Annotated in this window: 211 protein-coding genes and 2 tRNA genes (2 of these 213 only partly in view); 124 read left to right on the top strand and 89 right to left on the bottom strand. The window is 71.9% G+C overall.

Annotation, left to right across the window (positions count from 1 at the left end; translation table 11 throughout):
• Positions 1 to 124, bottom strand: the 5' portion of a protein-coding gene (locus tag LN652_RS10665) for a hypothetical protein (RefSeq protein ID WP_230444639.1). Its footprint begins 923 nt before the window's first position; only the first 124 of its 1,047 coding nucleotides appear in the window; the start codon lies at positions 122 to 124; its stop codon lies beyond the left edge, outside the window.
• 44 nt (positions 125 to 168) lie between these two features.
• Here LN652_RS10665 and LN652_RS10660 point away from each other — a divergent pair, with 44 nt between their 5' ends.
• The 6 genes from LN652_RS10660 to LN652_RS10635 all read left to right on the top strand — a co-directional run bounded on the left by LN652_RS10660 (position 169) and on the right by LN652_RS10635 (position 6,852).
• Entirely contained in the window at positions 169 to 1,026 is an 858-nt protein-coding gene (locus LN652_RS10660) for an NUDIX hydrolase (protein ID WP_230444638.1), read from the top strand.
• Positions 1,027 to 1,228: 202 nt separating this feature from the next.
• Entirely contained in the window at positions 1,229 to 2,353 is a 1,125-nt protein-coding gene (gene pstS, locus LN652_RS10655) for a phosphate ABC transporter substrate-binding protein PstS (protein WP_230444637.1), read from the top strand.
• Positions 2,354 to 2,458: 105 nt separating this feature from the next.
• On the top strand, positions 2,459 to 3,397 hold the full coding sequence (gene pstC / locus LN652_RS10650; RefSeq protein ID WP_230444636.1) for a phosphate ABC transporter permease subunit PstC: 939 nt from the start codon (positions 2,459 to 2,461) through the stop codon (positions 3,395 to 3,397).
• Positions 3,394 to 4,482, top strand: a complete 1,089-nt coding sequence (gene pstA / locus LN652_RS10645; protein WP_230444635.1) for a phosphate ABC transporter permease PstA — start codon at positions 3,394 to 3,396, stop codon at positions 4,480 to 4,482. The genes pstC and pstA overlap by 4 nt, the downstream gene beginning before the upstream one ends.
• A gap of 32 nt (positions 4,483 to 4,514) precedes the next feature.
• A complete protein-coding gene (gene pstB, locus LN652_RS10640; RefSeq protein ID WP_230444634.1) occupies positions 4,515 to 5,294 on the top strand; it encodes a phosphate ABC transporter ATP-binding protein PstB in 780 nt (259 codons plus the stop codon).
• Positions 5,295 to 5,763: 469 nt separating this feature from the next.
• Entirely contained in the window at positions 5,764 to 6,852 is a 1,089-nt protein-coding gene (locus LN652_RS10635; protein ID WP_230444633.1) for a hypothetical protein, read from the top strand.
• Positions 6,853 to 7,009: 157 nt separating this feature from the next.
• Here LN652_RS10635 and LN652_RS10630 read toward each other — a convergent pair whose 3' ends face one another.
• From LN652_RS10630 to LN652_RS10615, 4 genes are all read right to left on the bottom strand, one after another.
• Positions 7,010 to 8,005, bottom strand: a complete 996-nt coding sequence (locus tag LN652_RS10630) for an inorganic phosphate transporter (RefSeq protein ID WP_230444632.1) — start codon at positions 8,003 to 8,005, stop codon at positions 7,010 to 7,012.
• 49 nt (positions 8,006 to 8,054) lie between these two features.
• On the bottom strand, positions 8,055 to 8,672 hold the full coding sequence (locus LN652_RS10625; RefSeq protein WP_230444631.1) for a DUF47 domain-containing protein: 618 nt from the start codon (positions 8,670 to 8,672) through the stop codon (positions 8,055 to 8,057).
• 110 nt (positions 8,673 to 8,782) lie between these two features.
• The gene (locus LN652_RS10620; protein WP_230444630.1) at positions 8,783 to 10,960 is read right to left on the bottom strand and encodes an RNA degradosome polyphosphate kinase; all 2,178 of its coding nucleotides are present in this window, start codon (positions 10,958 to 10,960) and stop codon (positions 8,783 to 8,785) included.
• 57 nt (positions 10,961 to 11,017) lie between these two features.
• The gene (locus LN652_RS10615; RefSeq protein WP_230444629.1) at positions 11,018 to 11,380 is read right to left on the bottom strand and encodes a DsrE family protein; all 363 of its coding nucleotides are present in this window, start codon (positions 11,378 to 11,380) and stop codon (positions 11,018 to 11,020) included.
• 23 nt (positions 11,381 to 11,403) lie between these two features.
• On the opposite strand from LN652_RS10615, the gene LN652_RS10610 reads away from it, so the two are divergent.
• From LN652_RS10610 to ygfZ, 3 genes are read left to right on the top strand one after another with little or no spacing between them, the layout of a single operon-like run.
• Positions 11,404 to 11,898 (top strand): FABP family protein, encoded by a 495-nt coding sequence (locus LN652_RS10610; protein ID WP_230444628.1) that lies wholly within the window; start codon positions 11,404 to 11,406, stop codon positions 11,896 to 11,898.
• A complete protein-coding gene (locus tag LN652_RS10605; protein WP_230444627.1) occupies positions 11,895 to 12,329 on the top strand; it encodes a Fur family transcriptional regulator in 435 nt (144 codons plus the stop codon). The genes LN652_RS10610 and LN652_RS10605 overlap by 4 nt, the downstream gene beginning before the upstream one ends.
• 10 nt (positions 12,330 to 12,339) lie before the next feature.
• Entirely contained in the window at positions 12,340 to 13,278 is a 939-nt protein-coding gene (gene ygfZ / locus LN652_RS10600; RefSeq protein WP_230444626.1) for a CAF17-like 4Fe-4S cluster assembly/insertion protein YgfZ, read from the top strand.
• A 236-nt stretch (positions 13,279 to 13,514) separates the two neighbouring features.
• On the opposite strand, the gene mshD is transcribed toward ygfZ, so the two are convergent.
• The 3 genes from mshD to LN652_RS10585 all read right to left on the bottom strand — a co-directional run bounded on the left by mshD (position 13,515) and on the right by LN652_RS10585 (position 16,209).
• On the bottom strand, positions 13,515 to 14,324 hold the full coding sequence (gene mshD, locus LN652_RS10595) for a mycothiol synthase (protein WP_230444625.1): 810 nt from the start codon (positions 14,322 to 14,324) through the stop codon (positions 13,515 to 13,517).
• Between the two features lie 73 nt (positions 14,325 to 14,397).
• Positions 14,398 to 15,360: a hypothetical protein gene (locus LN652_RS10590; protein WP_230444624.1), complete on the bottom strand. Its 963-nt coding sequence runs from the start codon at positions 15,358 to 15,360 to the stop codon at positions 14,398 to 14,400.
• Positions 15,361 to 15,486: 126 nt separating this feature from the next.
• A complete protein-coding gene (locus tag LN652_RS10585) occupies positions 15,487 to 16,209 on the bottom strand; it encodes a winged helix-turn-helix transcriptional regulator (protein ID WP_230444623.1) in 723 nt (240 codons plus the stop codon).
• Positions 16,210 to 16,254: 45 nt separating this feature from the next.
• On the opposite strand from LN652_RS10585, the gene LN652_RS10580 reads away from it, so the two are divergent.
• Positions 16,255 to 16,551: a MoaD/ThiS family protein gene (locus LN652_RS10580; RefSeq protein WP_230444622.1), complete on the top strand. Its 297-nt coding sequence runs from the start codon at positions 16,255 to 16,257 to the stop codon at positions 16,549 to 16,551.
• A 315-nt stretch (positions 16,552 to 16,866) separates the two neighbouring features.
• Positions 16,867 to 18,957, top strand: coding sequence for a carboxypeptidase-like regulatory domain-containing protein (locus tag LN652_RS10575; protein ID WP_230444621.1), 2,091 nt, complete (start codon positions 16,867 to 16,869; stop codon positions 18,955 to 18,957).
• Between the two features lie 83 nt (positions 18,958 to 19,040).
• On the opposite strand, the gene LN652_RS10570 is transcribed toward LN652_RS10575, so the two are convergent.
• A complete protein-coding gene (locus tag LN652_RS10570; RefSeq protein ID WP_230444620.1) occupies positions 19,041 to 19,466 on the bottom strand; it encodes an Hsp20/alpha crystallin family protein in 426 nt (141 codons plus the stop codon).
• 126 nt (positions 19,467 to 19,592) lie between these two features.
• Between LN652_RS10570 and LN652_RS10565 the strand changes: the two genes are divergently transcribed.
• From LN652_RS10565 to LN652_RS10530, 8 genes are all read left to right on the top strand, one after another.
• A complete protein-coding gene (locus LN652_RS10565) occupies positions 19,593 to 19,871 on the top strand; it encodes a MerR family transcriptional regulator (RefSeq protein ID WP_230444619.1) in 279 nt (92 codons plus the stop codon).
• Between the two features lie 42 nt (positions 19,872 to 19,913).
• Positions 19,914 to 20,417, top strand: a complete 504-nt coding sequence (locus tag LN652_RS10560) for a TlpA family protein disulfide reductase (protein ID WP_230444618.1) — start codon at positions 19,914 to 19,916, stop codon at positions 20,415 to 20,417.
• Between the two features lie 256 nt (positions 20,418 to 20,673).
• Positions 20,674 to 21,147 (top strand): DUF4395 domain-containing protein, encoded by a 474-nt coding sequence (locus tag LN652_RS10555; RefSeq protein ID WP_230444617.1) that lies wholly within the window; start codon positions 20,674 to 20,676, stop codon positions 21,145 to 21,147.
• Between the two features lie 52 nt (positions 21,148 to 21,199).
• A complete protein-coding gene (locus LN652_RS10550) occupies positions 21,200 to 22,048 on the top strand; it encodes a sulfurtransferase (protein ID WP_230444616.1) in 849 nt (282 codons plus the stop codon).
• Complete coding sequence (locus LN652_RS10545) at positions 22,048 to 22,353, top strand: DUF1416 domain-containing protein (RefSeq protein ID WP_230444615.1); 306 nt, start codon at positions 22,048 to 22,050, stop codon at positions 22,351 to 22,353. Before LN652_RS10550 ends, LN652_RS10545 begins: the two co-directional genes overlap by 1 nt.
• Before the next feature lie 149 nt (positions 22,354 to 22,502).
• Positions 22,503 to 23,972: a sensor histidine kinase gene (locus LN652_RS10540; RefSeq protein WP_230444614.1), complete on the top strand. Its 1,470-nt coding sequence runs from the start codon at positions 22,503 to 22,505 to the stop codon at positions 23,970 to 23,972.
• A 176-nt stretch (positions 23,973 to 24,148) separates the two neighbouring features.
• The gene (locus LN652_RS10535; RefSeq protein ID WP_230444613.1) at positions 24,149 to 25,612 is read left to right on the top strand and encodes a sensor histidine kinase; all 1,464 of its coding nucleotides are present in this window, start codon (positions 24,149 to 24,151) and stop codon (positions 25,610 to 25,612) included.
• A 147-nt stretch (positions 25,613 to 25,759) separates the two neighbouring features.
• Complete coding sequence (locus LN652_RS10530) at positions 25,760 to 26,380, top strand: hypothetical protein (RefSeq protein WP_230444612.1); 621 nt, start codon at positions 25,760 to 25,762, stop codon at positions 26,378 to 26,380.
• Between the two features lie 74 nt (positions 26,381 to 26,454).
• Here LN652_RS10530 and LN652_RS10525 read toward each other — a convergent pair whose 3' ends face one another.
• Together LN652_RS10525 and cysD are read right to left on the bottom strand one after the other, a co-directional pair.
• Entirely contained in the window at positions 26,455 to 27,726 is a 1,272-nt protein-coding gene (locus LN652_RS10525) for a sulfate adenylyltransferase subunit 1 (RefSeq protein WP_230444611.1), read from the bottom strand.
• On the bottom strand, positions 27,726 to 28,640 hold the full coding sequence (gene cysD, locus LN652_RS10520) for a sulfate adenylyltransferase subunit CysD (protein WP_230444610.1): 915 nt from the start codon (positions 28,638 to 28,640) through the stop codon (positions 27,726 to 27,728). Before cysD ends, LN652_RS10525 begins: the two co-directional genes overlap by 1 nt.
• 177 nt (positions 28,641 to 28,817) lie before the next feature.
• On the opposite strand from cysD, the gene LN652_RS21905 reads away from it, so the two are divergent.
• Positions 28,818 to 29,957, top strand: a complete 1,140-nt coding sequence (locus LN652_RS21905; RefSeq protein ID WP_268932250.1) for a glycoside hydrolase family 16 protein — start codon at positions 28,818 to 28,820, stop codon at positions 29,955 to 29,957.
• Here the strand turns inward: LN652_RS21905 and dtd are convergent.
• Positions 29,954 to 30,382, bottom strand: coding sequence for a D-aminoacyl-tRNA deacylase (gene dtd, locus LN652_RS10510; protein ID WP_230444609.1), 429 nt, complete (start codon positions 30,380 to 30,382; stop codon positions 29,954 to 29,956). The genes LN652_RS21905 and dtd overlap by 4 nt on opposite strands.
• A 17-nt stretch (positions 30,383 to 30,399) precedes the next feature.
• Here dtd and LN652_RS10505 point away from each other — a divergent pair, with 17 nt between their 5' ends.
• Positions 30,400 to 31,239, top strand: coding sequence for a BKACE family enzyme (locus LN652_RS10505; protein ID WP_230444608.1), 840 nt, complete (start codon positions 30,400 to 30,402; stop codon positions 31,237 to 31,239).
• A 75-nt stretch (positions 31,240 to 31,314) separates the two neighbouring features.
• A complete protein-coding gene (locus tag LN652_RS10500) occupies positions 31,315 to 31,869 on the top strand; it encodes a LacI family DNA-binding transcriptional regulator (protein ID WP_230444607.1) in 555 nt (184 codons plus the stop codon).
• 45 nt (positions 31,870 to 31,914) lie between these two features.
• On the opposite strand, the gene LN652_RS10495 is transcribed toward LN652_RS10500, so the two are convergent.
• From LN652_RS10495 to cysC, 3 genes are read right to left on the bottom strand one after another with little or no spacing between them, the layout of a single operon-like run.
• Positions 31,915 to 32,922: a sulfite exporter TauE/SafE family protein gene (locus tag LN652_RS10495; protein WP_230444606.1), complete on the bottom strand. Its 1,008-nt coding sequence runs from the start codon at positions 32,920 to 32,922 to the stop codon at positions 31,915 to 31,917.
• Positions 32,922 to 33,458, bottom strand: a complete 537-nt coding sequence (locus LN652_RS10490) for an arsenate reductase/protein-tyrosine-phosphatase family protein (RefSeq protein ID WP_329958482.1) — start codon at positions 33,456 to 33,458, stop codon at positions 32,922 to 32,924. Before LN652_RS10490 ends, LN652_RS10495 begins: the two co-directional genes overlap by 1 nt.
• Positions 33,455 to 34,648 (bottom strand): adenylyl-sulfate kinase, encoded by a 1,194-nt coding sequence (gene cysC / locus LN652_RS10485; RefSeq protein WP_230444605.1) that lies wholly within the window; start codon positions 34,646 to 34,648, stop codon positions 33,455 to 33,457. The genes LN652_RS10490 and cysC overlap by 4 nt, the downstream gene beginning before the upstream one ends.
• Before the next feature lie 40 nt (positions 34,649 to 34,688).
• On the opposite strand from cysC, the gene LN652_RS10480 reads away from it, so the two are divergent.
• The 4 genes from LN652_RS10480 to LN652_RS10465 all read left to right on the top strand — a co-directional run bounded on the left by LN652_RS10480 (position 34,689) and on the right by LN652_RS10465 (position 37,418).
• Complete coding sequence (locus LN652_RS10480; protein ID WP_230444604.1) at positions 34,689 to 35,669, top strand: asparaginase; 981 nt, start codon at positions 34,689 to 34,691, stop codon at positions 35,667 to 35,669.
• A gap of 115 nt (positions 35,670 to 35,784) precedes the next feature.
• Positions 35,785 to 36,174, top strand: a complete 390-nt coding sequence (locus LN652_RS10475; RefSeq protein ID WP_230444603.1) for a helix-turn-helix domain-containing protein — start codon at positions 35,785 to 35,787, stop codon at positions 36,172 to 36,174.
• A gap of 41 nt (positions 36,175 to 36,215) precedes the next feature.
• On the top strand, positions 36,216 to 37,001 hold the full coding sequence (locus LN652_RS10470; RefSeq protein WP_230444602.1) for a hypothetical protein: 786 nt from the start codon (positions 36,216 to 36,218) through the stop codon (positions 36,999 to 37,001).
• A gap of 123 nt (positions 37,002 to 37,124) precedes the next feature.
• Positions 37,125 to 37,418, top strand: coding sequence for a DUF2516 family protein (locus LN652_RS10465; protein WP_230444601.1), 294 nt, complete (start codon positions 37,125 to 37,127; stop codon positions 37,416 to 37,418).
• Positions 37,419 to 37,607: 189 nt separating this feature from the next.
• On the opposite strand, the gene LN652_RS10460 is transcribed toward LN652_RS10465, so the two are convergent.
• Genes LN652_RS10460 through LN652_RS10450 form a run of 3 tightly spaced genes read right to left on the bottom strand, consistent with a single transcriptional unit; the run spans position 37,608 to position 41,989 of the window.
• A complete protein-coding gene (locus LN652_RS10460) occupies positions 37,608 to 39,023 on the bottom strand; it encodes a sugar nucleotide-binding protein (RefSeq protein WP_230444600.1) in 1,416 nt (471 codons plus the stop codon).
• A 55-nt stretch (positions 39,024 to 39,078) separates the two neighbouring features.
• On the bottom strand, positions 39,079 to 40,077 hold the full coding sequence (rfbB, locus tag LN652_RS10455) for a dTDP-glucose 4,6-dehydratase (protein ID WP_230444599.1): 999 nt from the start codon (positions 40,075 to 40,077) through the stop codon (positions 39,079 to 39,081).
• 10 nt (positions 40,078 to 40,087) lie between these two features.
• Entirely contained in the window at positions 40,088 to 41,989 is a 1,902-nt protein-coding gene (locus LN652_RS10450; RefSeq protein ID WP_230444598.1) for a DUF4012 domain-containing protein, read from the bottom strand.
• 62 nt (positions 41,990 to 42,051) lie between these two features.
• Here LN652_RS10450 and rfbA point away from each other — a divergent pair, with 62 nt between their 5' ends.
• Complete coding sequence (gene rfbA / locus LN652_RS10445) at positions 42,052 to 42,918, top strand: glucose-1-phosphate thymidylyltransferase RfbA (RefSeq protein ID WP_230444597.1); 867 nt, start codon at positions 42,052 to 42,054, stop codon at positions 42,916 to 42,918.
• A 34-nt stretch (positions 42,919 to 42,952) separates the two neighbouring features.
• Here rfbA and LN652_RS10440 read toward each other — a convergent pair whose 3' ends face one another.
• The gene (locus tag LN652_RS10440; protein ID WP_230444596.1) at positions 42,953 to 43,885 is read right to left on the bottom strand and encodes a GDP-mannose 4,6-dehydratase; all 933 of its coding nucleotides are present in this window, start codon (positions 43,883 to 43,885) and stop codon (positions 42,953 to 42,955) included.
• Complete coding sequence (gmd, locus tag LN652_RS10435; RefSeq protein WP_230444595.1) at positions 43,882 to 44,862, bottom strand: GDP-mannose 4,6-dehydratase; 981 nt, start codon at positions 44,860 to 44,862, stop codon at positions 43,882 to 43,884. The genes LN652_RS10440 and gmd overlap by 4 nt, the downstream gene beginning before the upstream one ends.
• Before the next feature lie 42 nt (positions 44,863 to 44,904).
• On the opposite strand from gmd, the gene galE reads away from it, so the two are divergent.
• From galE to LN652_RS10420, 3 genes are all read left to right on the top strand, one after another.
• On the top strand, positions 44,905 to 45,918 hold the full coding sequence (gene galE, locus LN652_RS10430) for a UDP-glucose 4-epimerase GalE (RefSeq protein ID WP_230444594.1): 1,014 nt from the start codon (positions 44,905 to 44,907) through the stop codon (positions 45,916 to 45,918).
• 92 nt (positions 45,919 to 46,010) lie between these two features.
• Positions 46,011 to 46,730, top strand: a complete 720-nt coding sequence (locus LN652_RS10425) for an N-acetylmuramoyl-L-alanine amidase (RefSeq protein ID WP_230444593.1) — start codon at positions 46,011 to 46,013, stop codon at positions 46,728 to 46,730.
• Positions 46,731 to 46,877: 147 nt separating this feature from the next.
• Positions 46,878 to 47,753 carry an endonuclease domain-containing protein gene (locus tag LN652_RS10420; protein WP_230444592.1) on the top strand — a complete coding sequence of 292 codons (876 nt, stop codon included), beginning with the start codon at positions 46,878 to 46,880 and terminating at the stop codon, positions 47,751 to 47,753.
• 46 nt (positions 47,754 to 47,799) lie between these two features.
• Here the strand turns inward: LN652_RS10420 and LN652_RS10415 are convergent, their stop codons facing one another.
• A complete protein-coding gene (locus LN652_RS10415; protein ID WP_230444591.1) occupies positions 47,800 to 48,702 on the bottom strand; it encodes a dihydropteroate synthase in 903 nt (300 codons plus the stop codon).
• 30 nt (positions 48,703 to 48,732) lie between these two features.
• On the opposite strand from LN652_RS10415, the gene LN652_RS10410 reads away from it, so the two are divergent.
• Complete coding sequence (locus tag LN652_RS10410) at positions 48,733 to 49,407, top strand: dihydrofolate reductase family protein (protein WP_230444590.1); 675 nt, start codon at positions 48,733 to 48,735, stop codon at positions 49,405 to 49,407.
• 6 nt (positions 49,408 to 49,413) lie between these two features.
• Here the strand turns inward: LN652_RS10410 and LN652_RS10405 are convergent, their stop codons facing one another.
• The 4 genes from LN652_RS10405 to LN652_RS10390 form a co-directional block, all read right to left on the bottom strand.
• Positions 49,414 to 51,312 carry a hypothetical protein gene (locus LN652_RS10405; RefSeq protein ID WP_230444589.1) on the bottom strand — a complete coding sequence of 633 codons (1,899 nt, stop codon included), beginning with the start codon at positions 51,310 to 51,312 and terminating at the stop codon, positions 49,414 to 49,416.
• An 88-nt stretch (positions 51,313 to 51,400) separates the two neighbouring features.
• Entirely contained in the window at positions 51,401 to 51,934 is a 534-nt protein-coding gene (locus LN652_RS10400) for a type 1 glutamine amidotransferase domain-containing protein (RefSeq protein WP_230444588.1), read from the bottom strand.
• Between the two features lie 64 nt (positions 51,935 to 51,998).
• Positions 51,999 to 53,159 carry an acyl-CoA dehydrogenase family protein gene (locus tag LN652_RS10395; RefSeq protein ID WP_230444587.1) on the bottom strand — a complete coding sequence of 387 codons (1,161 nt, stop codon included), beginning with the start codon at positions 53,157 to 53,159 and terminating at the stop codon, positions 51,999 to 52,001.
• Between the two features lie 96 nt (positions 53,160 to 53,255).
• Entirely contained in the window at positions 53,256 to 54,317 is a 1,062-nt protein-coding gene (locus tag LN652_RS10390) for an ATP-binding protein (protein ID WP_230444586.1), read from the bottom strand.
• 23 nt (positions 54,318 to 54,340) lie between these two features.
• On the opposite strand from LN652_RS10390, the gene LN652_RS10385 reads away from it, so the two are divergent.
• The gene (locus LN652_RS10385) at positions 54,341 to 54,787 is read left to right on the top strand and encodes a VanZ family protein (RefSeq protein ID WP_230444585.1); all 447 of its coding nucleotides are present in this window, start codon (positions 54,341 to 54,343) and stop codon (positions 54,785 to 54,787) included.
• Here LN652_RS10385 and LN652_RS10380 read toward each other — a convergent pair.
• Together LN652_RS10380 and LN652_RS10375 are read right to left on the bottom strand one after the other, a co-directional pair.
• On the bottom strand, positions 54,723 to 55,010 hold the full coding sequence (locus tag LN652_RS10380; RefSeq protein ID WP_230444584.1) for a PqqD family peptide modification chaperone: 288 nt from the start codon (positions 55,008 to 55,010) through the stop codon (positions 54,723 to 54,725). The two genes, LN652_RS10385 and LN652_RS10380, sit on opposite strands and share 65 nt — an antisense overlap.
• On the bottom strand, positions 55,007 to 55,867 hold the full coding sequence (locus LN652_RS10375) for a nucleotidyltransferase family protein (RefSeq protein WP_230444583.1): 861 nt from the start codon (positions 55,865 to 55,867) through the stop codon (positions 55,007 to 55,009). The genes LN652_RS10380 and LN652_RS10375 overlap by 4 nt, the downstream gene beginning before the upstream one ends.
• Before the next feature lie 80 nt (positions 55,868 to 55,947).
• Between LN652_RS10375 and LN652_RS10370 the strand changes: the two genes are divergently transcribed.
• On the top strand, positions 55,948 to 57,396 hold the full coding sequence (locus tag LN652_RS10370) for a polysaccharide biosynthesis tyrosine autokinase (protein WP_230444582.1): 1,449 nt from the start codon (positions 55,948 to 55,950) through the stop codon (positions 57,394 to 57,396).
• 365 nt (positions 57,397 to 57,761) lie between these two features.
• Here the strand turns inward: LN652_RS10370 and LN652_RS10365 are convergent, their stop codons facing one another.
• From LN652_RS10365 to LN652_RS10305, 12 genes are all read right to left on the bottom strand, one after another.
• Positions 57,762 to 59,174: a sugar transferase gene (locus LN652_RS10365; protein ID WP_230444581.1), complete on the bottom strand. Its 1,413-nt coding sequence runs from the start codon at positions 59,172 to 59,174 to the stop codon at positions 57,762 to 57,764.
• A gap of 2 nt (positions 59,175 to 59,176) precedes the next feature.
• Entirely contained in the window at positions 59,177 to 60,292 is a 1,116-nt protein-coding gene (locus LN652_RS10360) for a glycosyltransferase (RefSeq protein WP_230444580.1), read from the bottom strand.
• Positions 60,289 to 61,299 carry a glycosyltransferase family 4 protein gene (locus tag LN652_RS10355; protein ID WP_230444579.1) on the bottom strand — a complete coding sequence of 337 codons (1,011 nt, stop codon included), beginning with the start codon at positions 61,297 to 61,299 and terminating at the stop codon, positions 60,289 to 60,291. The genes LN652_RS10360 and LN652_RS10355 overlap by 4 nt, the downstream gene beginning before the upstream one ends.
• Positions 61,292 to 62,437, bottom strand: a complete 1,146-nt coding sequence (locus tag LN652_RS10350; RefSeq protein ID WP_230444578.1) for an O-antigen ligase family protein — start codon at positions 62,435 to 62,437, stop codon at positions 61,292 to 61,294. Before LN652_RS10350 ends, LN652_RS10355 begins: the two co-directional genes overlap by 8 nt.
• Positions 62,434 to 63,492, bottom strand: a complete 1,059-nt coding sequence (locus LN652_RS10345) for a glycosyltransferase family 4 protein (RefSeq protein WP_230444577.1) — start codon at positions 63,490 to 63,492, stop codon at positions 62,434 to 62,436. The genes LN652_RS10350 and LN652_RS10345 overlap by 4 nt, the downstream gene beginning before the upstream one ends.
• Positions 63,483 to 65,756: an N-acetylneuraminate synthase family protein gene (locus LN652_RS10340; RefSeq protein ID WP_230444576.1), complete on the bottom strand. Its 2,274-nt coding sequence runs from the start codon at positions 65,754 to 65,756 to the stop codon at positions 63,483 to 63,485. The genes LN652_RS10345 and LN652_RS10340 overlap by 10 nt, the downstream gene beginning before the upstream one ends.
• 73 nt (positions 65,757 to 65,829) lie before the next feature.
• Complete coding sequence (locus LN652_RS10335; protein ID WP_230444575.1) at positions 65,830 to 66,501, bottom strand: acylneuraminate cytidylyltransferase family protein; 672 nt, start codon at positions 66,499 to 66,501, stop codon at positions 65,830 to 65,832.
• A complete protein-coding gene (locus LN652_RS10330) occupies positions 66,498 to 67,550 on the bottom strand; it encodes a prephenate dehydrogenase (RefSeq protein WP_230444574.1) in 1,053 nt (350 codons plus the stop codon). Before LN652_RS10330 ends, LN652_RS10335 begins: the two co-directional genes overlap by 4 nt.
• On the bottom strand, positions 67,535 to 68,539 hold the full coding sequence (locus tag LN652_RS10325; protein ID WP_230444573.1) for a glycosyltransferase family protein: 1,005 nt from the start codon (positions 68,537 to 68,539) through the stop codon (positions 67,535 to 67,537). Before LN652_RS10325 ends, LN652_RS10330 begins: the two co-directional genes overlap by 16 nt.
• Before the next feature lie 3 nt (positions 68,540 to 68,542).
• Positions 68,543 to 69,085, bottom strand: coding sequence for an acyltransferase (locus tag LN652_RS22035; RefSeq protein WP_329958481.1), 543 nt, complete (start codon positions 69,083 to 69,085; stop codon positions 68,543 to 68,545).
• Positions 69,086 to 69,113: 28 nt separating this feature from the next.
• Positions 69,114 to 69,980: a glycosyltransferase family 2 protein gene (locus LN652_RS10310; protein ID WP_230444572.1), complete on the bottom strand. Its 867-nt coding sequence runs from the start codon at positions 69,978 to 69,980 to the stop codon at positions 69,114 to 69,116.
• On the bottom strand, positions 69,977 to 71,833 hold the full coding sequence (locus tag LN652_RS10305; protein WP_230444571.1) for an ABC transporter ATP-binding protein: 1,857 nt from the start codon (positions 71,831 to 71,833) through the stop codon (positions 69,977 to 69,979). Before LN652_RS10305 ends, LN652_RS10310 begins: the two co-directional genes overlap by 4 nt.
• 82 nt (positions 71,834 to 71,915) lie before the next feature.
• Between LN652_RS10305 and LN652_RS10300 the strand changes: the two genes are divergently transcribed.
• Positions 71,916 to 72,998 carry a glycosyltransferase gene (locus tag LN652_RS10300; protein ID WP_230444570.1) on the top strand — a complete coding sequence of 361 codons (1,083 nt, stop codon included), beginning with the start codon at positions 71,916 to 71,918 and terminating at the stop codon, positions 72,996 to 72,998.
• Here LN652_RS10300 and LN652_RS10295 read toward each other — a convergent pair.
• On the bottom strand, positions 72,982 to 74,334 hold the full coding sequence (locus LN652_RS10295) for a glycosyltransferase 87 family protein (protein WP_230444569.1): 1,353 nt from the start codon (positions 74,332 to 74,334) through the stop codon (positions 72,982 to 72,984). The two genes, LN652_RS10300 and LN652_RS10295, sit on opposite strands and share 17 nt — an antisense overlap.
• A 219-nt stretch (positions 74,335 to 74,553) precedes the next feature.
• Here LN652_RS10295 and LN652_RS10290 point away from each other — a divergent pair, with 219 nt between their 5' ends.
• Entirely contained in the window at positions 74,554 to 75,777 is a 1,224-nt protein-coding gene (locus tag LN652_RS10290; protein ID WP_230444568.1) for a glycosyltransferase 87 family protein, read from the top strand.
• Here LN652_RS10290 and LN652_RS10285 read toward each other — a convergent pair.
• Both LN652_RS10285 and LN652_RS10280 read right to left on the bottom strand, forming a co-directional pair.
• Complete coding sequence (locus LN652_RS10285) at positions 75,726 to 76,376, bottom strand: WbqC family protein (RefSeq protein WP_230444567.1); 651 nt, start codon at positions 76,374 to 76,376, stop codon at positions 75,726 to 75,728. The two genes, LN652_RS10290 and LN652_RS10285, sit on opposite strands and share 52 nt — an antisense overlap.
• Positions 76,373 to 76,996 carry a PIG-L deacetylase family protein gene (locus LN652_RS10280; protein ID WP_230444566.1) on the bottom strand — a complete coding sequence of 208 codons (624 nt, stop codon included), beginning with the start codon at positions 76,994 to 76,996 and terminating at the stop codon, positions 76,373 to 76,375. The genes LN652_RS10285 and LN652_RS10280 overlap by 4 nt, the downstream gene beginning before the upstream one ends.
• A gap of 90 nt (positions 76,997 to 77,086) precedes the next feature.
• Here LN652_RS10280 and LN652_RS10275 point away from each other — a divergent pair, with 90 nt between their 5' ends.
• Together LN652_RS10275 and LN652_RS10270 are read left to right on the top strand one after the other, a co-directional pair.
• Positions 77,087 to 78,295, top strand: a complete 1,209-nt coding sequence (locus LN652_RS10275) for a glycosyltransferase family 4 protein (RefSeq protein ID WP_230444565.1) — start codon at positions 77,087 to 77,089, stop codon at positions 78,293 to 78,295.
• Between the two features lie 64 nt (positions 78,296 to 78,359).
• A complete protein-coding gene (locus tag LN652_RS10270) occupies positions 78,360 to 80,279 on the top strand; it encodes a DUF6541 family protein (RefSeq protein ID WP_230444564.1) in 1,920 nt (639 codons plus the stop codon).
• Between the two features lie 10 nt (positions 80,280 to 80,289).
• On the opposite strand, the gene LN652_RS10265 is transcribed toward LN652_RS10270, so the two are convergent.
• The 4 genes from LN652_RS10265 to LN652_RS10250 are packed head-to-tail and all read right to left on the bottom strand — an operon-like array spanning position 80,290 to position 84,172.
• On the bottom strand, positions 80,290 to 81,354 hold the full coding sequence (locus LN652_RS10265; protein ID WP_230444563.1) for a glycosyltransferase family 4 protein: 1,065 nt from the start codon (positions 81,352 to 81,354) through the stop codon (positions 80,290 to 80,292).
• The gene (locus LN652_RS10260; protein ID WP_230444562.1) at positions 81,351 to 82,235 is read right to left on the bottom strand and encodes a glycosyltransferase family 2 protein; all 885 of its coding nucleotides are present in this window, start codon (positions 82,233 to 82,235) and stop codon (positions 81,351 to 81,353) included. The genes LN652_RS10265 and LN652_RS10260 overlap by 4 nt, the downstream gene beginning before the upstream one ends.
• A complete protein-coding gene (locus tag LN652_RS10255) occupies positions 82,235 to 83,164 on the bottom strand; it encodes a glycosyltransferase family 2 protein (protein WP_230444561.1) in 930 nt (309 codons plus the stop codon). The genes LN652_RS10260 and LN652_RS10255 overlap by 1 nt, the downstream gene beginning before the upstream one ends.
• Before the next feature lie 9 nt (positions 83,165 to 83,173).
• On the bottom strand, positions 83,174 to 84,172 hold the full coding sequence (locus LN652_RS10250; protein WP_230444560.1) for a MauE/DoxX family redox-associated membrane protein: 999 nt from the start codon (positions 84,170 to 84,172) through the stop codon (positions 83,174 to 83,176).
• Positions 84,173 to 84,348: 176 nt separating this feature from the next.
• Between LN652_RS10250 and LN652_RS10245 the strand changes: the two genes are divergently transcribed.
• From LN652_RS10245 to LN652_RS10205, 9 genes are all read left to right on the top strand, one after another.
• Positions 84,349 to 84,963, top strand: coding sequence for a hypothetical protein (locus LN652_RS10245; protein ID WP_230444559.1), 615 nt, complete (start codon positions 84,349 to 84,351; stop codon positions 84,961 to 84,963).
• Positions 84,964 to 85,088: 125 nt separating this feature from the next.
• Positions 85,089 to 85,883 (top strand): hypothetical protein, encoded by a 795-nt coding sequence (locus LN652_RS10240; RefSeq protein WP_230444558.1) that lies wholly within the window; start codon positions 85,089 to 85,091, stop codon positions 85,881 to 85,883.
• 105 nt (positions 85,884 to 85,988) lie between these two features.
• On the top strand, positions 85,989 to 86,666 hold the full coding sequence (locus LN652_RS10235; protein WP_230444557.1) for a hypothetical protein: 678 nt from the start codon (positions 85,989 to 85,991) through the stop codon (positions 86,664 to 86,666).
• A gap of 41 nt (positions 86,667 to 86,707) precedes the next feature.
• Positions 86,708 to 88,051 carry an MFS transporter gene (locus LN652_RS10230; protein WP_230444556.1) on the top strand — a complete coding sequence of 448 codons (1,344 nt, stop codon included), beginning with the start codon at positions 86,708 to 86,710 and terminating at the stop codon, positions 88,049 to 88,051.
• Between the two features lie 96 nt (positions 88,052 to 88,147).
• The gene (locus tag LN652_RS10225; RefSeq protein WP_230444555.1) at positions 88,148 to 88,906 is read left to right on the top strand and encodes a hypothetical protein; all 759 of its coding nucleotides are present in this window, start codon (positions 88,148 to 88,150) and stop codon (positions 88,904 to 88,906) included.
• A gap of 56 nt (positions 88,907 to 88,962) precedes the next feature.
• A complete protein-coding gene (locus LN652_RS10220; protein ID WP_230444554.1) occupies positions 88,963 to 90,534 on the top strand; it encodes a hypothetical protein in 1,572 nt (523 codons plus the stop codon).
• Positions 90,535 to 90,633: 99 nt separating this feature from the next.
• Positions 90,634 to 91,434 carry an ABC transporter ATP-binding protein gene (locus LN652_RS10215; RefSeq protein ID WP_230444553.1) on the top strand — a complete coding sequence of 267 codons (801 nt, stop codon included), beginning with the start codon at positions 90,634 to 90,636 and terminating at the stop codon, positions 91,432 to 91,434.
• Positions 91,431 to 92,243, top strand: a complete 813-nt coding sequence (locus LN652_RS10210; protein WP_268932249.1) for an ABC transporter permease — start codon at positions 91,431 to 91,433, stop codon at positions 92,241 to 92,243. Before LN652_RS10215 ends, LN652_RS10210 begins: the two co-directional genes overlap by 4 nt.
• A 34-nt stretch (positions 92,244 to 92,277) precedes the next feature.
• Positions 92,278 to 93,042 (top strand): MerR family transcriptional regulator, encoded by a 765-nt coding sequence (locus LN652_RS10205; RefSeq protein ID WP_230444552.1) that lies wholly within the window; start codon positions 92,278 to 92,280, stop codon positions 93,040 to 93,042.
• A gap of 4 nt (positions 93,043 to 93,046) precedes the next feature.
• Here LN652_RS10205 and LN652_RS10200 read toward each other — a convergent pair whose 3' ends face one another.
• From LN652_RS10200 to typA, 3 genes are read right to left on the bottom strand one after another with little or no spacing between them, the layout of a single operon-like run.
• Positions 93,047 to 93,727 carry a hypothetical protein gene (locus LN652_RS10200; RefSeq protein ID WP_230444551.1) on the bottom strand — a complete coding sequence of 227 codons (681 nt, stop codon included), beginning with the start codon at positions 93,725 to 93,727 and terminating at the stop codon, positions 93,047 to 93,049.
• 33 nt (positions 93,728 to 93,760) lie between these two features.
• Complete coding sequence (locus LN652_RS10195; protein ID WP_230444550.1) at positions 93,761 to 94,234, bottom strand: YdeI/OmpD-associated family protein; 474 nt, start codon at positions 94,232 to 94,234, stop codon at positions 93,761 to 93,763.
• 29 nt (positions 94,235 to 94,263) lie between these two features.
• Positions 94,264 to 96,156, bottom strand: a complete 1,893-nt coding sequence (gene typA, locus LN652_RS10190; RefSeq protein ID WP_230444549.1) for a translational GTPase TypA — start codon at positions 96,154 to 96,156, stop codon at positions 94,264 to 94,266.
• Positions 96,157 to 96,421: 265 nt separating this feature from the next.
• On the opposite strand from typA, the gene LN652_RS10185 reads away from it, so the two are divergent.
• From LN652_RS10185 to LN652_RS10165, 5 genes are all read left to right on the top strand, one after another.
• Positions 96,422 to 97,204 (top strand): hypothetical protein, encoded by a 783-nt coding sequence (locus tag LN652_RS10185; protein WP_230444548.1) that lies wholly within the window; start codon positions 96,422 to 96,424, stop codon positions 97,202 to 97,204.
• Between the two features lie 77 nt (positions 97,205 to 97,281).
• Positions 97,282 to 98,112 carry a hypothetical protein gene (locus LN652_RS10180; RefSeq protein ID WP_230444547.1) on the top strand — a complete coding sequence of 277 codons (831 nt, stop codon included), beginning with the start codon at positions 97,282 to 97,284 and terminating at the stop codon, positions 98,110 to 98,112.
• A gap of 44 nt (positions 98,113 to 98,156) precedes the next feature.
• Complete coding sequence (locus tag LN652_RS10175) at positions 98,157 to 99,479, top strand: M4 family metallopeptidase (RefSeq protein ID WP_230444546.1); 1,323 nt, start codon at positions 98,157 to 98,159, stop codon at positions 99,477 to 99,479.
• Positions 99,476 to 99,979 (top strand): macro domain-containing protein, encoded by a 504-nt coding sequence (locus LN652_RS10170; protein WP_230444545.1) that lies wholly within the window; start codon positions 99,476 to 99,478, stop codon positions 99,977 to 99,979. The genes LN652_RS10175 and LN652_RS10170 overlap by 4 nt, the downstream gene beginning before the upstream one ends.
• A 53-nt stretch (positions 99,980 to 100,032) precedes the next feature.
• Positions 100,033 to 101,028 (top strand): DNA topoisomerase IB, encoded by a 996-nt coding sequence (locus LN652_RS10165; protein WP_230444544.1) that lies wholly within the window; start codon positions 100,033 to 100,035, stop codon positions 101,026 to 101,028.
• Between the two features lie 196 nt (positions 101,029 to 101,224).
• Here the strand turns inward: LN652_RS10165 and serC are convergent, their stop codons facing one another.
• Entirely contained in the window at positions 101,225 to 102,346 is a 1,122-nt protein-coding gene (gene serC, locus LN652_RS10160; protein WP_230444543.1) for a phosphoserine transaminase, read from the bottom strand.
• A gap of 110 nt (positions 102,347 to 102,456) precedes the next feature.
• Here serC and LN652_RS10155 point away from each other — a divergent pair, with 110 nt between their 5' ends.
• The 4 genes from LN652_RS10155 to LN652_RS10140 all read left to right on the top strand — a co-directional run bounded on the left by LN652_RS10155 (position 102,457) and on the right by LN652_RS10140 (position 104,249).
• Positions 102,457 to 102,624, top strand: a complete 168-nt coding sequence (locus LN652_RS10155) for a hypothetical protein (protein ID WP_230444542.1) — start codon at positions 102,457 to 102,459, stop codon at positions 102,622 to 102,624.
• Entirely contained in the window at positions 102,617 to 103,102 is a 486-nt protein-coding gene (locus LN652_RS10150; RefSeq protein WP_230444541.1) for a GNAT family N-acetyltransferase, read from the top strand. Before LN652_RS10155 ends, LN652_RS10150 begins: the two co-directional genes overlap by 8 nt.
• 126 nt (positions 103,103 to 103,228) lie before the next feature.
• On the top strand, positions 103,229 to 103,843 hold the full coding sequence (locus LN652_RS10145; protein ID WP_230444540.1) for a hypothetical protein: 615 nt from the start codon (positions 103,229 to 103,231) through the stop codon (positions 103,841 to 103,843).
• A gap of 37 nt (positions 103,844 to 103,880) precedes the next feature.
• Positions 103,881 to 104,249 carry a thiol-disulfide oxidoreductase DCC family protein gene (locus LN652_RS10140; protein ID WP_230444539.1) on the top strand — a complete coding sequence of 123 codons (369 nt, stop codon included), beginning with the start codon at positions 103,881 to 103,883 and terminating at the stop codon, positions 104,247 to 104,249.
• Positions 104,250 to 104,384: 135 nt separating this feature from the next.
• On the opposite strand, the gene LN652_RS10135 is transcribed toward LN652_RS10140, so the two are convergent.
• Positions 104,385 to 105,488: a citrate synthase 2 gene (locus LN652_RS10135; RefSeq protein ID WP_230444538.1), complete on the bottom strand. Its 1,104-nt coding sequence runs from the start codon at positions 105,486 to 105,488 to the stop codon at positions 104,385 to 104,387.
• Between the two features lie 87 nt (positions 105,489 to 105,575).
• Between LN652_RS10135 and pdxH the strand changes: the two genes are divergently transcribed.
• From pdxH to LN652_RS10105, 6 genes are all read left to right on the top strand, one after another.
• Positions 105,576 to 106,223, top strand: coding sequence for a pyridoxamine 5'-phosphate oxidase (gene pdxH / locus LN652_RS10130; protein ID WP_230444537.1), 648 nt, complete (start codon positions 105,576 to 105,578; stop codon positions 106,221 to 106,223).
• Between the two features lie 214 nt (positions 106,224 to 106,437).
• Entirely contained in the window at positions 106,438 to 107,016 is a 579-nt protein-coding gene (locus LN652_RS10125; protein WP_230444536.1) for a TetR/AcrR family transcriptional regulator, read from the top strand.
• Complete coding sequence (locus LN652_RS10120; protein ID WP_230444535.1) at positions 107,017 to 108,750, top strand: ABC transporter ATP-binding protein; 1,734 nt, start codon at positions 107,017 to 107,019, stop codon at positions 108,748 to 108,750.
• Entirely contained in the window at positions 108,751 to 110,721 is a 1,971-nt protein-coding gene (locus LN652_RS10115) for an ABC transporter ATP-binding protein (protein WP_329958480.1), read from the top strand.
• Positions 110,722 to 111,481: 760 nt separating this feature from the next.
• Entirely contained in the window at positions 111,482 to 113,080 is a 1,599-nt protein-coding gene (locus LN652_RS10110) for an MDR family MFS transporter (protein ID WP_329958479.1), read from the top strand.
• An 11-nt stretch (positions 113,081 to 113,091) separates the two neighbouring features.
• Positions 113,092 to 113,553, top strand: a complete 462-nt coding sequence (locus LN652_RS10105; protein WP_230444534.1) for a MarR family winged helix-turn-helix transcriptional regulator — start codon at positions 113,092 to 113,094, stop codon at positions 113,551 to 113,553.
• Positions 113,554 to 113,691: 138 nt separating this feature from the next.
• Here LN652_RS10105 and LN652_RS10100 read toward each other — a convergent pair whose 3' ends face one another.
• Positions 113,692 to 115,287: a glycoside hydrolase family 13 protein gene (locus LN652_RS10100; RefSeq protein WP_230444533.1), complete on the bottom strand. Its 1,596-nt coding sequence runs from the start codon at positions 115,285 to 115,287 to the stop codon at positions 113,692 to 113,694.
• Between the two features lie 33 nt (positions 115,288 to 115,320).
• Positions 115,321 to 116,133, bottom strand: a complete 813-nt coding sequence (locus LN652_RS10095) for a hotdog family protein (RefSeq protein ID WP_230444532.1) — start codon at positions 116,131 to 116,133, stop codon at positions 115,321 to 115,323.
• 64 nt (positions 116,134 to 116,197) lie between these two features.
• Here LN652_RS10095 and LN652_RS10090 point away from each other — a divergent pair, with 64 nt between their 5' ends.
• Positions 116,198 to 116,878 carry a metal-dependent transcriptional regulator gene (locus LN652_RS10090; protein WP_230444531.1) on the top strand — a complete coding sequence of 227 codons (681 nt, stop codon included), beginning with the start codon at positions 116,198 to 116,200 and terminating at the stop codon, positions 116,876 to 116,878.
• Between the two features lie 9 nt (positions 116,879 to 116,887).
• Here the strand turns inward: LN652_RS10090 and LN652_RS10085 are convergent, their stop codons facing one another.
• The 3 genes from LN652_RS10085 to LN652_RS10075 form a co-directional block, all read right to left on the bottom strand.
• Complete coding sequence (locus LN652_RS10085; protein WP_230444530.1) at positions 116,888 to 117,823, bottom strand: Sir2 family NAD-dependent protein deacetylase; 936 nt, start codon at positions 117,821 to 117,823, stop codon at positions 116,888 to 116,890.
• Positions 117,820 to 118,089, bottom strand: coding sequence for a DUF2277 domain-containing protein (locus tag LN652_RS10080; RefSeq protein ID WP_230444529.1), 270 nt, complete (start codon positions 118,087 to 118,089; stop codon positions 117,820 to 117,822). The genes LN652_RS10085 and LN652_RS10080 overlap by 4 nt, the downstream gene beginning before the upstream one ends.
• Before the next feature lie 154 nt (positions 118,090 to 118,243).
• Positions 118,244 to 120,106, bottom strand: a complete 1,863-nt coding sequence (locus LN652_RS10075; protein ID WP_230444528.1) for a beta-propeller domain-containing protein — start codon at positions 120,104 to 120,106, stop codon at positions 118,244 to 118,246.
• A 98-nt stretch (positions 120,107 to 120,204) separates the two neighbouring features.
• Here LN652_RS10075 and LN652_RS10070 point away from each other — a divergent pair, with 98 nt between their 5' ends.
• Positions 120,205 to 121,374 carry a saccharopine dehydrogenase family protein gene (locus LN652_RS10070; RefSeq protein ID WP_230444527.1) on the top strand — a complete coding sequence of 390 codons (1,170 nt, stop codon included), beginning with the start codon at positions 120,205 to 120,207 and terminating at the stop codon, positions 121,372 to 121,374.
• Between the two features lie 7 nt (positions 121,375 to 121,381).
• On the opposite strand, the gene LN652_RS10065 is transcribed toward LN652_RS10070, so the two are convergent.
• The 3 genes from LN652_RS10065 to LN652_RS10055 form a co-directional block, all read right to left on the bottom strand.
• Complete coding sequence (locus LN652_RS10065) at positions 121,382 to 122,989, bottom strand: sensor histidine kinase (protein WP_230444526.1); 1,608 nt, start codon at positions 122,987 to 122,989, stop codon at positions 121,382 to 121,384.
• Between the two features lie 142 nt (positions 122,990 to 123,131).
• Positions 123,132 to 123,207: transfer RNA gene (locus LN652_RS10060), tRNA-Arg, on the bottom strand.
• A gap of 58 nt (positions 123,208 to 123,265) precedes the next feature.
• Positions 123,266 to 124,783, bottom strand: coding sequence for a SulP family inorganic anion transporter (locus LN652_RS10055; RefSeq protein WP_230444525.1), 1,518 nt, complete (start codon positions 124,781 to 124,783; stop codon positions 123,266 to 123,268).
• A gap of 53 nt (positions 124,784 to 124,836) precedes the next feature.
• On the opposite strand from LN652_RS10055, the gene LN652_RS10050 reads away from it, so the two are divergent.
• The 3 genes from LN652_RS10050 (at position 124,837) to LN652_RS10040 (ending at position 126,817) form a co-directional block, all read left to right on the top strand.
• Positions 124,837 to 125,226: a MerR family transcriptional regulator gene (locus LN652_RS10050; RefSeq protein WP_230444524.1), complete on the top strand. Its 390-nt coding sequence runs from the start codon at positions 124,837 to 124,839 to the stop codon at positions 125,224 to 125,226.
• A 101-nt stretch (positions 125,227 to 125,327) separates the two neighbouring features.
• Positions 125,328 to 126,608: an LCP family protein gene (locus LN652_RS10045; protein ID WP_230444523.1), complete on the top strand. Its 1,281-nt coding sequence runs from the start codon at positions 125,328 to 125,330 to the stop codon at positions 126,606 to 126,608.
• Entirely contained in the window at positions 126,605 to 126,817 is a 213-nt protein-coding gene (locus tag LN652_RS10040; protein WP_230444522.1) for a hypothetical protein, read from the top strand. The genes LN652_RS10045 and LN652_RS10040 overlap by 4 nt, the downstream gene beginning before the upstream one ends.
• A gap of 140 nt (positions 126,818 to 126,957) precedes the next feature.
• On the opposite strand, the gene LN652_RS10035 is transcribed toward LN652_RS10040, so the two are convergent.
• The 3 genes from LN652_RS10035 to LN652_RS10025 form a co-directional block, all read right to left on the bottom strand.
• Complete coding sequence (locus LN652_RS10035) at positions 126,958 to 127,338, bottom strand: MscL family protein (RefSeq protein ID WP_230444521.1); 381 nt, start codon at positions 127,336 to 127,338, stop codon at positions 126,958 to 126,960.
• A 60-nt stretch (positions 127,339 to 127,398) separates the two neighbouring features.
• Positions 127,399 to 127,926 carry a CpaB family protein gene (locus LN652_RS10030; RefSeq protein ID WP_230444520.1) on the bottom strand — a complete coding sequence of 176 codons (528 nt, stop codon included), beginning with the start codon at positions 127,924 to 127,926 and terminating at the stop codon, positions 127,399 to 127,401.
• A gap of 155 nt (positions 127,927 to 128,081) precedes the next feature.
• Positions 128,082 to 128,408 (bottom strand): FmdB family zinc ribbon protein, encoded by a 327-nt coding sequence (locus LN652_RS10025; protein ID WP_230444519.1) that lies wholly within the window; start codon positions 128,406 to 128,408, stop codon positions 128,082 to 128,084.
• A 125-nt stretch (positions 128,409 to 128,533) separates the two neighbouring features.
• Here LN652_RS10025 and LN652_RS10020 point away from each other — a divergent pair, with 125 nt between their 5' ends.
• Entirely contained in the window at positions 128,534 to 131,173 is a 2,640-nt protein-coding gene (locus LN652_RS10020) for a penicillin acylase family protein (RefSeq protein ID WP_230444518.1), read from the top strand.
• A gap of 115 nt (positions 131,174 to 131,288) precedes the next feature.
• Here the strand turns inward: LN652_RS10020 and LN652_RS10015 are convergent, their stop codons facing one another.
• Positions 131,289 to 131,888, bottom strand: coding sequence for a 5-formyltetrahydrofolate cyclo-ligase (locus LN652_RS10015; protein WP_230444517.1), 600 nt, complete (start codon positions 131,886 to 131,888; stop codon positions 131,289 to 131,291).
• Positions 131,889 to 131,910: 22 nt separating this feature from the next.
• Between LN652_RS10015 and LN652_RS10010 the strand changes: the two genes are divergently transcribed.
• From LN652_RS10010 to LN652_RS09970, 9 genes are all read left to right on the top strand, one after another.
• Positions 131,911 to 133,314, top strand: a complete 1,404-nt coding sequence (locus LN652_RS10010) for a UTP--glucose-1-phosphate uridylyltransferase (protein WP_230444516.1) — start codon at positions 131,911 to 131,913, stop codon at positions 133,312 to 133,314.
• The gene (gene glp, locus LN652_RS10005; protein ID WP_230444515.1) at positions 133,307 to 134,536 is read left to right on the top strand and encodes a molybdotransferase-like divisome protein Glp; all 1,230 of its coding nucleotides are present in this window, start codon (positions 133,307 to 133,309) and stop codon (positions 134,534 to 134,536) included. The genes LN652_RS10010 and glp overlap by 8 nt, the downstream gene beginning before the upstream one ends.
• Positions 134,536 to 135,027 carry a cyclic pyranopterin monophosphate synthase MoaC gene (moaC, locus tag LN652_RS10000; protein WP_230444514.1) on the top strand — a complete coding sequence of 164 codons (492 nt, stop codon included), beginning with the start codon at positions 134,536 to 134,538 and terminating at the stop codon, positions 135,025 to 135,027. Before glp ends, moaC begins: the two co-directional genes overlap by 1 nt.
• Positions 135,015 to 135,500, top strand: coding sequence for a MogA/MoaB family molybdenum cofactor biosynthesis protein (locus tag LN652_RS09995; RefSeq protein WP_230444513.1), 486 nt, complete (start codon positions 135,015 to 135,017; stop codon positions 135,498 to 135,500). Before moaC ends, LN652_RS09995 begins: the two co-directional genes overlap by 13 nt.
• A gap of 41 nt (positions 135,501 to 135,541) precedes the next feature.
• Positions 135,542 to 136,147, top strand: coding sequence for a GNAT family N-acetyltransferase (locus LN652_RS09990; RefSeq protein WP_230444512.1), 606 nt, complete (start codon positions 135,542 to 135,544; stop codon positions 136,145 to 136,147).
• A gap of 60 nt (positions 136,148 to 136,207) precedes the next feature.
• A complete protein-coding gene (gene sepX, locus LN652_RS09985) occupies positions 136,208 to 137,122 on the top strand; it encodes a divisome protein SepX/GlpR (RefSeq protein ID WP_230444511.1) in 915 nt (304 codons plus the stop codon).
• Between the two features lie 70 nt (positions 137,123 to 137,192).
• Positions 137,193 to 137,268, top strand: a tRNA-Ala gene (locus LN652_RS09980).
• Between the two features lie 147 nt (positions 137,269 to 137,415).
• Positions 137,416 to 137,673, top strand: a complete 258-nt coding sequence (locus LN652_RS09975) for a helix-turn-helix transcriptional regulator (protein WP_230444510.1) — start codon at positions 137,416 to 137,418, stop codon at positions 137,671 to 137,673.
• Positions 137,674 to 137,738: 65 nt separating this feature from the next.
• Positions 137,739 to 138,056: a tyrosine-type recombinase/integrase gene (locus LN652_RS09970; protein ID WP_230444509.1), complete on the top strand. Its 318-nt coding sequence runs from the start codon at positions 137,739 to 137,741 to the stop codon at positions 138,054 to 138,056.
• A gap of 667 nt (positions 138,057 to 138,723) precedes the next feature.
• On the opposite strand, the gene LN652_RS09965 is transcribed toward LN652_RS09970, so the two are convergent.
• Positions 138,724 to 139,926, bottom strand: coding sequence for a LacI family DNA-binding transcriptional regulator (locus LN652_RS09965; RefSeq protein WP_230444508.1), 1,203 nt, complete (start codon positions 139,924 to 139,926; stop codon positions 138,724 to 138,726).
• Between the two features lie 128 nt (positions 139,927 to 140,054).
• Here LN652_RS09965 and LN652_RS09960 point away from each other — a divergent pair, with 128 nt between their 5' ends.
• The 4 genes from LN652_RS09960 (at position 140,055) to LN652_RS09945 (ending at position 144,904) form a co-directional block, all read left to right on the top strand.
• A complete protein-coding gene (locus tag LN652_RS09960; RefSeq protein ID WP_230444507.1) occupies positions 140,055 to 141,407 on the top strand; it encodes an ABC transporter substrate-binding protein in 1,353 nt (450 codons plus the stop codon).
• Positions 141,404 to 142,345, top strand: a complete 942-nt coding sequence (locus LN652_RS09955) for a carbohydrate ABC transporter permease (protein WP_230444506.1) — start codon at positions 141,404 to 141,406, stop codon at positions 142,343 to 142,345. Before LN652_RS09960 ends, LN652_RS09955 begins: the two co-directional genes overlap by 4 nt.
• Positions 142,346 to 142,348: 3 nt before the next feature.
• Entirely contained in the window at positions 142,349 to 143,170 is an 822-nt protein-coding gene (locus LN652_RS09950; protein ID WP_230444505.1) for a carbohydrate ABC transporter permease, read from the top strand.
• Between the two features lie 84 nt (positions 143,171 to 143,254).
• Positions 143,255 to 144,904, top strand: coding sequence for a glycoside hydrolase family 13 protein (locus LN652_RS09945; protein WP_230444504.1), 1,650 nt, complete (start codon positions 143,255 to 143,257; stop codon positions 144,902 to 144,904).
• 595 nt (positions 144,905 to 145,499) lie between these two features.
• Here the strand turns inward: LN652_RS09945 and LN652_RS09940 are convergent.
• Complete coding sequence (locus LN652_RS09940; protein WP_230444503.1) at positions 145,500 to 146,666, bottom strand: MFS transporter; 1,167 nt, start codon at positions 146,664 to 146,666, stop codon at positions 145,500 to 145,502.
• 44 nt (positions 146,667 to 146,710) lie between these two features.
• Positions 146,711 to 147,109: a universal stress protein gene (locus LN652_RS09935; protein WP_230444502.1), complete on the bottom strand. Its 399-nt coding sequence runs from the start codon at positions 147,107 to 147,109 to the stop codon at positions 146,711 to 146,713.
• Between the two features lie 698 nt (positions 147,110 to 147,807).
• Between LN652_RS09935 and LN652_RS09930 the strand changes: the two genes are divergently transcribed.
• From LN652_RS09930 to LN652_RS09915, 4 genes are all read left to right on the top strand, one after another.
• Positions 147,808 to 153,177 carry an Ig-like domain-containing protein gene (locus LN652_RS09930; protein ID WP_230444501.1) on the top strand — a complete coding sequence of 1,790 codons (5,370 nt, stop codon included), beginning with the start codon at positions 147,808 to 147,810 and terminating at the stop codon, positions 153,175 to 153,177.
• 68 nt (positions 153,178 to 153,245) lie between these two features.
• Positions 153,246 to 153,719 (top strand): FxLYD domain-containing protein, encoded by a 474-nt coding sequence (locus tag LN652_RS09925; RefSeq protein WP_230444500.1) that lies wholly within the window; start codon positions 153,246 to 153,248, stop codon positions 153,717 to 153,719.
• A gap of 90 nt (positions 153,720 to 153,809) precedes the next feature.
• Complete coding sequence (locus LN652_RS09920; RefSeq protein WP_230444499.1) at positions 153,810 to 154,481, top strand: vitamin K epoxide reductase family protein; 672 nt, start codon at positions 153,810 to 153,812, stop codon at positions 154,479 to 154,481.
• Between the two features lie 179 nt (positions 154,482 to 154,660).
• The gene (locus LN652_RS09915; RefSeq protein WP_230444498.1) at positions 154,661 to 155,077 is read left to right on the top strand and encodes a response regulator; all 417 of its coding nucleotides are present in this window, start codon (positions 154,661 to 154,663) and stop codon (positions 155,075 to 155,077) included.
• 25 nt (positions 155,078 to 155,102) lie between these two features.
• On the opposite strand, the gene LN652_RS09910 is transcribed toward LN652_RS09915, so the two are convergent.
• The gene (locus LN652_RS09910) at positions 155,103 to 155,804 is read right to left on the bottom strand and encodes a Type 1 glutamine amidotransferase-like domain-containing protein (RefSeq protein ID WP_230444497.1); all 702 of its coding nucleotides are present in this window, start codon (positions 155,802 to 155,804) and stop codon (positions 155,103 to 155,105) included.
• A 171-nt stretch (positions 155,805 to 155,975) separates the two neighbouring features.
• On the opposite strand from LN652_RS09910, the gene LN652_RS21900 reads away from it, so the two are divergent.
• Together LN652_RS21900 and LN652_RS09895 are read left to right on the top strand one after the other, a co-directional pair.
• Positions 155,976 to 158,447 carry a malectin domain-containing carbohydrate-binding protein gene (locus LN652_RS21900; RefSeq protein WP_268932248.1) on the top strand — a complete coding sequence of 824 codons (2,472 nt, stop codon included), beginning with the start codon at positions 155,976 to 155,978 and terminating at the stop codon, positions 158,445 to 158,447.
• A gap of 50 nt (positions 158,448 to 158,497) precedes the next feature.
• Complete coding sequence (locus LN652_RS09895) at positions 158,498 to 159,124, top strand: hypothetical protein (protein WP_230444496.1); 627 nt, start codon at positions 158,498 to 158,500, stop codon at positions 159,122 to 159,124.
• A gap of 84 nt (positions 159,125 to 159,208) precedes the next feature.
• Here LN652_RS09895 and LN652_RS09890 read toward each other — a convergent pair whose 3' ends face one another.
• Together LN652_RS09890 and LN652_RS09885 are read right to left on the bottom strand one after the other, a co-directional pair.
• On the bottom strand, positions 159,209 to 159,436 hold the full coding sequence (locus tag LN652_RS09890; RefSeq protein ID WP_230444495.1) for a hypothetical protein: 228 nt from the start codon (positions 159,434 to 159,436) through the stop codon (positions 159,209 to 159,211).
• Positions 159,437 to 159,605: 169 nt separating this feature from the next.
• Positions 159,606 to 161,189 (bottom strand): dolichyl-phosphate-mannose--protein mannosyltransferase, encoded by a 1,584-nt coding sequence (locus LN652_RS09885; protein WP_230444494.1) that lies wholly within the window; start codon positions 161,187 to 161,189, stop codon positions 159,606 to 159,608.
• 152 nt (positions 161,190 to 161,341) lie between these two features.
• Here LN652_RS09885 and rsmI point away from each other — a divergent pair, with 152 nt between their 5' ends.
• From rsmI to LN652_RS09840, 8 genes are all read left to right on the top strand, one after another.
• Positions 161,342 to 162,175: a 16S rRNA (cytidine(1402)-2'-O)-methyltransferase gene (rsmI, locus tag LN652_RS09880; protein ID WP_230444493.1), complete on the top strand. Its 834-nt coding sequence runs from the start codon at positions 161,342 to 161,344 to the stop codon at positions 162,173 to 162,175.
• Positions 162,162 to 163,055: a TatD family hydrolase gene (locus LN652_RS09875; RefSeq protein WP_230444492.1), complete on the top strand. Its 894-nt coding sequence runs from the start codon at positions 162,162 to 162,164 to the stop codon at positions 163,053 to 163,055. Before rsmI ends, LN652_RS09875 begins: the two co-directional genes overlap by 14 nt.
• 277 nt (positions 163,056 to 163,332) lie before the next feature.
• Complete coding sequence (locus LN652_RS22030) at positions 163,333 to 164,463, top strand: transglycosylase family protein (protein ID WP_329958478.1); 1,131 nt, start codon at positions 163,333 to 163,335, stop codon at positions 164,461 to 164,463.
• An 80-nt stretch (positions 164,464 to 164,543) separates the two neighbouring features.
• Positions 164,544 to 165,452, top strand: coding sequence for a 16S rRNA (adenine(1518)-N(6)/adenine(1519)-N(6))-dimethyltransferase RsmA (gene rsmA / locus LN652_RS09860; RefSeq protein ID WP_230444491.1), 909 nt, complete (start codon positions 164,544 to 164,546; stop codon positions 165,450 to 165,452).
• Positions 165,449 to 166,354 (top strand): 4-(cytidine 5'-diphospho)-2-C-methyl-D-erythritol kinase, encoded by a 906-nt coding sequence (locus LN652_RS09855; protein WP_230444490.1) that lies wholly within the window; start codon positions 165,449 to 165,451, stop codon positions 166,352 to 166,354. The genes rsmA and LN652_RS09855 overlap by 4 nt, the downstream gene beginning before the upstream one ends.
• A 177-nt stretch (positions 166,355 to 166,531) precedes the next feature.
• Positions 166,532 to 167,029 (top strand): hypothetical protein, encoded by a 498-nt coding sequence (locus tag LN652_RS09850; protein ID WP_230444489.1) that lies wholly within the window; start codon positions 166,532 to 166,534, stop codon positions 167,027 to 167,029.
• A 45-nt stretch (positions 167,030 to 167,074) separates the two neighbouring features.
• On the top strand, positions 167,075 to 168,619 hold the full coding sequence (locus LN652_RS09845; protein WP_230444488.1) for a flotillin family protein: 1,545 nt from the start codon (positions 167,075 to 167,077) through the stop codon (positions 168,617 to 168,619).
• A 233-nt stretch (positions 168,620 to 168,852) separates the two neighbouring features.
• The gene (locus tag LN652_RS09840; protein WP_230444487.1) at positions 168,853 to 170,676 is read left to right on the top strand and encodes an ABC-F family ATP-binding cassette domain-containing protein; all 1,824 of its coding nucleotides are present in this window, start codon (positions 168,853 to 168,855) and stop codon (positions 170,674 to 170,676) included.
• 89 nt (positions 170,677 to 170,765) lie between these two features.
• Here LN652_RS09840 and LN652_RS09835 read toward each other — a convergent pair whose 3' ends face one another.
• A complete protein-coding gene (locus tag LN652_RS09835; RefSeq protein ID WP_230444486.1) occupies positions 170,766 to 171,251 on the bottom strand; it encodes a MarR family winged helix-turn-helix transcriptional regulator in 486 nt (161 codons plus the stop codon).
• A 180-nt stretch (positions 171,252 to 171,431) separates the two neighbouring features.
• On the opposite strand from LN652_RS09835, the gene LN652_RS09830 reads away from it, so the two are divergent.
• The 4 genes from LN652_RS09830 to LN652_RS09815 all read left to right on the top strand — a co-directional run bounded on the left by LN652_RS09830 (position 171,432) and on the right by LN652_RS09815 (position 173,777).
• The gene (locus LN652_RS09830; protein WP_230444485.1) at positions 171,432 to 172,238 is read left to right on the top strand and encodes a trans-aconitate 2-methyltransferase; all 807 of its coding nucleotides are present in this window, start codon (positions 171,432 to 171,434) and stop codon (positions 172,236 to 172,238) included.
• Entirely contained in the window at positions 172,238 to 172,627 is a 390-nt protein-coding gene (locus tag LN652_RS09825; RefSeq protein WP_230444718.1) for a VOC family protein, read from the top strand. Before LN652_RS09830 ends, LN652_RS09825 begins: the two co-directional genes overlap by 1 nt.
• Before the next feature lie 93 nt (positions 172,628 to 172,720).
• Entirely contained in the window at positions 172,721 to 173,293 is a 573-nt protein-coding gene (locus LN652_RS09820; RefSeq protein WP_230444484.1) for a DEAD/DEAH box helicase family protein, read from the top strand.
• Between the two features lie 10 nt (positions 173,294 to 173,303).
• The gene (locus LN652_RS09815) at positions 173,304 to 173,777 is read left to right on the top strand and encodes a hotdog fold domain-containing protein (protein ID WP_230444483.1); all 474 of its coding nucleotides are present in this window, start codon (positions 173,304 to 173,306) and stop codon (positions 173,775 to 173,777) included.
• Here the strand turns inward: LN652_RS09815 and LN652_RS09810 are convergent.
• The 6 genes from LN652_RS09810 to LN652_RS21895 all read right to left on the bottom strand — a co-directional run bounded on the left by LN652_RS09810 (position 173,774) and on the right by LN652_RS21895 (position 179,147).
• A complete protein-coding gene (locus LN652_RS09810; protein WP_230444482.1) occupies positions 173,774 to 174,670 on the bottom strand; it encodes an amino acid ABC transporter permease in 897 nt (298 codons plus the stop codon). The genes LN652_RS09815 and LN652_RS09810 overlap by 4 nt on opposite strands.
• Positions 174,670 to 175,350 carry an amino acid ABC transporter permease gene (locus LN652_RS09805; RefSeq protein WP_230444717.1) on the bottom strand — a complete coding sequence of 227 codons (681 nt, stop codon included), beginning with the start codon at positions 175,348 to 175,350 and terminating at the stop codon, positions 174,670 to 174,672. The genes LN652_RS09810 and LN652_RS09805 overlap by 1 nt, the downstream gene beginning before the upstream one ends.
• A gap of 102 nt (positions 175,351 to 175,452) precedes the next feature.
• On the bottom strand, positions 175,453 to 176,334 hold the full coding sequence (locus LN652_RS09800; RefSeq protein WP_230444481.1) for a glutamate ABC transporter substrate-binding protein: 882 nt from the start codon (positions 176,332 to 176,334) through the stop codon (positions 175,453 to 175,455).
• 93 nt (positions 176,335 to 176,427) lie between these two features.
• Positions 176,428 to 177,204, bottom strand: coding sequence for an amino acid ABC transporter ATP-binding protein (locus LN652_RS09795; RefSeq protein WP_230444480.1), 777 nt, complete (start codon positions 177,202 to 177,204; stop codon positions 176,428 to 176,430).
• Between the two features lie 94 nt (positions 177,205 to 177,298).
• Positions 177,299 to 177,796 carry a 2'-5' RNA ligase family protein gene (locus tag LN652_RS09790; protein WP_230444479.1) on the bottom strand — a complete coding sequence of 166 codons (498 nt, stop codon included), beginning with the start codon at positions 177,794 to 177,796 and terminating at the stop codon, positions 177,299 to 177,301.
• Between the two features lie 40 nt (positions 177,797 to 177,836).
• Positions 177,837 to 179,147: a glycoside hydrolase family 16 protein gene (locus LN652_RS21895; protein ID WP_268932247.1), complete on the bottom strand. Its 1,311-nt coding sequence runs from the start codon at positions 179,145 to 179,147 to the stop codon at positions 177,837 to 177,839.
• A 257-nt stretch (positions 179,148 to 179,404) separates the two neighbouring features.
• On the opposite strand from LN652_RS21895, the gene miaB reads away from it, so the two are divergent.
• Together miaB and LN652_RS09775 are read left to right on the top strand one after the other, a co-directional pair.
• The gene (gene miaB, locus LN652_RS09780; RefSeq protein ID WP_230444478.1) at positions 179,405 to 180,919 is read left to right on the top strand and encodes a tRNA (N6-isopentenyl adenosine(37)-C2)-methylthiotransferase MiaB; all 1,515 of its coding nucleotides are present in this window, start codon (positions 179,405 to 179,407) and stop codon (positions 180,917 to 180,919) included.
• Between the two features lie 156 nt (positions 180,920 to 181,075).
• Entirely contained in the window at positions 181,076 to 182,047 is a 972-nt protein-coding gene (locus LN652_RS09775) for a type IV toxin-antitoxin system AbiEi family antitoxin domain-containing protein (RefSeq protein WP_230444477.1), read from the top strand.
• A gap of 49 nt (positions 182,048 to 182,096) precedes the next feature.
• On the opposite strand, the gene LN652_RS09770 is transcribed toward LN652_RS09775, so the two are convergent.
• The 3 genes from LN652_RS09770 to LN652_RS09760 form a co-directional block, all read right to left on the bottom strand.
• Positions 182,097 to 182,393, bottom strand: a complete 297-nt coding sequence (locus LN652_RS09770) for a hypothetical protein (RefSeq protein ID WP_230444476.1) — start codon at positions 182,391 to 182,393, stop codon at positions 182,097 to 182,099.
• Positions 182,394 to 182,455: 62 nt separating this feature from the next.
• Positions 182,456 to 182,920: an NUDIX hydrolase gene (locus LN652_RS09765; protein WP_230444475.1), complete on the bottom strand. Its 465-nt coding sequence runs from the start codon at positions 182,918 to 182,920 to the stop codon at positions 182,456 to 182,458.
• Positions 182,921 to 182,939: 19 nt separating this feature from the next.
• Positions 182,940 to 183,173, bottom strand: a complete 234-nt coding sequence (locus LN652_RS09760; protein ID WP_230444474.1) for an antitoxin — start codon at positions 183,171 to 183,173, stop codon at positions 182,940 to 182,942.
• Between the two features lie 86 nt (positions 183,174 to 183,259).
• Here LN652_RS09760 and miaA point away from each other — a divergent pair, with 86 nt between their 5' ends.
• Complete coding sequence (miaA, locus tag LN652_RS09755) at positions 183,260 to 184,183, top strand: tRNA (adenosine(37)-N6)-dimethylallyltransferase MiaA (protein WP_230444473.1); 924 nt, start codon at positions 183,260 to 183,262, stop codon at positions 184,181 to 184,183.
• On the opposite strand, the gene LN652_RS09750 is transcribed toward miaA, so the two are convergent.
• Entirely contained in the window at positions 184,173 to 184,778 is a 606-nt protein-coding gene (locus LN652_RS09750; protein WP_230444472.1) for an NAD(P)H-dependent oxidoreductase, read from the bottom strand. The two genes, miaA and LN652_RS09750, sit on opposite strands and share 11 nt — an antisense overlap.
• 71 nt (positions 184,779 to 184,849) lie before the next feature.
• Between LN652_RS09750 and LN652_RS09745 the strand changes: the two genes are divergently transcribed.
• The 7 genes from LN652_RS09745 (at position 184,850) to hflX (ending at position 192,152) form a co-directional block, all read left to right on the top strand.
• Entirely contained in the window at positions 184,850 to 185,425 is a 576-nt protein-coding gene (locus LN652_RS09745) for a TetR/AcrR family transcriptional regulator (RefSeq protein WP_230444471.1), read from the top strand.
• 69 nt (positions 185,426 to 185,494) lie between these two features.
• Entirely contained in the window at positions 185,495 to 186,010 is a 516-nt protein-coding gene (locus LN652_RS09740; RefSeq protein WP_230444470.1) for a dihydrofolate reductase family protein, read from the top strand.
• A 75-nt stretch (positions 186,011 to 186,085) separates the two neighbouring features.
• Positions 186,086 to 187,936, top strand: coding sequence for a gamma-glutamyltransferase (gene ggt / locus LN652_RS09735; protein ID WP_230444469.1), 1,851 nt, complete (start codon positions 186,086 to 186,088; stop codon positions 187,934 to 187,936).
• Positions 187,937 to 187,964: 28 nt separating this feature from the next.
• Entirely contained in the window at positions 187,965 to 188,756 is a 792-nt protein-coding gene (dapF, locus tag LN652_RS09730) for a diaminopimelate epimerase (protein ID WP_230444468.1), read from the top strand.
• Positions 188,757 to 188,787: 31 nt separating this feature from the next.
• Complete coding sequence (locus LN652_RS09725; RefSeq protein WP_230444467.1) at positions 188,788 to 189,564, top strand: SDR family oxidoreductase; 777 nt, start codon at positions 188,788 to 188,790, stop codon at positions 189,562 to 189,564.
• Positions 189,565 to 189,709: 145 nt separating this feature from the next.
• A complete protein-coding gene (locus LN652_RS09720; protein WP_230444466.1) occupies positions 189,710 to 190,561 on the top strand; it encodes an NYN domain-containing protein in 852 nt (283 codons plus the stop codon).
• Positions 190,562 to 190,622: 61 nt separating this feature from the next.
• Positions 190,623 to 192,152: a GTPase HflX gene (hflX, locus tag LN652_RS09715; RefSeq protein ID WP_230444465.1), complete on the top strand. Its 1,530-nt coding sequence runs from the start codon at positions 190,623 to 190,625 to the stop codon at positions 192,150 to 192,152.
• 144 nt (positions 192,153 to 192,296) lie between these two features.
• Here the strand turns inward: hflX and LN652_RS09710 are convergent, their stop codons facing one another.
• Entirely contained in the window at positions 192,297 to 194,459 is a 2,163-nt protein-coding gene (locus tag LN652_RS09710) for a M14 family zinc carboxypeptidase (protein WP_230444464.1), read from the bottom strand.
• A gap of 164 nt (positions 194,460 to 194,623) precedes the next feature.
• Between LN652_RS09710 and secD the strand changes: the two genes are divergently transcribed.
• The 3 genes from secD (at position 194,624) to LN652_RS09700 (ending at position 199,189) form a co-directional block, all read left to right on the top strand.
• A complete protein-coding gene (gene secD / locus LN652_RS09705) occupies positions 194,624 to 196,906 on the top strand; it encodes a protein translocase subunit SecD (RefSeq protein WP_230444463.1) in 2,283 nt (760 codons plus the stop codon).
• 88 nt (positions 196,907 to 196,994) lie between these two features.
• Entirely contained in the window at positions 196,995 to 197,126 is a 132-nt protein-coding gene (locus tag LN652_RS21890) for a hypothetical protein (protein WP_268932246.1), read from the top strand.
• Between the two features lie 56 nt (positions 197,127 to 197,182).
• Positions 197,183 to 199,189, top strand: a complete 2,007-nt coding sequence (locus LN652_RS09700) for an ATP-dependent DNA helicase (RefSeq protein ID WP_407941548.1) — start codon at positions 197,183 to 197,185, stop codon at positions 199,187 to 199,189.
• A gap of 33 nt (positions 199,190 to 199,222) precedes the next feature.
• On the opposite strand, the gene LN652_RS09695 is transcribed toward LN652_RS09700, so the two are convergent.
• From LN652_RS09695 to lexA, 3 genes are all read right to left on the bottom strand, one after another.
• On the bottom strand, positions 199,223 to 199,954 hold the full coding sequence (locus tag LN652_RS09695; protein ID WP_230444461.1) for a sulfotransferase family 2 domain-containing protein: 732 nt from the start codon (positions 199,952 to 199,954) through the stop codon (positions 199,223 to 199,225).
• A 632-nt stretch (positions 199,955 to 200,586) separates the two neighbouring features.
• Complete coding sequence (locus LN652_RS09690) at positions 200,587 to 201,804, bottom strand: NAD(P)/FAD-dependent oxidoreductase (RefSeq protein ID WP_230444460.1); 1,218 nt, start codon at positions 201,802 to 201,804, stop codon at positions 200,587 to 200,589.
• A 113-nt stretch (positions 201,805 to 201,917) separates the two neighbouring features.
• The gene (lexA, locus tag LN652_RS09685) at positions 201,918 to 202,640 is read right to left on the bottom strand and encodes a transcriptional repressor LexA (protein WP_230444459.1); all 723 of its coding nucleotides are present in this window, start codon (positions 202,638 to 202,640) and stop codon (positions 201,918 to 201,920) included.
• A gap of 155 nt (positions 202,641 to 202,795) precedes the next feature.
• Between lexA and LN652_RS09680 the strand changes: the two genes are divergently transcribed.
• A complete protein-coding gene (locus LN652_RS09680) occupies positions 202,796 to 203,560 on the top strand; it encodes an SDR family NAD(P)-dependent oxidoreductase (RefSeq protein ID WP_230444458.1) in 765 nt (254 codons plus the stop codon).
• A gap of 100 nt (positions 203,561 to 203,660) precedes the next feature.
• Here LN652_RS09680 and LN652_RS09675 read toward each other — a convergent pair whose 3' ends face one another.
• Positions 203,661 to 204,869 carry an NAD(P)/FAD-dependent oxidoreductase gene (locus LN652_RS09675; protein ID WP_230444457.1) on the bottom strand — a complete coding sequence of 403 codons (1,209 nt, stop codon included), beginning with the start codon at positions 204,867 to 204,869 and terminating at the stop codon, positions 203,661 to 203,663.
• Positions 204,870 to 205,129: 260 nt separating this feature from the next.
• Between LN652_RS09675 and LN652_RS09670 the strand changes: the two genes are divergently transcribed.
• The 4 genes from LN652_RS09670 (at position 205,130) to LN652_RS09655 (ending at position 208,348) form a co-directional block, all read left to right on the top strand.
• Positions 205,130 to 205,483 (top strand): LysM peptidoglycan-binding domain-containing protein, encoded by a 354-nt coding sequence (locus LN652_RS09670; protein WP_230444456.1) that lies wholly within the window; start codon positions 205,130 to 205,132, stop codon positions 205,481 to 205,483.
• Between the two features lie 420 nt (positions 205,484 to 205,903).
• The gene (locus LN652_RS09665) at positions 205,904 to 206,419 is read left to right on the top strand and encodes a hypothetical protein (protein WP_230444455.1); all 516 of its coding nucleotides are present in this window, start codon (positions 205,904 to 205,906) and stop codon (positions 206,417 to 206,419) included.
• Positions 206,420 to 206,500: 81 nt separating this feature from the next.
• Positions 206,501 to 207,217 carry a hypothetical protein gene (locus LN652_RS09660; protein WP_230444454.1) on the top strand — a complete coding sequence of 239 codons (717 nt, stop codon included), beginning with the start codon at positions 206,501 to 206,503 and terminating at the stop codon, positions 207,215 to 207,217.
• Between the two features lie 585 nt (positions 207,218 to 207,802).
• The gene (locus LN652_RS09655; protein WP_230444453.1) at positions 207,803 to 208,348 is read left to right on the top strand and encodes a hypothetical protein; all 546 of its coding nucleotides are present in this window, start codon (positions 207,803 to 207,805) and stop codon (positions 208,346 to 208,348) included.
• Between the two features lie 220 nt (positions 208,349 to 208,568).
• Here LN652_RS09655 and LN652_RS09650 read toward each other — a convergent pair whose 3' ends face one another.
• Positions 208,569 to 208,901: a hypothetical protein gene (locus LN652_RS09650; RefSeq protein WP_230444452.1), complete on the bottom strand. Its 333-nt coding sequence runs from the start codon at positions 208,899 to 208,901 to the stop codon at positions 208,569 to 208,571.
• 368 nt (positions 208,902 to 209,269) lie between these two features.
• On the opposite strand from LN652_RS09650, the gene nrdR reads away from it, so the two are divergent.
• From nrdR to LN652_RS09620, 6 genes are all read left to right on the top strand, one after another.
• Positions 209,270 to 209,755 carry a transcriptional regulator NrdR gene (gene nrdR / locus LN652_RS09645; protein WP_230444451.1) on the top strand — a complete coding sequence of 162 codons (486 nt, stop codon included), beginning with the start codon at positions 209,270 to 209,272 and terminating at the stop codon, positions 209,753 to 209,755.
• Positions 209,756 to 209,856: 101 nt separating this feature from the next.
• Positions 209,857 to 212,724: a vitamin B12-dependent ribonucleotide reductase gene (locus tag LN652_RS09640; protein WP_230444450.1), complete on the top strand. Its 2,868-nt coding sequence runs from the start codon at positions 209,857 to 209,859 to the stop codon at positions 212,722 to 212,724.
• A gap of 121 nt (positions 212,725 to 212,845) precedes the next feature.
• On the top strand, positions 212,846 to 213,985 hold the full coding sequence (locus tag LN652_RS09635) for a cysteine desulfurase family protein (protein WP_230444449.1): 1,140 nt from the start codon (positions 212,846 to 212,848) through the stop codon (positions 213,983 to 213,985).
• A gap of 12 nt (positions 213,986 to 213,997) precedes the next feature.
• The gene (locus LN652_RS09630) at positions 213,998 to 214,960 is read left to right on the top strand and encodes a DUF4007 family protein (protein WP_230444448.1); all 963 of its coding nucleotides are present in this window, start codon (positions 213,998 to 214,000) and stop codon (positions 214,958 to 214,960) included.
• Positions 214,957 to 218,445 carry a hypothetical protein gene (locus tag LN652_RS09625; RefSeq protein WP_230444447.1) on the top strand — a complete coding sequence of 1,163 codons (3,489 nt, stop codon included), beginning with the start codon at positions 214,957 to 214,959 and terminating at the stop codon, positions 218,443 to 218,445. The genes LN652_RS09630 and LN652_RS09625 overlap by 4 nt, the downstream gene beginning before the upstream one ends.
• Positions 218,442 to 219,293: a phosphoadenosine phosphosulfate reductase family protein gene (locus tag LN652_RS09620; protein ID WP_230444446.1), complete on the top strand. Its 852-nt coding sequence runs from the start codon at positions 218,442 to 218,444 to the stop codon at positions 219,291 to 219,293. The genes LN652_RS09625 and LN652_RS09620 overlap by 4 nt, the downstream gene beginning before the upstream one ends.
• A 123-nt stretch (positions 219,294 to 219,416) precedes the next feature.
• On the opposite strand, the gene LN652_RS09615 is transcribed toward LN652_RS09620, so the two are convergent.
• Together LN652_RS09615 and LN652_RS09610 are read right to left on the bottom strand one after the other, a co-directional pair.
• Complete coding sequence (locus tag LN652_RS09615) at positions 219,417 to 221,747, bottom strand: DUF262 domain-containing protein (protein ID WP_230444445.1); 2,331 nt, start codon at positions 221,745 to 221,747, stop codon at positions 219,417 to 219,419.
• Between the two features lie 691 nt (positions 221,748 to 222,438).
• Positions 222,439 to 222,774, bottom strand: coding sequence for a hypothetical protein (locus LN652_RS09610; protein WP_230444444.1), 336 nt, complete (start codon positions 222,772 to 222,774; stop codon positions 222,439 to 222,441).
• 135 nt (positions 222,775 to 222,909) lie between these two features.
• Between LN652_RS09610 and LN652_RS09605 the strand changes: the two genes are divergently transcribed.
• Together LN652_RS09605 and LN652_RS09600 are read left to right on the top strand one after the other, a co-directional pair.
• Complete coding sequence (locus tag LN652_RS09605; protein ID WP_230444443.1) at positions 222,910 to 224,184, top strand: YbjN domain-containing protein; 1,275 nt, start codon at positions 222,910 to 222,912, stop codon at positions 224,182 to 224,184.
• A gap of 46 nt (positions 224,185 to 224,230) precedes the next feature.
• Positions 224,231 to 225,886: a nuclease-related domain-containing DEAD/DEAH box helicase gene (locus tag LN652_RS09600; protein WP_230444442.1), complete on the top strand. Its 1,656-nt coding sequence runs from the start codon at positions 224,231 to 224,233 to the stop codon at positions 225,884 to 225,886.
• Positions 225,887 to 225,978: 92 nt separating this feature from the next.
• Here LN652_RS09600 and LN652_RS09595 read toward each other — a convergent pair whose 3' ends face one another.
• Positions 225,979 to 226,009 carry the 3' portion of a DUF3427 domain-containing protein gene (locus LN652_RS09595; RefSeq protein WP_230444441.1) on the bottom strand. The gene runs 3,059 nt beyond the window's last position, so only the last 31 of its 3,090 coding nucleotides appear in the window; the start codon falls outside the window, past its right edge; it ends in the stop codon at positions 225,979 to 225,981.

Genomic DNA, 226,009 nt, shown 5'->3' with positions numbered 1-226,009 from the left:
CGTCCGGGGCCAGCTCGAGGGCCTGCTGGAGCGCCGTCCGGCGCTCGACCAGCCGCCACGCGGTGAGGCCCGCGACGACCACGACGAGGACACCCGCCACGGCCAGCACTGCGCGACGCGACACGGACGGGCTCCTCGGGGATCGACGACGGGTGTGAGACTACGTCCATGGAGCACCGCGACGTGCGCGCCGCAGGCGCCGTGGTCACGCGCAAGGGTGGCGAGGTCCTGCTCGTCCACCGCCCGAAGTACGACGACTGGTCGTTCCCCAAGGGCAAGCTCGACCCCGGGGAGCACGTCGTCAGCGCCGCGGTCCGCGAGGTCGCGGAGGAGACCGGGCTCGACGTGCGGCTCGGCCCGGCGCTGACCTCGCAGCGCTACCGGATCGCCGGCGGGCGGTGGAAGCGGGTCGACTACTGGACCGCCCGGGTCATCGGCAGCGACGACGTCGGCCGCTACCGGCCCAACGACGAGATCGACGCGGTCGAGTGGGTGCCGTGGGAGGCCGCCGCCGTCCGGCTGAGCTATCCGCACGACCGGGTCACGCTCGCCGAGGCGCGGCCGCTGCGGCGGCGTACGCGCGCGCTCGTGGTGCTGCGCCACGGCAAGGCCCGCGCCCGCAAGGGTTGGGGCAAGGACGACCGGCTGCGACCGCTGGTGCGGCTCGGCGAGGAGCAGGCGCAACGGCTCGTGCCGCTGCTCGCCGCCTTCGACGCGACCTCCGCGCACACCTCGTCCAGCACCCGCTGCGTCCAGACCGTCGCCCCCTGGGCCGACGTGACCGGCTGGCCGGTCAAGCACCACGACGAGCTCAGCGAGGAGGACGCCACCGTCGACGGCGTGGTCGACCTCGTCGAGGCGCTCCTCGCCGCCAAGGAGGGCACCGTGCTGTGCACCCACCGGCCGGTCCTGCCCACCGTCCTCGACGCGCTCGACGTGGAGGACGTCTCCCTCGACCCGGGCTCGATGCTCGTCGTCCACCACCGCAAGGGCCGGGTCGTGTCGGCCGAGCTGCACCACCCCTGAGACACCCGGGACGGCCGCGCGTCAAGAGCCCCGGGCCGAGTTCATGTGACCGCCGTCTCACGCTCGGGCGGCCGACGCCATCCGGCCCGGTCGAGTTCACCGGCCGTTCACCGACGGCGCCGCGGTCGTTCTCCTGCGCTCCCTACCTTCTGGACCGTCAGCACTCATCAGGCTTCACATCAGACTTCCAGGAGCACCCGAAGTGAACCGCACTTCCTTCCGCACCATCGTGGCCCCGAGCGTGGCCGTGCTCGCCCTGTCGATCTCCCTCTCCGCCTGCGGCGCCGGCAACGAGACCGACACCGCGTCGGGCTCCGACACCGGCTCCAGCGAGACCACGGGCCTCTCCGGTGACCTGAACGGCGCCGGCGCGTCGTCGCAGGAGAAGGCGCAGGGCGCCTGGGCCACCGGCTTCCAGGGCATGAACGACGGCAACGTGACCGTCAACTACGACCCGGTCGGCTCGGGTGACGGCCGGACCAACTTCATCAGCGGCGGCGTCAGCTTCGCCGGCTCCGACTCCTACCTCAACGACGACGAGGGCGAGCTCAGCGCCGCCAAGGAGCGCTGCAACGGCGAGGACCCGATCGAGGTCCCGGCCTACGTCTCCCCGATCGCGGTGGCGTTCAACCTCGAGGGCGTCGACGCGCTCAACCTCGACGCCGACACGATCGCCCAGATCTTCGACGGCAAGATCACGAAGTGGAACGACCCGGCGATCGCCGACCAGAACCCCGACGCCGACCTGCCCGACGAGGACATCACCCCCGTCCACCGCTCCGACGACTCGGGCACCACGAAGAACTTCACCGACTACCTCGGCAAGGCCAGCGACTCCTGGCCCTACGAGGCCGAGGACGCCTTCCCGGTCAAGGGCGGCGAGGCCGCCGAGGGCACCTCGGGCGTCATCTCCGCGATCTCCGGCGGCACCGGCACCATCGGCTACGCCGACGAGTCGCAGGTCGGCGACCTGTCGGTCGTCTCGGTCAAGGTCGGCGAGGAGTACGTCGCCCCGTCCGCCGAGGGCGCCGCGCTGGTCGTCGAGTCCTCCCCGGCCGCCGAGGGCCGCGCCGACGTCGACATGGCCGTCGACATCGACCGCGAGACCACCGAGGCGGGCGCGTACCCGGTCGTCCTGCTCAGCTACCTCATCGCCTGCCAGACCTACGAGGACCAGGCCGAGGCCGACCTGGTGAAGGGCTACCTGTCCTACATCGTCTCGGACGAGGGCCAGCAGGCCGCCGCCGAGGAGGCCGGCTCGGCGCCGCTCTCCAGCTCGGTGGCCGAGCGCGCCCAGGGCATCGTCGAGGGCATCTCGGCGGGCTGATCCATCCCCGGTCGGGGCCTCGCCCCGACCACGTGAGCCGCGTGCGGCGGGCCGGGAGACCGGCCCGCCGCACAGGCGCATGAACCGACTGAATGAGGTACCCCCGTGGCAACGATCGTTGCTGAGAGCACGGGCCGGGCCAAGCCCCGGCTCGGCGACAGGATCTTCTCCCGACTCGCCCTGGCCGCCGGCGTCGCCATCCTGGTGGCGCTCGCCGCCGTCTTCGTCTTCCTGTCGATCGAGGGCCTGCCCGGCGTCGCCAAGCCGGCCGAGTTCTACGGCAGCGCGACGAACTTCGCCGGCTACGTCGCGCCGTTGCTGTTCGGCACGGTGCTGGCCGCCGTGATCGCGCTCATCGTGGCCGTCCCGCTGGCGTGGGGCATCGCCCTCGTGATCAGCCACTACGCGCCGCGTGCGATCGCGACACCGATCGCGTACGTCATCGACCTGCTGGCCGCCGTGCCCTCGGTCGTCTTCGGACTGTGGGGCATCACGGTCCTCGCGCGCCAGCTGCAGCCGGGCTACGCCTGGCTCGACGACAACATGGGCTGGCTGCCGTTCTTCGCCGGCCCGGCGTCCGGGACCGGCCGCACCATCCTCACCGCGGGCCTGGTGCTGGCCATCATGATCCTGCCGATCATCACCGCGATCTCGCGCGAGGTGTTCTCCCAGACCCCGCGGCTGCACGAGGAGGCCGCGCTCGCGCTCGGCGCCACCCGCTGGGAGATGATCCGGATGGCCGTCTTCCCCTACGCCCGCTCCGGCATGATCTCCGCGGTCATGCTCGGCCTGGGTCGCGCGCTCGGTGAGACGATGGCCGTCGCGATGGTCCTGTCGGCCGGCGGCGGCATCTCGTTCAACCTGATCTCGAGCTCCAACCCGGCCTCGATCGCGTCCAACATCGCCTCCAACTACAAGGAGGGCACCCCCGGCAAGATCCAGGTGCTGATCGCGACCGGCCTGGTGCTGTTCCTGGTCACCTTCCTGGTGAACTTCGCGGCCCGCTGGGTCGTGACCCGCTCGGAGAGGAAGCTCAACGCATGAGTGTCACCACTCCCGTACGTCCCGCGCCCGCGTCGGTGTCCTTCACCGCCGCCCGGCTGCCGCGCATCGCGCCGCTGCTGAGCGTGGTCGTCGCGGCCGCGGCCGCCGGCCTCGTCGCGCTCCTCCTCGGCTGGGGCCTGGTCGCCTGGGTCGTGCTGTCCGGTGCGCTCCACGTCGTGCTGCTGCCGCTGTGGGCGCGGCTGGTCGAGGGCCGCCGCGGCGCCACGGACCGGCTGGTCAGCGGGCTGGTCTGGTCGGCCTGCGCCATCGCGATCGTCCCGCTGGTCTCGCTGCTGTGGACCGTCGTCGACCGCGGCCTGCCGCGGATCTCCTCGACCTTCCTGACCTTCTCGATGTACCGCACCGACCTCGACCAGGAGGTCGGGATCTACCACGCGCTGATGGGCACCCTGCTCATCACGCTGGGTGCGGCGATCATCTCGGTGCCGGTGGGCATCATGGCCGCGATCTACCTCATCGAGTACGGCAAGGGCACCCGGCTGGCCAGCTGGATCACCTTCCTCGTCGACGTGATGACCGGCATCCCCTCGATCGTGGCGGGCCTGTTCGCGTTCGCGCTGTTCATCCTGCTCTTCGGTCCGAGCTACCGGTCCGGCATCGGCGGCTCGGTGGCGCTGTCGCTGCTGATGATCCCGGTCGTGGTCCGCGCGACCGAGGAGATGCTGCGGCTCGTGCCGGCCGACCTGCGCGAGGCGTCGTACGCCCTCGGCGTGCCGAAGTGGCGCACGATCGTCAAGGTCGTGCTCCCCACCGCGCTCGGCGGCATCGTCACCGGCGTCACGCTCGCGATCGCCCGCGTCGTCGGCGAGACCGCGCCGCTGCTGCTGATCGCGGGCCTCACCACCCGCACCAACCTCAACCTGTTCGACGGTCGTATGACCACCCTCCCGGTGCTGATCTACACCCAGAACGCCAACCCCGGCATCGCCGAGACCCCGGGCGGCACCCCGCCGGGCGTCGAGGTCGCCTGGGGTGCTGCGCTGGTGCTGATCCTGATCGTGATGCTGCTCAACCTCGTGGCGCGCGTCATCGGCAGGATCTTCGCCCCCAAGACCGGCCACTGAGCCCGAACGACAGAACGAGAGAGACTCACCCCATGGCCAAGAGCATCACCGTCGACGACCTGGACATCTACTACGGCGACTTCCTCGCCGTCCAGGGCGTCTCCATGACCATCAAGGCGCGCTCGGTCACCGCCTTCATCGGTCCGTCCGGCTGCGGCAAGTCGACCTTCCTGCGCTCCCTCAACCGCATGCACGAGGTCATCCCCGGTGCGCGGGTCGAGGGCAAGGTGATGGTCGACGGCCAGTCGCTCTACGACGCCGCCGTCGACCCGGTCGCCGTACGCCGCCAGGTCGGCATGGTCTTCCAGCGCCCGAACCCGTTCCCGACGATGTCGATCTACGAGAACGTGCTCGCCGGCAACCGGCTCAACGCCAAGAAGATGAAGAAGGCGGAGGCCGACGACATCGTCGAGCGCTCGCTCAAGGGCGCCAACCTCTGGAACGAGGTCAAGGACCGGCTCTCCAAGCCCGGCATGGGCCTCTCCGGCGGCCAGCAGCAGCGCCTCTGCATCGCCCGCGCGATCGCCGTCGAGCCGCAGGTGCTGCTGATGGACGAGCCGTGCTCCGCGCTCGACCCGATCTCGACCTCCGCGATCGAGGACCTCATCCACGAGCTGAAGTCCGACTACACGATCGTCATCGTCACCCACAACATGCAGCAGGCGGCCCGCGTCTCCGACGAGACCGGCTTCTTCAACCTCAAGGCCGCCGGCCAGCCCGGCCACCTGGTCGAGTTCAACTCGACCCAGAAGATGTTCGCCAACCCCGACAACGAGGCCACCGAGGCCTACATCTCCGGCCGCTTCGGCTGACCCCCCCGCCCCCGCTTCGGCCTTGCCGGTTATCTGAGGACGTCCTGCAGCTGGAACGGGCACCTGGGGCTGCACCACGTCCTCAGATGACGCGGTGGCGGGGCCGGGTGCGAGGTTTCGTGGTGGGCTGGCGGGGGACCATCAGGTCGGTGGCCGGTGATGGGCGGCTCCGGGATCGGGGGTTCCTGGGGTCTCCCTTCTCCGGCCGCCGCCCATCTTGCCCCGCCCCGTCTTGCCCCGCCCGGTCTTGCCCCGCCCGCCCCGCCCGGCCCCCGCCCCCGCCCCCGCGCTTGGGGTATCTGAGGACGTCCTGCAGCTGGAACGGGCTCCGCGGACTGCACCACGTCCTCAGATGACTGGCCCGGGCGCAGGCTGCCCGCGACACGATCGGGGGCCGCGGCGGAAGGACGGGACGGGGGCCTGTGGAGGACGCCAGCGCGGACCGCCCGATGTCGGTGACGATGGCGGGATGGACCTGCGGGAGTGGACGGCCGGCGCCTGGCCCGCGCAGGGGATCGGCCCGCGCGAGGGCGTACGTCCGGGGGTGCGGTGGCCGTCGCACCGCGACGACAGCGGCCGGGACGGTCCCACCCGCTCGGCCGCCCAGTCCCCGGACTGGCGCCGCGCGGGCCACAACCTCTGGGTGCCGGCGGACGTCGACCCCACCGACCCGGATCAACGTGTCGTCGAGGCAGCCGCCCTGCTGCCCGGCCGAGGCGGCGTCACGGGGTGGGCGGGCCTGCGGTGGCTCGGCGGCTCGTGGTTCGAAGGTGTCGACGGACGCGGCAACCCGCTTCCGGTGCCGGTCGCGGTCGGCAGTGGCCATCGCCGCCGTCCGCACCCGTCGCTCGTCGTCTCGCAGGAGGTCCTCACCCCGGACACCGTCGTGCGCCACGAGGGCCTGCGGGTCACGGAGCCGCTGTGGAGCGTCGGCTACGAGATGCGCACGGCGCGGACCGACGAGGCAGCGGTCGTCGCCTTCGAGATGGCGGCCTACGACGACCTCGTGTCCGTCGACGAGCTCGCTGACTTCGTCGATTCGTCGCTCTGGCAGCGGTGGGGGGTCGAGCGGGTACGGCGAGTCCTGCCGCTGCTCGAGGAGAACTCCTGGTCCCCGATGGAGCCGGTCATGCGATTGGCGTGGACGCTCGAGGCCGGCTTTCCGCGCCCACTGGCCAACTGCCCGGTCTTCGACCTCGGCGGGCGGTTCATCGGGACGCCGGACCTGCTCGATCCGGCGGCCGGCGTGTTCGGTCTCTACGACGGTGGCCTGCACCTGCACGGGAAGGCTCGGCACGCCGACGTCGTCAAGGACGCGGCGTACCGGGCGCTGGGGCTCGAGGGCGTCGTCATGATGGCCGGCGACCTCGCGGACCGCGACCCGTTCGCGCTGCGGCTCCGGGACGCCTACGCGCGGGCCGGCCGCCGGCCGTCGGAGCACCGCCGGTGGTTGGGCGAGCCGCCACCGTGGTGGCTGTCGACGGCGACCGTGGCCGAGCGCCGCGCGCTCACGGTCTCCCAGCGCTCGCGCTACCTCACCTACCGGCCCGCGGCCTGACGTCGCGGCGCTGGCGTCGGCGTACGCGACCGGCGGCGTGCCGCGCGTGCTCCGGCCGGCGTCATCTGAGGACGTCCTGCAGCCGAAACAGGCCCCGAGGGCTGCAGGACGTCCTCAGATGACCTGCGTGGGGGGAGGGAGGGGGCGGGGCTTGGCCTCAGGGGAGGAAGAGGTGGGCGACCCAGTAGCAGATGGCGGCGGCGAGGCCGGCGGCCGGGAAGGTGAGCACCCAGGCGGTGAGGATCGACTTGGCCACGCCCCAGCGGACGGCGGAGAGCCGCTTGGTGGCGCCGACGCCCATGACCGCGGACGTGATGGTGTGGGTGGTCGAGATCGGCGCCTCGAAGACGTAGGCCGTCGAGTAGAGCACCGACGCCGCGACCGACTCGGCCGCGAAGCCGCGGGCCGGGTCGAGGTGGATGATGCGGCGCCCGAGGGTGCGCATGATGCGCCAGCCGCCGGACCAGGTGCCGAGCGAGATCGCCGTCGCCGCGGCGATGATGACCCACAGCGGCAGGCCGTCCGACTCGGCGACGTAGCCACCGGTGAGCAGCGCCAGGAAGATCACGCCCATCGTCTTCTGGGCGTCCTGCAGGCCGTGGCCGAGCGCCATCGCCGCGGCCGAGATCGTCTGCGCGACCTTGAAGCCGCGGTGCGCCTTGCTCGGGTTGGCGCGGCGGAAGATCCACATGATCGCGATCATCAGCGCGAAGCCGAGCGTGAAGGCGACGACGGGGGAGAGGAACATCGGGATGACGACCTTCTCCAGCACGACGGCCCAGTTCGCGCTCGCGCCGGCCGCGACGGCCGCGCCGACGAGACCGCCGATGAGCGCGTGCGAGGACGACGACGGGAGGCCGTAGTACCAGGTGATCATGTTCCAGGTGATGGCGCCGAGCAGGCCGCACATCACGATCACCAACCCGTGGCTGCCCGGCCCCGGGTCGATGGTGTCGGAGACCGTCTGCGCGACCTTCTGGCCGAGGAAGGCTCCGACGAAGTTCATGACCGCCGCCATGGCGAGGGCCACGCGCGGCTTGAGGGCGCCCGTCGAGACGGACGTCGCGATCGCGTTGGCGGCGTCGTGGAAGCCGTTGGTGTAGTCGAACACCAGGGCGACGACGACCACCGCGACGATGATGCCGATCTCCATCAGGCGTCCCTCCGGGCGCGCGCGTACGAGGTGGTGGCACTCATCGCGGTCAGGACTCCTTGACCGCGATCTGCTCCACGATGTTGGCGACCTTCTCGAACGCGTCGATCGCCCCCTCGAGGGACTCCACGATGTCCTTGAGCTTGAGGACCTCGAGCGCCTCGTACTCGCCGCCGAACAGGTTCGCCAGGATGCGCCGGTACGACTTGTCGCCGGTGTTCTCGAGGCGGTTGATCTCGATCCAGTACTCGTCGAGCGAGCCCATCGACTCCAGCGACGGCATCGCCGCGGAGGTGAGCTCGGCGCAGCGCTGCAGCACCTCGACCTGCTGGGTGGACTCGCTGGGCAGCGACGTGACCTCGTAGAGCAGGATCAGGTCCACCGCCTCGTCCATCATGTCCATGACGTCGTCGAGCGCCGAGGCGAGGGAGTAGATGTCCTCGCGGTCGAAGGGCGTGACGAACGTGCTGTTGACGCGGCGCACGATCGAGTGGGTCGTCTCGTCAGCGGCGTGCTCGGCCTCGCGCATGCGCTGGGCGATCTCGGCCCGCGGGGCACCCTCGGCGAGCATCTCGCTGAGCAGCTGGGCGCCGACGACGAGGTGACCGGCCGCCTCGCTGAAGAGGTCGTAGAACGAGCTGTCGACAGGGCGGAACTTCAAACGCACGGTGAACTCCGAACGGGGGGCGGATGAACCGGCATCATGCTAGGGGGTGATCCGCCGAGAGGCGCAACCGCGAGGCCCCGGACCGGACCGGGTGTGACCGTCGCCGCAGGTCAGCGGCGTCGGTGACGCTGCTGGGCGATGAGCTCGTCGTGCAGGTGGCGTACGCCGTGGTGCTGGTGCCACTCGCCGTCGGGGCCGAGCTCCCAGGCGGTGGTCTCCTCGTCGAGCGCGAGGTCGAGCAGGCTCGCGACGGACTCCACGACGTGGGTGTCGCGCAGCCGCACCAGCACCTCGACGCGCCGGTCGAGGTTGCGGTGCATCAGGTCGGCCGAGCCGATCCACACCGCCGGGTCGCCGTCGTTCTCGAACCAGAACACGCGGCTGTGCTCGAGGAACCGGCCGAGCACCGACCGCACCCGGATCGTCTCCGACAGCCCCGGGACCCCGGGGCGCAGCGCGCAGATGCCGCGGACGACCAGCTCGACCGGCACCCCGGCCTGCGAGGCCAGGTAGAGCGCGTCGATGACGGCCTCGTCGACCACCGAGTTGGCCTTCAGCCGGATCCGGGCGAGCCGGCCGGCCTGGTGGTGGGCGATCTCCTGGTGGATCTGCGCGATCAACCCGTCGCGCACGCTGTCGGGCGCGACGAGCAGGTGGTCGTAGGTGGTGTTGCGGCTGATGCCCGAGAGGTTGTTGAACAGCAGCGCCACGTCCTCGCCGATCTCCGGGTCGGAGGTCAGCAGGCCGAGGTCCTCGTAGAGCCGGGCCGTCTTGGGGTTGTAGTTGCCGGTGCCGAGGTGGACGTAGCGCTTGATGCCGTCGGGCTCGTCGCGCACCACCATCGAGAGCTTGCAGTGGGTCTTGAGGCCGACCAGGCCGTAGACGACGTGGCAGCCCGCGTGCTCGAGCTTGCGCGCCCAGCGGATGTTGGCCTGCTCGTCGAAGCGGGCCTTGATCTCGACGATCACCAGCACCTGCTTGCCGGCCTCCGCGGCGTCGATGAGCGCCTCGATGATCGGGCTGTCGCCGGAGGTGCGGTAGAGCGTCTGCTTGATCGCCAGCACGTGCGGGTCGGCGGCCGCCTGCTCGAGGAAGCGCTGCACGGAGGTGGCGAACGAGTCGTAGGGGTGGTGCAGCAGCACGTCGTGGCGCGCGACCGAGTCGAACACGTCGACCGGCGACGCCGACTCGACCTCGGCCAGGCTGCTGTGGGTGGTGGGGAGGAACGCGGCGTACTTGAGGTCGTCGCGCGGGAGGTCGGCGATCGAGTGCAGGCCGGTCAGGTCGAGCGGACCGGGCAGGGACACCACCTCGTCGCGGCCCACCCCGAGCTCGGAGACCAGCAGGTCGAGGACCTTCGGGTCGATCGACTCCTCGACCTCGAGTCGCACGGGCGGACCGAACCGGCGGCGCAGCAGCTCCTTCTCGAGCGCCTTGAGGAGGTTCTCGGCGTCGTCCTCCTCGACCTCGAGGTCCTCGTTGCGGGTGACGCGGAACGTGTGCGCGCCGAGCACCTCCATGCCGGGGAACAGCTTCTTGAGGTGCTCGCCGATGACGTCCTCGATCGGGACGAAGCGCTGGTTGCCCAGGCCCACGAAGCGGCCGAAGGTCGGCGGCACCTTGACCCGCGCGAAGTGCTCCGTGCCGGTCTTGGGGTGGCGCACGACGACGGCGAGGTTGAGCGAGAGGCCGGAGATGTAGGGGAAGGGGTGGGCCGGGTCGACGGCCAGCGGCGTGAGGACGGGGAAGATCCGGTCCTTGAACAGCTTCTTGCAGACCTTCTGCTCCTCGCGGTCGAGGTCGACCCAGCGGACGATCTCGATGCCCTGGGCGCCGAGCTCGGGCAGCAGGCCGGCGAGCGCGCGGGCGTGGCGCTCCATCAGCTCGCGGCAGGCGGTCCACAGCACCTCGAGCTGCTCGCGCGGCATCATCCCGCTCGCGGCGCGCTGGGCGACGCCGGCGGCGATGCGGCGCTTGAGGCCGGCCACGCGGACCATGAAGAACTCGTCGAGGTTGCTGGCGAAGATCGCCAGGAAGCGGGCCCGCTCGAGCAGCGGCAGCCCCTCGTCCTCGGCGAGCTCGAGTACCCGCTGGTTGAACCGCACCCACGAGATCTCGCGGTCGATGAACCGGTCCTCGAACTTCTCGACCGCGGCGATCTCCGCGGCGTCCGGCGCGTAGGGCGGCTCGACGTCGAAGGTGTCGGTCGGGTGGCCGAAGGGCTCCGTGACCGGGCCCTCGTCCACCGACGGTGAGACGGCGCTGGTCAGGGTGGCCGGGTCGTTCATGGACGAAGTCTGTCACCGCCCGGTGAACGGGAGGTGTCCTTCGTCTCGAAGGACGGGTCAGTAGACGAGCGCCTGCACGCCGTCGCCGAGGACCTGCTCGGCGAAGACCGCGGCCCCCGCGATGCGTACGCCCGCGCGCAGGTCGTCCTCGCCGACGTCGCGGCGCGCGGCGCACTGCGAGCAGACGGTGACCGAGCCGGAGTCGAGGACCACGGCCAGCAGCTGGTCGAGCGGGGTGGCGAGGCGCAGGTCGAACGCCTCCGCGCGCCCCGGGACGCCGAACCACGCGGCCTCGCCGGTCAGCCACAGCGACACCTCAGCGCCCGACGCGGCGGCGGCTGCCGCGACCGTGAACGCCTGGTTGCAGCGCTCGGCGTCCTCGACGCCGCAGGTGACCTTGACGACGAGTGAGCGAGCCATGCGGCCAACACTAGAGTGACCCCATGCCCTTCGAGCTGCCCGACAACCTGCACCCCAACTGCGGCCCCGTCGCGTGGCTGCTCGGCACCTGGCGCGGCAACGGCCACGGCGACTACCCGACCATCGAGAAGTTCCAGTTCGGCCAGGAGCTGATCTTCACCCACGACGGCCGCCCGTTCTTCCACTACATGTCGCGCTCCTGGATCGTCGACGAGGACGGCCAGCACGTCCGCGACGCCGCGATGGAGACCGGCTTCCTGCGCTGCCCCGAGCCCGGCAAGGTCGAGTTCCTGCTGTCGCACAACATCGGCTTCTCCGAGGTCTGGTACGGCGCGGCCGAGGGCGGCAAGCTCGAGATGCACACCGCCGGCGTCTCCTTCACCGAGACCGCCAAGGAGGTCACGGCCGGCTCGCGGATGTACGGCAACGTCGAGGGCGACCTGCTCTACGCCTACGACATGGCGGCCGTCGGCCAGGAGCTCCAGCCGCACACCTGGGCCCGGCTCCAGCGGGCATGACCGACGACCTCGCCGCGCGGCTGCGGGAGCAGGGACTGCGGCTCACCCCGCAGCGCCAGCTGATCCTGCGGGCGGTCGAGGAGCTCGCGCACGCGACGCCCGACGAGGTGCTCGCCCACGTCCGCAGCCAGGTCAGCTCGGTCAACGCCTCCACGGTCTACCGCACGCTCGAGGTCCTCGAGGAGCTCGGGCTGGTGCGCCACACCCACCTCAGCGACCGCGCCCCGACCTACCACTCCACGCGCGAGCACGAGCACGTCCACGCGGTCTGCCGCCGCTGCCGCGCGGTGACGTCGTACGACCCCGAGGTCGTGGCGCCGGTCGTCGAGCGGCTCGCGGGCGACGGGTTCACCGTCGACGTCGGCCACCTCGCGATCTTCGGCGTGTGCGGCGACTGCGCCCGCGCGGAGGAGTCGCGGGCCGCGACCTAGACTCGGAGGCATGGCCAGCCCCCTGATGTCCCTGCCCGGAGCGGTCGCCGGCGACGGCATCGACGCCCCCGTGGCCGCGCACTACGGCTCGTTCAACACCGAGCAGCGCACCCTGGCGCAGGGCGACGGCTTCGTCGACCTCTCGCACCGCGACGTCCTCCGGGTCGCCGGTCCCGAGCGGCTGTCGTGGCTGCACAACCTGACCACGCAGTACTTCGACGGCCTCGCTCCCGGCACCTGGGTGCAGGCGCTGGTGCTGAGCCCGCAGGGCCACGTCGAGCACGCCTTCGCCGGCGTCGACGACGGTGAGTCGTTCACCGCCCACACCGAGCCCGGCGCGGGCGCCGCGCTGGTCGAGTGGCTGGAGCGGATGAAGTTCATGACGCGGGTCGAGGTGTCGCTGGTCGACGACCTCGCCGTGATGTGGCGCCCGGGCGAGGGCGCGGGGCGGTACGACCTCGTGCCACGCGAGCGGCTCGAGGCGTACGCCGAGGCGGCCGGGCCCGCGTGCGGGCTCTGGGCCTTCGAGGCGCTGCGGATCGAGCGGGGCGAGCCCCGGTTCGGGATCGACACCGACCACCGCACGATCCCCAACGAGGTCGGCTGGATCGGCTCGGCCGTCCACCTCGACAAGGGCTGCTACCGCGGTCAGGAGACCGTCGCGCGCGTCCACACCCTCGGCCGGCCCCCGCGCCGGCTGGTGCTGCTCCACCTCGACGGCTCGGAGAACCGGCTCCCCGCCGCGGGGGCGGCGTTGACCCACGAGGGCCGCGAGGTCGGCTTCGTCGGCTCCAGCGCCCGCCACCACGAGCTCGGCCCGATCGCCCTCGGGCTCGTCAAGCGCAAGGTCCCCGTCGACGCCCCGCTCGCCGTCGACGCGATGCCCGCCGCCCAGGAGGTCGTCGTCGACCCGGAGGTCGGGCTGCACGTACGCCCCAGGCTCCGCTGACGACCGGCCCCGCCCGCCCCTCCCGCCGGCCCCTCCCGCCGGCTGACGCCCGGCTGAGCTCGCCGACGTGGGGTATCTATGGACGTTCTGGTGGGCCGGAGGCCGAGATCTCCCACCAGAACGTCCATAGATACCGAGAGGTGGCGGGAGGTCGGCCGGGGTGGCGGGAGGCCGGCCGGGGTGGCGGGAGGTCGGCCGGAGTGGCGGGAGGTCGGCCGGGTGGCGGGAGGAGCAGGTCAGGCGCGGCGGCGGTACTGCACGTGGGTGTCGGCGGCGGCGTGGGTGAAGCCGAGCCTTGAGTAGACCGCGACCGCGGGCGCGTTGTCGGCCTCGACGTAGAGCAGCACCTCGCCGACGCCGAGGCCGTGGAGGTGTTGCAGGCCGGCGAGGGTGAGCACCTTGCCCAGCCCGCGGCCCTGGGCCGCGGGGGAGACGCCGACGACGTAGACCTCCCCGAGCGACGCGTCGTGCTGCTTGGTCCAGTGGAAGCCGAGCACCCCGGACGCGTCCTCGGCGACGAGCAGCCCGGCCGGGTCGAACCACGGCTCGGCCATCCGGCGCGCGAGGTTGGCGAGGTCCATCGACCCCTGCTCGGGGTGGTGCGCGAACGCGGCCGCGTTGACCGCCACGACCGCCTCGGCGTCGGAGTCGTCGTACGCGCGCACGCGCACGCCATCGGGCACGACCAGCGGCGGCAGCTCGGCCGCCGCGTCGCGCCGCATCACCCACAGGTCGCGGACACGGTCCCACCCGTGGCGCTCGGCGAGCCGGGCCGCGGCGGGATGGTCCCCGTGCGACCACGCCGCCAGGTCGCCGTCGCGGGCCACCCGGGCGAGCAGGTCGGCGCCGACGCCGCGCCCGCGGTGGTCGGGGTGGACGGCGAGGCTCAGGTCACCGTCGTGGAGCAGCGCGAAGCCGTGGTCGCCGGCGACGAGGGTCGCGGTGCCGTCGGCCAGCGCCATGTGGGCCGCCTCGTCCAGCGGGTCGGTCCCGTCTGCCGCCGCGCAGGCCCGCGCGACCTCCTCCACCTGCTCGCGCTCTGCCATGGGGGCGAGACTAGCGAGACGGGCGCGTGAGCCCGCCGTGGACGGATGAGTGGGGAGGATCGCTCGCGGTATGTCACGACGGTCCTCCCCGCAGGTCGCAGGCGGGCGAGTCGCACGGGTGTGGCGTGCCGGCCCAGCCGCGCGCGTGGAAGATCTCGGCGAGCCGGGCCGCGGTCCGGCACGGGGTCGCGAAGACCTGCCGGTAGCGCAGCCGCGGCGTGGCGCTGCCCCGCGCGAGGTCGTCGAGGTCCCGGTCCGCGTCGTCGTCGCGGGCCTCGCTCCCGTCGTGGAGGCTCCCGTCGAGCTCGACCACGGTCCCGGCGAGGTCGACGTGGCCGGCGTCGCGGTACTCCCGGCCTCGCGGGCCGCCCACCGGCACCTGCTGCGAGGTTGGCTCGGGCATGCCGTGCGGACGCAGCACACGGGCGAGGTAGCCGTGCTCCAGCACGCTGTGCGTGCCGCGGTCGAGGTCGGCGAGCAGGTCGGTCAGCAGGTCCCGACGCCGCAGCCGCCCGCGCCGCTCGATCTCCACCCCGAGCCGGGTCGCGACCGTACGCCTGGCACCCACCACCGTGGCGAGCGCGGAGATCGCCGCCAGGTCGTCGGGCGCCCGGTGCGCGACCTCCACCGCCGCGACCTCGAGCCGGACGCGCGGCGGGGACACGTGCCACTGCACGAGGCCGTCGAGCCCGCGCACCCGGTGCACCTGGACGCCGTTCACCGGAGCGACGCGGCGCGACCAGTCGATCGCGACGTGGATCGGCCCCGGGGGCGGGGGATCCTTGCCGGGCCGGTGCAGCGCGGAGCCGAGGTGGAGCGCCGAGCGACCGGAGTGGAGCACCGCCGCCCAGGACCGCTCCTCCCACGTGGGCCGGCCGGTGTGGGTGAGGTAGGTGCCGGGGTGGAGCAGGACGAGGTCGCGGCGCCGCAGCAGCGTGTCGATGCCGGTCTGGGTGACCCCCGCGGTGAGCAGCTGGCGGCGGCTGACGACGCCTCGCTGGGTGGCGAGCAGGTCGGAGACGGCATCGAGGCGCACGGCACGGCATACGTCTGCCCGCCGGGGTGGGTGCCGAAGCGGGGCTCACCCCGCCTGTGGACGGATCAGTGGGGACGATCGCTCGCGGTATGTCACGGGGATCCTCCCCGCTGAGCGCCCGACGGCTCAGCCGGCGCTGGTGCGCGCGCCGGACTCCTCGGAGTCCTTCTCGCGGGTGGGGACGACGAACCGGTAGCCGACGTTGCGGACCGTGCCGATGTGGTGCTCGTGCTCCGGGCCGAGCTTGGCGCGCAGCCGCCGGACGTGGACGTCGACGGTGCGGGTGCCGCCGAAGTAGTCGTAGCCCCAGACCTCCTGCAGCAGCTGCTCGCGGCTGAAGACCCGCCCCGGGTGCTGGGCGAGGTACTTCAGGAGCTCGAACTCCTTGTAGGTCAGGTCGAGCGGACGCCCGCTGATCCGGGCGGTGTAGGTGGCGTCGTCGACGACGACCTCGCCGCGGTGGATGACGTGGGCCGCGGGGTCGTCGGGCGCGGCGGCGGTCGTACGCCCGATGGCGAGGCGGATGCGCGCGTCGAGCTCGGCGGGGCCGCAGGTGTGGAGCACCACGTCGTCCATGCCCCAGTCGTGGGCGACGACGGCGAGACCGCCCTCGGTGACGACGAGCAGGACCGGGGCGTCGGCGCCCGTCGTGCGGATCAGTCGGCACAGGTCGCGCGCGGCGGCGAGGTCCTGGCGTCCGTCGACCAGCACCAGGTCGGCGTCGGGTGCGTCGAGCAGGGCGCTGCCCTGCGCGGGGAGGATCTTGACGCTGTGCGCGAGCAGCGCCAGGCCCGGCAGCACCTCGGCGGACGGCTGCAGGGCACCCGTGAGGAGCAGCAGTGTGCTCATGGCGGTGGCCTCCTCGTCTCCCGGGGACAAGGCAGGATATCCCGCATGGGCACCGACATCGGGCGTGAACAGGGACGTGAGACGGTCACGGTGCGCTACTGGGCGGGCGCCCGCGCAGCCGCCGGGACCGCCGAGGACACCTTCGACGTGCCGCCCGGGACGACCCTCGCCGGGCTCGTCGCGCTGGTCCTCGAGCGTCACCCCGACGACCGGATGGCCCGCACCGTGGGGGTCTGCTCGGTGCTGCTGGGCGAGCAGCCGGTGGGGTCGAGGGACCCCGCGACCGTCGTCGTCCCGGGCGGCTCGGTGGTCGAGCTGCTGCCGCCGTTCGCCGGCGGCTGACCGGCGCCGCCTGCAGAGGCGGAAGGAAATTCTCACCCCCCGGGTGTTTGCGGATCGGGCCCGATGGGCCATGATGCACCCGTTCGGAGTCCCATGGCTCCGCACGGGGGACGAGCTTCGCTGACGACGCGCACGGGCACGTGCGCGCTCTCAGGCTCGCGCGGCCTCATGGAAGACATTCGAATACAGGGGGAACCAAGCATGCTTGCTGGGTCTGGTGGGGCGCGCACGCGCCTCCTTTCCACCGTGGCGGCGGGTGCGCTCGCCACGGCAGCACTGACGGCGGGGACGGCACTGCCGGCCCACGCCGCTCCGGTGGGGGTCACCACGACCGTCACCGACTCGGCCGGCAACCCGGTCGAGGGCTACGTCACGGCCTACCTCGGCCAGAGCGACGGCAGCTACTTCGCGATCGACGGCCAGTACCTCGCCGACGGCCGGATGAACCTCCCGCTCGAGCCCGGCACCTACAAGTTCGAGTTCGAGAGCGCCGACGGCACCCTGGCCACGGAGTTCTACACCGACAAGGCCGACCTCGCGTCCGCCGACCCGGTCGCCGTGACCGGCCCGACCGCCCTCGCGCCCGTCGCCCTCGCCGCCGCCCCGAGCGCCACCGGTCGCGTCGTCAACGCGTCCGGTCGCCCCGTGCGCGGCGGCTCGGTGAGCCTGCACGCCGGCGGCAGCTTCGTCTCGTCGGCGCGCATCGAGCGCGACGGCACCTTCAAGATCGGCGCCCCGATCGCCGGCTCCTACAAGCTGCAGGTCCGCCCCGCCGGCTACGCCGACGAGTGGTACACCGACAAGACCACCGAGGAGACCGCCGACGCGATCACCCTCGGCGCGGCCCCGCTCGCCCTCGGCGACATCGGCGTCGTGCGCGGCGGCGTGCTGACCGGCCGCCTCACCAACACCGACGGCACCCCGCTCGAGCGGGTCGAGGTCACCGCGTACTCCGACGACTTCGGCGCCTACACCGACTACACCGACGCCAGCGGCGTGTTCCGCATCGACGGCGCCGCGGAGGGCATCTACAAGGTCCAGTTCGACGACCCGATCGGCCAGTTCCTGGGCGAGTGGTTCGCCGACAAGCCCGACCGTGCCACCGCCACCGAGCTGGTCCTCAACGGCGGCGCGACCGTCGCCGGGATCGACGCGGCCCTCGCCAACGACCCGTCGTTCGCCATCGACCCGGCGACGATCGACCTCAGCGGCACCATCACCGACTCGTCCGGTGCGCCGGCCATCGGCGTGAGCGTGTCCGCCTGGAACACCCCGCTGAAGGCCGGCGAGGAGCAGCGCTACGACACCGTGCTCACCAACCGCGCCGGCCAGTACGCCTTCACCGACCTCGACCCGGCCAGCACCGGCTCCTCGGAGAACGAGTTCAAGATCGGCGTCTCCGACGAGCTCCCGCGCGAGGAGGGCCAGTACGACCGCCTCACCCGCTGGTACGGCGGTGCGCAGTCCTACGACGCCGCCGCGAAGGCGCCGGTCCCGGCCGCGGGCGTCAACGTGGTCCTGCCGCTCGCCGGCGGCATCTCCGGCACCGTCTCCACGAAGTCGACGGTCTCGACCGACGGCGTCGCGGTGCAGGTCGTCGACGCCAAGGACGGCCTCGTCTCCGCCGGCAGCTTCGCCTACGCCGAGGTCGACGACGACGGCACCTACGCCCTCACTTCGCTGAAGCCGGGCACCTACAAGGTGCTCTTCGTCGACGGCGGCGGCTCGTCGGGCCCGTTCTTCGGCCCGGAGTGGTACGACAACACGAACTACGCCACCGCGAAGACCATCACGGTGACCAGCGGCAAGTCCGCGACCGGCATCGACGCCGACCTCGAGGAGGGCATGCGTGCCCTGCGCTCGCCCGAGATCAAGGGCAACCCCTTCCTCGGCGGCAAGATCCGCGCGGTCCCGGGCGTCTGGACGCTCGACAGCGACACGACCTACGACTACGCGTGGCTCGTCGACGGCGAGGTCGTCGGCCAGAACCGCACGCTGAAGGTCTCCAAGAAGTACAAGGGTGACCGGATCACCCTCCAGGTGACCGCGAGCAACGGCGGCGTCACGGGCATCGCGACGACCACCACCCAGAAGATCGCCAAGAAGCCGAAGGTCAAGATCTCGGTCAACGGCTCGACCGCGACCGTCAAGGTCTCGGACAAGAAGGTGAAGGCCAAGAAGTTCAAGGGCACGGTCGTCGTGCAGAAGATCGTGCGCACCGACGAGTTCGGCGCGCCGGTCTACAAGAAGGTCGGCAAGGCCAAGATCGTCAACGGCCAGGCCCGCCTCACGGTGAAGAAGCTCGTCAAGGGCAAGAACAAGCTGGTCTTCTCCATCGACCTCAAGGGCAAGAAGTACGGCGACGCGGAGATCGCGAAGACCGTCAAGGTGAAGAAGAAGGGCTGACGCCCTCCAGCAGCACGGCACCACACGACAGCGGGGCCCCGGGATCACTCCCGGGGCCCCGCTCCGCGTCTGCGGCCGGGTGCTCAGGCCCCGATCGCGGTCGGCGCCTCCGCGTCGGTGCGGACCTCGATCCGGCGCGGCTTGGCCTTCTCCGCGACCGGGACGACCAGGCGCAGGACGCCGTCGCGGTAGGACGCGTCGATGTGCTCGAGGTCGAGGTTGTCGCCCAGCACGAGCTGGCGGCTGAAGGCTCCGCGCGGGCGCTCGCTGGCGAGCATCTGCCAGTCGCCGTTGCCGGCGACGCGCTCGGCCCGGATGGTCAGGACGTTGCGCTCGACGTCGAGGTCGACCGACTCGGGGCTCACGCCCGGGAGGTCGAACTCGAGGACGAACCGGTCACCCTCGCGCCAGGCGTCCATCGGCATCGCGACGGGCCGGTTGGTGGTGCCCATGAGCTGCTGGGTGAGGCGGTCGAGCTCGCGGAACGGGTCGGCGTTGCGGATCAACATGGTGGCTTCCTCCTCTGCGGTCGTCGGGAGTGTCCCGATATCTGTAACAACGGATACAGGTTTCTTATAGTCCACGGATCAGGCAGGATCAAGCCCCAGCAGGCAGGTGACGAGGGGAGGGTGGCGATGGCGCGCGACGTCGGGGTGTTCGCGATCTCGGTGGCGGCCGAGATGACGTCCCTGCAGGTGCAGAACCTGCGCGTCTACGAGCGTCGTGGCCTGCTCGACCCGGCCCGCACCCCGGGCGGCTCGCGGCTCTACAGCCCCGACGACATCGACCGGCTGCACCGGATCCGCGACCTGCTGGCGGCCGGGCTCAACCTGGCCGGCATCGCCGCGGTCCTCGCGCTCGAGGAGGAGAACGCGCTGCTGCGCGCCCGGCTCGAGCGGCACGAGCGGCGCTAGGGGACCGGGAACACCCCGCGCGCACGCGGCGTTGAGGCCCGCATGAGCACCGGAGCCTGGATCGCCGTCGCGGCCGTCGCGCTCGCCCTCGGGTTCGGACTGTGGCGGGCGGCGACCGACGGACGCTTCACCGGCACCCGGGCGGTGCGTACGCCGTCCGCGACCGGAGCGGCCCCCGCGGAGGTCGCCGGGGTCGAGGTGTCCGCCGAGGTGTCCGCCGAGGTGTCCGCCGAGGTGCCCGCCGGCGCCGAGCTGGTCGCGACCGTCGGTGCGGCGCTGGGCGAGCGGGCCACCCTGCTCCAGTTCTCCAGCGCGTTCTGCGCGCCGTGCCGCGCGACGCGTCGCGTCCTCGACGAGGTCACCGGTCTGGTCGACGGCGTGGCCCACGTCGAGGTCGACGCCGAGCATCACCTCGACGCGACCCGTGCCTTCGGCATCCTCCGCACGCCCACCACGGTGGTCCTCGACGCCGACGGCCGCGAGGTCACCCGCGCGTCCGGCGCGCCCACCCGCGACCAGGTGCTGACCGCCCTCGCGCAGGTCTGATCTCAGGATCTGGATGCATGGACCACATCGTGAGATACGCCGAGGGCGACACCGCCGCGCGGCCTAGAGTCGTCGGCATGTCCTCGACCATGCTCACCCGTCGCCGCGCAGTGGACCACTGCCGCGTGCGCTCGGCGCTGTGTCGAATGTCCTGACGGGCCGCCCCCACAGGTGCTTCAAGTCTACTGACTTTGTGGACTAACCTGCCGGGTGAGCCCGTGCCGTCATGGCCCGACCACCCGTCCGCAGGAGAGACATGTCCAGCACCACTGCCCCGAGCGCCGGCGTCACCACGCCGCCGCGCGACGCGATCGACCCGCGCGGCCCGCAGCTGGCGGCCGCGCTGACCGCGGTCGTCCTGGCCGCCGTCCTGCTGCTCCCGGCCCCGTGGTCGACCGCGCTCCTGGCCGTGCAGGCCGGGCTCTTCGCCCTCGGCGCCGCCCGCGGCGTGCAGCACACCCCGCACGCCTGGCTGTTCCGCACGGTCGTCCGCCCGCGCCTGGGGCCGCCGACGGAGTGGGAGGCGCCCGAGCCGCCCCGCTTCGCGCAGGGCGTCGGGCTGGCCTTCTCGCTGGTCGGGCTGGTCGCCCTGCTCGCCGGCGCGACGGTCGTCGGCCAGGTCGCGGTCGGGTTCGCCCTGGCCGCAGCCCTGCTCAACGCGGTCTTCGCCTTCTGCCTCGGCTGCGAGATGTACCTGCTGATCCGCCGCTTCACCCACCGGGTCTCGTGACAGGCGCAGAGCGCCTTCCTCGACCAACCAATCCACAAGGAGCACACCACCCATGAGCCGCGAGAACTCGCTCGTCACCGCCCAGTGGGTCGAGGACAACCTCGACACCGACGGCATCGTCCTCGTCGAGGTCGACGAGGACACCACCGCCTACGACAAGGGCCACATCCGGGGAGCGATCAAGCTCGACTGGACCACCGACCTCCAGGACCAGGTCCGCCGCGACTTCGTCAACAAGGAGCAGTTCGAGGCGCTGCTGTCCGAGCGGGGCGTGTCCAACGACGACACGGTCGTGCTCTACGGCGGCAACAACAACTGGTTCGCCGCCTACGCGTACTGGTACTTCAAGCTCTACGGCCACCAGGACGTGAAGCTCCTCGACGGAGGCCGCAAGAAGTGGGAGCTCGACTCCCGCGAGCTCACCGACGAGAAGACCGAGCGCGCCACGACGTCGTACACCGCGACCGAGCAGGACTCCTCGATCCGCGCCTTCCGCGACGAGGTCGTCGCCGCGATCGGCACCCAGAACCTCGTCGACGTGCGCAGCCCCGACGAGTACGCCGGTCGCCTCCTCGCCCCGGCCCACCTCCCGCAGGAGCAGGCCCAGCGCGCCGGCCACATCCCGACCGCCGCGAGCGTGCCGTGGAGCAAGGCGGCCAACGACGACGGCACCTTCAAGTCCGACGACGAGCTCAAGGCGATCTACACCGAGGCCGGCGTCGACTGGGACAAGGACACCATCGCCTACTGCCGCATCGGCGAGCGCTCCTCGCACACCTGGTTCGTGCTCAAGGAGCTCCTCGGCCAGGACAACGTGAAGAACTACGACGGCTCGTGGACCGAGTACGGCTCCCTCGTGGGCGTCCCGGTCGCGCTCGGCGACGAGAAGGGCGAGGCCTGATGTGCGGCGCGACTGAGGGCGGTCTCTCGCTCGACGGGGTCAACGTGGCCAAGGAGGCCGTGATCCAGGGCCAGGTGCTGCGCGGCGGCGCCGAGCCGGTGGCCAACGCCTACGTCCGCCTGCTCGACCGTAGCGGCGAGTTCACCGCCGAGGTCCCGACCTCGGCGACCGGGCACTTCCGCTTCTTCGCCGGCGACGGCGAGTGGACCCTGCGCACGCTCGCCCCCAAGTCCGAGCCGGTCGACACCCGCGTCGTCGCGGCCGTGGGCTCGGTGGCCGAGGTGCAGGTGCTCGTCGGCGCCTGACCCGTCACAGCCGCTGCAGGTGGCCGGTCCCGGCTCGGGGCCGGCCACCTGTGCCGTGGAGGCAGTTCGCCCGGAGCGCCACCACGCCGCGCCGTCGCGGGCTACGGTGTCGCAGCACGCCCGACCGGGCGCGGATCGGGGGGACACAGGTGGCGGAGCTGACGCCGGAGGACCGCGAGCTCTGGCGCCTGACGATGCAGCACTCGCCGGTGGGCATGGCGCTGCTGTCGCCCGAGGGTCGCTACCTGCGGGTCAACCCGTCGCTGTGCGCGATGCTGGGCTACACCGAGGAGGAGCTGACCCGGCTCAGCTTCCACCACATCACGCACCCCGACGACCTGCTCGACGGCGTGCAGCTGCACCAGGAGCTGCTCGGCGACGACGGCGCCCAGCGCACCCGCAAGCGCTACCTGCGCCCGGACGGCAGCGAGCTGCTGGTCGACCTGTCGATCGTGCTCCAGCGCGACGCGTGCGGCGCCCCGCAGCACTTCATCACCCAGGTCGTGGACCTCACCGAGAAGCACGACGTCGAGGTGCGGCTCGGGCAGGCCGAGCGGCAGGTCATCGACGAGCAGCTGCGCACCCGCGCGATCCTCGACACCGACGTCGTGGGGCTCGCGCTGATCGACCTCGAGGGTCGGTTCCAGGCGGTCAACGCCACCCAGCGGGGGTTCTTCGACCTCGCCTTCCCCGACGGGCACACCGGCCGGGTGGGCAGCCCCGGTCACATCTACGACGCCGACCAGGCCGCCCTGATCCCGGTGGACGACATCCCCTCCACCCGCGCCGCCCGCGGCGAGGAGCTCGACAACGTGCTGTGCTGGGCCGGCCCCGACCCCGAGACCCGCCGTGCGCTGGTGATCTCGGCGCGCAACGTGCCCGACAGCGAGGGCAACCGGGCGGGGTCGGCGATGGTGTTCCACGACGTCACCCCGATGATGCGGGCGATCCGTGCCAAGGACGAGTTCGTCCAGTCGGTCTCCCACGAGCTGCGCACCCCGCTGACCTCCGCGCTCGGGCACCTCGAGCTGCTCGAGCAGTCGGGCGACCTGCCCCCGGAGTGCCGCCACCACGTCGACGCGGCCTTCCGCAACGTGCTGCGCCTGTCGCACCTCGTCGCCGACGTGCTCTACGCGAGCCGGGCGATGTCCGGGTCGCCGCTGGTCGACCCCCACCCGGTCGACCTCGCGCACCTGGTCGGTGACGCGGTCGCCGGGATCGCCCCGGAAGCGGCGGCCACGGAGGTCGAGGTGCTCACCGACCTGCCCGGCCACCTCGACGTCGTCGCCGACGGGCTGACCGTCCGCCAGGCCCTCGACAACGTGCTGTCCAACGCGGTCACCTACAGCCCCGGCGGCCGGGTCGAGGTGCGCCTGGAGGAGACCGACGCCGAGGTCGTGGTCACCGTCGCGGACACGGGCGAGGGCATCGACGCCGCCGACCTGCCGCACGTCTTCGACCGCTTCCACCGCGGCGCCAACGCCCGTCGCCGCCACCTGCCGGGCGCCGGTCTCGGGCTCAGCATCGCCCGCACGGTCCTCGAGGCGCACGGCGGGACGGCGAGCGCGACCAGCGCCCCCGGCTGCGGGACGACCGTGCGGCTGACCCTCCCGCGCTGACTCCGGCGGCCGCGCGCGCCCGGCAGCTGGTTCGTACATTTTCCCCGTACTTTTGCTCAGCCCTCGCCAGAAGTCGGTCCCGTTCCCTACGGTGACAACCGGGGCCGGGTCGTCGGAGGGACGGCCGCAGCCCTGCAGAGGCACGGGGAGGCGGCGTGGCGAGGAGGCGTACGCCCGTGCCCGACACCGACGGCTTGTGGCGCCTCACGATGGAGCACTCGCCGGTCGGGATGGCGCTGGTGTCGCCGGAGGGGGAGTTCCTCACGGCCAACATCGCGCTCTGCGACATGCTGGGCTACACGAGCGAGGAGCTCCTCGCGCTCACCTTCCAGGCGATCACCCACGCCGACGACAGGGCGTCCGACGCCCGGCTGCTCGCCCGGGCGATGTCGGGCGAGGTCAGCTCCTTCCGGGTGACCAAGCGCTACCTCCGCGCCGACGGGTCGGTCCTCGTCGGCGACCTCTCCGCCACCCTCGTCCGCGACGACCACGGCAACCCGCTCCACCTCATCGCCCAGATCGTCGACCTCACCGAGCGACAGGCGTTCGTCGAGCGTCTCGACGCAGCCGAGGCCGAGGTCGAGTCGGAGCAGGCATGGACCGGCGCGATCCTCGACAGCGTGTCGATCGGGCTGGTGCTGCTCGGCGCCGACGGCGTCTACCAGGCGCACAACGGGTTCCACGACCGCTTCCTCGCCCTCGCCTACCCCGAGGGGCATGGCGGCGTCGCCGGCCAGAGCGGGTTCCTCTTCGACGCCGAGCAGGGCCGGCGGCTGACCCGCGAGGAGCTGCCGTCGGTGCGCGCACTGGCGGGGGAGGAGTTCGACGGCCTGCTGGTGTGGGTCGGCGAGGACCCGCTCTCGCGCCGCGCCGTGTCGATCAGCGCCCGGCCGGTCCGCGACCGCGCCGGCGACTTCGCCGGCGCGGTGCTGGCCTACCACGACATCACCGACCTGCAGCGGGCCACGCGCGTCAAGGACGACTTCGTCGCGTCCGTGTCCCACGAGCTGCGTACGCCCCTCACCGCGGCGCTGGCCTACCTCGAGCTGCTCGACTACACCTCGGGCCTGCCCGTCGACGTCCACGAGCACATCGGCGCCGCCCGCCGCAACATGATGCGCCTCTCGCACCTCGTGGCAGACCTGCTGTTCGCCGTGCGCGCGACGTCCGGGTCGCCGCTCGTCGACCCCTACCGGGTCGACCTGGCGTCCGTCGTCTCGGAGGCGGTCGACGCGGCGGGCGTCGCCGCCGACGCGCGCGGGGTGAGGATCGAGGCCGACCTGACCGAGCCGCTGGTCGCGGTGGTCGACGGGCTGCGCCTGCGTCAGGCGCTCGACAACCTGCTCGCCAACGCCGTGACGTACGCCCAGCGCGACGGGCTCGTGCGGGTCGCGCTCGTGGTCGGCGAGCACGGCGTCGAGCTCACGGTCTCCGACGACGGCGACGGCCTCGAGGAGGCGGAGCTGCGGCAGATGTTCGCCCGGTTCTTCCGCGGCTCCAACGCCCGTGCGCGCCAGGTGCCGGGCGCCGGGCTGGGGCTCAGCATCGTCCGCACCATCGTCGAGGCCCACGGCGGCGAGGTCACCGCGACCAGCGCGCCCGGGCAGGGCACGACGGTGCGGGTGGTCCTGCCGCGCTGAGCCGGGCCAGGACCGCCGGTCAGGAGTCGGTGGCGAGGGCGTAGCCGCAGCCGAACCCGGCAACAGTAGCGCCTCTGCCGAGCGCCAGATACTGGCCCCAAACCAGGATCGTCCGCGCAGTCGAGCAGATACATCTAATCTCACCGCGTGAGCTTCTTGCTGGACCAGTACAACCAGGCGTGGTCGCACTACCGGCACACCGAGTCGATGAGAACGCAGTACCTCGGGTTCTACTTCACGGTACTGATCGGGTCGTCGGCGTTCGCCCTGCCCATTCTGCGCAGCAGCGAGGACTCACCGGAGGTAGCAGCCGTCGGTACCTCCCTGTTCCTGGTGGCTGTGCAGTCGATGAGCTACTTCGCCTGTGTGAGCGTCGTCCGAATGGGCTCGGTCCTGCGCCACTATCACCGTGCGATTGACAGCCTTACGGATGCCCTTGAAGAAGCAGGGGCGATCGAACCAGCCATGCGCGGCGTGATGCGCACGGAAGGGCGGCTGACTGTTGCCCGGGGGCACAGCGTGTCCGGGCTTGCGGAGCGGCTCATGCGCGGGGCCATGGTGATCGTTGCACTTGTGGCGTGGACGTCAGGATCTGTGTGGGCATGCGGCGCGAGTTTCCGCGCGACGTCGGAACTGGTCCTGTCGTCGTCCGTCGCCGTCGTGTGTCTGGTCGGTGCGTGCGTCATCACCATCATGACGGTGAGAGCGTTCGGCTTCCGGCCTTCGCCTGCCGGGATGCTGCTGGCCGGCCGGCTCCCGCGTTCATGACAAACGTTGAGCGCAGGAAGCAGCAGGGGCCCCGACCGCGGACGGTCGGGGCCCCTGCGCGAAGCGGGCTGGTGTCAGCTGCCGCTGTTGATCATGCCGGCGCCGACGGTGACGCCGGTGGCCTCGTCGATCAGGATGAACGAGCCCGTGGTGCGGTTCTTCGAGTACGGGTCGCACAGCAGCGGCACGGTGGTGCGCAGCTGGACGCGGCCGATCTCGTTGAGCCCGAGCTCGCCGGCCTCCTGGTCGCGGTGCAGCGAGTTCACGTCGAGGCGGTACTGGATGTCCTTGACCATCGCGCGACCCGTGCGGGTGGTGTGCTTGATGGCGAGCTTCTGGCGCGGGCGCAGCGGCTCGTTGGTCATCCAGCAGACCATCGCGTCGATGTCCTGGCTGGGCTTCGGCGCGTTCTTCACGCGGGCGATCATGTCGCCGCGCGAGACGTCGACGTCGTCCTCGAGCCGGACGGTCACCGACATCGGCGGGAACGCCTCGTCGACCTGCTGGTCGAACAGGTCGATGCCCTCGATCTTCGACGTCATGCCGGAGGGGAGGACGATGACCTCGTCGCCCTTCTTCAGCACGCCGCCGGCGACCTGGCCGGCGTAGCCGCGGTAGTCGTGGTGCTCGTCCGACTTCGGCCGCACGACGTACTGCACGGGGAAGCGGGTGTCGACGAGGTCGCGGTCGGAGGCCACGTGCACGTGCTCGAGGTGGTGCATGAGCGTCGGCCCGTGGTACCACGGCGTGTTCTCCGAGCGGTCGACGACGTTGTCGCCGTTGAGCGCGGAGATCGGGATGACCTCGAGGTCGGGGATGTTGAGCTTCGTCGCGAACTGGGTGAACTCCGCGTGGATCCGCTCGTAGGTCTCCTCCGACCAGTCGACCAGGTCCATCTTGTTGATGCAGAGCACCAGGTGCGGCACGCGCAGCAGCGACAGCAGCACCGCGTGGCGGCGCGACTGCTCGGTCAGCCCGTGGCGGGCGTCGACCAGCACCAGGCCGAGGTCGGCGGTCGAGGCGCCGGTGACCATGTTGCGGGTGTACTGCACGTGGCCCGGGGTGTCCGCGATGATGAACTTGCGGGTGGGCGTGGCGAAGTAGCGGTAGGCGACGTCGATCGTGATGCCCTGCTCGCGCTCGGAGCGCAGGCCGTCGGTCAGCAGCGAGAGGTCGACGTAGCCGTGGCCCTTGTCGGTGGAGGTCTTCTCCACGGCCTCGAGCTGGTCGGCGAAGATCGACTTGGAGTCGAAGAGCAGGCGACCGATCAGGGTCGACTTGCCGTCGTCGACGGAGCCTGCGGTCGCGAAGCGGAGCAGGTCCATCTGGCCATCGGTGGCGCCCATCAGAAGTAGCCTTCCTTCTTGCGGTCTTCCATGGCCGCCTCGGAGAATCGGTCGTCACCGCGGGTCGCGCCGCGCTCGGTGACCCGGGCGGCCGCGACCTCGGCGATGATCTCGTCGATGGTGCTGGCGGTGGACTCCACGCAGCCCGTCAGGGTGATGTCGCCGCAGGTGCGGAAGCGCACCGTGCGCTCCTCGGCGCTCTCGCCGTCGCGCATCGGGTTGAGCGGCGTCTCGGTCATCAGCATGCCGTCGCGCTCGAAGACGCGGCGCTGGTGGCTGAAGTAGATCGAGGGGATCTCGATGCCCTCGCGGCCGATGTAGTCCCAGATGTCCAGCTCGGTCCAGTTGGAGATCGGGAAGATGCGCATGTGCTCGCCGGCGTGCAGGCGGCCGTTGTAGAGGCTCCAGAGCTCGGGGCGCTGCATCTTCGGGTCCCACTGGCCGAACTCGTCGCGGTGGGAGTAGACCCGCTCCTTGGCGCGCGCTTTCTCCTCGTCGCGGCGCCCGCCACCGAAGGCGGCGGTGAAGCCGTTCTCCTCGATCGCGTTGAGCAGGGTCGCGGTCTGCATGCGGTTGCGGCTGGTCTTGCCGTCGTCGACGAGGACGCCGTTGGCGATCGCGTCGTCGATCGAGGCGACCACGAGCCGCACGCCCAGGCGGTTGACCCAGTTGTCGCGGGTCTCCATGACCTCGGGGAAGTCCAGGCCCGTGTCGACCTGCATGATCGGGAACGGGATCTTCGCGGGGTAGAAGGCCTTCTCCGCGAGGCGGAGCATGACGATGGAGTCCTTGCCACCGGAGAACATCAGGACCGGCTTCTCGAACTCGGCGGCGACCTCACGGAAGATGTGGATCGACTCCGCCTCGAGCTGGTCGAGCTGACTCAGCTGGTAGTCGGCGTGGGTGTTGGTCATGTCGCAGCAGGGACCTCTCTTGGGACAGCAGCCCACATCGTAGCGACGCGGGGAGTCACGGTGAACTTCGCACACCCGCGCTGGTCACCGCGCGCGTGGTCCCCCGCACCGTACGTGGCGCACGTCGCGTCGCGGACGATTTGGCCCGGGCTCCCCGAAGTTGGTCACACTGGGCGGATGCGACCCCATCCCCCCATGCTGATCGCCGGCCTCGCCTGCCTGCTCACCCTGGCCGGGTGCAGCGGGTCCGACGAGACCGCCAGCCTGCCCGCGTACGACACCAGCGACGCCGTCACGGTGACCGTGCACCCGCAGCTCGCCGCCAACGGCGAGGACACCGCGTCCGCCGACGACGCCGACTGGGTCGTCGACGCGCAGGTCGACGGCGTCGACGCCGGCACCGAGGTCGCGCTGTGGTCCGAGGGCGAGGACGGCTGGGAGGACGTCTCCGACGCCGAGACCGACGACGACGGCCGGGTCTCGCTCACCACCCCGGTCGCGGGCACCCTCCACGTCGTGGTCGGCGACGGCGACGACGCGATCGGCGCGAAGGCGTCGACGAAGGACGCGCCCGAGGTCACCTTCACCGACGACTTCGAGACCGACACCGTCGACGAGCCCGGCGGCTTCTGGGACACCCGCGACCAGGGCTTCATCGGCGTCCGCACCTGCTCGCGCGCCGACGAGTCGGCCGCGGAGGTCGACGACGGCGTGCTGCGGCTCAGCGTGCTCGACGACCCCGACCGCGGCCTGTGCCAGCCGTCGGGCAAGCGCAAGAAGTTTGACATCCGGCTCAACGGCCACGTCGGCACCGAGGCGACCTACGCCTTCACCTACGGCTACGCCGCCGCCCGGATCAAGACCCAGGCCGCCCGCGGCCAGCACTCCGCCTTCTGGCTGCAGGCCGCCGGCGGCCAGCTGCCCGGTGGGCCGAAGAAGGGCGGCGCCGAGATCGACGTCATGGAGTACTTCGGCGACGACCACCCCGAGGGCGGTCTCACCAGCTTCACCTACTTCCTCGACAAGGCCGGCCGCAAGCAGACCGTCGGCGGCTGGCTCCCCGACGTCGAGGACCTCGGCGACGACTGGGCCGAGCAGTACCACGTGTTCTCGGTCGAGTGGACGCCGAAGGAGTACGTCTTCCGCATCGACGGGAAGGTCACCCAGCGGCTGAAGGGCGAGACGTCCGGCAGGCCGGAGTTCCTCATCCTGAGCCTGCTCTCGTCCGACTACGAGCTGCCGCGCTTCAACGGCGAGCTGCCCGAGCACATGGACGTCGACTGGGCGCGGGTGTGGGAGACGGGGCCGAAGGGCTAGGGACTGTCGAGGACGAGGGTGATCGGGCCGTCGTTGACGCTCTCCACCCGCATGTCCGCGCCGAACCGCCCGCGTGCGACCCGGGCGCCGAGGCGTTCGAGCTCGGCGCACACCGCGTCGTACACCGGCTCGCTCACCGGGCCGGGCGCCGCCGCCTGCCAGGTCGGGCGGCGGCCCTTGCGGGCGTCGCCGTAGAGCGTGAACTGGCTGACCACCAGCACCGGCGCGCCGACGTCGCTCGCGCTGCGCTCCTCGCGCAGCAGCCGCAGGTCCCAGACCTTGCGCGCCGTCCACGCCACCTGCTCGGGGCCGTCGTCGTGGGTGACGCCGAGGTAGACCAGCAGGCCCGGCTCGTCGATCGCGCCGACCACCTCCCCGTCGACCCGGACGCTGGCGGAGAGGACCCTCTGGATGACCGCACGCATGGTGCAAGGATGCCGCCATGGCCTCCCAGATCCCGGCAGACGCCCTGCTGATCACGGTCGCCCCCACCGGGGCCGAGACCGCGAAGTCCGACTGCCCACAGCTCCCCACCACCCCCGAGGAGATCGCCCGCACCGCCGCCGAGTGCGAGGCCGCCGGGGCGGCGATGATCCACCTCCACGTCCGTGACGGCGAGCACGCACCGACGCTCGACCAGGCGCTGTTGCGCGAGTGGGTCGCCGCGGTGCGGGAGAGCTCGTCGCTCGTCGTCCAGCTCTCCACGGGCGGCTCGGTCCACGACCCGCTCGACGAGCGGCTCAAGGTCCTCGACGCCGAGCCCGACTCGTGCTCGCTCACCATGGGCACCACCAACTTCGGCGACGACGTCTTCCTCAACCCGTGGCCGTTCGTGAAGGACCTCTACCAGCTCGCGCTCTCGCGCGGCGTCGCCCCCGAGTTCGAGCTCTTCGACCTCGGCCAGGTCCACGCCCTCGGCCGGCTGATCAAGGAGTACGGCACCCCCGCCGGCGGCAAGGTGCACGTCGACTTCGTGATGGGCGTCCCCGGCGGCATGCCCGGCACCGCCCCGGCGCTGGTCGCGGGCGTCAACGCCCTCCCGCCCGCGGTCACCTCCTGGTCCGCCACCGGCATCGGCCGCTCCACCCTCGCCGTCGCGATGGCCTCGCTGTCCATGGGCGGTCACCTGCGCGTCGGCATGGAGGACGTGCTGACGATCAGCCGCGGCGTACCGGTCGAGTCGAACGCCCAGCTCGTCTCCCGTGCCGTCGACCTCGGCCGGATCGCGCAGCGCACGCCGATGACCCCCGCGCAGTGCCGGGAGCTGCTCGGGCTGTCCTGAGGGCCCTCTCCTGGCCTGCTCGGGCCTGTGGAGGAGCGCTGCCGGCAGCGCCTGCCAGGTGGTGGAGTTGCCCGCATGCACGACGACGAAACCCGCCCGCGGATACCGCTGCACCTCCACTCGCAGTTCTCGCCGATCGCGGACCTGGCGGCAGCGCTGTTCTGGGCGATCGACCGCTCAGGCCCCCGTCTGCCGTCGCGCCGTGACATCGCGCGAGCGGCAGGAGTGTCCGAGGCGACGGTGTCGCGGCGCTTCCGTGACCGTCGGAGCACCCAGGACGCCCTGGTCTCCCGAGTGGTCCGCGCCCGGGGAGCGACCTGTCCGCCCGGATGGGCGGAGGACGGCTGGGGGCGCTGGATCCCGCGAACCGACGCCGAGATGACGGACGCGCGAGTGTGGCTCACGTGCCTTGCCCTCGCGGCCTACTCGCCAGCCGCTGCCGAGGCGGTGCACGCGACATGGGCGAGCGAGCGGCCGCGGCTCCCCCGGGGAGACGGAGGGGAGGAGGAGGTCCTGCGCGCGCTGGTCCTGGGACTGGTGGTGGTGCGCGCCGTGGAGCCGGCGGTCACCCACGAACACGCGGTCGCCCTGCTGCGCCGCGCCCTCGACGCTCTGGTCCCTCCCGCGTGATCGAAAACTTTCGAACACACGGGAAGGCACCGTCCCGGGCGGCGGTCAGGCCCCGTCGACCTTCTTCATCCCGACCACGCCGGGTCGGTAGGCCGGGTCCTCGAGCTGGGCGATCGTCGGGGAGCCGAACATCGGCAGTCCCTGCTGCTTGCGCAGGAAGCCCCAGACGATCGGCAGCACCACGAGCACGGCGAGACCGATGCCGGCGATGAGCATCGGGTGCGTCTCGTCGACGCCGAGCGGCGCCCAGCCGGACTTGTCGAGCAGCGCGACGCCGCTCATGGTGAGCACGACGACGATGCCGCGGCGGATGAACGACTGCGGCACCCGGGGCGCGAGCAGCGAGCCGAGGATGGTGCCGGGGACGGAGCCGATGACGAGCGGGGTGAGGATGCCCCAGTCGATGCCGTGGAGCGCGATGTTGGAGATGGCCGCGGCGAGCACCAGCGGCACGGCCTGGACGAGGTCGGTGCCGACGAGCTTCACCGCGGACAGGCCGGGGTAGAGCATGAGCAGCGCGATCATGATGACCGAGCCGGAGCCGACGCTGGTGACGCCGACGAGCAGGCCGCCGAGCATGCCCACGAGCAGCGTCGGGACCACGCGGACGGCGGGGTTGTCGTCGGTGGCGTGGCGGCCGGACCGGACGCGGAGCAGGTTGACGTAGAGCCGCAGGGCGTAGGTCGCTGCGGCGAGCAGCAGCGCGAAGCCGATGCAGATGATCAGCACGTGGTTGAGCTCGTCGATGTCGTCGGTGAACCACGACACCAGGTGGGGCCCGAGCAGCGCCATCGGGATCGACCCGATCATCAGCCACTTGGCGAGCTGCATGTTGGGCGAGCCCTCGCGCTTGTGCACGATCGCGCCGCCGGTCTTGTAGATCGCAGCGGCCGTGAGGTCGGCGGTGACGACCACCGCGGGCGACCCGACGCCCAGGAAGAGCAGGGCGGGCGTCATCAGGGCGCCGCCGCCCATGCCGGTGAGCCCGACCACGATGCCGACGAGGAAGCCGGCGGCGAGGATCGAGAAGAAGGTGGCGGTGATCCAGTCCATCAGCCCTCCTGCGGCTGTGACGCGGTCAGGCGGGGGACGATCGCGTGGAGCATGTCGGTGATTGTGCCGGTCGCCGCCTCGGCGGCCGCCGAGCCTCGCCGGTAGGGGTCGGCGACGTCGTGCTCGGGGACCGGGGCGGCGCGGCGCCGGCCGGCGGCCTCGACGAGCTCGCGGCCTTCGAGCCCGGGCAGCTCGGCGATGGTCGCGGCGAACTGCCCCAGCGTGAAGACCTTGCGGTGCAGCTGGGGGTGGTCGTCGAGGAGGTGGCGGCGGTGCACGTCCTCGGCGGTGAGGACGAGGTCGGCGTCGGCCAGCACGGCGCGGGTGGCGCGGCGGCTGCGGAAGGCGTCGCCGATCCCGGGGCGCAGGGTGGCGGCCATGTCGGGGTTGAACGGGTCGCCGTCGCGGGCGTGGGTGCCGGCGCTGCTGAACGCGACGTCGGCGTCGCCGGCGAGCTCGCGCGCGAGCAGCTCCATCGTGGGGGAGCGGCAGATGTTCGCGGTGCAGACGAACAGGACCCGCAGGGGCTCGCTCATGCGGTCGGCGCCTCGGGCAGGAGGTGGAGGTGGCCGGACTCGTCGAGGGCGACCAGCACGTCGTGCAGGGCGTCGTCGATGGTGCGGCCGGTCGTGTCGACGCGGACAGCCGGGTCGTCGGGCTCCTCGTAGGGCGAGGAGATGCCGGTGAACTCCGGGATCTCGCCGGCGCGGGCCTTGGCGTAGAGGCCCTTGCGGTCGCGGCGCTCACACTCCTCGAGCGGGGTCGCGACGTGGACGAGGAAGAAGGCGCCGCCGGCGTCCTCGACCATCTGCCGCACCTGCTCACGGGTCTCGGCGAAGGGCGCGATCGGGGAGCAGACCGCGACGCCGCCGTGGCGGGCGATCTCGGCGGCCACCCAGCCGATCCGGCGGATGTTGGTCTCGCGGTCGGCCTTGGAGAAGGTCAGGCCCGCGGAGAGGTGACGGCGCACGACGTCGCCGTCGAGGCTGGTGACGCTCCGGCCGCCCTGCTCGAGCAGCAGGTCCATCAGCGCCCGGGCCAGCGTCGACTTGCCGCTGCCGGACAGGCCGGTGAAGAACAGCACCAGGCCCTGGTCCTCGGGCTCGGGGCGGTCCTCGGCGACGATCGCGGCGATGGGCTCGGGGTACGCGTCCTGCTCGGCAGGCGGGGCGGCGAGCGCGTGCACCGGGTCGTCCCCGGCGTAGGTCGCGACGACCTGCGCGCCGAGTGCGTGGTCGGCGTCGGCGTCGCCGTGCGACGGCAGTGGGACGGCCACCACGCTGGCGTCGTCGAGCAGGTCGGCGGCGGCGAGGGTGGCGCGCACCAGCGCGACGGGGGAGAGCGAGGAGGTGCCGGTGCCCATCAGCGCGACCAGCACGACGCGGCCCAGGCCGCGCAGCGCGTCGAGGTCGGCGTCGGTCAGCGCGTCCGCGACCGGGACGAACGTGGCCCCGGCGTGCTGCTCGCGGGCCTGCGCGGGCGTGAGGTGCAGCCGGCGGAAGGGGCCGTACTGCGCGTGCGTCAGCGGCTCCAGCGACCCGTCGGCGGCGACGCGCGCCAGCGGCAGCCCCTCGGGGTCGACCAGCTCGGCCTCGTCGACGCCCTCGGGGAGGGCCAGGGTCACCGGGCTGCCGGGCTCGTTGAAGCGGGTCAGCGGGGCGTAGGCCCCGGAGACGAGGAGCTCCAGGTCGTCGAGCTCGGTCGGCGTGGGGCAGTGCTGGATCACCGGGGCATCCTCTCAGACCGGTGATCGATAGCCTGCCCGCATGTATGCCGCTGGTCAGCCCGTCGCCGCCCGCCCCGTCGTCGCGGAGATCGTCCGCTCCGGATTCGTCGAGGGGCACCACTACGGCTCGCTGGTCGCCCTGGCCGCCGACGGGTCCGTCGACTGGTCGGTCGGGGCCGTCGACGTGCCGGTCCTGCCGCGCTCGAGCAACAAGCCGGTCCAGGCGCTCGCGATGGTGGAGCTCGGCCTCGACCTCCCCGACGACCTGCTGGCGCTGGCCTGCGCCTCCCACTCGGGCGAGGCCTTCCACGTCGAGGGCGTACGCCGGATCCTCGCGGGCGCCGGCCTCGACGAGTCCGCCCTGCAGACCCCGGCCGACTACCCGCTCGACGACGACGCGCGCGAGGCGGTCGTCCGCGCCGGCGGCACGCGCGCACCGGTCCTGATGAACTGCTCGGGCAAGCACGCCGCGATGCTCGCCACCTGCGTCCTGCAGGGCTGGGACACCGGGACCTACCTCGACCCGCAGCACCCGCTCCAGCAGGCGATCACCGCGACCTTCGCGCGGCTGACCGGCGAGCCGGTGACCACCACCGCGATCGACGGCTGCGGCGCGCCGCTGCTGTCGACCTCGCTCGTCGGCCTCGCTCGCGCGTTCGCGACGCTCGCGACCGCGACGTCCGGCCCGGAGCAGCGCATCGCCGAGGCGATCCGCCGGCACCCGGAGTTCGTCAGCGGCACGACCCGCGACGAGCTGGCGCTGCACCGAGCCGTGCCCGGCCTGATCGGCAAGGCGGGTGCTGAGTCGGTCTACGCCGTCGCCGTGCCCGACGGTCGCGCGTGGGCGCTCAAGACCGACGACGGGGCCGCGCGGGTGCGCCCGGTGCTGATGGCCGAGGCGCTGCGCCGCTCCGGCCTCCTCGACGAGGTCGGCGTCGACGCCGAGGCGGTCCGGTCGACCGGGCGGCTGGACCTGCTCGGTGGCGGCGTGCCGGTCGGGGAGATCCGCGCGACCTTCTGATTCTCACCCCTGCGGATCCGTCTGCTAGCACGAGAACCCGCACAGGATCCGGATAGTGAGCCGTCTCACGCTCCAGATGTTTGCGATTCGCTAACTGTGTTAGCACACTGGAGGCATGGCGAAGAACAAGGACGACAAGAGCGGCAAGTCCGTCGTCGACTCCTTGGGTGACTACCTCAAGGAGCAGCGGCTCGCCTCCCGCCTCTCGCTGCGACAGCTCGCCGACCAGGTCGGCGTGAGCAACCCCTACCTCAGCCAGATCGAGCGCGGGCTGCGCAGGCCGTCGGCCGAGGTGCTCCAGCAGCTCGCGAAGGCGCTGCGCGTCTCCGCCGAGCAGCTCTACGTCCGCGCCGGCATCGTCCATCCCGACCCGGAGCCCGGCCTCGCCGGCTCCGTCGAGCTCGCCGTCCTGGCCGACGCCGGTCTCACCGAGCGGCAGAAGCAGTCGCTGCTCGACGTCTACTCGTCGTTCCTCGCGCTCAACGAGCGCGACGCCCAGTCGTGAACCACCCGCACCCGACCCGCCCCACCCAAGGAGACACACAGATGGCCACCACCGCCACCACCAAGAAGTCCGACACCCCGAAGCCCGTCCTCGCCGCGGTCGGCGTCACCGACCTCGCCGTCGGCGCCGTCCGCGAGGCCGTCGCCGACGTGCAGAAGCGCGTCGCGGCCGTGCAGTCCCGCGCCGCCGACGTGCAGAAGACCGTCACCGACCCGAAGGCGCTGCGCGAGCAGGCCGTCTCGGTCGTGAGCGCCCGCGTCGACGCCCTGGCCAAGGAGGCCCAGGCCCGCCGCGCCGCCGTCGAGGCCCGCGTCGCCGAGCTCCAGGCGTACCCCGGCAAGGTCTCCTCGCAGGTCTCCTCGCGCGTCGACGAGAACGTCGCCGCCGCCAACGCCGCCTACGCCGACCTCGTCAAGCGCGGCGAGACCCTCGTCGAGCGCGTGCGTCGCCAGGACTCGACCAAGGCCACGGTGAAGTCCGCCAAGACCACCGTCGCCAAGGCGAAGACCACCGCGACCCAGGCCGAGAAGGCCGCCGAGGCCGAGAAGACCGCCACCAAGAAGGTCGCGACCGCCCGCAAGACCGCGGCCAAGAAGTCGACCGCGACCAAGTCGACCGCCACGAAGTCGACCGCCAAGAAGTCCGCTGCGAAGAAGTCGACGGCGAAGAAGACCGCTCCCGCGAAGAAGGCGCCCGCCCGCAAGGCTCCCGCCCGCGAGACCGAGGTCGCGACGGCCAGCGCCAAGGCCACCGTCACCGCCGCGCAGAACACCGCCGCGAACGCCGTCCAGGCCGTCGCCGACGCCGCCCAGAAGGTCGGCGACTGAAGAGACGTGGAGCAGCTGACGCTGTTCTGACGTCGTCACGACGCTGATCGAGGGCCCCGTCCGTCACGGACGGGGCCCTCGTGCGTCCGGGTGTGGTGTGCGCGCAGCGTCTACGCTGGGGTCGTGGACTTCTACGCCGTGCAGAGCACGACCATGCTGGTCGTCCTCGTCGTGCTGCTCGCGATCAAGGGCTTCGCGTTCGTCAACGCCCTGACCTACCGCGCCGAGGCCTACGAGGCCGCCGGCAAGCTGACCAAGCAGGCCTGGTGCCTGATCACGGGCCTCGGCTTCGCCGCGCAGCTGATCCTGATCGGCAGCTCGCCGCTCGGCATCATCCACCTGGTCTTCACGATCGCCTCGCTCGTCTACCTCGCCGACGTCCGTCCCGCGCTGCGCGAGGTCACCTCCCCCCGCTGACCCCCTCGACAGGACTTCGTCCTTCCTCGGCCGGCGGTTCGCTGGTCGAGGAGGTCGCGCAGCGACCGTCTCGAGACCCGGTCGCGAGGTGCGTCGGCTGAGGGGTCTCGTGACAGGACTTCGTCCTTCCTCGACCGGCGGGGTCGCGGGTCTCGTGACAGGACTTCGTCCTTCCTCGACCAGCGACCCTCAGGAGAGGTAGCGGTCCAGCGCGGTCATGGCGTCCTCCGGCTCGAAGCCGGTGGCGCGGATCTTGTCCAGCGACATCGCCGAGCCGAGCGGGCGCGGCGCGAACGGCTTGCCCTGGTCGAGCACCCCCGCCGCGTAGGCGTCAGTCGTCGTGCCGGTGACGTCGTCGCGGCTGCGGCCGGAGCGCTCGAAGACGGCCTGGGCCACCTCGCGCCACGACATCGCCGGACCGCCGTTGGAGAGGTGGTACGTCCCGTACGACGCGCCCGAGTCGAGCAGGTGGCGGGTGGCGCGGACCAGCTCGTCGGTGAAGGTGAGCCGCCCGACCTGGTCGTCGACCACGCTGGGGGAGACGCCCTTGCCGGCGAGGTCCTGCATCGTGCGGACGAAGTTCTTCCCGTCACCGATCACCCACGAGGTGCGCAGGACGTAGTGGCGCGGCGCGAGGCCGACCGCGACGTCGCCCGCCGCCTTGGTCTGGGCGTAGACGCCCAGCGGCGACAGCGGCTCGTCCTCGACGTGGCCGGGGTCGACCGCGGCGGTGCCGTCGAAGACGTACTCCGAGGAGTAGTGGACCAGCGTGAAGCCGTGCTCGCTCGCGAGGCGGGCGAGCGTCGCGGGGGCGCTCGCGTTGGCGGCCCACGCGGCGACCCGGCCCTCGGGCGTCTCGGCGGCGTCGACCGCGGTGTAGGCCGCGGCGTTGAGCACGGTGCCGTAGTCGTGCCACGGCCAGGCCGCGACCGCGTCGGCGTCGGTGACGTCGAGCTCCGCGCGGGTCACGCCGTGGGCGTCGGGCAGCGCGGCGCACAGCGCGCGGCCGAGCTGGCCGCCCGCCCCGAGCACGAGGGTCCGCTTGGGCTGCATCGGGACCACGTCGCCCAGGCGCGGGTTGTGGTGGTCCTTCTCCGAGATCTCCGCCTCGTCGAGCGGGATCGGCCACGGGATCGCCGCGGTCTCGTCACCGAGGTGGAGGGCGGGGTAGGCGACGCCCGGACGCCAGTGGTCGTTGACGAGGTAGGTGTAGGCCGTGCCGTCCTCGAGCGCCTGGTAGGAGTTGCCGACGCCGCGCGGCACGAAGACCGCGACCGACGGGTCGACCTCGAGGTGGAAGGTCGTGCCGAAGCTCTCGCCGGCGCGCATGTCGACCCACGCGCCGAAGATCCGGCCGGTCGCCAGCGAGACGAACTTGTCCCACGGCTCGGTGTGGATGCCGCGCGTGGCGCCCCGCGAGCCGTTGAAGGAGATGTTGTTCTGCACCGGGCCGAAGTCGGGGAGGCCCAGCGCGACCATCTTCTCGCGCTGCCAGTTCTCCTTGAACCAGCCGCGGGAGTCGCCGTGCACGGGCAGGCGCACGACGAGCAGGCCGGGGATCGGCGTGGTCTCGACGCTGAGCTCGTTCGTGCGGGGGTCGGTCATCGGGGTCCTCGGTCTCGTGGCGGGACGTCGTCCCTCCTCGACCAGCGGCCGGAGCTCACTGGCCCTGCTGGGCGTACTTCGCCTCGGTGGCGTCCTTGTGGGGGCGCCACCAGTCCTCGTGCTCCTGGTACCAGGCGATGGTGCTGGCCAGGCCCGACTCGAAGTCCTGGAACTGCGGCTGCCAGCCGAGCTCCTGGCGCAGCTTGCCCGACTCGATGGCGTAGCGCAGGTCGTGGCCGGCGCGGTCGTTGACGTGGTCGAAGTCGTCGGCGTCCTTGCCCATCAGCGTGAGGATCAGCCGCACGACCTCGAGGTTGTTCTTCTCGCCGTCGGCACCGATCAGGTACGTCTCGCCGATCCGGCCCTTCTCGAGGATCGCCAGCACCGCGGAGGAGTGGTCCTCGGCGTGGATCCAGTCGCGGACGTTCTCGCCGGAGCCGTAGAGCTTGGGGCGGATGCCGTCGATGACGTTGGTGATCTGGCGCGGGATGAACTTCTCGATGTGCTGCCAGGGGCCGTAGTTGTTCGAGCAGTTCGACACCGTCGCCCGCACGCCGAAGCTGCGGACCCAGGCGCGCACGAGGTGGTCGGAGCCGGCCTTCGACGCGGAGTAGGGGGAGGACGGGTTGTAGGGGGTGTCCTCGGTGAAGCGCTTCGGGTCGTCGAGCTCGAGGTCGCCGTAGACCTCGTCGGTAGAGACGTGGTGGAGGCGCTTGTCGTGCTTGCGGACGGCCTCGAGGATCGTGTAGGTCCCGAGGATGTTGGTCTTGATGAACGGGCTCGGGTCGTGGAGCGAGTTGTCGTTGTGCGACTCGGCGGCGTAGTGGACGACCGCGTCGTGGGCCGCGACCAGGGGGTCGACGACGTCCTCGTCGGCGATGTCACCGACGACGAGCTGGACCCGGTCCTCGGGCAGACCCGCCAGCGACTCCTTCGAGGCGGCGTAGGTCAGCTTGTCGAGCACCGTGACCCGCAGGTCGGTGTGGGCAACGATGTGGTGCACGAAGTTCGACCCGATGAACCCCGCGCCCCCGGTCACGAGAAGGCGTTCCATGCGCGGGAGTCTAGGGCGCGGCCGCGCCGGGAGCCGAGCCGGTGACGGTGAAGCTCGGCTGCGTCACCAGGCCGGGGTCCTGCCAGGACGCGACTCCGGGGCCGGTGCGGGTCCAGCCGTCGGGCAGGTCCGTGACGTCGTAGCCCTCGGGCCAGCGGACGGTGACCGACACCTGCTCGGGCACGACCATGCCCTGCGGGGTGGCGTCGAGCCGGTAGTCGATGGTGCCGTCGCCGGGCGCGGACGCGGCCTCCGGGACGACGTACTCGAGCACGGCGGTGCGCGACTCGTTGGGCGGGAGCGTCATCCGCAGCAGCTTGTAGGGGCGGCCGTAGTAGTCGAAGGTGTCGGTGCCCTGCTCCTTGTCGGCGACGGTGGCGCTGGTGATCTCGACGCCGGTGGGCAGGAAGACGCCCAGCGTCATGCCGTTCCACCGGGTCACGTTGGTGCCGCCGCGCGGGTCGGCGAACGACTGCGTGTAGGGCGGGGAGTCGTTGGCGACGGTGATCGTCATCCGCACCTTCGCGGAGCCGTCCTCGCGCAGCCGGACGTCGGTCTCGACGGAGCGGCGCTGCCAGTAGTCGGCCTTGCTGGCGTTGGTGTTCTGGTTGAGGACCGCGAGGTAGTCGTGGTCGGTGTCGGACAGCTCGCCGGCGAGGCCGACGTCGGTGACCGCGGCCTGCACGTCGGGGTCGCGCATCCACAGCGCGAAGTGGCGTCCGCGGGCCGAGTCGCGCAGGGACTCGATCTTCTCCCGGCCCTGCCCCGGGGACAGCAGCCGGTCGGAGAAGACCGGCACCAGCGCGAGGTTGAGGTCGTGGCGCGCCTCGTTGGAGGGGAACGAGTCGTAGTCGCCGACGAGCTTCTGGGTGAAGTTGGCGGCGTCGATGCGTCCGTAGACCGGCACGTCGACCGGGCCGGTGATCCGCAGCAGGTCGGCGAGCGCGACCACGTCGACGGCGATCAGCCCGTCCTGCGGGGCGCCACCGCGCCGCTCCCACCCGCGCAGCAGCTCCTCGCCGGAGACCGACCAGTCGGGCGCGAAGGTGGCGGTGGAGATCCGCAGCTTGCCGGTGTGGAACGGGTTGCCCTCGACGCGCTCCCAGCGGCCCACCTTGTAGAGGTCGCGGTCGGTGGTGTCGCGGGCCTCGCCGACGCTGAGCCGCCCGTCCTGGACGGTCAGCGGCGCGAGGGTCAGCGGTGCGCCGCCGGAGAAGCGCTGCTCGGCCGGGTTGAGCAGCGCGAGGAGGTACGACTTGCGGCCGGTCGCGCCGAACAGGTCGGGGAGCGCGTCGGTGAGCGGCTTGGTGCTGCGGGCGGCCGAGGCGAGCGGCGTCACGACCTGCTCCGCCTCGTCGCGCGCGTCGGCGAGCCGGGTGCCGAGGCCGAGCGCCGAGTCGTCGACCTGCCCGAGCTCGAGCTGGGCCGCGTCGAGGTTCTCGCTGGCCGTGGCGACCGCGCCGACGAGCGTGCGCAGCGACTCGACGTCGACCTCGTCGCCCTTCAGGAGGGTCGCGTCCTTGCCGACCACCGTCGGCCAGGCCTCGACCGCGACCTCTGCCGTCGAGGTGAGCCGGTCGAGCGCGTTGCCGAGGTGGCGCACGTCGGAGACCGGGCCGCCGACGACCGGGACCAGGCTCCACACGTCGCCGCCGATGCCCTGCATCGCGCCCTGCACCTCGTCGGCGTGCCGCCGCGCGCTCGCCACGCTCGCCGCCGCGGCGTCGAGGTCGCCCGCCTGCAGGGACGTGCGCGCCGCCTCGAGGTCGGCCTTCGCGTTCTCCGCGCTGGCGGGCGCCTTGCGGAACGGCAATGCCAGCAGGACCAGCACGACGAGCAGCAGGAACAGGCCGCCGACGACGGTGGCCGGCCGGACCAGCCGTCGCGAGGACGAGCGACGGGAGGACGGCATGCGCCCATCGTGCCAAACGGTGCGGAGCCGCGTGACCGGATCCCAGGCCCTAGGGTGGCGCCATGCGTGGAATCATCCTGGCCGGCGGGACCGGCTCGCGGCTGCACCCGATCACCCAGGGAATCAGCAAGCAGCTGGTCCCGGTCTACGACAAGCCGATGATCTACTACCCGCTGTCGACGCTGATGCTCGCCGGCATCCGCGACGTCCTCATCATCACCACGCCCCACGAGGCCGAGGGCTTCCACCGGCTGCTCGGCGACGGCTCGCAGCTCGGGATCAACCTGACCTTCGCGGTGCAGCCCTCGCCCGACGGCCTCGCGCAGGCGTTCATCATCGGTGCCGACCACATCGGCGACCAGCGCTCCGCGCTGGTGCTCGGCGACAACATCTTCTACGGCTCCGGCCTCGGCAACCAGCTGCTGCGGTTCAAGGACCTCGACGGTGCGGCGGTCTTCGGCTACCACGTCGCCGACCCGCGGGCGTACGGCGTGGTCGAGTTCGACGACCAGGGCCGCGCGCTGTCGCTGGAGGAGAAGCCGGAGCACCCGAAGAGCGACTTCGCGGTGCCGGGGCTCTACTTCTACGACAACGACGTGGTGCAGTACGCCGCCGAGCTCGAGCCGTCCGCGCGCGGCGAGCTCGAGATCACCGACCTCAACCGGCGCTACCTCGAGGAGGGCCGGCTGCACGTCGAGGTCCTGCCCCGCGGCACCGCCTGGCTCGACACCGGCACGTTCGACTCGCTCAACGACGCCTCCAACTTCGTGCGCACCATCGAGGGCCGGCAGGGCTTCAAGGTCGGCGCCCCCGAGGAGGTCGCCTGGCGGATGGGCTGGCTCACTGACGACGAGCTCGTCGCGCGCGCCGAGCCGCTGCGCAAGTCCGGCTACGGCGAGTACCTGCTGGGGCTGCTCCAGCACGGCTGACCGCTCGGCCTCCTCGACCAGCGACGGAGCGCGGTCAGCCGAGGTCGGCCGCCACCATGCGGCGCACGACCTCCTCGAAGGCGACCGTCGGCGCCCAGCCGAGCACCTCGCGCGCCCGCGACGCGTCGCCGACCAGCTCGGTCGGGTCGGCCGGGCGGAAGAACGCGGGATCGACCCGGACCAGCGGCTCCCAGTCGGCGATACCGGCCGCGGCGAACGCGGCGGCGACGAGCTCGCGCACCGAGTGGGCCGTCCCGGTCGCAACGACGTAGTCGCCCGGCTCGTCGGCACGGGCGGCCCGCACCATCGCGTCGACGTAGTCCGGGGCCCAGCCCCAGTCACGGCGGGCGTCGAGGTTGCCGAGCGCGAGCCCGTCGGCCTCGCCGCGCGCGATCGCCGCGACCGTCGAGGTGATCTTGCGGGTGACGAACCGCTGCGGGCGCCGCGGCGACTCGTGGTTGTAGAGCACGACGCTCGAGACGTGCTGGTCGCGCTGGCGGCAGACGCGGGCGGCGAGGTGCGCGTACGCCTTCGCCGCGCCGTACGGGTTCACCGGCCGCACGGCGGTGTCCTCGGTCTGCGGCGACTCGGCCGGCTCGCCGAAGATCTCCGCGCTGGAGGCCTGCACGAAGCGGACGTCGCCCGCCAGCCGCGCCGACTCCATCAGCGCGACCGCGGCCTGCCCGTTGACGTGGGCGGTGCGGTCGGGCTGCTCCCACGACTGCGCGACCGAGCTGATCGCGGCGAGGTTGTAGACCTCGCTCGGCGCGACGTCGCGCACCAGCCGGCGGGTCGCCTCGACGTCGCCGAGGTCGCCCTCGTGGAGCACCACCTCGGCCGGGCAGTGCGCGGGGTGGCCGTCGGCGGCCAGCACCAGCGCGTGCACCTCGAGGCCGTCGGCGACCAGCCGCTCGGCGAGGTAGCTGCCGTCCTGTCCGCCGATGCCGGTGATGAGGGCCCGGGTCACCAGCCGGCCTTGGCGGCGGCGATGTCGGCGTCGACCATCATCGCGACCAGGTCGGCGAACGACACCGTCGGCGTCCAGCCCAGCTTGTCCTTCGCCTTCGACGCGTCGCCGATCAGCAGCTCGACCTCGGCGGGCCGCATGAACCGCGGGTCCTGCTTGACGTAGGGCGCCCAGTCGTCGATGCCGATGTGGCGGAAGGCGATCTCGAGGAAGTCGCGGATCGACCAGGTCTCGCCGGTGGCGATGACGTAGTCGTCACCCTCGTCCTGCTGGAGCATCCGCCACATCGCCTCGACGTAGTCGCCGGCGTAGCCCCAGTCGCGGCGCGAGTCGAGGTTGCCGAGGGTGACGTCCTCCTGCTGCCCGAGGTGGATCCGGGCGACGGCCTGGCTGATCTTGCGGGTCACGAACTCCGGACCGCGGCGCGGCGACTCGTGGTTGAAGAGGATCCCCGACGAGGCGTGCATGCCGTAGGACTCGCGGTAGTTGATGGTCATGTAGTGGCCGTAGACCTTGCTGACGCCGTAGGGCGAGCGCGGCCACAGCAGGGTGCTCTCCGACTGCGGGACCTCCTGCACCTTGCCGAACATCTCCGAGCTCGACGCCTGGTAGAACCGGATGCTGGCGGGGTCGTCGCCCGCGTGCAGGCGCACGGCCTCGAGCACGTTGAGCACGCCCATGCCGGTGACGTCGCTGGTGACGAAGGCGTTCTCCCAGGAGTAGGCGACGAACGAGATCGCGCCGAGGTTGTAGACCTCGTCGGGCTGGGAGTCGCGCATCGCGCGCATCAGGCTGGAGAGGTCGGTCAGGTCGCCGTTGTGCAGCGTCACGTCGGGGACCACCTTGGAGACCAGCTCGCGCCGCGGGTTGTTCTGGCCGCGGATCAGGCCGTGGACGTCGTAGCCCTTCTCCAGCAGGAGCTCGGCGAGGTAGAGGCCGTCCTGACCCGTGATTCCCGTGATGAGTGCGCTCGGCATGCGGCCAGTCTGTCAGGCACTCCGCTGGTTAGGGTGTGGCTCATGAAGATCCTCGTCAGCGGCGGTGCCGGCTACATCGGCTCCCACACCGTCATCCAGCTCGTCGCCGCCGGCCACGACGTCGTGATCGTCGACAACTTCAGCAACTCCCACCCCGTCGTGAAGGGCCGGATGGAGTCGCTGACCGGGACCAGCCTGCCGCTGCACTCCTTCGACCTGTGCGACTACGACAAGACCGAGCACCTCTTCGCCGCCGAGGACTTCGACGCGGTCATCCACTTCGCGGGCTACAAGGCCGTCGGCGAGAGCGTCGAGAAGCCGCTGGAGTACTACGAGAACAACCTCGGCTCCACCTTCTCCCTGGTCCGCGCGATGCAGAAGCACGACGTCGACAAGCTGGTCTTCTCCTCCAGCGCGACGGTCTACGGCACCGACCAGGCCGGCGCGACCGAGGACCAGCCGACCTTCGCCACCAACCCGTACGGCTGGACCAAGGTGATGCAGGAGCAGATCCTGCGCGACGTCGCCGCCGCGTCCCCGCGGATGCGGGTCGCGCTGCTGCGCTACTTCAACCCGGTCGGCGCGCACCCGTCCGGCACCATCGGCGAGGACCCGTCCGGGATCCCCAACAACCTCACGCCGTTCATCGCGCAGGTCGCGGTCGGCAAGCGCGACAAGCTCGCCGTCTTCGGTGACGACTACGACACCGTCGACGGCACCGGCGTGCGCGACTACATCCACGTCGAGGACCTCGCGGCCGGCCACGTCGCGGCGCTCGAGGAGCTCACCCGCACCGACAAGTCGGTCAACACCTGGAACCTCGGCTCCGGCCACGGCACCAGCGTGCTCGAGATGCTCCACGCCTTCGAGCGCGCGGTGGGTCGCGAGCTGCCCTACGAGGTCGTCCCGCGCCGCCCCGGCGACGTGGCCAGCTCGTACGCCGACGCCTCGCGCGCCAACGCCGAGCTCGGCTGGCGCACCGAGAAGTCGATCGACGACATGGCGGTCGACGCCTGGCGCTGGCAGTCGCAGAACCCGCAGGGCTTCGCCGGCTGATGCGCCGGCCCGCGCTGGTCCTCGCCCTGGCGGTGTCTCTGTCGCTGGGGCCCGGGGCCGGCGCTGTCCCGGCGCTGGGGTCATCTGAGGACGTGGTGCAGGCCGTCGGGGCGATCTCGCCTGCAGGACGTCCTCAGACGTCGGACCCGCTGGCCGGTCGGGTGGTCGTGATCGACCCCGGCCACCAGCTCGGCAACCACAACTTCCCGGCCGAGATCAACCGGCCGGTCCCGGCCGGCGGATTCACCAAGCCCTGCAACACCACCGGCACGGCGACGAACCGCGGCTACCCGGAGGCGACGTTCACCTGGCAGGTCTCCCGGCTGCTCGCGAAGCGGCTGCGCGGGCTCGGAGCGACCGTGCGGATGACCCGCGACAGCAACCGGCAGGACCGCTGGGGTCCGTGCGTCGACGTCCGCGGCCGGGCCGGCAACGCGATCGACGCCGACCTCAAGGTCTCGGTGCACGCGGACGGGTCGTACGCCCGGGGCGCCCGCGGCTTCCACGTGATCGTCCCGCCGGACCGCGCGCCGTGGACCGACGACATCGCCGCGCCATCCATGCGGCTGGCCGAGGCGCTGAGGGCGGGCCTGCTGGGCAAGCGGTTCGCGGTCGCGAGCTACGTCGCCGGTGGCGACGGCCTCGACGTCCGCTCCGACCTCGGCACCCTCAACCTCTCCGACGTCCCCACCGCGATGGTCGAGCTGGGCAACATGCGCTCCGCCGCCGAGGCACGGGTGATGACGTCGCCGCGCGGGCGGGCGCGCTACGCGCGGGCGCTGGTCGCCGGGATCCGGGAGTTCCTGGGCTGACCGGCAGCACCATGCAGGCAGTTCGCGCCGAACGACGCGCTGCTGAGCGTGGAACAGGACCTGCCCGCGGTGAACTGCCTTCATGGTGCGCGCCGGCCCTGTGGAGAGCCCGAGCGCCGACCGGTCGCGAGGTGTCAATCTCCTCGCATGGACCCGGTGTCGGCGCTGCGCGAGCTCGGAGGCGTGGCCACCTTCGCCGAGCTCCTCGCCTCCACCGGTCGTGGCGACATCGAGCGGGCGCTGGCCGACGGGCGGATCAACAAGCCACGCCACAACCGGTACTGCCTGGCCGACATCGACGCTGTTCGTCACGCGGTGGCGCGCACCGGTGGCGTGGCCTCGCACCTGAGCGCTGCCCAGGAGTTCGGCTGGAAGCTGAAGGAGGACCCGGTGCGGCCCTGCATCACGTTGCCGCGCAGTGCCCGCAAGCCGAAGGGCGGGGCCTACGAGCTGCACTGGGCGGACCTGTCCGACCGCGAGCAGCGCCGGCGCGTGACCTCACGGGTGCGCACCGTGATCGACTGCGCGAGGGCGTACGACTTCGACGTGGCGCTCAGCGTCGCCGACTCCGCGCTGCGGGAGGGGATTGTCGACCAGGACGACCTGCTGCTGGGTGCGGAGCGCAGCCCCCGGACCGGGCGGGCTCGTGCGCAGCGAGTGGCTCGGGAGGCGTCGGCAAGGCGGGCGAACCCGTTCGAGTCCTGCCTCTACGCCATCGCCTCGGCGGTCCCCGGGCTCGACGTGGTTCCGCAGGGCGCCGTGCCGGGGGTCGGCTTCGTCGACCTGCTCGACCGGGTCCTCGGCATCGTCATCGAGGCGGAGTCACTGGAGCACCACTGGACGAAGGCCGGCCTGCAGCGCGACGTCGACCGCTACACGACCTCGGCGCGTCTGGGCCTGGTGGTCCTGCGCTTCACGTGGAAGGACGTGATGCACGACCGGCCCGGCGTCGAGCTCGCGATCGCCGACGTCGTCCGGTGGCGCACCATGCAGGCAGTTGGCTGCCACGGCCTCGTCGCCTGAGCGTGGACGGGGCAGCCCGGGTCGCGAACTGCCTTCATGGTGCTGCTCAGCGCACCCCGAGCTCGGCCAGCCCGCGCAGCACGACGCGCAGGTGCGCGACCTCGTGGGTGCGGACGAGGTGGGTGCCGCCGAGGGCGGCGAAGACGGCGTAGAAGCCCTCGCCCTTGCGGAACTCGTCGCCGAAGACGTCGAAGCTGTGCGGCACCGCGTTGCAGACCGGCACGCCGAGCGGGCGCAGCCGGAAGCCCTGGGCGAGGACCTTGGTCTGGTGGCGGGCGCGGGTGAGCGGGTCGACCAGGTTGCCGTAGAAGAAGCCCATGCCGGGGTCGATGACGACCTTGTCGACCCCGAGGTCGCGGGCGTGGGCGATGCGGGGCGCGAAGTGGTCGAGCAGGACGGGGACCGGGTCGGCGTCGGGCGGCACGTCGGAGATCTCGCGGACGTTGGCGGTCTCGCCGAAGCACAGCACCACGGCGGCGTCGTACTCCGCGGCGAGGGCGAGCATCTCGTCCTCGTGCTCGCGGCCGGTCATGTTGAGGATCCGCGCACCGGCGTCGAGGCAGGCGCGCACGACCTCGGGCTCGTAGGTCTCGACCGAGACCACGGCCTCCTCCGCCAGTCCCTTCACGGCCGGGACGAGCCGGGCGACCTGGTCGTCGACGCCCACGCGGGCGGCGGTGGCGTTGCTGGACTCGGCGCCGAGGTCGATGATCGCGGCGCCCTGCGCGGCCTGCACGCGGCCCATCCGGACGGCGTCGGACGGGCTGGTGGCGACGCTCTCGCGGTAGGTCGAGTCGCGCGACAGGTTGACGCAGCCCATCAGCGTCACGGGCCCGTCGCCGATCGTCACCGGGCCGCGCGGCCCCGGCAGGACGACCGGGGCGACCGGGCTGTCCCAGGCCTCCCCGTGGGCGTGCTGCAGGTGGGCCAGGTCCGCAAGGGTGATCACGCCCGAAATCGTAGAGGGGAGGATGGAACGGTGAGCGATTCCTTCGAGCTGCAGCGCCTGGCCGACCTGTCCGACGAGCAGCTGCAGGAGGCGTACGCCCCGCGCGGCGAGCCGTGGCTGCGGGTCAACTTCGTGAGCACCGTCGACGGCTCGGCCACCGGTGCCGACGGGCTCAGCACGAGCATCAACGACGACGCCGACAAGCGGGTCTTCGACACCCTGCGCAAGCACGCCGACTGCCTGGTGGTCGGCGCGGGCACGATCCGCGACGAGGAGTACGACGTCCCGAAGATCCCGGTCGTGGTGGTGAGCCGGCGCGCCGACGTGCCGCCGACGCTGCGCGAGGCGCCGCGCGGGCGGGTGCTGATGGCCACCGTCGCGAGCGCCGAGGGGCTCGACGAGGCGCGCGAGCTGCTCGGTCACGAGCAGGTGCTGGTGCTCGGCGAGGACGAGATCGACCTGGTCGCGCTCAAGGCCGAGCTGCTGGGCCGTGGCTGGCGCGACCAGCTGTGCGAGGGCGGGCCGTCGCTGTTCGGCGACCTGCTCGCCGCCGGGGCCGTCGACGAGCTGTGCTGGACCGTGTCGCCGCGTCTGGTCGCGGGCGACGGCCCGCGTATCGCCGGCGGGCCGGACGTGGACGTGGCCGTGCGTCCCGTCCTGCTGCTGGAGCAGGACGGGACGCTGCTGGGGCGCTGGCTGGTCTGAGCCGGCCTACGGCGTCGGGTAGTCCACGACGTAGCTCGGGATGCCCGGAGCCGTGCTGTCCACGCGGGCACCGGTGTCGTTGACGACGTGCTCGATGCTGCCGGCCTCGAGGTTGACCGTCATCACGTGGTGGAGGCGGACGCCGGCGCGGTCGGGCACGTCGAACCCGCTCTCGGTGGTGATCGTCGGGTCGTTGCGATTGAAGACGTAGACCCCGCCGCCGTAGAGCTCGTGGCGGCGCACGCGGTCCGACACCAGGTAGCCGGGCCAGCCCAGGGTGCCGTCGGGCTGGGTCCACTCGGCCTGCGACGGCGGGTCGTAGGGCAGCTCGTTCTGGTAGAGCACGACCTGGCCGTCCTCGCCGTTCCAGATGGTGTTGAGCTCCTGGAAGTGCTCGACGAACAACCCGGTGGCCTTCACCCGGTCACCGTTGACGACGACGCCGACGCGGCCGGTGTTGGTGTTCCAGCGGTCGGTGTCGCCGGAGACCCCGGCGGTGAAGCCCTCGATGCCGTGGTCGGCGCGCCAGACCCAGGTGTGGTCGATGAGCACGTCGTCGGCGTCGACGACGAGCGCCTTGTCCGTGCGGCCCACGTGCGGGCCGCCGACACGGAAGTAGACGTCGTTGAGCGTCGTGGTCGGCACGGAGGAACGGTGGCCGCGACCGTGCCCGTGGCGACCCTCGATGTGCATGAGCGCCTTCGACTCGCGCAGCCCGGCGTCGATCGTCACGCCGGCGACCACCACGTCGGTGGCCTTGTCGTCGACGACGACCGGGGTCGCGCCGCGCACCGCGGTGAGGGTGGCCTGGCCGAGCCCGAGGACGACGGTCCCGCTGCGGCGGATCACCAGGCTGCGGTCGACGTCGTAGACGCCGGGGGTGAGCAGCAGGTGCTTGCCGCGGGCGAGCGCGGCGGCGAGCACGCGGGCGGGCTGGTCGGGGGAGGCGACGTGGAACGACGACAGCGGGAGGTCGCGGCCGGCGGTGTCACCCGTGGTCCAGTCGGGGCCCTGCGAGTCGGTGCGCGGGGCCGGGACCCGGACCTGCCAGGCGCCGTCGGTCACGTGGAGGTAGGGCTTCTCCCGGCTCAGCGGGGTGCGGTCGAGGGTGGTGTAGGGCTCGGTCGGGAAGTTGGCCTCGGAGGGCGCGCCGATCGTGCCGGAGAATACCTGGTTCCACACGCCGTTGGACCACGACGCCACCTCGGAGTTGCGGGTCAGCCACTGCTGCTGCGAGCCGTTGATCACCGTGCCGGCGCGCGAGTCGGCGAGGTAGCCGCCGCTGGCGAACTGCGGCCCCTCGGTGCAGTAGTCCATCAGTGAGAGGTTGCCGCCGCGGACGTCGACGCGGCGCAGCGCGGAGGCCTGGGAGGCGGCCCAGAAGTTGGCGGAGGCGCGGCAGCCGTCCTGGCCGGTGCCGTTGACGTTGATCGTCAGGTTCGACATCGAGCGCCAGAAGTTGTTGAGCGCGACGCAGTAGGGCTGGGTCGGGCCGTCGGTGAGGCAGCGGTTGTAGACCTCGACCTTGCCGTCGATCACCACGTCGGAGGGCGAGGCGCCGAGGCCGGCGACCTCGGTGTAGTAGCCGACCTTGATCTGGAGCGGGTCGTCCGCGGTGCCGTAGGTGCCGGGGAGGAAGAGCAGGCTCCACCGTCCCTCGGACATCTCGGCGTCGACCTGCTGCTGCCAGATCTCCTCGGCGCGCTGCTCGATCTCGGCGGTGGGCATCGAGGGGTCGAAGACCACGACGCGGGAGCCGAGGTCGGGGGCGGCGGGCGCCGGGCGCGGGGCCGCGTCGGCGGTGGGTGCAACGGTGGTCGGCACGACGCCGGCAACGGCGAGGGCGAGTGCGGCGACGACCGCACGCAGGGGCGTACGGCGGGGGCGGGGGTGCGGAGCGGACATGGGGGCCTTCCCGTGGGGTGAGAGCGCTTCCACCCAGCATGCCGCACCGACGTGACGGGCGCCACACCGCGCCCCCGCCGTGGACGCGTCAGGCGTCGAGCGCCGCCAGCAGCTCGCGGTTGAAGGCGGGCAGGTCGTCGGGGTTGCGGCTGGTGATCAGGTTGTCGTCGACGACGACCTCCTCGTCGACCCACTCGCCGCCGGCGTTGCGGACGTCGGTCTGCAGGCTGGGCCAGCTGGTCAGCCGGCGGCCGCGGACGGCGTCGGCCTCGACGAGCGTCCAGGGCGCGTGGCAGATGGCTGCGACCGGGCGCCCGGAGCCGACGAAGTCGCGGACGAACGCGACGGCCTGCTCGTCGGTGCGCAGGGCGTCGGGGTTGGCCACGCCGCCCGGCAGGACGAGGGCGTCGTAGTCGCCGACCGACGCGTCGGCGACGAGCCGGTCGACCTTCTGGGTGGTGGAGGCGTCGAGGTGCTGGAAGAGCTGGACCTCTCCCTCCTCCAGGGAGAGCAGCTCGGCGGTGTGGCCGGCGTCGGTCACGGCCTTCCAGGGCTCGGTCAGCTCGACCTCCTCGATGCCCTCGCCGGCGGTCAGGAACGCGATGCGCTTGGTGGTGGTCATGCCTCCACGGTCGCTCGCGCTCGGCGGGGCGCACACCCTCGCAGGGGTGGGCACGCCCCGTCCGTCAGCCGATCGCGCCGGCGTTGTCCTTCGCGAGCGAGCGGGAGATGACCATCCGCTGGATCTGGTTGGTGCCCTCGAAGATCTGCATCACCTTCGCCTCGCGCATGTAGCGCTCGACGGGGAAGTCGCGGGTGTAGCCGTAGCCGCCGAGGACCTGCACGGCGTCGGTGGTCACCTTCATCGCGCTGTCGGTCGCGACGAGCTTGGCGATCGAGGCCTCGCGGGAGAACGGCAGGCCGGCGTCCTTGAGCCGGGCGGCGTGGAGCATCGTCGCGCGGGCGGCGACGATCGCGGCCTCCATGTCGGCGAGCACGAAGGCGAGGCCCTGGTGGTCGATGATCTTCTTGCCGAACGTCTCCCGCTCGCGGGCGTAGGCGACGGCCGAGTCGAGGGCGCCCTGGGCGAGGCCGGTGGCGACGGCGGCGATGCCGAGGCGGCCGGCGTCGAGGCCGGCGAGGGCGATCCGCAGGCCCTCGCCCTCGGCGCCGAGGCGGCGCTCCACCGGGACGCGCACGCCGTCGAAGCGCATGGTCGCGGTCGCGGAGCCGGTGAGGCCCATCTTGCGCTCCGGCGGGTCGGCGGAGAGGCCCTCGGAGTCGGCGGGGACGAGGAAGCAGGAGATGCCGTTGCGGTCGTCGGAGGTCCGGGCCATCACCTTGTAGAAGTCGGCGTGGCCGCCGTGGGTGGTCCAGGCCTTCGCGCCGTTGAGGACGTACGCGTCGCCGTCGAGGCGCGCGGTGGTCGTCATCGCGGCGGGGTCGGAGCCGGCGTGCGGCTCGGAGAGGCAGTACGCCCCGAGCAGGTCGCCGCCGAGCATGTCGGGCAGCCAGCGGGCCCGCTGCTCCTCGGTGCCGAACTCGGCGAGGCCGAAGCAGGACAGCGCGTGCACCGAGACGCCGACGCCGACCGACGACCACACCGCGCCGATCTCCTCGAGGACCTGCAGGTAGACCTCGTAGGGCTGCGCGCCGCCGCCGTGCTCCTCGGGGTACGGCAGGCCCAGCAGGCCGGCCCGGCCGAGCATCGCGAAGACGTCGCGCGGGAAGGTCTCCGTCGCCTCGGCCTCGGCCGAGCGCGGCGCGAGCTCCTTGGTCGCGATCTCGCGGGTGAGCGCGAGCAGGTCGCGGGCCTCGTCGGTGGGGAGCGTGCGGCGGGCGGTCATGCGGGGTCCCCGGGGCGTCGTGTGGAGGAGCGGAGCGGGGGAGCAGGACGGCATGGGGTGCTCATGCCTCGCAGGTTACCGGCGTCACACCGGCGCTCAGGCCGGGGGCCGGACCAGCCCCTGCTCGGCCAGCACGGCGAGCGCGTCGCCCACGAGGGCGTCCGCGTCGGGGTGCTCGCCCCACACCTCCTGCACGTGCGCGGCCAGCTCGGCCGGGGTGCGCGGGCGCTCCAGGGCGAGCCACAGCAGCGGCCCGAGGCCGGCCAGCACCCGGACCTGGTCGTCGACCATGACGACCAGCTCCTCGGCGTACTCCACCGCGTCGCGCCACGGCTCGCGCGACCACGCGCCGGGAGCGCCGGGCACGGGCGTGGGCCCGCCGGGGTGGTGGACGTACGGCTCGACGGGCCGGGGCTCGCGGTCGAGCAGCGCCGCGACCTCGTCGGCCCAGCGCTCGAACTCGCGGTAGTGCAGGCCCCACGCGCCGCCGCACTCCTCGACGGCGGCGGCCAGGCGCCGCATGGGCTGGTCGAGGTGGACCAGCGACGAGGTCTGGTCGACGATCTCGGCGATCGCCCGGGAGGCCGGGACCGGCGCCAGCCCGCTGTCGTCGTCGCCGCGGTGCAGCAGCACGATGCGGTGCAGTCGCGCGCCGACCGGCCCGACGCGGAGGTCGAGGTCGTCGGGGGAGACCGACCCCTTGCGGCGCGGGGCGGCAGGGTCGAGCACGACCGACAGCGGCTTGGCGTGGGCGTGGACGACGAGCCTGTGGTCGAGCGACACGGTCTCGTCGGAGAGGTAGCCCAGGTCCCGCGCGAGCCGGGACACCGCGGTGGTCTTGCCGGCGCCGGAGGGGCCGACGAAGGCGAGCACGCGACCCGCGTCGTCGGCGAGCGCGCCGGCGTGCACGTTGACCCGGCGTCCGGCGGTGGCCTGGAGCGCGGCCAGGGTCACGCGGGTCGTGACGGCGTAGTCGTGGTCGGCGGGGTCGAGGGCGTCGAGGCCCTCGAGGTCGACGACCACCTCGGGCTCCCGGTCGGTGAGCGCCCGGCTCCACTGCCGCTGCAGCCGCAGGGCGACGTCGCCGTCGGCGCGGATCTCGACGGGCACCCCCATCGCCTCGACGACCACTCCGTGCGTCACGTCCTCACCAGCCACGCGGCCAACTCTAGGGTGGGGCCGTGGGGAGGACGCGCGGAACCGGTGCGGCGTGGGCGCTCGTCGGGGTCTACGCCCTCGGCACCGTCGTGCTGCTGGTCGGCCCGTGGGGGCTCGCGCTCAACCGGCTGACGGTCGGGCTCTACACCTTCTTCCGCTACCAGTGGCCCGTCGCGCCGGACTGGGCGCTGCCGCACCACTACGGCTTCGTGCTCAACGTGCTGCTCTTCGTGCCGGCCGGCGTGGCGCTGGTCGTGCTGACCGGGCGGTCGTGGTGGGTGGTGACCCTCCTCGCGCTGGCCGCGTCGACCGGCGTCGAGGTCGCGCAGGCGCTGTGGCTGGCCCGGGTCGGGTCGGTGGCCGACGTCGCGGCCAACACCCTGGGCGCGCTCCTCGGGGCGGTGCTCACTCCTCGTCGACGACGCGGATCGCGACCAGCTGGTCGACCAGCGCCGACACGTCGTCGCTGATCGCGTCGGCGTCGGCGTCGGACATCGCGGCCGCGGCGGCCGTCACCTCGGCGAGGGTGCCGCCCTCGGCGAGCGCGAGCCAGACCAGGCAGGCCGAGCCCTCGAGCATGATCGGCAGGCCCTTCGGGACCCGCGTGAGGTAGGCCGTCGGCACGTTGTCGACGTCGAGGTCCTCGAGGCTGACCCAGGCGACGTCGTCGGCGATGCGGTACTGGTGGGTCATCCGCGTCGCACCCGCCTGGTGAGCTCCTCGGCCGCCCGGCGTACGCGAAGCCGCTGGCGGGCGCGCACCTCCTCGCGCGTGGGCGGTCGCCCGAGCTCCATCCTGAGGTGGTCCTGGTTGACGCGCAGTGCAGCGGTCAGGAGGTCGGCCTTGGCGCGCAGCGTCGTGGCGGCCGCCATCCGGGCGCGCCACTCGTCGAAGCGGCTGCCGCCTTCGGCGAAGTGGCGCCACAGCCGGTAGGACGGGTGGTGGCGGTGCAGCTCGAGCTCGCCGATGCCGGCGGCGAGGGCCACCTCGGCGTCGAGCTCGGCCGCCCGCGCGCGGACGGCCGCCTGCTCGTCGGGCCCGGCGGCGGTCCACGCCCGGTCGACGTCGCGGTTGCCGCGCGAGCGCGCGGCGTGCAGGACGAGGATCAGCCGCTGGGCGGTCCGGTCGGGCACCGGGCAGCCCCAGTGCGCGATCTCGCGCCAGACCCGGTCGCGCAGGAGCACGTCGAAGGCGGCCTCGGGGTCGATGCCGACGCCCGGCCAGCTGGTGTGGACGTCGATCCAGCCCCAGTCGTCGTGCCACCAGTTCGCGGCGTGGGCGAAGACCGACCCGGTCGCGAAGTCGGTGCGCTTCTCCCAGCCCACCGACTCGAGCGCCTCGACGAGGCGGGCGAGGTGGCTGGGGCGCACGAGCACGTCGACGTCGCTGGACTGCTTGCCCTCGGCGCGCAGGCCGGGGAGCACCGCCGGTCCCTTGAGGTGGAGCAGGTCGACCCCGTGGTCCTCGGCGAGCTTCTGCACGACCGCGTGGGCGAGGTGGACCCGGGCCGCGATGGGCGCGTCCCGCTGGCCGCCCGCGTCCTCGGTCATGCGCTCCATCGTGCCAGCCGGTGCGGCGGCGTGTCGCGAAACCGGACGTCGGGCGAGGCGTACGTCCTAGACTCGCGGGCATGACCTTCGGGGACTTCGTCAGGCTGAGCCGCGCCTACGTGTGGGTGCTGATCGGCTGCACGGTCCTCGGTGCGCTGCTGATGATGGCCAAGACGACGCGCGACCCGGTGCTCTACTCCGCGACCTCGTCCGGCCTGGTCAAGGTCGGCAACGCCGCGACGGCGGGCGAGGAGCAGGGCAACGCGCAGCTCGCCGAGGACAAGGCCAACCTCTATGCGTTCTTGGTGTCGAAGACGCCCGTCGCGGAGCGGGTCGTCGACGACCTGGGCCTCGACGTGCCGCCGAGCGCGATCGCGGGTCGCTTCTCGGCCTCCGTCGACGCGACCGTCAACGCGCTCACAGTCTCGGCGGTCGGCAGCACCCCGGAGGAGGCGCGCGACCTCGCCAACGCGGTCATCGACGCGGTCGTCGTCGTCGCACAGGAGATCGAGACCGGGGAGTCGGCGCCGAAGGGCGAGCCGCTGACCCGGATCGTCCCGCTGGAGGAGGCGCAGCTCCCGGGCGCGCCGTTCACCCCCGACTACCGCATGGCCGCGATGAAGGGCGCCGCCGGCGGCCTCGCGCTGGCCTACGCCGTGCTCATCGCGCGCCGGCTCATCGACCGCCGGATCCGCTCGGTCAAGCACGTCGAGGACGCCACCGGCGCCTCCGTGCTGGGCGTCATCCCCAAGGAGGACGCGCTGGACCGCGGCCACCGCGGCGTGCGCGGCGACCTCGGTCGGGCGGCGGAGTCGTTCCGCCAGCTGCGCACCAACCTGCGCTTCGTCGACGTCGACAACGAGCCGCGGCGCATCGTCGTGACGTCCGCCCTCGCGGGCGAGGGCAAGTCGACCGTGTCGTCCAACATCGCGCGCCTCGTCGCCCAGGCCGGCACGCCGGTGCTGCTGGTCGACGCCGACCTGCGCCGCCCGATGATCGCCAGCACCTTCGAGATCGACGGCGCCGTGGGCCTCACCCAGGCGCTGGCCGGCGACGTCGACGTCCGCGACGTGATCGTCGACTCCGGCCTGGCCAACCTCAGCCTGCTGCCGGCCGGGCGGATCCCGCCGAACCCGAGCGAGCTGCTCGGCTCGCTGCGGATGAAGCAGTTCGTCGACGAGCTGTCCCACGACTACCTCGTCATCCTCGACGCGCCGCCGCTGCTCCCGGTCACCGACGCCGGCCTGCTGTCGGCCTTCTGCGACGGCGCGCTGCTGGTGCAGGCCGCCGGCCGGACCCAGATCGAGCAGAGCGAGCACTGCCGCCGGATCCTCGACCAGGTCGGCAGCCGGCTGCTCGGCGTGGTGCTCAACAAGGCGCCGGTCAAGGGCGCCAGCGCGATCGCCTACAGCAGCGGCTACGGGGGTTACGGCGGTTACGGCGGCTACAAGGCCGAGCAGGAGACCCTCGAGAAGTACTCCACCGCCGGCAAGGGCCGGCGCCGGCTGGTCCGCTCCGGCAAGGACTGACCGCGCGCGATCGGGTCGGCGTGGGGCTCGCCCGGCCGACTGGGCGACCGGCGTGGTCGCTGGTCGCCCGGCATGCCGGGCGTCGAGCGGACAGAGGTCCGCTCGAGTCGCCCGGTGGTCGGAGGGTCCGCTCCTCGACGAGCTTGTCGACCGACATGGTCGCTTGTCGACCGGCATGGTCGCTTGTCGACCGGCATGGTCGCTTGTCGACCGGCATGGTCGCTTGTCGACCGGCATGCCGGTCGACAAGCGGACAGAGGTCCGCTCGAGTCGCCCCGTGGTCGGAGGATCCGCTCGACTCGCCCGGTGGTCGGAGGGTCCGCTCGACCGCCACGGGGAACGGGGGCGGGCTGGGCCCCGAGCGGTCAGTACGCCCCGCGGCTGGCGAGCACGGCGGTGACGGTGCGGGCGAGGATCAGCAGGTCCTGCACCATCGACCAGTTGTCGACGTAGTAGAGGTCGAGGCGCACCGTGTCCTCCCAGGACAGGTCGGAGCGTCCCGACACCTGCCACAGGCCGGTCATGCCGGGCAGCACGTTGAGCCGGCGCAGCATGTCGTCCTCGTACTGCTCGACCTCGCTCGGCAGCGGCGGGCGCGGGCCGACCAGGCTCATGTCGCCGCGCAGCACGTTGACCAGCTGGGGGAGCTCGTCGAGGGAGAAGCGCCGGATGAAGCGTCCGGGGCGGGTGACGCGCGGGTCCTCGGTGCTCTTGAAGAGCACGTGGTCGCGGGCCTCGACCTCGGCGAGGCGCTGCTCGGCGTCGATCGACATCGAGCGCAGCTTGAGGCAGGTGAACTCCCGGCCCTCCCGGCCCACCCGGGTCTGCCGGAACAGCGCCGGACCGCCGTCGGTGCGGCGGATCCAGACCATCAGGGCCAGGAGCACCGGCCACACGACGGCGAGGACGAGGAGCGCGCCCACGACGTCGAAGGCGCGCTTGGCGTCGTTGGAGGCGAGCTGCGAGCGGGAGCGGCCGAGGTGCATGAGCGGCAGGCCGGCGACCGGCCGGATCCGGATGCGCTCGCTGGAGACGTCGGTGACGTTGGGGGCGACGATGATCTGGACGTGCGCGTTGTCCTCCAGCTCCCACGCCAGGCGCCGCAGCTGGGTGGAGGACTTCACCGCGCCCGCGGTGAAGAACACGATGTCGGGCGACACCTCGTCGACGACCGCGCGGACGTCCTCGATGAGCCCGAGGACCGGGACGCCGGAGACGGTCGTCTCGGTCCCGGCGTGGACGCCCGGCACCAGGCAGCCGATCACCTCGTAGCCGAGCCAGGACTCGCGGGTCAGCACCTTGTGGATCTCGGCGATGTAGATCGGGCTGCCGACGAGCACGACCTTCTCGGTGAAGTGCCCGGTGGCGCGGAGCCGCTGGATGATGCGCCGCGAGGCCAGCCGGCCGAGGAGGAGCAGCAGCACCCCGATCGGGAAGAGCAGGACGAAGAAGCCGCGGGAGAGCGGGTACTGCATGAGGAACGCGGTGGTGGCGACGAGCGCGGCGGTGAAGAACGACGCGTTGACGACGAGCTTGAACTCCTCGGTGCCGGCGCCGAAGACGTCACGCTCGTATGCGCCGAAGAAGGCGAGCATCACCAGCCAGGTGGCGACGAAGAAGACGCTGGCCAGCGCGGTGTTGGTGAGCACGTCGCCGGCCGCGTTGAAGATCGACAGCGTCAGGCGGAAGCGCAGCGCGAGCAGGGTGGCCACGCTGATCATGAGCAGGTCGACGCCGCCGACCAGCCAGGGGAGCAGCCGCTTGCCCTCCGGTCGCACGGTCAGCCCACCCTGCCTTCCTGGAACGCCACGGCGCGGATCCGCTCGATGAAGCGTCGCTCGCCGAACTCCTCTGCCCGAGCCTGCAGTCTTGCAGGGTCCCAGCGCTCCGCGTCGGACCGGGCGAGGCCGGTCGCGATCAGGTCGGGGTCGGGGCGGTCGACGAAGACGCCCGTCTCGCCCTCGAGGACGGTCTCGAGGAAGCCGCCGCCGCGCAGCGCGACCGCGGGCACGCCGAAGGCGGCGGCCTCGAGCGGGGCGAGCCCGAAGTCCTCGTGGCTGACGGCGACGAGCACGCCGGCGTCGCCGTAGACCGCCCGCAGCTGGGCGTCGGGCAGCCCGCCGAGGAGGCGTACGTTGTCGGGCAGCGTGGCGCGCAGCCGCGCCTCCTCGGGGCCGCGGCCGACGACGACGAGCCGGCGCCCGGTCCCGCGCACCGCCTCGATCACGGCATCGACGTTCTTGTAGGGCAGCAGCCGCGAGACGACGAGGGCGTAGCCGGGCTCCCAGCCGTCGAGCTCGGGGACCGGCTCGCGCGGGGCGGAGGCGTCCATCCCGTGCGGAGGAGGCAGCAGCTCGGCGTCGCGGCCGTAGGTCTCGCGGATCCGCCTCTGCACGACCCGGCTGTTGGCGAGGTAGACGTCGACCCTGTCGGCGCGGCCGCGGTCCCACTTGCGCAGGAACGGGCGCAGCGCCAGGACCGGCGGCCCGAGCGGCGAGCGCCACGCGGGGCCACCGAGGTACTCGTCGGTCTGGTAGAGCCAGCGGGCGGGGTTGTGGCAGTAGACGACCGTGCGGGTGCCCTCGGGGGTGTCGAAGCCGTGCGCCCAGCCGCTGCTGGACGCGACGACGACGTCGGCGTCGACGCGCAGCCGCGACGCGGCCGGGGCGAGCAGCGGGAGGGCGAGGCGGTGGTCGCGGCGGAAGGTGCTCACGCGGTTGAGCGGCGAGACGCGGACGTCGGCGCCCGCGAACTCGGGGTAGGTGCCCTCGGGGTCGTAGAGCGTGGTGTGCACCGCGGCCTCGGGGAAGGCCCGCATGAGCGTCAGCACGACCCGCTCGGCGCCGCCGCGCTGCGTCAGGTAGTCGTGGGCGATCGCCACCTCGGCGCGGGTCATCGGTCGAGCTCCGCGAGCAGCCGGCGGACCCGCGACCGGCCGGCCTCGGGGGAGTACTCGGCCTCCCACCGCGCGCGGGCCCGGTCGGTCACGTCCCGGACGACGGCGGCGTCCGCGTGCAGCGCGAGCGCCAGCACCCGGGCGAGGTCGTCGACGTCGCCGGCGCGCGCGACCCACGGGTGGTCGGGCCCGGCGACCTCGGGCATCGCGCCCGCGTCGGAGACCACGAACGGGACGCCGGCGGCCATCGCCTCGGCGACGACGAGCCCGAACGACTCGGGCACCCGGCTCGGGAAGGCGACCACGTCGCAGCGCTCGAGCAGGGCGACCGGGGCGACCCGGCCCAGCAGCTCGGCCCGCTCGCCGAGCGCGGCGAGCGCCGCGCGGACCGGCGCGGCCTGCTCGTCGGGCACCCAGCGGTCGTCGCCGCCGACGACGAGCGTGCCGTCGCCCGCGGCGACCGCGCGGGCGAGCACGTCGAGACCCTTGTCGCTGGACAGCCGGCCGAGGAAGCCGATCCGTCCGCTCGGGGCGGGGCGCGGCCGGCGGGCTACGTCGTCGGTCCAGTTCGCGAGCACCTCGGCCCCGGGGACCCGGCCGGCGAGGTGGGTCGACGGCACCAGCAGCCGGTCGCTGCGGGTGCGGGCCACGCGCAGCGCCGCCCACTGCTGCGGCGAGCGCGGCAGCTGGTGGAGGTGGACCAGCCGGCGCCGGTGCCCGGCGGTGGCGAGCGCCGGCACCAGTCCGTGGCACCACAGCACGCCGTCGCGCTCGGCACGGTCCCAGGCCCGCAGCCGCAGCAGGTGGTCGCGACGTCCGTCGGCGCGGATCGCGACCACGTCGGCCCCGACTCCGGCGGCCGCGTCGAGCACGTCCGTCGGGGAGTCCGGCGCCACGACGGTGACCGGTCGTCCGAGCGACACCAGGGCGGCCGCGGTGCGGACCACCATCTGCTCGCCGCCGCCGAGGTCGGCGTTGTTGGCGGCGAGGAAGACCCGCTCAGCCATCCGGTGCTCCGCGTGCGTGCAGGGCCCGGCCGAGGGCGAAGCCGACGGCGATCGCCATCGGGGTGTCGAGCAGCACCTCGCCGAGCGTGACCGCCATGACCGCGACGCCGAGGATCGCCGCCTGGGCGCCCGCGGCGACGAGGTCCCCGCGCCGCGACTGCGCGGAGAGCCGCAGGAACGCGAACGCGAGGAGCCCGAGGACCAGCAGCAGCGCGATCCAGCCGCCCTCCTGGCGGGTCGCGAGATAGCTGTTGTGGAAGAAGAACTCGAGGTCCTTGATGTTGACCTTCGCGGTGCCGGGGCCGTGGCCGTACCAGGGTGCGTCGGCGAGCTGGACCCGCTCCTGGGCGATGATCCGGTCGCGCAGGTTGTCGCTGCCGGAGCGGTCGGAGAAGGGCCCGAAGGTGGTCAGGCCCTTCGGGATGTTGTCGACGATCCAGACCAGGCCGGCCGCGGCCGCCGCGCCGCCCACGATCCCGAGGCGCCGGCCGACCAGGACCCAGACGACCACGAACGCCCCGGCGAGCAGGCCGGTGCGGGAGTAGCTCAGCACCAGTCCGGCGAGGACCGGGACGGCCAGCGCCAGCCGCACCTTCCACCGCTCGTCGGCGAAGAAGATCGCGAGCGCGCCGAGCACCACGATGAAGTACGCCCCGGCGTTGGGGTCGCCGAGGAAGCCGGTGAGCCGGCCCTCGTAGGCGGCGCCGCCGATGCCGACCAGGGCCAGCCCGATCACCCCGACCACGCCGGTCGCGAGACCGAGCCCGGCCGAGCGCAGCGACACCCGCCCGGTGCCGAACGCCCACACCAGCCCGGCGAGGATCGCGACGTGGCCCATCCGCCGGGTCCAGTCGACCTGGTTGGCGATCCCCGACCAGAGCAGCACCGCGACCAGCGCGCCGCCCAGGATCACGACGGGCGACGGCAGCCGGGCGCCCGCGCGGGCCGGACGCAGCAGGCACAGGCCGACGAGCGCCGCCATGGTGAGCTCGTTGAGCGGGAACCCGGCGACCTCGACGGTCCGGAACGGCAGGCTGGCCAGCAGCACGAAGTCGGTGATCCGGACCTCGCGGTCAGCCTCGTCGGCCCGGTCGACGCTGCGGTCCGGCAGGTTCCAGGGCGACTCGACGCGGCTCATCGGCCCGCCCCCGCCGCGGCGTAGACCTCCGCCGTCCGCGCGCACATCTCGGACACGGTGGGCCACCGCTCGAGCCCGGGGCGGGCGCCCGCGTCGAGCCCCTGGGCGGCCAGGGCCGCGGCGACCGCCGCCGGGTCCTCCGCGCGCACGAGCGAGCGCGCGGGCAGGATCTCGGGGTTGCCGCCGACGTCGCTGGCGACGACGCCCATGCCGCGGACGGCGGCGTCGAGCAGGGCGTAGGAGCAGTTCTCCCACACCGACAGCATGGCCAGCACGTCGTGGTCGGCCATCGCCCGCTCGGGGTCGACGAAGCCGGGCAGGTCGACGGCGGCGGTGAGGCCGAGCCGCTCGACCTGCGCCCGCAGGGCGGGCTCCTCGGGCCCGGTGCCGGCGAGGGTCAGCGTCGCGTCGGGGTGGTCGCGGCGCAGCGCCGCGAACCCGTCGAGCAGCGCGGGCAGCCGCTTCTCCGGCGACAGCCGGGCGAGCGACAGCACGCGCAGGCCCGGGGCGCGCGGAGGGGAGGCCACGGGGTCGACCCCGTTGGGCACCACGGTCACGGGCACCCGGGGGTGCCACTTCTCCGCCATCGCCTCGGCGGTCGCCCGGCTCACCGCGATCGCCGCGTGCGCGCGGCGCATCCGCGCGGTGTGGGCCGCGGCCATCAGCCGGGTCTTCGCACCCGAGCGGTGGTAGACCACGTCGTCGCGCGCGATCCCGTGCTCGGTGCTCACCAGCCGCGGACCGCGGCCGACCGCGAGCGCGGCGACGATGTCGGCGTGGGCGAGGTGGGTGTGCACCACCGCGGGCCGCTCGCGGCGTACGGCCCCACGCAGCGTGGCGACGGAGGCGCGCAGGCCGTGGTCGGGGCCGAACGGGCCCTCCGCCACTTTCGCGCCCAGGCCGCGCAGCCGCTCCGGCAGGGCACCGGGCGGGGCGAGGAACACCAGCCGCCAGCCCGGGATGCCCTCCCGGGCCACGTCCAGCACGTGGCGGGCGACCCCGGCGAGGTCGCTGACCGGGATCGCCCACAGCGCGGTGGGTGGGGTCAGAACCATTGCTCCAACCGCTCCAGGGCGATCCAGAAGCCCTCCCCGTCGTTGACGTGGCCCTGCCAGATCTCGGGGATGAAGCTGACCCCGGGCGCCATCGCGTCGAGCTGCTGGGCGAGCACGGCCCAGTCGATCTCGCCGTCGCCGACCTGCACGCCCTCGCCGTCGACGCCGGTCGCGTCGACGAGGTGCAGGTGCTCGGTGTGCGGCGCGAGGAGGTCGGTCGCCTCGCCGAACGACATGCCGAGGTAGTTGGCCGACAGCTTGGAGTGGGACACGTCGAAGCACAGGCGGCGGTCGTGCTGCTCGGCGAACGCGGCGGTGTCGCGCGGGTCGACGAACAGGTTGCAGTAGAGCTGGCCGCCCATGTACCACGGGTAGGGCGGCAGCGTCTGCGCGCAGAGCCGGACGCCGGAGTCGTCCACCCGGGCGAGCCCGGCGGCGACCCGGGCGTACATCCGCTCGCGCTCGGCCGGTGCGACGAAGGCGTCGGTGGTGAAGCCGCCGAGGCTCGCCACGATGACCGGGCCCTCGGACGCCCCCTTCGCGTCGGCGTGCCTCGTGAAGTGCTGCTGCATCTCGCGCGTGGTGTCGACGACGCGCTGGAGCTCGCGGATCGAGCGCTCCCAGTGGGCGTCGTCCTCGGAGGCGAGGTTGAGCAGGAAGTCGCCGGCGAACAGGTCGGGGGAGTGGGTGGTGAAGCCCATCGGCAGGCCGTCGGGGTAGGCCGCGAACACCTCCTCGACCGGCAGGTCGAGGTCCTTGTAGGAGAAGTGGAACTCCAGGAAGTCGGGGGTGGTGTCCTTCGTCATCGCGTCGACGTCGTGGTAGCGGACGGCGAGCCCCCACGGGCGCCGGAAGTCGTAGGCGCGGCCCTTCGGCGCGGCGTCGCCGAGGTCGGTGGCGTAGAAGAAGTCGCCCGCCTCCAGCACGCGGGTCGTGGCGCGGCCGACGAGCTTGTCGAACGCGTTGGGCTGCAGGCCGCGCCCGGGGCTCTTGATGTCGACGTCGGCGGCGGTGAGCACCTCGCCGACCTCGATCCGGCGGGCGGCGACGAGCGACTTGGCGAGGTTGACCCGGTTCATCATCTCGCCGGTGGAGACCGCGCGCGGCGCGGCGGTGCCGAGCGCCTCCTCGACCTCGCGGACCCGCTGCACCATCTCCCTGAACTCGCCCGGCAGCAGGCTGACCTTGTGGTCGTTGCCCTCGAGGTCGCGGTCGACGGTGAAGTGCTTCTCGATGATCCGCGCGCCCAGCGCGACGGCGGCGACCGGGACGTGGAAGCCGCGCTCGTGACCGGAGTAGCCGACCGGCGCCTGGGTGAGCTCGGCGAGCCGGGTCAGGTAGGCGAGGTTGACGTCCTTGAACGGCGCCGGGTAGGTCGACTGGCAGTGCAGGAAGGCGTGCGGCACGCCGGTGCTGCGGACCACGTCGACGGTCTCGCGGATCTCGCCCTCGGTCGACATGCCGGTCGAGATCACCATCGGGGTGCCGCTGGCGGCCATGTGCCGCAGCAGCGCGTGGTTGGTCATGTCGGCGGACGCGACCTTCAGCGACGGGACGCCGTAGTCGACGAGCCGGTCGACGCTGACCGGGTCCCAGGCGGTGCACATGACGTCGACGCCGACGTCGCGGCAGTGGTCGAAGACCTCGAAGAGCTGGTCGGCCTCGAGGTTGTACTTCGCGAGCAGGTCGAGGGTGTACTGGGGGCCGAGGTCCTCCCCGCCGGAGCCGGACGAGCCCTGCCGGTAGACCGACTCCATGTCGCGCAGCTGGAACTTCACGACGTCGGCGCCGGCCTCGACGGACAGGTCGACAAGGCGCTTGGCGAGCGAGACGTCGCCCTGGTGGTTGATGCCGATCTCGGAGATCAGCAGCGTCGGGGCGTCGGCCGCGACGACGTGGCGCCCGATGCGCAGCTCGTCGGCGCGGTTGATCGCGACCGCCACGAGGTGGCCGCGGTCGTCGACGAGCGCGACGTGGTCGATGCCGGAGCCGAAGGCGTGGGAGATCTCCGCCGGGCTGCTGCCGATCGGCAGGCTCCGCGGCGACGTGTTGGCGGCCTCGATCGCCGGCACGTCGACGGTGAGGCTCGCGGCGGTGCTGACCCAGCGGCGGAAGTCGCCGTCGGACAGGACGCCGTCGAGGTGGCCGTGGGAGTCGACGAGGAAGATCACCCGCGCCTTGTTGGCGGTGATCTTCTCCAGTGCGCGCAGGACCGGGTCGCCCGAGTAGACGACGTACGGCGTGAGGTCACGCTCGATGATCAAGGCGAGAGCCTTCCGTGGGTGTACGTACGGGTCCCACGGTATCCAGCGCGGGCACGATCCGCGGGAAGTCCGCTCAACGTCCCATCAGCAAACGGGCCGCCAGCGCGACGTCGAGCTCGGTGTCGATGTCGATGCCCTCGTCCTCGGCCATCACGAACAGCCCGATCCGGCCGCCGAGGCGGTTGTCGTGCTGCTCGTAGACCTCGGTGCGGGTGAGGTAGAGCGAGCCCGTCTCGCGGTAGCGCCGGGCCTCGGGCGTGAGGTCCTGGCGGCGGGGGCGGGCGGCGACGTCGTAGGCCGCGGTGGGCGGGTCGCCGGCCTGCCAGATGAAGGGGGGCTGCTCGACGACGCCGACCAGGGAGTCGACCCCGGTCGCGGCGAGCTCGGCGAGGGCGCGGGCGAGGGTGTCGGGGTGGCGCACCGGCGACGTGGCCTGCAGCAGCATCACCGCGTCGGGCCGGCCGCGCTCCGCGGTGACCTGCTCGATCGCGTGGCGCACGACCGGCTCGGTGGGCGTGGTGTCCTGCGCGAGCTCGGCGGGCCGCAGCCACGGGACCCGTGCGCCGGCGTCACGCGCAACGGTCGCGATCTCCTCGTCGTCGGTGGAGACCAGGACGTCGAGACCGGGGGTGGCGAGCGCCTGCTCGATCGTCCAGACGATGAGCGGCTTGCCGCCGACGTCGAGCAGGTTCTTGCGGGGCACGCCCTTCGACCCGCCGCGGGCGGGGATCACGCAGAGCGTCACGACGCGACCTCCACGACGACCTCGGCGATCCTGCGCGCGGGCTGGACGGCGGGACGGTCGGGGGCGGGCGTGGGGGAGTCTCCGAGACGGCGCATGGCATAACGCTCCCAGAACTCGCCGAGCCACGCCGGGGGACGCGGCAGGTCGACCCAGGCGTCGCGGCCGCGGGCCGCCGCCTCCAGCACCCCGGTGGAGAAGACGCTGACGATCGGGGCGTCGAGGTCGACCAGCGGCGGACCGTCGGTGACGACCGGCACGCCGGCGCGCTCGAGGGTGCGCAGCACGGCACGGGACGTGACGTCGCGCTCGGAGGGGTGCGGGCGGTAGACCGCGCCGTGCGCGCGGCAGGTGGTGAGGGCTGCGTGCGCCAGCCGGGCGCGGGAGATCTCCGCCGCGTGCCCCTGTCCGAGGTAGGTCAGAGGGCCGCCCCTCCCGCTGGACGTCGCCCCTGTCACGAGACCCGACCCAGCCCGCCACAGCAGCTCGCTGCCGACGACCACCACCTCGACGTCGCGCCGTCCCGCGGTCCAGAACGCGCCGTCGCGCTCGCTCCACGCGAGCAGCCGCGCCGCCCGGGGCAGCGGTGGCGCGTACGGCGTGAGCGCGCCGTGCTGCGAGACCAGGAACGGGACGTCCCGCTCGTCGGCGAGCGCGAAGGCGGCGGCGCCGACGGGCGTGTAGTGCCCGGCGGCGAGGACCACGCGCGGGCGCGTCCGGTCGGCGAGCGCGTCGAGGGGGAGCGTGGTGCGCCGGTGGGCGGCGAAGCCGTCGGGCGGCTGCCAGCCGACGGGAGCCACGACCGCCGTGGCCGCGGCCGGCAGGTGGCGGAGCGGCGCGACCACGGCGTTCTCGACGCTGGCGTGGGTCGCCTCGACCGCGACGAGCACGGTGGGGTCGCCGTCGGCCGGCAGGAGCAGGTCCGCGACGGCCGGCCCCGCGGGGCGCACGCGCGACCGGGCGCTGCGGGCGGCCCACCGCACCGGGTGCCGCGACTCGTGCCACCGGCGCCACGCGACGAGGTCGGCCGGGTGCCTCAGACCGTGTCCCACGAGTCCTCCAGGACGGCGGCGCGTCGGTCGAAGGTGTGGTCGGCCAGGGTGCGGGCACGGGCCGCGCGGCGGATCCGGTCCGTCCAGTCGCGGTCGCGCTGCACGCGGCGGCAGAGCTCGACGAGCTCCTCGCCGGTGGTCCAGGTCAGCACCTCGGTGCCGGGCTCGTAGAGGTCGACGACGTCGTCGCGGTCGACCAGCTCGACGCCGCCGACCCCGGCCGCCTCGAAGGTCCGCATGGTGAAGCCGTCCTGGTCGCCGTGCAGGTTGAGGGTCGCGGCGGACGCGGCCATCACGTCGTAGGCGTGGGCGCGGTCGAGGTCGCGCTCGGACGGCACCGGCGGGGCGCCGATGCGCCAGGTCCGCAACCGGTCGACCGGGTGGCCCGACCAGTCCCGGCCGTAGGCGCGCACCGGGACGTCGCGGTCGTGGAGCAGCGTCAGCACGGCCTCGCGGGAGGCGTAGCGCGCGCCGACGAACGTGACCTGCGGCGTGCGCAGCGTCGTCGGCTCCGGCACCAGGCGGTGGTCGAAGGCGAGCGGCAGGTGGCGCGCCGGCAGGCCGCGGGCGACGAGGTCGTCGGTGTCCTGCGCGGAGTAGGACAGGAGGGGGCCGGCGGCGGCGAGCCGCTCCGGCGTCCAGCGGGTGCGGCGGACCTCGTCGTAGAGCCAGGTCGCGCGGGGGAGGCCGGCGAGGGCGTCCCAGAAGTCGTCGTCGAGGGTGTCGCCCTTGACCACGACGACCGCCTGCGGGCGTGCCCGCCCGACCGCGGCCACTGCGCGCGCAGTCTGCTCCCGGGCGAGGGTGCGCAGGCGGCCGGCGCCGAGCTTGTGGGGCAGCTGGTGGCGCAGCTGGTGCCAGCTGCGGCCCGCGATGCCGCCGTGGTCGTCGTAGAGGTGGGTGGTGACGACGTGCCCGCGCTCGGCCAGCGAGCTCGAGATCGCTGCGTGGTAGCCGTGGAAGCGGGGACTGACCAGGAGGACCCGCACGGCTCAGCCGCCGACCGGCCGCGCCGGCACGCCCACCACGGTCTGGCCCGGCGCGACGTCGCGGGTGACGACCGCGTTGGCGCCGACGGACGCCCCGTCCCCGATCGTCACCCCGCCCAGGACGATGGCGCCCTGTCCGATGAAGACGCCGTTGCCGATCGTGATGGGCCCGGTCGCGCGGACCTGGTGCCGGTCCGCGCGGTCGTGGTCGCCCGAGGTGATGAGGGCGCCGAAGGCGACGACGCAGTCGTCCCCGAGGGTGATCGGGTCCGTCGAGGCGATCTCGACGCAGCGACCGAAGTTGGCGCGGTCGCCGATGGTGATCCGGCTCTGGTCGTGCTCGCACTGGAGCCAGACGTCCTCGAAGATGGCGCACCCGGAGCCGATGTGCATCTGCTGCGGTCGCCGGATGATGTGCGGCCGGACGATGACGCTCCCCTCGCCGAAGCTGCCGAAGGCTCGTCGGTAGAGGGTGCGCGACACAAGGCTGCTGCGGTGCCACCGCAGGGAGGGCGGCGCTTCCACCAGGCGTCCGAGAACCGTCACGGGTGTCACTGTAGTGACGCGACCACGCTCACGGGGCCGGACTGCCCAGGCGCCGCGCCTCGACGAGCTTGCCCGCCTCGAAGGCCATCACCGTCAGCCACATCCGGCGCTGGTCGGCGGTGCCGCGCCAGGGGAAGCCCTTGAGCAGGAGCAGCTCGTGGTGGATCCGGCGGGGCACGGACTTGGGCACGACCTCGGCGGGGCGGAACTTCGCGTAGAGGGTCGCGGTGCCGCGTCCCGAGTTGTACTGCTGGCGCAGGACGCCACGCAGGTCGGTGCGGATCCGGTAGTGCACGAGGGCGTCGGGGAGGTAGGCGAAGGTGTGGCCGAGGTCGGCGGCCCGCCAGGCGAAGTCGATCTCCTCGGCGCCGGCGGGGTAGTCCTCGTCGAACCCCCCGACGGCCGCCCAGACTCCTCGCCGGAGCCCCACGTTGCCACCGATCCCGTAGGTCCGGCCCTCCCAGGTCTCGAAGAGGCCCGCGGTGCGCTCGTCGATCGGCACCCAGGCAGCGGAGCGTCCCGACAGGCGCGAGGTCTCGACCGGTCCGCTGACGAGCGGGTGGTCGTCGAGACCGTCGGACATGGTCCGCACCCACCCGGGGCTGACCACGTCGTCGGCGTCGCAGATCAGGATCCGGTCGGTCCGGGCGTGCTCGATCCCGACGTTGCGGGCCACCGACACCCCCTGGGCGCGCGAGGCGTCGACGAGCCGGACGTCCAGGCGGTCGTCCCACGCCGCCACGGCTCCCGCGAGGTCGTCCGTGGAGCGGTTGTCGGCCACGACGACCTCGAACGGCGGCGCGTCGACCTGCGTGGCCAGGGCCTCCAGCTGCTGGCCGATGAGGTGCGCGGCGTCGTAGGTCGGGATGACGACCGAGCAGACGGGCACGCTCACGCGTCCGCCTGCGCGCCGGCCGTCGTCGGGGTGAGCTGGCCGAGCTCCACCAGTCGCGCGAACTCGGCGTTGTCCGCGGCGACCTCGTCGAAGGTGCCGACGGTCGCGACCCTCCCCTGCGACATGAAGACCAGCCGGTCGCTGTGCCGGACGGTCGAGAGCCGGTGGGCCACGATGACGATGGTCATCGTGCCCTTCAGGCCCTCGATGGTCTCGGTGAGCCGGCGCTCGGTCTCGTTGTCCAGCGCGGAGGTGGCCTCGTCGAGCACGAGCAGCCGCGGACGACGGTAGAGCGCCCGGGCGATGCCGATCCGCTGGCGCTGGCCGCCCGAGAGGCGGACGCCCCGCTCGCCGACCTCGGTGTCGAGGCCGAGGGGGAGCGAGCGCACGAGGTCGCTGAGCTGGGCGCGCTCGAGGGCCTCGTCGAGCCGGGCCTCGTCGACCTCCTCGTCGAAGGCGATGTTGGCGCGCAGCGTCTCGTCGAGGAGCGTCACGTCCTGCGGCACGACGGCGAGCTGGCGCTGCCAGTCGGGCAGGTTGTCGAAGATGCTGGTGCCGCCGGCGGTGATCGACCCCGCGGCCGGGCGGTGCAGCCCGAGCAGGATGTCGACGAAGGTCGACTTGCCGGCGCCGCTGGAGCCGACGATGGCGATGGTGCGTCCCTGCGGGACGTCGAGGTCGACGCCGCGCAGCACGTGGTCCTCGGGCTGGTCGGCGTAGGCGAAGGTCAGGCCGCGGACCTCGACGTCGCCGGTGGGAACGACGTCGGTGACCCGCGCGGCCGCCTCGGCGTTGCGCTCGTCCTGGAGCGCCCGGTTCTCCTGGACGACGTGGGCGAGCGGGGCGCGGGCGAACCGGATGCCGGCGAGGGCGTTGATCAGGCGCACGGCGCTGGGCAGGATGCGCGTGCCGGCGGCGGTGAAGATGCCGATCAGGGTGAGGCTCTCCCCGGACGAGCTGGTCGAGGACGCGCCGATGGCGAGCAGTCCGACGCCGACGATGAAGACCATCTCGAGGAAGTACTTCGGGACCTCCGAGAGCCACGACGCGGTCGCGCCGGCCCGCGCCCCCATGTCGCTCGCCTCGGTGAAGGTGGCGACGAAGGGCCCGTGCGCCTGCCTGAGCTTGATCTCCTTGACGGCGGTCAGCGCCTGGAGCGACGACTTCGACACCGCCTGCGAGGCCTCGAGGTTGCGCTGGCTGGCCTGCAGGATGCGCGGCCGGATCACGCGCTGGACGACGAGGCCGGCCAGGCCGAAGTAGACGAGCGCCGCGAGCGTGGCCACGGGCGACACGAACAGCAGCGACACGAAGATGAAGCCGATGGTGAGCACCTCGGTGAAGAAGCCGAGGGTGGCGGTGAGCCCGCTCGTGTAGCCGAGCCCGACCGCACCGCTGACGGTCCAGAGCTTGTCGGAGGTGTTCTTGGTGAGGTGCCAGGCGTAGGGCCCGGTCAGGTAGCCCTCGAGCAGCCTGGCCTGGATGGCGACCTGGTTGTGCGCCATGAAGCCGAGCTGCCACCACCGGAACACCAGCGCGAAGAGGTCCTTGACCACGAACGCCCCGACGATGATCAGCGCGAGGACTCCCACCAGGACGCGGTCGCCCGGCTCGCCGAGCAGGCGGTTGACGACGCCGAGCGCTCCGGAGTCCCGGTCCTGGTCGGTGATGTACTGCATCATCGGCAGCATCGCCACGACGCCGAGGGTGTCGAGGAGCGAGAGCACGATGGAGCCGCCGCCGGAGAGCAGCAGCTTGCGCCGGGTCTCGTCGGTGACCAGCTCGCCGGTCCCGGGCGGGATGCCGAGCAGGCGTGCCGCGCGCTCGACGGGGCCGCCACGGAGGTTCAGCACCGAGTTCCCTCCTCCAGGACAGACATGGCTCCCATCCTGTCATCCGGGATCGCGGTCCACCCGGGACTGGTTGAATCGGCTCGTGATCCGGATCATGGCGCCCGACCTGCCCTCGCCGAGCGGTGGCATCAAGGTGATCTACCGCTACGTCGAGCACCTGTGCGCGCTCGGGCACGACGCGCGGGTCTGGCACGGCACGCTGGGCTTCGCCTACGAGTCGTGGGGATCGACCGCCCCGGTCGACACCGGGACCGAGCTCGACTTCGCGGCCGGGGACGTGCTGGTGATGCCGGAGACGGGCGGCTCGAAGTGGAGCTTCCTGTCGCAGGGGGAGCCGGTCGTGATGCTGTGCCAGGGCATGGACTTCGTGTTCTCCGACAGCGACTTCCTCACCGACGTGCCCGGCGCCTATCCCGGCTGGCCGCAGGCCACCGCCGCCCTCACCGTCTCGGACGCGATCCACACCTTCCTCGAGCGCGCCTGCCACGACGGCTTCCCGCTCCACGACGTGCCGGTCCAGATCGAGGACTGGTTCGAGCCCCGTCCCAAGGAGCGCCGGATCGCGCTGATGCCGCGCCGGCGACGCGAGGACCTGCTCGGCGCGGTCCAGCTCGTGCGCCGCTCGGGTCGTCTCGACGGGTGGGAGATCGTGCTCATCGACGGCATGACGCAGCAGCAGGTGGCCGAGGAGCTCGGCCGGGCCGCGATCTTCCTGTTCGGCGCCGAGCGGGAGGGGGTCGGGCTGCCGGGCGCCGAGGCGATGGCGTCGGGCTGCTACGTCGTCGGGTTCACCGGCGACGGCGCCAAGGAGTACATGCTCCCGGAGCACGCGTCGGTGATCGCCGACTCCGACGTCGTCGACATGTGCGACCGGACCCTGGAGGCGATGGACTGGTTCGACCACGACCGCGCGACCTTCGACGCCCGAGCCGAGGCAGGACGCGCGTGGGTGCGGTCGCGCCACAGCGCCGAGCTCGTCCGCTCGCGGCTCGACGAGGCGTTCGCCGCCATCACCGCCGAGGGCTCGCCGTCGCTGCTGCCCCACGCGGTGCGGATGCAGCACTACCAGGCGCACGCGCCTCGCTACGGCGCCGCCGGACGGGCGTACGTCTCCGCGAGGCGCCTGGCGCGACGCACGGCCGACAGGATCACCGAGCGCGGCTGACCGGATCGGTCGCGGTCGGTGGCTCCGGCGCGGGCGAGGCGCCGCGCGCCTCGGCCGCCCGCCGGCGCGCGCGCAGGAGGACGAGGACGACGACCAGGCCCTCGGCGGCGAGCCGCAGCGCGATCGAGGACCAGTAGGTCCGGTCGATGCCCTGCTCGGGCGTGGTCATCCCCCGGATGTAGAGCCACGTCGCCACGTAGTGCCAGGTCTCGGCCGCCGCCACCAGCAGCACCAGCCGGTGGGACCTGGTGACGACCAGGAGACCGAGGACCACCCAGAGCGAGTACTGCGGCGAGTAGACCTTGCCGAGGGCGAAGAAGACGAGCAGGAACACCAGCGACAGCTCGGCCAGCGTCGGCTCGATCCGTCGGGTCCACGTCAGCGCGGCGAGTGCCAGCCACGTGAGGAGCATCCCGGCCGCGAGCACCAGGCTCAGCGTCTCCGCCCCCACCGGGTGGCCGACCATGCGCAGCGCGAGCCACGCCGAGCCGAAGTAGGAGGGCCGGTCGGCGTTGCTCGTCCAGAACTCGCTCCAGGCGTCACGGTCGGAGAGGAGCAGCGGCGCGTTCGCCAGGGCGGTGACGACGACGAACGACGTGAGGACCGGCGCGAGGGCCCGACGCGAGCCGGGGCGCGCGAGCAGGATGACGGCCGCTGCCAGCAGGACGAGCGGGAAAAGCTTGGCGGCCGTCCCGAGGGCCACCCACGTCCCGAGGAGCGCGGGCTGTCGGCGTTGCCAGGCCACGAGTGCGAGCACGGCGAACGCCAGGGCGACGACGTCCCAGTTGAGCGTCACGGTGAGCACCACGAGGGGCGCGACCGCCACCCACGACAGCCGGTCGCCGACCGTCCAGCCGGCCCGCCAGGCCGCCGCCAGCGCGACGAGCACCGCGACGAGCAGGCCCGCGCAGCTGAGGAGGAAGAACGTGCGCTCCTCCGCGGCCATGCCCGGCAGGTCGTAGGTGCCCGCCTCCGTCAGCATCCGGCGGTCGCGGAGCTCGGACTGCGGGATCCCGCGCACCAGGTGGGTCAGGTGCGCGCTCGCCTCGATGAAGAGGTTGACGACGGGCGGGTACTCGAGGTCGCGGTAGCCGGGAAGCAGGTGGCCGAACCATCCGAAGTCGGCGGCGAGGCCGCGCCCGACGTAGAAGAGCGGGATGTCGCTGTAGCACTGGGTCGTCGCGAGGCGGTCGGTGTCGGCGCCGCCGCGCAGGCACGGCAGCTTCGTGAGCGCCGAGACCGTGGTCAGGACCGCTGCCAGCCCCCACCACACCCACGGCACGCCACGACGACGTCGCACGCTGCTCACCCCGGCCGCCGGCCACTCCCCCTGCATGCGGTGAGGTTAGTGAACGACCGGCGCCGGTGAACGCCTCGGACCCACGCGCAGGGTCCTGGCACGGGACTGCCCCGGACACGTGCCGACACCTGCGGGGCCGCCCAGGTTGCCCCGCACGGGTCGTCGTCGGCGATGATGACGACGATCCCGCACGGCGGGGTCCGAGTCCTCGGTGCTCGAGGAGCGCCCGACCCACGCACGACCGGAGGATCCCACGTGGACGCGGCACGGACGGCACGGCGCCTGCCCGGGAGAGGTCTGGCGCTGCCGCTCGCGCTGGTCCTCGCGGCGCTGTGGGCGGTACGCCACATGGTCAGCGACTGGAGGCTCGCCGCCGACGCGGACGTGGGACCCGCGGGTGACATCGCCGTCTACATCGGCGCGATCGACGCCCTCGACCGCGGCGAGGCGCTGTACGAGTTCACCCTGGACGGCGGACGGTACGGCTTCACCTACCCGCCGTTCGCAGCGATCGTGCTGCGCCCGCTGACCTGGCTCGACCCCCGGACGACCGGCCTGCTCTGGCTGACCCTCTGCATCGCCGTGGCGGTCGCGCTGGTGGGGCTCGTCGTCTCGTCCCGCCCGTGGCCGGTCGCGGTCGCGGCGAGGCTGGCGGTGCTCGGCTTGGCGGTCGGGGCCTTCCTCGGGTCGGCGCAGGTCCAGAGCGACCTCGTCACGGGGCAGGTCAACCTGGTGCTGGCCGCGCTGGTCGTCCTCGACATCGGCCGCTACGTGCCCGACCGGGCGCGGGGTGCGCTCGTCGGGCTCGCCGCGGCGGTCAAGCTCACCCCGATGGTGGCCTGGGGATGGTTCGCCGTCACGCGGCAGTGGCGTGCCCTCGCCACCTCCGTGGCGACCTTCGCGGTGTGCGGCGTGCTCGCCGCCGTCGTGATGCCGTCCGAGACGCGGACGTTCTGGACGCAGGCCGTCTTCGAGACCGAGCGCGTCGGCGACGTCGAGCTGCGCTTCAACAGCTCCGTGATGGGGGTCCTCGCGCGGTCGGGCGTCGACGGGACGGCACGCACGGTGCTGTGGCTCGCCGTCGGCGGCGTGGTGGTGCTCGCCGCCTACTGGCACGCGCAGCGGGCCCGGCGCGCGGGTGACCACGTCGCCGCGGCCGTGCTCATCGGGTGCGCCGCGGTGGTCGCCACCCCGGTGGCGTGGCCGCACCACCAGATCTGGCTCCCGCTCGCGGGGATCGTGCTCGCCACGCGTGAGCAGTGGCTGCCGCGCGTCGCCGGGCTGCTGGTCGTCGGCTTCGCCTACCTCCACACGCCGGTGATCCGCTGGTCGGACGCCCACGGGGCGGGCTGGCTCCTCGACAACGTCGACGCCGCGATGCTCCTCGGCGTCTGCCTGGCCGGGCTCGCGCCCGGGAGGCCCGCCGCTCAGGCGGGCGCCGAGACCTCGCGCGCGACGACCTCCATCGGGTCGTCGTAGTCCATCAGGACGGTGACGATCGAGTCACCGGTGGTCTTGAGGTGGTCGGAGAACTCCAGGCCGATGCCGAGCTCGCGGAACTTCGCCTGCGCCTCCTCGCCGAGGTAGTCCTTCGCGCCCGTCCCGGACAGGTACGACGTCGCGCCGACCATCTGCAGCTGCTCGAGCACCCGGTCGGCCGCCTTCTCCTGCGGCGGGTCGGTGACCACGACCTCCGTCGTGATGCCGAGGTAGTCGCGCATCGCGAGGATCAGCTGGTGGTTGATGTCGGCGAGGTTGTGGGAGTCGACGGCGTGGACCATCGCGAGCACGTCGGGCCCGCGGTCCTTCCAGTGCCGCGCGCCGCGGTAGCGGCCGGTGATGGAGCTCTCGAGGTGGTCCTGCCAGCCCGGCTTCACGATCGTCTCGTTGATCGGGATCAGGTGCGGCTTGGTCTCCAGCGGCAGCGTCACCCACGACTCGCGCATCATCACGCGCCGCTGCACCCAGTGCTTCTGGAGCTGGTCGTGCACGGCGAGCACGAAGCGGTCGCTGTGGAGCATCTTGAACCAGAACCCGGGCCAGGGGAGCAGGTCGGGCTGGTGGATGGCGACCCTCACCGGCGCACCGTCCGCACCAGCGCGTACTGCTCGGCGTAGGGCACGAGGCGCACCTGCCCGAGGGCGCCGGCGATCTGGCGCACGCTGTTGATCGGGTGCACCTCGGTGGGGATCTCCGACTGGTAGGCCTGGCAGGCGGCCTCCTTGGCGGTGATGTGCTCCTCGGTAAGCGCCTCGAAGACGTTCCACCGCAGGTCGGTGGGGTAGAGGTTCACGTCGTAGACGGCGATGTCGTAGACGTAGACGCTCGGCGGGAACCAGTGGTCCAGCGACATCGACACCCGGCACGACCGCATCCCCGCCTCGTAGACCGCGATGTGGTCCTGGTGCAGCGAGGGGTAGGGCAGGTAGAGCTCGTCGGGCTTCAGGTCCGCCATGATCGCGTCGATCGCGCCGACCATCTCGGTCATGTGCTGCGGGGTCTCGCCGTCCGGGAAGCCGAGGACCTTCGACTCGCCCACGCCGAGGATCCGCATCGCCTCCGCGTGCTCGCGGGCCCGGACCTCGCCGCTGTCGGTCATCACCACGACGACGCACTCGTCGGGGTGCTTGGCCATCAGGCCGCCGCAACCCATGGCCTCGTCGTCCATGTGGGGGGCCAGGATCAGCCGCGTCGTCATCTGAGCTCCTCCGGTCGCATCGCCGCGAAGTCTAGGCGGCACGGGCGTCGCGGGGACGCCGATTCGCGCCGGTCTGGGAGGATGCGACGCGTGGGCAGGCCTCGGGTGGTGCTGATCAGCATGTACGTCGGCCACGAGGGCGTGCCGCACGCCGGCGGCCGCTACCTGCTCGAGCTGCAGCGGCTCCTCGACGCCGAGACCGACCTGACCATGCTCACCGTCGGCAACCGGCTCAACCGCGAGGTCGCCACCAGGCCGGGCGTGCCGAGACGCACGCTGCTGCTCGGGCACGAGACCGGACGAGGCGTGGTCGGCAAGGTGCTGAACCGCCTCGCCCTGGTGGCGGACACGACCTGGCGGCACCGCCGCGATCCCGGCATGGCATCCGCCGCGTTCCTCGTCGGGCTGCTGCGCTCTCGCGACGCGCGGGCGGCGGTCCGCGCGGCCGACGTCATCGACCTGCAGTACTCCGAGTCGATCCGCCTCGTCCGGCTGCTGCGGCGGCTCAACCCGCGCGCGCGGATCACCGGCACCTTCCACGACGTGATGAGCCAGTCGTTCTCCCGCGAGCCGCAGGACACCCCGGAGGACCGGGCGTACTGGCAGGGCGTGGCGGCGCGCTCCCGCCGGCACGAGGCGGCGATGGTGCGCCGGCTCGACGAGGTGCTCGTCTTCAGCGAGAAGGACGCCGAGCTGCTGGGCGGCCCGCCGCACACCGTGGTGCACCCTCCGCTGTCGGACGGCTCGGAGCCGCGGCACCCGGCGGCCGCGCGACCGGTCGTGGTGGTCGTGTCCTACCTCGCGCGCGACGAGAACGACAAGGCCGCGCTCTGGACGCTGGCGCACGTGTGGCCGCGGGTCCTCGAGCAGCGGCCCGACGCCGAGCTGCGCCTCGTGGGCGGCGGGGCGACCGACCGGCTGCGCGAGCGCGTCGCCGCGCTGCCGCCCGGCAGCGGGGTGGTGCTCACCGGTTTCGTCGACGACCTCGACGCGGAGTACGCCGCCGCTGCCGTCGCGCTCGTGCCGGTGCTGCAGGGGGCGGGCGTGAAGTTCAAGACCGTCGAGGCGCTCTGCCACGGCGTGCCGGTCGTCACCACGACGGTCGGCGCCGAGGGGATCGACGGCGGCGACCTCTACGCCGGGCTGGCCGACGACCCGGAGGCCCTCGCGGACGCGCTGGTCGCGGTCCTCGGTGCGCCCGCGGACGCGCAGGCGAGGTCGGACCGCGTGCAGGGGTGGGCGCAGGGGACCTACGGCCGCGACCGGTTCGAGGAGACGATCCGCGGCACCTGGGGCTGAGGGGACGACCGGGCGATCGGCACTCCACCTGCGCGGGCCGAGCCGACCTGACACCCTGTGCGCCATGGATCCCTCGACCTCGGTGGCCTGGTCCGGGGCCGTTGCGCCGGTCGTCGTCGCCGGGATCCTCCTGCTGGCTCCGGGGCTGGCGCTCGCGAGGGCGCTCGGGCTCGACCGGTACGACGCGGTCGGTGTGTCCGCTCCGCTCGGCCTCGCCGTCCTGGTCGTCGCCGGCGCCGCGACCGATCTCGCAGGGGTCGCGTGGTCGCCGGCGGTCGGTGTGCTCGTGCTGGCGCTGCTCACGGGCCTGGGCGGGGTGTCGGCCCGCCTCGTGACCCGACGGGGTCCCGACCCGGTGCCCTCCGGGAGCGGACGGTGGACGGTGCTGGGGTTCGCCGTCGGCGTGGGAGTCGCCGGAGCGGGCACCGCCTGGAAGATCGTCCGGGGCACCTCGACCCCGGACGCCGTGTCGCAGATGCCCGACATCCAGTTCCACCTGCAGGCCGTCGACCAGCTCATCCGGCTCGACAGCGCCAGCCCGCTGCGGTCGGGGGACGTGTGGTTCTACGACCCGATCGGCTACCCGGGCGGGTTCCACAGCCTGGCTGCCACCGTGGCGCAGTGGACGGGCACCGACGCGGACGTCGCGTCGCACGCCACACTGCTCGTCTGTGCGGCCCTCGTCTGGCCCCTGGGCATGGTCGCCCTGGTCCGTCGGGTGGTCTCGGCGAACGCCTGGGTGCTCGCGTCCTCCGGGGCGCTCGCCCTGTCCCTGGCCTACGCACCCGTCGCGCTCATGCCGCTGGGCGGGGTCTGGGCGAACCTCGTCGCCGCGTCGATGGTGCCGGGGGCCCTCGTGCCCCTCGCGCTCGCCTGCATGCGTCCCGACCCGCCACCGGTGCGCGGCCTGGTGGCAGCCCTGCTGGCCTCGGCGGTCGCGACGGCCGCGGCCGCGCTGGCGCAGCCGAACGCGGCCTACACGATCGCGGTGCTGGGCCTCACCCTGACGGCACCGACCGTCTGGTCCTGGGGGCGACGCTGGGCGTTCCTCCACCTCGCAGCAGTCCTCGTGATGGTCGTCGCGTGGGTCGTGCCCCGGCAGCAGGCGATGCTCGACGTGCCGGTCGATCCCGACCTGTCGGTGCGGCGCGCCGTTCTCGTGCTGCTCAAGAACGGTGACGTCCCGCTCTGGGCGGGTGGTGTCCTCGCCCTGCTCACTCTCGGCGGCGTCGCGGTCGCCGTGGTGAGCCGCGGGTGGAGGGGCATCGCCTTCGCCTGGCTCGTCGCCTTCGGGTTCGCGTTCCTGTTCGAGCTGAGCGACCTGCTGCCCGTGGCCTACCTGACCTGGCCGTGGTGGTCCGGCTACGGACGCATCGTCTACATGCTGGGCGTGGCGGCCGTCCTCGCGGGCAGCGTCGCGGTGGTCCTCGTGGTCGACAGGCTCGGGCGCGGACCGGCGTGGGTGCCCGTCGCGGGTGGGGTGGTCCTGCTCGGCGTCCTCCTCGCTGCTGCTGCGCCCGCGACCCGACAGGGCGAGCAGGCCGTCCACGACACCTACGCGCCGGCCGACCGCCGCGCCTACTACGTCACCGACGCCGAGCTGGTCGAGCTCCGCTCGCTCGCCGACGGCTTGCCTCCCGGCAGCACCGTCGCCGTGGACCCCTTCGCCGGAGGCACGTTCCTCAACCTCATGGGAGCTCGCACCGTCCCGATCGGGCCGTTCTACGAAGGCACGCCGGAGACCGACCTCGTCGACGCGCGGCTCGACGCAGCGGCCTCCGACCGGACGGTGTGCGACGCCGTCGCCGCGCTCGGGATCACCCACGTGCTGACCGGCGGCGACGAGGTCCGCTACCTCTCGTGGCTGCACCCGACCTACGAGGGCATCGCGGCCGTGCCGGGGAGCACCGGCTTCACGCGCGTGGCCGCCGTGGGCGACTTCGAGGTCTACGCGGTGCCGCCCGCGTGTGCGTCCCGCCCCTGACCGTGACGCCTCAGACGAGTCCGCGCCGGACCATCACGTCGGCCAGCTCGGTCCACATGTGCCGGGCGTTGAAGCGGGTCTCCACGCTGCGCCTGGCCGCGGCGCCGAGCCGCTCGCGCTGGGCGGCGTCGTCCCGCAGCTCGGTGAGCACGGCCCGCCACCCGCTCACGTCGCCCTCGTCCACCAGGCGCGAGTCGACGCCGTCGGTGAAGTAGTCGCGCATCGCGCGGGTGCCGGTGACGGCGACGCAGGCGCCGGACGACGCCGACTCCAGCGCCACGCTGGACCCGGTCGGGTACGCCAGGTCGCGGGTCGGCACGACCACGACCTGGGCGCGCTGGAGCAGCCGGCGGTAGTCGGTCAGCGGCACGGTGCCGTGGACCCGCACGTTGTCGGGGACGTCGAGGTCGGCGAGGTTCTCCGGCTTGCAGACGACGTCGAGGACCAGGTCGGTGCCGCGGACGGCGTCGAGGAGGGTGCGGTAGTCGCGGCCCCGGTCCTGCCCGACCGCCAGCAGCGCGATGTCGCGCGGACCGTCGCCCGGGACGTAGAACTCGTGGCTGACGCCGTAGGTCACCGGGAAGAGGCGGGCCTCGTCGATGCCGAGGTCGGTGAAGATCCCGGTCTCGTGGCGCGAGAGGTGGCTGATCAGGTCGGCGCCGTCGAAGCGGCGGGCGAGCCGTCGGCGCTGCTCGGGTGGTGCGGAGCGCAGGTCGTCGGCGAGCCAGCACGACCAGACCACCAGCGGCGTCGACCCGAAGGGCGGCACCTTGGCCCGGCGCAGCAGCGAGGCGGCCGCTCCCTGCTGCTCGAGCAGCGCGAGCACGACGTCGGCCCGACGCGCCTCGCCGGCGCCGCGCAGCGCCCGCTCGACCGGGAAGCCGGCCCGGTGCTCGACCACGTCGCGGACCTTGCGCCAGGGAGGGCTCTCCGCGCGCCGGGCGCCCACGAGCGTCCAGCCCCCGTCGGCGAGCGCGTCGACGCCGTAGGGCAGGGGAGCCGGCACCTCGCCGGCGCGGAACCGCCCGCCCCACGTCCCGAGGTCGTGCTCGGACAGGACCAGTGCGCGCGTCATCGCTCTCCCCGGATCATCGACAGCTCGGTGCGGGCGACCTCGAGCGGGCGCACGTCCCGGCCGGCCGCGCGTCGGCCGGCGTTGACCAGCAGGTTGACCCCGGTCGCCACCGCGAGCCCGGCCTGCAGGCGCCGCTTCGTGCCCCACTTGTCGGCGTAGCGCAGCTCGCCGTCGACGAGCCAGCGGCGTCGCGACGCCGACGGGGACGAGCCACCCCCGGCGTGCACGACGACCGGCGTGCCGAGCGCCACGGAGCGCACGCCCCGCTCGCGGAGCCGTCGCTGGAGGTCGATCTCCTCGGAGTTCATGAAGAACCGCTCGTCGAAGCCGCCCACCGCGCGGAAGTCGGCGAGCGGGATCCACATCGCGGCGCCGACGACCCAGTCGACCTCGGCCTCCGCGCCGTGCGCGCGGACGTCGTGGCCGACGGCGCGGTGCCACGCCGTCGTCCCGCGCCAGCGCGCCAGCGGCGTCAGCCACGCGGCGACCTGGTGCCGTACGCGGGGGAAGGCGCGGCCGGTCCACGCCTCGTGCCCCGCCTCGTCGACCACGCGCGGCGACAGCACGCAGCGCGGCCGGCGTCGCGCGGCGGCCACCATGTCGGCGACGAAGGTCTGCCCGACCGCGAGGTCGCTGTTGAGGACGAGGATCGCCTCGCCGGACGCGACCGCGGCGCCGCTGTTGACGTTGGCCCCGAAACCACCGTTGGTCGTGCGGCGGACGACCTCCACGCCGTCGACGTCGGGGAAGGGGGTGGGGGAGGCGTCGTCGGCGACGACGACGCGGACGGGATGGGTCTGGCCGCGGAGCTGCTCGAGCAGCGCGAGCGTCGGCGCGGGGTCGCCGTGGTGCGGGACCACGACCGTGACGTCGTGGGTCATCAGATCGCCCCGTCGGTGGTGCCGCGCCGGTGCCCGGCGCGGGCGGCGGCGTCGATCGCGAGCGCGACCACCCGTGCGGAGACGGCCCGCGGGACGACCCGGGCCAGGGCGTCGACCGCGGAGCCCAGCGCGCCGGCCCGCCGCTCGCCGAGCACCGCGGAGAGCAGCGCGACGGCACGCTCCCACGTGCTCGCCGGCCGGCGCGGGCCGACGGGGAGTCCGTGCTTGGCCTCGAACCTCCGGCGGGCCGCGCCGGAGTAGAAGGCGCGCTGCAGGCGCATGGCCGTCGTCGTGGCCGCGATCCGGTGCTCGGTCTCGAGCGACGGCACGAGCGTGATCGGGACGCCTTGCTGCTGGAGCCGGTAGCCCCAGTCGACGTCCTCCCAGCCGTAGGCGCGGAACCCCTCGTCGTAGGGCCCGACCCGCTCCCAGTCGCCCCTGCCGACCGACACGTTGCCCGCCCAGTAGCGCCACGTCTGGTCGGGCGCGACGGAGTACGCCTCCTCGCGGAACCGGCGGTCCCACGCGCGTCCGTAGACCCGGGCGTAGGTCGTCTCGGGGTAGACATTGCGGTAGAGCCCGACCGCACCGACCCGTCCGGCGGCGTGGGCGGCGGCGTGCGCCGCGAGGTAGTCGGGCCCGGGGACCAGGTCGTCGTCGCAGCGCACCAGCACCTCGCCGCGGGCGGCCTCGAACCCGGCGTTGAGGGCGGCCGAACGACCGCGGTTCTCCGCGAACGCCACCACGCGGACCGGCAGGTCGCCGGCGTGGCTCGCCACGACCTGCGCCGAGCCGTCGACGTCGCCGTCGAGGACCACCACGGCCTCCCAGTCGACCCCGTCCTGGGCCCGCAGGGCCTGCAGGAGCACCGGGAGCCGGGCTGCTCCGCCGCGCGAGGGCACGACGACCGAGACGAGGGGGGAGGTCACCCGACGATCCTAGGAGCCGGCGGTGCCGTCGGGTGCCGGTTCGTCCGCGAGCTCGGCGATCACGTCGTGCACGAACTCCTCGATGTGGCGCTCGCCCGCGACGGGGCCGCCGGCCATCAGCCCGTCGGCGCCGAGCAGCACGGCGCCCGGCGTGCCGACCGAGAAGACCCGGCGCACGTTGAGCTCCGGCTCCCACGCCGCGAGCTCCGGCGCGTGCTCGGTCGCGGCGACGGCCGTCCCGCGGTCCGGGTAGACCGCGACGACACCCACCGCGGGCGCCAGCCGACCGGCCCAGCCGTCGAGCTTCTCGGCGGTCCGCACGCACGGCCCGCACCCGGGGTTGAGCACCACGACCAGCCTGGCCTGGCTCCGGGAGAGCTCCACGAGTGTCGTGGCGGTGCCGTCGGCGAGGGTCAGCGCACCGAACGGGATCGCCTGGCGCTCGTAGTCGAGCAGCTCGGTGTCCGGCTCGACATCGTCCCCGGGCCCGCCGACCACCAGCGCGGCGACGACCGCCGCGGTCGCCGCTGCCGCCAGCGTCCACCACCCGTCCCCGTCGAGGCCGGCCACGGCGGACGGCGCCGAGCCACCGTCGAGGGCGAACCCCAGGACGACCGCCGCCAGCACGCTGAGCACGACGTTGCGCCCGGCCGTGGTGCGGTCGACCCGGTGCCGCCCGATGCTGCCGAAGCACGAGCACGTGACCGGCTCGTCGAACCCGAGCGCACGCACGACCAGCGCGGTGTAGGCCAGCAGGAGGACGAGCACCGCGCCCGCCACCGGGACCAGCCAGCCTGCCGGCGCGAGCAGCAGCAGGGCCGCGAGCGCGAGCTCGGCCCACGGCAGGACGCCGGCGGCGAGGTCGGCCGGCACGAAGCGCGGCACCCGCAGCGCGGTGAACGCATCGCGCGTGGCCCGCCGGTCGCGCGCCTTGGCCGCGCCGCTGGCGACCAGGACGCCGACGAGCGTCAGCACGACCACGAGCGCTGCGAGCGGTGCCGGGGTCATGGCCGCATCGTAGGTGGGCCGGCGGGGCGGACCGCGCGAGGCCGCGACGGGTCGGCCGCGAGGGCGATGTGTAAAGAAATACACAAAACGTCAACAACGTGTCGAGCGCTCCTTACTCTCGTACTACCGAATGCGTCGTCCTGAGCCGCGTTCACGATCGAACAGGAACCTCGGCCATGGCCGAAGCCGCTGAAAGGCTCATCCCCGAGCTGTCCCGCCGCAGCGTCGTCCGCGGCGCCGCCTGGACCGTCCCGGTCGTGGCCGTCGCCACCACCGCTCCGGCCTTCGCCGCGTCGGCGATCCCCTGCCCCGTGGTCCCGCCGTCGAGCCAGTGGTCCGCGACGACGATCACCAGCGGCACGCCCTCGTCGAAGGTCGACGGCTACGCGTGGGACACCGCGGCCGACAAGTGGATCGTCTACAAGGACAACGCCTCGTCGAGCACGACCGCGATGGTGCTCGCCACGACGAGCCCGCCGTTCGCCGTGGTCCCGGGCTCGACCAACGCCGGTTCCTTCACCTTCTACTGGCAGTACGGCAACGGCGCGGCGTCGCAGAGCGCGCAGGGAACCTTCGAGGTCCTCCTGAACGGGTCCACCGTGCTCACCACCCTGACCCGTCCCGGCACGACGCAGGCGTTCACCACGCAGGCGATCAGCTTCGTCGCACCGGCGGGCTCGTCGACGGCCACCCTCACCTACCGCTACACGATCGAGCCGCCGGCCGGGAAGCCGGCGAGCGACGACATCGTGGTCACCAAGGTGGCCTTCGGGTCCTGCACGGTCCACTGACCGGCGCCCCTTCGGCAAAATCTTGGCGGTGGCACCGCAAAGAGTCCTTCTGTAACTGAACCGTGGCGTTCGGCCTCCTACCTTGGGAGCAAGCTCGCGTGGGGCGAGCGCCTGGGGGGGACGACATGACCGAGACCATCACCGACCGCGGAATGACGACGACTCGCCGCACGCTCGTGCGCGGAGCCGCTTGGAGCGTGCCCGTCGTGGCGGCCGCCACCGCGGCGCCGGCCTACGCCGCGTCGCCGTGCGACTCCCTCGCCGGCACGGTCGACTGGGGCAACACCGGTCGCTACGTCCGCTCGGGAGCGACCAGCGCCACCTACACGATCCCCGACCCGGACGGATCCGGTCCCGGTCAGCCGCTGACGCTGACGGTCTCGGTCGTCGAGACCGGCTCGAACGTGCAGCTCGGCTCGCAGGTGGGGGTGAACGACAACCTCAGGACCGACACCGGCGTGGGTGGCTCCTCCAACACCGTGGCGAGCCTGACCCTCCACCAGTCGCCGGTGCGGGACGGCAACAAGGTCAACACCTGGACCACCTCGTCCAACCGCTCCATCACCCGCTTCACGTTCTCGCGGCCGGTGACGAACCTCGTGTTCACCCTGCGGGACATCGACTCCGCCGCCCGGGACTTCCTCGACGCGATCGCGATCGTGGGTGCGTCGTTCACGCCCACCATCGCCAACCCGACGCTGATCACGGGCAACGGCTCGACCGGCAACCCCCTGCGCTCTGCCGGTGCCAACGCCCCCGTCGACAACAGCTCGGCCGACGGCAACGTCACCATCTCCATGCCGAGCGCCACGTCGTTCGACGTGTACTACTGGAACCTCTCGGACACCTCGAGCAACCAGATCGACGGCGACCAGAAGGTGTTCATCTCCGGGTTGTCGTTCGGCTGGAAGCCCTGCTGACGCCGACGCCCACGCCGGATCAGCGGCAGCGTGACTCGACACGGCTGATCGTCCACCCCCTACCCTGATCGGTGAAGGAATCCCCTCACCGCTCGGAGTGGTGGCATGGACGAGGTCATCAGCACGTCCCGTCGGAGCCTCGTGCGCGGAGCCGCCTGGAGCGTCCCGGTGATCGCGGCGACCACGGCCGCCCCGGCCTTCGCCGCCTCGCCGTGCCCGGCCGTGACGCTGGCCTGGGCGTCGCTGGGCAACGGCACGACGTTCAGCAGCACGACGGTGGGCGGGGTCGTGGTCACGCTGGCCGTCACGGGCCAGACCGGCGCCGCCAACAACCGGACCGTCTCCACGACCGCCACGGGCGGCCAGACGAGCAACCTGCGCTTCTACAGCACGTCGGCCGACGGCAGCTCGCAGACCGCGACGATCAGCTTCACCCGCGACGGGAAGGCGGTCAGCGTGCTCAACCTCGGCTTCTCGTTCCTCGACATCGATTCGGGCGGCAACAGCTGGAACGACAACGTGTCGGTCGGCACCGGCGGCTTCGCGTACGTGATCGCGAACACCACCTACGTCCGCGGTGCAGGCACGGTGGCCAGCCCGTTCCGCGCGAACGGCAATGACACCTCGTCCAACACGCAGGGCAGTTCGACCAACGGCAACGTCGCGGTCAGCTGGTCGTCCGCGGTGTCGTCGGTGTCGTTCACCTACATCCAGTCGCTGGCTGCCGCCGGGTCGCCGTTCATCGGCATCTCGAACCTGTCGTTCCAGCCGGTCATCTGCTGACGCAGGAATGAGGCGGGCCGCCGGGTGGTTGTCACTCCCCGATGACCTCCACGAGTGCCGCCCACCCCGACACCGCCGTCCCGGCTGACGACTCCCGCCGGGTCGCGACGCTGCTCGGGCTGCTGTTCGGCCTCGCCGGGATGGGGTCCTCGAGCGCCGCGGTGACGCTGCCGCTGCTCGGTCCCGACCTGGGCGTCGGGCCCGGGCTCGCCGCCTGGACGATCAGCCTGTACGTCCTGATGCTCGCCGTCACCACGGCGCTCTACGGCCGGATCTCCGACCTTGTCGGCGTCCGCGCACCCCTGCTCGCCGGGCTGGTGCTGATGTCCGTCGGCGCCCTCGTCGCCGCCGTCGCGCCCACCTTCGAGGTGCTGCTCGGTGCCCGGGTGGTGCAGGGTGCCGGCGCGGCAGCCGTGCCCACCCTCGGCGTCGCGATCCTCTCCGCGCGCTACGACGGCTCGGTGCGCGGACTCGCGTTCGGCCGGCTGGCGGGCACGGCGGCGGCCGTGAGCTGCCTCGGCCCGCTCGTCGGCGGCCTGGTCGAGTCCGTCGGCGGCTGGCGGGCGGTGATGGCGCTGCCGGTGCTCGGCGCGCTCGTCGTCCCGTTCCTCTGGAACGCCCTGCACACCGGCGGCAGCGGAGCCCGCCTCGACGTCGTGGGCGCCGTCCTGGTCGCCCTCACCGCCTCCGGGGTGGTGCTGCTGGTGCAGTCGCCGTCGGCCGGACTGGTCGTCGCGGGCATCGGTGCGGTCCTGCTCGTGGCTGGCGTCCCGGCCGTGCGCGCCTCCGTGCGCCGTCGCCCGGACGGGTTCCTCCCCGTCGAGGTGGTCCGCAACCCGGTGGTTATCCGCAGTGCCGTCGCGGCCGCCGCGGTGCCCGCCTCCTGGTTCGCGATGCTCATCGCGATGCCTGCGGTGCTGCTCTCCCACGGGTGGGAGGCCTGGCAGGTCGGGCTCGCCATGGTCCCGAGCGCCCTCGTCGCGCTGCTCGTGCCCCAGGTGACCGGGCCGCTGCTCGACCGGATCGGTCCCGCGCGGGCGCTCGCCATCGCCGGAGTGGTCGCGTCCTCGGCCCTGCTCGTCGCGGCGCTCGGCGCGTTCCTCGTCAGCGCTGCGGTGCTCGTGGTCGCGATCGTCTTCGTCACGTTCGCCTTCGGGCTCGGGCAGCCGGCCCTCAGCGCGGCCGTCGGCGACGCCGTCCACGAGGAGGTGCGGGGCGTGTCGCTCGGCGTCTCCACGCTGCTCTTCCTCGTCGGCGGCAGCATCGGGTCGGCCGTCGTGGCCGGGCTCGGCGGGACGGTGGGGATGTCCGGCGCGCTGCTGGTGCTGGCGGTCCTGCCGCTGCTGGGGCTGCTGGTGCTGGCGCCCACGCTGCGCCGCGCCTGACGGGCACCGGCCCCCGGCGGCGGGCATTGGTCCGGCCCGCTAAAGTAAAGAACGATCAACACGCAGGAAACTCGGGACCCTCGTAGGAGATCGTTCGTGCCGTCGACCCCTGACACCCCCAGGACCACCCGCCGCAGCCTCGTGCGCGGCGCCGCCTGGAGCGTGCCGACGATCTCGCTGGTGGCCGCGGCGCCGGCGTTCGCCGCCTCGCCCTGCGACCCGCAGACCTATCGCATCGACTGGGGCACCACCCCGTACACGCCGCCGGCGAGCCTCACCGCCAACCCCAACTCCGGCACCGCGGTCGTCGCGGGCAGCGCGGGCGGCCAGACCATGAACGTGACGTTCGCGAGCACGCTCGGCGGCACGGCGACCCGCTTCGACTCCAACCTCACCGTCCTGCCGACCCTCAACATCGGCGGCCTCGGCGCCAACGAGCGCGGGCTGGCGATCCGCTCGACCACGACCAGCACGGTCAACGCCAACCGGCAGACGATCACCGTGACCTTCGCGCGCGCCGTGAGCGCGCTGAGCTTCACCATCGTCGACCTCGACCTGGCCGGGAACTTCTGGGACAGGGTCAGCCTGAGCCCGCAGCCCACGCGCTACACCCGGGCGCCCCTGGTCGCCGGCGTCGGCAGCCTGGGTGCCGAGACGACGACCGAGACCGGGGCGTTCCGCTACACGGGCCCCTCGGGCGGGCTCGACGACACCAGCGGCGCCGGCAACGTCACCGTCACCTACAGCGGCGGCGCGTCGTTCCGGACGTTCGACCTCATCTACTGGAACGCGGGCACCCCCGGCCCCCAGGGCATCCTGCTCAGCGACTTCACCTTCACCGCCAACGGCTGCTGAGCCCGCGCCACGGATCGGGTCCGCCGGTGCCCTCGTCCGTGACAGACTCCGGGCCCGTGGGGGACACGGTGCGGGTGACGTCGGCGCGCGCGGCGGCGGGTGACCACCGGCAGCGCTGGCTGGTCGCCGTCCTGCTCGGGGCGTCCCTCGGCTTCTGGGGACTCGTGCTGAGCCGGTCGATCCTGTCCGTCGACGACATGGGCTTCATCGTCCGCGGCAGCGGGCTCCACACCGTCGGCGACGTGAGGGCGATGCTGCACCACGACGTGGTCGTGCAGAACGGGCGCATCGCCGACTCGGTGTTCTCCCTCGTCGCCTCGGCGGGCGAACCGGCGGCCCGTGCCTACGTGGCGCTCGCCTGCGCGCTGCTCGGCGGCTCGACCTTCGTCTGGCTGTCGCTCCTCGTGCCGCGCGCGACGGCCGCGCGGCTGCCCTGGTTCGCCGTGCCGGTGCTCGCCGCGGTCACGCCGTTCGTGCTGCTCGGGCTCGACCGACGCCTGATCGGCCAGCTGGTGCTCTTCGGCGCCGCGTCCTCGGGCTACGCCACCGGACTCTTCCTCGTCACCGTCGGTCTGGTCCCGGTCGTCCGCGCGGTGGCGGGGGATCCGGTCGCCCGCGGCTGGGCCGTCGCGGCCGCGGTCCCCCTGGTGATCGGGACGCTCTTCCACGAGGTGCTCGCCGGCGTCGTCGCCGGTGCGGTGGTCGCGGCCGCGGTCGTCGCGGTCCGGCGGCCCGACCAGCGGCGGCGCCTCCTGCCGCTGCTCGTGGCACCCGTCGTGGCCGTCGGGTGCAAGCTCGCGACCCCCGGTCTGTGGAGCCGTGCGGTGGACTCCGACCAGCGCCAGGCGGCGGAGGAGTCCCTGCTGGCCCGGGCCGACCTCGCCCTCTCCTTCATCGTGCTGGCGCTCGTGCCGCTGCTCGGCTTCGTCCTCGCCTCGGTCGTGCTGTGGTCCGTCCGGCGCGGGGTCGCCCCGAGGACCCTCCTCCCGGCCGCGGGCGCGGTGGTGCTGCTCGCGGTGGTGAGCGTCGGCCACCGGGTCACCGGTGGCTACCCCGTGGCGGGCGTCGTCGTCCTGGTCGCGGCCGGCGTCGCCGTGTGCGCGGCCCGGGCCGCGCGCCCGGCACGGGTCGAGCCCGGCGACGTCGTGGTCCTGGGGGCCGTGGCCGGCGGGCTCGCCCTCCCGGTCGCCGGCGGCCTGCTCCCCGGTCGCGCGTGGTTCTTCGCCGAGTACCTCCTCCTCGTGCTGGCGGTGTCGCTGCTGGCCCGGACGGTCGCCCGCGAGGGCGCACGGCAGCCGCACGGGGACTCCGCGGTCTCCGGGACGTGGCTCGCCTCCGCCGCGCTCCTCGGCGCCGGACTGGTGACGGCCCCCGCGCTGGCCTTCGAGATGCTCGACAAGGTCGGCGACAACCACGCCTGGATCGCCCACGTCGAGGCCGAGGTCGACCGGCAGCGGGTGGACGGAGCCGTCGAGATCCCCTGGACCTACCCCTGGGACGACATGCGGCCGTCCTTCGCCCTGGACTCCGACCACGCCGACTTCGAGGGCCTGGCGCGCGCGTACTTCGGCATCGACGACGACGTGGAGGTCGTGTGGACGGGATCGGTCGACTGGGCGGGACGCTGAGCCAGCGACCGCCCGGAGGACGGCGGCCGAGCCGTCCCCCGGACCCGTGGGCACGCAGCGCTTGACCCTGACGCAGCGTCAACGTCGCACGCTGCTGCCATGACAACGACACCAGCCATCGAGGTCGTCGGGCTCACCAAGTCCTACGGCGACCACCACGTCCTGCGCGGCGTGGACCTGACCGTCGGCCGCGGCACCGTCCACGCCCTGCTCGGCAGCAACGGCGCCGGCAAGACGACCGCCGTGCGGATCCTCGCCACGCTGCTGCGCGGCGACGCCGGGACGGCGCGGGTGGACGGGCACGACGTGGCCACCGACCCCGCACGCGTACGGGCCTCGATCAGCCTCACCGGGCAGTTCGCCGCGGTCGACGAGGTGCTCACCGGTCGGGAGAACCTGGTCCTCGTCGCCCAGCTGCGACGGGTGCCCGACCCGACCGCGACGGCCGACGCCCTGCTCGAGCGGTTCGACCTCGTCGAGGCGGGTCCGCGGCGGGTCGCGACGTACTCCGGCGGCATGCGCCGTCGCGTCGACATCGCGATGAGCCTCATCGGCGACCCGCCGGTGCTGTTCCTCGACGAGCCCACCACCGGGCTCGACCCCCAGGCGCGCAACGACGTCTGGCGCACCGTCGAGGAGCTCGCCGGGCGCGGGACGACGGTCCTGCTGACCACGCAGCACCTCGAGGAGGCCGAGCGGCTCGCCGACCGGATCTCGATCCTGCACGAGGGACGCATCATCGCCGACGGCACGCTCGCCGACCTCACGCGGCTGCTCCCGCCCGTCACCGTCGAGCAGGTCGAGCGCCAGCCGTCCCTCGAGGACGTCTTCCTCGCCGTCGTCGGCCGCCCCGCCGCCACCGCCACCACCGCCCGGACCACCGGAGGAGCCGCGTCATGAGCACCCGCACCGACACCCGTCCCGCCCCGACCGCCGCGGCGTCGCCGAACGGCCACCTGCTCGGCGACACCCTCGTCCTGACCCGTCGGTCGCTGCGGCACGTGCTCAGGAGTCCCGACACGATCATCACCACCGCGGTGACGCCCGTCGCGATGCTGCTGCTGTTCGTCTACGTCTTCGGCGCGGCGATCGACACCGGCGGCGACGGCGCCTACGTCGACTACCTCCTGCCCGGCATCCTGCTCGTCACCGTCGCGTCGGGCATCGCCTACACCGCGTTCCGGCTCTTCACCGACGTCTCGGGCGGCATCTTCGAGCGCTTCCGGTCGATGCCGATCGCCCGCTCGGCGGTGCTGTGGAGCCACGTGCTGACCTCGGTGGTCGCCAACCTGGTCTCGCTCGTCCTGGTCGTGCTGGTGGCGCTGCTGATGGGCTTCCGCTCCAGCGCCGGCCTCGCCGCCTGGCTGGCCGTCGCGGGGATCCTGGTGCTCTTCACCCTCGCCCTGACCTGGCTCGCCGTGATCCCGGGCATGACCGCGACCTCGGTCGACGGGGTGAGCGGCTTCTCCTACCCGCTGATCTTCCTGCCGTTCGTCAGCTCGGCGTTCGTGCCGACCGACGGCATGCCGGGCCCGGTGCGCTGGTTCGCCGAGCACCAGCCGGTCACGCCGATCGTCGACACGCTCCGCGCCCTGCTCGCCGACCGGCCGGTCGGCGACGAGGGGTGGACGGCGGTGGCCTGGTGCCTCGGCCTGCTCGTCGTGGCGTACGCCCTCGCGATGCGCACCTACCGCCGCCGCACGGCGTGAGCCGGCGCGGACCGACCTGGGGGAGGATCGGGTCATGCTGACGATCAGCCAGCTCGCGGCCTACGCGGGCGTCACCGTCCGCACGGTGCGGCACTACCACGCCAAGGGGCTGCTGCCGGAGCCCGAGCGCGACCACTCGGGCTACCGGCGCTACGACGCGGGCGCGGTCGTCCGCCTGGTCCGGATCCGCACGCTCGCCGACGCCGGGGTCCCGCTGTCGCGGGTCGAGGAGCTGCTCGGGGCGGGCGAGGCGGAGTTCGCGGCGGCGGTCGACGACATCGACCGCAGGCTGCGCGCCGAGATCCGCGAGCGCCAGCGGCACCGGGAGCGGATCGCCCGGCTCGCGGCCGGCGAGAGCCTGGCCCTGCCGCCCGCCGCGGTGACCTACCTCGAGCGGCTGCGCGCGGTGGGCGTGCCCGAGGAGATGGTCGCGGCCGAGCGCGACGCGTGGATCCTGGTCGCCGCGCAGATCCCGGACCGGATGGCCTTCTACATGGACATGAAGACCGCCCAGCTCGAGGACGAGCACGTGCGCGAGCTCTACCGCGAGCTCGCCGAGGTGATCCGCTGGGACGCGGACGACCCGCGGCTGGACGTCGTCGCGGGCGACCTGGCCGACCAGCTCGACCAGGTCCCGCCCGAGTCGTGGGGGGAGCAGATGCTGCCCGCGGACCTCGCCGACCTGCTCGACTCGGTCTTCCTCGCGTCCGTGCCCGGGGCGCGTCGCGTCCTGCGCGCGCTCGAGCGCCGCGGCTACGAGGGGTGGACCAACATCCGACGCCTCGACCGGGTCGGCTGACGCGTCAGCGACGCCCGGGACGGCTGCGCTCGGCGAGCGCGACCGCGGCACGCTGGACGTACGCCTGCTCCTCGGGGTCGCGGGCGACCTCGTGGGGGACGCCGCCGGACAGCAGGCCGGCGGGCGAGGTGAGCCAGATCCACACCCGCCACGGGTCGATCCGCGCGGCGAGCAGGGGCTCGAGCACCGTCAGCAGCTCGGGACGCACCTCGCCGGCCCCGTCGAGCTGGAACGACGGCACCAGGGTGCGGCCCTCCTGCTGCACCAGCAGCAGGGTGCGCCGCTCGGCGGCCTTGTGGACCGCGAACCGGGCGGCGTTCTCCGAGACCCCGCGCAGCCGGGCGACCCCGGCGTAGTCGAGCCAGCCGCCGTCCAGCAGCGCCGCGCGCAACCGGCCCTCGCGTCGCAGCCGCACCAGCTCGACCGGCACGCCGTGGGCCGGGTCGTCGCCGACCGAGCGCAGCATCCGGTCGAGCTCGAGCAGCCGGTCGTCGGCGAGCCGCTCCCCGCTGAGCGGGTCGCGCCAGGACACGACGTCGCCGTCGCGGACGAAGGTCGGCAGTCCGGCCGCCGTCAGCTGCTCGGCGAGGCCGAGGTCCTCCAGCCAGGTCGCCAGCGCGGCGCCGACCGACGCGGGGTCGGTCGGCACGGAGTCGTCGCGGCCGGTCTGCTCAGCAGGCTGCATGGGAGAAGCCTTCCACGGGGTCGGAGGACTGCGTCAGCGGAGTCCCGCGACGAGGTCGGCCAGGCGTCGGGCGCGGGTGTCGGGGCGCGCCGCGTCCTCGACGGGCACCAGCCGCCGGCGTCGCTCGGCCGGGCGCAGCCCGTCGAACGCGGCCTCGACGCCCGCGGCGGCTAGCGCTGCACGCACGTCGTCCGCGACGGGGACGTGGTCCGGGTCGACCGGCGCCAGGACGCAGCGCACGGCGTCACCGGTGCGCGCGCCGAGCCGGCGGCGCAGCGGCGCGCCGGCCCACAGGAACGGCACGTCGAGCACGTCGGCCCGCGTGATCGCGAGGTTCACGGCCACGTCCTCGACCAGGCCGTCGAGGCGCCGCGTGCCGACCGCCTCCGCGGAGGCCACCAGCGCCTCGGGCAGCCGGACGACCACGTAGGTCGACCGCCCCCAGGCCAGCGGCTCCAGCGAGGCGTCGAACGTCACTGCCGGGGCCAGCAGTCGGGGACCTGTCACGCGTCCAGTGTCCCCGACCGCCGAAGGTCCTACTTGTTGGCCTTGCGGGCCCGGCTCGCGGTCTTGGCGCGCGCGTTGGCGTCGAGGACGACCTTGCGGATGCGGACCTGCTCGGGCGTGACCTCGACGCACTCGTCCTCGCGGCAGAACTCCAGGCACTGCTCGAGGGAGAGCCGCTTCGGCGGGATCAGCTTCTCGAAGTTGTCGGAGGTCGCGGACCGGATGTTGGTCTGCTGCTTCTCCTTGGTGATGTTGACGTCCATGTCGTCGGCGCGCGAGTTCTCGCCGACGATCATGCCCTCGTAGACCTCGGTCGTGGGCTCGACGAACAGCACGCCGCGCTCCTGCAGGGAGGTCATCGCGTACGCCGTCGCCGCGCCGGCGCGGTCGGCCACCAGCGAGCCGTTGTTGCGCGAGCGGATCTCGCCGGCCCAGGGGTGGTAGCCCTCGGAGATGTGGTGGGCGATGCCGGTGCCGCGGGTCTCGGTGAGGAACTCGGTGCGGAAGCCGATCAGGCCGCGCGAGGGGACCACGAAGTCCATGCGGACCCAGCCGGTGCCGTGGTTCGTCATGCCCTCCATGCGGCCCTTGCGGGTCGCGAGGAGCTCGGTGATGGTGCCGAGGTACTCCTCCGGCGCGTCAATGGTGAGGCGCTCGAAGGGCTCGTGCACCTTGCCGTCGACCTCGCGGGTGACCACCTGCGGCTTGCCGACGGTGAGCTCGAAGCCCTCGCGGCGCATCTGCTCGACGAGGATCGCCAGCGCGAGCTCGCCCCGGCCCTGGACCTCCCAGGCGTCGGGACGCTCGGTCGGGAGGATGCGCAGCGACACGTTGCCGATGAGCTCGGAGTCGAGGCGGTCCTTGACCAGGCGGGCGGTGACCTTGGCGCCCTTGACCTTGCCGACCAGCGGCGAGGTGTTGGTGCCGATGGTCATCGAGATGGCCGGCTCGTCGACGTGGATGAGCGGCAGCGCGACCGGGTTCTCCGCGTCGGCGAGGGTCTCGCCGATGGTGATGTCGGGGATGCCGGCGATGGCGACGATGTCACCGGGGCCGGCGGACTCGCCGGGGACGCGCTCGAGGCCCTCGGTGATGAGGAGCTCGGTGATCCGGACGTTCTTGACGCCACCGTCGCGCTTGATCCACGCGACCGTCTGGCCCTTCTTCAGGTGGCCCTGGTGGATGCGCAGCAGGGCCAGGCGACCGAGGAACGGCGAGGAGTCGAGGTTGGTGACGTGGGCCTGCAGCGGCGCGCCCTCGTCGTACTGCGGCGCGGGGATGGTCTCGAGGATCGTCTTGAAGAGCGGCTCGAGGTCGCTGCCCTCGGGCATGGCGCCGTTCTCGGGCTGCTCGAGGGAGGCGATGCCGGCCTTGCCCGAGGCGTAGACGACCGGGAAGTCGAGCGCGTCCTGGCTGTGGGACTCGTCGAGCAGGTCCATGAAGAGCTCGTAGGACTCGTCGACGACCTCGCTGATGCGCGCGTCGCTGCGGTCGGTCTTGTTGACGACGAGGATCACCGGCATGTCGGCGTTGAGCGCCTTGCGGAGCACGAAGCGGGTCTGGGGGAGCGGACCCTCGGAGGCGTCGACGAGGAGCACGATGCCGTCGACCATCGACAGGCCGCGCTCGACCTCGCCGCCGAAGTCGGCGTGGCCGGGGGTGTCGATGATGTTGATGACCATCGGCTGCCCGCCGCCGGCCGGACCGGCGTAGTGGACCGCGGTGTTCTTCGCGAGGATCGTGATGCCCTTCTCGCGCTCGAGGTCACCGGAGTCCATGACGCGGTCGGCGACGCTCTCGGCCTGGTGGGCGGTGAACGCACCGGCCTGGCGGAGCATCGCGTCGACGAGCGTGGTCTTGCCGTGGTCGACGTGGGCGACGATCGCGACGTTGCGCAGGTCGGAGCGGGACTTCGTGGACATGCAGGAGCCTTCCGGGCGGAGACGAGCGGCCGAGCGGCCGGGGGCGCGGCCGACACGGCCGCAGCGCGACCGAGTCTAGTGCGGGCGGGCGGATATCGAGATTTCGTGCGCCCCGGCACCCATCCGCGGCGACGTCGTCGACGAAGAGCGTGGCGGAGGTCTCATGCCGGTGCAACTCGTTGTTACCGGTGTGTGCCCGAGTGCCGACTACCGTCTAGTAGAACGCGCAACCACCCCCACGAGCGCCACTTCCCCCGGAGAACCTGTGAAGTACGACGACGTCACCTCGAACGAGCTGCGCCCCTCCCGGCGCACGGTCACCCGCGCCGCCGCCTGGAGCGTCCCGGTCGTCGCTGCGGCCACGGCCGCGCCCGCCTACGCCGCCTCCCCCTGCGACCAGCGCACCAACCAGCTGCTGGACTGGGACGCCACCAACGTCGCCTTCTCCCGCACCAGCGACACGGCGGCGCGCGCGAGCCTGACGCCCGCGACCGGCATCCCCGTGCTCACGCTGGACGTCGCCGCGTCCTACACCGGCGGCATGAAGGCCGGCTACGAGTTCCCGCAGAACCGCACCAACCCCAGCCTCCGACTGGCCTCGAACGTCGGCAACCTCACCCAGTCCGGCATCAGCCTCTGGCAGTCGACGACCTCCACCAGCCCGGCGCCGACGAGCGACACCGGGACGTACACCTTCACGTTCTCGCGCCCGGTCACCAACCTGCGTTTCACCATCACCGACATCGACTCCGCGACGGGCGACTTCCGTGACGCGCTGACCCTCACCAGCGGCTACACCGCGACCCACCCGGCCACCATCACCAGGGCGACGGCCGCCGGCATCGGCGAGTACTTCATCGCGACCGGTGAGAACACCCCCACCGACAACACCACTGGCGCTGCGGGCAACCTCTCCGTCACCTACGCCGGGCCGATCTCGAGCTTCACGATCCGCTACACCAACTCGGCGGCGGCCTTCGACAACCAGCTCGACCAGGACCAGACGATCTACGTCAGCGACCTGAGGTTCGACTACAAGCCCTGCTGAGCTGACGCCGGTCTGGACCTGTCGGCCGACTCCTCACGTCGGGCCCCGCGCGGCCGATCACCCTTCCAGCGCGGCTGGTGACTGCACCCCCCGAGCAGCACGGCCGCGCCGGAGACCTGATGACGATCGACACCGACACCACCGACCTGCGCCCGTCGCGCCGCACGATCACCCGAGCGGCCGCGTGGAGCGTGCCCGTGATCGCGGCCGCCGCGACCGCGCCGGCGTACGCCGCGTCGCCCTGCGACGTCCGCGTCGGCCAGCTGCTCGACTGGGACGGCACCAACGCGTCGTTCAACCGGACCAGCAACACCGCGGCGACGCTCACCCTCGATCCCGACGGCACGGGGCCCGTGCTGCCGATGTCGCTCGACGTCACGGCCGCCTACACGGGCAACATGAAGCCCGGCTCGGAGACCGCCGGCTCCACGCCCAACCCGAACTTCCGCATCGCCCCGCGCGTCGGCGGGCTCGGCGTCTCCGGCCTGAGCCTGTGGCAGGCCACGACGTCCAGCTCGCCGCAGGGGCTCGGCGACCTCGGCACCTACACGTTCACGTTCTCCAGGCCGGTGTCGAACCTCGAGTTCACGATCACCGACATCGACTCCCAGGACACCGACTTCCTCGACCTGCTGCGGATCAGCGCGAGCTACGTCGTGCTGAGCAAGTCGTCGAGCGTCCTCACGACGACCGACGGCCAGGGGCGCGAGTACTTCTACCAGAGCTACTACACCAACGCTGCCGACAACGCCGAGGGCTCCGGGGGCAACCTCACCCTGCGGCTCCCCGGTCCGCTGACGTCGTTCCAGATCGCCTACAGCAACTACGCCCGCAGCTTCGACAACACCCTCGACCAGGACCAGGCGATCTACGTCAGCGACATGACGTTCGACTACAGCCCCTGCTGATCCGGCCCCTTCCGGCTGTCGGTGCGGACGGGTAGACCTGTCCCATGACGACCTCTCGGGACCACGACCGGACACGCTGCACCTTCATCCCGCCCTGGCTGGCCGAGCGCGTCGGGCAGGCCCAGGCCGACGCCGACCGCGCGCTGCGCGAGCGGCGCGCGGGCGCCGACCGTGCCGTGCGCCCCGCGGTCGCGGTCGACGCCGCGGCCTGGACCGTGCACGACGCCGGCTCGACGACCGAGCTGCCCGGCACGCCCGCGCGGCGGACGGGTGAGGACGCCACCGGTGACGTCGCCGTCGACGAGGCGGCCGACGGCATCACCGCGACCCTCGCGATGTGGGCCGACGGCTTCGGTCGCGACTCCTTCGACGACGCGGGCGCGCCGGTCAGCCTGACCGTCCACTACGGCGTGGACTACGACAACGCCTTCTGGGACGGCACCCAGCTCGTCTTCGGCGACGGCGACGGGCGCGTGTTCGAGCGGTTCACCAAGCCCGTCGACGTGCTGGCCCACGAGTTCGGCCACGCCGTCGTCGAGCACACGTGCGACCTCACCTACTCCGGCCAGTCCGGTGCGCTCAACGAGTCGGTCGCCGACGCCTTCGCCTCCTGCCTCAAGCAGCGGCTGCTCGGCCAGGACGCGGCCGCGGGCGACTGGCTGATCGGCGAGGGCATCTTCACCCCGGCGGTGCAGGCACGGGCGCTGCGCGACATGGCCGCACCCGGCACCGCCTACGACGACCCCGAGCTCGGCGCCGACCCGCAGGTCGGCCACATGGACGACTACGTCGACACCACCGACGACAACGGCGGCGTCCACCTCAACTCCGGCATCCCCAACAAGGCCTTCCAGCTCGCGGCCGTCGCGATCGGCGGCAGCGCGGTCGAGGGGGCCGGCCGCATCTGGTACGCCGCGATCTCCGGCGGCTCAGTGTCGTCGGACGCCGACTTCGCCGAGTTCGCCGCGGCGACGGTCGCGGCGGCGGGCGAGCACGCCGACGCCGTTTCCGGCGCGTGGGAGCAGGTCGGGGTGCGGCCCGGCGCCGGCGCCGTCCCGGGCACGCCCCCGCGGACCGCGCCGGCCGGGCGGAGGCTGCGGGTGGAGCGCACCGGTGGCTTCGCCGGCCGGACCGAGACCGCCGAGGTCGACCTCGACGACCCCGGCCTCGCCGACCTGCGTCCGCTCGTCGACGAGGCCGGTCTGTCGGGTCCCCGTGGCTCCTTCACGCCGCCGAAGCCGGACATGTTCGTCTACAGCTTCCGCGTCGACGGGGGCGACCCGGTCCGGGTCCCGGAGCACCTGCTCACCGCGACGCAGTCCGAGCTGGCGCGGCGGGTGCTGCGCGACGGCGGCGGGGCGTCGTGACCGCGCGGGTCACCCTCGTCGAGGGCGACATCACCGCCCAGCAGGTCGACGCGGTGGTCAACGCCGCCAACCGGGCGATGCGCGGTGGGCTGGGCGTCGACGGCGCGATCCACGCCGCCGGCGGTCCCGAGGTGCTCGCCGACTGCGTACGCCGCTTCCCGCACGGGCTGGAGACCGGGCACGCCGGCTGGACCACGGCCGGTCTGATGCCCGCCCGCTGGGTGATCCACGTCGTCGGCCCCGACTGGACGCGCGGCCAGCGCGACCGCGCCCTGCTCACCTCCTGCTACACCGGCGCCCTGGCCGTCGCCGACGAGATCGGGGCCCGGTCGGTCGCGTTCCCGCTGGTGAGTGCGGGCGTCTACGGCTGGCCACGGGGCGACGCGATCCGCGCCGCGGTCGACACCCTCCGCGAGACGGAGACCGACGTGGAGGAGGCGCGCATCGTGGCCTTCGGCCGCGCCGCCCACGACGAGGTCGCCGCCGTCCTGGGCTCCTGACCCCTCCCTCTGGGTGTCCGCCGGGCGCGGGGGAGCGGGCTAGGTTCGCCGGCATGCCCCGACTCCGGCGAACGTCCCCCGACCAGCCGGGCTGGACGCGGCGGCGCGTCGGCAAGGGCTTCACCTACCTCGACCAGCACGGCGAGAAGCTCGACGCCGAGCAGGTCCAGCGGTGCAAGGACCTGGTCATCCCGCCGGCGTGGCAGGACGTCTGGATCACCCCGCACCCCCACGGCCACCTGCAGGCCGTCGGCACGGACGACGCCGGCCGGCGCCAGTACCTCTACCACCCGCAGTGGCGCTCCAGCCGGGACGCCGCGAAGTTCGACCGGATCCTCGGCTTCGGCAAGGCGCTGTCGAAGGCCCGCGAACGGGTGCTGGCCGACATCGGCTCCGACGGGATGACGCTCGAGCGCGCCTGCGCGGTCGCGGTCCGCCTGCTCGACCTCGGCTACTTCCGCATCGGCAACGACGTCTACACCGACACCAACGGCTCGTTCGGGCTCACCACCATGCTCAAGGAGCACGTCTCGCGCCACCAGGGTGGGCTGCGGTTCTGCTTCGTCGGCAAGTCGGGCGTGGAGCACTGCATCGACATCGACGACCCGGCCGCGATCGACGCCCTCGACGTGATGCGGCGCCGCCGCGGCGGCGGCGACGAGCTGCTGGCGTGGAAGGACGGCACGACCTGGAAGGACCTGTCGTCCTCCGACGTCAACGACTACATCCGCACCTGCTTCGGCATCGAGGCCACCGCGAAGGACTTCCGCACCTGGCACGCGACCGTCATCGCCGCCGCCGCGCTGGCCGGGAGCGACGAGCCGGGGGCCACCAAGGCGTCACGCAAGCGCGCGGTGGCCTCGGCGATGAAGGAGGTGTCGGAGTTCCTCGGCAACACCCCGACCCTGGCGCGGACGTCGTACGTCGACCCCCGCGTGGTGGAGGCCTACGAGCACGGCCGGACGATCACGGTGCGCACGACCTACGACTCCGCCGACGCGCGCCAGGCCGCGCTCGAGCGCGCGGTGCTCAAGCTGCTGAAGTCCTGACCGGGCGGCCGACCCGGTCCGTCAATGTTGCGTCAAGTGCTTCCTGACGGGGTGCCGCGTGCGGAAGAGTTGGCGCCGTCCTCTCTCCCACGAGGACGTCGGGGGCCCACGTCGAGGCCTTCGGTGGCCGACCCCCACTCGGCTGCCACGAGCGAGGGGCCCGACCGACGGCCGGGCCCCTCGCGTCGTCAGCGGCTCAGAGCCTCTCGACGACGAAGTCGATCGCCGCGGTGAGCTTCTCGACGTCGGAGGGGTCGATCGCCGGGTACATCGCGATCCGCAGCTGGTTGCGGCCGAGCTTGCGGTAGGGCTCGGTGTCGACGACCCCGTGGGCGCGCAAGGTGGCGGCGATCGCCGCGGCGTCGATGGAGTCGTCGAAGTCGATGGTGCCGATCACCAGCGAGCGGTCGACCGGGTCGGCGACGTAGGGGGTGGTGTAGGCCGTGCGCTCGGCCCAGCCGTAGAGGGCGTCGGAGGAGGCGGTGGTGCGCTCGACCATCGCCTTGAGCCCGCCCTGGCCGTTCATCCAGTCGAGCTGCTCGGCCATGAGGAAGAGCGTGGCCACCGAGGGGGTGTTGTAGGTCTGGTTCTTCGACGAGTTGTCGATCGCGGTCGGCAGGTCGAAGAACGGCGGGACGTAGCGGTCGGTCGCCGCGATCTCCTCGGCGCGGGCGAGCGCGCGCGGCGACATCAGCGCGATCCAGAGGCCGCCGTCGGAGGCGAAGCACTTCTGCGGCGCGAAGTAGTAGGTGTCGACCTCGGTGAGGTCGACCGGCAGCCCGCCGGCGCCGGAGGTCGCGTCGACCAGCACGAGCGCGTCGTCGGCGATCCCGGCCGGGCGACGCACGGGCGCCATCACGGCGGTCGAGGTCTCGTTGTGCGCCCACGCGTAGGCGTCGACGCCCTCCTCGGCGACGGCCTCGGGCCGCGAGCCGGGGTCGCTGGCGATGACCGTCGGGTCGGCCAGCCACGGCGCCTTCTTCGCCGACGTGGCGAACTTCGAGGAGAACTCGCCGAAGGACAGGTGCTGGCTCTTCTCGCGGACCAGCCCGAAGCAGGCGATGTCCCAGAACGCCGTCGCGCCGCCGTTGCCGAGCACGACCTCGTAGCCCTCGGGCAGGTCGAAGAGCGCGGCGAGGCCCTCGCGGACCCGCCCGACGGTCTTCTTCACCGGCGCCTGCCGGTGGGAGGTGCCCATCAGCGTGTCGCCGGTCGCGGCGAGCGCGTCGAGGTGGCTGGTCTGGATCTTGGACGGGCCGGCTCCGAAGCGGCCGTCGGCCGGGAGCAGCTCGGCGGGGATCTGGATGGCGTCGGTCATCGATGAACCTCACGTGGATCACGGTGGATGCGGAAGGGCGGTCCTGACGACGCTGTCAGCGCGCCTATTCTGTCACCCGCGCACACGCGCCCGACGACAGGGGACGAAGCATGGACGACCACACCACACCCGGACTGGCGAACCAGTCGAGCGTGCGCACAGCGTTCCGCGTCCTCGGTCCCGTGCTCCTGGTCGTCGGCCTCGGCTTCGTCGTCACGGTTGCGCGCTACGTCGCCGACGCACGGTTCTGCGACTCCCGCGGGCAGTCGCTTGCCTGAGCACGACGACTGGGTGATCCAGCGCCGCTCGATCACCCACCCCGACGCCGCGCGGCTCGTCGAGGCGGTCCAGGAGGAGTATGTCGCGCGCTACGGCGGCCGCGACGAGTCGCCGGTCGACCCGCGCGACTTCGAGGACCCGCTGGGCCGGTTCTTCGTCGGCTACCTCGCCGGCGAGCCGGTGGCCACGGGGGCGTGGCGGCGCAGCCCGGTCAAGGCCCTCGGCGCCGACGTCACCGCCGAGGTGAAGCGGATGTACGTCGTCCCCGCGGCCCAGCGCCGCGGCCTCGCCCGCCGGATGCTCGCGCACCTCGAGGCGACCGCCGCCGCGGAGGGCATCGAGGCGCTGGTGCTCGAGACCGGCATGAAGCAGCCCGAGGCGATCGAGCTCTACCTCTCCTCCGGCTACGAGCCGGTCCCCGGCTTCGGGCACTACTGCGGCTCCGAGCTGAGCCGCTGCTTCGGTCGCCGGATCTGAGCCCTTCGGGGCCCCCGTGAACTACAGGTCTGTACTTCTCGCGAACCCCGGACACCCCGTTTCCGCCGCGCCTACGGTCGCTGAGGCACATGGGGTTGCCGGGGAAGGTGGGACGAGGTCATGGGTGTGGTCGCACGAGTGGTCACGGTGCTCGTCGCCGGCGTCGTGATGACGTCGGGCGCGGTCACGGCGGCCTCCGCCGCCGACGGCGGACCCGACCGGCGCACGGTCACCAGCTCGGCGCCGTACCTCATGCCGGTCGAGGACTACGCCTCCTACCAGCCGCAGACGACCTGCCGGCAGAAGCCGAAGCCGGGCATCCTGGTGCTCGCCGACTGGCTCGTCGCCCGGGGCGGCGGCTACGGCGCGATCAGCCGCTCGTGCTCCGGCTCGGGGACCAGCGAGCACAAGGAGTCGCGCGCCTTCGACTGGCTGCTCGACGCCACCGACCCGGCCGACCAGGCGCTCGCCGCGGCGATGCTCGACGAGGTGTTCGCGCCCGACGACACCGGCCAGCCCGCGGCGCTCGCCCGCCGGATGGGGATCATGTACGTCATCTGGGACGACACGATGTACGCCTCCTACGAGCAGTTCCGGGCCAAGCCCTACCTCAGCTCGGGGTGCCGCTCGAAGCGGCGCTGCTCGCCCACGCTGCGCCACCGCGACCACGTCCACGTGTCGCTCACCCGCCAGGGCGCCAAGGGCCTCACGTCCTGGTACGCCGTGCAGCCGGTCGGCTGAGCCGGTCGCGCTTCGCGCGCGGTCGTAGGCTCGTGGCATGGAGCGAGGCCTGATGCTCAACGACGGCGACTGCGGCTTCTGCATGCGCACCGCCGCGCTCGTGCCGCGGCTCGGCGTCGACATCGACGCGGCCACCATCCAGGCCGTCGACCTCGACGCCCTCGGCGTCGACCCGGCGCGGGCCGAGGTGGAGATGCCCTACGTCCACCCCGACGGCAGCGTCGACTACGGCCACCGGGCGTTCGCCGCCATCCTGCGCACCGGTCCGCTGCCGTGGCGCCTGGTCGGGCGGCTCATGACGACGCGCCCGGTCGACCCCGTCGCCCGCCGGGCCTACCACTGGATCGCCGCGAACCGCTCCCGCCTGCCCGGCGGGACGCCCAGCTGCGCGCTCCCCGAGCGCTGACCGCCGGCCGAGCGCATGACCGCTGGTCGAGGAGGTCGCGCAGCGACCGTCACGAGACCCCGTCAGCCAGGGCAGGCGTTCGAGGTCCAGAGGTCTCGGGACAGGACTTCGTCCTTCCTCGACCAGCGTGAGCGCTCAGGCGCCCCAGGCCTCGTCCCAGCCCTCGACGTCGCTCGCCGGGCGGGTGCTCGGCCCGGCGTAGACCGCGGAGGGCCGGATCAGCCGGCCGGTGGTCTTCTGCTCGAGGATGTGCGCCGACCAGCCGCCCGTGCGGGCACACGTGAACATCGAGGTGAACATGGGCGCCGGCACCTCGGCGAAGTCGAGGACGATCGCCGCCCAGAACTCCACGTTGGTCTCCAGCACCCGGTCGGGACGGCGCTCGCGCAGCTCGGCGAGGGCGGCCTTCTCCAGCGCCTCGGCCACCTCGTAGCGCGGGGCGTCGAGCTCCTTGGCGGTACGCCGCAGCACCCGCGCGCGCGGGTCCTCGGCGCGGTAGACGCGGTGGCCGAAGCCCATCAGCCGCTCACCGCCGTCGAGCAGCTCCTTGACGTACGACGTGGCGTCGCCGCGCTTCTCGACCTCCTCGATCATGCCCAGCACGCGCGACGGCGCGCCACCGTGCAGCGGTCCCGACATCGCGCCGATCGCGCCGGAGAACGCGGCCGCGACGTCGGCGCCCGTGGAGGTGATGACCCGGGCGGTGAAGGTGGAGGCGTTCATGCCGTGCTCGGCCGCCGAGGACCAGTAGGCGTCGATCGCGTGGGCGTGCTTCGGGTCGGCCTCGCCGCGCCAGCGGATGAGGAACCGCTCGGCGAGGGTGCGGCCCTGGTCGACGTCGGCCTGGGTGACGACCGGCTTGCCGAGTCCGCGCGCGGACTGCGCGGCGTAGGACAGGACCATCACCGCAACGCGGGACAGGTCGAGCCGCGCCTGCTCGTCGGAGATGTCGTAGGTCTGGCCCATGCCCAGCATCGGCGCCAGCATCGCCACGCTGGCCTGCACGTCGGCGCGCACGTCGCCGGTGTGGATCGCGATGTTGTACGGCTCGGCCGGCGGGAGGCCGGGGGAGTACGCGCCGTCCACCAGCAGGCCCCAGACGTTCTCGAACGGGACGCGGCCGACCAGGTCCTCGATGTCGACGCCGCGGTAGCGCAGCGCCGACCCCTCCTTGTCCGGCTCGGCGATCTGCGTCTCGAACGCGACGACACCTTCGAGGCCGTGGTGGATCTCGGTCATGGGCCACTCCTTCGTGGGCGAGGGTGTCCCGGGAAGCCGCACGGGACGGCTCATTGTGCACCCTGACCTGCCGTCTACCCTCGGGACATGGACCTCTCCAGCCTGCGCGAGGAGTACGGCCGCGGCGGCCTCGACCTCCCCGACCTCGCCGACGACCCGGTGACCATGTTCGAGCGCTGGTTCGAGCAGGCGGCGGCCGCCGGCGTCCACGAGCCCAACGCGATGGTGCTGGCGACCGCGACGCCGACCGGGGTCCCGTCGAGCCGGATGGTGCTGCTCAAGGAGGTCGGCGCGGACGGCTTCGTGTTCTTCACCAACCACGGCTCCCGCAAGGGCGAGGAGCTCGCGGCCAACCCGCGCTGCGCGCTGCTCTTCCCGTGGCACCCGCTCGAGCGGCAGGTCCGCGTCGAGGGAGCCGCGGTCCGGCTCGACGCCGAGCGGGTCGCGGCGTACTTCCACTCCCGGCCCCGCGGAGCCCAGCTCGGCGCCTGGTCGTCGGCGCAGTCGCGACCGGTCGCCTCGCGCGCCGAGCTCGCGGCGGCGTACGCCTCGGTGCAGGAGCGCTTCGGTGCCGACGAGGCCGACGGCGAGGTCCCGGTGCCGCCGGAGTGGGGCGGCTACCGCGTCGTCCCGGAGGTCGTCGAGTTCTGGCAGGGGCGGCCGGGCCGGATGCACGACCGCCTCGTCTACCGCCGCGACGGCGACAGCTGGACCACCCAGCGCCTCGCCCCCTGATCATCTGAGGACGCCCTGCAGCTGGAACTAGGTGTACGGGCTGCACCACGTCCTCAGATGTCCTGGCGACAGCTGGACCATCCAGCGCCTCGCCCCCTGACGGGGTATCTGCGGACGTTCTGGTGGGTGAGATCGCCCCGTCGCCCACCATTTCGTCCCCAGGTACCGCGACAGATCGGTTGTGAGTGAGCGCTCACTCACTTACCCTCGAGGGGTGACCCCCCGAGCCCGACCGATGGCACCCGAGGACCGCCGCCAGGCGCTCGTCGACGCCACCCTCCCGCTGCTGCTCGCGCACGGCCGCGCCGTCACCACCAAGCAGATCGCCGACGCCGCCGGCGTCGCGGAGGGCACGATCTTCCGGGTCTTCGACTCCAAGGACGACCTGGTGACCGCCGCGGTCGAGGACGCCCTCGACCTGGTGCCGTTCATCGCCCAGCTCGGCGCGGTCGACCGGGACCAGCCGCTCGCGGCGATGCTGCTCGAGGTGGTCGAGCTGTTCCAGCAGCGCTTCGAGCGGGTCTTCGCGCTGATGACCCGGATGGGCATGGTCGGTCCGCCACGGGCCCGCCGGCACATGGAGGAGGAGCGCGCGAAGGTCGCGCTCATCCTCGAGACGATGGCCGAGCCGCACCGCGCCGCGCTGCGCGTGGCCCCGGCCGAGCTCATGCACATGGTGCGGCTGCTGACCTTCTCCGGCACCCATCCCCACATCTCCGACGGCCACCCGCTGACCGCCGAGCAGATCGTCGACACGCTGCTCCACGGCGTACTGAGGACAGAGGACTCCTGAATGCTGCTCCGCATCGTCCGCACCTACCTGCGGCCCTACGCCGCCCCGCTCGCGGCCGTCGTCGCGCTCCAGTTCGTCGGCACCATGGCCGCGCTCTACCTGCCCAGCCTCAACGCCGACATCATCGACAAGGGGGTCGTCAGCGGCGACACCGGCTACATCCTGCGCCACGGCGGGCTGATGCTCGCCGTCTCGCTGGTGCAGGTGGTCTGCTCGATCGCCGCCGTCTGGTTCTCCGCGCGCAACGCGATGGGGTTCGGCCGCGACCTGCGCGCCGCGATCTTCCACCGCGTCGGCTCCTTCTCGGCCCGCGAGGTCCAGCAGTTCGGCGCGCCCTCGCTCATCACCCGGGAGACCAACGACGTCCAGCAGGTGCAGATGCTGGTCCTGATGGGCGGCACGCTCATGGTGTCCGCGCCGATCATGATGGTCGGCGGCATCATCATGGCCGCGCGCGAGGACGTCGGCCTGTCCTGGCTGGTGCTCGCCGTCGTCCCGGTGCTGGCGGTGTCGATCGGGTTGATCGTGCGGCAGATGGTGCCGAGCTTCCGCCTGATGCAGGAGCGCATCGACGAGGTCAACCGGCTGCTGCGCGAGCAGATCACCGGCGTACGCGTGGTGCGGGCCTTCGTCCGCGAGGAGCACGAGACCGTCCGCTTCCGCGGCGCCAACGAGCAGCTGACCGAGGTCGCCGTACGTGCCGGCCGGTGGCAGGCGGCGATGTTCCCGACGGTCATGGTGGTCGCCAACACGGCGACCGTCGGCGTGCTGTGGTTCGGCGGGCACCGGGTCGAGGCCGGCCAGATGGAGGTCGGTGCCCTGACCGCCTACATCTCCTACCTGATGCAGATCGTCATGTCGGTGATGATGGCGATGTTCATGCTGATGATGGTGCCCCGCGCCTCGGTCTGCGCCGACCGGATCGCGGAGGTCCTCGACACCGAGTCGTCCGTCGTGCCGCCCGCGGCGCCGGTCACCGACCTGCCCGCCCGCGTCGACCTCGCGCTCGAGGACGTCACCTTCGCCTACCCGGGCGCCGAGGAGCCGGTGCTGCGTGGCGTCGACCTGCGGGCGGCGCCGGGGGAGACGGTCGCGATCGTCGGCTCGACCGGCGCCGGCAAGTCGACGCTGGTCAACCTCGTGCCGCGGCTCTTCGACGCCACCGGGGGAGCGGTCCGCGTCGGCGGCGTCGACGTGCGTGACCTCGCCCCGGAGGCGCTCTGGTCGCGCATCGGCCTGGTCCCGCAGAAGGCGTTCCTCTTCCGCGGCACCGTCGCCGACAACCTCCGCTACGGCAAGCCCGACGCCACGGAGGAGGAGATGTGGGCGGCGCTGGAGATCGCCCAGGCCAGGGAGTTCGTCGAGGCGATGCCCGACGGCCTCGACGCCGAGATCGCCCAGGGCGGGTCGAGCCTGAGCGGCGGCCAGCGGCAGCGGATGGCCATCGCCCGCGCCGTCGTGAGGCGACCCGACCTCTACCTCTTCGACGACTCGTTCTCCGCGCTCGACCTCACCACCGACGCCCGGCTGCGGGCGGCCCTGCGGCCCGTCACCCGCGACGCCACGGTGGTCATCGTCGCCCAGCGGGTGGCGACGATCCGCCACGCCGACCGGATCGTCGTGATGGAGGACGGGGCGGTCGTCGGGACCGGCACCCACGACGAGCTGCTCGCCGGGTGCGAGACCTACCAGGAGATCGTCCGTTCCCAGCTGACCGCCGAGGAGGTGGCCTGAATGAGCACCACCGAGAAGCCCGGCCAGCTGAAGGAGACCGAGCGGGTCCAGTCCGGCGCCAGCGGCCCGGGCCGGGGCCCGATGGGCGGCGGGATGATCGGCCAGAAGGCCGACACCTTCTGGCCCTCGACCCGGCGGCTGCTCGCCCGGCTGCGGCCCGAGCGGCACAAGGCGTACGCCGTGGTCGCGCTGACCCTCGTCAGCGTGGTCGCGATGGCGGTCGGCCCGAAGATCCTGGGCCGTGCCACCGACCTGATCTTCGCCGGCCTGCTCGGCCGGCAGGCGCTGGGCGACGGCGCCACCCAGGAGCAGGCGATCGAGGCGCTGCGCGCGCAGGGGGAGGACCGCCAGGCCGACATGCTCGCCTCGATGGACCTCACCGACGGGGTGGACTTCTCCGCCGTCGCCGACGTCCTGCTGCTGGTGCTCGCGGTCTACGTCGCCGCCTCCCTGCTCGCGTGGCTCGCCGGCTACCTCCTCAACGACGTCGTGCAGGGCACGGTGCTGCGGATGCGCGCCGAGGTCGAGGACAAGGTCCACCGGCTGCCGCTGGGCTACTTCGACAAGCAGCCGCGCGGCGAGCTGCTCAGCCGGGTCACCAACGACATCGACAACGTCAGCCAGACCCTCCAGCAGACGATGAGCCAGATGCTCAACTCGCTGCTGACGGTCCTCGCGGTGCTCGCGATGATGTTCTGGATCTCGCCGGTGCTCGCCCTGGTCGCGCTGGTCTCGGTGCCGGTCACCATGGTCGTCACCGGCGCGGTGATGAAGCGCTCGCAGGGCATGTTCATCCAGCAGTGGCGACGCACCGGCACCCTCAACGCGCACATCGAGGAGACGTTCTCCGGCCACGCGGTCGTCAAGGTCTTCGGGCGCCAGGCCGAGGCCGAGCGGGTCTTCGCCGAGCAGAACGAGGAGCTCTACCAGGCGTCCTACGGCGCGCAGTTCGTGAGCGGCCTGATCATGCCGATCATGATGTTCGTCGGGAACCTCAACTACGTCGTGATCGCGGTCCTCGGCGGCCTCCGCGTCGCGAGCGGGACGATGTCGCTGGGCGACGTGCAGGCGTTCATCCAGTACACCCGGCAGTTCACCCAGCCGCTGACCCAGGTCGCGTCGATGCTCAACCTGCTGCAGTCCGGCGTCGCGTCGGCCGAGCGGGTCTTCGAGCTCCTCGACGCCCCGGAGGAGAGCGCCGACGCCACCGGCCGCCCGGCGGCCGACGCGCACGGCGAGGTCCGCTTCGAGGACGTCTCGTTCTCCTACGACCCCGAGCGCCCGCTCATCGAGGGCCTGTCGCTCGTCGCCCGTCCGGGCAGCACCGTCGCCATCGTCGGGCCCACGGGCGCCGGCAAGACCACGATGGTCAACCTGGTGATGCGGTTCTACGACCCGCAGTCCGGGCGGATCACCATCGACGGCGTCGACATCACCTCGATCCCGCGCGGCGTGCTGCGCAGCAGGATCGGGATGGTGCTGCAGGACACCTGGCTGTTCGCCGGCACCATCCGCGACAACATCGCCTACGGTCGCCCCGACGCCACCGAGGAGCAGGTGCTGGAGGCGGCCCGGGCGACGTTCGTCGACCGGTTCGTGCACTCGCTGCCCGACGGCTACGACACCGTCATCGACGAGGACGGCTCCAACCTCTCGGCCGGCGAACGCCAGCTGGTGACCATCGCCCGCGCCTTCCTGTCCGACCCGGCTCTGCTGATCCTCGACGAGGCGACCTCGTCGGTCGACACCCGCACCGAGCTGCTGCTCCAACAGGCGATGGCGGCGCTGCGCTCGGACCGGACCTCGTTCGTGATCGCCCACCGCCTCTCCACGATCCGCGACGCCGACCTGATCCTGGTGATGGAGGACGGCTCGATCGTCGAGCAGGGCTCCCACGACGAGCTGCTCGCGCGCGACGGGGCGTACGCCCGGCTGCACCGCTCGCAGTTCGAGTCGGCGCCGGTCGCCTGACCCCACTCCGACGTCTGAGGACGTCCTGCAGCCCGCAGGCCCCCGATCGGCTGCACCACGTCCTCAGATGACCGGTCCCCGGACCGGCGGGGTTAACCCGTTGAGCGACCCCGCGGTGCGACGTACGGTTGAGGCACACAGAAGGGAGGTGATCCGAGGAATGAGTTCTTTTCGGATGAGTGAGGTGGCTGCCCGCTAGGCAGCCCGGTCCGCCGACAGCTGCCGGCGAATCCACTGCAGCCACCCGACCCGCAGGCCCCCGGTCACATCCGCCGGGGCCCCTCTCCGAGGGGCAGCAGGCCTGCGGGTCGCTGCATGTCCGGGGTCCGGGGTCCGGGTCCGGGTCCGGGGTCCGGGGTCGGGGTCCGGGGTCGGGGGTCGGGTCCGCCGGGGGTAGTCCAGTGAGGGATGGCTGTCCCGCCGCGGTAGTCCAGTGAGGGATGGCTGTCCGGACGCCGGTTTTGCGACCATCCCTGACTGGACTACCCCAGCTCGGGGAAGGTGCCACCGCAGCTCGGGGAAGGTGCCACCGCAGGTCGGGGAAGGTGCCACCCCAGCACGGGGAAGGTGCCACCCCAGCCCGGGGAAGGAAGGAACCACCGCGGCCCGGGAAGGCGCTGCCGCGGCCCGAGGCAGGGCTCGTACGACCAGCGTGTGGCCCAGGTCTCACCCGCCGGCAGTTGGGTCTCACGCCGCGACGGCATATGGTTGTGGAGCACAACTATTGCGAACGGCAACCACCATCCACCAGAGGAACGCAGTGACCCAGGCTCCCCCCGTCTCCGCCGAGCAGGCCGGAGAGATGACCCACCGCCAGGTGCTCGAGGCCCTCAGCGGGCTCCTCCTCGCGATGTTCGTCGCCATGCTGTCCAGCACCATCGTCAGCAACGCGCTGCCGACCATCGTCGACGACCTCGAGGGCAGCCAGACCGGCTACACCTGGATCGTCGTCGCGACCATGCTCGCGATGACCGCGACCACGCCCATCTGGGGCAAGTTCGCCGACCTCTTCGACAAGAAGATGCTCGTCCAGTCGGCGCTCGTCATCTTCTCGGCCGGATCGCTGATCGCCGGTTTCGCGCCGTCGATGGAGGTGCTGATCGGCGCCCGCGTCGTGCAGGGCCTCGGCGTCGGCGGCCTCACCGCGCTGGTGCAGGTCGTCATCGCCTCGATGGTCTCCCCGCGCGAGCGCGGCCGCTACAGCGGCTACATCGGCGCGGTCTTCGCCCTCGCCACGGTCAGCGGCCCGCTCGTGGGTGGCGTCCTCGTCGACACGGTCGGCTGGCGCTGGTGCTTCTTCGCCGGCCTCCCGGTCGCCGTGCTCGCCTTCGTCGTGCTGCAGAAGACCCTGCGCCTGCCGGTGGTCAAGCGTGACGTGAGCATCGACTACCTCGGCGCCTTCCTGCTCGTCGGTGGCGTCTCGATCCTGCTGGTGTGGGTCTCGCTCGGCGGCATCAACTTCGACTGGATCTCCGTCACCAGCGGACTGCTCGTCCTCGGCGCCGTCGCCGTGATCGCCGCGGCGATCCACGTCGAGGCCAACGTGGCCAAGGACCCGGTCATCCCGCTGCGCCTGTTCAAGGACCGCACGCTGACCCTCGCCACCATCGCCTCGGTGCTGATCGGCGTCGCGATGTTCGGCTCGACGGTCTACCTCAGCCTCTACTTCCAGCAGGCGAAGAACATGAGCCCGACCGAGGCCGGCCTGATGTCGATCTGCATGGTCGGCGGCCTGCTCGTCTCGAGCATCACCAGTGGTCGGATCATCTCCGACACCGGCGTGTGGAAGCGCTGGCTGGTCGGCGGCATGGTGGCCGTCATCGCCGGCCTCGCGCTGCTCTCCACGATCGACGCGGACACCCCGCTGTGGCGTACCGGCATCTTCATGGCGGTCCTCGGCCTCGGCCTCGGCGCCACGATGCAGAACCTCGTGCTGGCCGTGCAGAACACCATCGCGCTGGCCGACATGGGCGCCGGCTCGTCCGTCGTCGCGTTCTTCCGCTCGCTCGGCGGCTCCGTCGGGATCGCCGCGCTCGGCGCGGTGCTGGCCCACCAGGTCTCCGCCTCGGTGAAGACCGGCCTCGGCGAGCTGGTCGCGGCGAACCCCGCGCTGGCCGACAAGGTCGCGCACCAGACCGGCGGCGTCCCCGACGTCTCGACCATGCCCGCCCCGATCCGTGCGATCTTCGAGAGCGCGTACGGCGACGCGACCGGCCACATCTTCCTCGTGGCCCTGCCCTTCGCGATCGGCGCGCTCGTCGCAGTGCTCTTCATCAAGGAGGTGCCGCTGCGGACCTCGGTCCAGCGCGAGGACGAGCTGGTCGGCGAGGTCGCCCCGGCCACCCCGCAGCAGGGATGATCGACGGCACCATGAGCACAGCGAGCACGACAACCACGAGGAACGACGACCTGCGGGCGATCGAGTCCGAGGTCGCCAGCCTGATCCGCCGCGTGAAGCGGGTGATCGCCGAGCGGGCGCGTGAGGTCCACCCGGAGCTGCACCCGATGACGTACTTCATCCTCACCCACCTCGCGACCCACGGGCCGCTGCGCGGCGCCGACCTGTCGGACGCGTTCGGGATGGACAAGGGCGGCGTGAGCCGTCAGGTGCAGGCGCTGGTCGACCTCGGCCTGGTCGAGCGCAAGCCCAACGCCGAGGACCGGCGCGCGATCCTGCTGGACGCGACCGACGAGGGCCGCGAGCGGCTCGAGGTGATGAGCCAGAACCGCCGGGACCGGTTCGACGAGCGGCTGGCCGACTGGTCCGACGCGGACCTGCGGTCGTTCGCCCAGCAGCTGGCGGCCTACAACCAGGCCCTCGCGGACGACTGACCCCCGCGTCCGACGCAGGAGCGCCCCCAGCCATCGGCTTGGGGGCGCTCCTGTCGTTCGTGAAGGTGCGGTAGCTACGGACGTTCTGGTGGGTGTTCCGACCGGAATCCCCACCAGAACGTCCACAGATACCCTGCGTCAGCGGCGGATCCAGGCGGCCGTGTCGGTCGGCAGCTTGGCGCCGTCGAGCGGGCCGCTGGCCAGCAGCAGCTCGCCCTCGGGCAGCTCGACCGGGGCGTCGCCGCAGTTGAGCACCACGGTGAGCGGGCCGCGGGTGAAGGCCAGCACGTCGGCGCCGAGGTCGACGAGCGTCACCTCGTCGCCGGCCGTCCAGGCGAACTCGCGGCGGGCGTGCAGTGCGGCGCGGTAGAACTCCAGGGTGGAGCCGTCGACGCCGGTCTGCGCCTCGACGGTCAGGTCCTCCCAGCCCTCGGGCTGGGGCAGCCACGGCTGCGCGGTGCCCGGGCCGAAGGCGTACGGCGCGGCGTCCCCGCCCCACGGCATCGGGACGCGGCAGCCGTCGCGGCCGACCTCGCCGGTGCGGAGGTAGGACGGGTCCTGGCGGAACTCCGGCGCGACGTCGACCTGCTCGAGGCCGAGCTCCTCGCCCTGGTAGAGGTAGCTCGAGCCCGGCAGCGCCAGCATGGTGAGCGTCGCCGCCCGACCGCGGGCCAGGCCCTGGGTGCCGCCGCCGTAGCGGGTGACGTGGCGGACGACGTCGTGGTTGCTGAGCACCCAGGTCGGCGAGGCGCCGACCGGCTCGACCGCGGCGAGGGTGTCGGTGATGACCTCGGCGAACGACTCGGCCGACCAGTCGGCCAGCAGCCAGGCGAAGTTGAACGCCTGGTCGAGCTCGTCGGGGCGCACGAACTTCGCCATCGACTCCGGGGTCTGCGTCCAGGCCTCGGCGACCGCCATCCGGTCCGGGCCGGCCTCGTCGAGCACCCGGCTCCACGAGCGGTAGACGTCGTGGACCTCGGGCTGGTCCCACATCGGCTCGTCCTTGATCTCGAGCGAGACCATCGAGTGGTCGGTGTTGACCTGGCCCGACGAGGTCTTCTCGCCCTCCTCGACGACCTGGTCGCGCAGCGAGGCCTCCTTGAACAGCCCGTGGGCCACGTCGACCCGGAAGCCGTCGACGCCCCGGTCGAGCCAGAAGCGCAGGACGTCCTCGAACATCTCCGGCACCTCGGGGTTGCGCCAGTCGAGGTCGGGCTGGGTGGAGTCGAAGAGGTGGAGGTACCACTGGCCGTCGTCGACCTGGGTCCAGGCCGGGCCGCCGAAGACCGAGCTCCAGTTGTTGGGGAGCTCGCCCTCGGGGGCGTCGCGGAACAGGTAGCGGGCGCGCTCGGGGCTGCCCGGGCCGGCGGCCAGCGCCGCCTGGAACCACTCGTGCTCGCTCGAGGTGTGGTTGGGCACCAGGTCCACCACGACGCGCAGGCCCAGCTCGTGGGCGCGGGCGATCAGGTCGTCGGCGTCCGACAGCTGACCGAACAGCGGGTCGATGTCGCGGTAGTCGGCGACGTCGTAGCCGTGGTCGTGCTGCGGCGAGGTGTAGAACGGCGTGATCCACAACGCGTCGACGCCGAGGTCGGCGAGGTGCGGCAGTCGCGAGGTGATGCCGGGCAGGTCGCCCACACCGTCACCGTTGCTGTCCGCGAAGCTGCGCACGTAGATCTGGTACACGACGGCGTTGCGCCACCAGTACGTCTTTGGATCGTTCAAATCGGCCATGCGCCCATTCTTCCAACACCCCCCGGGAGCGGGTCAAGCCGTCGGGCGCTGCCCGCCGAACGACGCGGGGTCGACGGCGATCCAGGTGTGCTCCGCCGTCGCCACGACGCGTCCGTCGGCGTCGTACAGGGTCGCGGCCGTGAAGGTCTTGCGACCGTCCTGCCCGCGCCCCTCGCCGACCACGACGTGCGGCTCGCCCACGACCGGGAGGTCGTCGACGCGGGCGGTCATCCGGCCGAGCACCATCAGCCGCTCGGTGAGGTCGCCGGCCCAGCCGCCGATGCAGTCGAGCGCCGCCCAGGTCGCCGCGAGGGACGCGCGGCGCAGGTCGTCGCCGTAGGCGTGCCAGTCCTCGGCGAGGCTCCCGTCCGGGGTCCAGGTCGCCGCGACCAGGTCGCCCGTCGCGTCGGACTCGTGCCCGGCCCCGGCCTCCCGGGCGACCGCACCCGGGAAGATCCGCAGCCCGTCGCCGGGCTCGCGGTCGGTGCCGCACGCGAAGCAGGTCGGGAACGGGTGGAACCGCAGGCCCGGGTACGCGGCCTCGGCCGCCGCCGCGCGCTCCGGGTCGACCCGCTCGACGGTGACCGGGTCGGCGGTCGCCCGGCGGGCGGTCGCGACGGCCTCGCCGTCGGCCCACGCGGTGGTCACCCCGTCGTCGGCGGTGACGAGCATCGGGGTGTCCAGCGGCGGCGGCCGGCGCAGCGACACCTCGATGGCGGGCCACCGGTCGGCGTGGTCCGCGGGGGAGTCGGCGACGTCGAGCGCGGCGAGGGCCCCGGCGGTCCAACCGCCGTTGCCGGAGTCGGGCGGCCCGCAGAACCGGCGCGGGACGATGAGATCGGTCACCGGGCTCACTGTGCCACGGGTCGCGCGGTCGGCGGCAGTTGCCGGATGGGACAGAATGAGCCCCGTGAGTGACCTCATCGACACCACCGAGATGTACCTCCGCACGATCTACGAGCTCGTGGAGGAGGGGATCGTTCCGTTGCGCGCCCGGATCGCCGAGCGGCTGCACCAGTCCGGCCCCACGGTGTCGCAGACGGTCGCCCGGATGGAGCGCGACGGACTGCTGACCGTGCAGGGCGACCGGCACCTCGAGCTGACCGAGGAGGGCCTGCTGCTCGCCACCCGCGTGATGCGCAAGCACCGCCTCGCCGAGCGCCTGCTCACCGACGTCATCGGCCTCGACTGGGAGCTCGTCCACGCCGAGGCGTGCCGCTGGGAGCACGTGATCTCCGAGACCGTCGAGCGCCGCCTGCTCGAGCTGCTCGACCACCCCACCGAGTCGCCCTACGGCAACCCGATCCCCGGCCTCGACGAGCTCGGCGACCAGGTGTCGGAGGCGTTCATGGCCGACGTCGTCTCGCTGTCGTCGGCCGCCCGTCCCGACGAGGCGATGGTGCACGTGCGCCGCATCTCCGAGGAGATGCAGAAGGACGAGGAGCTGATGGGGCTGCTGCGCCGCGTCGGCGCGCTCCCCGGTCGGTCTGTCACCATCGCCCGCACCGACGAGGGCATCCTGATCGGCTCCGGCGGGGAGAGCGCCGAGCTGGTCCCCGACGCCGCCGAGCACATCTTCGTGAGCCGCTGAGGGCGGTCCTCAGCGATCCCCGGCTGGCCGGGGATCGCTGAACATGTCAGGCCGTGCACGCCCTGACATGTTCAGCGAACGCCTGACAAGTCGCCCGAGGAACTCGCTGCACCCCACCTCGAGCTTGTACGTCGCCAGCGGGTCGCCGCGGGTCGCGCCGCGGTTCACCACGACGATCGGCGTGCCCCCGGCCGCGGCCCGCTTCACGAACCGCAGGCCGCTCATCACCGTCAGCGACGACCCCGCGACCAGCAGCGCACCGTCGGTGCCGAGCGCCTCCACCGCGGCGTAGCAGCGCGCGACCCGGTCCGGCGGGACGTTCTCGCCGAAGAACACCACGTGCGGCTTGAGCGGGCCGCCGCAGCCGCAGCGCGGCACCACGAAGTCGGCCGTGTCGTCGAGGTCGACGTCGCCGTCGGGGCGTGACTCGACCCAGCCGTGCCGCTCCAGCCAGCCGGGGTTGAGCGCGTCGAGCTCGCGCTCGAGGTCGGCCCGCGAGGACGTCGCGCGGCACCCGAGGCAGACCACCTCCGAGACCCGGCCGTGCAGCGCGACGACCTGCCGCGAGCCGGCGGCCTCGTGCAGCCCGTCGACGTTCTGGGTGATCAGCAGCCCCGGGTCGAGCGCGGCGAGCGCGCGGTGGCCGTCGTTGGGCAGCGCCCGTCCCATCCGCTGCCAGCCGAGGTGGCTGCGCGCCCAGTAGCGCTGCTGCGCCTCGGGCGTCGCCACGAACTCCTGGTAGGTCATCGGCGCGCGGGTCGGCGCCCCCGGCCCGCGGTAGTCGGGGATGCCCGAGTCGGTCGACAGCCCGGCACCGGTCAGCACGACCAGCGGCCGCGAGGCGAGCAGGTCGAGCGCCTCGTCGACCGCGACGTCGGAGGGCGCGGGGACGGCGTCCAGCACCTGCGCCGGCAGGCGGTCGTACGCCGACCGGTCGAGCGTCACGCGCCGTACCGGACCCGCGCGCGGGCCCGTGCCTTCTCGGCCTCGACCTCGCGGTTCTTCGGCGGCGCGGTGGTGACGAGGTCGTCGAGGAGGTGCTGGGTGATGTGGGCGATCTCCTTCACCGCGGCGTGGAACGCCTCCTCGTTGGCCTGCGAGGGCTTGGTCGTGCCGGCGACCTTGCGGACGTACTGCAGGGCGGCGGCGGTGACCTCGTCGCGCGTGGCCGGCGGCTCGAAGTTGTTGAGCGGGCGGATGTTGCGGCACATGTCACGACACTAGCCCGGCACGACGAAGTCGTGGAGGGCGTGTGGCGGGAGGTTGAGCAAGCCCGCGACCGAGCTTGCGAAGTCGCGTCAGGCGCGTCGAAACCCACGCGGGAGGTGGTCTCGTGACGGGACTTCGTCCCTCCTCGACCAGCGGTCAGAGGTCGAGGAACGCCACGTCCTCGCCGGTGACGACCGCGACCTCGCCCGACGCGAGCGGGACGAGGCGTACGTCGGCCACGTCGGTGCCGTGCTCGACCTCGATCATCCGGTTGCTCATCGACCCGTCGTCGAGCGACAGCACCGAGACCCAGCCGGTCGTGCCGGTCCAGCCGCGGGAGACCACGGTGAGCACCATCCGCCGGTCCGGGAGCCAGGTGAACTGGCGCGGGTCGGTGCCGGCGCCGGCGACGGTGCGCGGCCCGTAGCGGACGACGTCGAGCTGGCGCGGGCGGGTCAGGTCGGTGACGTCGAAGAGCGCGGCCTGCGCGCCCCTCAGCACGCCGCGCGCGGACGCGTCCTGTCCCATCCCGACGAGGCGGTGCGCGCCGAGCGGGTGGAGGTAGTCGGAGAAGCCGGGCACCTTGAGCACGCCGAGCAGCCGCGGGGCGGAGGGGTCGGTGAGGTCGACGGCGTAGAGCGGGTCGACCTGGCGGAAGGTGACCACGATCGCGAGGTCGTCGAACCAGCGCACCGACTGGATCTGCTCGCCCACGCCGAGGTCGTCGACCCGCCCTGCCTCGACGAGCGCGCTGCCGTCCTCGCGGAAGGTGACGACCGAGTTCCAGTCGCCCGTCTCGCTGCTGGGTCCGACGGCGACCCGCAGCGACCCGCCGACCGCGTCCATCGACCACCGGTCGGCGATGGTGCCCTCCACCTCGCCGGACGCGACGTACGTCGTGGTGCTGCCGTCGAGGGCGAACGCGAAGATCGGCGTGGTCCCGCCGGGGCCGCCGGGGGCGAACCGGCAGTTCATGCAGTCACCCCCGCCCCACCACGTCGCCGCGGTCGCCGCGAGGTAGAACCGGTCGGTCGAGAAGTAGGGCACCAGGGTGTCGGTGGCGACCGCCGTCGTCGTCCAGTCCGTCGGCGCGGACGGGTCGAGCGCGACGACCGTCGTCGTGCCGAGCGCGAGGTCGCCGTCCCGCGGGACGGCCACGTCCGCGCAGTCGACGACCGGCTCGCCGTCGACGGTCGGCAGCCAGTCGGCGAGGGTGGTCCCGCGCACCACCGCGCGGTTGCGCAGCCGCGCGGTGACCTCGCCCAGCGTGCCGTCGGGCTGGACGAAGTCGAGCTCGGGCAGGCCGTCCTGGAGCACCACCCGGACCACGTCGCCGTGCACCCGCACGGCGCTCGCGCGGCCGCGCACCGTCGTCGCGTCGACGACGGAGGGCGACGTCGGGTCGGACAGGTCGACGGTCGTGATCGTCGAGGTGAGGCCGTCGCCGGACGTGCCGACGACCACCGCGCGCCCGCCGACGAGCACCAGCTCGCCACCGGGGTCGCCGGGCCACCCGTTGCCGCGGGCGTCGTCGATCGGGGTGGAGGAGATCTCGACGGGCTCGGTGCCGGCCACGTCGTACGCGACGAGCACGCCGTCGCGCAGGCGCAGCAGCAGGCTGCCCGACACCTTCACCACGTCGGACTCGTCGACACCTGCCTCCTGGACGTTGGTGCCGGTGCCGCTCGTGCCCGCGCGTGAGGTGGTCGGCTCCGACGACCGGGCCGCGCCGGGCGCTCCGGAGGCGGCGTCGCCGGCCTGCTCCTCGTACATGATCGGGCCTCCTCCCCAGCCCCACGGGCCGACGAGGTCGAGGCCGCGCTCGACGAACGACTCGAGCAGCGCGTCGCAGTCCGACGGCGTGGTCAGGTCGGCGTTGGCGAGCGCGAGGGGCGGCGATCCCGGACCGTCGCCGGGGGCGGGTTCCTGGCCGAGGACGTAGCCGACCGCGCCCGCGGCCAGCAGGCCGCCCGCCGCCACGAACGTCGTCGCCGCCCTGCGCAGAGCCCTGCGAGCCATCTGTCGTGTCCCCTCGTCGTGCCCGGTCGCCGCCGGTGCTGCTTGCACGGGTGGGACGGGGCGGCGGAGGGCCGGGTTCCGCGTGGCACGATGGCGCGATGAGCGCGCCCCGCAACCCGGACCGCCCCTTCGACGTCGTGGTGTTCGGCGCCACCGGGTTCACCGGCGGCCTCACCGCCGACTACCTCGCCGCCCACGCGCCCGAGGGACTGCGCTGGGCGATCGCCGGACGCAACGCCGACAAGCTCGCGGCCGTCCGCGAGCGGCTCGGGGTCGACGTCGAGGTGCTGGTCGCCGACTCCACCGACGACGCCGCGCTCGCCGACGTCGCCCGCCGCGCGCGCGTCGTGGTCACCACGGTCGGGCCCTACCTCCAGCACGGCGCCCCGCTGGTCGCGGCGTGCGCCGAGGCCGGCACCGACTACCTCGACCTCACCGGCGAGCCGGAGTTCGTCGACCGGATGTACCTCGAGCACCACCGCACCGCCGAGCGCACCGGCGCCCGGCTGGTCCACGCCTGCGGCTTCGACTCGGTGCCGCACGACCTCGGGGCCTACTTCACCGTCCGGCAGCTCCCGTCCGACCAGCCGATCACCCTGCGCGGCGTGGTCCGCTCCGCCGGCACCTTCTCCGGCGGCACGTTCCACTCCGCGCTCGACCAGTTCGCCCGCGCCCGGGACATGAAGCGGACCTACGCCGCGCGCCGGCGCGCCGAGGGCCGGCCGGACGACGGTCGCTCGTCGCGCTCGGTCGGGGGCCGCCCGCACCGCGACCCGGTGCTGGGCTACTGGCTGCTCCCGCTGCCGACGATCGACCCGGTCGTGGTGGCCCGCAGCGGCGCCGCGCTCGAGGCGTACGGCCCCCGCTTCCGGTACTCGCACTGGGCTGGGACCAAGACCCTGCGGTACGCCGCGGGCGGGGTCGTCGGCGTCGGCGCGCTGTCGCTGGCCGCCCAGGTCCGGCCGGTGCGCGACTTCCTCAAGGGCAAGGTGCCGCAGGGGTCGGGGCCGGACGCGTCGCGTCGCGACAAGTCCTGGTTCACCGTCGACTTCGTGGGCGAGGCGGGCGGTCGGACGGTCCGCACCCGGGTCGCCGGCGGCGACCCGGGCTACACCGAGACCGCGAAGATGCTCGCCGAGGCCGCCCTGTGCCTGGCCCTCGACGACAACCCCGAGACCTCGGGGCAGGTGACGCCGGCGGTCGCGATGGGCGACGCCCTGCTCGACCGCCTGCAGGCGGCCGGGATCACGTTCTCCGTCGTCGACTGAGGCGGTCCTACGCGCCGCGTGGCGGGATCGTGACGTGGAACCGCGACCCGACGCCGGGGGTGCTCCGCGCCGTGATCGTCCCGCCGTGCGCGGCGACCAGCTGCCTGGTCACCGCCAGGCCCATGCCGAGGCCGGGCAGGACGCGGCGCACGGCCTCCTCGGTGCGGTAGAACCGGTCGAAGACCCGGCCGAGCTCGTGCTCGGTCATCCCGATCCCGGTGTCGGTGACCGTGATGGAGAAGCCGGTCGGCGCCGGGCCGCCGTGGAGCCGGCACGTCGGCGCGACCTCGACCGCCACGGAGCCGGACTCGGTGTAGGTCAGCGCGTTGTCGACGAGGTGGTGCAGGACCTGGCGCAGCGCGGCGTCGCTCGCGACCGCCGGGACCGACGTCGGGGTGTCGAGGGTGAGGGCGAGCCCGGACGCGTGCGCGCGCTCGACGGACGACGCCAGGACGTCCTCCGCGATCTCGGCGACGTCGACGAGGCCGGTCGCGAGCTCGGCCGGCCGGGCCGTGACCAGCAGGTCCTCGATGTGGTCGGCGAGCGCGCGCACGTTGCGGCGCACGCCCGACAGGTAGGTGCGGGCCGCCGGGCGGTCGGTGTGCTCCAGCTCGTCGTGCAGGTCGAGGTAGCCGACGATGGCGGTCAGCGGGGTGCGGAGCTCGTGGGTGAGGGTGCCGAGGAACTCGTCGCGCATCCGGGCGGTGTCGAGGGTGTCCGTGGCGTCCCAGGCGACGAAGACGGTCCCGCCGCCGTCGCCGTCGCAGTCGCCCAGGTGGATCCGGCGTGCGCTGCACACCAGGGCGCGTCGGTCCTCGCGTGGCCCGGTCCACTGGACGAGGCCGGAGAACTCCTCGCCGCGCTGTGCGCGCAGCACCGCCTGCGCGGCGGGGGCGGTCGCGGTGACGCCGTCGGCGTCGACCACCTCGTACGCCGAGGCCGCGGCGTGCTGTCGCGTCGGCGCGGGCAGCGCCCGCAGCCCGTGCCCGAGGTCGGCGGCCGGACCGTTGGCGAGCAGGTGGCCGTCGGGGAGGAAGACCGCGAGCGCCGCGTCGACGGAGTCGAAGATCGCGCGGGTGGTGGCGGCCTCGCGAGCCAGGCTCCGCGTCCTCGCGACGAGGTCGGACTGCGCCTGGCGCAGGACGCGACCGGCGTACCAGGTGAGCAGGACCATCGAGGTCAGGCCGATGCCGACGAGGACGTCGTCCCAGCGCTGGGACGAGTCGTGCGCCGCCCCCTGCCCGGTGAGGTGGGGCGTGACCGCGACCGCCCAGATCCCCGTCACCCCGGCGACCGCGCCGCGGGCGCCGCGCTCGAAGGCGGTCCACCCGGCCGGCATGCCGGTGAGCAGCAGAGAGGACCCGATCGCGGCGCGGTCGAAGCCGTGGACGAGCGCGGCGGACGTCAGGAGCAGCAGCAGGACCAGCGACTGCGCACCGCGGCGCCCGGACCGCTCGCCGACCGCGGCGACGACGGCCGCCGCCAGCGTCACGCCGAGCGTGGCGCCGACAACCCGTGCCGGGAGGGCCGACGGCTCGAGCAGGATGCTGCCGAGGCAGGTCACCACGACGAACAGCGCGCTGGGCACCAACCAGACCCAGACCGAGATCCGCACCCCGCCCCCTTCTCCGCCGCGCGTCCGCGCGTGCCGCCCGCCTGTCGTGAGGAACCTACGGCGGGACAACGAGCGAGGTGGCCGAAATGGCACGTTCGGACGCCGCGCCCGATCACGGGTGACAGGTCCGGCTGGTCTGGTCTGGTGCCCCAGGCAAGAGTCGAACTTGCGACCTTTCGCTTAGGAGGCGGCTGCTCTATCCACTGAGCTACTGGGGCGGGTGCCGTGCGCGCACGGCGGGGAGCATCCTGCCACGAGGGCCGCGCGCGGCGTGCGTCAGTGCGGCGACAGGGAGCCGGAGAGCCGCTGGTGCCGCTCGGCGCTGGCGGCGTCGAGCCCGGTGATCTCCACGTGCGTGCCGCGGCGGGCGTACTTCGTCGTGATCGCGTCGAGCGCGGCGACCGTCGAGGCGTCCCACACGTGCGCCGCGGACAGGTCGATCGCCACCCGCTCGGGGTCGTGGGCGTAGTCGAACTGCGTGTAGAGGTCGTTGCTGGAGGCGAAGAACAGCTCGCCCGTGACGCGGTAGACCGCGGTCGCCGACCCGTCTGCGTCCTCGACGAGCTCGCGGCGCACCGCGGTCAGGTGCGCGACGCGGCGCGCGAAGAGGGTCATCGCGGTCAGCACACCGACGCCGACGCCGATCGCGAGGTTGTGGGTCGCCACCGTGACCACGACGGTGGCGAGCATGACCGTCGTCTCGGAGCGCGGCATCCGGCGCAGCGTGGCCGGCCGGACCGAGTGCCAGTCGAACGTGCCGACCGAGACCATCACCATCACCGCGACCAGCGCGGCCATCGGGATGAGGGCGACCACGTCGCCGAAGCCGACGACGAGCACGAGCAGGAAGACGCCCGCGAGGAACGTGGACAGGCGGGTCCGGGCCCCGGACGCCTTCACGTTGATCATCGTCTGGCCGATCATCGCGCAGCCGCCCATGCCGCCGAAGAGGCCGGTGACGAGGTTGGCGCCGCCCTGGCCCCAGGCCTCGCGCGTCTTGTCGGAGGGCGTGTCGGTGATGTCGTCGACGAGCTTGGCGGTCAGCAGGGACTCGAGCAGGCCGACGAGCGCCATCGCGACGGCGTAGGGCGCGATGATCTGCAGGGTCTCGAGCGTCCACGGCACGTCCGGCAGCCCGAGGGTCGGCAGGCTGTCGGGCAGGCGGCCCTCGTCGCCGACGTCGGGCACGCCTGTCCCGGTGGCGAGGGCGTACGCCGTGAGCACGACGATCGCGACCAGCGGCGAGGGCACGGCGGTGGTGAGGCGGGGGAGACCGACGATGATCGCGATGCCGACGGCCACCATCGGGTAGACCGCCCAGGGCACGTCGACGAGGTGCGGCAGCTGGGCGAGGAAGATCAGGATCGCCAGCGCGTTGACGAAGCCGACCATCACCTGGCGCGGGACGAACCGCATCAGCCGGGCCACGCCGAGCAGGCCCAGCACGACCTGGATCGCTCCGCCGAGCAGCACGGTGGCGATCAGGAAGTCGAGGCCGTGGTCGCGCACGACCGGTGCCACGACCAGCGCGACCGCTCCGGTCGCCGCCGAGATCATCGCCGGGCGTCCGCCGAGGAACGCGATCGCGACCGCCATCGTGAACGACGCGAACAGCCCGACCCGGGGGTCCACGCCGGCGATGATCGAGAACGAGATCGCCTCCGGGATGAGCGCGAGCGCCACCACGAGGCCGGCCAGCACCTCGGTGCGCAGGCGGGCGGGCGAGCGGAGCGCCGCGCGCACCGACGTGTCGTCGGGCGCGGGCGTCAGGGACGATGGGGCGGCAGCAGGCACGTGGCAGAACCCTACCCTTACGTGAGGGTAGGGTTGGAATCGAGGAGCAGCGCATGACGGAGCAGGCGACGATGCACATCGGCGAGGTCGCCGCGCGCACCGAGCTGTCCCTGCGCAGCCTGCGCCACTGGGAGGAGGTCGGCCTGCTCCGTCCCTCGGGTCGCACCGACGGCGGCTTCCGCCTCTACACCGAGGACGACGTCGCCAAGATCCTCGTCATCCGCCGGATGAAGCCGCTCGGCTTCAGCATCGAGGAGATGAAGGCGGCGATGGCCGACATCGAGCTGCTGGACGCGCCCTCCGTCCCCGCCGCCGACCGCGAAGCCGCGCGCGAGCGTCTCGGCGCCGTCGCCGAGGACGCCCGCGAGCGGCGCGAACGACTGGTGCGCCAGCTCGCGATGGCCGACGAGTTCATCGGGCTGCTGGAGGGGCGTCGCGGCTGACTCGCGGGTGGTCCGCCGCGCCGTGGAGGGGGTCGGAGTTGCCTTCGTGAAGTAGGTTCGGGTGCGGTCAGTCCTGTCACTCGAGCATCAAGGTGAGCCCCGTGTCCGATGAGTCGCGCCCGGAGTCGACCGACTCCGCGCCCAAGCGCCGGGGCAAGGCGGCCCGCAAGCACACCGTCGGACGGGTCATCCTGATCAGCGCCGTCGTGCTCGCGCTCGTGACCGGACTCGGCACGGTCTACTTCGTCCGGCACCTCAACGGCAACATCGAGAGCATCGACATCAGCGACCTCGGCGGCGACCGGCCGGAGAAGGTGTTCACCGGCAACGGCGAGGCGCTCAACATCCTGGTGATGGGCTCGGACTCCCGCGACTGCGAGGGATGCGACGTCGACAACGTCGCCGGCGAGCGCTCCGACACCACCATCCTCGTGCACCTGTCCGGCGACCGCTCCCGGGCGTACGCCGTCTCGATCCCGCGCGACTCGATCGTCGACCGGCCCGAGTGCGGTGACGTCCCGGCCGCGACCGACGTGATGTGGAACGCCGCCTACACCGAGGGCGGCCCGGCGTGCACGATCGACCAGTTCGAGCAGAACACCGGCATCTACGTCGACCATTTCATCGGCATCGACTTCGGCAGCTTCGGCAACATGGTCGACGCCGTCGGTGGCGTCGACGTGTGCGTGCCCGAGGACATCGTGGACCGCGAGCACCAGATCTTCGTGCCGAAGGGCGACCCGTCGACCCTGACCGGCGACGAGGCGCTGGACTACGTGCGGGCGCGCTACGTCGGCGAGGTGATCCAGCAGAACGACATCTCCCGCATCCGCCGCCAGCAGGAGTTCATCGGCGCGCTGGTCCGGCAGGTCAAGTCGGCAGGGACGCTCACCCGGCTCGACAAGGTCGTGAAGTTCCTCGACGCCGCCACCAAGGGCCTGACCACCGACACCGAGTTCGACTCCGTCACCCGGCTCGGCAAGGTCGCGATGCAGCTGCAGAACATCGGCCTGGACAAGGTCCGGTTCGTCACCCTCCCGACGGCCTACTTCTCGCGGGACACGGACTTCTTCGGCAAGGTCTACTGGAAGCCCGAGGCCACGGAGATCTGGAAGCTCATCAAGGCGGACGAGGAGATCCCGGCGAGCCTGCTGAAGGGCACGTCCGTGAGCGCGGCGCCGCCGGCGGGCGAGTCCGAGTCGCCGTCCCCGTCGGCCGGAGCGTCCGAGACCCCGTCCGAGACGCCGTCCGAGACCCCGAGCGAGACGCCGAGCGAGACGCCGTCCGAGACCCCGAGCGAGACCGCGTCGGAGACCCCCACCCCCGAGACGCCCGTCGAGACCACGGCACCGGAGGACCGGATCTACGGGGTGTGTGCGTGACCCCTGCCGACGAGGACGCCCCGACCGCCGGCGACGGCGGGCGTGCGCCCGAGCCGGAGTGGAAGCGCCGGCGCCGCCTCGCGGCCGTCTTCGGCGAGGTCCTGCCCGAGCAGACCAGCGACGACCGGGCGCCGTCGTCGGGCTCGTCGGGCGCCTCGGGCAAGGGCGACGACTGGTATCGCGAGCAGGTCCCGCCGCACCACGGCTGACGGGGGACCCCTTCGGCCGTCCCACCTCGAGTGGCGCTTCCTGACACGGACTACCCCGGGATGGGCGGGACGGGCGGGAACGCGAGCGGCCCGCACCCCAACGGGCGCGGGCCGCTTCGTGCGTACGACGTGGGGCGCGGTCAGGCGGTCGGGGTGGTGCCGTTCTGCGCCTTGAGCAGGTCGCGGATCTCCTCGAGCAGCGCGACGTCGGCGGGGGTGCCGGCGGGCTCGGCGGGGAAGAAGCGGTCCTTGGCCTTGGTGTAGGGCACGACCACGAAGAAGTAGACGACCGCGGCGAGGATCAGGAACGCGATCAGCGCGGTGAGGAACGGGCCGACCAGGACGTCGCCGGGGGCGAAGTTGTCGAAGTCCGGGTCCTTGCCGTCGGTGACCTTGCTGACGGCCGACAGCAGCATCCCGGTGAAGGCCGTGACGACCGCGGCGAACGACGTGCCGATGATGACCGCGACGGCCAGCTCGACCAGGTTGCCGCGGAGGATGAAGTTCTTGAAGCCGGTCATGCTGTGTCTCCCTCTCGTGCCAGAGCGCCGACGGCCCGGTGCGAGCCCGACGGGAGCACGCTAGCGGCTCCAGGAGACCGTGAGGAACTGTGCCAGCGCGGCGGACGTGACGTCGACGGCCTCCGCGGCCGACACCCCGACGACCACCAGTGCGCCGCCCTGGCCGGTCGGGGCCTCGGGGACGTCGGCGGTGCCGCTGAGCACCCGGACGTCGCGCGCGACCACGCGCGTCTCGCCGGTGCCGGGATCGGTGGCCACCAGGTCGACCTCGTCGCCGGGGCGCAGCAGCGCGGCCATGCCCGGGTCGGGGAGCCGCACGGGCAGCACCGTCTCGCCCGGCTGGGCACGCGCGAGGCCGGGACCGACGACCCGCGCCTCGGTCAGCACCTCGCCCGACGCCAGCGGCGCGGCCAGGACCCGACCGGCACCGGCCCGCGCGGCCCCCGCCGGGACGAGCGCCTCGGGGAACGCACGACGAGGTCGTCCGGCGCGAGCGTCGTGCCGCCGGCAGGTCCCGGGCGGCGACCAGCACCTCCACGCTCGGGTCGGGCGGCGGCGCGAGCGCGTGCAGCGCAGCAGCGGCGGCACCGGCGGCCAGGCCGGCGGCGATCAGGCGTCGGCGCCTGCGGAGCTGGTGGCGTACGGCGCGCAGCCGGCGGCGGGCCGGCGGGAGTCCCGGGAGCATCCGGCGACGGTAGGCCGGATCGCCCGGCGCGCGCCGGGCTCCTCCACAGGGAGCGGGGTCAGTCGGCCGACGAGGACGACGTGCTGGAGGAGCTGGACGACGAGCCGGACGAGGAGGTCGAGGAGGAGCCGCTCGAGGAGGAGGAGCTCGAGGACGACGAGTCGGACGAGGACCCGCCGGAGGCGGCCGGCGTGGTGGAGGACGAGGCCGACCGGCTGTCGGTGCGGTAGAAGCCCGAGCCCTTGAAGACGACGCCGACCGCGTTGAAGAGCTTGCGGAGCCTGCCGTCGCACTCCGGGCAGACGGTGAGCGCGTCCTCGCTGAAGCTCTGGAACTGCTCGAAGGAGTGGCCGCACTCGGTGCAGGCGTACTGGTAGGTCGGCATCGTGGTCCTCAGGTCAGTCCGGCGGGAGTCCCGCGGGGGGTGCTTCGGCGATCGGGCAGGGCCGGCGCGACGCGCTGGCACTCTGGCCCTTCGACTGCCAATGGTACGGCACAATGGGCAGGACGATGAGCGAGCAGGCACCCACCCCCGCCCCCGACCCGACTCCCGCCGCCGACGACCCCGGCCGGCGGTCGCGCTGGCAGGCGTTCCGCCGCGCGCCTCGGGCCGTGCGCTGGACCGCGTGGACCGCCCTCGGCCTCGTCGTGGTGCTGCTCGCCCTCGCGGCGACCGCGCTCGTCGTCGTACGCCGTCCGCTGCCGCAGACCACGGGCGAGGTCGAGGTGCCGGGCCTCGGCGCCGACGTCGAGGTGCTCCGCGACGCCCACGGCATCCCGCAGCTCTACGCCGACACCGACGCCGACCTGATGCGCGCCCAGGGCTACGTCCACGCCCAGGAGCGGTTCTTCGAGATGGACTTCCGGCGCCACGTCACGGCCGGCCGGCTGTCCGAGCTGTTCGGCGAGGACACCCTCGAGACCGACCGGTTCATCCGCACGATGGGCTGGCGGCGGGTGGCCGAGCGGGAGTGGGCGCTGCTCGCCCCCGCGACGCGCGACGCGCTCACGGCCTACGCCGAGGGCGTCAACGCCTACCTCGCCGAGCGCAGCCCGTCCGAGCTGTCGGCCGAGTACGCCGTGCTCGGGCTCAGCGGCCTCGACTACACCCCCGAGGAGTGGGAGCCGGTCGACTCGCTGGCCTGGCTCAAGGCGATGGCGTGGGACTTGCGCGGCAACATGGACGCCGAGGTCGACCGGGTGCTGCTCTCCCTCGACCACACCCCGGCCGAGATCGACTCGCTCTGGCCGGCCTACCCCTTCGACGAGCACCCGCCGATCGTGTCCGGCGGCGGCGTCGTCGACGGCGTCTTCGAGCAGAACGCCAGCGGCAACGCGACCCGCAACCCGCGCCGACCGGCGTACCCGCCGCGCGTCGTCGAGGCGCTCGAGCGCGTGCAGCAGCGCGTCGACGCGATGCCCGCGCTGCTCGGCTCCGGCCGCGGCATCGGCAGCAACTCGTGGGTCGTCGACGGCGACCACAGCGCCACCGGCATGCCGCTGCTCGCCAACGACCCCCACCTCGGCACCAGCCAGCCCGGCATCTGGATGCAGATGGGCCTGCACTGCCGCGAGACCGGCCCGGACTGCACCCTCGACGCCGCCGGGTTCACCTTCTCCGGCGTCCCCGGCGTGATCATCGGCCACAACGCCGACATCGCCTGGGGCTTCACCAACCTCGGCCCCGACGTGACCGACCTGTTCCTCGAGCAGACCGACGGCGACGACGCCTACGTCCGCGACGGCGAGTCCGAGCCGCTCGACGTCCGCACCGAGACCATCGAGGTGCGCGGCGCGGCCGACGTCGAGCTGCGGGTCCGCGAGTCGGTGCACGGCCCGCTGATCAGCGACGTGTCGTCGGAGTTCGCCACCGTCGGCGCCAACGCGCCCACCGACGAGCCCGGCGAGCGCGGCAGCGGCTACGCCGTGGCGCTGGCGTGGACCGCGCTCGAGCCCGCCCCCACCGCCGACGCGATCCTCGAGCTCAACCGCGCGTCGAACTGGGACGAGTTCCGCGCCGCGGCCGCCGACTTCTCGGTGCCCGCGCAGAACCTCGTCTACGCCGACCGCGAGGGCCACATCGGCTACCAGGCGCCCGGCCGGGTCCCGATCCGTCCGGCCGGCAACGACGGCACGATGCCGGTCGAGGGCTGGGTCAGCGCCAACGACTGGACGGGGGAGTACGTCCCGTTCGACGGGCTGCCGAGCGTGCTCGACCCGGAGGAGGGCTTCATCGCCACCGCCAACCAGGCGGTCATCGACGAGGACTACCCCTACCTGCTCACCGAGGACTGGGACTACGGCTACCGCTCGACCCGGATCCGCGACGCGCTGCTCGAGGAGGGCGAGCTGTCGGTCTCCGAGATGTCCGCGCTCCAGCTCGACACCACGAACCCGATGGCCGAGACCCTGGTGCCCTACCTGCTCGACATCGAGCTGCCCTTCGGCTACTACCGCAACGCCCAGGACCTGCTGCGCGACTGGGACTTCACCTCGCCGGCCGACAGCGCGCCCGCGGCGTACTTCAACGTCGTGTGGCGCACCCTGCTCGAGCGGACCTTCCACGACGACCTGCGCCAGCGCACCTGGCCCGACGGCGGCGACCGGTGGTTCCTCGTCGTCAGCCGGATGCTCCGCGAGCCGGCCGGGCCGTGGTGGGACGACGTCGACACCGACGAGGTCGAGACCCGCGACGACGTGCTGCGCGCGGCGATGGTCGAGGCGCGCGACGAGCTCACCCGGCGCCAGTCGCGCGACGTGCGGCTGTGGGAGTGGGGCCGGCTCCACCACATGGACCTCCACAACGCGACCCTGGGCGAGTCGGGCGTCGGGCTCGTCGAGCGGCTGTTCAACCGCGACGGGTGGGAGGTCGGCGGCGGGTCGTCGATCGTCGACGCCACCTCGTGGAACGCCGTCGAGGGCTACGAGGTCACCGCGGCGCCGTCGATGCGGATGGTCGTCTCGCTCGCCGACTTCGACGACTCGCGCTGGATCAACCTGACCGGCGTCTCCGGCCACCCGGCGTCCTCGCACTACTCCGACCAGACCGAGCTCTGGGTCGACGGCCGCACCCTGCCCTGGGCGTACTCCCGCGACGCCGTCGACGCGGCCACCGAGGACCGGCTGGTCCTCACGCCCGCCGCCGACTGACCCGCCACCGCTGGTCGAGGAGGGCGCCCTGCGCCCGTCGCGAGACCCGGTCGTGCGGGCCTTGGTCTCGTGACGGGACTGCGTCCCTCCTCGACCACCGGGGGGACTTGGTCCGTCAGACCCGGAGGGCGACGACCCCGCGCGACGTCAGCGCGAACCCGACGCGCACGTCGTGCGGGTCGGCCGGCACGTCGAGTCCGACCTCGTCGTCGAAGAGCACCACGGCGACGGGGGTGCCGGCCGGGACGCGGGGGAGCGCGCGGTCGTAGCAGCCACCGCCCTGGCCGAGCCGCGCGCCGGAGGAGGAGACGGCGGTGCCCGGCACGAGCAGGACGTCGGCCTGCGCGATCGCGTCGCGACCGAGCCGCGGACCGGTGGGCTCGAGCAGCCCCCGCACCGCGGGGGCGAGCGAGTCGCGTCCGGCGTACGCCGCCCAGTCGAGGTCGAGCCCGGGCAGCACCACCGGCAGCAGCACCCGCTTGCCGGCGGCCTCGAGCGCGTCGAGCAGCAGGCCGGTGCCGGGCTCGCTGCCGACCGAGACGTACGCCGCGACGGTGCCCGCGCGGCGGACCGGCTCCCACGCCAGCGCGACCCGGGCGAGGGCCTCCGCGTGCGCCGCGGCGGCGGCCAGCGGACGACGTCGTCGCGCCGTCAGGACCTGGTCGCGCAGCGCCGTCTTCGCGATCGACCTGTCCCCGCCCGCTGACGTGCCCACGGCAGCAGCCTACGATCGAAGCATGGCAAGCAAGGGCACCGCACACGGGCTGGACCTCGCACGCGAGAAGATGCGCCAGGCCGGGGTCGACGAGGTCGCGATCGACACGTTCGCGCACTACTACCGGCTCCTCGAGCACGGCGAGACCGGCATGATCGCCGAGGACACCATCGACCCCCTCGACATGGAGTCTCTCGCCGACGTCGACGTCCCCGAGGACGTGGCCGCCGAGGCGATCCGCCACACCGCGGTGATCAAGCTCAACGGCGGGCTCGGCACCTCGATGGGCATGGAGCGCGCCAAGTCGCTGCTGTGCGTGCGCCGCGGCCTGAGCTTCCTCGACATCATCGCCCGCCAGGTGCTGCACCTGCGCAAGGAGTACGACGCGACGCTGCCGTTGCTGTTCATGAACTCCTTCCGCACCTCCGCCGACACCATGGAGGCGCTCGCGCGCTACGACGACCTCGCCGTCGACGGCCTGCCGCTGGAGTTCCTGCAGAACAAGGAGCCCAAGCTCCTCGCCGCCGACCTGATGCCCGCGGCGTACCCGAAGAACCCCGACCTCGAGTGGTGCCCGCCCGGCCACGGCGACATCTACACCGCCCTGCGCGGCACCGGGCTGCTGGCCCGGCTGCTCGACGCCGGCTACCGCTACGTCTTCGTCTCCAACTCCGACAACCTCGGCGCCGTGCCCGACGCCAAGGTCGCCGGCTGGTTCGCCCAGAGCGGGGCGCCGTTCGCGATCGAGGCGGTCCGCCGCACGCCGTCGGACCGCAAGGGCGGCCACTTCGCCCGGCGCAAGGCCGACGGCCGGATCGTGCTGCGGGAGTCCGCGCAGACCCTCGACGCCGACAAGGAGGCGCTGGCCGACCTCGACCGCCACGTCTTCACCTCGACCAACAACCTGTGGTTCGACGTGCAGGCGATGGTCGATGCGCTCGACGCGCGCGGCGGCATCCTCGGCCTGCCGCTGATCCGCAACGTCAAGCACCTCGACCCGAGCGACCCCTCGACCCCCGAGGTGATCCAGGTCGAGACCGCGATGGGCGCGGCGATCGAGGTCTTCGAGGGAGCGCGCACCATCGAGGTCGGCCGCGACCGCTTCGTCCCGGTCAAGACGACCGACGACCTGCTGGTGCTGCGCTCCGACGTCTACGACCTCGGCAAGGACTTCGTGCTCGACCAGGCCTCCGACGGCGTGCCGTTCGTCCAGCTCGACGGCGACTTCTACAAGCTCGTCGGCGACTTCGACAAGCGCTTCCCGGAGGGCGCGCCGTCGCTGCGCGAGGCCGGTGCGCTGACGGTGAAGGGCGACTGGACCTTCGGCAAGGGCGTACGCGTCGTGGGCGAGGTCGCGCTGCGCTCCTCGTCGGCCCAGCGGATCGAGGGCGGCACCGTCCTCGACGACCGGGACGCCGATGCCTGACCTGCTGCCGGTCGCCGACTACGTCGAGCGGATCCTCGCCACCGTCGCGCCGCTGCCGGCCTTCCCGCAGCCGTTGATGGAGGCGCTCGGCCTCGCGCTCGCCGAGGACGTCGTCGCGCCCATCTCGCTGCCGAGCTTCGACAACTCCTCGATGGACGGCTACGCCGTGGTCGCCGACGACGTCGCCTCCGCGACGGCGGACGCCCCGGTGGTGCTGCCGGTGGTGGGCGAGATCGGCGCCGGACAGTCCTCGATCCTCGCGCTGTCGCCCGGCACCGCGGTGAAGATCATGACCGGCGCGCCCGTGCCCGCCGGCGCCACCACCGTCGTCCCCTACGAGTGGACCGACCGCGGCGTCGCGTCGGTCCGCATCGACCGGCCCGCGGCCCCCGGCCAGCACATCCGCCCGACCGGTGACGACATCTCCGAGGGCGACATGCTGCTCGAGGAGGGCACCGTCCTCGGCCCGCGCCACCTCGGCATGCTGGCCGCGGTCGGCCGCTCGACCGTCCGCACCCGCCCCCGCCCGCGGGTCGTGGTGATCTCCACCGGCTCCGAGCTGCGCGACCCCGGCACCCCGCTGGGTCGCGACTCGATCTACGACGGCAACTCCTACCTGCTCGCCGCGGCCGCCCGCGCCGCCGGCGCCATCGCCTACCGCGTCGGCATCGTCCCCGACGAGAGCCACGCGTTCACCGAGGCGCTCAGCGACCAGCTGGTCCGCGCCGACCTCGTCGTCACCAGCGGCGGCGTCAGCGAGGGCGACTTCGACGTGGTGAAGGAGTCGCTGTCGCACCACGGCTCGATGTGGTTCGGCGGCGTCGGCATGCAGCCCGGCAAGCCCCAGGGCTTCGGGACGATCGGCGACGACGACACCCCGGTCTTCACCCTGCCCGGCAACCCGGTGTCGTCCTACGTCTCCTTCGAGATGTTCGTGCTCCCGGCGATCCGCCGGATGATGGGCAAGCTGCCCTACGTCCGCCCGACCGCGCGCGCCCGGCTCACCCACGGCATCTCCTCGCCGGAGGGCAAGGTCCAGCTGGTCCGCGGGCTCTACGACACCGACCGCGGCGGGGCGTTCGTCTCACCGGTCGGCGGCCACGGCTCCCACCTGATCGGCGACCTCGCCACCGCCAACTGCCTCATCGAGGTGCCGGCCGACGTGACGTCGGTGACGGCCGGTGAGATGGTGCAGGTCCGCCGCCTCGACGAGGAGTTCTGATGCCCAGCCCCAGCCCGGCCGAGCAGGACCGGCTCACCCACGTCGACGAGACGGGGGCCGCGCGGATGGTCGACGTGGGCGACAAGGCCGTCACCGCGCGTACGGCGTCGGCGTCCGGCCGGGTCCTGGTCAGCGCGGCCGTCATCGGCCTGCTGCGCGGCGAGGGCGTGCCGAAGGGCGACGCGCTCGCGGTCGCCCGGATCGCCGGGATCATGGGCGCCAAGCAGACCCCGTCGCTGATCCCGCTGTGCCACCCGCTCGCCGTCTCCGGCGTCGAGGTCGACCTCGCCGTCACCGACACCTCGGTCGACATCACCGCCACGGTCCGCACCACGGACCGCACCGGCGTCGAGATGGAGGCGCTGACCGCCGTCTCGGTCGCCGCGCTCACCGTGGTCGACATGGTCAAGGCCGTCGACAAGGCGGCCGTCATCACCGACGTCCGGGTCGAGACCAAGACCGGCGGGAAGTCCGGGCCATGGAGCCGGTGAGCCTGCGCGCCGCCGTGGTGGTGGCCTCCAACCGCGCGGCGTCGGGTGTCTACGCCGACGAGACCGGCCCGCTGATCGTCGCGTGGCTGCGCGAGCGCGGCTTCGCGTGCGAGGAGCCCGCCGTGGTGCCCGACGGCGACCCGGTGCGCGAGGCCGTCGCGGCGGCCGTGGCCGGCGGCGCCCGGGTCGTGCTGACCACCGGCGGCACCGGACTCACCCCGACCGACCGCACGCCCGAGGCGACCCGGCCGCTGCTGGACCGCGAGGTCCCCGGGATCGCCGAGGCGATCCGCGCGGCGGGTGTCGCGCAGGGGGTGCCGAGCGCCATGCTGTCGCGGGGCGTCGCCGGCATCGTCGGCGACTGCCTCGTGGTCAACCTGCCCGGCTCGCGCGGAGGCGTGAAGGACGGCCTCGGCGTGCTCGACCCGGTGGTGCGCCACGCGGTCGAGCAGGTCGTCGGCAGCGACCACTGACACCACCCGTTCCCGGACGACTCGAGGCGACTGAGAGCACGATGACCGCACCTGGCTGGCCCGCTCGTCTGGAGTCCCACGGCGTCGTCGTGCGCGCGCTGCGTCGCGGCGACGCCCGCGCCTGGCAGGAGGTGCGCACCCGCAACCACGAGTGGCTCAGCCCGTGGGACGCGACGGTGCCGCCGGGCGCGGAGCCGCGCCCCTCGTCCTACCGCGTGGTGGTGCGGTCCCTGCTGCACCAGGCCGCGCAGGGGCGCTGCCTGCCCTTCGTGATCGAGGTCGGCGGCCGCTTCGTCGGCCAGGTCACGGTCAGCAACGTCGCGCGCGGCTCCGCCCAGTGGGGCTCGATCGGCTACTGGGTCAGCGCCGACGTGGCCGGTCGCGGCATCGCACCTCGGGCCGTCGCGATGGTGATCGACCACTGCCTCGGCCCGGTCGGGCTGCACCGCGTGGAGATCTGTGTCCGTCCGGAGAACTCCAGCTCGCTGCGGGTGGTGGAGAAGCTCGGCCTGATGGAGGTCGGCTTCGCGCCGCGCTTCCTGCACATCGACGGCGACTGGCGCGACCACCGGATCTTCGCGGTCACCCGCGAGGAGGCCCCTGCGGGCGTCGAGGTGAGGCTGGCGACACACCAGTCACACCAGTAGATCTGCGACACACCACTTGACATCCGCCCCGGTCGCGCTCCGCGCTCCTAGGCTTCGTGCGTGGACCTGAGCGCGCTGATCTTCGTGGCCCTTGCCGTCGCGTGGGCCGTCTACCTGATCCCCAAGGCCCTCAAGCACCACGACGAGGTCGTCCGCAGTCGCTCGGTCGAGAAGTTCTCCCACACCATGCGCGTGCTCGCGCGCCGGGAGCCGGTCGACCGTCGCAACGCCCGCCTCGTCGTCGCACCGATCAAGGCCGCCCTCCGCCCGCCGGTCGAGACCAAGGCCCGCGCGGCCGTCGAGCCGGTGGTCGAGCCCGTGGCCACCCCGGTCACCGCCCCCGCCCGTCGTACGCCGTCCCCGCAGGCCGAGCGTGCCGCCGCGCGTCGTGCCGCGAAGCGCCGCCGCAACGTCCTCGGCGTCCTGCTGCTCGCCAACGCCGTCGTCGTCGGCCTCGCGGTCGCCTCCGTCGTCGCCTGGCCGTGGACCGCCGTCCCCGGCGGCCTGCTGGTGGCCTGGCTGGTCGCCTGCCGGGTCTCGGTGCGCCGTGAGCGGGCCCGACGCTCCACCCGATCGGCGATCGAGGTCGGCGTCCCGTCGCGACCCGCACCGGTCATCCCGGCCGAGCACGGCACCGACGAGACCGAGGCGACCGGCGACCCGGTGGTCGCCGTGGTCGAGGTCGCCACGCCGGCCACGGCCGAGCGCGAGGCGGTCGCCGCCGCCGAGGCGCCCGCCGTGACCACCGGTGAGATCCCGGTCGTGGGCGGCTGGGAGATGGTCCCCACGACGCTCCCGACCTACGTCAGCAAGCCCGCCGCGCAGCGCCGCACGGTCTCCACCATCGACCTCGACTCCACCGGCGTGTGGTCGAGCGGTCGCAGCGACGAGGACTCCGCCCTCGCCCGCTCCGCGGAGGAGTCCGCCCGCTCCGCGCGGGAGTCCGAGGAGCGGCGCCGGGCCTCCGGCGCCTGATCGACCGGGTCGATTGGGACGCCCTCGGGCGGCTCGTGTATCTTTCATCCCGCGTTCCTCTCGAACGCTTGGGGCTGTGGCGCAGTTGGTAGCGCGTCTCGTTCGCAATGAGAAGGTCAGGGGTTCGAATCCCCTCAGCTCCACCAAAACCGCTGGTCAGGGCCGTGCCCGCCATCCCGACAAGGGAGGCAGGCATGGCCCCTCAGTATTTACTCCGCACTTTGGATCTCGTCGCGTCGCGAGGACGCGTTCGTTCTCGCTCGGTCTCGGTGGCCCTCGGACACCTGAGGAGCATGATTTCCGAGACGACTCGAGACACCACCGACAAGTCCACGACGCCGTCCCTCGGTGACGACGTCCTGTCCCTGTCCGAGCTGTGCACGCAGCTGCACGTCACCGCGCAGACGATCTACGACCTGCGCAGCCAAGGCCGCGGTCCCCGCGGCTTCCGGCTCGGGCGCGAGCTGCGGTTCCGGAAGCGTGAGATCGACGCCTGGCTGTCGCGCCTCGAGAGCGAGGACGACCAGCACCACTACCCAGGTCGGCGCTGATGGGCCGACCTCGCACCCCGGTCGGGGCGTACGGCACCATCACCACCCGCCGCAACGGTGACCGCGTGATCGCCGAGACCCGCGTGCGCGACGACGACGGACGTCTACGCCAGGTCCGGATCTCAGCACGAAGCCGGGCGCAGGCGACCAAAATCCTCAAGGAGCGACTGCTCAACCGACCTCGCTTCGGCGCCGCCTCGTTGCTGACGCCACAGAGCAGCTTCGGGGATCTCGTCGACGCGTGGCTGGCCCAGCTCGAGGCCCAAACGCTCGCCGAGAACACCAAGCAGAACTACCGCGACCAGGTGCGCCTGCACGTGCTGCCCGCCTTCGAGCACTTCTCATTGGCCGAGGGGACTTCTGCACGGATAGGTGACATCTGAATCTGCGTCGATGTGTCGGCGCTGCGCAAGTCCTTCGCACGATCATCGGCAGACCCGGCAACTGGCGTTGCCAATAGGGACACACCCAGTGAGAGCCACACGACCAGCGTGGGCAGCCGAATTGGAGGCGACGGCCCAGACACCTGGACTGAGCCTCGCCAGATTCGACCCTGCCGTCACTGAAACAAGCATCCGCGGGGCGGTCATCGGGACAGCGGTCCAGGTGGCCCTACGACCAGCGGCGCACGTGCGGCGGATGTGGTCCGTTCGAGCGAGGACGCGGTCGAGAACCACCTCATGTGCGGCGGCGGCGGCGGCGCGGGAGCCCCGCACTGGTGTCCGAGGTCGTGCCCTAGAAACGCTGCACGGAGAAGCGATAGGTCGGCCACGCGCCGCCAGGCGGCGAATGTCGTTGGACCAGGGCGCGCGGCTGAGGCCGGGGGAGTTGCTCGCAAGGTCACCGCCGCCGCGCCCTGGGGCCCTCCACACAGTTCTCCGCCGTACTGGTAGCGAGGGCGGCGCTGAGGCCGCTGGCGGCTCCGGGGGAGTGTCGAGTATGACGACACTCAATGACGAGGACTTCGATGCGGGCGGATCCGCGTTCGGCACGGTCCGGGTCAGCAGGGAGGTGGCACAGCCTCACGTGACCGGGCTAGCGTTTTCAGCGCTAGTCGGGGTCAGTCAGGCGCGTGGTGCTGCCACGGGGCACTAACCGGGTCGGCACGATGATCGAGGAGTGGGAGCCATCCGCGTGGCCAAGCACGCCGAGGACAAGCCGGCCCGCGTGCTGACCCTGCTCGAACACTTCTTGCCGAACCGACGTCAACCCGACCTGCGCGGAGAGAGGGTGGTCGTCGATGCCGATGACCGAGATGTCCTCGGGAACACGGAGGCCAGCCTGCCGGATGGCTCGCAGGGCGCCGAAGGCGATCTCGTCGGAGTGCACGAAGACCGCCGTCGGGAGCTCACGCAGGGTCAACAGCTCGGCCATGGCCTGTGCCCCCTCGTCGGCGCCCCACGGTGACCGGATCAGGAGCTCCGGGTCCGGTTCGACACCGACGGACCTCAGCGCCTCGGTGTAGGCAAGGGCACGGCCGTCGATCGGCCACACCACCGCGTGGGGGTCGATCGCGTCGATCATGGCGATCCGGCGGTGACCAAGGTGGAGCAGGTGGTTCATCGCCTGCCAGCCGGCCTTGTGGTCGTCGATGCTGACCAACGGGTACGGGGCCGACTGACCGCCGGCCGCCACGATGCCCACGCCCATGAGCGCGAGTCGTTCCTGTTCCTCGGGGTTGACCGGGATGCCGACCACCAGGACGGCGTCCACCTTGCGGCGCGCGGGCAGGTCGTGGAAGAACGAGCGCCGGTTCTCCGCGTCTCCGACGTGGTAGAGCATGAGGTCGAGGTTGGCCTGCCGGAGGACCGACTCGATGCCGTTCAGCATCTCCCCGAAGAACCACCGCGACAGGTGGGGGACGACCACCGCGACCCTGCCGGTCGACCCACCGGACAGCGCCGACGCAGCTGGGGACACGACGTAGGACAGCTCGGCCGCGACCTGCAGGACCCGCGCCCGGGTCTTCTCCGAGACGCCGTAGGCACCGTTGAGCGCTCGCGAGGTCGTCGCCATGGACACGCCCGCGGCGCGCGCGATGTCCTCCATGTTCACGTGCGTGGAGCCGAATGTCGGAACCGCTTCCGACTCTTTACGGCGAGGTGAGCGGCGAGAGCGGGAGGCGCCGTCGTCGGCGTCAGGGGCGGCCATAGGTCTCACTCTAGTCAGGCAGCGGTTCGCCGCACCACAGCCACGCCCGTGACCGTGACTTTCGCCGCTCACAGTGGCGCTCTGGCCGACCTCCTGGAACACGGGTCCGGGGTCACGGGCCATCCGGATGTCGACCGGATCGGACCGTTGACACCCCTTTCAGGCGTGTGACATGGTTCACGGAAACGTTTCCGAAATGCCTCGGAAGCTCTCGTCCTTGGAGGGAACTCATGACCGCTGCTCACCGTTGGATCCGCGGGACTCGTCACCGCCTCGTCCCGGGTGCTGCCGCGCTGGTTGCCGCCTCGATGCTCGCGGCGTGCTCGTCGCCGGGCAGCGGGGGCGCCGGCGAGGCCGACACGACCGTCGACCCCGACGCCATCAGCACCGAGGTCGGCGACGAGGAGGTGGAGATCACGCTCTACGACGGTGCCGGTCTGAAGGCCATCGACGACGCCCTCATCGAGGCCTTCACAGAGCAGTACCCCAACATCACCGTCAAGACCAGGTTCGACCCCGACGACGTGCAGGCCCAGAACGCACCCCGCGTGCTGGCCTCTGACGACCCGCCAGACGTCGCTCGCATCAATGCGCTGTCCGACATCGTTGGCAACAACCAGCTCACCAACCTCGACCCCTACGCGGAGGCGTACGGCTGGAACGAGCTTCCCGAGGGGCAGCTCGCGATGTATCGCGTCGACGACGAGGGCGTCCGCGGGTCCGGCTCTCAGTACACGGTCGCGAGCGGGTTCGTGCTGACGGGCATCTACTACAACAAGGACGTGGCCGCCGAGCTCGGCGTCGAGCCCCCGACGACGCTCGAGGAGCTCGAGTCGACCATGGCCGCCGCCAAGGACGCGGGTGTCACGCCCATCATGTCCGGCAACCAGACCGGCGGCGCGACCTTCGCGGTCCAGATGATGATGAACAACACGGTCGGCAAGCAGCCGATCAACGACTGGGTGTTCAACGTCCCCGACGCCACCGTCGACACCCCGGAGGCGCTCGAGGCGGTCGAGATCGTCAAGGGCTGGGTCGACGACGGCTACTTCAACGACGACGCCAACGGGACCGACGGCACGGTGGCGCTCGGACGCTTCGTCGAGGGCGAGTCCCTGTACTTCTTCTCCGGCAGCTGGGACGCCTCTGCCCTGCAGGACCAGATGGGTGACAAGGTCGGATTCGTCCTCGCACCCGTCGGTGACTCGGGTTCGCCGCTCGGCATGTCCGACCCGGTCTCGAACTTCGGCATCCCCGCGCAGTCCGACCAGAAGGACGCCGCGGCGGCGTTCTTGAACTTCCTGCTCTCGCCCGAGGCGCGCCAGATCGTCGTCGACACGGGAGCCGGCCCGAGCGGCGTCGGCGACACCCCCGAGACGGAGCCGGGCTCGCTCAAGGCCGAGGTGCAGGACGCCTTCACCCAGCTCGTGGAGGCGGACGGTCAGGTGCAGTTCGTGCAGAACGCCACGAGCGGCATCAACGCCGACTGGCTGTCGCAGACGCAGGAGCTCCTGGCGGGTCGGGTCAGCCCGGCCGACTACCTCGCCAACATCCAGGGCGCGTACGAGGAACAGCTCCAGTGAGCAGCATCCTCGGCACCGCACGCGTGGGTGAGGCCGTGGGCGGGCCCGTGGGCGGGCGCGCCCGGCCTCGATCCCGGCGGACCACCAGCTGGAGCGGATGGCTCTTCGCCCTTCCTGCGCTGGTCATGTACGTGGTGTTCGTCCTGCGCCCGATCGTGACCGCCTTCCAGTACTCGTTCTACGACTGGGACGGCATCACGGCCTCGGAGTTCGTGGGGATCGAGAACTACCGCCGCGTGCTCACCGAGCCGGAGCTGCTGGGGACCATCGGGCACTCGTTCTTCCTCATCATCTTCTTCACCCTGATCCCCGTCACAGGTGGCCTGCTGATCGCGGCACTGCTGCAGGAGCTCAAGCTCCGCGGGCTCGTCACCACGGCGCGCACACTGCTCTTCCTGCCCCAGATCATCCCGGGGGCGGCCGCAGCGATCGCGTGGGTGTGGATGTTCTCCTCCAACGGCGCCGTCAACCAGCTCCTGCGTGCGATCGGCCTCGAGAGCCTCACGCGAGCCTGGCTCGGTGACTTCACCTGGGCGCTGCCCTCGGTCGGTGTCATCGGCAGCTGGCTCGGACTGGGGTTCTGCACCATCCTCCTGATCTCCGGGATGGGCAAGATCGACGGATCGATCTACGAGGCAGCCCGCCTCGACGGCGCCGGCTTCTTCAACACCTTCCGATCGGTGACGCTCCCCGGACTGCGTCACGAGATCGGGGTGTGCGTCACGATCACGATCATCGCCGCTCTCGCCAGCTTCGACATCGTCCTCATGTCGACGCAGGGCGGGCCCGGCAGCTCGACCATGGTTCCCGGGGTCCTGATCTACCAGCTCGGCTTCACGGAGTCACGCGTCGGACTGGCCAGCGCCGTCGGCATCGTGCTCACGGTCCTCATCCTGGCCGTCATCCTGCCCATCCAGCGGTTCTTCAGGGAGGTGTGACCCATGCGATCGGTGCGCGAGAGATTTCCCGGCGTCCTCCTGCTCGTCGTGACGATGCTGTTCTGCATCTTCCCCCTCGTCTCCATGCTCTCCGCGGCCCTCCAGCCGCAGGGCTCCGTGCCGTCCGGCATCAGCTGGCCCAGCGACCCGCAGTGGCACAACTTCGCCGACGCGTGGAAGGTCGCCGACATCACCCCTCTGCTCGTCTCGAGCCTCATCCTGGTGGCCGGTGTGGTTCCGCTGGCGGCGCTGTTCGCGACGATGGCCGGGTACGCCCTCGGGCAGCTGAAGGTTCCTGGCGGGAACGTCTTCTTCGTCCTCCTCCTCTTCGGGCTGACCCTTCCCCAGGAGGCGACGATCGTCCCCCTCTACTACCAGATGAGGGACTACGGCCTGCTGAACTCCCGGCTCGGGCTCATCCTCGCTCTCGTGGGCGGGTTCATGCCGTTCGCCGTGTTCTGGATGCGGGCGCACTTCATGTCCATCCCCAAGGACCTCACGGAGGCCACGGCGATCGACGGTGCCAGCACGTGGAAGTCATTCCGCTACGTCCAGATCCCGCTCGCCATCCCGGCCATCTCGTCGATGTGCCTCCTGCTGTTCCTGTGGACCTGGAACAACTTCCTCCAGGCGATCACGCTCATCGACGAACCGTCGCACCGCACGATGGCCGGCGCTCTGCTCAACTTCGTGGGCCAGTACTCGACCGACGTGGTGCTCCTGAACGCCGGGTCGCTGATCATCATGGCGCCCACGATCATCGTGTTCCTGGTCTTCCAACGGCAGTTCTCCAAGGCCATGCTGGCCGGCGCCGTCAAGGGCTGAGTCCTCTTCTCCCGGGCCCCGCGCCCTGCAGTCGCGCACCTCCGCGCACTGCTCCTCCTACCGCCTCGACGAGGAAGGTCGGTCATGTCGACGTCCACGCGTCACGACGACGCATGGTGGCGCACCGCCGTCATCTACGAGATCTACCCACGCAGCTTCACCGACGCCAACGGCGACGGTCATGGAGACCTGCCCGGGATCACCAGCCGGCTGCCGTACCTGCGCGACCTCGGGGTCGACGCCATCTGGATCGCGCCGTGGTACCCCTCGCCGATGGCCGACGGCGGGTACGACGTCTCGGACTACACCGGCATCCACCCGCTGTACGGCACCCTCGACGATGCGCGACAGCTGCTCGAGGAGGCACACCGGCACGGTCTGCGGGTCCTCATCGACCTCGTCGCGAACCACACGTCGAACCAACACCCGTGGTTCCGCGCCGCGCTGGCATCGGCACCCGGGTCGCGCGAACGCGATCGGTACATCTTCCGACCCGGTAAGGGCGAAGGAGGTCACGAGCCGCCCAACAACTGGATCAGCGCGTTCCGCGGCTCGGCGTGGACGAGGGTGCCCGGCTCGTCGGACGACTCCGGGGAGTACTACATGCACACCTTCGCTCCGGAGCAGCCCGACCTGAACTGGGAGTCCGAGGACGTCAGGCTCGCCTTCGACGACATCCTGCGGTTCTGGCTGGACCTGGGCGTGGACGGTTTCCGCGTCGATGCGGCGCCTGCGATGGGCAAGAAGGCCGGCCTCCCGGACGCGGTGTACTCCCGCGACCTGCAGTTCCAGTCCTCCGAATGGGTCGACAACCCGCACTGGGACGTCGACACCCTGCACGAGGTCATGCGCCGGTGGCGAGCCCTCATCGACACCTACGGCCCAGACAAGGTCTTCGTGGCGGAGGCGGTCGTGAGCGGTCCCGAGCGCCTCGCCGCGTACCTGCGACCCGACGAGCTGCACACGGCGTTCAACTTCCCCTACGTGCACGCCAGCTGGGACCCGGCCGAGCTGCGCACCGTGATCGACGACGCCCTGGACGCGCTCGACCTGGTCGGCGCCCCGGCCACCTGGGCGATGTCCAGCCACGACGAGATCCGCCACCTGACGCGCTTCGGACGAGACGTCGGAGGAGCACCACTCGAGCTGGAGGACAGGGCGATCAGCGACGTGGCTCTCGGCCGTCGTCGCGCCCGAGCCGCCATCTTCCTCACGCTCGCACTCCCCGGCGGTGCGTACCTGTACCAGGGCGAGGAGCTCGGCCTCCCAGAGGTCGAGGACCTGCCTGCGGAGGTCCTCCAGGACCCCGTCTTCCACCGCTCGGGCGGCAGGATCCGTGGCCGTGACGGCTGTCGCGTCCCGCTCCCGTGGTCCGGCCGCACGCAGCCCTTCGGGTTCTCCCCGCCGGACGTCACGCCGTGGCTGCCGCAGCCGGCGGCGTGGGCGGAGCTCTCCGTTGATGCACAGGACGGTGAGCCTGGGTCCATGCTCACCCTGTATCGCCGACTCCTGGCGTTGCGACGTGGGATCTCCGACCTCCGCGACCCCGGCCTGACCTGGATCGACTCGCCCGAGAGCGTCCTGCACTTCCGTCGGGGGGCGAGCTTCGAGTGCGTCGTCAACCTCGGCAGCGCGCCGATCAAGCTCATTGACGTGCCAGTCCTGATCAGCACTCGGGGCGAGTCCGAGCGTGAACTGCCTGCCGATGCAGCTGCTTGGCTGATGGCGGATTGAGAAAGGCGATCAGGGGAGGGTGTGGCGGTCCAACATCGGCACGGAAGCGGTACGCGAGCGAACCGACTGCGGCGCGGGACTGGGCGGACGCAAGGTTTGCGGGACGCTTTCCTTGCGGCCGCCCGCCCGGTTCCCGGGTGCGGCCCACATCTGGACTGCTTCCCGTCGACCACCGCGACGAGGAGTGGCGCCAGCGGGGGGTGCTCATCTCGTAGCAGCGATTCCCACCTCGTCGACTCTGTCGGTGTCCAGGCGAGGACGAGTTGAGCTGATGAGCCACATGAAGATTGGCGTGATCATCGGGGTGGATCCCACCAGTTGTCCGTGACGATCGAGGTCGTCGACACTCAGGAGCATGGGGTCGGGTGTGGCCCGGGTGCGGCTCTCCGACACCGGCTACAACCTCAAGACTGACGCCCTGGATGCCGATCGCGCGGCACCCGCTCGTCGACACTTTGGACAAGCCACGTCCCGGACCCGCACACCGACGCTGCGTCCACCGTCACTCGCTCGGTAGACCCTCACCAAAGCCGCTCACTGTGACAAAGGTCGTGCAGATCCGGGCGTCGCCCAGTTGACGCAGTCATGCCAGACGTCATCGTTTCCAGACGTCGCGCGAACCGACGGCTGCGGCGCCGAGGGCGAGGGCGGTGCACCAGAGCACTCCGGCTGCACCGGCGCCGGCAGCGACGAACCCGGCGGTGGATGGGACGAGCACCTGTCCCAGACGGTTGCCGGTCAGACGCAGGGACATGGCACGACCGCGGAGCCCTGCTGGAGTGGCCTCGGCGAGCCAGGACATGGTGAGCGGCTGGCCGACGCCGAGGCCGAGGCCGAGCACGACGACCACGACGGCGAGGGCCGCCTCTGGCATCGGGGTGGGTAGCAGCGCCATGGTGAGGGCGGACAGCACGATGCTGCCGGTGAGGAGTCGCCCGCGGCCCAAGCGTTCTGCGAGCTGGCCGAGGAAGAACCGCGACACCATAGAGGCGCCGGCGCGCAGCGCTAGGAGGGCGCCCACGATGCCGGCGCTGATGCCGGTTTCGGTGCCGAGCAGTGGCAGGTACACGAGGCTGATGTCGACGGCAGCAAGGATCAGGCAGCTGATGGTCAGTGCACGCACGAGTCCGGGGCGTCGCAGGAGGTCGCGAACGCCGCCGGCTTCGGCGGTGGCCACCGCAGCCCCGGCTGCGGTGCGGGGCAGCAGCAACGCGGTGGCGAGCGGGAGGACGCTCAGGCCGGTGGTCCACCCGAAGATGGCGGCGGTGTCGGGAATGGTGCTCCCGCCGCCGAGCAGCACGATGAGGCCCGGCCCGATGGCCTGCCCGGTGGACGCTGCGAAGGTGTAGCGGCCGAACGCCTTGTCGTAGCCGGCGCGCTCGATGCGGTTCGCGACGAGCGCCTGCTGCGACACCATGCATCCGAGGTGACCGGTGCCGAGCAGCGCGCACGCGCCCAGGAGCCCGGCGACGGTGCCGCCGGCGAACGCGAACGTGAGTGCCGCGGCGAGGGTGAGGACACCGCCGACGACCATGACCCGCCGTTCGCCGTACCGGTCGGCGGCTTGCCCGGAGGGCAGTGCGAGGACGAGGGGGACGACGGCGAAACTGGCGCCGAGCGCGCCGAGCCACGCAGCGGGGACGTCGAGCTCGATGGCGCGGTAGATCGCGGTCGGGCGGAGGACGAACGTGATGCCCCGGATGAGGACGGTGTTGGCGAAGAACGCGAAGAGCCACCGCGGTGGCCGGGTGTGACGCCTCACCGTTGGTGGCTCTCCTCTGGCTGGCTAGCCCTCGCGCGTGAAATCTAGCCAGCAGTCTTGACGGTCAGCACCGGGCAGGTCGCATCGAGGATGACCTCCTGCGCGGTGCTGCCGAGCAGCAGCTTCCCGACGGGGCTGCGGTGGCGGACGCCGATGACGATGACCTCGGCGGCGAGCTTCGCGGCCTGGTTGACGATCTCGTCGGAGATGCGGCCCGAGGCGACGTGATTGCGCACGGACACCTCGATGCCGTGGGAGACCAGCGACGACTCGAGGTCGGCGACCTGGTCCTCGGAGAGGAAGTGCTCGTCGACAGCGGCGTCACCGCGGGTGGTGTTGAGCACGGCCAGAGTGGTGTGGCGGCGCTTGGCTTCGGCGACGGCCTCCTCGAGGGGCCCGACCGAGAAGAAGCGCGCTCCCCGTGGTTCCGACCACGAAGGCACCGGTAGACCTCGCCGGCCTGCGCGCTCGGCGGCGCCAGACAGGTCCGCTTGGACCCTGTGGCGCCCCGCTGCGCACCGATTCGCAGCACCCACCAGCGCGGAACCGATTCCGCATGGATGGAGGACTGGCCTGAACGCGACATCAGGCTGGCGCCCGCCAGTACCAGGCGGCGCTGCTTTCGGCCGTCGCGCACATGTCGCGATAGGCGTATCTTGCGGGGGTTGTTGAAAGCCTGACGTCAGCACTTACTCCGCACTTTGGGACGTAGAAACCTCGATCTCGGCCGATCCGAGTGGGTATCCTCGAACTCTCAAACCACCCCGATAACGGGTGTTTGTCCAGTTCAGCGGCTTGCAGCCCGGTCTCGAACCGAAATCGGACGAGGTCTCGGAGCGGCCGGATCTGCTTGAGAAGGTCAGGGGTTCGAATCCCCTCAGCTCCACCAAGACCGCTGGTCAGGGCCGTGCCCGCCATCCCGACGAGGGAGGCAGGCACGGCCCTTCCGCGTCTGCTCCGCTTCGCGGATCCGGCCGCGTCGTGTCGTGGGCCACTCCTGCCTCAAGAAGTTGGGATTTCACCCACATCGGAAACCGATCGCCCCTAGCCTTCACGCGGCGCGACGACCGCCACCGGGGGACGACCGTCGGTGAGGGCTGCCGTCGCGGCCACGTCGGTCCCCTCGTCCGGAAGTTGTCGCATGCCCTTCTCACGTCTCGTCCGCTCCGTCGTGGCGACCGCCCTGGCGGCCGCCGGCCTGCAGGTCGCTGCGCTCGGCGTCGCTCCGTCCGCCTCGGCCGCACCGCCGGCCGACTGCGTGAACGCGCTCTACCTGACCGCGAACTCCGGGGGTGGCCGCGTGCTGCGGCTCGACCTGGCGACCCAGACGCTCGGGACGACGTCGGTCTACACGCCGGTCACCGCCAGCGGCAACAACCCGAACCAGCTCGGCATCGGTCCGGACGGCAACCGTGCGATCAACACCGACCGGACGACCAACCAGATCGTCAACCGCAACCTCCTCACGGACACGACCCAGACCGCCGGTAGCGCGGCCATCGCCGGCCTCGGCATCGCCGGCGCGATCAACCCCGCCGACGGTCTCTACTACTTCGGCGGCTACTCCGGCGGCAACCTGGTCCTCCACTCCTACGACCCGGTCGCGAACACCGCCTCCGCGAACCCGGTCGCGACGATCTCGGTCCCGAACGCTCCCGCCAGCGGCACCAACGGCGACATCTCGTTCGACCCCTCCGGCAACCTCTACTTCGTCTCGTCCTCCACCAGTGACTTCGCGCTGTACTCCAAGGCGGGTCCCTCGCCCACGTCCGGGGCCGCGACCAGGCTCGCCGGTGACAGCGGGCTCGGTGGCGCAGCCGTCAACGGCATCGCCTTCGGCAGCGACGGCTTCCTCTACATCGGCCAGGCGCTGCAGGTCCGTCAGGTGAACCCGGTCACGGGCGCGCAGACCGGCACCACCGTCACCCTGCCCGCGGGCACGAGCAGCACGGACCTGGCATCCTGCGCGGCCGCGCCCACCAGCCTGACGGTCAAGGCGAGTGTCTCGGACCGCCATGCTGCGACCGACCAGTTCGTCGTGACGGCCGTCCGGCCGGCGGCTGACGGCACCTCGAGCTTCCCGGTCGGCACGACGGCAGGCGACGACGACGGCGTCCAGGACGACCCGGCCGAGGTGGCCGGCCCGGCCATCGTGTTCCCGGGCAACGAGTACACGTTCACCCAGACCGCGAGCGGCACGACCGACCTCGCGCGCTACACGACCACCTGGTCGTGCGCCGACGCCACCGGCACGGTCGTCGCCGACGGCACCGGCTCGAGCGGCACCTTCACGGCCCCCGGCGGCGGCGCCGGCGTCACGTGCGTCTTCACCAACACGCCGATCAACCCGGCCATCACGCTGGACAAGTCGGTCTCGCCCACCCGGTTCAACGCGGCCGGCGAGACGCTCACCTACACCTTCGCGATCAGCAACACCGGCAACGCCGCACTCTCGAACCTGACCCTCGACGACGGCATGAGCGGCCTCGGCACCCCGACCTGCACCCCGGTCGACCTCGGCGCGAGCCTCGCCGCGGGCCAGTCGACCACCTGCACCGCGACCTACACCACCACGCCGGCCGACGTGTCCGCAGCCGCGAACAAGTCCAACACGGCCACCGCCTCCGGCACCCCGCCCAACGGGCTCCCGACCGCCACCTCTCCGTCCTCGACGGCCACGGCGACCTTCGTCGGGCAGCCGGTCGCGACCGACGACAGCCGCAACACACGCTTCGACACCCCGGTGACGCTGCCGGGCAGCACCAACGACACCCCGGGCGACCCGGCCGGCAACGTCGTGCACGCCTCGACGGTCTTCACCTCGGCCGCCGCGACCAACGGTGGCAAGACCCTGGTCACGGCGCAGGGCACGTGGCAGGTCAACCCCGGCGGCACCGTCACCTTCACCCCTGCTCCCGGGTACGTCGGCACGACGCCGGCCGTGGAGTACCGCATCACCGACGGCGACGGCGGCACCGACACCGCCGACCTCGTGGTCACCGTGCGCAGCGGCCCGTCCGCCGCGCCGGACGAGGACACGACCCCGCAGGGGGTCCAGGTCGTGCTCGACCCCGCGGCGCTGACCAACGACACCCCCAGCCTCGCCGCTGACGGCACCGCCGGCAGCTTCGACCCCTCGAGCCTCGTCTTCACCGTCGGCGGCACGCCCGGTGGCGTGGTGAGCGACGGCGGCAAGACCCTCACCATCGCCGGTCAGGGCGTCTTCACGGTCGGCACGGGCGGCGCGGTCACCTTCGACCCCGAGCCCGCGTTCGTCGGCACGACGACCGCCGCGGCCTACACCGTCACCGACGACGCGGGCAACGAGACCGGCTCGACGATCCGCATCGTCGTCACGGACGTGGCCCCGGTGGCCGACGACGACTTCGGCAGCACGCCCTTCGACCAGCCCATCACCCTCGAGGGCATGACGGACGACGCCCCCGGTGACCCGGGCGTCGCACTGGTGCCCGCCTCGACCGTGTTCACCTCCGCTGCCGCGACCAACGGTGGCAAGACCCTGGTCACGGCGCAGGGCACCTGGCAGGTCAACCCCAGCGGCTCGGTCACCTTCACCCCGGCCGCCGGCTACGTCGGCACCACCCCGCTCGTCGAGTACCGGATCGCCGACCGCAACGGCACCACCGACGTCGCCGACCTCCGCGTCACCGTGCGCCCCGGCCCGCGGGCCCAGCCCGACAGCGACACCACTCCGCAGGGCCTCGCCGTCACCGTCGACCCGCTGACCAACGACACCCCCGGCCCCCTGGCCAACGGCGACGACGGCTCGTGGGTCGAGTCCTCGGTCCGGTTCCCGAGCAACGGCAACCCGGGCACGGTCTCCGGCAACGGCAGGACCCTGACGGTCCCCGGTGAGGGCGAGTACACGGTCGACCCGGTCACCGGTGAGATCACCTTCGACCCGGAGCCGCAGTTCACCGCCACGGCCACCCCGGTGACGTACGTCGTCACCGACAGCAACGGCAACGACGCGAGCTCCACCCTCACGATCACCGTGACCCCGGTGGTCCCGGTCGCGGAAGACGATTCGGACACCACGCCGTTCGACACCCCGGTGACGCTGCCGGCCGTGACGGACGACGCCCCCGGTCACCCGTCGATCCCGCTCGTCCCGGGTGGCACCGTGCTCACCTCCGCGCAAGCGACGAACAACGGCAAGACCCTGGTCACGACCGAGGGCACCTGGCAGGTCAACCCGAACGGCACCGTCACCTTCACCCCGGCCGACGGCTACACCGGCACGACCGCCCCGGTGGAGTACCGGATCGTCGACCAGAACGGGACCTCCGACGAGGCACTCCTGACCGTGCGCGTGGCCGCAGGTCCGCTCGCGGACCCCGACACCGACACGACGCTCCAGAACACGCCGATCACGGTCGACGTCGTCTCCGACGACACCCCGGGCGCGGGCGAGACGTTCGACCGCACGAGCGTCGTCTTCGAGGCGGGCCGCAACCCCGGCACGGTCTCGAACAACGGCACGACCCTGACCGTGCCCGACGAGGGCGTCTACACGATCGACCCGGTCACCGGGGACGTCACCTTCACGCCCGAGGCCGACTTCTCCGGGCCCGCCACCTCGGTGACCTACACGGTGACCGACAGCGCCGGCAACGACGCCTTCGCGACCCTGACGATCACCGTCACGGCGGTCGTCCCGGTGGCCAACGACGACTCCGCCAGCACGCCGTTCAACACCCCGGTGACGCTGCCGGCCGTGACGGACGACGACGCGGGCGACCCGTCCGCACCGCTCGTGCCGGGCGACACCGTCCTCACCTCCGCGCAGGCCACGAACAACGGCAAGACCCTGGTCACGGCCGAGGGCACGTGGCAGGTCAACGCCGACGGCTCGGTGACCTTCACGCCGGCCGCCGGCTACGTCGGCACGACGCCGGCCGTCGAGTACCGGATCACCGACGCGAACGGCACCACCGACGAGGCGCAGCTGGTCGTCACCGTCCGACCCGGCCCGCAGGCCGCGCAGGACGTCGACACCACCCCGCAGGGCGTCGCCGTCACCGTCGACCCGCTGACCAACGACACCCCCGGCCCCCTGGCCAACGGCGACGACGGCTCGTGGGTCGAGTCCTCGGTCCGGTTCCCGAGCAACGGCAACCCGGGCACGGTCTCCGGCAACGGCAGGACCCTGACGGTCCCCGGTGAGGGCGAGTACACGGTCGACCCGGTCACCGGTGAGGTCACCTTCGACCCGGAGCCGCAGTTCGCCGGCGTGGCCACCCCGGTGACGTACGTCGTCACCGACAGCAACGGCAACGACGCGAGCTCCACGATCACGATCACCGTGACCCCGGTGGTCAAGCTCGCCAACGACGACGCGGCAGGCACCCCGTTCAACACGGCGGTGACGCTGCCGGCCGTGACGGACGACGCCCCCGGCGCCGCCTCGGCACCGCTCGTCCCGGGCGCGACGGTGTTCACCTCCGCGCAGGCGACGAACAACGGCAAGACGCTCGTCACCGCCGAGGGCACGTGGCAGGTCAACGCCGACGGCACCGTGACCTTCACCCCGCGGAGCGGCTACCACGGCACGACCGCGCCCGTGGAGTACCGGATCGCCGACACCAACGGGACGACCGACACCGCCTTCCTGACGGTCACGGTGCGCCCCGCGCCGCAGGCCATCCCGGACACGGGCACCACCCCGCAGGACACCGACATCACCGTGTCGGTGCTCGGCAACGACACCCCGGGCCCCCGCGGTGACGGTTCCGCCGGATCCTTCGACCCGGCCACGCTGGTGTTCACCTCGCCGGCCGCGACCAACGGCGGTCGCACCCTGGTGGTGCCCGGCGAGGGGACCTACTCGATCGACCCGGCCACCGGGAGCGTCACCTTCGACCCGCTGCCCGGCTTCACCGGCCAGGCCACGCCCGTGGCGTACGCGGTGACCGACCGCAGCGGCGGCACGACCGGCTCGACCCTCACCATCACGGTGACGCCTGTCGCCCCGCAGGCGACCGACGACGAGGGTGACGCTTCACCGGACCGCACGTCGACCGCCCCGGGCGACCCGGTCACCGTCTCGGTGATCGACAACGACTCGGCCGCCCCCGGCGAGGAGCTCGACCCCGCGTCGGTCTGCCTCCTGCCCGGCACCGCGTCCGGCAAGGTCGCGAACGGCAGGTCGCAGCGCGCCGCGAGGTGCGTCAAGGGCCACACCGAGCCCGGTGTGGGGACCTGGACCGTCAACGAGGACGGCACGATCACCTTCACGCCCGCTGACGGCTACACCGGCACCGCGTCGATCGGCTACACGGTCGAGGACTCCGGCGGCAACGTCCACAGGTCCACGCTGACGGTCGACGTGAAGGGCGACCCGGACGTCGCGGACAACGAGGGCACCAGCGGCCCCGACCAGGTCCTGCCCGACACCGGTGGCCCGCAGCTCGCGCTGCTGGTCACGGCGTTCGGCCTGGTCCTCCTCGGCGGCATCCTGCTGCTGGCCCGTCGCCGCGTGACCCGCTGACGATCCACCTCCGGTCGGTCGGCGCCCGGGCGGGCGCCGACCGACCGCCCACGTCCCGGGAGGGATCGATGAACACCCCCACGCGTCGCCGAGCCGGGACGGGCGCGCGGCTCGCCGCGACGCTGGTCGCCGGCGCCGTGCTCGCGGGCTGCTCCGGCACCGACGAGCCGGACGAGCCCCGCCCGACCGGGTCCTCCTCCGCCCCCTCGACCGGCGGGTCCGCCCCCGTCTCGAGCACGCTCGTCGACCGTCAGGTGGCGCTCAGGCACCTGACGATCACCGGATGCCCCTCGGGCGAGGGTCGGCTCGAGGCCACGGGCTCGGTCCGCAACCGCGGCGACGACACCGCCGACTACGTCGTCACCGTGACCTGGCTCGACGAGGACGGCGCCACCCTCTCATCGGTGGAGACCACGGTCGAGGACGTCGCCCCGGCGACGAACGAGGAGTGGACCGCGTCTGCCGACCTCGACGAAGCGGCCGGAAGCTGCACCACCGCTGCGGCACGCGGCTCCCTGCCTGATCGGCCGGACGACACGTAGCGAGGGGCAGGAAGGGCTCGACGGCTCAGCGGCTTGTCCGGTGTGCGCCCCTCGTTACCATCGGGTGTCGTAGACGTCAGGGGAGAGAACGTGCGACAGCAGGGCAAGGCGGCGTTGGCCGCGCGGGACGTGGCCGACGACCTCGCCACCGACGTCGACGAGGGCGCTGGCCCGGTGCGGGGCGAGCGTGGGCTCGGCTGGGGGCTGGCGGGCGGTGGGCTCGTCGGGCTCCTCGCCGCTGCGGTCCTGCTGATCGAGCGGATCAAGCTGGCCGAGGACAGCGCGTACGTCCCGACCTGCAGCATCAACCCGGTCCTCAGCTGCGGCTCGGTGATGGACACGCCCCAGGCGGCGCTGCTGGGCTTCCCGAACCCGATCATCGGCGTCGCCGCCTTCCCGGTCGTCCTCGCCACCGGGATGGTCCTGCTGGCCGGCGGGCGGCTGGCGCGGTGGTACTGGCTCGGCCTCCAGGCGGGTGTCACGGCGGCGCTCGCCCTCGTCGCGTGGCTGGCGTTCCAGAGCATCTACCGCATCGGCGCGCTGTGCCCCTACTGCATGGTCGTGTGGGCGGTGGTGATCCCGCTCTTCTGGTACGTCACGCTCCGCAACGCCTCGGCCGGCGTGCTCGGGCGCAAGGCCGCGGGCAGCCGTGCGCTGGCCGTCGCGCGCGACTGGCACGCGTTGCTGCTGCTGGTGCCCTTCCTGCTGCTGCTGGCGCTGATCGGCGAACGGTTCTGGTCCTACTGGTCGACACTGCTGTGAGCCTCGAGCGGGTGACCACCTCGACTAGTCCGGATGGACTATGCCGCCACCCGGAGGTCCCATCTTTGGGCCGACCTCGCCCCGGGACGTGCTGCAGGGCCTAGCCTCGACACCGTTCTCGGGTGTCCCCTCACCACGGGACGCGGCAGGACGTCGACTGATCGAGAGCAGGTGCACAGGTGGCAGAGATCCTGGTGGTCGACGACGAGGACGACATCCGCGAGCTGGTCGCGATGTGCGTGCGCCGCGCCGGCCACACGGCCTGGACCTTCGACGACCCGCACGCCGCCCTGGACTTCGCCACCCGGCGCACCGAGATCGAGCTCGCGCTGCTCGACTGGAGCATGCCGTCGATGGACGGCGGCGAGCTGTGCGTCGAGCTGCGCGCGGTGCCCCACCTCGCTGCGATCCCGATCCTCGTGGTGACCGCCTACACCGACGAGGAGACCCGCGCGCGGGCGTTCGCGTCGGGCGCCTCGGGCTTCATCGCCAAGCCGTTCAGCCTCCAGGTCCTGCAGCAGTACGTCGCCACCGCCATGGCCGACCCGGCCCAGGACCTGCTCGCCCCGGACGAGCTGCCGACCAAGCCCGCCTGACCGGTCCCGGCCCTCCGGCCCACCGTCAGCTGTTCTCGTACTCCTCGGGGTAGACGTGGTCGGCCGGCACGTCCGCGAGCCGGTGCCACTCGCCCTCCGAGACCACCTCGACCCGGTCGCCGTCGACGACCACCGCGGACTGCTCGTCCAGGACGTACGCGGGGTTGCCGAGGCCGGCGGCCCACTCCCGCGCGGCCTCGAGGGTGCTGGTGGGGAAGAACCCGAGGTGCGGGAAGATCGAGAAGTCGACCAGCCCGAGCGTGGTGTCGGGCTCGTCGGGCCGCCACTCCACGAACCGCTGGCCGATGCGCGGCGCCATCACCATGCTGCCGGCGCTGACGCCGACCCACACGGTGTCCTCGAGGCGCGGCAGCACGTCCAGCAGCCCGGACTCGCGGATCCAGTGGGCGAGGTAGACCGCCTCGCCGCCGTCGACGAGGAGCACGTCGGCCGCCTCGACCCACGGCACCCAGCGGGCGGGGTCGATCGTGGGCAGCGCGGCCAGCTCGAGGACGCCCACGGAGGCCCAGCCGAGGCCGGTCATGGTGGGCGGCGTCCGGTCGGCCACGAACGCGTGCAGCGACTCGGGGCCGCACATCGGGTGGCCCCACTGCGCGGTCGGCACCGCGAGGGCGGACGACTCCTCGACGGGCTTGCCGAGCAGGTCGACGAGCGCGGAGCGGATGCTGGCGTTGGTGACGCCCCCCGAGGTCAGCAGCAGCTTCATCGCCCCATCGTGGCACGCGCGGCACCCCGGCAGGCGCGGCCGAGTACCTGAAATGGGTGGTGGTCGGGCAGGGAGGGCCGGGCGGGCAGGCGGCCTGCCTACGGTCATCCGGCGGGTCGTACGCGCCGGGCTCGCGCACCGACGTCTCGGCGCGGGAACCCGGGGAACCGCATGCGCGCCACCAGGACCACCGTCTGCGCGGGGCTGGCCGCCTCGTCGCTCGTCCTCGCCGGGATCGCCGCCGGCCCGGCCTCCGCGGTCAACGCCGACCACGGCGACCGCATCGTGTCGCGGACGCCCGCGGCGAGCACGCCGCACGTGATGAACGGCGCGGTCACCGGGATCACGCAGGTCGGCAACACCGTCGTGGTCGTCGGCACCTTCACCCGGGTCAGCCCCGCCGCCACCTTCGCCAACACCGGCGACGACCTGGTCCGCAACCGGGTCTTCGCCTTCGACGCCACCACCGGGGTGATCAACCCCGGGTTCAACCCCAACCTCGGTGGCTCGGCCAACTCGGTCACGACCGACGGCACCAGCGTCTGGGTGGGGGGTGCGTTCACGTCCGTCGGCGGCAACACCGCGATCAAGCGGGTGGTCAAGCTCTCCGCCTCCGGCGCGGTGGTGGGTGCGTTCCGCTCCGTGCCGAACCGGCCCGTCAACGAGGTCGTCTACAGCAACGGCCGGGTCTACCTCGGCGGGTCGTTCACGTCGGTGGCGTCCGGGACGACGTCGGCTCGGGCGGCGCTCGCGGCGGTCGACCCGACGACGGGTGCCACGCTTGCCGGGGTCAACGTGCCGTTCGCCGGCGTCTACGACCCCGCGAACGGTGGCGGCGGCACCACCAACATCACCCGCTTCGACGTCTCGCCCGACGGCTCCCGGCTCGCAGCGATCGGCAACTTCGCCACCGTCGGCGGCCTGCCGCGCGTCCAGGTCGCGCTGCTCGACACCAGCGGCCCGACGGCGACGGTCGCGTCGTGGGCGACCAACCGCTACGACCGGGCGCACAACAGCTGCGCGAGCGTCTTCGACACCTTCACCCGTGACGTCGACTTCTCCCCGGCCGGCGACTACTTCGTGGTCTCCGCGACCGGCGCGTTCGCCGGCGGCGCCGCCAGCGGCACCATGTGCGACACCGTCACCCGCTGGGACACCGCCAGCACCGGCAACGACCCGGTCTGGTCCGACTACACCGGCGGCGACACGACCTACGGCGTCGCCGTGACCGGCAGCGCCGTCTACGTCGGGGGCCACATGCGCTGGCAGAACAACCCGTTCCAGGGTGACCAGGCCGGCCCCGGCGCCGTCCCCCGCGAGGGCATCGCGGCGCTCGACCCCGTCAACGGCCTCCCGCTGTCGTGGAACCCCGGCCGGGCCCGGGGCGTCGGCGCGCAGGCGCTGTTCGCCACTGCGCAGGGCCTGTGGGTCGGCAGCGACACCACCCGCATCGGCGGCGTGACGCGCGGGCGGCTGGCGTTCATGCCGCTCGCCGGGGGCACCCAGGTCCCGGCCGTGGCGCCCGCCACCCTGCCCAACGACCTGTTCCTCGCCCAGCGGACCTCCGGCGCCGCGGCCGACGTGCTCTACCGCGTCGACGCGGCCGGTCCCGCCGTCCAGGCGGGGGACGGCGGCCCCGACTGGACCACGGCCGACGGCTTCGTCAGCGGCGGCAACGTCGCCGACTGGGGCGCCACCGTCCCCCGCGACGCGACCGTCCCGGCCGGGACGCCGGCCGACCTGTTCGCCGCGGAGCGGTGGGCGGAGCAGGACTGGAGCTTCCCGGTCCCGGCCGGCCGTCACCTGGTGGTGCGGCTCTACTTCGCGAACCAGTACGACGGCACCGCCCAGCCCGGGCAGCGCGTCTTCGACGTGCTGGTCGACGGCGTGACCCGGCTCGACGACTTCGACATCGCGGCGGCCGTCGGCCACAAGGTCGGGACCATGCGGTCGCTCGCGGTCACCAGCGACGCGGACGGCCTCGACATCGACCTGCGGGCCGTCGTGGAGAACCCGCTCGTCAACGCGATCGAGGTGCTCGACGCCGACGTCCCCGCGGGCAGCGGCTCCGCCGGAGCGCTGCTGCGCCGCGGGGTCGACGCCTCCGCCACCCCGACCGGGGTCGCGACGACCGCCAACACGTCCCTGGACTGGTCGACCGTGCGGGGCGCCTTCTGGGTCAACGGCACGCTGTTCTACGGCCTGCCCGACGGCCGGCTCTACCGGCGCACCTTCAACGCCACCACGGGCGCGACCGGCGCCCAGCAGGTCGTGAACCTCTACGACGACCCCGACACCGGCGAGCGGATCCCGTTCGCGATCTCCAACCTCACCGGCATGGCCTACGACCCCGGCACCCACCGGATCTACTACACGCTCTTCGGCGACAGCCGCCTGCACTACCGCTACTTCACCCCGGAGAGCTCCGTGGTGGGCGCCGAGGACTTCATCGGCGACAACGGCGGCGTCGACCTGTCCCGGGTCGCCGGGATGACGCTGGCCGGCGGCCGGCTGCTCTACGGCTCCTCGGCCGACGGGGCGCTCCGGTCCGCGCCGTTCGCCGGCGGCCGGGTCACCGGGGCACCGGTGGTGACGAGCAACGACGGCAGCTGGCGCCACCGCGCGATGTTCGTCGCCCGCTGAGCACCGCGGTGCGCCCGCCGCGACGGCGGGCGCACCGATACGGTCGGGGGGTGAGCGACCACCAACCGATCCACGTGGTGAGCACGTCCGCGTCCGCCCCGGACGTCGACCGGCTGCGTGCGCGCCTGGGCCGGGACGTCCTGGTCCTCACCGCCCCGACCGCGGAGGCGCGGCGGGTCGTGGAGCCGCTGGTGCGGGGACGCGGCGGCATCACCACACGACCCGAGGTCGCCCTGGCGCCGGTGCGGTTCCCGGACGTGGACCGCGGCCACCGCCTCGACGACCTGGTCCGCGCCCACGCCGTCCACGACCGGTTCCGCGACGTGGTGGTGGTGGCCGACCCCGCGACGGTGACGCTGCTGCTCCGGGTGCTCGCCCCCGACCAGCTCCCGGAGGAGGGCCCGGTCACGCGGGTCGGCCTGCCGCGCGGCGAGCGGCCCGTCCCGTTCGTCCCGACGCTGGTCGCAGGCGTCGCGCTCGCCGTCGTCTTCGGCCTGCTCGGCACGGCCCTGGCCTGGTGGGTGGCGCCGCTGCTGGCCGTCGTCGCCGGGCTGGTCCTGCTGGTGGTGCCGGGTCAGCGCACCACCGGCCTCACGGTGCTGGCCGCGACCGGGATCGCGGCCGTCGTCGACTTCCTGGCCATCGCGGGGTCGGCCCGCTTCCCCGGCAGCTGGTGAGCCCGGGCGCGCGCGGGCGCCCGTGAGTCCCGCCCGGGCTGGATCGGGCGGGACGCGCGGGTGCACGGGTCCGGGGTGCGGGCCTCAGCCCTTGCGCGGACCGAACAGCAGGGAGCTCACCGAGCGGCGCGGCCGGGGGAGCGGCGGGGCGGGGAACCACGCGTCGACCTTGCGGCCGTTGGGGTTGAAGCCCTCGTGGAAGACGTAGTTGAGGCCGCACTCGCAGACCCAGCGCTCGCCGGTCTCGTAGGTGCCGTCCGCGCGCGGCGCGGCGTCGGTCTCCAGGCAGATGTGCAGCAAGGTGGAGCCCATCGCAAACCCTCCCCAGGAGTCGTGTGACGACCAGTGATCCGGTGCCACCGGTGGTGGCTCGGACCATCGTGGGGCCGGAAACGGGGCCGGACGAGCGTCGAGAGCAAAGTTTCCGTCGATCTTGACGAAACCTGAGAAATCGGCGCCCGGGTGGGCTAGCGGGGTGGTGTCAGATCCAGCGCCGGAACCAGATCCGGGCGTCCCACTCGGACTTGGTGAGCAGCACGTCGGTCCAGATCGGCCAGAACCACGCGAACGCCACGATCGTCAGCACCGTCACGGTCCCGGCCGCCACGACGCCGAGCGTGCGTCGTGGTCCGGGCACCTCGGAGGTGCCCACGAGGTGGCCCATCGCGAGCGCGAGCGAGAGCACGAGGAACGGCAGGCAGGCGATGGCGTAGAAGACGAAGATCGGGCGGTCGTCGTAGAGGAACCACGGCAGCCAGGTCGTGGCCAGCCCGACGACCGCGACGCCGTGGCGCCAATCGCGTGCGCCGATCCACAGCACCAGCGACGCCACCATCGCCAGGCAGCCGGCCCACCACACCACCGGGTTGCCGAGCAGCAGCACCTGGCGGATGCAGCTCGAGCCGCTGGGCGCCTCGCACCCCTGCGAGCCCGGCTGGATGTCGGTCTGCGCGTCGACGCCGACGGGACGTCCCATGACCAGCCAGGTCGAGGGCTTCGAGGCGTACACGTGGGTCGAGTCGTTCAGGAAGTGGCTGTGGAAGGTGTAGACGTCGTGGTGGTAGTACCAGAGCGAGCGCAGCGACTGGGTGACCTCGCCGAGCCCGCTCGCGTCGGGCTCGGTCGCGGTCGGCCACTGCTCCCCGCCGTCGTACGTCGTGTACTGCGTGTTGCTGAGCGCCTGCTCGTAGGCGTCGGCGTGCATGAGCCAGCCGGTCCACGACGCGACGTAGGTCGCGAACGCGACCCCGACGAGCGCGAGGAACGCCGGCACGCCGTCGAGCACCACCGAGCGCAGCAGCGGCCGGCGCTGGCCGAAGGCGCGGCGCGCGCCCGCGCTCCAGATCCACGCCAGCAGGCCGAACGCGGCCAGCGGGTAGATCGCCGACCACTTGGTGCCGCAGGCGAGACCGAAGGACAGCCCGCCGAGCAGCAGCCAGGGGCGCCACCACGACTGCCACCAGCGGCCGGTGCGCCCGGCCGCCAGCCGGTCGCGCAGCCACTGCCGGTCCGCGACCACGCAGTGCACGCCGCACAGCACGAAGAACGCCAGGAAGATGTCGAGCAGCGCCAGCCGCGACAGCACCAGCTGGAGGCCGTCGAGGGAGAGCAGCAGCCCCGCGACCAGGCCGAGCGTGGTCGAGCCGCTCACCCTGCGCACGAAGCGGCACATCACCAGCACCATCAGCGCCCCGACGACGGCGGACGCCGTGCGCCAGCCGGTGGGGTCCATCCCGACGACCTTGATGCCGGCCGCGATCAGCCACTTGCCGACCTCGGGGTGGACGACCATCGAGGGCCCGTCCTGCCAGAGGCCGGTCACCTGGCCGTTGAGGATCGTCTTGTCGGCGTCCTCGACGTAGGTGCGGACGTAGCCGAACTGCAGCAGCGACCACGCGTCCTTGGCGTAGTAGGTCTCGTCGAAGGAGAACTGGTGCGGCGTCCCGAGGTGCCAGCGGCGCAGGAAGAACGCGAGCGCGGCCAGGCAGATCGCCCCGACCCACCCGGTCACCGGGTCCTCCGACCGCCAGCGTGGGCGGTTGCGCTCCGCGGCGGTCGGGATCACGCGGGCACTCTAGCCACTGCCCCCGAGAGTCCCCGGATATCCGGGGAGACTCGTGCTTGGCACCCGAGATCCTGGGTGCGAAGCACGAAAGTCACCGGATATCCGGGGACTCTCGTGTCGGGGCGCAGGGCCACGGCTGCGATGATCGACCCATGGCTGGCGTCCTGGTCCTCGCGGGCACCCCGATCGGGCAGGCGGGCGACGCCCCGCCCCGCCTCGCCGCCGAGCTGTCCGGCGCCGACGTGGTCGCGGCGGAGGACACCCGGCGGCTCAAGCGGCTGTGCGCCGACCTCCAGATCACCCTCGGCGGGCGCGTGGTGTCCTACTTCGAGGGCAACGAGCAGGCGCGCACGCCGGTGCTGCTCGAGGCGCTCCTCGCCGGCGAGCGGGTCGTGCTGGTGACCGACGCGGGCATGCCGAGCGTGTCCGACCCCGGCTACCGACTGGTCGCCGCCGCCGTGGAGCGCGACGTGCGGGTCACCGCGGTCCCCGGACCGAGCGCGGTGCTGACCGCGCTCGCGGTCAGCGGGCTGCCGGTCGACCGGTTCTGCTTCGAGGGCTTCCTGCCGCGCAAGGCGGGGGAGCGGGCCCGCCGACTCGCCGCGCTGGCCACCGAGGAGCGCACGATGGTGTTCTTCGAGGCGCCGCACCGCACCGAGGCGGCGCTGGCGGCGATGGCCGAGGCGCTGGGCGACGACCGCCCCGCCGCGGTGTGCCGCGAGCTCACCAAGACCCACGAGGAGGTCCGCCGAGGCCCGCTCGGCGAGCTGGCCGCCTGGGCCGGCGAGGGCGTACGCGGCGAGGTGACCGTCGTGGTCCAGGGCTCCAGCGGCGGTGGTCCGGCCGTCGCCACCGACCCCGGCTCGCTGCGGGCCGCCGTCGCCGACCTCGAGGCCACCGGGTCCAGCCGCAAGGAGGCGATCGCCGAGGTCGCCCGCCGCGCCGGGCTGCCCAAGCGGGAGGTCTACGACGTTGTCCACCGCTGAGCCGACGCGTGCTCGCGCCGCCACCGAGGAGAAGTCCGGGTCCCGCCGCGACCGCGAGCGCCCGCCCGCACCCGAGCCGCTGCCGCACCCGGTCGTCGACAACCACTGCCACCTCGACATCGCCGACGGCGACTGGCTCGCCACGCAGGACGCGATCGCCGCTGCCGCCGCGGTCGGAGTGCCGCGGATCGTGCAGATCGGCTGCGACCTCCCCGGCGCCCGCTGGGCCGTCGCCGCGGCCGCGGAGCACGCCGCCCTCGTCGCGGGCGTCGCACTGCACCCCAACGAGGCGCCGCGGCTCGCCGCCACCGGCGACCTCGACGCCGCGCTCGCGGAGATCGAGGACCTCGCCCGGTCCCACGACAAGGTCCGGGCGATCGGCGAGACCGGCCTCGACGCCTTCCGCACCGGCGAGGACGGCCGGGCCGCGCAGGAGGAGAGCTTCCGCCGCCACGTCGACCTCGCCAAGCGGCTCGACAAGACGCTGGTCATCCACGACCGCGACGCCCACGACGACGTGCTGCGCGTCATCGACTCCGAGGGCGCGCCCGAGCGGTGGGTGATGCACTGCTTCTCCGGCGACGCCGCCTTCGCGCGGGCCTGCCTCGACCGCGGCGCCCACCTCAGCTTCGCCGGCACCGTCACCTTCAAGAACGCCCAGCCGCTGCGCGACGCGCTGGCGATCACCCCGCTCGACCGGGTCCTCGTCGAGACGGACGCGCCCTACCTGACGCCCACGCCGTGGCGCGGACGGCCCAACGCGTCCTACCTCGTGCCGGTGACGGTGCGGGCCATGGCGGAGGTGCTCGACGCCGACCTGGAGGCGCTCTGCCGGGCCATCGACACCAACACCGAGACCGCCTTCGGGGGTCCCTGGTAGGGCCGCGGTGCGGGGCGGTGACAGGTTCTTCCGTGACCCGGATCTCGCACCAATTTCCGCGTTCGAGTTTGCGGACCCGCCCGTCGTCGTTATCGTCTTGTGATTGTTGGCCGGGATCGGGAGTGTTTCCGGCAGCACGAGGACCGGATCGGGCCGGTCCTGCGAGACCCCCGCTCGCACCGTCGTACGGCCTCACCCCTGCACCACCGTGGCCGGCACGCTCGTGGCTGGGGTGTGCTGCCACCCGAGGCCCGGGGAGTACGACGTTCGGAGAATCGTGCGCTCTCGTCTCGCGCAGCTCAGCAGGTCCAGGACCGCCCTCGTCGCCGCGTCCGCCGTGGTCGTGGCGGCCGTCGGCGGCACCACCGTCGGCTACGCGGCCCTCAGCAAGGACGTGACCCTCAGCCTCGACGGCCGGACCACCCAGGTGAGCGCCATCGGCGACACCGTGGGCGACGTCCTCGCCGCCGAGGGCATCGAGATCACCGACAAGGACCTGGTCGCCCCCGCGATGGACGAGTCGGTCACCGACGGGTCCGCCATCGCCGTCCAGTTCGGGCGCCCGCTCGAGCTGTCCGTCGACGGCGACGAGGCGACGTACTGGGTCAACTCGACCAACGTCGCCAGTGCGCTCGGCGAGATCGGCCGCCGCTTCGACGGCGCCGACCTCTCCGCGAGCCGCAGCGCGTCCATCGGGCGCAGCGGCCTCCAGCTCGAGGTCGTCACGCCCAAGGTCGTCAGCATCAAGGTCGGCGCCAAGGAGCTGAAGAAGCGCCAGGTCGCCGCCCTCACCGTCGCCGACGTGCTCGACTCGATGGGCGTCGAGGTCGACGGCCGCGACAAGGTGAAGCCCTCGCTCGACACCGAGATCGCCGACGGCGACGACATCGTCGTCACCGACATCCGCATCGCCACCAGGAAGGTGGCGCGCGAGGTCGTCGAGGCGCCCGTCGTCGAGCGCGAGGACCCCTCGATGTTCGAGGGTGACGAGCAGGTCGTGCGCGCGGGCAGGGACGGCGTGCGCGACGTGACCTACCGGCTGCGCTTCGTCAACGGCGAGCTGGTGGCCCGCAAGGTCGTCCGCGCCGACGTCAGGGTCAAGCCGGTCGCGCAGGTCGTGATGGTCGGCACCAAGGAGCAGCCGACCTCCAACTTCGCCGACGGCGGCACCGTGTGGGACTCGCTCGCGAAGTGCGAGTCCGGCGGCAACTGGGCCATCAACACCGGCAACGGCTACTACGGCGGCCTGCAGTTCAACCTCGGCACCTGGCGGGCCTACGGCGGCACCGGCTATCCCCACCAGGCCTCCCGCGAGACCCAGATCGCCGTCGCCACGCGCCTGCGTGACGCGACCGGCGGCTACGGCTCCTGGCCCGGCTGCGCGGCCAAGCTCGGCCTGCCCCGCTGACGCAGCGGCGGTCCGTCGGTCGAGGAGGGCGCGCAGCGCCCGTCACGAGACCCGCGAGCGCAGACGACTAGGGTGACCGCATGACCACGAACCCGGCCGGCCCGAGGCTCCTCGGGCCGGCCGAGGTGCGTCAGCTGGCCGCGGAGCTCGACCTGCGGCCGACCAAGCAGCGCGGCCAGAACTTCGTCATCGACGCCAACACGGTGCGCCGGATCGTGCGCGAGTCGGCGATCACCGGCGACGACGTCGTGGTCGAGGTCGGCCCCGGCCTGGGGTCGCTGACCCTGGCCCTGCTGGAGGTCGCCCGTCGCGTCATCGCGATCGAGGTCGACCCGCTGCTGGCCGAGCGGCTGCCTGCCACCATCGAGGCGTACGCCCCCGGGCAGGCCGACCGGTTCGAGGTCGTGCTGGCCGACGCGATGCGCGTCGAGGAGCTGCCCGGACCGGCGCCGACCGCGCTCGTCGCGAACCTGCCCTACAACGTCTCGGTGCCGGTGCTCATCCACCTGCTCACCCTGCTGCCGTCGCTCGAGCGCGGGCTGGTCATGGTGCAGGCCGAGGTGGCCGACCGGCTGGCCGCGCCGCCCGGCTCGAAGACCTACGGCGTGCCGAGCGTGAAGGCGGCCTGGTTCGCCGACGTGCGCCGCGCCGGCGCGATCGGCCGCAACGTGTTCTGGCCGGCGCCCAACGTCGACTCCGGCCTGGTCGCCTGGACCCGCCGCGAGCCGCCCGTGACCACCGCGTCCCGCGCTCAGGTCTTCGCGGTCGTCGACGCCGCCTTCGCCCAGCGCCGCAAGCAGGTGCGCGCGGCGCTCCGCGGCCTGGCCGGCTCGGCCGAGGTCGCCACCGCCGCCCTCGAGGCCGCCGGCGTGGACCCGACGGCGCGCGGCGAGGTGCTGACCGTCGAGGACTTCGCCCGGATCGCCGAGGCGCTGTTCCCGCTGCTCGAGGAGGGCGCGCCGCGCCCGGGCTCCCCGGGAGCCCCGTGAGCGTCACCGTGCGCGCCGCCGCGAAGATCAACCTCCACCTCGGGGTCGGACGTGTCCGCGACGACGGCTTCCACCCGCTCGACACCGTCTACCAGGCGATCGGGCTCCACGACGACCTCACGCTCGCCCCTGCCGACGGGTTGTCGGTCGTCACGCGGGTCGCGGACCACATCGACCCGACGGCCGTGCCGGACGGCGACGACAACGTCGTGGTCCGCGCCGCGCGGCTCCTCGCGCGCCGCGCGGGTCGGCCGGCGTCCGGCGCCTTCGAGGTCCACAAGGACATCCCGGTGGCCGGTGGCATGGCGGGCGGGTCGGCCGACGCGGCGGCCGCCCTGGTCGCGTACGACCGCCTCCACGGGCTGCGCACCTCCGACGACGACCTGCTCGCCGTCGCGGCCGAGCTGGGCAGCGACATCCCGTTCAGCCTCGTCGGCGGCACGGCGCGCGGGGTCGGGCGCGGCGAGATCGTGACGCCCGTCGAGGACGCGGGCACGTGGTGGTGGGTCGCGGTTCCGTCCACCGAGGGGTTGTCGACCCCGGCCGTCTACCGGCACTTCGACGCGCTCCACCCCGACGCCCCGGAGACGCCGGCCTCGGCCGAGCCGCTGCTGGCAGCGCTCGCCAGCGGGGAGCCCGTACGCCTCGCCCGGGCGCTGCACAACGACCTGCAGGAGCCCGCGATCGACCTGCGGCCCGAGCTCGGCGACCTGATCGCCCGCGGCGAGGCCGAGGGAGCGCTGCGCGGCCTGGTCAGCGGGTCCGGCCCGACCGTGGTGTTCCTCTGCGACTCCGCCGCGGGCGCGCGGGAGACCGCGCTCGGCCTCGCCGGTGCCGGCGAGCGCGTCGTCCTCACCGCGACCGGCCCGGTCGCGGGCGCCCACGTCGTCACCACCGTCTGACCGGGCACTTCCTCGCGCTGGGACCCGCCGACCGGGCACTTCCTCGCGCTGGGACGCACCGACCGGGCACTTCCTCGCGCTGGGACGCACCGACCGGGCATGAACCGCGCCGGACGGGGAAGCATCCCGCTATGTTGTGCGCGACATCCGCGCCACGCGGGTGACTGGGGGAGGATCGTGACCGCGTTCTTGGTGGTCGGCGCGCTCGGCGTCGTGCTGCTCGTCGTGGCGCTCGTCGTCGGCGACGTGCTCGACGGTGCGTTCGAAGGGCTCAGCGCCGGCTTCTTCTCGACCGAGGCCCTCGCCGGCTTCCTCGGCGCGCTCGGCTTCGGCGGTGCGATCGCCCTCGACGCGACCGGGTCGACGTCCCTGGCGGTCGTCATCGGGCTGGTGCTCGGCGTCCTGCTCGGCGCCCTCGCCGCGAAGGCCTCGCGCTTCCTGCACGGCGACGGGGAGGGCGACGCCGTCCGCACGTCCGACCTGCTCGAGAAGATGGGATCGGTGGTGAGCGCCATCCCGGAGGACGGCTTCGGTGTCGTTCAGCTCAGCGTCGGTGGTCACCTCACCCGCCTCAACGCCCGCTCCAGCGCCGCCGTCCCCGCCGGCACCCGCGTCAGCGTCACCCGCGTGATCTCCCCGACCGCCGTCGAGGTCGAGCCGCTCTTCCTGCCCTGAACCCCCACCGCCCAGGCCCACCGCCCACCTCTAGGAGCACCGTCCATGTTCGGTCTGTCCCCGGTCGTCACCTCCGTGATCGGCCTCGTCGTCCTGCTGGTGCTGATCGCACTGCTGGTCACCACGCGCTACAAGGTGGCCGGTCCCAACGAGTCGTTCATCGTCACCGGCCGCAAGGGCAAGGGCGAGGTGCGCAACCCGGAGACCGGCGAGATCTCCACCGACCTCTCCGGCCAGAAGGTCGTCATGGGCGGCGGCGTCTTCGTGATCCCGTTCGTGCAGCGCCTCGCCACCCTCGACCTGTCGTCGCGCCGGATCTCGGTGCAGATCCGCGGCGCCGTGTCCGGCCAGGGCATCAAGCTCAACCTCGACGGCGTCGCCCTCGTCAAGGTCGGCGGCAACGAGGACTCGATCCGCGCGGCCGGCCAGCGCTTCCTCAGCCAGCAGGCCGAGATCGAGACCTTCACCCAGGAGGTGCTCGCCGGCGCGCTGCGCTCGATCGTGGGCTCGATGTCGGTCGAGCAGATCATCCGCGACCGCGCCGCCTTCGCCCAGCGGGTCGCCGAGGAGTCGGAGTCGTCGCTGACCGGCCAGGGCCTGGTGCTCGACACGTTCCAGATCCAGGACATCACCGACGACGGCTCCTACCTCGCCGACCTCGGCCGCCCGGAGGCCGCCAAGCTCAACCAGCTCGCGTCGATCGCCGAGGCCAACGCCCGCCAGGCCGCCGAGCAGGCCCGCATCGCCGCCGAGCAGGAGATCGCCGTCACCCAGCGCGCGCTCGCCCTGAAGAACGCCGAGATCAAGGCCGAGACCGACGCCGCCAACGCGCAGGCCGCGGCCGCCGGCCCGCTCGCCCAGGCCGACCGCGACCAGGCCGTCCTGCTCGAGCAGGAGAAGGTCGCCGTCCGGCAGGCCGCGCTCAAGGAGCGCCAGCTCGACACCGAGGTCCGCAAGCCCGCCGACGCCGAGCGCTACCGCGTCGAGACCGAGGCGCAGGGTCGTCGCAGCTCCGCCATCCTCGAGGCGGAGGCCCGCAAGGCCGCGTCGATCGCCAACGCCGAGGCGGAGGCCGAGAAGGCCCGTCTGACCGGTGAGGGCGAGAAGTCCCGCCGCTCCGCGCTCGCCGAGGCCGAGGCCATCGAGGGCGCCAAGCGTGGTGAGGCCGAGAAGGCCCGCCGTGTCGCGGAGGCCGACGCCGTACGCGCCGAGGGTGAGGCGCAGGCCGCCGCGACCCTCGCCGCCGGGCAGGCCGAGGCCGAGGCGATGGACAAGAAGGCCGCCGCCTTCGCCGGCTACAACGAGGCCGCGGTGCTGCAGATGCTCATAGAGGTGATGCCGAAGGTGGCCGCCGAGCTCGCCCGCCCGATGGCCGGCATCGACAAGCTCACCGTCATCTCCGCCGACGGTGCCGGCGAGCTGCCCCGGCAGGTCACCAACAACCTGGTGCAGACGATGGAGCTGCTCAAGGCGACGACCGGCCTCGACGTCGAGCAGCTGATCCAGAAGTACGCCCGCACCGACGACGCCGCGCCCAGCCTCGGCACCACCTCGCCCGCCCCCGCCGACGGCGGGCAGCCGATCAGCTGAGCGCCGGTCGCCGCCCGCCCGTCCGAGCGGTGCCCCACCCACACTCCCGGCCGCGGGAACGTGGGTGGGACACCGCTCGTCGGCATGTCGGTCGGGACGCGCCGGAGCGGCGGTGCGCCACCCACACTCCTGCTCTCGAGAACGTGGGTGGGACACCGCCCGGGCGTCGCGGTGGACGCACGGCGTACGCCGATCCGCGCCCGCTGGGGCGCACCTGAGAGGATCGGCCGGTCATGGCGAACCTCATCAACCTCGAGCGCGTCTCGAAGTCCTACGGCGTGCGGCCGCTGCTCGACGACGTGTCGCTCGGCATCTCCCTCGGCGAGCGCGTCGGCATCGTCGGGCGCAACGGCGACGGCAAGACCACCCTGCTCGAGGTGATGACCGGGATCGAGGAGCCCGACGGCGGGCGGGTGTCGCGGACCCGTGGGGTCGAGATCGGCTACCTCCACCAGGGCGACGAGCTCGTCGACAGCCACACCGTGCGCGAGGCGGTGCTCGGCGGGCGCCAGGACCACGAGTGGGCCGCCGACCCGACCACCCGGCAGGTCGTCGAGGAGCTGCTCGCCGGCGTCACGCTCGACCGCGCCGTCGTCGGCCTGTCCGGCGGCGAGCGCAGGCGCTGCGCGCTGGCGGCGCTGCTGCTCTCGCGCCACGACCTGATCATCCTGGACGAGCCCACCAACCACCTCGACGTCGAGGCGGTCGCGTGGCTCGCCTCCCACCTCGTCGGGCTGCCGAGCGCGCTCATCGTCGTCACCCACGACCGCTGGTTCCTCGACGAGGTCTGCCAGACCACGTGGGAGGTCCACGACGGCGCGGTCGACGCCTACGAGGGCGGCTACGCGGCGTACGTCCTCGCGAAGGCCGAGCGCCAGCGGCAGGCCGCCGCCTCCGAGACCCGCCGGCTGAACCTCGCCCGCAAGGAGCTCGCCTGGCTGCGGCGCGGCCCGCCGGCGCGTACGTCCAAGCCGAAGTTCCGCATCGACGCGGCCAACGCCCTCATCGACGACGTGCCGCCGCCGCGCGACCGGATGGAGCTCCAGCGCTTCGCCAGCCAGCGGCTCGGCAAGGACGTGATCGACATCGAGGACGTCGACCTCAGCCGTGGCGAGCGGAAGCTCCTCGACCACGCCACCTGGCGGATCGGTCCGGGCGACCGGATCGGCATCGTCGGGGTCAACGGGGCCGGCAAGACGTCGCTGCTCTCGCTGATCGCGGGCACCCTGCCGCCGCAGGTGGGCCGGGTCAGGCACGGCCGGACGATCGCCATGCAGCACCTGACGCAGGCGCTCGACGAGATCGACCCCGAGGCGCGGGTGCTGCCGACGGTCGAGTCGATCCGGCGCGTCACGAAGACGCTGGACGGCCAGGAGATCACCGCGACGTCGATGCTCGAGCGCTTCGGCTTCACCGGCGACCGGCTGACCGCCCGCCTCGGCGACCTGTCCGGCGGCGAGCGGCGACGCTTCCAGCTGCTCAAGCTGCTGCTGACCGAGCCCAACGTGCTGCTGCTCGACGAGCCCACCAACGACCTCGACATCGACACCCTCAACGTCCTCGAGGACTTCCTCGACTCGTGGCCGGGCACGCTCATCGTGGTCAGCCACGACCGGTACTTCCTCGAGCGGGTCACCGACTCGGTGTGGGCCCTGCTCGGCGACGGCCAGGTCTCGATGCTGCCGCGCGGCGTCGACGAGTACCTCGAGCGGCGCGCCGCCCAGCAGTCGCGCGAGCAGGAAGCCGCGAGGAACGAGGTCGCGGCGAGCGCGGCGCGACCCGCGAAGCCCGCCCCCGACGCCGACGCCGACGCCGCCACGCTCGCCAAGTCGCGTCCCGGCAGCGCCGAGGACCGCGCGGCCCGCAAGGTGCTGGCGCGGGTGGAGAAGCAGCTCGAGCGGATCGCCGCGCGTGAGGCGGAGCTGCACGCCGAGATGGAGGCCAACCTCACCGACTACGCCCTGCTCGCGCGCGTCGGCGACCAGCTCGGCGAGCTCGCGGCGGAGAAGGAGGAGCTGGAGCTGGAGTGGCTCGAGGCCTCCGAGGTCGTCGAGTAGACGCGCGGACCGAACCCGTGCAGCACCCCTCGCCGCGGGCGTGGGCGCCGCGCGGCCGCGGGACTTCTGTCCGCGCGTCTGCGCAGGGCTCAGCTGAAGGGCGCGAGCAGCGAGCGCAGGAGGCCGGCGAGCCGGGCGCGGTCGGCGTCCGGGAGGTCGGCGAGGAGGTCGGCCTCGGCGCGCAGCAGCGCCTCGAACGCGCCGTCGACGGCCGCCTTGCCCTCGATGGTCAACCGCACGAGCACGCCGCGGCGGTCCTTGGGGTCTGGCAACCGCTCGACGAGGCCACGCGCGGCCAGCCGGTCGACCCGGTTGGTCATCGTGCCGCTGGTCACCAGCGTCTCGCGCAGCAGCCGGCCGGGGGAGAGCTCGTAGGGCGCTCCCGCCCGCCGCAGCGCGGCCAGGACGTCGAACTCCCACGACTCGATGCCGTGCGCGGTGAAGGCGTCGCGGCGCGCGAGGTCGAGGTGTCGGGCGAGCCGGCTGATGCGGGAGAACACCTCGACGGGCGCGAGGTCCAGGTCGCCGCGTTCGCGGCCCCAGGCCTCGACCAGGTCGTCCACCTCGTCTCGCATGACGACATCCTGCCAGATCGGTCGAGAATCTTGACATCGAGAGGTTTTCGGGCGAGGCTCCAAGTGTCTCGACATCAAGACACTTTCCCGGGTAGTCCAGTGACAATCGGTCGTGAAGACGACCTCCGGACGACCATCCGGCACTGGACTACCCCGGCCCGCCCGAGGAGGAGCACGCGCATGAGCCACAGCTGGGACCCCGACCGCTACCTCGCGTACGCCGACGAGCGCGGCCGGCCGTTCGTCGACCTGCTGGCGCGGGTGCACGCAGAGCGGCCGCGCGTCGTCGTCGACCTCGGCTGCGGGCCGGGCAACCTCACGGCGCTGCTCGCCGACCGGTGGGCCGGCGCGCAGGTGACCGGCATCGACAGCAGCCCCGAGATGATCGCCGCGGCGCGCTCGGTCGACGGCATCGCGTGGGAGGTCGCCGACCTGCGCGACTGGGCGCACCCCGACCCGCTCGCGCTGCGGGCACCGGTCGACGTGCTCGTCTCCAACGCCACGCTGCAGTGGCTGACCGACCACCTCGCGCTGCTGCCGTCGCTGGTCGACCGGGTCGCGCCGGGCGGCTGGTTCGCCTTCCAGGTCCCGGGCAACTTCGGCGAGCCGAGCCACACCATCCGCAGCGACATCGCCGAGCGCGCGCCCTACGCCGAGCACGTGCGCGACGTCGCGGTCCCGGCCAGCCACGAGCCCGCCGACTACCTCCGCGTCCTGCTCGACCTCGGCTGCGAGGTCGACGCCTGGGAGACGACGTACCTCCACGTCCTCGCCGGGCCCGACCCGGTCTTCGACTGGGTCTCCGGCACCGGCGCCCGCCCCACCCTCCAGGCGCTGCCCGACGACCTCCGTCCGCTCTTCGAGGACGAGTTCCGCGCGCTGCTGCGCGAGGCCTACCCCGCCGACGCGTCGGGCCGCGTGGTGATGCCGTTCCGCCGCATCTTCGTCGTCGCGCGCAGGCCCGAGCTGGACGAGGTGGTCGCGTGATGCGGCTGCACCACGTCCAGGTCGCCTGCCCGCCCGGCGGCGAGGACGTCGCCCGCCGGTTCTACGCCGACGGCCTCGGGATGACCGAGGTGGACAAGCCCGCCGACCTCGTCGCCCGCGGCGGGTGCTGGTTCAGGGCGTACGACCGCACCGGCGCCGTCACGGCCGAGGTCCACGTCGGGGTCGAGGACCCGTTCTCCCCGGCGCGCAAGGCCCACCCCGCCCTCGTCGTCGACGACCTCGACGCGATCGCCGAGCGGCTGCGGGGCGTCGGCGCCGAGGTCGACGAGAGCCAGCGCACCACCTTTCCCGGCCACGTCAGGTTCCACACCTTCGACGGCCACGGCAACCGGGTCGAGGTCCTCTCGCCCCTCAGCCCCGGTATCTAGGGACGTTCTGGTGGGCCGAAGGGCCGGATCGCCCCCCATTTCGTCCTCGGATATCGGGTGCGGGGGAGGGGGTCCCTCGGGGAGGATCCGGCCATGCTGCTGCTGATCCTCGGGCCGCCCGCCGTGGGCAAGATGACCGTCGGGCGCGCGGTCGCCGACCGGTCGGACTTCCGGCTGTTCCACAACCACCACAGCATCGAGATGCTGCTCGACGTCTTCGACTACGGCACCCCGCCGTTCCGCACGCTCAACACCGAGATCCGCAGCCGGGTCATCGAGGAGGCCGCGGCCGCCGGCACCGACCTCGTCTTCACCTTCGTGATGGGGATGGACGAGCAGGACGAGGCCGACCACCTCGAGCGGCTGGCTGCGCCGTACGCCGACGACGTCGCGGTCGTCGAGCTGGTCGCCGACCTCGACACCCGGCTGGTCCGCAACCGCACCGAGCACCGGCTCGCCGAGAAGAAGTCGAAGCGCGACGTCGAGTGGTCGGACGGCAACGTCCGCCAGCTCGAGGCCGACTACCGGATGACGTCCGAGCCCGGCCGCGACGCCCCGGGAGAACGGTTGCTCGCCCGCTGGCCGCACCTCCAGCTGGACAACACCGACCTCCCGGCCGACGAGACGGCGGACCGGGTGCTCGCCTGGCTCGCTACCCGGCAGTAACATCGGCGGCATGCCTGCCGTCCTCGACCTCTGGAAGAAGACCACCGCGCTGCCCTTGGGCGCCCGGCTCTTCTCGCTCGCCTTCAGCCAGAAGGCGCCCTACTTCGCCAGCATCCGGCCGCGCTTCACCGTGGTCGAGCCGAACCGGGCCGAGCTGGTGATCACCGACCGCCGACGGGTCCACAACCACATCGGCACGGTGCACGCGATCGCGCTGTGCAACGGCCTCGAGGCGGCCATGGGCGCGCTCGCCGAGTCGACCATCCCGCGCGACCGCCGCTGGATCCCGAAGGGGATGGAGGTCGCCTACACCGCCAAGGCGAGCTCCGACATCACCTGCGTCGCCGAGACCGACCCCGAGCAGTGGACCGCCGAGCTCGGGGAGGGCTACGACCTGCCGGTGCGCGTCCGGGGCACGCGCACCGACGGCACGGTCGTCGTCGAGGGCGAGATCCGGCTCTGGATCTCGGCCAAGAGGGCCTAGGCGGGCCCGCCGCCGGTGTCGCCCTTGTAGAACGGCGCGGATCCGCCGACCTTGGCCTCGCCGACCATCCCGACCTCGAGCACCTTCCGCTCGCCCACGAGCCGCTTCTGCGCCCAGGTGGCGACGAGGGTCAGCAGCAGGTTGACCACGATGTAGATCGCGGCGATGACGATGATCGTCGGCACGTGGTTGGCGAACTGCGGATAGATCGCCTTCGCGACGCGCGTGAGGCCGAGGCCCGCGACGACGTAGCCGAGGCTGGTGTCCTTGAGCGCCACGACCATCTGGCTGATGATCGCCGGGATCATGATCTTCACCGCCTGCGGCAGCAGGATCAGCGTCATCACCTGGTACTTGCGCATCCCGACGGCGTACGCCGCCTCGGCCTGGCCGCGCGGGACGGCGTTGACGCCGGCGCGGAAGACCTCGGCCAGCACGGCCCCGTTGTAGAGGGTCAGCGCGATGACGACCGCCCAGTAGGTGCGGCGGGACAGCTCGTCCATGCCGCTGACGACCGAGTAGAAGACGAAGACGATCAGCAGGATCACCGGCACGGCGCGGAAGAACTCGACGACCAGCCAGCACGGCCAGCGCACGATCGCGTGGTCGGAGAGCTTGCCGACGCCGAAGACCAGGCCGAAGACGACCGCGCCCAGGATCGCGCTCGCCGCCATCTGCAGGGTGACCAGCAGGCCGTCGACCAGGATCGCCTGGATGTAGCGCGGGGTCAGGAACGGCTCCCACTTGGCGTACTCGAACTGGCCGGTCTCGTTGAAGCGCCACACGACCCAGCCGAGCAGCGCGAGGAGGCCGACGACGGTGGCGATGCCGTACGTGCGGTGCCGCGCGCGGGTCGCGGGACCGGGGGCGTCGAACAGGACACTGGCGGCCATCAGGCGATCCTCCACCGGCGCTCGAAGTAGATCGCGACCGCGGAGACGATCTCGACGAGGACGACGTAGCCGAGCGCGAACATGATGAAGATGCCCGTGCGCTCGCTGGCGAAGTCGTTGGTGAACGACTTCATCTGGGCCGCGGCCTCGATCACGCCGAAGACGCCGGCCACGGACGTGTTCTTGAGCAGCGCGATGAGCGTGCTGGCCAGCGGCGGCACCGAGGCGCGGAACGCCTGCGGGAGCACGACCTGGGTCATCACGCCGCCGAAGGGCAGGCCGATGGCGCGCGCGGCCTCGGCCTGGCCGAGCGGCACGGCGTTGATGCCGGCGCGCAGCGACTCGCAGACGAAGCAGGACGTGTAGAGCGTCAGGGCGACGACCGCGGCGCTGAAGAAGGCGGTGAAGTCGTAGGGGCCGATGTGGATGTCGACCCAGGAGAAGCGCAGCGTCTGGAACACCTTGGGCGCGCCGAGCTGGAAGAACAGGAAGATCATCACGAGCGGGGTGTTGCGCACCACCGTCACGTAGGCCGTCGCCGCCCGGCTCAGCACCGACACGGGGCCGACGCGCATCGCGACGAGGACGGTGCCGAGGACCACGGAGAGGACGCCGGAGACGAGGAACAGGAAGACGGTGTAGCCGAAGGCCTTGACGTAGAGGTCCGGGCTGTCGAGCACGGCGTTCAACGAGGCTCCTCTCAGCGGGAGTGGCGGGTCGGGCGGTGTCGAGCCGGGGCCCGGGTGGCCCGGACCCCGGCTCGGGGGTGGTTCAGCGCGAGGTCACGCGCAGGCGTCCATCTCGGGGAGCTCCGGCACCTCGACGCCCGAGGGGCCGAGCGTGGCGGTGAAGGCCTCCTCGTAGGCGCCGCTGTCGTAGGCGTCGGTGATGGTGTCGACGATCCACTGGCACATCTCCGGGCGGTCGATCGAGTAGCCGACGCCGATGCGCTCCTCGGAGAACTCGTCGCCGACGACCTTCAGCTCGCCCTCGTTCTGCGCGGCGTAGCCGGCGAGGATCGTGCCGTCGGTCGACATGGCCTGGACCGTGCCGTCGAGCACCTTCTCCACGCACTCGGAGTAGGTGTCGAAGCCGACCGGCTTCATGCCCTCGGCCTTGACGTTCTCCAGCGAGGTCGAGCCGGTGACCGAGCAGACCTCCTGGCCGGCGAGGTCGTCGGTCGACGCCACGTCGCTGTCCGCCGGCACCAGCAGCTGCTGGCCGGTGACCAGGTACGGGCCGGCCTGGCCGACGACCTTGCGGCGGTCGTCGGTGATCGAGTACGACGCCAGCACGAGGTCGACGGTGCCGTCCTCGAGGAAGGGCTCGCGGTTGTCGGAGATCGTCTCGACCCACTCGATGTCGTCGCCGGTGATGCCGAGGCTCGCCGCGAGCTGCTTGGCCATCTCGACGTCGAAGCCGGTGGGGGTGTCGGAGGCCGCGTCCTTGAAGCCGAGGCCCGGCTGGTCGTACTTCACGCCGATCTTGATGGTGCCGGCGTCGGCCAGCTCCTTCATCCGGGTGCCGTCGTCGAAGTTGTCGGCCGCGTTCTCGGCCGCCTCGACGTCCGGGCCTTCCGTCTCCTCGCCGGCGTTGCCGCAGGCAGCGAGCGACAGGGCCAATCCCGCCGTGGCGATGATCGCCTTGGTCCTGGTGAATCTCATCCTTGCTCTCCTTCAGTTGGCGGCCCGAGGCCGTCGGGGGTTTCTGGGGATGGAATGTGCTGTTGTGTCCCGAGCTGGTGGGTCCTCAGCGGGTCAGTGCTTGAGGATCTTGCCGAGGAAGTCCTTGGCGCGGTCGGAGGTCGGGTTCGTGAAGAACTCCTCCGGGGTGTTCTCCTCGACGATCGCGCCGTCGGCCATGAAGACGACCCGGTCGGCGGCGGTGCGGGCGAAGCCCATCTCGTGGGTGACGACGACCATGGTCATGCCCTGCTGCGCGAGGTCGACCATGACGTCGAGGACCTCCTTGATCATCTCCGGGTCGAGCGCGGAGGTCGGCTCGTCGAAGAGCATCACCTTGGGCTCCATGGCCAGGGCGCGGGCGATCGCCACGCGCTGCTGCTGGCCGCCGGAGAGCTGGGCGGGGTACTTCTCGGCCTGGTGGCCGACGCCGACGCGCTCGAGGAGCTCGCGGGCCTTGGCCTCGGCCTGCTCCTTCTTCACGCCGCGGACCTTGATCGGGCCGAGGGTGACGTTCTCCAGGATCGTCTTGTGGGCGAAGAGGTTGAAGCTCTGGAAGACCATGCCGACCTCGGCGCGCAGCCCGGCGAGCGCCTTGCCCTCCTGGGGGAGGGCCTGGCCGTCGAGGGTGATGGTGCCCTCGTCGATCGTCTCGAGCCGGTTGATGGTGCGGCACAGCGTCGACTTGCCGGAGCCGGACGGGCCGATCACGACGACCACCTCGCCGCGCTTGACGGTGAGCTCGATGTCCTTGAGGGCGTGCAGTGCTCCGAAGTGCTTCTGCACGCCGCTGAGCACGACGAGGGGCTCGCCCCGGCCGGCGCTGACGGGGGCCGTTTCCTGCGCGGTCATGGCGGCAACCTATCGGCACTGGTCTGGACCTGCCATCGCGCACGGGCCCGACGGGGCAGGCGTCACCCGATCGTGATGCGCGGCGGCGGCGTGGTCAGAGGTCGCGCACGGCCCCCGCGTCGGGGTCCCAGCGGCGCAGTCCGGCGAGGCTGATCGACGCGTCGGCGTGGCCCAGCACGTCGAGCACGGCCGGCACGTCGGCGCGCGGCACCCGGCGGGCGAGCGTGGCGTGCGGCAGCCAGCCGAGGTGCTGGGGGTCGGGCACCTCGGCGCGTACGTCGAGCACCGCCCGGACCAGGTCGTCGTCGACGTCGAGCAGGCGGACGACGGTGACGCGGTTGCCACCGAGGAGGGCGAGCCCGGCCGCCCGCACGGAGCGGGGGAGCAGCGGGCCCAGCACGCGCGCGGCCACCTGCTCGTCCTCGGCGCGGAGCGCGGGAGCGGCGAGGACGGTCACGTGCGGGGTGTTGGTGGGGCCGCGGTGGTCGAGCTGGGAGGGGAGCCCGGCGTCGCGCAGGGCCTGCCAGTCACGGCGTACGACCTCGGCGCCGGCCTCGTCGGGCAGCAGCTCGATCGCGTGCATGCGGGGCATGCAGCGAGCCTAGGTCCGGCCCGGGCGGTGCCGGGTGGGGTCAGGCGGACTTGCGACCGCGGGTGACGCGCGCCGACTCGATCGAGGTGGCGTCGTAGACCCGGACCCAGTCGACCTGGGCGGCGTCGCCGAGCTCGTCGCCGGTGAGGTTGGCCAGCTCGTAGTCGGAGGTGAGGTTCGACAGGACGAGGTACTGCGCGGCCTGGGAGACGGCGGCGGTCTCGCGGTAGTACTCGCGGCCGTCGACGCGGAAGATGTAGGAGGTGGGGGTCCACTCGACGGAGAAGACGTGGAACTCGTCCCACCAGCTGCGGTTCTTGCCGAGGACCTGGCGGGTGGCGGGGAAGAGGTCGCCGTGGCTGACCTTCTCCCAGCCGGCCTCGTAGTAGTGGACGTGCGAGCCGACGGCCTCGTTGCCGCGGCCGTTCTCGCCGAAGAACTCCATGATGTCGATCTCCGTGCCGGCGGAGGGGACGCCGTCGGTGTAGGTGGTGCCGGCCGGGAGCATCCAGAAGCCGGTGTGCATGCCCTTGGCGCGCTGCGGCTTGATGCGGGCGGCGACGATGCCGTGCTGGAAGAAGCGGGTGTTCTCGGTGGCGACCTGGCTGTTCACGAGGTACTGCTGGGTGCCGGCGGTGCCGTTGGAGACGTAGTTGCAGGTCGCGCCGCCCATGGTGGGGTCGACGCCGATGCCGAGGCGGAGCACGCCGCCGCCGACGCTGCGGGCCGACGGGTCGACGCGGGCGCAGGTGCGGGGGGCGTACACGCTCTCGCGCTCGCGCTTCTGGTCGTTCCAGACGGTGGCGTCGAGGGCGGTGCCGGAGAAGGTGTCCTCGAACTCCGGGGTCCAGCGCGCGGCGGTGACGGTGCCGGAGGTCCAGGTGAGGCCGGAGGCGGTGGTGGAGGCGCGGTAGACGCCGGGGCCGGGGGCGAAGGTCGCGGTGCCGTAGGCGTCCTCGGTGCCGATGGCCACGAGCTTCCAGCCCTTCGCGGTCCGGCGCTCGAGGGTGACCCGCTGGCCCGGGGCGGCCGGCGAGAAGGTGGCGACGAGCGAGGCCTGGTTGGACGGCGCGGCCGGGGAGGTGCCGGGCTGGACGATCGGCGGCAGCGCGGCGAGGGTGGCGGTGACCTTGACCTTGGTGCTGCGCGCGCCCTTGCGGGCCTTGGCGGGCTTGTGGGCCTGGGCCTTGGCGGCGACCTGCGAGGTGCTGCCGTCGGCGGCGTCGGCGTGGCCGACGGTGAGCCCGATCAACACGATGGTGACAAGCACGGTGAGGACGACCCGGCCCAGGCGTACGGCGGCGCTGGCGGCCCGTGCGTCCGGCCTGCGGTGCGCAGCGGTGAAGCTCATGTGTCTGTCCCCCGGTGACTGTTGTCAGCGCCTGGGACCCGATTCCCGTTGCACGTGTTACCAATTTGTGGATACAGGAAAGATCTTGTGTCCGATCCTTGGCTAATGCCAGTCCCTGCGCCTCATTTGATCCAAAGAGGAGATCGTCGTAGTCACAACGGGCTAACCCGAAAGGTCAGAAGGCCTCACCGGGCCCGGGTCGGACGTCACCGATCGATTCCGCCCGCCCCCGCGCGCCGCCGTACTCTGGGACGGCCATGACTGCTGCTGCCCCGACCTCTCCCGAGACCGCCCCGCGCACCTACGAGGTGAAGACCCACGGGTGCCAGATGAACGTCCACGACTCCGAGCGGCTCAGCGGCCTGCTGGAGGACGCCGGCTACGTCCGGGCCGGCTCGGACGAGCAGGCCGACGTGGTCGTGTTCAACACCTGCGCGGTCCGCGAGAACGCCGACAACAAGCTCTACGGCAACCTCGGCCACCTCGCGCCGGTCAAGGCCCAGCGCCCGGGCATGCAGATCGCCGTCGGCGGCTGCCTGGCGCAGAAGGACCGCTCGGAGATCACCCGGCGCGCGCCGTGGGTCGACGTGGTGTTCGGCACCCACAACATCGGCTCGCTGCCGGTGCTGCTCGAGCGGGCGCGCGTGCAGGAGGAGGCCCAGGTCGAGATCCTGGAGTCGCTCTCCGTCTTCCCCTCGACGCTGCCGACCAAGCGCGAGTCGGCCTACGCCGCGTGGGTGTCGATCTCGGTCGGCTGCAACAACACCTGCACCTTCTGCATCGTCCCGTCGCTGCGCGGCAAGGAGAAGGACCGGCGCCCCGGCGAGATCCTCGCCGAGATCGAGGCGCTCGTCGCCGAGGGCGTCACCGAGATCACCCTGCTCGGGCAGAACGTCAACGCCTACGGCGTCGAGTTCGGCGACCGACAGGCCTTCTCCAAGCTGCTGCGCGCGTGCGGTGCCGTGCCCGGCCTCGAGCGGGTGCGGTTCACCTCCCCGCACCCCGCCGAGTTCACCGACGACGTCATCGAGGCGATGGCCGAGACCCCGAACGTGATGCCCTCGCTGCACATGCCGCTGCAGTCGGGCTCCGACAAGGTGCTGCGCGACATGCGGCGCTCCTACCGCCAGTCGAAGTACCTCGGGATCATCGAGCGGGTCCGCGCCGCGATCCCCGACGCCGCGATCACCACCGACATCATCGTCGGCTTCCCCGGCGAGACCGAGGAGGACTTCCGGGCCACCCTCGACGTGGTCCGCGCCGCGCGCTTCTCGGCCGCGTTCACCTTCCAGTACTCCAAGCGGCCCGGCACCCCCGCCGCCGTGCTCGAGGACCAGGTGCCGGCCGACGTCGTCAAGGACCGCTACCAGCGCCTCGTCGAGGTCGTCGAGGAGGTCGCCTGGGAGGAGAACAAGGCGATCGTCGGGCGCACCGTCGAGCTGATGGTCGCCGAGGGGGAGGGGCGCAAGGACTCCGCCACCAAGCGGCTCTCCGGTCGGGCGCCCGACAACCGGCTGGTGCACTTCGCGGCCGACTTCTCGGCGGTGGACGCAGACTCGGTCCGCCCGGGCGACATGGTGGCCGTCGAGATCACCTACGCCGCCCCGCACCACCTCGTCGCCGACGGCGCGATCCGCTCGGTGCGCCGCACCCGCGCCGGTGACGCCTGGGAGCGGCGTACGTCCGCCCCGCCCTCCGCGTCCTCCGTCGGCCTCGGCATGCCGTCCGTCGGCGTGCCCGCCCCGCTGCCTCCAGCGCCTGCCTGCGGCTGAGGTCTTGTTGCCGCTGGATCCCCGGCCGGCCGGGGATCCAGCGCGGATCGTGGAACCGCCGAGCCACCAGGTGGCACCGGGGCTCCACGATCACGTCATCCACAGATGGCGTGACGGGGGTCGCGCCGGCCGTCCGCGACGGGTGATCGTCCTCGGATGGAGATCCTGCAGCCCCTGCTGGCCAGCCAGGGCGGCGTCGTGTCACGCCGCCAGGCGCTGACGGAGGGCGTGGCGCCGCACGACCTCCGCCGCCTGGTCCGCCGACGTGAGCTCGCGCCCGTCTTCCCGGGCGTGCTCGTCGACCACACGGGAGAGCCGACCTGGCTCCAACGGGCGTGGGGTGCGGTCCTGTTCTGCGCGGCCCGCGACGACGAGCAGGGCGGCCCCGGGGCGGCGCTGGCCGGAGCCTCCGCCGTACGCGCGGCGGACGGTCCCGGGCGCGGCGAGGACGCCGGACCGATCGTGGTGGCGATCCCGCGCGAGCGCCGGGTGCTCGCGCCGCCGGGCATCACGGTGGTCCGCACCTTCGACCTCGGCGCGCGGGTGCAGTGGAACGTGGGCCCGCCGCGCATGCGCTACGACGAGGCGGCGCTCGACGTCGCGCTGGCGGCTCCGGAGGAGCTCGCGGCGATCGGCGCGATCGCACGGGCGGTGCAGAGCCGGCACACGACGGCCGCCCGGATGGGCGAGGCGCTCGGGCGCAGGTCGCGCGCCCCGCGGCGTACGTTCCTCGAGGCCGTCCTCGCCGACGTCTCCGCGGGCGCGTGCTCGGTGCTGGAGCGCGAGCACGTCGCGCGGGTCGAGCGGCCGCACGGCCTGCCCGCCGGCACGCGGCAGCAGCGTGCCGGGACGCTGTCGGGCATCGTCTACCGCGACAACGCCTACGACGAGCTGCTCGTCGAGCTCGACGGGCGGCTGTTCCACGACACGGCGGAGCAGCGCGACCGCGACCACGAGCGCGACCTCGACGCCGCGGTCGCCGGCGCCGGCACGGTGCGGCTCACCTGGGGTCAGGTGGTCGGTCGGCCGTGCTCGACCGCCGCCAAGCTGTCCGTCGTGCTCGAGCGTCACGGTCTCCGGGGTGGGCGACCCTGCGGTCCGTCGTGCGCGTGGCTCGCGGCTGCCTGACGATCGTGGAGCTCCGGAGCCACCAGGTGGCCGCAGGACTCCACGATCCTCAGGCGGGAGGCTCCGGCGAGCCGTCCTCGGCCTCCTGGCCGGCCTCGGGGTCGGCGGTGGTGCCGGTCTCCTGGTCGTCCGCCTCGCCCTCGGGGGCCTGCGGCTTGTCGTCGGGCTCGGAGATCTCGTCCGGCGTCGCGTCGTCGACCGCCGGGTTGTCGTCGGGGTCGAGGTCGCGGCCCAGGCCGTCGTCGGCGGGGTCGCTGTGCAGGGCGTCGGCGTCGACGCCCCCGGCCACCAGCTGGGGCTCTTCTGCGGTCGGCTCCGGGATCGGGCCGAGGTCGTCGTCGGTCATGGCTGCCTCCTGTGGTCGGTCGCTGCGATCGTGCCTCGCGGCCCGGGCGCGGGCCACCCCCGCTAGGGCGACGTGGGCCAGCCGAAGGTCAGGTAGCGCTCGCCGGAGAAGAGGTGGGACAGGGCGTGGGCCTCGTGGGGGACCACCGGGTCGGGGAGCGCGTCGAGCGGCGCCCAGGTGAGCTCCGAGGCCTTGTCAGGCTCGACGATCCGCGGCTCGCCCGACCACGAGCGTGCGGTGAAGAAGAAGTCGACCCGCTCCTCGATGGCCGCGCCGAACTGGCTGCGCTGCATGGTGAAGGCGAAGTCCAGGTCGAGGTCGGTGATCCCGAGCTCCTCGAGCGCCTCGCGGCGGGCGGCGTCGTACGCAGTCTCGCCCGGCTCGACGTGGCCGGCCGCGGCGGCCGCCCAGTGCCCCGGCATGTAGGGCACCGGGCCGCGCCGCTGGAGCAGCACCTCGGTCCCGCCGGCGCCGTCGCGCAGCAGGTAGACGTAGGACGCCGGGACGAGGGCGAAGCGTTCGGTCACCCGGCCGACCCTAGAGGGGTCAGCGGGGCGGGGTGCCGGGGGTGGTGCCGGGCGGGATGTCGTCGTTCTTGCCGTCGAGCGAGTCGAGGGCGTCGCGAGCCTTGCCGGTCGCCTTGTCGATCTTGTCGGCGTGCTTGCCGCCGGTCTTCTCGTTGGCGAGCCTGCCGGCCTTGTCGATGCCGTCGGCGATCTTGTCGCCGTGCTGGTCGACCGCGTCGGTCAGCTTGGCCTTGGCCTTGTCCAGGAAACCCATGGTCCCTCCCGGGGGGTGCGCCGCCCCACCCCGCGGGCGGGGGACTCCGGCACGATCGAGACTAGCCGGGCTGCGACAATCGGCCCATGGCTCGTCCCATCGTCGCCGTCGTCGGCGCCACGGCCTCGGGCAAGACCGGCCTCAGCCTCGACCTCGCCGAGCGGCTCGACGGCGAGGTCGTCAACACCGACGCGATGCAGGTCTACCGCGGGATGGACGTCGGCACCGCCAAGCTCCCGGAGGCGGAGCGGAGGGGGATCCCGCACCACCTGCTCGATCTGATGGAGGTCACCGAGCCCGCGAGCGTCGCCGAGTTCCAGCGGCTCGCGCGCGAGGTGGTCGCCGACGTCCGCGGCCGCGAGCGCACGCCGGTGCTGGTCGGCGGGTCGGCCCTCTACACCCGCGCGATCGTCGACCGCTTCGAGTTCCCCGGCACCGACGACTCGCTGCGCCGCGAGCTCGAGGTCGAGCTCGAGCGGGTCGGCAGCCCGGCGCTGCACGCGCGCCTCGCCGGCGTCGACCCCGAGGCGGCCGCGCAGATCCTGCCCGACAACGGCCGCCGCGTGGTGCGCGCGCTCGAGGTCGTCGCGCTCACCGGCCGCCCCTTCAGCGCGAGCCTGCCGCGACTGGAGTACGCCGACCCGCGCACGGTGCAGGTCGGCGTCGACATCGACCGGCCCACCCTCGACGAGCGGATCGCGCTCCGGGTGGAGGAGATGTTCGCAAGCGGGTTCGTCGAGGAGGTCGAGGCGCTGCTCGCGCGCGGCCTCGCGGACGGGCGCACCGCGGGGCGGGCCATCGGCTACCGCGAGGTCGCGGGGTCCTCGCCGCGACCGCACGCTCGCCGAGGCCAAGGAGCAGACCGTCGTCGCCACCCGCCGCTTCGCGCGCCGCCAGGACTCCTGGTTCCGCAAGGACCCGCGGGTCGTCGGGGTCGCCCACGACGACCCCCGCCGGGTCGAGGCCGCGCTGGCGGCCGTGGCCGACCTCGCGGGCGCGTCAGCGGCTGAGCACCGGCGCGGGCGTCCGGGTCCCGCTGGGCGCGCGGGCCGCGTCGCGCGCGCCGAGGGCGACCGCCTCCTCGACCCACCGGGCGAGCTGCTCGGGCGTACGTCCCCGGACGTCGGCGTACCGGGTCACCCGGGTCGGCTTGATCCCGCAGAACTCCATCGTGCGTCCGCGCACCTGCTTGACGGTGCTGTCGCCGACGAGCGGGAGGTACCACCCCGGGGAGTCCGAGGTGACGGCCAGCCGTCCGGTGCGCCCGGCGAGCAGGCCCTCCGGCATCCCGTTGTCGCGGTAGCGGAAGGCCCACCCGCGCTCGAGCGTGCGGTCGAAGAAGCCCTTGAGCAGCGCCGGCACCGAGCCCCACCACAGCGGCGTGAAGACGGCGACGTGGTCGGTCCCGGCGAGGTGCTCCTGCGCGCGGACCAGGTCGGGCTCGAGGTCCTGCGGGGTGCGGTAGCCGGTGCGGAGGGTGAAATCGAAGTCGAGGTCGCGCAGCGGCAGCAGGGTGCCGCCGGCCCCCTCGGCGTAGGCCGCGGCGAGCGCGGCGGTGAGGGAGCGCGGGTCGGGGTGGCCGTCGAGGACGAGGACGTGGGACATGGGGACCTCCGGTGCGAAGTGGACACTGTCAAGAATGTGGACACCAGCAAGATTGGCGTACGATGTTGCGCATGTCAAGATCCACCGGCGGCTATCACCACGGAAACCTCCAGGTCGCCCTCGAGGACGCCGCGCTCGAGCTGCTCACGACCACCCCGGCGGCCCGGATCAGCCTGCGCGAGGTCGCGCGCCGCGCCGGCGTGAGCCACAACGCCCCCTACCACCACTTCGGGGGCCGGTCCGAGCTCCTCGGCGCCCTCGGCGTTCGGGGCATGGCCGCGCTGCTGGCCGCGCAGGAGGAGGCGGTCGCCGGCGTCGACGGCGTCGTGGCCCAGGTCCAGGCGCTCGGCCTCGCCTACGTCACCTACGCCGCCACCCACCCGCAGGCGTTCGCGCTCGTCTTCGACCCGGAGTACTGCGCGGCGGGGGAGCCCAGCGAGGAGATGGCCCCGCTCATCGCGCGCAACGAGGAGCTGCTCGGCGGCCTGGTCGAGCGGCTCGTGCGCGAGCCCGGCTACGAGGGGCGCGATCCCGTCGCGCTGTCCGCGGCGCTGTGGTCGACCGTGCACGGGATGGCCCAGCTGATCATGCTCGGGCACCTCCCGGTCGAGGCCGCCGAGCCCGCGCTCACCGCCCTCGTGCGCTGAACCCGTGGGCGGGCCGGGTCGCGGACCTCGGTCGAGCGGGCTGTCGGTGGCCGGTGCGAGGGTGGGTCGATGGCGACGATCTACTACACCGGCTGCTCCCTCGACGGCTTCATCGCGACCGACGACCACTCCCTCGACTGGCTGACCTCGCGCGACATCGACCAGGACGGGCCGATGGCCTACCCCGCCTTCAGCGAGCGCGTCGGCGCGTGCGCGATGGGGGCCAACACGTGGCAGTGGATCCTCGACCACGACGACGACCCGTGGGGCCCCAAGCCGACGTGGGTGGTGACCCACCGCGACTTCGCGCCGTCGCAGCAGGTGCGGTTCACCGCCGCCGACGTCCGCGAGGTGCACGCCGAGATGACGGAGGCGGCCGACGGCAAGGACCTCTGGGTCGTCGGCGGTGGCGAGCTGGTCGGGCAGTTCCACGACGCGGGGCTGCTCGACGAGGTCTGGATCCAGTACGCACCCTGCACCCTCGGCGGCGGCGCGCCCGTCCTGCCGCGGGCGATGGAGCTCAGGCTCGAGGAGGTGGCGCGCAACCGTGACTTCGCGTGCGTGCGGCACACCGTGGTGCGCTGACACCCACCCCGGCGGTCGTGGACAGCGCCGGGGCCGGACGGCAGGGTGGAGGTTCCACCACTCGGGAGGTCCCCCATGCGCATCCGCACGCCCCTCGCCGCCGCCACCTCGGCCGGCCTGCTCGCCGCCCTCGCCGTCACCGCGCCGACGTCCGCCGCGCCCGGCTCCGGCGCGTCACCCGACCGGAACGACCAGGCGAGGCCCACCGCCAAGAGGGCGACCGCGATCGGCACGGGCGGTGCCGTCACCACCGTCGACCCCGAGGCGACGGCCGCCGGGCTGAAGGTGCTGAAGGCGGGCGGCAACGCCGTCGACGCGGCGGTCGCCGCGGCCGCCACCCTCGGCGTCACCGAGCCCTACAGCGCGGGCATCGGCGGCGGGGGCTACTTCGTCCACTACGACGCGAGCTCGGGCAAGGTCCGCTCCCTCGACGGCCGCGAGACCGCGCCGCGCAAGATGCCGCAGGACGCCTTCATCGACCCCGCGACCGGCAAGCCGTACCCGTTCACCCCCGACCTGGTCACCAGCGGCGTCAGCGTCGGCACCCCCGGCACCCTCGCCACCTGGGACAAGGCGCTGGCCAACTGGGGGACGCTGTCGCTGGCCGACGCGCTGGCCCCGGCGACGAAGGTCGCCCGGCGCGGGTTCAAGGTCGACGAGACCTTCCGCCAGCAGACGCTCGACAACGAGGAGCGGTTCCGGGCGTTCAAGGACACCCGGAGGCTGTTCCTCCCGAGGGGCGACGCCCCGAAGGTCGGGTCGATCTTCCGCAACCCCGAGCTCGCCGACACCTACGACCTCATCGCCGACCGCGGCACCGACGCCTTCTACCGCGGCCCGCTCGCCCGGCTGATGTCCGACGTGGTGCGCAAGCCCCGGACGACGAGGAACACCGACCTGCCCACGCCGAAGGGCTACCTCACGCCGCGCGACCTGCGCGACTACCGGGTGCGCTCGCAGAAGGCGAGCCGGACGACCTACCGCGGCCACGACGTCTACGGGATGGCGCCGTCGTCGTCCGGCGGGACCACCGTGGGGGAGGCGCTCAACATCCTCGAGCGCTACGACCTCTCCGCGATGACCACCGAGCAGGCCCTCCACCACTACCTCGAGGCGAGCGCGCTGGCCTTCGCCGACCGCGGGAAGTACGTCGGCGACCCCGCCTTCGTCGACGTCCCGGTCAGGAAGCTGCTCGACGACACCTTCGCCGCCGAGCGCGCCTGCGGGATCGACCCCGCCAAGGCCGCCACCAAGCCGGTCGCGGCCGGTGACGTGACGTCGTACGACGGGGTGTGCGCGCCCGCGGCCGCGCAGGGCAGCGTCGACGCCGACACCGAGAACATCTCGACCACCAACCTCACCGTCGTCGACCGCTGGGGCGACGTCGTCGAGTACACCCTCACCATCGAGCAGACCGGCGGCTCCGGGATCACGGTCCCGGACCACGGCTTCCTGCTCAACAACGAGCTGACCGACTTCTCCACCGTCTACGACGCCGCCGACCCCAACCGGATCCAGCCCGGCAAGCGGCCGCGCAGCTCGATGTCGCCGACGATCGTGCTCAAGGACGGCAAGCCGTTCCTCGCCCTCGGCTCGCCCGGCGGCTCGACGATCATCACGACCGTGCTGCAGGTGCTGGTCAACCGGATCGACCTCGGCATGACGATCCAGGAGGCCGTCGCCGCACCCCGCGCCAGCCAGCGCAACACCGCGAGCGTGACCGCCGAGCCCGACTTCATCACCGCCTACGGGACCGCGCTCACCGCGCTCGGGCACACCCTCGCGCCGGCCGGTGACGCCTTCACCAGCGCCGCCGAGATCGGCGCGGCCACGGCGGTCGAGATCGGCCCGCGCAAGCGGCTGACCGCGGTGGCCGAGCCGGTACGTCGCGGCCGCGGGTCCGCGGCGGTGGTCGACCCCCGCTGAGGCCGCACGCCCCTGACACACTGGGGGCGTGAGCTACCCCTTCCTCAAGGGCCACGGCACCGAGAACGACTTCGTGGTCCTGCCCGACCCCGACGAGTCGGTGCACGGCGACCTGGACCCCGAGCGGGTCCGGGCGCTGTGCGACCGTCGCGCCGGCATCGGCGCCGACGGCGTGCTCCGCGCGGTCCGGCGCGACGACGGCTGGTTCATGGACTACCGCAACTCCGACGGCTCGATCAGCGAGATGTGCGGCAACGGCATCCGCGTGTTCGCGCGCTACCTCCACGAGCACCAGGGCGAGGACTTCCCGATGCGGATCCAGACCCGCGACGGCGTGAAGGTGCTGACCCGCGACGGCGACGGCCCCGGGCTGACCGCCGACATGGGACGCCCGGTCGTGCACGGCGCCACCCAGGTCTCCGTCGGCCACCTGACCTGGGCGGCCCGGCACGTCTCGATGGGCAACCCGCACGCGGTCGCCTTCGTCGACGACCTCGCCGACGCCGGGACGCTGCTCGACGCACCGGGCCACGACCCGGCCGTCTACCCCCACGGGGTCAACGTCGAGTTCGTGGTCCGCCGCGGCGACCACCACGTCGCGATGCGGGTCCACGAGCGCGGCGCGGGCGAGACCCGGTCCTGCGGCACCGGCGCCTGCGCGGTGGCCGTCGCGACGGCGCTGGCCGACGACGCCCCGCGCGGGACGGCGTACCGCGTCGACGTCCCCGGCGGCACCCTGCGGATCGTCTGGACCGAGGACGACCGGGTGCTGATGACCGGCCCCGCCGAGCTGGTCGCCGAGGGCACCACCGACCTCTGAGGCGGTGCTCGGACGTCCTAGGATCCGGGGCATGGACATCACCGGATCCACCGCCATCGTCACCGGCGGCGCGAGCGGCATCGGCGCCGCCGTCGCCCGAGCCCTCTCCGCGCGCGGCGCGACCGTCGTCGTCGCCGACCTGAACGCCGAGAAGGGCGAGGCGCTCGCCGCCGAGATCGGCGGCGTCTTCGCGTCGGTCGACGTCACGCGGACCGAGCAGGTCGCCGCAGCCGTCGAGGCGGCCGCCGAGATCGCGCCGCTGCGCGCGTGCGTCAACTCCGCCGGCATCGGCTGGGCGCAGCGCACCATCGGACGCGACGGCCTCCTCGAGCAGGCCCACGACCTCGACGCCTTCCGCAAGGTCGTCGAGATCAACCTGATCGGCACCTTCGACATGACCCGCCAGGCCGCCACGGTGATGAGCCGCAACGAGCCCGACGCCGACGGCCAGCGCGGCGCGATCGTCAACCTCGCCTCGGTCGCCGCGTTCGACGGCCAGATCGGCCAGGCGTCCTACTCCGCGTCGAAGGGCGGCGTCGTCGGCATGACCCTGCCGGTCGCGCGCGACCTGTCGGCCGCCGGCATCCGGCTCAACACGGTGGCCCCCGGCCTCATCGACACCCCGATCTACGACGCGTTCCCGAACCCCGACGAGTTCAAGGCCAACCTCGGCCAGAACGTGCTCTTCCCCAAGCGCCTCGGCCACGCCGAGGAGCTGGCGAGCATGGTCGTGGAGTGCCTGACCAACTCCTACATGAACGGCGAGACCATCCGCGTCGACGGCGGCATCCGGATGCCCCCCAAGTGACCCCCTGACGGACCGCCCGTCGGTGGTCTGGACCGAACGTCCTCAATTCGGATACAACGCCGCGTGTCCCACGCCCGGACGGAATCGTTGCCGCTACGGGACGCACGGGGCCGAGCACGAGGTGGGGTGGACGCAGGTGGCGCAGATGACCAACGCGGTGGCCGCGGTGTCGCGTCCGGATCAGGGACCGGACGCGGACGGGTCGCTCCCCGACGGCGACCTGGCGACGCTGGTGCGTCGCTGGATGGCTGCCGGCACGCGCGTCCAGGAGCGCGTGCGTCGTGAGAGCGCCCTGCGGATCGCCCCCACGCCCGACGAGTCGGTCGAGGCGGTGGTCGAGCCGGCCGAGCCCGCCGAGCCCGTCGAGCCCGTCGAGGTGGCCGCGGAGCCGGCAGGGCCGACGGTCGGGGCGACCCAGGGGGACGAGCCGGGTGGGGACCCGGAGGGGGACTCGGGTGGGGGGTGCGCCGCCCCGGTCCAGCCGGTGGCGGCGACCCACCCGCGCCTGCCGCAGCGCCCGACCGGTGACGAGGCCGAGCAGCCTCGCCGGGTCGCGGTGCTGATCGACGCGCGGCGGGTCTCCGCGGACGTCGCGGCCGGCCTCCTCGGCCGGCTGGCCGAGCGCGGCTCGGTCAACGTGTGCCGCGCGTACGCCGACTGGAGTCGCGCCGAGCTCGGCGACTGGGCCGGGCGGATGCGGCGCGAGGGCCTGCACTCCTTCCACCACTTCACCGACGACGACGACCAGGCCCTGGTCGCGATGGCGATCGACGCCGTCGACATCGCCCGCGACGCCTCGGTCGACGAGGTCGTCCTCGCCGGCGACCTCACCTCGGCGTTGCCGCTGGTGCACCGCCTGCACGCGGCCGGGGTGCGGGTCGTGGTGGTCGGCGCCGGCCACACGCCCCACGACGTACGGGCGGCGTGCGACGAGTTCATCGACCACGCGAGCGTGGACGGGACGGTCGTCGCGCCCGTGGGCCGCCACCGCGCCTGAGCGGGTCCGTCGCCAAAGTCATTCGCGCAGGTCACGCAGGGCGACCTACCCTTGTCGGCATATGACGAACGCACCTGACTTCAACCTCCGCGACGCCCTGGACGCCACCCGGGGCTGGGACGACGACTCGATCGAGCTCGACGACGACCTCCTCGAGGAGGACGGCGACGACGTCGGGTCCGGCTACGCCGAGGAGACCGACTACGACGAGGCCGACCCCGAGGAGCTCACGCTCGGCGCGCAGGAGCTCGCCGAGCGCCACGCCCTGCGCCGCGTGGCGAGCCTGCGCACCGAGCTCGAGGACATCACCGAGGTCGAGTACCGCCAGCTGCGCCTCGAGAAGGTCGTGCTGGTCGGCGTGTGGACCGACGGGTCCGTCACCGACGCCGAGAACTCGATGGCCGAGCTGGCCGCGCTCGCCGAGACCGCCGGCTCGGAGGTCCTCGAGGCGGTCTTCCAGCGCCGCCAGAAGCCCGACCCGGCGACCTACATCGGCCGCGGCAAGGTCGAGGCGATCCGCGAGATCGTCCGGGCCACCGGCGCCGACACGGTCATCTGCGACGGCGAGCTCGCGCCCAGCCAGCTGCGCAACCTCGAGGACAGGATCAAGGTCAAGGTCGTCGACCGGACCGCGCTGATCCTCGACATCTTCGCCCAGCACGCGAAGTCCAAGGAGGGCCAGGCGCAGGTCGAGCTGGCCCAGCTGCAGTACATGAAGCAGCGGCTGCGCGGCTGGGGCGGCAACCTGTCGCGCCAGGCCGGTGGTCGCGCCGCCGGCGGTGACGGCATCGGTGGCCGTGGTCCCGGTGAGACCAAGATCGAGACCGACCGGCGCCGGATCAACACCAAGATCGCCAAGCTGCGCCGCGAGCTCAAGGACATGCGCGGCACCCGCGAGGTCAAGCGCCAGTCGCGGCGCCGCAACCACATCCCCAGCGTCGCGATCGCGGGCTACACCAACGCCGGGAAGTCGTCGCTGCTCAACCGGCTCACCGACGCCGGGGTGCTGGTCGAGGACGCGCTGTTCGCGACGCTCGACCCCACCACGCGGCGTACGACCACCGCCGACGGCCGCGTCTACACGATGTCCGACACGGTCGGCTTCGTGCGCCACCTGCCGCACGGTCTGGTCGAGGCGTTCCGCTCGACGCTGGAGGAGGTCGCCGACTCCGACCTGCTGCTCCACGTCGTCGACGGCGCGCACCCCGACCCGGAGGGCCAGATCGCGGCCGTCCGCGAGGTGCTGGCCGAGATCGGCGCCGACAAGGTGCCCGAGATCATCGTGGTCAACAAGGCCGACGCCGCCGACCCGCTGGTGATCGGCCGGCTCAGGGCCCGCGAGCCGCACAGCGTCGTGGTCAGCGCGAAGACCGGCGAGGGCATCGAGGAGGCGCTGCGGACCATCGAGTCCGAGCTGCCGCGCCCGCAGGTCGAGTTCGACGTGCTGCTGCCCTACGAGCGCGGCGACCTGGTCAACCGGATCCACCAGGAGGCCGAGATCGGCTCGATGGAGCACACCGGCGACGGCACGCTCGTCGTCGGCCGCGCCAACGCGGACCTGGCCGGCGAGCTGGCGGCTTACGCCCGCTGAGCGCCCGGTTCAGTGATCCCCGGCTGACCGGGGATCACTGAACATGTCAGGCGTTGCACGGGCCGACAAGTTCAGCGATCCCCGGCTGACCGGGGATCGCTGAACATGTCAGGCTCTCGCTGAAATGCGGCCGCCGAGGCCCCCTCAGCGCTTGTAGCTCGCCCGCCGGCAGAGGTCACCGACGCCGACGACCTGGCCGCGGTCGACGATGACCTCGCGGGTGCCGAACACCTTGCCGCGGTTGTTGGTGCACGAGACCAGCCACGCCTCCTTCACGCCGGTGTCGATCGGCGGGTCGGGGCTCTCGAAGGTCACCGTGCCGGACCAGTCGTGGGCCGCGTCGCCGCCGGCGAAGTTGTCGGCGACGAGGGTGTACGTCCCGGGCGCGGGGTCGGGCACCCGGATCGTCTCCGGGTTGGCCAGGGTCGCGCCGGAGCCGACGGGGGCACCGTCGGGCCCGAGCAGGGTGAAGTCCCAGTCGTAGGCCTCCGCGTCGTCCGACGGCCAGCCGACCGACACGTCGAGGAACCCGTTGTCGGCCTCGGGGAGGCCGGACACCTCGAAGGTCGTCGACTCGCTCGACCCGACGGCGGGGATGCCCTCGGGGTTGGTGAGCGTGACGGCGGCCTGCGGCGGCGCCTCGGGGTAGCGGCCGTACCGGCCGGCGACCAGCGGCCGCGTCGACGGGTTGACGTCGAGGGTGAAGCGCCCGCCGCGGTCGGTGGCGTAGGTGTTGACCAGGGTGTCCTCGTAGAGGATCGGGTCGCCCACGGTGCCGTCGGCCTGGATCACCGGTGACGTCGGCGAGACGGTGCGCCGCGAGACGGTGATCGTGCGCCCGGCCGGCGCGGTGCCGCGGATCCGCGCGTGCTGGGCGTCGTCGGCCGCGGCCTCCGCGGCCAGCCAGTACGCCTCGCGGTTGCCGCCGAGGCCGGCGCTCTCGGCCGGCGCCTCGCCGAGGTACTCCCCGACCACGGCCTCCTCGTAGGCCGGGTGGAAGCCCTCGTCACCGATCTCGATCGTGTAGCCGTAGCCGCCGGTGATCCAGTAGCTCCAGTCCTCGGTCGAGCCCGAGGTGTCGTAGAGCTGGTAGGACGCCTGGCTGGTGTACGCGTTCTGCGCCGCCATCGCGTCGCCGAGCGCCTTGAGCTGCGGCTCGTCCGGCGCCTTGCCGGTGGCCGCGATGGCCGGCGGCCGGAGCACCAGGTTGGCGTAGGTGTGGTTGGAGATCATCACCGTCACCGCGCGCTGGGAGATCAGCTTGCGCACGGCGTCCGACTCCGGCTCGCTGCCGGGGGCGTCGCCGCGGTAGGTGTCGCTCGACCAGGTCGGGCTCGCGCCGCCGCCGCCCCAGAAGCCGGGGTAGTTGCGGTTGAGGTCGGTGCCGCGCAGCCGGCCGGCTGGGTTGTCGGCGCACGTCCCGCCGAGGTACTCCGCGGGGGTGGCGGCCGAGATCGAGCAGTTCTTGCGCTTCATCTCGTAGTCGAAGGTGCTGAAGTCGCCGAGCGGCGCGGCGCTGCGCGAGATCTGGAAGCCGTCGACGTTGACCACCGGGACCACGATCACCCGCGAGGTCGTCAGCACCTCGCGGGCCCGCTGCCGCTCGGCGCGGTCGCCGGAGTAGTAGGACTGCAGCAGGTCGTAGGCGAACTCCATGGTGTGCTCGGCGCTCGGCCACTCGCGGGCGTGGTGGGCGCCCATCAGCAGGAACACGGGCTTGCCGTCGCGCACGTCGCGGGCGTCGACGCTGATCTCGAGGCCGCGGATCGGCTCGCCGAGGACCGTCCGGTTCTCGAGCGTGAGCGGCTTGGTGAGCGTCGGGTAGAGCCGCGCGAGGCGGCCCATGTCGCGCAGGTAGTCGTCGTAGGTGCGGTAGGACGTCCGGCCGCTGGGCAGCGCCGAGCGCGTGGTGCTGGCGGCGTACGCGCGGTCCTTGCGACGGTTGGCCTCGGTGAGCGCCTCGAGGTCGGGGACGGTCACCTTCCAGGTGAAGCCGGCGTCGCGCAGGGCCTGCGCGTCCTGCGCGTCGTGCAGCACCACCTCGATGCCGCGCTGGTCGGCGTGCTCGGTGACGTCGAGGCCGAGGCCGATGACCTCGTTGCGGTCGGCGACCTCGGGCGCCCTCACCATCACCACCTGCGTGGTGTCGTCGGACGACGTGCGCGCGACCTCGCGCCTGCCGTCGTCCGGCGCGGCGCCGGCGGTGCTGCCCACCGCCACCCCCGCGCCGGCGGTGAGACCGGCGGCCACCAGCGCCGTGACGGCGGCCAGCCGGGTCGATCTGGACGTGCTCCTGCGTGTCGACATGTGCCCTCCCGAGAGCGCGGCCGCGAGTCGGCCGCAGACCCTTCACAGACAACACCCGCTCGTGCGGGATGTCGAGGGTCCGGAACCAACTGGCCCGGTCGGCCGTTGAACCCTTCCGTGCCCTGATTCGGGGCAACGGAGTCTCGTGGTGGAGGATGTCGCGCATGTCACGTGGTGTGTGGATCCGCTTCGTCCTCGTCCTCGGCCTGCTGGCCGGGTGCGTGGCGCTGGCGATCAACGTCAAGCCCAATCTCGGTCTGGACCTCAAGGGCGGCGCGCAGTTCGTCTTCGAGGCCGAGGGCACCGACCAGACGCCGGCCACCTCGGAGAACGTCGACAAGACGCTCAGCGTGCTCCGCGGCCGCGTCGACGCGCTCGGCGTCGCGGAGTCGACGCTGGTGCGCCAGGGCGAGAACCGGATCCTCGTCGAGCTGCCCGGCGTGACCTCCGACGAGGAGGCGCAGGACGCCGAGGACCGGATCGGCCAGACCGCCAAGCTGACCATCCACGAGGTCCTCAAGACCGCCGAGCCCGACGCGAAGCCCGACAAGAAGGGCAACCAGGTCCTGCCGTCCGACCAGGGCGACACCCTCGAGATCGGCCCCACGGTCATCCCCGGCGACGAGATCACCTCCGCTGCGGCCGAGCAGCCGCAGCAGAGCGTCGAGTGGGTCGTCTCGATCGACTTCAACGGCAAGGGTGGCAACACCTGGGCCGACATCACCGGCAAGGCCGCCTGCAACCCGTCCGGCGACCCCAAGCGCCGGATCGCGATCGTGCTCGACGGCGAGATCATCTCCTCGCCCGAGGTGCAGACCACGGTCGGCTGCGACGTCGGCATCCGCGGCGGCGGCACCCAGATCACCGGCTCCTACACGTCCGAGCAGGCGAGCGACCTCGCCGCCCTGATCGAGGGCGGTTCGCTGCCGCTGGAGCTCAGGGCCATCTCCGACCGCCTCGTCGGCCCCTCGCTCGGCGCCGCGGCGATCGACGCCTCCATCGAGGCCGGCATCATCGGCATCATCCTGACCGGCCTGTTCATCATCGTCGTCTACCGCCTGGTCGGCTTCGCCGCGACCATCGCGCTCGCGTCGTACGCCCTGCTCGCCTACGCGATGCTCGTCGGGCTCGGGTCGACGCTGACGCTGCCGGGACTCGCCGGCTTCGTGCTCGCGATCGGCATGGCGATCGACGCCAACGTGCTCGTCTTCGAGAGAGCCAGGGAGGAGTACGTCGCGTACCCCTCCGCCGGCCTTCGGCGAGCGCTCGCGGTCGGCTTCAACAAGGCGTGGAGCGCGATCATCGACTCCAACGTCACCACCCTGCTGGCCGCCGGCCTGCTGTTCTTCCTCGGCTCCGGCCCGATCAAGGGCTTCGGCGTGACGCTGACCATCGGTGTCGTCGCGTCGATGATCTCGGCGCTGATCGTCGCCCGCGTGCTGTGCGACCTCGCCGTCGCCAACCGACCGGTGTCCCGCCACCCGGCGGTCAGCGGCCTCGGCAACGTCGGCCGGGTCCGGACCTGGCTGGACCGCAAAAACCCCGACATCATGAAGCGCCGCAAGACCTGGGTCGGCGTCTCGGCCGCGGCCCTCGTGCTCGCCATCGCCGGCATCGCGACGCAGGGTCTCCAGCTCGGCGTCGAGTTCACCGGCGGACGCCAGCTCGACTACTCGGTCAGCAAGGACATCTCGGTCGACCAGGCCCGCGAGGCCGTGACCGCCGCCGGCTTCTCCGAGGCCGTGGTGCAGACCGCCGACACCGGCTTCACCGTCCGCACGGGCAACATCTCCAACGACGAGGAGCAGGCCATCGAGGCCGAGCTCGCCAAGGTCGGCGGCGCGGTCGACAAGATCGACGACCAGACGATCGGGTCCTCGCTGGGCCGGGAGCTGCGCAACAACGCGCTCATCGCCTTCGGCGTCGCGTTCCTCGCCCAGCTGCTCTACCTCGCGATCCGGTTCAAGTGGACCTTCGGCGTCGCCGCGGTGCTCGCGATGGCCCACGACGTGATCCTCGTGGTCGGCCTCTTCGCGTGGCTGCAGAAGCCCATCGACGGCATCTTCCTCGCCGCCGCGATGACGATCGTCGGTCTGTCGGTCAACGACACGGTCGTCGTCTTCGACCGCATCCGTGAGCGGTGGTGGGGATCGAAGCCGGAGGAGAACTTCACCGACGTCGCCAACAAGGCGTGCGTGGAGACCGTGCCCCGCACGGTCAACACCGGCCTCGGCGCGATGTTCATCCTCGCCGCGCTCGCCGTCCTCGGCGGCGACTCGCTGCAGGACTTCGCGATCGCGCTGCTCGTCGGCCTGATCGTCGGCACCTACTCCTCGGTCTTCCTCGCCACGCCGCTGCTGACGTACTTCCAGGAGAAGGCCCCGATGAGCCGGGTGAAGAAGGAGAAGGTCGCCCGCGCGCCGGAGGACTCGGGCGCGGTCGTCTGACCTCGCACCCGCACGCCACGACGAAGCCCCCGCCCCGGCGGGGGCTTCGTCGCGTCCGGACCTTGCGGCGTCGGCGTACGCTCGTCGCATGCTGTGGTTCCTCGTCATCGTCGTCCTGGGCGTCGTCGCGTGGCGCTACCGGGTGAAGCTCCTCGCCAAGGTGCTCGGCCAGCCCGAGCGCCGCATCGAGCGCCAGATCGGCCGCAAGAAGCAGCCCTGACGCGCAGCGCTGTGGATGGCGTACGCCGCACTGTCGGGGCCGCCCCGTAGGGTTCTCTGGTGCCCGAGACCGTCACCACCGCCAGCCCCGTCACCGAGGTCCTGGCGAAGGCCGTGACCGCGCTCGGGGGCCAGCAGCGCGACGGCCAGGTCGAGATGGCCCGCGAGGTCGCCGACGCGATGCAGGAGGGCCGCCACCTCCTCGTCCAGGCCGGCACCGGCACCGGCAAGTCGCTGGGCTACCTCGTGCCGGCGATGCTCCACGACAAGCGCGTCGTCGTCGCCACCGCGACCCTCGCCCTCCAGCACCAGCTCGTCGAGCGCGACCTGCCGCGCCTGGTCGAGGCGGTCAAGGGCCAGCCGGGGCTTGACACGTCGTACGCCGTGCTCAAGGGCCGTTCCAACTACGCCTGCCTCCACCGCGTCCGCGCCGGCGTGCCGGACGACCAGGGCACCCTCGTCGACGTGCCGCTCGGCGCGATGGCCGAGAAGGTCCTCGAGCTGCGGGCGTGGGCGGAGGAGGAGGCCGAGGGCGGCGGCAGCGGCGAGCGCGACAACGCCCCGCGCCACACCGATCGCGAGTGGCGCCAGGTGTCGGTCAACCACCGCGAGTGCCTCGGCGCCACCAAGTGCCCGTTCGGCGCGGAGTGCTTCGCCGAGCTGGCCAAGGAGAAGGCCCAGCGCAGCCACCTCGTCGTCACGAACCACTCGCTCCTCGCGATCGACGCGATCGAGGACGTGCCGATGATCCCCGACTACGACACGGTCGTGATCGACGAGGCCCACGAGCTGGTCGCGCGCGTCACCCAGGCCGCCACCGACGAGCTCGGCGCCAACGACGTCGAGCGGGCCGCGCGCCGCGCGAGCCGGTGGGCCGACGACGCCGGCGGCGACCCGGCCGGAGACCTCGAGGACGCCGGCGCCCAGCTCGCCGAGGCGTTCGCGGCACTGCCCGCCGGTCGCATCGACACGGTCCCGCCGCAGCTCGCCGACGCGCTGGTCGCGGTCCGCGACGCCGCCCGCGCGACGCTGTCGGCGTTCCCGCGCGAGTCGGGCGGCGAGGGCGAGGGCGACGCCGGCCGCACCCAGGCCAAGGGCATGGTGCAGGAGGTGTTCGTCAACGCCGAGCGGATGGCGGCCGGCTCCGACCGCGACGTGCTGTGGCTCGGCGAGGCCCGTGACCGGTTCCCCGCGCGGCTCCACGTCGCGCCGCTGCAGGTGTGGGGCCCGATGCGCGACAAGCTGCTCACCGACAAGACCGTCGTCTTCGCCAGCGCGACCCTCATGCTCGGCGGCGAGTTCGGCGCGGTCGCGACGTCGCTCGGCCTCAAGCCCACCGAGCGGGTCGGCCACCAGATCGCCACCACCGACGCCGACGACGCGCTGCCGTGGAAGGGCATCGACGTCGGCTCGCCGTTCGACTACGGCCAGCAGTCCATCCTCTACGTCGCGCGCCACCTGCCCCAGCCCGGCCGCGACGGCCTCGGCCCGGCCCAGCTCGACGAGATCTGCGACCTCGTCGACGCGCTCGACGGCCGCACGCTCGGGCTGTTCTCCTCCCGCCGGGCCGCGGAGGCCGCCGCCGAGGTCGTACGCCAGCGGCTCCCGCACCTCACCACCCTCGCGCAGGGCGACGCCCAGCTCCCCGAGCTCGCCAAGCAGTTCGTCGAGGACCCGCACACCTGCCTGTTCGGCACGCTCTCGCTGTGGCAGGGCCTCGACGTCCCGGGCGACACCTGCCAGCTGGTGATCATCGACCGGATCCCGTTCCCGCGGCCCGACGATCCGCTCATGTCGGCGCGCGCGAAGGCCGCCGACGACCGGGGCGGCAACGGCTTCATGGAGGTCTCGGCGACCCACGCCGCGCTCCTGATGGCCCAGGGCGCGGGCCGGCTGATCCGCACCACCACCGACCGCGGCATCGTCGCGGTGCTCGACCCGCGCCTCGAGACCGCGCGCTACGGCCGCTTCCTCAAGGCGTCGCTGCCGCCGATGTGGTCGACCACCGACCCGGCGCTCGTGCGCCAGGCGCTCAAGCGGCTCGGTCAGCCGACGAGCACGTAGACCGCCATCGCGACGGTCGGCCGGGAGACGCCCTCAGGCCGGGACCTCGTAGCCGAACAGCTGGTAGTCGCGGCGGTACATCGTGCCCACCAGCTCCTTGAGCTCGTCGGAGGCGTTGCGGTCCTGCCCGCGGGGCGCGGTCTGGTTCTTCGGCGCGGTCGGGACGGCCGGCGCCCCGATCCGCTCGCACACCTCGGCGAAGTCGCGGTCGAAGGTCTCGAGCCGGCCGACGAAGTCGACCCGGTTGAGGTCGATCATCCGGCTCTGCAGGGTGAGGTGCTGGTCGGTGCCGGGGACGGCGGAGAGGTCCTGCGCCGCGGTCCAGCGGGCGAACTCCTCGACCGTCTGCATCCGCGCGTGGGTCTCGTCGTCGAAGGCGTAGTAGTTGTGGTCCACCACCTTGTCGCGCCACGCGGAGACGAACCGGTCGAGCGGGTCGCGGACGAACGCGAAGGTGAAGTAGTCGGCGAACGACCCCAGCGGGTAGCGCACCCGCATCGCGTGGTCGACGTCCATCGTGACGCCGTAGGCCTCGCAGTGGTGGCGGATGGTGCGGGTCGCGACCTTGGCCACGCGGTACCAGACGAACCGGTGGCTGTGGCTCACGGTGAGGTTGTACGCCAGGGGGCTGAGCCAGCCCGACGCCTCGCCCGCCGCCGCGAGCCGGGACACCTCGGCCTCCGCCGCGGGCGTCAGCCGACGCCGGTTGCCCGGCCGGGTGCGGAAGACCTCGGGCGACGGCGCCCCGCCTGCGTGCTCGGACATCGCCGCGAGGCTACACGCCCCCTGGCCCGAAGCCTCGCTGGTCGAGGAGGTCGCGCAGCGACCGTCACGAGACCCCCGACCACCGGTGGTCGAGGAACGACGAAGTCGTGTCACGAGACCCCTCGGCGCGACTGGGTCTCGTGACAGGCGCCAGGGCGCCTTCCTCGACCAGCGGTGGCGCCCTCAGTCGAAGGGGATCCGGCCGCGCAGGCTCTCCGGGTCGTCGAGCGGCGCGTCCTTGGTCGACGCGCGCAACTCCCGTTGGTCGAGGAGGTCGCGCAGCGACCGTCACGAGACCCCCGGACCACCGGTGGTCGAGGAACGACGAAGTCGTGTCACGAGACCCGTCGGCGCGTCTGGGTCTCGTGACAGGCGCCAGGGCGCCTTCCTCGACCAGCGGTGGCGCCCTCAGTCGAAGGGGATCCGGCCGCGCAGCGTCTCCGGGTCGTCGAGCGGCGCGTCGCTGGTCGACGCGCGCAACTCCCGTTGGTCGAGGAGGTCGCGCAGCGACCGTCACGAGACCCCCGACCACCGGTGGTCGAGGAACGACGAAGTCGTGTCACGAGACCCGTCGGCGCGTCTGGGTCTCGTGACAGGCGCCAGGGCGCCTTCCTCGACCAGCGGTGGCGCCCTCAGCCGAAGGGGATCCGGCCCCGCAGGCTCTCCGGGTCGTCGAGCGGCGCGTCCTTGGTCTCGGCGATCACCTCGCGCGCCTGGTCGGTGCTGTCCCAGACGTTCCAGAGCAGCACGCCGCGCACGGAGCCGGCCTTCAGGTAGTACACGACGCCGGTGCCGAGCTCGCCGTCCTTCCAGTCCTCGACCATGTCGAGGTCGGAGCGGGTCTCGCCGACGGCCTCGTAGCCGGCGTCGAAGAGGTCGGACCAGAAGATCGGGGTGTAGGTGTAGGTCTCGTCGGCGCCGGCCATCACCTTGCCGGCGTGCTCGCCGGACTTCTCGGCCTGGTCGACGTGCTCGACGCGGCGGCGCCCGAGCAGGGCGTCGGGGTACGACGCCACGTCGCCCGCGGCGTACACGTCCTCGACGCTCGTGCGCAGGCGCTCGTCGACGACGACGCCGTTGTCGACCTCGAGCCCGGCGGCCTCGGCGAGCCCGGTGCGGGGCTGGACGCCGACCCCGATGACGGCCGCGTCGGCGACCACGTCGGTCCCGTCGTCGAGCCGGATCCGGACGCCGTCGCCGGTCTCCTCGCCGGTGCTGACCGAGCCGTGCACGATCGTGACGCCGTGCTCGGCGAAGTCCTTGGTGAGGCTCGCGGCGAGCGCGCGCGGGAACATCTGCTCCTGCACGTCCTCGAGGTCGAGCACGAGCGTCACCGCGACGTCGTTCTGCACGAGCGCGGCGGCGATCTCGGAGCCGATGTAGCCGCCGCCGACGACCACGACGTGGCTGCCGGACGTGGCGAGCCCACGGAGCCGCTCGTAGTCGGCGGACGTGCGGTAGTAGACGACCCGCGGGCCGGCCTCGAGGCCGAGGGTGCGCGGCTCGGCGCCGGTGGCCAGCAGCAGCTTGCCGTAGCCGACCGACGTGCCGTCGGCGAGGCGTACGGCGTGGGCAGCGGGGTCGATCTCGGTGACGGTCGTGTCGAGCACGAGGTCGACGGCGTCGTCGTCGTCGAGGTCACCGGCGAGCGACTGCCCCTCGAGCGACTCGTCGTCCTTGAGCCAGAGGTCCTTCGACAGCGCGGGGCGGTAGACCGGGTCGTGCGGCTCCGAGCCGAGCACGGCGACCGTGCCCGAGGAGTCCTGCGAGCGGATCCCCTTCACGGCGCTGGTGGCGGCGACGCCCCCACCGACGATGACGTAGTCGTAGGACTCCTGGACGTTGCTCATGCGCGCTCCCGACGGTTGGCTGTCCGGCCATCGTGTCCGCTCGACCCCGGACATTCAACGCGCCCTCCGCCCCGTGGGGTGGAGGGCGCGTCGACGCACGCAGGGCAGGGCGGTCAGACCCGGCGGAGCACCGCGGTGACGACGCCGAGGATCGTGGCGTTGTCGCCGGGGATCGGGTCGTAGGCGGTGTTGTGGGGGAGCAGCCAGACGTGGCCGTCCTTGCGCTGGAAGGTCTTGACGGTCGCCTCGCCCTCGATCATCGCGGCGACGATCTGGCCGTTGGTGGCGGTCTGCTCCTGGCGGATGACGACGTAGTCGCCGTTGCAGATGGCGGCGTCGACCATCGAGTCACCGGAGACCTCGAGCAGGAAGAGGGTGCCGTCGCCGACGAGCTGCTTGGGCAGCGGGAAGACGTCGGTGACGTCCTGCTCGGCGAGGATCGGGCCGCCGGCGGCGATGCGGCCCACGAGCGGGATGTTGACCGCGGACGGCGAGACGTCGCCGATGCCGGTCTCGTCGACGCCCGAGTCGTCGGCGCTGGAGATCGAGCGGCGCGCGGCCATCACCTCGGGCAGGAACACCTCGAGGGCGCGCGGACGGTTGGGGTCGCGCTTGAGGAAGCCCTTGCCCTCCAGCACCCGGAGCTGGTGGGCGACGCTGGAGGAGGAGGTGAGGCCGACCGCCTGACCGATCTCACGCATCGAGGGCGGGTATCCCTTGGTCTCGATGGAGTCCTTGATGGTGGCCAGGACGCGCTGCTGGCGCGGGGTCAGCCCGGTGGCGTCCGGTGGGCCGTCGGGCATCTCGATGACGTTCTTGTCGTCCTGCTTGGCCATCTGGCTCAGTCCTCCCGGCGTGGTGGCCCGCTCCGTCCGCCCGGAGCAGGTGGTGCCACCGTAGACCTCCCGGCACCCGTGGATCAAACACCTGTTCGAAGCAGCGTGTCGCTAGCGTCGCGTCCATGACGAGCGGCGGGCCGACGAGCTGTGTGGTGACGGGTGGGGCGCGTGGGATCGGACGCGGCATCGCCGCACTGCTGGTCGCGCGCGGGCACCGGGTGGTGGTGAGCGACGTCGACGCGGAGGCCGTCGCCGCGACGGCCGGGGAGATCGGCGCGGTCGCCGGGCTCGCCCACGACGTACGCGACCCTGACGCGCACCGGGTCGTCGCGGCCGAGGCGGCGCGGCACGCACCGCTCACCGCCTGGTTCAACAACGCGGGCGTCGGCGACGACGGCACGCTGGCCGCGCTCACCGACGAGCAGGTGCGCCGGCTCGTCGAGGTCAACCTGCTCGGCACGATGTGGGGGACGCGGGCGGCGCTGGCCGCACTCGGACCGCGGGGCGGCGACGTCGTCAACGTCGCGTCACTGGCCGGGCTGACGCCGGCGCCGGGCTACAGCGTGTACGCCGCGACCAAGGCCGGCGTGGTGTCGCTGAGCTCCTCGGTCAACGCCGAGGCGCCGCGAGGCGTGCGGGTCCACGCGCTGTGCCCGGACGGTGCCGACACCGCCATGCTGGCGGCACAGGACCCCGCCGGGGTGGGCGCGCAGCTGGTCCACTCGGGCGGGCCGATCCTCACCGTCGAGCAGGTCGCCGAGGCCGCGGTCGCGCTGCTCGGCTCGCGCCGCGTCGTGCGTACGCTGCCGGGCTGGCGCGGAGGAGTGGCGCGCGGCGCCGCACTGGCACCGGGGGTGTCGCAGCACGTCGTCGGGCTGTTCGCCGCGCAGGGACGCCGGGCGATGCGGCGACGCTGAGCGTCGCTCCGTCGCAACCCACGGACGGCCCCCCGGCCCCTCCGGGCCGGACGGCCGTCCCTCCAGGTGCCCGGTGCGCGACCGGGCGTGGTCGTCCTTGTCAGGGCAGGCGCACCTGCCCGTGCTGCATCTTCCACAGGAAGTACTTCTCGAAGCCGAGCTTCATCAGGTGCGCCTGCGGGCCCGGGATCAGCACCCCGTGCTTGCGCGGCGGCAGCATCTTGTCGGCCAGGATCACGACGCCGTTGTTGCCCGCGTCCATCACGCAGACGGCCGGGATGTCGCCGAACGCCTTGTGCTCCTGCGGCTCCTCGCCGCGGACCTGGGCCGCGATGTTGAGCGCCGCGACGTGGGCCTGCTGCTCGGTCGGGAAGCCGGTCTTGGGGATGCCGACCGGGGTCGGGGTCTGCCACGGCACCTCGACCGCGGCGGCGACGCCGACGGCGTACACGTCGTCGAACGCCTCGCTCTGGTAGGTGTCCCGGACCTTCACGAAGCCGTTGGCGTCGGCGAGCTCGCCGGCCTTCTGGACGACGTCCTGGCCGGAGAACGGCGGGATGATCATCGCGTAGCCGAAGTCGATCGCCCGGCCGTCGGCGAGCACCAGGCGGCCGTCGTCGACGTGGTCCATCGCGGTGTCCAGGACCGCCTCGATGCCCTCCTTCCTGAGGAACATGCCGAGCAGGGACTCGCCGTGGGGCAGGCCGCCGATGCCGAAGTGGCCGAGGAACGGCTCGGCGCTGACGTAGGTGAGCTTCACCTTGTCCTTCAGCCCGGCCTTCCTGAGCTGGTAGGAGGTGTTGAAGAGGAACTCGTAGGCCGCGCCGAAGCAGCCGGCGCCCTGGGTGGCGCCGATGACCACGTCGCCCGGGTCCTCCTTGAACCGTGTCCAGCCCTCGCCCGCGTGGATCGCGTCCTCCATCGTGGTGATGGTGTGGGCGTTGCCGTCCGGGCCGAGGCCGAGGATCACCTCGAAGCGGTTGCGGTAGCCGGTGGCGATGACGAGGTAGTCGTAGTCCTGCGGGCCGGCGGTGGTCTGCACCCGCCTCGCGACCGGGTCGATCTCGGTCGCCTCGGCGTGCACGAAGTCGACGCCGTGCTCCTCGAACGTGGGGCCGACCTTGAAGGTGATGTCGGCGCGCGAGCGCTTGCCGAACGGCACCCAGATCAGGGAGGGCGTGAAGAGGAACTCGTCGGAGGACGACACGACGGTGACGTCGACGTCCCCCTCGAGCTCGTGCTTGACGGTGATCGCGGCGCTGAGCCCGCCGAAGTTGCCTCCGAGGACCAGGACCTTCTTCCGGGACATGGGGGTGTCTCCTTCCGGTGTCGCCCTGCTCCCGATGCTTCTCCTCCCGGCCCCGTCGTGGCAGGTGCGTTGGTCCCCTCCGAGCGGGTCGAACGTCGTCGAACATCTGTTCGGCGAAGTGCTTGACGCGTTCGAACAGGTGCTCTACCGTCGTACACGTGTTCGATCGAACGTCTGCTCGACACCGACCCACTGTCGGTGGCCATCACTAGACATTCCCTCGACACACCGACCCGGCTGATCTTCCCCAGGAGGCCACCATGAGCACCCTCAGCCTTTCCCCCGTCTTCACCCCGGCTCCCGCCCGCGCCCGCTCCTCGGTGCGCCTGACGCGGCGTGGCCGGCTCGTGGTCTTCCTGACCGCGCTCGTCGTGACCCTCGTCGTCGCGGTCGCCCTCGCCGGCGGTGCCGTCGGCACCGACTCGGCCGGTGAGCAGGTCCCGACCGAGACCATCACCGTCGCCCCCGGCGACACCCTCTGGGACATCGCCTCCGGCGTCGCCGTCGACGGCGACGTGCGCGACGCGATGACCCAGATCGAGCGGCTCAACGCCCTCGAGTCCGCCAGCCTGTCGGCTGGCCAGAAGCTCCGCGTCCCGGTCGTCACCGACTGACGCGCGAGGCCTCCACCAGTCGCTTCGACCCCGGCTGGTGGAACCAAGGGGAAGACCGAGGGGCGGGCCTGTGGGCCCGCCCCTCGGCGCATTTCGGCGTTTGTTGGTCGAGGAAGGGCGAAGCCCTGTCACGAGACTCCTCGCCCCCGCTGGTCGAGGAAGGGCGAAGCGGTGTCCTGAGGAGGCCGCCCGCGGCCGTCTCGAAGGGCCCTGTCGCGAGACCTCGGCGCCGAGCTATCCGACGCGTCGGATATCCGTCGGCCTCCCAAGGTGGCGGCACACGACATCGAACGAAGCGTCCGTGATGTCGTCCGCCGCCACCCTCGCGCCGGTTATCCACAGATTCGGGTTCGAGGGTGGTTCGAGTCGTCTCAAGATGGGTAACTTCAGCGTGCTGAGGTCGTCTCGGGAAGGCATTCCATGCACGTACGCCGCGCACTTGCGCTCACCGTTCTCGCCCCGCTGCTCCTGGCTGGATGCTCCGACGGCGACCCCGAGGCCGAGCCGACCCCGAAGATGCCCGACTCGTCGAGCTCGACGCCCACGCCGACCGAGTCCGAGTCGCCGGAGGTCGAGAGTGCGGAGGACTTCATCCGGCGGTGGCAAGCAACGGCAGACGCAATGGTGACAACGGGCAACGCGAAGGAGTTCTTGAGGATGTCGCCCGGCTGTCAGGCGTGTGCGACCTACGCGGAGCAGGTGACGGACGTCTACGAGAAGTCCGGGAAAGTAACTTTCTCGGGGTCTGAAGTGGTGGAGGTAAAGGAGGACGCTCCATCGCCTCCCACATTTGTGGTCGAGGTGCGGGCAGCGCGCTTGAGCATCGAAGTCCCTGGAGAAGATCCTCGCGTCTTTCCAGCCGCAACGCAGCGTTACCGGATGACCCTCGAGCGCAAGGGAGATACCTTCGTGATGCGCCAGTACTCGGTGATCTAGATGCGGCTCGCACTTCAGATCCTCGCGTACTGCTTTGCAGCGATGGCCGCAATCTCTTTCACCCCTACCGCGGCTTTTGGAATGGACGAGGGCGACGACGATCAGCCTCGTTGCCTCCAAGTCACGTGGCAGGCGGTAGCGGCGGATTGCGACTGGACACTCCCTGAATACACGGAGACGTCGAGTTCCCAGCCCAGTCACACTTGGGTCACCACGATCCAGTGCGCGAACGGCGGAATCTGCGCCGAGCACATTGAATGTGTCGAGAACGGCGTCCCTGGAATCTGGCACGACATCTTTAGGGACGGGATCGATGTCGGCGACGTGTGTATGCCAGAGGATGCTGTCGATCAGGTGGATGTCGTTCAACTCATCCTCCGCGAGTTCAAGCGAATGAGCTGGCCCGAATCAAGGCTTCTTGTCCAGCCACGCGGCGGCAAGACTCTCGTCAACCTGCCGACCAACTTCTACACCGATGAGCACTCGCCTGTGTCGCGAACTGTCACCATCGCGAAGCGTCGGGTCGTGATCCGAGCCACGCCCATCACCTACACCTTCCACTTCGGGGACGGCGATAGCCTCGCCAGCAGTTCCCCGGGCCGCCCGCACCCGAACCTCGACGTGACGCACACCTACGCCAGCGTCGACGACGTGGCGGTCAGTCTCGACACGACGTACTCGGGGGAGTACCGGATCGGCGACGGGGACTGGACTCCGATGGACGTGACGCTGACAATCGCGGGCGAGGAGCAGGGGCTCGCGATCGTCGAGGCGCTGCCGCAGCTGGTGGTGCGTTGATGCAACGCATTCGGTACGTCCTCTGTTCGAAGGCGATGGCCCTTGCCTTGGTGAGTGCTGTCGGCGCCGGTTGCAGCGCTGATGACTCGCCGCGCCTCGTCGACGCCGCGGAAGATGTGGTCGCTAGCTCGCCGTCGACGGCCGCGGGTGACTCACCCGGACTGACCCCAGGAGACAAGGCTTCATCGCGGCCGCACGAGTCACCAAAGGCCTTTGTCCGCCGATGGATCCGGGTCAGCAACAAGATGCAGAACACGGGCGAGATCGGTCCATACCTCAGCATCTCGCGGGGATGCTCGGACTGCAGGGCGATCGCGAAGCGCGTGAAGTCGATGTTCGACTCCGGAGGGTTCGCCCGCACAGGAGGGCTGACAGTCCTTCACATGTCGTCCAGTGAGGCGTGGGGAAATGGTCCGGTGATCGACGTTCGGGTTGATTCCGCGCCCACCGCCTTCAAGGAGCGGATGAGCGCCCCCGTGCAGCGCCTTCCGGGCGGGACGGTCGTCTACCGGTTCAGGCTTTCGCAGAGCCGGCCGTGGCAGATGACGATGTTGACGCAAGTCCCGTCGTGAGTGCTGAGCCTTGATGTCGACTGCAGGCTCGAAGGTTGCGCGCCGCGCACTCGCACCGCTCGTCCTTGTCCCGCTCGTTGTCGCCGGGTGCTCCAACGGCAATCCCAAGGGCGAGCCGACCCCAAGGATGTCGAAGCCGACGAGTTCCTCGTCGACGCCCACCGAGTCTGAATCTCCGGAGGTGGAGAGCGCGGAGGACTTCATTCGTCGGTGGGTCGAGGAAGACCGGAAGATGTTCGAGACCGGCGAGACGGGCGCGTTCCTCGGGCTTGGCCCGAACTGCGCCGATTGCCGCAAGATCGCCCAAGCGGCCGACCGAATCTACGAGGCCGGAGGAACGGTCAGGTGGGATGGATGGACCGTCCGCACCATCGAGAACATAGGCAGTTCGTCTGACCACGCCTTCAGGTTTGTCGTCGACTCTGCGCCCACGCGCTACCGAGAAGCTGGAGCGGCGCCATGGATGACTCTTGCAGGTGGACGCGTTATCCAGTTCATCAAGCTCGAGCCCTACGGATCTACCTGGCAGGTTCTGGAAAGCCGCGAGCTCTCGGAATGACGGTGCGCCGCCTCGCGCCGCCCGATGCATGCAAACGCTGGTTCTCGGGAGGACGTCGAACAAGTTCGGTCGTCGCCTACGAGGTCGGCTGAGACGAGGATCGTGGAGCCCTGGAGCCACCAGGTGGCTCGAAAGCTCCACGATCTCCCAGTCCGTCGCGTCCGAGGACGAGCGCGGCCCCCGTGGTCCACCAGGCGGACCACGCAGGCCGCACAAGAGATCAGCGAGCCGCGCGCTTCCCGCCGACCGGGCGGGGTGCCTCGCCGGGGGGAGGGGGCTCGCGGGTGATCCCGAGCGTCCGCGACAGCCGGGCGACGAGCATCAGGCCCACGAAGAGGCAGGCGATCGCCCCGAGGCAGGCCAGGCCCATGAACAGCCAGGCCGACGAGCCGGAGCCCCCGCGCCCGGCCGTACCGAAGTCGATGGCGGCGTAGACGAGGTATCCCCAGGCGATCACGCAGACCGTGATGCCGACGCAGATCGCCAGCGCGGCCGGCGAGGGGCCGCGGGACGCGGGGGCCGCGCGCCTCGAGCCTGCCCGCTTCCCCGTCACGAGGACCATTGTGTCGGATGAGGCCAGCCCGCGGGGGTCGGATAGCCCGTTCGGGCCATGCCGACCTGGCCCGGGAAGGCGCGACACGCCCGGGCGAAATCCGGTGGCGGAGCACTGACCTGCGGTTTTGCCGACGACACGCCCGGGGCCCGATTTGGTCCCCTCGAGCGGCTTGCCAAGCGTTGTGGCGGCGACGTACGGTAACCACTACATCTAGTACTTACACCGCTGTAGTTATCCACATCTGGTGCACATGCCACGGGCAGCTACGCACAGGGGAAGCCTAGATGTCCACAGGAAGATCCACAGGCGCAGCCTCGTTATAGAGGTGTATCAAGCGCGCCCAGACGCCCGGGAGGAGGGCCGCCATGCACTGTCCCTACTGCAAGAACGAGGACACCAAGGTCCTCGACTCCCGCGTCGCCGACGACGGCGGCTCGATCCGCCGCCGTCGCAGCTGCTCGGCGTGCGACCGTCGGTTCTCCACGGTCGAGAAGATGCAGCTCACGGTGCTCAAGCGCTCCGGCGCCACCGAGCCGTTCAACCGCGACAAGGCCATCGCCGGCGTCCGGAAGGCCTGCAAGGGTCGCCCGGTCACCGACGCCCAGCTCGCCTGCCTCGGCCAGGACGTCGAGGACGCCCTGCGCCTGAGCGGTCAGGCCGAGTTCGACGCCAACGACGTCGGCCTCGCGATCCTCGCCCCGCTGCGAGCGCTCGACGAGGTCGCCTACCTCCGCTTCGCCTCCGTCTACCGCGCCTTCGACTCCGTCGAGGCCTTCGAGGACGAGATCGCGATGCTGCGGCTCGAGCGCGCGACGGACGGCTCGAGCGAGACCTCAGCCCAGTCGGGCTGACCACAGACGGCCCGGCAGGTGGTGGGGAAGCCGCCTGCCGGGCCTACCAAGCACCCGCGAGACGACTCGCGAACAGAGAAACCACCACCACAGGAGATGGCATGACCGAGACGGTTTCCACCGGCGCCAAGGGAGCGGCGAAGGGCAAGGGCCTCAAGTTGGAGCGCGTCTTCAGCACGAAGGGCACCCACCCCTACGACGCCGTCACCTGGGAGCGTCGCGACGTCGTCCAGACCAACTGGAAGACCGGCGAGACCGTCTTCGAGCAGCGCGGCGTGGAGTACCCCGACTTCTGGTCGGTCAACGCCTCCACCATCGTCACCACGAAGTACTTCCGCGGCGCGGTTGGCACCGACGCCCGCGAGTGGAGCCTCAAGCAGCTCATCGACCGGATCGTGAAGACGTACACCAAGGCCGGTGTCGACCACGGCTACTTCGCCTCCGACGCCGACGCCGAGATCTTCGAGCACGAGCTGACCTGGCTCCTGGTCAACCAGTACTTCTCCTTCAACTCGCCGGTGTGGTTCAACGTCGGCACCGCGTCGCCGCAGCAGGTCTCCGCCTGCTTCATCCTGAGCGTCGACGACTCGATGGACTCGATCCTCAACTGGTACAAGGAGGAGGGCTTCATCTTCAAGGGCGGCTCCGGCGCCGGCCTCAACCTCTCCCGCATCCGCTCCTCCAAGGAGCTGCTGTCCTCCGGCGGTACGGCCTCGGGCCCCGTCTCCTTCATGCGCGGCGCCGACGCGTCCGCCGGCACCATCAAGTCGGGCGGCGCCACGCGTCGCGCGGCCAAGATGGTCGTCCTCGACGTCGACCACCCCGACATCGAGGAGTTCGTGATGACGAAGGCGAAGGAGGAGGACAAGATCCGCGCCCTCCGCGACGCCGGGTTCGACATGGACCTCGGCGGCGCCGACATCACCTCCGTGCAGTACCAGAACGCCAACAACTCGGTCCGCGTCAGCGACGAGTTCATGCGCGCGGTCGAGGACGGCACCGAGTTCGGCCTGCGCTCGCGCGGCACCGGCGAGGTCATCGAGACCATCGACGCCCGCGACCTGTTCCGCAAGATCAGCGAGGCCGCCTGGGCCTGCGCCGACCCGGGCCTGCAGTACGACGACACGATCAACGACTGGCACACCAACCCCGAGACCGGCCGGATCACCGCGTCCAACCCGTGCTCGGAGTACATGTCGCTCGACAACTCCTCGTGCAACCTGGCGTCGCTCAACCTGCTGAAGTTCCTCAAGGACGACGACACCTTCGACGCCGCGCTGTTCGCGAAGGCCGTCGAGTTCATCATCACCGCGATGGACATCTCGATCTGCTTCGCGGACTTCCCGACCGAGCCGATCGGCCAGACCACCCGCGACTACCGCCAGCTCGGCATCGGCTACGCCAACCTCGGCGCGCTGCTGATGGCGATGGGCCTGGGCTACGACTCCGACGGCGGCCGCTCGATGGCTGCCGCGATCACCTCGCTCATGACCGGTACGTCCTACAAGCGCTCGGCCGAGCTCGCCGGCATCGTCGGCCCGTACGCCGGCTACGCCCGCAACGCCGACGCCCACAAGCGCGTGATGCGCAAGCACCAGGCGGCCAACGACGTCGTCCGCGTGCTGCACACCGAGGACGGCCGCGTGCACAAGCTGGCCACCAAGGCGTGGGCCGACGTGATCAAGACCGGTGAGAAGAACGGCTTCCGCAACGCGCAGGCCTCCGTGCTCGCGCCCACCGGCACCATCGGCTTCATGATGGACTGCGACACCACCGGCATCGAGCCCGACTTCTCGCTGGTGAAGTTCAAGAAGCTCGTCGGCGGCGGCTCGATGCAGATCGTCAACCAGACGATCCCGCGGGCGCTGAAGAAGCTCGGCTACCAGCCCGAGCAGATCGAGGCGATCGTCGCCTACATCGGTGAGCACGGCCACGTCGTCGACGCCCCCGGCCTGAAGACCGAGCACTACGAGATCTTCGACACCGCGATGGGCGCCCGCTCGCTCAAGCCGATGGGCCACGTGCGGATGATGGCGGCCACCCAGCCGTTCCTGTCCGGCGCGATCTCCAAGACGGTCAACCTGCCCGAGACGGCCACGGTCGAGGAGATCGAGGACGTCTACATGCAGTCCTGGAAGCTCGGCCTCAAGGCGACCGCGGTCTACCGCGACAATTGCAAGGTGGGCCAGCCGCTCGCCGACGGTGGCGGCAAGGCCAAGAAGGACGCCGCCGACAAGGCCGCGGCCGACGCCGCGGTCGAGACCAAGGTGATCGAGAAGGTCGTCTACGCCCCGACCCGCAAGCGCCTGCCGAAGTCGCGCGTCTCCCGCACCACGTCGTTCACCGTGGGCGGTGCCGAGGGCTACATGACCTCCGGCGCCCACGACGACGGCCAGCTCGGCGAGGTCTTCCTCAAGCTCGGCAAGCAGGGCTCGACCCTGGCCGGCGTGATGGACGCCTTCTCGATCGCGGTGTCGATCGGCCTGCAGTACGGCGTCCCGCTGGAGACCTACGTCTCGAAGTTCACCAACCTGCGCTTCGAGCCCGCCGGCCTCACCGACGACCCGGACGTGCGGATGTCGCAGTCGATCATGGACTACATCTTCCGCCGCCTCGCCCTGGACTACCTGTCCTTCGAGGAGCGCTCGATGCTCGGCATCTACTCCGCCGAGGAGCGCCAGCGCCACCTCGAGACCGGCTCCTACGAGCCGCTCGTGGAGGAGACCGGCAACGCGTCGGAGCTCACCGCCGCTCCGGTGGTCGACGAGGTCCCGGCCGCTGCCGAGGTCGTCGTCGAGGCCGACGTGAAGGAGGCCCCGAAGGGCGTCCACACCTCCGCCGAGCTCCTGGAGAAGATCACCGGCACCGCCGTCGACTCCCCGCTCTGCATGACCTGCGGTACGAAGATGCGGCCGGCTGGCTCGTGCTACGTCTGCGAGGGCTGCGGGTCCACCAGCGGCTGCAGCTGACCTGAGGTTCTGGATGTGGCGCCGGCCGGGCTTCCCGCCGGCGCCACATCGCTGTTTCAAAAGGCTGTGGATGTCCGCCGCTGGCGGGACCGCGGCACATACGGTGGGAGTGGAGGTTTAAGTGTCTGAGTTGGTCTACCTGGACTACAACGCGACGACGCCGCTGGCGCCGGAGGCCCTCGACGCCATGCTTCCTTGGATGGCAGAGAAGCCCTGGAACGCTGCGTCCGCTCACCTCGGTGGCCGCATGGCGTCGAGGGCGGTGGAGACCGCACGTGGCCAGGTCGCCGACCTCATCGGCGCGCGCGACAGAGAGATCGTCTTCACCTCCGGTTCTACCGAGGCGAACAACCTCGCTATCAAAGGATCCGTCCTTTCGCATGCAGGCCGTCGTCGGATCCTTATCGCGGCGACAGAACACAAAGCCGTGCTTGAAACAGCGGATGCGCTCGCGGTCGCGGGGTTCAAGGCAGAGCTCCTACCCGTCGGACGAGACGGGTTGCTCGACCTCGACCATTACAAGGACGCGCTGGCGGATGACGTGTCACTCGTGTCGGTGATGTTGGCCAACAACGAGACGGGCGTGATTCAGCCGATCGGCGAGATTGCCGAACTCGCGCACCGCGTCGGCGCTCTTGTTCACACGGACGCAACGCAGGCACCTGGGCGCATCGAAGTCGATGTTGAGACCTTGTCCGTCGATCTGGCATCGATCTCCGGTCATAAGTTTTACGGTCCAAAGGGAGTCGGCGCCCTGTACGTGAGGCGTGGCGTAGATCTCGCCCCTCAGCAGGTAGGTGGCGGACATGAAGGTGGGCTGCGCAGCGGGACCATCAACGTTCCAGGAGTCGTTGGACTAGGCGTCGCATCCGCCCTGGCCAAGGACAACTTGGTCGAAGATGCGGATCGAAGCCGATCCTTGATCGACGTCTTCCTGGGGCATCTCGAACGCGCCATTCCAGGGTGGGAAGTCACGACTGGAACCGCTCGGCGACTACCGAACACCATCAACCTGCGCTTCGCAGGTGCGGACGGCGAAGCTGTCATGGTGAATGCGCCAAGCATTCTTATGTCCACCGGATCTGCATGCACGTCCCGCGTCCCGGACGCGTCGCACGTACTTCAGGCGATGGGCCTCACCCAGGAAGAGGCCTACCAGTGTCTTCGCTTCAGTGTGGGCCGGGGGACGACGCCGCATGAGATGTCAGTGGCAGCTGGTTGTGTTGCCTCAGCAGTTGAGAGGGTCAGGGCCCTGTCGTGAGAAGGAGTAGTTGTGAGGCTTGACGAGTCGTGCGAGCGGGTTTTCGCCCGCCACGAAACGTTCCACCCGCGGTACGGATGGGTGAAGAAGGGCTTCGACGCCTCAAGCGACCCCAACATCTTCACGAAGGAAGCGGCGGTAGTTCGCCTCGGTGTTGGCAAGAACATGGTCAGGTCCATTCGACACTGGAGTATCGCTTTCAAGGTCTTGCAGGCTGCGAAGGTAGACGGTCAGCGCACGCCTGTCCTACGACCGACCAACCTTGGCGTGGCGATCTTTGATGATGACAGTGGGGCCGACCCCTTCATGGAGCTGCCCGGAACGAACTGGCTGCTGCACTGGTGGCTACTCGCGCCTCCTAGTCAAGCTCCCGTGTGGTGGGTGACGTTCAACGAGTTCACGGGAATTGAGTTCACGGAAGAAGAGCTGCTTGCCTTCGTATCGGACCGCCTCGAGGGGTTCGGAAAGCCCAACCCGTCGTCTCTTAAGAAGGACGTGAACGTTCTTCTCCGCATGTACTCATCGGGACACGCGACGCGCGCGACCTTTGAAGACAAGATCGACAGCCCGTTCAGAGAGCTTTCGCTGATCCAACCCAGCACGGGCACGGCTGGCGGTTATCGCTTCCTTGTCGGACCGAAGGTCACGCTGCCACCACTCGTGTTCGCTGCGACGGTCATCGACTTCACGCTCCGCGCAGGCAGCGAAGATCGGGTCGTTAGCATGAGTCGGGCCCTAGCGGAGCCTGGCTCCCCCGGACGTGCGTTCCGTCTGACCGACAGTGCAGCGCAAGACCTGCTCGAGCAAGCCGCAGCGCAGTCCAATGCAGTGCAGGTCCGCATGTCCAACGGCATGCCGCAGCTGGCGATGTCGGCGCATCCCCGGGAAGTAGTGGCGCACCTACTGAGAGATCACTACGCGGAGTTTGGTGCGCCGTTCTCGCTCGACACTCTCGACATGAATGGTGTGGCATGACAGCACTAATCGACCTTAAGTCGCCCAAGGAGCGGTTCGCTCGGTCGGTCAATGTCGAGCGTGACTCAGGCTCGCACGCCATCGACGGATACTTGCCGGTGGGGCGCGCCATCGACAGTGTCGATCGGCTTGCCGCTGCGATGCTGGGTCACGGCGAGGTGGCCCTCTCCGTGACCGGGCCATACGGAACAGGAAAGTCGTCTCTGGCGTTGCTGCTCGACTGCCTATTCGCGCCATCCGACCATCGCGGCCGAGAGTCCGCAGAGGCAGCGCTCACGGCGGCAGCTCCTGCGGTGATGCGGAGCGTTGCAGCCGCACGGGCCAAGGCCGGAGCCGAGCGCCACGGATTCGTCCGAGCAGTTGTTACCGCACAGCGCGAACCGGTTGCGAAGACCGTGCTTCGGGCGCTCGAGTACGGGCTGACTCGGTATGCGTCGGCGCAGCACCAGAAGACGTTCGCGGATCTCCTTTCCCGAGTCTCCGAGCTTCGGCACGCAGTAGGTTCTCCTGATGCCGTAGTGGAGACCCGGCACATTCGCGAGCTCGTGCGGCAGGTAAGCGCGACGGCACCTTTGCTCATCATCATCGATGAGTTCGGAAAGAATCTCGAAGCTTTCGCGGAGAACCCTGGCGATGGCGACCTGTTTCTGCTGCAAGAGCTTGCGGAGTGGACAAACTCGAGCGAACGCCACCCCGTCGCCCTCGTCACCATGCAACACATGGCCTTCGGCGACTACGCGTTAGGAGCAAGCGGCGTTCAGCGACGTGAGTGGATGAAGGTGCAGGGTCGATTCGAGGATGTACCTTTCGTCGATACGCCCACCCAGACCCGCGCCCTCATCGCTGCTTCGTTCGAAGATGCCGCGCCGCAGCTCGCTGAGAAGCTGGACGAGTGGGCAACTGCGCACAGCATCCGTCTGAGGCAGCTCGGGCTGAACGAGTTGGGGGAGTCGCCAGACACTCTCAGTCGCAGCTGGCCGCTCCATCCACTCGCTCTGGCGGTGCTTCCGGACCTGTGCAATAGATACGGGCAGAACGAGCGAACCATGTTCTCGTTCTTGGCAAGCCACGAGCCGATGAGCGTGGGGCGCTTCATGCGGGAGACTCCCTGGGCTCCCGCGCAGCCGTTGCCGGTGGTCGGCCTAGACCGCGTATATGACTACTTCATCGACTCGGCCTCCAACATGGTTGGCATTTCTGCAGATGCCTCCCGCTGGATCGAGATCGACACAAGGATCCGCGACGCGCGGAACGTCACGAACATTCAGCGTCAGCTTCTTAAGGCAATTGGGGTCCTGAACCTGACGTCGACAGGCGGTTCTCTTCGAGCCAGCGAGCAGATCCTGCGCTACGCGCTCTGCGAAGCAGTCGGGTCGTCGGATGAGCTTGAGAAGGCGCTCTCAGAGCTGGCGAGCCAAGGACTCATCACTTACAGAGACTTCGCCGATGAGTATCGCGTGTGGCAGGGCAGCGACTTTGACATCAAGACTGCGATCGAGAACGCGAGGCGACGACTTCGAGATGTTCCGAGCGACGAAGTCCTGAGATCTGTGCTTCCACTGTCGCCAGTCGTGGCAGCCCGCCATTCCCATCAGACCGGCACGTTGCGCGCGTTCGAGCGGGCGTGGGTTGATGCACAGGCTGCGATCGCTCCTCTGACGGCAACCGACAGAGGAGACGGCCTGGTCGCCTACGTGGTCGGCGGGACGTTTGACGGTCGCGTTGCAAGCGGCGCGACAGACAAGCCGATCGTGCTGGGTCAGTCTGATGCTGCGCGCTTGATTGACGCCGCACGGGAGGTCCTGGCCCTGCGCGACTTGCTCACCGGAGAGGGCGCGGCCCAATCCGACTGGGTCATCCGCAAGGAAGTTAACGAGCGGCTCGTCGCCTCGATGACCGAGGTAAAGCGCGAGTTCGAGGGTGCATTTGGACCGCTCGCGGAGGTCTCCTGGTCCTGGGTGAATGGAGATGGCCATATGGAGAGCGCTCTGCGCGGATCGCTTCCCGGGGTGTTGTCGCGAGTCTCTGACCAGTGCTACGCCTCAGCAATTCCCCTTCGCAATGACCTTCTCAATCGCCACGAGCTATCGTCGCAAGCGGCCAAGGCGCGGCGCGAGGTCGCTGAGGTGATGCAAGCGCGCCAGCATGTTCCAGCTCTTGGTCTTGAAGGGTTCGGCCCGGACCGGACGCTGTATCTCTCACTCTTCGCGGCCTTCGGCATCCATCATGAGCGAGATGGAGCTTGGTCGTTCGCCGCTCCGGACAAGAGCAGTCCCGCCTACCCGGTGTGGTCCGCACTTGTGGCTGACCTCCGTCATGCGACGGATGCTCGCCGTAACGTGGAAAGTCTCTTCGAGAAGCTTTTCTTGCCGCCCTATGGCCTCAGGGCGGGGGTCGCTCCGCTCTTGCTCTTGGCCGTCATGTGCGCGCACGCAGACGAGTTCGCAATGTATGAGCACGGCACCTTCCGACCGCGTCTCAGTGCGGACGTCGTGGAACGACTGCTTCGCAATCCTGGAAACTTCGAGGTCAAGTGCTTCGGCACTCGAAGCAGGCCGAGGCGAGACTTTATCGAAGCTGTGGCTGCTGCGATGGAGCCCGTCCGGGACGGTCGGACGTCGAGTGTCGTTTCTGTTGTCTCGTCTATGGTTGCTCGCCTTAACGCTCTCACTGTCTACGCCAAGAAGACACGGCGCCTGGGCGACGGTGCGGTCGCCGTACGAACAGCACTTCTTGCTGCTACTGAGCCGGACGAGCTCCTCTTCGCGCTCCTTCCGGCCGCCGTCGGCGAAGACGCCGTCGCGACAAGAGACCGTCGCTCCGCGGCTGAGCTGCAACGGACCGCTCAGGCTATCGCTGGGGCGTTCGAGGAGCTCGCGGCATCGCGCGCGACGCTGTCGGAGGCGATAGCGAGCTCCGTGGCCACTGAGCTCAAGGTGAGCGGTGACATGCAGGCCACTCTCGCGGTTCGTAGCCGGCAGGTCCACGACAAGATCCTGGACCCTCGGTTGAGGGCGCTCTCCACGGCGCTCCAGGCAGACATGGACGAGGCCGAGTGGTTGGACTACGTGGCTATGCAGGTTGTCGGGTCGCCGCCCGATAGCTGGAGCGACGCTGAGTCTGAGCGCTTCGCGATGTCCATACATGACCTTGCGATGGCCTTTCTGCGCGTTGAGGCGCTCACGGCCGACATGAGAGCTGTCACAGGAGACTTCGAGGCGATCCGTATCGCGGTCAACTCGTCGCGCGGCGGCGACCTTGTTCGGCTCGTGCAGCTGGACGATCAACGGTCCGAGATTGTGGCGGCTGCTCTCGGTCCAGCGATGCAGAAGCTGAGTGAGTCGGGAGTGAGTCGCAGCGAGGCTCGCGAGTGGATTCTTGCGCACCTGCTCGAGGCCGAGCTCGCAGATGCCCACGCCCAAGCCGATGTCAGTCTTGCCACGTACGGTGAGCGTACTACCCAAACTGAGGAGCGAAACGCATGAGCGCGGATCGAGTCAGGCACGTATGCGGAATATCGGGAGGCAAGGACTCAAGTGCTCTCGCGATCTATCTTCGCGACCGCGTGCCAGATATGGAGTACTTCTTCTGCGATACGGGAGCTGAGCTGCCAGAGACCTACGAGTATCTGAACAAACTCGAAGTCGTGCTGGGAAAGCCGATTGCTCGGCTCAATGCTGATAAGGGGTTCGATCACTGGTTTGAGGTGTACCGCGGAACGCTGCCGTCTCCGCAAATGCGATGGTGCACAAAGCTTGTCAAGATCAAGCCCCTTGAGGCATGGCTTGGCGACGACGAGGCCATCAGCTATGTGGCAATTCGCGCTGACGAGAAGAATCGCAAGGGATACGTTTCCACCAAGCCCAACATCAGTGCGGTGTTCCCGTTCGTCGAGGACGATGTTGACCACGAAGGCGTCCTGCGCATCCTGGACGAAGCAGGGGTTGGATTACCGGCGTACTACGAGTGGCGTACCCGAAGCGGATGCTACTTCTGCTTCTATCAGCGCAAAGCGGAGTGGGTTGGGCTCGCGGACCGCCACCCGGATCTTTTCGAGCGAGCGGTAGCCATTGAGCAGAAGGTGTTGAAGGATGCTGGTGCCTCGGGAGACGCCAGCTACCAGGGTCAGGCGATGCAGGGGCGCGATTACACGTGGTCGAACGGAGAGACCCTGAGCGAACTTCTTGATCGCCGGGACGAAATCCTGAAGAAGCACGCGGAGGCGATGGCGCGGGCGGCAAAGACTCGACGCAATCTCCCCCTTATCGATGTTCTTTCAGGTGCTCTCGACGAGGATGACGACAGCGACGCGTGCGTCGTTTGCGCGATTTGATCACGAAACTTGGCTACCTTCTCCGGAGAGCCGACTGCGATCCGAGAAGTCGCCGACCTGCCACACGAGGCCCGGCCGGGAAGTAGGTTTCTCGGCCGGGCACTCGTTGTGGCTACTTGACTCTTACTCGTCAGGCGTGAGCCATTCATCGAGCTTTGACCACGCCCGAGTCAACAAATGCTTCGTCCGAGACTCGATGAAGTCACGATCCCAGTCGCCGCTGTACTGGCTGATGGCCCGCAGCATGGGCAGGTGCTGGCGTCGCTCGACAAGGTACTCCTGCTTGTCTGCCGACAATGACAGACCGCCGGCTACGGCAGCCTCCAGGACTGCCTTTGTCTCGTCGGGTGCGTCCGCCGACAGGGCGCCATAGATCGACCGCTTCTCGGACCACGGACGGTTGCTGATGAAACTATTGTCGTCGACCGGGAGCAGGGTCAGGTTCCCGAGCGTTGACACCGCGCTCGGGGCCCTATAAATCTCGGCCTGCCAGTGACCATCTTCCGGCGTTTGCGGGGCGACATGTTCTACCGTTGCCAAGCGATCGTCAGACGTATAGCGATCGGCGCGAAGCATGGCAGTGTGGTCAGCGACCTGGCCATCCTTTGTGAGTCCGGTCGTTCCATCAGCGACTGCGTGGTGGCCCGCAACAAGTAGCAGGAACCGAGAAAGTTCTGCCTGGTCGTCGTAGATGGGACGCGCCGACGAGTGCGTAAGCCAAGCATCCAGGTTAGTGACCGGGAACGTATTTGCGTGCGCAGCGACATGACGGTAGGCCTTCACCAGATCTTGTGCTGGGGGAAGTGGGCGCACGTCATGATTCTGGCCATCGGTTCTTGCAAGGGGGGCGCAAATGCCGTCGCACCCATGGGACATCAGACGCCGGTACACCCCGTCTATGCCGTCGGTTCCACCGTGAGCGGTTCGCCAAAGCACCGAGAAGGCGGTTGACGCCTTGATTGCCGTCTCAAGCTCGGAGACCGACTCCGGCGTTGGATCCGCAACCCACTGCGAGTAATAGCGAGAGAGTGGAGCGAGAGCGATCGTGTGATTGATTCTTGCCAGAAAACGTAGTGCAAAAAGAGATTCTTCGTCGAGCGATCCTTCGACTCCAGTCGCTCCGCGTGCTAGTTCAAGTCTTTGCCACAGGTGGAAGTAGCAAAGAGCGCAGTCAGCCAGCTGGCGAGTCATGGCTCGGCGCTGCTGGTCATTCTCAGCTGTTCGGTAGAGGCGGGTGAGTTCGCGGCGCTGCTCGTTGTGCTTACTGGCGACCTTCACGCCGGCATCGGCCAGAATAAAACTTGTCATCAGTCGTTCGGTTTGACGTTGAACATTCCCTTCGTCGGCGCTCAAGAGTCGGCTCGTCAACGCAATGTGCTCAAAGCTCTCAGAGGCGGCGTACGACTCGACACCTTCGGCCTGAACCACGAGCGGAACGAACGTCTCGAATGCGGTGAGTGGCTCGCCGGTCGTATTAAGGGAGTCGAACAGATCGAAAGCGTACGATTCATCCTTGGCGTTGATCTGCGTTACTGCAACCCGTTCAAGGAGGAATCGAGCGAACACCAAAAGTCGGAGCGCCTGACCCACATCGTCCTTTGTCTGTGACAGAGCACGCAGTGCGGGTGCGGTCTCGGCTGAGGTCCTGAAAAGTGCCTCCAAGACAGACGATCCGCTTCCGAGGATGATCTGTAGATCGATACTGTCCGCCAAGTCTCCGTCGGATCCCTTGGCGATATCTCTAACCATTCGCTTCAGCTGCTGGTAGCGCAAGTGCAGGTATTCGAAGTCTGCGGGCGAGCTACCCGTGGATTCAGGCTTGACCTCGACGGTTGGGCGTTCTGGAATGTAGGTTCCGGGCCCAGGATGCTTGAGATAGCCGTGAATTAGGTTCGCAATAGGGGACAAGTACCTCGCCGTTGAGGCCCTGTTGCTCCATCGATCTGTAATTCCTCGAGTCAACTTCGGAAGCTTCTTAAAGTCTTCGTCGCCGTAGCTCTTTTGGTCGCTGAGGCAAAGATAGAGCTGGCCCCGAACCTCGGAAATGTGCTCGTTGAACCATTCGGTTTCGGTCGCCGGGAGAGTTGTATCCCGCCCGAGCTTGACGTGAATTCTTCCAAGATACTCATGGAGTGCTACTGCGAGCATTACCACGGTGGTTAGACGCTGTTGACCGTCGATGATTTGTCGAGCGTCCGACGGAGTGGTGGGGTGATCGTCCCCAGCCCCACTGACCGTGATGATCGCGCCGACGAACGCTACTGCTGATGGGTCTTTTACAAGTCGGTCTAGCCCAGCGATTAGGTCCTCGCAGAGGCGTCGCATGTCTGCTGGAAGCCATCGGTATGGCCGCTGGTAAGACGGAATGCTAAATCCGCCTACAAGGTCAGAGAGGAGCTGACGTACGGATGCGGAGGTTGGCTTGAACAATGCGTCGACGTCTGTGGTGGTCATCTAGGGTCCATTCTGCTGGTGTTTGCGCTTTATTGCTGCTCGAGCGCTACCTCGATGCATGCTCGAGTTTAGGGCGAACAGGCTGATCGTATGCGCCGCCAAAGCCGGTTATATGGTGGGCACGCTGGCGTCGGTTGACGATGTTGGCGAGCGACTGCTGACGCGTTATTGAAGAAGTCCACGGTCAGGTGGGGCCTGCCGCGCCGCGTGATGGTGACGGCTTCGTCGCCCGTGTGGCTGGCGTAGGGCTGGGTCCCAGGAGAGAGCATGAAGACGTGCCGAATCCTCTCTGCCCCTGGCGCACGAACAGGAGCACCGTACTCTTGCCGCCGGATGCCATGTCGGTTTTCCAGGACACGGGCGGCGTCGGCTGCCATTCGCAGTAGCACACAGTCCTCGCGACGGAGCGGGTCGCCTACATCGTGGTGGTGGTGCAGTCGGTTTGGAATCCCGAGCCTTATGGAGGGAGGGGCAGCGTCCGGGTGCCCGAGGCGGAGCACGCCGTCGCGCGAGCAGTTGACGTTGCGAGGGCAGTCAAGCGCAGGGTGTTTGAACTTCTGCTGATACCCGCAGAAAGGTCGGGCAGGGGCCGTATTGGTAAAACTTCACGTGCAGGCTCCTAGCTGTGATGCCCAGCCAGGTTGTCCAACCTGGTGATGGGGACTGCTGCACGACCAGGTGAAAGGGTTGGTCACGAGCGAGGCCAGCGACTTCGGGACCGAGCCGTCGGCATCGAGTTCCCGATCCGCGAGCGCGCCTTCTGGGCAGCCTCGTCGAGCTCCACCACGAGGTCGAGGACGCTCTCGAGTCTCTCGAGTGTGCCCGTGTGCGGCCCCCCCGCGACCGGGACCGGGTCATACGCGGACGGATCGCCGCCCTTCGCGCGGATCATGCTGTCAAGCTCGTCGAGGGTGATGATCCCGTCGGACGTGAGCTCCTCCCACGTCGGGCCCGCGATGATGTCGGCGATGGACGGCTCGTCGGCCTCATGGCCCTCCGAGGTCCCGGCGTTCGCATGGTCCGACATGGTCGAAGCGTAGGTCGCACCCGCCGTCGAGACGACTGGATTCCGTGCCGAGCGCCAACCCGAGTCAGTGTCGGTGGCCTCCTCTAGCGTGTCTTTCGTGGGGATCGCGGGGGCGATCCAGACGGGGGTCGAGAGATGACTGATGAGCTCGAGCGTCGGTGGGACGACGCGGTAGAGACGGCGTGGCGGGAGTTTCGCCAGCGGTTGGCGGACCACGTGGCGGGGATGGGGCCGGACGACTCGCTCGTCGTCGAGATGCCGCAGGAGCACGACGGCGGGGCGTCGCCGTACTGCCAGGTCGCCGGTGGCGACGACGTCGCGCGCGTGGAGGCGGTGAGCAACGTCTACCTCGCCGACGAGTGCCTGCTCGACGACGACCAGGAGGCGGCGCTGGGGGACATGGGGTTCCAGCAGCCCAACGCCTGGAGCTGGGAGGACGGCGACACCAACTTCTGGCTCGACGTCGACCGGCGCGAGGCAGATCGGGTCGCCGTGATGGTGGTCCGCGCGCTGCGCGAGGTCTACGGCGTGCTGCACCCGATCTACCTCGACGCCGAGGGTCTCGAGCCGGCGCGCGAGGGCGGCAAGCCGCTGCCTCCGAAGCCGGTCCGCGCCGAGCCCGACATGCACGAGGTCGTCCGTCCGACGTCGGTCGAGGAGGTGCGTGCGTTCATCGACGTGGCCGTGGCCGGGCTCTACGACGAGGCGCCCGAGTGGGACGACGAAGGCGACCTGCTGCTGCCGACGGAGGAGCAGCAGGTGTGGATCCTGGTCCACAAGACCATCCCGCGCGTGCTCATCTCCTGCCTCCTCGTGGAGGACGTGGCGGACCAGGAGGCGGCTCTTGCGGAGGTCAACCAGCTCAACCGCACCGAGTTCGGGCTGACCTTCTTCCTCGTCGACGGCCGGATCAGCGTGACGCGCGAGGTCGGGCTGGACGTCGCGACCCCCGCCACGTTCCTGATGGAGGTGCAGCGGCTGCTGACCCAGGTCGACGGCTGGGCCACTGACCTGGAGAAGAAGCTCTCCGCGGTCACCAAGGAGCCGAAGCGGCGCGACGGTCGCTTCGAGGCGGCGTACGCCGTGATGGCCGAGCTCGAGCGCGACCAGCGCGGGTCGGTCGGTCCGGCGACGATGGCGCGGGTCTACGGCAACGACACCGGGCTGCTGCTCAAGGCGATCCGGATCACGGAGCAGCGTCGTCGCGAGATGCGCGGCAAGGTGCGTGAGGCGCGCAACCTCAAGCAGCACAGCAGGGAGAAGGTCGTCCAGGCGCGGCACGACTACCTGCGCGACCTCGCGGCCCGGATGCGCGCCGCGCTGCGGCTGATCGTGGACGCGCCGGTGCGGAAGGTGCAGCTCGACCAGCTCGCCCTCTTCGACGAGGACGAAGCGGGGACCGGCCGGTGAGCGCGTTCGCCGGACGGGACGGGCGCGTCGGTGATGGGGTGTCCGCATGCCTCGCCTGATCCCGGAGCAGCCGACCTTCACCACAGAGTCCGAGCAGGCGGTCTGGGAGCGGCTGCGCGACGGCCTCGGTGACGACGACGTGCTCATCACCAACCTGCGCCTCACCGACGAGACCAAGGACCACGAGGTCGACATCGTCGTCCTCATGCCCGACATCGGCATCGTCGCGCTCGAGGTCAAGGGCGGCAGCGTCTGGTGGGACGAGGGCTGGCGCATCAAGCGCCGCGGCCGCGAGGCGGTCATCCACCCGGTCGACCAGGCACGCGACGGCAAGTACGCCCTGCGCGCCTACGTCGAGCGCGACGAGCGGTGGGGGAGCCGCACCCGCGTCGCGTGGGCGCACGCGGTCGTCACGCCGTACTCGGAGTTCGACCCCGACTTCGCTCTGACCGACCTGCCGCGCTGGTCGCTGCACGACACCAAGGACCAGGCGCACCTCGTCGGACGGCTGCGGCAGAACGCGCAGAAGATGACCCACGGACAGCGGGTTGCGACCGCCGACGACGTCGACGCGATCGCCGACATCCTCACAGGCCGGCTGCCCACGTCGTACGACATCCGCGCCGAGGCCGACGAGCGCGCCAGCGTCGCCGACCGGCTCACGCTCGAGCAGGCCACGATCCTGCAGGTCACCCGGCTCCTCCACCGCGTCGAGGTGCGCGGCGGCGCGGGCAGCGGCAAGACGGTGCTCGCGCTGCAGCAGGCCAAGGAGCTCACCCGCGGAGGGCAGGACCGCAGGTCGCAGCGGGTCGCGCTGCTCTGCTACTCGATCGGGCTGGCCGAGCACCTCAAGCGCGAGGTCGCGACCTGGCGCCACGGGCACCGGCCGGCGTTCGTCGGCACCTTCCACGACTTCGGGCGCCAGTGGGGCGCCTCCGACGGCGACCGGCAGGACAGCGAGTTCTGGGAGGAGCGGCTGCCTGCCGAGATGGCCGCGCTCGCCACCGACCTGCCGGACGGCAAGAAGTTCGACGCGGTGATCGTCGACGAGGCGCAGGACTTCGCCGACTCCTGGTGGACGCCGGTGCTGCGGGCGCTGCGCGACGAGGAGGAGGGCGGGCTCTACGTCTACTCCGACGAGAACCAGCGCATCTTCGCCCGCTTCGGCCGGCCGCCGGTCGCGCTGGTCCCGCTGGTGCTCGACCACAACCTGCGCAACACCAAGCAGATCCACGAGTCCTTCGGTCCGCTCGCGCCGAGCCGGATGTACAGCCGCGGCGGCGAGGGGCCCTCGGTCCGCTTCGTTGACGTCGCCGAGGAGGACCCGCTCGACGTCGCGGACGACCAGGTCGACCAGCTGCTCGACGCCGGGTGGGACCCGCGGCACGTCGCGCTGCTCACCACCGGCCACCGGCACCCGATCCAGGTCGAGCGCACCGACTTCCACGACCAGGACGGCTACTGGCGCACCTACTGGGACGACGACGTCTTCTACGGCCACGTCCTCGGGTGCAAGGGCCTCGAGCGGCGTGCGGTCGTGCTGTGCCTCAACGAGGACGGCTCGCGCGACCGGGCCCGCGAGCGGCTCTACGTCGGGATGTCGCGGGCCACCGACGAGCTGGTGGTGGTCGGCGACCCGGCGACCGTACGCCGGGTGGCGGGCGACGACGTGGCACGCCGGCTCGGCATCGGAGCTAGCTGATCCCGAACTTGTCGGGGACCCACCTTCTGCTCGCGTCGACGACACCTTGCCGCTTCGCACCGCCAGAGATTGATCGACGTACTCCTCCCGGGCTACTGAGCAATTGCCGACGCATGGTTGAAG

The sequence above is a fragment of the Nocardioides okcheonensis genome (genome assembly GCF_020991065.1).
GTDB classification, from domain to species: domain Bacteria; phylum Actinomycetota; class Actinomycetes; order Propionibacteriales; family Nocardioidaceae; genus Nocardioides; species Nocardioides okcheonensis.
Note: the sequence above shows the minus strand (reverse complement) of the source record. Positions and strands in the feature narration are given on the sequence as shown.

What these genes read in the sequence shown, in the direction of transcription:
- LN652_RS09665 (WP_230444455.1), top strand. Translation starts at nt 205,904, where the DNA reads ATGCACGTACGCCGCGCACTTGCGCTCACCGTTCTCGCCCCGCTGCTC.
- LN652_RS09710 (WP_230444464.1), bottom strand. Translation starts at nt 194,459, where the DNA reads ATGTCGACACGCAGGAGCACGTCCAGATCGACCCGGCTGGCCGCCGTC.
- LN652_RS09740 (WP_230444470.1), top strand. Translation starts at nt 185,495, where the DNA reads ATGGCGACGATCTACTACACCGGCTGCTCCCTCGACGGCTTCATCGCG.
- LN652_RS10010 (WP_230444516.1), top strand. Translation starts at nt 131,911, where the DNA reads ATGGCAAGCAAGGGCACCGCACACGGGCTGGACCTCGCACGCGAGAAG.
- LN652_RS10080 (WP_230444529.1), bottom strand. Translation starts at nt 118,089, where the DNA reads ATGTGCCGCAACATCCGCCCGCTCAACAACTTCGAGCCGCCGGCCACG.
- LN652_RS09815 (WP_230444483.1), top strand. Translation starts at nt 173,304, where the DNA reads ATGCCTGCCGTCCTCGACCTCTGGAAGAAGACCACCGCGCTGCCCTTG.
- moaC (WP_230444514.1), top strand. Translation starts at nt 134,536, where the DNA reads ATGCCCAGCCCCAGCCCGGCCGAGCAGGACCGGCTCACCCACGTCGAC.
- LN652_RS10230 (WP_230444556.1), top strand. Translation starts at nt 86,708, where the DNA reads ATGACCTCCACGAGTGCCGCCCACCCCGACACCGCCGTCCCGGCTGAC.
- LN652_RS09910 (WP_230444497.1), bottom strand. Translation starts at nt 155,804, where the DNA reads ATGAAGCTGCTGCTGACCTCGGGGGGCGTCACCAACGCCAGCATCCGC.
- LN652_RS10405 (WP_230444589.1), bottom strand. Translation starts at nt 51,312, where the DNA reads ATGTCCGCTCCGCACCCCCGCCCCCGCCGTACGCCCCTGCGTGCGGTC.
- LN652_RS09745 (WP_230444471.1), top strand. Translation starts at nt 184,850, where the DNA reads ATGTCAAGATCCACCGGCGGCTATCACCACGGAAACCTCCAGGTCGCC.
- LN652_RS09695 (WP_230444461.1), bottom strand. Translation starts at nt 199,954, where the DNA reads ATGTCCGAGCACGCAGGCGGGGCGCCGTCGCCCGAGGTCTTCCGCACC.
- LN652_RS09610 (WP_230444444.1), bottom strand. Translation starts at nt 222,774, where the DNA reads ATGTCGGACCATGCGAACGCCGGGACCTCGGAGGGCCATGAGGCCGAC.
- LN652_RS10100 (WP_230444533.1), bottom strand. Translation starts at nt 115,287, where the DNA reads ATGGCCGATTTGAACGATCCAAAGACGTACTGGTGGCGCAACGCCGTC.
- LN652_RS10200 (WP_230444551.1), bottom strand. Translation starts at nt 93,727, where the DNA reads ATGCAGCCTGCTGAGCAGACCGGCCGCGACGACTCCGTGCCGACCGAC.
- LN652_RS10585 (WP_230444623.1), bottom strand. Translation starts at nt 16,209, where the DNA reads ATGAGCACACTGCTGCTCCTCACGGGTGCCCTGCAGCCGTCCGCCGAG.
- LN652_RS10545 (WP_230444615.1), top strand. Translation starts at nt 22,048, where the DNA reads ATGTGCGGCGCGACTGAGGGCGGTCTCTCGCTCGACGGGGTCAACGTG.
- LN652_RS10250 (WP_230444560.1), bottom strand. Translation starts at nt 84,172, where the DNA reads ATGACCCCGGCACCGCTCGCAGCGCTCGTGGTCGTGCTGACGCTCGTC.
- LN652_RS10070 (WP_230444527.1), top strand. Translation starts at nt 120,205, where the DNA reads ATGAGCGCGCCCCGCAACCCGGACCGCCCCTTCGACGTCGTGGTGTTC.
- LN652_RS10460 (WP_230444600.1), bottom strand. Translation starts at nt 39,023, where the DNA reads ATGACCGACCCCCGCACGAACGAGCTCAGCGTCGAGACCACGCCGATC.
- LN652_RS10140 (WP_230444539.1), top strand. Translation starts at nt 103,881, where the DNA reads ATGGAGCGAGGCCTGATGCTCAACGACGGCGACTGCGGCTTCTGCATG.
- LN652_RS10345 (WP_230444577.1), bottom strand. Translation starts at nt 63,492, where the DNA reads ATGGTTCTGACCCCACCCACCGCGCTGTGGGCGATCCCGGTCAGCGAC.
- LN652_RS10245 (WP_230444559.1), top strand. Translation starts at nt 84,349, where the DNA reads ATGGCCGAAGCCGCTGAAAGGCTCATCCCCGAGCTGTCCCGCCGCAGC.
- rsmA (WP_230444491.1), top strand. Translation starts at nt 164,544, where the DNA reads ATGACCACGAACCCGGCCGGCCCGAGGCTCCTCGGGCCGGCCGAGGTG.
- LN652_RS10175 (WP_230444546.1), top strand. Translation starts at nt 98,157, where the DNA reads ATGACGACCTCTCGGGACCACGACCGGACACGCTGCACCTTCATCCCG.
- dtd (WP_230444609.1), bottom strand. Translation starts at nt 30,382, where the DNA reads ATGCGTGCGGTCATCCAGAGGGTCCTCTCCGCCAGCGTCCGGGTCGAC.
- LN652_RS09995 (WP_230444513.1), top strand. Translation starts at nt 135,015, where the DNA reads ATGGAGCCGGTGAGCCTGCGCGCCGCCGTGGTGGTGGCCTCCAACCGC.
- LN652_RS09825 (WP_230444718.1), top strand. Translation starts at nt 172,238, where the DNA reads ATGCGGCTGCACCACGTCCAGGTCGCCTGCCCGCCCGGCGGCGAGGAC.
- LN652_RS10475 (WP_230444603.1), top strand. Translation starts at nt 35,785, where the DNA reads ATGGCGAAGAACAAGGACGACAAGAGCGGCAAGTCCGTCGTCGACTCC.
- LN652_RS09620 (WP_230444446.1), top strand. Translation starts at nt 218,442, where the DNA reads ATGAGCGCGGATCGAGTCAGGCACGTATGCGGAATATCGGGAGGCAAG.
- LN652_RS09975 (WP_230444510.1), top strand. Translation starts at nt 137,416, where the DNA reads ATGATTTCCGAGACGACTCGAGACACCACCGACAAGTCCACGACGCCG.
- LN652_RS10050 (WP_230444524.1), top strand. Translation starts at nt 124,837, where the DNA reads ATGACGGAGCAGGCGACGATGCACATCGGCGAGGTCGCCGCGCGCACC.
- LN652_RS09670 (WP_230444456.1), top strand. Translation starts at nt 205,130, where the DNA reads ATGAGCACCCTCAGCCTTTCCCCCGTCTTCACCCCGGCTCCCGCCCGC.
- LN652_RS10355 (WP_230444579.1), bottom strand. Translation starts at nt 61,299, where the DNA reads ATGGCTGAGCGGGTCTTCCTCGCCGCCAACAACGCCGACCTCGGCGGC.
- secD (WP_230444463.1), top strand. Translation starts at nt 194,624, where the DNA reads ATGTCACGTGGTGTGTGGATCCGCTTCGTCCTCGTCCTCGGCCTGCTG.
- LN652_RS09720 (WP_230444466.1), top strand. Translation starts at nt 189,710, where the DNA reads ATGACCAACGCGGTGGCCGCGGTGTCGCGTCCGGATCAGGGACCGGAC.
- LN652_RS21895 (WP_268932247.1), bottom strand. Translation starts at nt 179,147, where the DNA reads ATGAGCTTCACCGCTGCGCACCGCAGGCCGGACGCACGGGCCGCCAGC.
- LN652_RS09790 (WP_230444479.1), bottom strand. Translation starts at nt 177,796, where the DNA reads ATGCCCCGCATGCACGCGATCGAGCTGCTGCCCGACGAGGCCGGCGCC.
- LN652_RS09960 (WP_230444507.1), top strand. Translation starts at nt 140,055, where the DNA reads ATGACCGCTGCTCACCGTTGGATCCGCGGGACTCGTCACCGCCTCGTC.
- LN652_RS10555 (WP_230444617.1), top strand. Translation starts at nt 20,674, where the DNA reads ATGTCCAGCACCACTGCCCCGAGCGCCGGCGTCACCACGCCGCCGCGC.
- LN652_RS09840 (WP_230444487.1), top strand. Translation starts at nt 168,853, where the DNA reads ATGGCGAACCTCATCAACCTCGAGCGCGTCTCGAAGTCCTACGGCGTG.
- rfbA (WP_230444597.1), top strand. Translation starts at nt 42,052, where the DNA reads ATGCGTGGAATCATCCTGGCCGGCGGGACCGGCTCGCGGCTGCACCCG.
- LN652_RS10135 (WP_230444538.1), bottom strand. Translation starts at nt 105,488, where the DNA reads ATGACCGAGATCCACCACGGCCTCGAAGGTGTCGTCGCGTTCGAGACG.
- LN652_RS10525 (WP_230444611.1), bottom strand. Translation starts at nt 27,726, where the DNA reads ATGGGCGCCACCGATGGCCAGATGGACCTGCTCCGCTTCGCGACCGCA.
- LN652_RS09600 (WP_230444442.1), top strand. Translation starts at nt 224,231, where the DNA reads ATGCCTCGCCTGATCCCGGAGCAGCCGACCTTCACCACAGAGTCCGAG.
- pstA (WP_230444635.1), top strand. Translation starts at nt 3,394, where the DNA reads ATGAGTGTCACCACTCCCGTACGTCCCGCGCCCGCGTCGGTGTCCTTC.
- LN652_RS10620 (WP_230444630.1), bottom strand. Translation starts at nt 10,960, where the DNA reads ATGAACGACCCGGCCACCCTGACCAGCGCCGTCTCACCGTCGGTGGAC.
- LN652_RS21900 (WP_268932248.1), top strand. Translation starts at nt 155,976, where the DNA reads ATGCGCGCCACCAGGACCACCGTCTGCGCGGGGCTGGCCGCCTCGTCG.
- gmd (WP_230444595.1), bottom strand. Translation starts at nt 44,862, where the DNA reads ATGCCGAGCGCACTCATCACGGGAATCACGGGTCAGGACGGCCTCTAC.
- LN652_RS09835 (WP_230444486.1), bottom strand. Translation starts at nt 171,251, where the DNA reads ATGCGAGACGAGGTGGACGACCTGGTCGAGGCCTGGGGCCGCGAACGC.
- hflX (WP_230444465.1), top strand. Translation starts at nt 190,623, where the DNA reads ATGACGAACGCACCTGACTTCAACCTCCGCGACGCCCTGGACGCCACC.
- LN652_RS10565 (WP_230444619.1), top strand. Translation starts at nt 19,593, where the DNA reads ATGGCGCGCGACGTCGGGGTGTTCGCGATCTCGGTGGCGGCCGAGATG.
- LN652_RS10105 (WP_230444534.1), top strand. Translation starts at nt 113,092, where the DNA reads ATGAGCACAGCGAGCACGACAACCACGAGGAACGACGACCTGCGGGCG.
- LN652_RS09750 (WP_230444472.1), bottom strand. Translation starts at nt 184,778, where the DNA reads ATGTCCCACGTCCTCGTCCTCGACGGCCACCCCGACCCGCGCTCCCTC.
- LN652_RS09945 (WP_230444504.1), top strand. Translation starts at nt 143,255, where the DNA reads ATGTCGACGTCCACGCGTCACGACGACGCATGGTGGCGCACCGCCGTC.
- LN652_RS09615 (WP_230444445.1), bottom strand. Translation starts at nt 221,747, where the DNA reads ATGACCACCACAGACGTCGACGCATTGTTCAAGCCAACCTCCGCATCC.
- LN652_RS10235 (WP_230444557.1), top strand. Translation starts at nt 85,989, where the DNA reads ATGGACGAGGTCATCAGCACGTCCCGTCGGAGCCTCGTGCGCGGAGCC.
- LN652_RS10280 (WP_230444566.1), bottom strand. Translation starts at nt 76,996, where the DNA reads ATGACGACGCGGCTGATCCTGGCCCCCCACATGGACGACGAGGCCATG.
- LN652_RS10660 (WP_230444638.1), top strand. Translation starts at nt 169, where the DNA reads ATGGAGCACCGCGACGTGCGCGCCGCAGGCGCCGTGGTCACGCGCAAG.
- LN652_RS09725 (WP_230444467.1), top strand. Translation starts at nt 188,788, where the DNA reads ATGGACATCACCGGATCCACCGCCATCGTCACCGGCGGCGCGAGCGGC.
- LN652_RS10120 (WP_230444535.1), top strand. Translation starts at nt 107,017, where the DNA reads ATGCTGCTCCGCATCGTCCGCACCTACCTGCGGCCCTACGCCGCCCCG.
- LN652_RS09950 (WP_230444505.1), top strand. Translation starts at nt 142,349, where the DNA reads ATGCGATCGGTGCGCGAGAGATTTCCCGGCGTCCTCCTGCTCGTCGTG.
- LN652_RS10505 (WP_230444608.1), top strand. Translation starts at nt 30,400, where the DNA reads ATGGCCTCCCAGATCCCGGCAGACGCCCTGCTGATCACGGTCGCCCCC.
- LN652_RS10400 (WP_230444588.1), bottom strand. Translation starts at nt 51,934, where the DNA reads ATGACCACCACCAAGCGCATCGCGTTCCTGACCGCCGGCGAGGGCATC.
- LN652_RS10380 (WP_230444584.1), bottom strand. Translation starts at nt 55,010, where the DNA reads ATGACCCACCAGTACCGCATCGCCGACGACGTCGCCTGGGTCAGCCTC.
- ggt (WP_230444469.1), top strand. Translation starts at nt 186,086, where the DNA reads ATGCGCATCCGCACGCCCCTCGCCGCCGCCACCTCGGCCGGCCTGCTC.
- LN652_RS10490 (WP_329958482.1), bottom strand. Translation starts at nt 33,458, where the DNA reads ATGAGCGAGCCCCTGCGGGTCCTGTTCGTCTGCACCGCGAACATCTGC.
- LN652_RS09625 (WP_230444447.1), top strand. Translation starts at nt 214,957, where the DNA reads ATGACAGCACTAATCGACCTTAAGTCGCCCAAGGAGCGGTTCGCTCGG.
- LN652_RS10075 (WP_230444528.1), bottom strand. Translation starts at nt 120,106, where the DNA reads ATGGCTCGCAGGGCTCTGCGCAGGGCGGCGACGACGTTCGTGGCGGCG.
- LN652_RS10450 (WP_230444598.1), bottom strand. Translation starts at nt 41,989, where the DNA reads ATGCCGTCCTCCCGTCGCTCGTCCTCGCGACGGCTGGTCCGGCCGGCC.
- lexA (WP_230444459.1), bottom strand. Translation starts at nt 202,640, where the DNA reads ATGGCCAAGCAGGACGACAAGAACGTCATCGAGATGCCCGACGGCCCA.
- LN652_RS09820 (WP_230444484.1), top strand. Translation starts at nt 172,721, where the DNA reads ATGCTGCTGCTGATCCTCGGGCCGCCCGCCGTGGGCAAGATGACCGTC.
- LN652_RS10395 (WP_230444587.1), bottom strand. Translation starts at nt 53,159, where the DNA reads ATGACCGCCCGCCGCACGCTCCCCACCGACGAGGCCCGCGACCTGCTC.
- LN652_RS10360 (WP_230444580.1), bottom strand. Translation starts at nt 60,292, where the DNA reads ATGACCCGCGCCGAGGTGGCGATCGCCCACGACTACCTGACGCAGCGC.
- LN652_RS09775 (WP_230444477.1), top strand. Translation starts at nt 181,076, where the DNA reads ATGGAGATCCTGCAGCCCCTGCTGGCCAGCCAGGGCGGCGTCGTGTCA.
- pdxH (WP_230444537.1), top strand. Translation starts at nt 105,576, where the DNA reads ATGGACCTCTCCAGCCTGCGCGAGGAGTACGGCCGCGGCGGCCTCGAC.
- miaB (WP_230444478.1), top strand. Translation starts at nt 179,405, where the DNA reads ATGACTGCTGCTGCCCCGACCTCTCCCGAGACCGCCCCGCGCACCTAC.
- LN652_RS10265 (WP_230444563.1), bottom strand. Translation starts at nt 81,354, where the DNA reads ATGACGCGCGCACTGGTCCTGTCCGAGCACGACCTCGGGACGTGGGGC.
- galE (WP_230444594.1), top strand. Translation starts at nt 44,905, where the DNA reads ATGAAGATCCTCGTCAGCGGCGGTGCCGGCTACATCGGCTCCCACACC.
- LN652_RS09930 (WP_230444501.1), top strand. Translation starts at nt 147,808, where the DNA reads ATGCCCTTCTCACGTCTCGTCCGCTCCGTCGTGGCGACCGCCCTGGCG.
- LN652_RS10615 (WP_230444629.1), bottom strand. Translation starts at nt 11,380, where the DNA reads ATGGCTCGCTCACTCGTCGTCAAGGTCACCTGCGGCGTCGAGGACGCC.
- LN652_RS21905 (WP_268932250.1), top strand. Translation starts at nt 28,818, where the DNA reads ATGCGACCCCATCCCCCCATGCTGATCGCCGGCCTCGCCTGCCTGCTC.
- LN652_RS09845 (WP_230444488.1), top strand. Translation starts at nt 167,075, where the DNA reads ATGTTCGGTCTGTCCCCGGTCGTCACCTCCGTGATCGGCCTCGTCGTC.
- LN652_RS10155 (WP_230444542.1), top strand. Translation starts at nt 102,457, where the DNA reads ATGGACGACCACACCACACCCGGACTGGCGAACCAGTCGAGCGTGCGC.
- LN652_RS10610 (WP_230444628.1), top strand. Translation starts at nt 11,404, where the DNA reads ATGCCCTTCGAGCTGCCCGACAACCTGCACCCCAACTGCGGCCCCGTC.
- LN652_RS10375 (WP_230444583.1), bottom strand. Translation starts at nt 55,867, where the DNA reads ATGACCGAGGACGCGGGCGGCCAGCGGGACGCGCCCATCGCGGCCCGG.
- LN652_RS10480 (WP_230444604.1), top strand. Translation starts at nt 34,689, where the DNA reads ATGTATGCCGCTGGTCAGCCCGTCGCCGCCCGCCCCGTCGTCGCGGAG.
- LN652_RS10635 (WP_230444633.1), top strand. Translation starts at nt 5,764, where the DNA reads ATGGACCTGCGGGAGTGGACGGCCGGCGCCTGGCCCGCGCAGGGGATC.
- LN652_RS09830 (WP_230444485.1), top strand. Translation starts at nt 171,432, where the DNA reads ATGAGCCACAGCTGGGACCCCGACCGCTACCTCGCGTACGCCGACGAG.
- LN652_RS09760 (WP_230444474.1), bottom strand. Translation starts at nt 183,173, where the DNA reads ATGGGTTTCCTGGACAAGGCCAAGGCCAAGCTGACCGACGCGGTCGAC.
- LN652_RS10370 (WP_230444582.1), top strand. Translation starts at nt 55,948, where the DNA reads ATGACCTTCGGGGACTTCGTCAGGCTGAGCCGCGCCTACGTGTGGGTG.
- nrdR (WP_230444451.1), top strand. Translation starts at nt 209,270, where the DNA reads ATGCACTGTCCCTACTGCAAGAACGAGGACACCAAGGTCCTCGACTCC.
- rsmI (WP_230444493.1), top strand. Translation starts at nt 161,342, where the DNA reads ATGGCTGGCGTCCTGGTCCTCGCGGGCACCCCGATCGGGCAGGCGGGC.
- LN652_RS10560 (WP_230444618.1), top strand. Translation starts at nt 19,914, where the DNA reads ATGAGCACCGGAGCCTGGATCGCCGTCGCGGCCGTCGCGCTCGCCCTC.
- LN652_RS09925 (WP_230444500.1), top strand. Translation starts at nt 153,246, where the DNA reads ATGAACACCCCCACGCGTCGCCGAGCCGGGACGGGCGCGCGGCTCGCC.
- LN652_RS09660 (WP_230444454.1), top strand. Translation starts at nt 206,501, where the DNA reads ATGGACGAGGGCGACGACGATCAGCCTCGTTGCCTCCAAGTCACGTGG.
- LN652_RS10020 (WP_230444518.1), top strand. Translation starts at nt 128,534, where the DNA reads ATGAGCGAGCAGGCACCCACCCCCGCCCCCGACCCGACTCCCGCCGCC.
- pstB (WP_230444634.1), top strand. Translation starts at nt 4,515, where the DNA reads ATGGCCAAGAGCATCACCGTCGACGACCTGGACATCTACTACGGCGAC.
- LN652_RS10240 (WP_230444558.1), top strand. Translation starts at nt 85,089, where the DNA reads ATGACCGAGACCATCACCGACCGCGGAATGACGACGACTCGCCGCACG.
- LN652_RS09675 (WP_230444457.1), bottom strand. Translation starts at nt 204,869, where the DNA reads ATGTCCCGGAAGAAGGTCCTGGTCCTCGGAGGCAACTTCGGCGGGCTC.
- LN652_RS10260 (WP_230444562.1), bottom strand. Translation starts at nt 82,235, where the DNA reads ATGACCCACGACGTCACGGTCGTGGTCCCGCACCACGGCGACCCCGCG.
- typA (WP_230444549.1), bottom strand. Translation starts at nt 96,156, where the DNA reads ATGTCCACGAAGTCCCGCTCCGACCTGCGCAACGTCGCGATCGTCGCC.
- LN652_RS09890 (WP_230444495.1), bottom strand. Translation starts at nt 159,436, where the DNA reads ATGGGCTCCACCTTGCTGCACATCTGCCTGGAGACCGACGCCGCGCCG.
- LN652_RS09795 (WP_230444480.1), bottom strand. Translation starts at nt 177,204, where the DNA reads ATGACCGCGCAGGAAACGGCCCCCGTCAGCGCCGGCCGGGGCGAGCCC.
- mshD (WP_230444625.1), bottom strand. Translation starts at nt 14,324, where the DNA reads ATGGCAGAGCGCGAGCAGGTGGAGGAGGTCGCGCGGGCCTGCGCGGCG.
- LN652_RS10270 (WP_230444564.1), top strand. Translation starts at nt 78,360, where the DNA reads ATGGATCCCTCGACCTCGGTGGCCTGGTCCGGGGCCGTTGCGCCGGTC.
- rfbB (WP_230444599.1), bottom strand. Translation starts at nt 40,077, where the DNA reads ATGGAACGCCTTCTCGTGACCGGGGGCGCGGGGTTCATCGGGTCGAAC.
- LN652_RS09640 (WP_230444450.1), top strand. Translation starts at nt 209,857, where the DNA reads ATGACCGAGACGGTTTCCACCGGCGCCAAGGGAGCGGCGAAGGGCAAG.
- LN652_RS10420 (WP_230444592.1), top strand. Translation starts at nt 46,878, where the DNA reads ATGGACCCGGTGTCGGCGCTGCGCGAGCTCGGAGGCGTGGCCACCTTC.
- cysD (WP_230444610.1), bottom strand. Translation starts at nt 28,640, where the DNA reads ATGACCAACACCCACGCCGACTACCAGCTGAGTCAGCTCGACCAGCTC.
- LN652_RS10550 (WP_230444616.1), top strand. Translation starts at nt 21,200, where the DNA reads ATGAGCCGCGAGAACTCGCTCGTCACCGCCCAGTGGGTCGAGGACAAC.
- LN652_RS10350 (WP_230444578.1), bottom strand. Translation starts at nt 62,437, where the DNA reads ATGAGCCGCGTCGAGTCGCCCTGGAACCTGCCGGACCGCAGCGTCGAC.
- LN652_RS10570 (WP_230444620.1), bottom strand. Translation starts at nt 19,466, where the DNA reads ATGTTGATCCGCAACGCCGACCCGTTCCGCGAGCTCGACCGCCTCACC.
- LN652_RS10215 (WP_230444553.1), top strand. Translation starts at nt 90,634, where the DNA reads ATGACAACGACACCAGCCATCGAGGTCGTCGGGCTCACCAAGTCCTAC.
- LN652_RS10580 (WP_230444622.1), top strand. Translation starts at nt 16,255, where the DNA reads ATGGGCACCGACATCGGGCGTGAACAGGGACGTGAGACGGTCACGGTG.
- LN652_RS09655 (WP_230444453.1), top strand. Translation starts at nt 207,803, where the DNA reads ATGTCGACTGCAGGCTCGAAGGTTGCGCGCCGCGCACTCGCACCGCTC.
- LN652_RS10115 (WP_329958480.1), top strand. Translation starts at nt 108,751, where the DNA reads ATGAGCACCACCGAGAAGCCCGGCCAGCTGAAGGAGACCGAGCGGGTC.
- LN652_RS10500 (WP_230444607.1), top strand. Translation starts at nt 31,315, where the DNA reads ATGCACGACGACGAAACCCGCCCGCGGATACCGCTGCACCTCCACTCG.
- LN652_RS10470 (WP_230444602.1), top strand. Translation starts at nt 36,216, where the DNA reads ATGGCCACCACCGCCACCACCAAGAAGTCCGACACCCCGAAGCCCGTC.
- LN652_RS10210 (WP_268932249.1), top strand. Translation starts at nt 91,431, where the DNA reads ATGAGCACCCGCACCGACACCCGTCCCGCCCCGACCGCCGCGGCGTCG.
- LN652_RS09810 (WP_230444482.1), bottom strand. Translation starts at nt 174,670, where the DNA reads ATGGCCGCCAGTGTCCTGTTCGACGCCCCCGGTCCCGCGACCCGCGCG.
- LN652_RS09800 (WP_230444481.1), bottom strand. Translation starts at nt 176,334, where the DNA reads ATGAGATTCACCAGGACCAAGGCGATCATCGCCACGGCGGGATTGGCC.
- LN652_RS10205 (WP_230444552.1), top strand. Translation starts at nt 92,278, where the DNA reads ATGCTGACGATCAGCCAGCTCGCGGCCTACGCGGGCGTCACCGTCCGC.
- serC (WP_230444543.1), bottom strand. Translation starts at nt 102,346, where the DNA reads ATGACCGACGCCATCCAGATCCCCGCCGAGCTGCTCCCGGCCGACGGC.
- LN652_RS09770 (WP_230444476.1), bottom strand. Translation starts at nt 182,393, where the DNA reads ATGACCGACGACGACCTCGGCCCGATCCCGGAGCCGACCGCAGAAGAG.
- miaA (WP_230444473.1), top strand. Translation starts at nt 183,260, where the DNA reads ATGGCTCGTCCCATCGTCGCCGTCGTCGGCGCCACGGCCTCGGGCAAG.
- LN652_RS10295 (WP_230444569.1), bottom strand. Translation starts at nt 74,334, where the DNA reads ATGCAGGGGGAGTGGCCGGCGGCCGGGGTGAGCAGCGTGCGACGTCGT.
- LN652_RS09605 (WP_230444443.1), top strand. Translation starts at nt 222,910, where the DNA reads ATGACTGATGAGCTCGAGCGTCGGTGGGACGACGCGGTAGAGACGGCG.
- ygfZ (WP_230444626.1), top strand. Translation starts at nt 12,340, where the DNA reads ATGGCCAGCCCCCTGATGTCCCTGCCCGGAGCGGTCGCCGGCGACGGC.
- LN652_RS21890 (WP_268932246.1), top strand. Translation starts at nt 196,995, where the DNA reads ATGCTGTGGTTCCTCGTCATCGTCGTCCTGGGCGTCGTCGCGTGGCGC.
- LN652_RS10630 (WP_230444632.1), bottom strand. Translation starts at nt 8,005, where the DNA reads ATGGAGATCGGCATCATCGTCGCGGTGGTCGTCGTCGCCCTGGTGTTC.
- LN652_RS10495 (WP_230444606.1), bottom strand. Translation starts at nt 32,922, where the DNA reads ATGGACTGGATCACCGCCACCTTCTTCTCGATCCTCGCCGCCGGCTTC.
- LN652_RS10165 (WP_230444544.1), top strand. Translation starts at nt 100,033, where the DNA reads ATGCCCCGACTCCGGCGAACGTCCCCCGACCAGCCGGGCTGGACGCGG.
- LN652_RS09990 (WP_230444512.1), top strand. Translation starts at nt 135,542, where the DNA reads ATGACCGCACCTGGCTGGCCCGCTCGTCTGGAGTCCCACGGCGTCGTC.
- LN652_RS10605 (WP_230444627.1), top strand. Translation starts at nt 11,895, where the DNA reads ATGACCGACGACCTCGCCGCGCGGCTGCGGGAGCAGGGACTGCGGCTC.
- glp (WP_230444515.1), top strand. Translation starts at nt 133,307, where the DNA reads ATGCCTGACCTGCTGCCGGTCGCCGACTACGTCGAGCGGATCCTCGCC.
- LN652_RS10025 (WP_230444519.1), bottom strand. Translation starts at nt 128,408, where the DNA reads ATGCCGACCTACCAGTACGCCTGCACCGAGTGCGGCCACTCCTTCGAG.
- LN652_RS09690 (WP_230444460.1), bottom strand. Translation starts at nt 201,804, where the DNA reads ATGAGCAACGTCCAGGAGTCCTACGACTACGTCATCGTCGGTGGGGGC.
- LN652_RS10035 (WP_230444521.1), bottom strand. Translation starts at nt 127,338, where the DNA reads ATGACCGGCTTCAAGAACTTCATCCTCCGCGGCAACCTGGTCGAGCTG.